The organism is Rhizobium sp. WSM4643 (genome assembly GCF_025152745.1).
GTDB classification, from domain to species: domain Bacteria; phylum Pseudomonadota; class Alphaproteobacteria; order Rhizobiales; family Rhizobiaceae; genus Rhizobium; species Rhizobium leguminosarum_I.
In genome coordinates, this window is record NZ_CP104040.1 from 3,761,387 (window position 1) to 3,992,072 (window position 230,686).

Consider the following 230,686-nt stretch of genomic DNA (forward strand, 5'->3'; position numbering starts at 1 on the left):
CGGCGCTCTCACCACCCTTGGAAATCGCCAGCACGACGTCGTCGCGCGCGATCATGCCGAGATCCCCGTGATTGGCCTCCGCCGCATGCACGAAAAAGGCAGGCGTTCCGGTCGAAGCGAATGTCGCCGCGAGCTTGGCGCCGATATGCCCGCTCTTGCCGACGCCGGTGACGATCACCCGTCCGGAGATGTCGCCGATGACTTCGACGGCCCGTGTGAAAGGACCGGCCAATCCCTTGTCAAAGGCCTGTTCGAGCGCTTCAAGACCGCGTCTTTCGGACTCTATCGTGCGTTTTGCCGATTCGAGCACGCTGTTTTCAACGAGGTTTATCGCTCTACTGTTCATGAAGTTGCGTTAGACCTTTTCACTTTCCAAGTCCACCCCGCACTCTTTCCGACCCGCACTCTTTCCGAACTGTGAACAGTGCCCGCCGACAGCAACGAATGATTAACCACGAGGCTTTACCTTTGGGTAAGAACCGAAAGCATGTCAGGCGCGAATTGCATGGGCCAGCCAAACCAGACGAGCAGTGTGACGCCGCTCCGCGCCATGAGCCGTGCCGTCTCTTTTGTTGCGTTCGGCTGCTTGCTTCTCAGTCAGACGGCAGCCTTCGCGCAATCCGCCTCGGCGCAACCGGCAAGCAGCCGCTCCGCCGCCTCCCAGGACAATCGCACCACGTACAGCACCGCATCCGTCGCCGGTTTCGATGACGAGACCGACGATACCGCCGCTCCCGCGGCAAACGGCACGACCGCAAACGCGGACGATACCCAGCAGCGGCCCGCCATACCCGATGCACAAGCGGGCGACGACATTACCGGTTCCATCCTCGACGAGGACATACGCCGGCTGAACACCCGTGAAGCGCCGCTCGACGAGACACTGCCACGCCGCAGGGCTGCCGAAAGCGCCTCGAAAGAGGAAACGCCGGGAATCCCGATCGGCACGTTCGTGCTCCGCCCGAGCGTCACCCAGAGCATCAACACTGAAACCACCAAGGACGGCAATACCACGCAACGGCGCGCCTTTCTTGAAACGGACGCAGCAGCGACCCTGACCTCGGACTGGGGCCGGCATCAGTTGACCGTGACCTCGGAAGGCGCCTGGCAGAAGAATGTCAGCGGCGAGGGTGAGGAACAGCCCTCCTTCAAGATCAACAGCGATCTTAGGCTCGATCTTCCCGACGACACCACGGCGCACCTGATTGCCGGCTATAATTTCTACCGCGAGGACACCGATGATCCCGACGCGATCACCAACGCCGCGCAGCAGTCGGATGTCCAGGAATTTTCGGCCGGCGCCTCCGTCCAGCGCGATTTCGGGATCCTGCGCGGCACGACTGCACTTGCGCTGACACGCTCGATCTATTCGGACGCTGAACTTTCGAACGGCACGACCGTCTCCCTCAGCGACCGCAATCAGACGACGGGCACGTTGCGTGGCCGTGTCGGCTACGAACTGTCGCCCGCGCTCATCCCCTTCATCGAGGCCAACATCGGCCGCACGGTCTATGACGAAACGCAAGATTCCGCCGGCTACGAGCGTTCCGGCCATAGCTATGGCGCCAAGGCAGGCGTCGAGGTCGATCTCGGTGAAAAGCTGAAAGGTGAAGTCGGCGTCGGCTACGAGATGGCGGATTTCGAAGACAGCCGCCTGTCCTCGATCGATACCGCCACGCTCGATGCGAGCCTGCTCTGGTCGCCGATCCGCGGCACCGATGTCAATCTCGATCTGCAGACCAGCATCCAGCCCTCGACCACGGCAGGCGAAAGCGGCTACGTTTCGCACGCGCTGACGACGACGGTCACTCACCAGCTGCGCGACAATCTGGTCGGGACGATGATCGGCGGGGTGATATGGCGCGATTATCCCACGGACAGCACCATCAACGACGAGCTCGTCTACACCGCCGCAACCGGCCTGACCTGGAACATCAACCGCTATCTCGATCTGACCAGCACGCTCGGCTACGAGCTGACGACGCGCAAGGAAGGCACCGATTCGCAGCAATGGCGAGCCGGCGTCGGTCTCAAGCTGAAACGCTAGGGCATGTCGCGCAAAAGTGTGCCGCGATTTTGCGACAACGACATGCGGAAAAACAAAGAGCTAAATCGCGAGGAGCGAATCTGAAAGATCGCGACGCGTTTTAGAGCAACTCCAGCAAAAGTGCGGGAACGGCTTGCATCGGGAAAATGGAAGCGCCGCGCGTCCGATAGGAAGCGCGGCGCTCTATCACTTTGAATCTGCGCTGAGCAGCAACCTTACTTCAGGCCGGCCAGCAGTTCCCTGAAGCCGCCTTCGACGGAGGGGCGGATATCGGCGCGTTCGAGAGCGAAGGCGACGTTTGCCAGGATGAAGCCGTCCTTGGCGCCGCAGTCATAGGTCGCGCCGCGGAAGTGGTAGCCTGCGAAATCCTGTTCCTTCAGCAGCTTCAGCATGCCGTCGGTGAGCTGGATCTCGTTGCCGGCGCCGCGCTCCTGGGTTTCGAGGATCTTGAAGATCTCCGGCTGCAGGATGTAGCGGCCGTTGATGAAGAAGGTGGAAGGCGCCGTCCCCTCGGCGGGCTTTTCCACCATGCCGGTGATGCGGAAACCGTCGCCGATCGCCTCGCCGACGCCGACGATGCCGTATTTATGCGCCTGGTCCGGGGCGCATTCCTCGACGGCGATGATATTGCCGCCGCTCTGGGCATAGAGGTCGATCATGCCCTTCATGCAGCCCTTGTCGCCCTTCATGATCATATCGGGCAGCAGCAGTGCGAAGGGCTCGTCGCCGACGATCTCGCGGGCGCACCACACGGCGTGGCCGAGGCCGAGAGGCTCTTGCTGGCGAGTGAAGCTCACCGTCCCGGCCTTCGGCAACTGCTGGGCGAGAAGGGTAATTTCCGCCTTCTTGGCGCGTTCGCGCAGTGTCTGTTCCAGCTCGAAATGAATGTCGAAATAATCTTCGATGACGTGCTTGTTGCGTCCGGTGACGAAGACCAGATGTTCGATCCCGGCCTCGATCGCCTCATCGACGACATATTGAATGATTGGCTTGTCGACGACGGTCAACATTTCCTTCGGAACAGCCTTTGTCGCCGGAAGGAATCGCGTTCCCAACCCGGCAACCGGAAATACTGCTTTACGAACTTTGTTGTGTTGAGCCACACCCGGCCTCCTGCTTCGATCATATCGCTTTGGAAATGGAGTTTTTTAGCTTTAACTAGTATAGAATTGCTACTGTTTTGCAAATGGTGACCGCAGCGGGTCGCCATGGTAAAGAATTTGTTGACTCCGTTCCTGTAGTCTCGGGTCTGGGCGGACATGATGCCCCGCTGCACCGGAAACTGAAGATGACGGATACGACTGTCGATGACCCAGAATCACAAAAACTCCTTTCGTGGTCTTGCTCTCGCCCTCGTTGTCGCTGCCCAGGTGGCACTGGTCCCCGACAACGCGAAAGCTGATTCCCGCTTCCAGAAATGGATCGCGGATTTTTACCAGACTGCCGCTCAGAGTGGCATCAGTAAGGCAACCTATCAAAAGGCCTTTTCCGGGGTGAGCGAGCCCGATCCAACCGTGCTCGAAAAAGCGGCCTACCAGCCGGAATTCACCTCGAAGATCTGGGACTATATCGATTCCCGCGTCAATCCCTATACGGTCAAGATCGGCCGCGAGATGGCCGTCAAGCACGCAAGAACGCTCGCTGCGATCGAGCAGCGGTTCGGTGTCGACAAGACCATATTGCTGGCCATCTGGTCGATGGAATCGAATTACGGCGCGGTCCTCGACAAGGACGACCGGCTGCATTACGTGCCGCGCGCCCTGGCAACACTTGCCTATGCCGATCCGAGCCGGGCCAAATTCGCCAAGAAGCAGCTGGTCGCCGCGCTGAAGATCCTGCAGAACGGCGATGTGCCGGCACGCGAGATGACCGGCTCCTGGGCCGGCGCCATGGGCCACACCCAGTTCATTCCGACAAGCTACCTGCTTTATGCCGTCGATGCCGACGGCAACGGCCATCGCGACATCTGGAACTCGATCCCCGACGCGCTGGCGACCTCGGCCAACCTCCTGATGAAAAACGGCTGGGACGCCGGCAAGACCTGGGGCTACGAGGTCGTCGTTCCCGCCGCAGTCGCCCAGCAGGCCGGCAAGACCCATACGCTGGCCCAATGGGCAGCACTCGGCCTGACCCGCCCGAACGGCAAGGCCTTCCGCGAGAGCGCCGCTAAGGCCGTGCTGAAGATGCCGGCCGGGCCCAGTGGCCCGGGCTTCCTGATGACCGCCAACTTCTTCACCATCAAGAATTACAATGCCTCGGACAGCTACGCGCTTGCCGTCGGTCTGCTGGCCGACCAGATCGCCGGCTACGGCGGCATGCAGCAGCGCTGGCCGCGCCCGGACGGTGCCCTCGATATCACCGAGAAATTCGAGCTGCAGACCCGCCTGAAGACGCTCGGCTATTACAATGGCGAGGTCGACGGCAATTTCGGCTCGGGTTCGAAGGCGGCGATATCAGCCGTGCAGTCGCGCATCGGCATGCAGCCGGACGGCGAGCCCTCCTTGCCGCTTCTGAACGCATTGCGCCGCTAGATCGGGATGATCCCGGCCGGATCGGCCGGAAATCTCAATCCGCATTTGAATCAAGGAAGTAGGGCATGATACCGCCCGAAGACCCCACACACTTTTCGGCATGATGCTCTACAACAGGCAGAACAGTGACCTAGATAAGAGCGGGAGTGGACGCTGGCCTACCCGGCGTGCAAGATGCCGGCAGATGCGGAACTGCCCATGACTGAGAAAACTGATCGGACCCGTAAAATCCGTTGGCTCGTGCTCGCTTTGACGGCGGCTTCGCTATGCCTTGGCGCCCTTGCGCCGGTGCATGTCGCCGAAGCCCAGGAGCAGCGCTATCAACGTCGATCGATCCTCGATTTCTTTCTCGGCCGGCGCTATCTCGATGACGGGCCGCAAGCCCCTGACGTCCAGCAGCCGAGACGCCAGCAGCGCAAACGGCCGCCGGCGCCGAAGGCCATCGTCAATACACGTACCGCGCCGCCGGTCCGCGCTCCCGTACAGGAGGAGCCGGCGGTGCAAAAGCTCGGCGACGCCCGAACGATCCTGATCGTCGGCGATTTCCTGGCCAGCGGCCTCGGCGACGGCCTCACCGCCGCCTTCGAGACCTCACCGGGTGTGGTCGTCCAAGCCCGCGGCAACGTCTCCTCGGGTCTTGTCCGCGACGATTATTACGACTGGCCGGAACAGCTGCCGAAGATGATCGACGAGCTGAAGCCGGCAATGGTCGTCGTCATGATCGGCGCCAACGACCGCCAGCAGATGGTGACCGACACCGCCAAGGAAAAATTCCGTACCGACGGCTGGTTCACCGAATACCGCCGTCGTGTCCTTTCCTTCGGCAAGGAAGTCACCGGCCGCAAGATCCCGCTGCTCTGGGTCGGCCTTCCCGCCTTCGAGTCCGATTCGATGACGGCCGATGCCGTCCAGATGAATCAGCTTTACCGCAACCAGGTCGAAAGCATCGGCGGCGAATTCGTCGATATCTGGGATGGTTTCGTCGATGAAAACGGCAATTTCATCGTCACCGGTTCGGATGTGAACGGTCAGCAGGTGCGCCTGCGCACCTCCGATGGCATCAACCTGACCCAGGCCGGCCGGCGCAAACTTGCCTTTTATGTGGAAAAACCGGCGCGGCGTCTTCTCGGCACGCAGGCAAGCCCTGACCTGGTCCGCCTCGACTCCAGCAATCTGCCCGGTCTCGGCCTTCCAGCCAATCCGGTCGAACATACCGTGCCGATCAGTCTCTCCGATCCCAATCTCGACGGCGGCGCCGAGCTTCTCGGCGCCAGGCCGCCGCCGCCGACTTTGACGCGATCGCCGCGCGATCTCCTGGTCGAGCAGGGCGAAATGACGCCAGCACCTCCCGGCCGCGTCGACGATTACCGCCTGCCTGTGGCAAAAGCGCCGGCCGAAGTCTCGGTCAAGTGAAAAGCGCCGTCTGAGGTCCAAACGTGCTCGCAGCGGGACTTTGCGGGCGGCATCCTTGCAAAGAACGTCTGGGTAAGACATTTTATGCCTCGATCGTCTCAGGACATCCACTTTCGTGACGTCGCCGAAATTCAATCAAGCATTGGCAGGCATTGGGTTGATGGGCTCATTTGTGATCAGACGCGCGTGCCAATCGGATGCGGGAGCCTTGTCCAAATTCGCCGCAAGGCTATTCCGTGCAACCTACAGCAGCAACACGGCAGCCGCCGATCTTGACGCCTATATCTATAGGAATTTCAACAGGGAACGTCAGCAAGCGGAGATTGTCGATCTCTCAGCCGCTGTTTTCCTGGCGACGACCGATGATCTCATCATCGGATTTGCACAAGTCGTTGTGGGGTCAACCGAAAGTCGCTCGGCTCTTCTCAACCGGATTTACATAGATGCCGAATGGAGAGGAAGCGGATTGGCGAACGACCTTCTCGATACGGTTGTGAACGAGTCGGCACAGCGCGGCGTTACGCGACTTGAACTAACCGTGTTCGAGCGAAACGCGCGAGCAATAGCGTTCTATAAGCGGGCCGGATTTGCGGCAACCGGGAGCACCACGTTTGCGGTCGGCGACGACTTGCAGACCGACGTCGTGATGGAGATGGACTTGGAGGCGCGGTTTAAGCGCAGACCAACCTAGCCCATTTCGCATGTTCTGGCTTTCGCGCCAAAATCAAAAAACTCCGCCGGAAAGGCGGAGTTCGTGTCTTCGGGAAGTGTGCGCAGCCGATGGTCAGTTCGGCAGCACGGTCGAGCCCATCAATTCCTCGTCGATGGCGCGCGCCGCCTGGCGGCCTTCACGGATCGCCCAAACCACCAGCGATTGGCCGCGGCGCACATCGCCCGCCGTCCAGAACTTGTCGACCGAAGTCTTGTAGTCGCGGTCGTTGGCGACGACGTTGGTCGAGCCGCGCTTGTCGGTGTTGAGCGTCAGCTTGCCGTCGAGCTCCTTCAGCACGCTTGTTGTGAACGGGCCGCGGAAACCGATGGCGATGAAGGCGAGATCGGCGCGGATGACGAATTCCGTGCCTGGAACCGGCCGCCGGCGCTCATCGACCTCGCAGCATTTGACACCGGTCAGCACTCCGTCTTCGCCGACGAATTCAAGAGTGGCCACCTGGAATTCACGCACCGCACCCTCGGCCTGCGAGGAGGAGGTGCGCATCTTCGTCGCCCAGAAAGGCCAGACGGCAAGCTTGTCTTCCTTCTCCGGCGGCTGCGGCCGGATGTCGAGCTGGGTAACCTTGACGGCTCCCTGGCGGAAGGCCGTGCCGACGCAGTCCGAAGCCGTATCGCCGCCGCCGACAACGACGATATGTTTGGCGCCGGCAAGGATCGGGTCCGACGGCCAGCCGACGCTGTCGATGTTCTCGCGCCCGACGCGGCGGTTCTGCTGCACGAGATAGGGCATCGCATCATGCACGCCCACAAGGTCGGTGCCTGGGATACCCGCCTCGCGCGGCGTCTCGGAGCCACCGCAGTAGAGCACGGCGTCGTGATCGGCGAGCAACTGCTCGACCTTGACGTCGACGCCGACATTGACGCCGCAATGGAAAGTGACGCCCTCGCCCTTCATCTGCTCGACGCGGCGGTCGATGAAGTTCTTCTCCATCTTGAAATCCGGAATGCCGTAACGCAGCAGTCCGCCCGGCTTCGTCTCGCGCTCGTAGAGATGCACCTCGTGGCCGGCGCGGCCGAGCTGCTGGGCGGCCGCCATGCCGGCGGGACCGGAGCCGATGACGGCGACCTTCTTGCCGGTGTGGACCGTGGCCGGCTGAGGCCGGATGAAGCCGAGCTCATAGGCCTTGTCGGCGATCGCCTGTTCGACCGTCTTGATGGCGACCGGCGCATCCTCGAGGTTCAACGTGCAGGCTTCCTCGCAGGGCGCCGGGCAGACGCGACCGGTGAACTCTGGAAAGTTGTTGGTCGAATGCAGGTTCTGGATCGCCGCTTCCCAGTTGTTGTTGTAGACGAGGTCGTTCCAATCGGGAATCTGGTTGTGAACAGGGCAGCCGGTCGGGCCGTGGCAATAGGGGATGCCACAGTCCATGCAGCGCGCGGCCTGTTTCTGCACTTCCGGGTCCGACATCGGGATCGTGAACTCGCGGAAATGACGGATACGATCCGACGCCGGCTGGTACTTTGCCACCTGCCGGTCGATTTCCAGAAACCCTGTTACCTTACCCATGTTTTCGTCCCTTACCCTCATGACCGCCTCACCGCAGCCAATCTGTCTATCGTCAGTCCCGGTACCCGGGGCAAGTTGCTTGTCTTGACCGTCATTGGATCATATCCCCTGCAAGACATCCGTGCGATCTGAACACCTTCGTCGTCGGCGTGATCGTCACGGGTCGTTGAGATATTGTCGTCATCCGTCACCTGCAGTCAGCAGGTGACGGATGTCCCGGTGCAATTCATTCCGCGGCGATGCCCATCCGGCTGCGCTCCATTTCCTCGAGCGCACGACGGTATTCGACCGGCATGACCTTGCGGAACTTCGGACGGTTTTCGGCCCAGTTGTCGAGTATCTCAGTGGCGCGGGCCGAGCCGGTATAGTGCAGATGGTTGGAGATCAGCTGGTAGAGGCGCTCCTCGTCATGGCGCGTCATGTCGCCAGAGACGTCGACGCGTCCCTTGTGCATGAGGTCGCCGCCGTGATGGTGCAGCTTCTCCAGCATGTCGTCCTCCTCGGGCACCGGCTCGAGCTCGACCATCGCCATGTTGCAGCGGCTGGCGAAATCGCCGGTTTCATCGAGCACGTAGGCGACACCGCCGGACATCCCGGCCGCGAAATTACGGCCCGTGGCACCGAGCACGACGACGACGCCACCGGTCATGTATTCGCAGCCATGGTCGCCGACACCTTCGACGATGGCAATCGCGCCTGAATTGCGCACGGCGAAACGTTCGCCCGCTACACCGCGGAAATAGCATTCGCCCTCGGTCGCACCATAGAGCACGGTGTTGCCGACGATGATCGAGTCCTCGGCTACGATCCTCGAATTCTCCGGCGGCCGGATGATGATCTTGCCGCCCGAAAGGCCCTTGCCGACATAGTCGTTGCCGTCGCCGATCAGGTTGAAAGTGACGCCGCGCGACAGGAAGGCGCCGAAGCTCTGCCCCGCCGTGCCGCGAAGCGTCACGTTGATCGTGTCTTCCTTCAGACCGCGATGGCGATAACGCTTGGCGACCTCGCCGGAAAGCATCGCGCCCACCGACCGGTCGACGTTCTTGATGCCGACTTCGAAGGCGACGGGCGTCTTGGCCGTCAGTGCCGGCTGCGCCTGCTCGATCAGCACGCGGTCGAGAATATCGTCGATCGGGTGCTTCTGCCGGCTCGTCCAGAAGGTCTCTTCCTTGGGAGCGTCGACCTTGTGGAAGATACGGTTGAAATCGAGGCCCTTTGCCTTCCAGTGGTTCAACATCTCGTCCTTCTCCAGAAGCTCCGAGGCGCCGATGATCTCGTCGAGCCGGGTGAAGCCCAGCGAGGCGAGGATTTCACGCACTTCGTTGGCGACGAAGAAGAAATAGTTGATGACGTGCTCCGGCGCGCCCTTGAAGCGCTTGCGCAGCACCGGATCCTGGGTCGCCACACCCACCGGACAGGTGTTGAGATGGCACTTGCGCATCATGATGCAGCCGGCGGCAATCAGCGGCGCGGTGGCAAAGCCGAATTCGTCGGCTCCGAGCAGCGCCCCGATGATAACGTCGCGGCCAGTCTTCAGCCCACCGTCCACCTGCAGGGCGACGCGCGAGCGCAGCCCGTTCAGCACCAGCGTCTGCTGCGTCTCGGCAAGGCCGATTTCCCAGGGGCTGCCGGCATGTTTCAGCGACGTCAGCGGCGACGCACCCGTGCCGCCGTCGAAGCCGGCGACCGTAATGTGGTCGGCGCGTGCCTTGGCGACACCAGCGGCAACCGTGCCGACGCCAACTTCGGAGACGAGCTTGACCGAGACATCGGCGGTCGGGTTGACGTTCTTCAGATCGTAGATCAGCTGCGCCAGATCTTCGATGGAATAGATGTCGTGGTGCGGCGGCGGCGAAATCAGGCCGACACCCGGGGTCGAATGTCGGGTCTTGGCAACAGTCGCATCGACCTTGTGACCGGGCAGCTGGCCGCCTTCGCCGGGCTTGGCGCCCTGCGCCACCTTGATCTGCAGCATGTCGGCATTGACGAGATATTCGGTGGTGACGCCGAAGCGACCCGAGGCGATCTGCTTGATCGCCGAGCGTTCCGGGTTCATCGAACCATCGGCCAGCGGCATGTAACGGTCGGATTCCTCACCACCTTCGCCGGTGTTCGACTTGCCGCCGATCCGGTTCATGGCAATCGCCAGCGTCGTATGCGCCTCTCTGGAGATTGAGCCGAAGGACATTGCGCCCGTCGAGAACCGCTTGACGATATCGGCCGCCGGTTCGACCTCGTCGACCGATACCGGCTTGCGGCCGAGCGCTTCGGCGCTCTTGATCTTGAACAGCCCGCGGATCGTGTTCATCCGCAGCGCCGAGTTGTTCACCATCTCGGCGAATTCCTGATAACGGTCCTCGGCATTGCCGCGCACGGCATGTTGAAGGGCCGCGACGGCATCCGGCGTCCAGGCATGGCTTTCGCCGCGCATGCGGTAGGCATATTCGCCGCCGATGTCGAGCGTCGTGGCAAGAAGCGGATCGGTGCCGAAGGCCGCGTTATGGCGGGCGACGGTTTCTGAGGCGATTGCCTCGAGGCCAACGCCTTCGATCATCGTCGCGGTTCCGAAGAAATACTTGTCGATCAGTTCCGACTGCAGGCCGATCGCATCGAAGATCTGCGCGCCGCAATAGGACTGGTAGGTCGAGATGCCCATCTTCGACATGACCTTGAGGATGCCCTTGCCGACTGCCTTGATGTAGCGGTAGACGACTTCGGAAGCATCCACTTCCTTCGGGAATTCGCCCTTGGCATGCATGTCGAGCAACGTGTCGAAGGCAAGATAAGGGTTGATCGCCTCGGCGCCGTAGCCGGCGAGCAGGCAGAAATGGTGGACCTCGCGCGGCTCTCCGGTCTCGACGACGAGACCGACCGAGGTGCGCAGCCCCTTGCGGATCAGATGGTGATGCACGGCAGCTGTGGCGAGCAACGCGGGAATGGCGATCCGATCCGGCCCGATCTGGCGGTCGGAGAGCACGATGATGTTGTAACCGCCCTTGACGGCCGCCTCCGCGCGCTCGCAGAGCCGGTCGAGCATCTCGGGCATGCCTTCGGCACCACGCTCGATATCATAGGTGAAATCGAGCGTCTTGGTGTCGAAACGGTCTTCCGTATGGCCGATCGAGCGGATCTTTTCGAGATCGCCATTGGTCAGGATCGGCTGACGAACCTCGAGCCGCTTGGCGTTCGCCGCCCCCTCGTGGTCGAGAATGTTCGGCCGCGGCCCAATGAAGGAAACCAGGCTCATCACCAGTTCCTCGCGGATCGGGTCGATCGGCGGGTTGGTCACCTGCGCGAAGTTCTGCTTGAAATAGGTGTAGAGCAACTTCGGCTTTTCCGACATCGCCGAGATCGGCGTATCCGTGCCCATCGAGCCGATCGCCTCCTGGCCCGTCGTCGCCATCGGCGACATCAGGATGCGTGTATCCTCGAGCGTATAGCCGAAGGCCTGCTGGCGGTCGAGCAGCGACACGTCGCGGCGCAGCGCCCGCGGCTCCACCGGCTTCAGGTCTTCGAGGATCAGCTGGGTGCGGTTGAGCCAGCTGCGATAGGGATGCGCCGTCGCCAGCTGCGACTTCACCTCATCGTCGGAGATGATGCGGCCTTCTTCCATATCGATCAGCAGCATCTTGCCCGGCTGCAGGCGCCACTTCTGGATGATCTTCTCCTCCGGAACCGGCAGCACGCCGGCTTCGGACGCCATGATGACGCGGTCGTCATCGGTGACCAGGTAGCGCGCCGGCCGCAGGCCGTTGCGGTCGAGCGTCGCGCCGATCTGCTTGCCGTCGGTGAAGGCGACGGCAGCCGGCCCGTCCCAGGGCTCCATCAGCGCCGCATGATATTCGTAGAACGCCTTGCGTTCGGCCGCCATCGACTGGTTGCCGGCCCAGGCTTCCGGGATCAGCATCATCACGGCATGCGCCAGCGAATAACCGCCGCGCACCAGGAATTCGAGCGCATTGTCGAAGCAGGCCGTGTCCGACTGCCCCTCGTAAGAGATCGGCCAGAGCTTGGAAATGTCCTCGCCGAACAGCGGCGAGGAGACCGACGCCTGGCGCGCCGCCATCCAGTTGACGTTGCCGCGCAGCGTGTTGATCTCGCCGTTATGGGCGACCATACGGTAGGGATGCGCGAGCTTCCACGACGGGAAGGTGTTGGTCGAGAAGCGTTGATGCACCAGGGCGACCGCGCTTTCGAAGCGCGGATCCGACAGGTCCTTGTAGTAGACGCCGACCTGATAGGCCAGGAACATGCCCTTGTAGACCACAGTCGCCGACGACAGCGATACCGGATAGAAATTGCTCTCCTCGCCGTCGAACTCGTCATAAATGCGGTTCGAGATCACCTTGCGCAGCGTGAACAGCCGGCGCTCGAACTCGTCGTTGTTTTCGGCGTCCTCGCCGGCGCCGATGAAGACCTGCACATGATGCGGCTCAGTCGCGGCAATGGCCGGCGCCTTGGAGAGCGAGGAATTGTCGACCGGCACGTCACGGAAGCCGATGAAGACCTGACCTTCCTCGGTGATGACGTCCTTGATCACCTTCTTGAAATGCTCGATCTGCTTTTCATCGCGCGGCATGAAGATATGGCCGACACCATATTCGCCGACCGGCGGCAGGGTGATGCCCTGCTCGGCCATCTCCTCGCGGAAGAAACGGTCGGGGATCTGCACCAGGATGCCGGCGCCGTCACCCATCAGCGGATCGGCGCCGACGGCGCCGCGATGCGTCAGGTTCTCGAGGATGAAAAGGCCATCCTTGACGATCTGGTGCGACTTCTCACCCTTCATATGGGCGACGAAGCCGACGCCGCAGGCATCATGTTCGTTGCGCGGATCGTAGAGGCCCTGCTTCTTCGGCAGGCCGGAGGCGGATTTGGACATATTGGCCGTCGCGCGCAGCTCAGCAGCAGCAAACCGGTCAACTTCCATGGATGGCGTCTTCGTCATCATCTTTCCTCCTGTCGAAGCCCGCGCGGTCGCGGGCGGCTTTTCGTCCCGCGCCGCAACCCGAAGATAGGTTCGGCGCATGACAGCGCTGTTGCATTGTGAAGATCGGCCGCAGACATCTGCTTTAAAGGAAAGCAAACCGTCGCGTTCCGCGCCTGCCATTCGCCTCCGCGCGCCACCCCTTAAGGCTTGACGCTCGGAAGAACTATAGCGTGAAAGCCGGTCTGTTCCAGGGCTTTCGGCGCCTCTTCGGTCATAAAGGCCAGAATAGGACAGCAACACTGTCCTAATTCATCAGTTCTATGCCAGAAAGCATTCGGCTCTGCAAGAGCGCTCCGTCAAAAAACGTCAATTTGCGACGGAAGATTGCCTATGTAGCGGCGATGACGAAAGAAAATTACGTTGTAACGAATTATTTTGTTTATTGATTGCGTAGTTCAATTTCCGTGATGTGTCGCCGGCGACAACCTTGATCCTGCGAAGCTTTGGCGTAATGTCCGCTGCGGACTTGCCAACCCCTTCCTTTCCAACGGTTTCCCCACATGTTCTTTGCTTCCGATAACTGGGCCGGCGCCCACAAATCCATTGCCGAACGTCTGCTGACGGAATCGACCGGCTTTGCCGCCGCCTATGGCGCCGGCGATCTCGACAGAAAGGTCGAAGCTCGTTTTTCCGAGATCTTCGAGCGTGAGGTTTCGATCTTCTTCGTCGCCACCGGCACAGCCGCCAACTCGCTGTCGCTGGCAAGCGTCCAGCGCCCCGGCGGCATCACCTTCTGCCATTCGGAAGCCCATGTGATCGAGGATGAATGCGGCGCGCCGGAATTTTTCTCCGGTTCCGCCCGCCTCGTTGCCGTTGACGGCGAAGCCGGAAAGATCGATCCGGCGAAGCTTTCTGAAAAGATCGCAAGCTTTCCCGAGGACGCCGTCCACCACGGCCGCGCCAGCGCCGTGACCATCACCCAGGCGACCGAGATCGGCACCGTCTATTCCTTGCCGGAGATCGGCGAGATCGCCGCCATCGCCAGAAAGCGCAGTCTGCCGCTCCACATGGATGGTGCCCGCTTCGCCAACGCGCTGGTCGCACTTGGCGCCACCCCGGCCGAGATGACCTGGAAGCGTGGCGTCGATATGCTCTCCTTCGGCGGCACCAAGAACGGCTGCTGGTGCGCCGAAGCGATCGTCTTCTTCAATCCGGATCAGGCGCGGGAAATGCCCTTCATCCGCAAGCGCGCCGCCCAGCTCTTCTCCAAGTCGCGTTTCATCGCCGCCCAGTTCGACGCCTATTTCGAAAACGGCCTCTGGCTCGATCTTGCCCGTCATTCGAACGGCATGGCCGACCGGCTGCGCGCCGGCATCGGCACGAGCAATTCCGCCCGCCTCGCCTGGCCGACCGCATCCAACGAAGTCTTTGCCGTCGTCAGCAAAAGTGCCGTAAAAACCGCGGAGGAAAAGGGCGCGAAATTTTACGAATGGCCGGTCCCGGCGGCAACGCCCGAACTCGTTTCCGAAAGCGAAACCCTGATCCGCCTCGTCACCAGCTTCGCGACGACCGAAGCGGATGTCGATGGTTTCCTGAAATGCCTGGCCGCTTGATCGCCGGCGCGAAAGGCTTGCCGGCCCGGCGGGCCTTTCGCTGCCGGCAAGGACTCACGCCGACCTCAGCCCCCTCACCTTCTGCAGAATATCCTCCGACAGGGCCGAGACCAGCGCCTGGTCCGCGCCCTTGCGCGGAACCAGCACGAATTCCACATCCTCCAGCACCGGAAGTCTTCCCGCAGTGATTTCCTTCAGCCCTGAGGGCGCCATGCTGCGCGGCTGCACCAGCACCCCCATCCCGGCCCGGGCCGCTGCCGTCAGCCCGCTCAAGCTGCCGCAGGTACAGACGATCCTCCACGGCACCCCGTTTCGACCGAGCGCTTCGAGCGCGATCACTCGCGTGACGCTCGGCGGCGGAAAGGCGATCAGTGGCAGAGGACCGGAGGCGAGCACGCGCTCTGGATCACGCGCCAGCCAGACGAGCGGCTCGCGATAGACGAGCTTTCCGCGCGCATCGCCGAGCCGGCGCTTGGCGAGCACCAGATCGATCTCGCCATTGTCCTGCATCTCGTAGAGAACGCCGGAAAGCGCCACAGTCAGCTCGAGGTCGACGGAGGGGTGCGAACGAACGAAATCCTCGAGCACCGCCGGCAGCTGACTGGTGACGAAATCTTCCGACACGCCGAGCCGCAGGCTGCCGCGCAGGCTGTTGCTCTTAAACAGCGACTGTATCTGCCCCTCGATCGAAAGCATGGCGCGCGCATGCAACAGCAGCGCCTCGCCATCGCCGGTCAGCATCACCTTATGCGTGTCGCGCGCCAGCAGCTTGCGCCCGAGTGCCGTCTCCAGCCGCTGGATGTGCTGGCTGACGGTCGACTGACCGAGGCCGAGCCTCTCTGCCGCGAGCGTGAAACTGCCCATCTGTTCGACAGCAACGAAACTGCGCAATTGCGAGAGGTCTAGCATGATCCAGTTTCTCGATAACTGTTATTCCTTGCATCCTGGATCATAATGGACGACAGAACAATGATTGTTTTATCACGCCGCGAGATCGCCATGCGCCGCTTTCTGCCCGATACATTCACCATCCTGCTTGTCTGCACCGTCATCCTCGCCTCGCTGCTGCCGGCGCGCGGCACATTCGCGCATTATTTCGGTATCGCCACCGACCTTGCCATCGCGCTGCTGTTTTTCCTGCACGGCGCCCGCCTGTCGCGCGACGTCGTCATATCAGGCCTGCTGCACTGGCGCCTGCATCTCGTCATTCTGCTGACGACCTTCGGCATCTTCCCGCTGCTTGGCATGGCGCTCGGACTGATCCCCGACACGATCCTGCCGCAGCCGCTTTATCTCGGCATCCTCTTCCTCTGCGTGCTGCCCTCGACGGTGCAGTCGTCGATCGCCTTCACCTCGATGGCGGGCGGCAACGTGTCGGCCGCCATCTGCTCGGCCTCGGCATCCAACATCTTCGGCATGTTCCTGACACCGCTGCTCGTCGGCCTGTTGTTTTCCGTCGGCGGCCACGGCGGCTTCTCCTTCGACGCATTAGAGCAGATCCTGCTGCAGTTGCTCGCCCCGTTCATCGTCGGCCAGATTCTGCAGCCCTGGATCGGCGACTGGATTCGCGCCAAGAAGAAGATCCTGATGCCTGTCGACCGCGGCTCGATCCTGATGGTCGTCTATCTCGCCTTCAGCACGGCTGTGGTCGAAGGTCTGTGGCACACCTTCTCGATCGCCGATATCGCCGTCGTCATCGTCGCCGACATGGTTCTGCTGGCAATTGTCCTGGTGCTGACGATGTTCGGCAGCCGTTGGCTGGGCTTCAACAAGGCCGACGAGATCACCATCACCTTCTGCGGCTCGAAGAAGAGCCTTGCAAGCGGCGTGCCGATCGCGAACGTCATCTTCGCCGGCCAGTCGATCGGCGCGATCGTGCTTCCGCTGATGCTGTTCCACCAGATCCAGTTGATGGTCTGCGCCGTCATCGCCCAGAAATACGCCGCCGCCGCGGCCCGCCGCGCAACGGACGAGGAAATCGACGAAGCCGCCAGCCCGGCATGAAGCATGTCGCGCCAAGCGGCAATAGAAAACGGCGCCCCCGATGGAGCGCCGTCCGTTTCATCCGACAAGGATCTGATTAGCCGTTGATGATCTGCGCTTCAATGGCCTTCGGAGCCTCGACCGGTTCTGCAGCAATCGTAATCTTGCGGGGCTTCATGGCCTCGGGAATATTGCGCAGAAGGTCGATGTGCAGCAGGCCGTTCTTCAGCGAAGCAGCGGTCACCTCAACATGGTCGGCAAGCTGGAAGCGGCGCTCGAAGGCACGCTTGGCAATGCCGCGGTAGAGGAATTCGCCGCTTTCGGCAGGTTCCTCGTGCTTTTCACCCTTCACCGACAGGACATGGGCATGGGCTTCGATCGAAAGTTCAGTCTCGTCGAAACCGGCAACGGCCATGGTGATGCGATAGGTGTTTTCACCGGTGCGCTCGATATTATAGGGCGGATAGGTCTGCGCCTGCTCCGGCTGGGCAAGACTGTCGAGCATGGTGAAGAGCCGGTCGAAACCGACGGTCGAACGATAAAGGGGAGAGAAGTCTACGTGACGCATGATGTCCTCCTGTGGAAGCGACGTGTTGCGATGAAATGCCCCTGAAACCCCATCTTTGGCGGCCTCGGGACGGTTGCGCAGGCCCTTTCCGGCACCCGCAGAAAGGAGATGGTGATGGGATTTGACGAGTTCAAGACCTTTCCGGAATCGCCTTGATCGGCCCGTGAACCCCGCATGAACGACCGGTTCGGAGCGCGTTCAGGCGCATTCGCCTAGAAATTTCGGCGTCGGGTGAATCTGGTCCCGATGGCTGAAGTGCATCGTCCCTTCTTCTTCAGTCTCAACTTCGGCCGGCCGAGAGCACCCTCATGCTCCTGCCGGCCCTTTTCCCCCACCGCTTTCCAAGCCGGATGCCATGCGCTATCCCTGAAGGTGGAAGCAGTCAGCAGCGGCGCATTGGCAAAGTCATGGATCAGGTTCTCTATTCGACGCCCGACAATCCCGCTCCGGAAAACCGCACGGAGGGGTTCTTCGAAACCCATGACGGCCACCAACTGCGTTACGCCGTCTTCCGCTCTAGCGGACAGGTTGCCAAGGGCACCGTCGTCATCCTGCACGGCCGAAACGAATATATCGAGAAATATTTTGAGACGATCCGCGACCTGACGGCCAGGGGCCTCTGGGTCGCGACCTTCGATATGCGCGGCCAGGGCGGCTCGCAGCGGCTCCTGAAACGCCGAAACCACGGCCACATCCGCCGCTTCGTCGATTACGAGCGCGATCTCGACACCTTCCTCGAAAAGGTGGTGCTGCCGGATACCCGCCTGCCCTTCTACTTGCTCGCGCATTCCACAGGCGGCCTGATCGCGCTCTCGGCCGCCCCCTATCTCACCACTCGTATCGATCGCATGGTGCTGTCGGCGCCCTTCATCGGCCTTACCGGCCAGGCGGCTTCGCCCCGCGTCATTCGCACCCTTGCCGGCACGCTGAACGCCGTCGGCCTCGGCTTCCTGCCGCTGACCTCGAAACTGAAGGAGCCGGATTTCCGCGACAATCCGCTGACCTCGGACGAGCACCGCTTCGAGCGCAATGTCGCGATGATGAAGGCCCATCCGGAGCTGACACTCGGGCCACCGACAGCCCGCTGGCTGACCGAGGCCTTTCGCACGATGGACCGGGTCACCTCGCCCTACCATCTCTTCTCGATCACCATCCCGACCATCGTCATCGCCCCAACGCGTGACGGTGTCGTGCCCTATACGGCGCAGGAGCGCCTTTCGCGTTATTTCCGCGCCGGCCAGCTGGTGCCGATCAACGGCGCCCGGCACGAGATATTCCAGGAACGGGATATCTACCGCGCCGCCGCCCTTGCGGCCTTCCACGCCTTCATTCCCGGCAGCGATGCCGAAGAAAACCAGGACATTGCTGCCCTCGGTACGTGAGCCGGATCGGCTTTGCCGACCGGGGGATCAGCGCTGCAGGATGGCGATTGCCTGTTCGTAGACCGCCTGGCTGCCGGCGGCGATGATCGAGCCGCCGTTTTCCGGCCGTCCGCCGTCCCAGGTGGTGATGATGCCGCCCGCCCCCTCGATGACGGGAATGATGCCGCCGACATCATAGGGCTTCAGGCTGTTTTCGACGACGAGATCGATATGGCCGGCGGCAAGCAGCGCATAGGCATAGCAGTCGCAGCCGTAGCGGAAGAGCCGTACCTGGCTCTCGATCTCGCGGTATTTCTCCATCTCCTCGCCGGCAAAGAGATGCGGCGAGGTGGTGAACAGGATGGCGTTCGACAGCGCGTCGCACTGGCGCGTCGCCAGCCGCCGTTCGCCCTCCGGCCCGGTATAGATCGAGCCGTTCTGGTCGGCGAAATAACGCTCGCCGGTAAAGGGCTGCTCGATCATGCCCATGATCGCCCTGCCATCCTTCTGCAGGCCGATCAGCGTTCCCCACACCGGCACACCGGATATAAAGGCGCGCGTGCCGTCGATCGGATCGATCACCCAGACATATTCGCGGTCGAGCCCGACATCGCCATGTTCCTCGCCGAGAATGCCGTGGCCGGGGAAATTCTCCTCGATCAGCGCCCGGATGGCGAGTTCGGCCGCCCGGTCGCCCTCCGTTACCGGATCGAAACCGGAGGAAAGCTTGTTCGTGACATCGAGGCCGGAGCGGAAGCGCGGCAGCGTCTCGGCCCGGGCGGCTTCCGCCAGGCGGTTGAAGAACGAACGGTCAGGAAACATGATGGATCCGTTTGGCTGGCGGGAATGGCGCTTTTCATAGCGAAAAGCAACGGGAATGCAATCGCATCGGGCAATTTGGGTTTAATTGCCCAAAGATGTCGCAGCGCAATAAATTGCTTGACATTTGTGCAATGCAATAGTAGCGTCTTCATACAGTCTTCTGACTGTAAATACCCTCCTTGGGTGTTTCCTCCCTAGACTTAGCCGCGCTCACAAGCGCGGTTTTTTTTAGCCGGCGAAGGCCACACGTCAGTAAAATCGAAAAAAGATCTATTCGGCGGCCAGCGCCCGATCGCCGGCGAATTTCTCGACGTAGTCCGCCATCTGCTGCATGAAGTCCGTGACGGCATTGGCCACCGCGGCGAAATCCTCGTGTTTCTCCAGCGTCAGCTCGTCGACATAGATCGCCCGATTCACCTCGATCTGCAGCGCGTGCAGGCCGCGCGAAGGCCTGCCGTAATGTTCGGTGATGAAGCCGCCGGCATAAGGCTTGTTGCGGATCGCCGCAAAACCCATTTCCTCGAGGATGGCGATGGCCGCGCGCGAAAGCTCGGCCGAAGCGCTGGTGCCGTAGCGATCACCAATGATGAAATCAGGTCGCGAAGTGCTGCCGGCGACCCGCACATTGCCGGGCATCGAATGGCAGTCGATCAGCACGCCGAAGCCGAACTGCACATGCGTTCGCGCAATCAGCCGGCGCAGCGCCGCATGATAGGGCTTGTAGACGGCTTCGACGCGGTCGAGCCCCTCCTGCACCGGCAGGCGCCGCGCATAGATCTCCATGTTCTCGGCGACGATGCGCGGAATGGTGCCGAGCCCGCCGGCGACCCTGAGCGAATTGACGTTGGCATAGGGCGGCAGCAGCCCGTCGAACATCCGCGGATCGAGCTCGTAGGGCTCGCGATTGACGTCGAGATAGGCGCGCGGGAAGTTGGCCGCCAGGAGTGGCGCGCCGAGTGCGACGGCCGAGCCGAAGAGCTCGTCGACATAGTGATCCTCGGAACGGCGGATGGCGATCCCCTCCAGCCTGGACTGGGCAATAAATTCCGGTGGATAAATACGGCCGCTATGGGGGGAGTTGTAGACGAAGGGAATGGTCTGCGACACGGGCTCATGGACCTCAAAAAGCTCGTATTCGCGTATTTCCGGCACTTTCGGCCCTCTTTACCATGTCATGAACTGACTGCTTTGCCCATGTTGCCAGTTGCCCGGCCGCAAGTCCATACTATGTAGAAGGGATGGCGGTCAGGCACAGGCAATTCACCGGTTGTTTACCGGGTAAAGACTAGTGTAAACGGCTGGTAGCCCACCAAAAACTTATGGATCGCGGTCTGGATTGATGACTCAGAAGATACTTCTCGCCGAAGACGATAACGACATGCGCCGCTTCCTGGTGAAAGCGCTCGAAAAGGCCGGCTACAAGGTCCTTTCCTACGACAATGGCGCCAGCGCCTATGACCGGCTGCGCGAGGAGCCGTTTTCCCTGCTGCTGACCGATATCGTCATGCCCGAGATGGATGGCATCGAGCTGGCGCGCCGCGCCACCGAACTCGACCCCGACCTGAAGGTAATGTTCATCACCGGTTTTGCCGCCGTGGCGCTGAACCCTGATTCGAAGGCGCCGAAGGATGCCAAGGTCCTTTCCAAGCCTTTCCACCTGCGCGACCTCGTCGATGAGGTCAACAAAATGCTTGCCGCATAAGGCGTGACGAGCGGCGCGTCACAAAACTGAAAAAAGCCTATTGACGGCTCCAAAGGTTTTGTGATCTATGCGCCGCCATCGGATGGGCGTGTAGCTCAGCGGGAGAGCACTACGTTGACATCGTAGGGGTCACAGGTTCAATCCCTGTCACGCCCACCATCCGATCTCCCTGACATTGTTGATAAATCCCCCCTTGGGGATTTTTTGATTCCTGAGCCTGGCACGTGCTCCAGATCCAGCACATTGCGGAGCGAGGGCTTGAGTGTGATTGGTCCGCGCCATGATCCGGGCCGGGGTTTCAATGGCTGTGGGATGGCCCCACACGTGGGAAATAGGGGGACGTATGACGCAAAGGACGCGGACACGTAAAGCAATATCCATAATCCTCGGCCTCACCCTGGTTGGGGCTGGCTTCTTCGGTTTCGGTTATATGCTGTTTCATGTCGTCGAACCCATTAGCATCAAGCTTTGGCTGATACCGATCACCATTTTCGCGGCCGGGGCAGCAATCCTCTGGGACGATTTCAAAAATCCCGAGTGAGACAATTGCTCTCCCCATTCGACGCCTGAGCGGCCGCCGGCAAGCTGGTGAAAAAGGCGAATAGAGCAATTCCAGCAAAAGTGCGTGCCAGATCTTCTTCGCTTCTCGCCGAGGCGACATTCGTCGATCACGGCCAGTGAGAACCCGTGGCCCGAAATCCACATGTCCTGGCAAACCATGGCGGTTGTCGGCTCTTTGCCGTTTCGTGCAATTGCAGTGACGGCGCGTTCGCACATGAGGACATGCTCACGCGATCATCAATTGTATACCGCGACCGAAGTTCAGCCCCTCGTTGCTCACGCATCCTGAGGCGCGGTTTTGTGACGGATAGATGACGAGTTTATGACAAAATACGTGTGATTTCAGCAACATAGCTGTGTCAGCCTGCTGTCACAATCGACAATGTCGTTGCAGTGCAACATCCCCTATGTAACTTCCGCGGCGAGGCAGGCACCGAGCCAAAAAGGTGCCGCTTCGGTCACACGGGGTGAAGACACGTAGGGACTGCCGATGGCAACGGTCTTCATCCTTTCTGCATCTGAACTGGAGGTTATTCCATGAACATCAAGAGCCTTCTTCTCGGCTCCGCTGCTGCGCTTGCAGCAGTATCCGGCGCTCAGGCTGCTGACGCTATCGTTGCTGCCGAGCCGGAACCGGTTGAATATGTTCGCGTCTGCGACGCTTACGGCACCGGCTACTTCTATATCCCGGGCACCGAAACCTGCCTCAAGATCAACGGTTACATCCGTTTCCAGGTTGACGTTGCTCCGCACGCCAGCTCGATCGGCGCTGCCGGCGGTGGTTCTGTCCCCAACGACTCGGACTGGGATGCCCGCACGCGTGGCCAGGTCCAGTTCACGGCCAAGAGCGACACCGAATATGGTCCGCTGACCGGCGTTATCGTCATGCAGTTCAATGCTGACAACGCTACGGCCCAGAAGGCCCAGCTGGACTCCGCATACCTCGACATCGCCGGTTTCCGCGCCGGTCTGTTCTACAGCTGGTGGGACGATGGCCTCTCCGGCGAAACGGACGATATCGGTTCGCCGGTAACGCTGCATAACTCGATCCGTTATCAGTACGAAACCAGCGACTTCTATGCTGGCATCAGCGTCGACGAACTGGAAGACAGCCCGTTCTATCATGGCGAAACCGCTAACAACTTCGGCGTTGCAGTCGGTCTCGGCGGCAAGGCTGGTGCCTTCAGCTACCAGATCACTGCCGGTTACGACACCGACAACGAAGAAGGTGCCGTCCGCGCAATGGGTACGGTTGCTGTCGGTCCGGGCACGCTCGGCCTCGCAGTTGTCTACGCGACCAACCCGAACGCCTACTACAACAAGGCTGAATGGGCGGTCGCTGCTGAATACGCCATCAAGGCGACTGACAAGCTGAAGATTACCCCGGCTGTTCAGTACTACGGCGACTACGGCGTCACTGCCGGCGAGTTCAACGACGGCGATGCCTGGAAGGCCGGCGTGACGATCGACTACCAGATCGTCGAGAACCTCTCCACGAAGATTTCGGTTCAGTACCTCGATCCGGAAGATGCTGACGACGTCACCTCGGGCTTCTTCCGCCTGCAGCGCGCATTCTGATAAAGGGCTGCCGGCTGGAACAGGATGATTTTAGGCCGGGTCGGCCTAAAATCTGAATCCTGTTCTAATTATCCGGCAGCTACAAATTCCTGATCTGACTGACCTCCGATCGGGAACGAATGGGCCTGGACTTCCCTGCCTGGGCCCATTCCCCTTGACCAGACATGCATCCAAAACGGCACGCTCGATCAGTGCCTTGTCCCTGTCGTGTCACATCGGTTCGTTGGCGATGTCCGGCAGCCTATGCCATTGCTGGATCTTGCAACCGGCAAGCTCAACCAACTTTTCACTCATCTGCCGCCGATCGCCGAGTCAGCCTGGCGGCCGGTGAAATTTTTGTGCTTCAGGAATAGCGGAGCCAAATTCGGACACAGAACCATGCCATGGCGGACCGAGGGTGAGGTCGTGATTCGCCTCGCCACGACATGGGGTTTGAGATCGAAATGAAGTTATCCGTGCTTGCCGCTGCCGCAATTTTTTCCGCTGCCCTCGCCTTGCCGGCCTCTGCCGCGCCGGCCGCACCTGCCGAGACCTTTCCCGGTGCGCCCGGCGTCATTACGCTTTCCGGCAAATGCGCCAAGCTGGTCGTCGCCAAATTCGACGCCACCAAGGGCTGCAAGAACGAGCTTGCCAGCGTCACGCTGGCCAATGGCTTGGTGACCTTCATCTTCACTTCAGACGGCAAGGCGCTCGGCTTCCAGGGCGACGGCAGCGGCATCAAGCCCGCCTCCAACGGCAATGCCCGCCTGCCGCTCAGCCTCGTCACCACCGGTGTCGGCAACAAGATGACCGGAGAGGTCAAGGTCGCCGGCTTCTGCACCTTCGGCAATCCCTATGCCGGCCAGCCGATCGCGATCGAATGCACCGCCGAAAGCAAGGATTCTTCCTTCACTGGCAGCTTCCGCACCGGCGGCAAGCTGGTGAAGAAGGGTAAGTAGCCGCTCTCAGGCGCACCAGGCGCTGCCGACAGCCCCTGGCTTGCGTGCCAGTCCCTCATTGATCAGCTGCGCGCCGAAAGAGCGCCCGTCGCGCGAGACGACGCGCGGCGCGCCAGAGGGCTCGCTCTTGCCCGCGGCATTCATGGTGAAGGGCCCGGCGTTCAGAAGCGCCAGCAGCCGCGACTTGGCGGCGAAGGCCACCCGGCGCTCGCCGTCACAGCGCGCCTGATCGACTACGGGGCTTGCCATGTCGGCAATCACGATCTTCTCGCCCTTGTACCAGAAGACACCACCGTCGCCGACGCAATTGATATGCGCGCCCTGCCCGCAATAGCCGAAGGCGACCGCCCCGGTTTCCGAAACGGCAGGCAAGGCCGGGGACGGCACTGCCTTTATCGGTTGGATCATCGGCGTCGGGATCGCGGCTGGCGGCAGCGGCTGCGACTGAGGCACCGACGCTGCGGTTTTGGGCGTGGGGGCGGCAAGCGCCACCTGCTTCGGCGGCACGTCCTTCCTAACGACGGGCCTCGGCTCCGCCGTTTCCGGCGTGATCGACGGCGATTGCCTTGCAAGCATCGGCTGGATGCTCTTCCAATGGTCGTGGGCGACGATGCCGCCGAACGCGGCAATGCCGATCACCGCCCAGGGCAGCAATCCGCCACCGCTGCTGCGCGCTTTGCTCTTTCCTCTGGCTGGCGCCTTGCGGCGGCCGCGTGTCGCTGTCTTGGCCATCTGTCCGATTCCCGTGAGGCCGGGATTATCGCTGCCCAATCCTTTCCGAAAGGTTGGCGCGGCGACAGGATGATGCATGGTTGGCCGATCTTTCCCTCCAATAACATGGAAGCGCCGAGGTGCATCGCTGGGGCCAGTGCGGCTGCTGAAACGCATGAGGGGAAAAAGCTGAACAAATTCCACGCCCAGATTTTGGCCAGCGAAAAATTCCTCTATTCTGAGGAAAAATCCATGGATCTCATCATCGCCGACTTGATACCGGCGTCGCTCATCCACTATCCCGTCATCTTCGCTCGCCTCTTCGGCGCCCTCGTCTTCGGCGGGCTGATCGGCTTCGAGCGTGAGGCACGCGACTGCCCGGCATCATGCCGGGCGCTAATGTCGCTAACGCCAGCGCGACTGGTTGGTTATTCGGAGCGTGTGGCCGAAGGATCGTTTTTCCCAACCGATGCCGTGCCGGCAATGCACGAGAGCGGCTTCTGGCGTTTGCCGATATTGATGCGCTCGTCCGCCGCCTCGCGGACAGCCTGCCATTCATTTTCGTGCCGGATGAAGATCTCGCGGGGCACAAATTTGATCGTCATATGTTTCTCATCCTGTTTCAAATCTAGCGTCAGCGCGCCAAAGAGGCGTCCGGAACAGCCGTTATTTCTTGGTCTCTGCATTGGCTTGCACGCCGGGGGCCTTAATGTCGGGACCACCCTTGGAAAGATCGGCACCGGTAACATGGGCGGGCACGTGAATGTCGTGATAGACGCCGGGCGTCAGCGTCAGATCGACTTGATGCGGCGGCAGCACCTGCGCCTTCTGCATGCGGTTTGGCTTCGCCCGCTTCATGCGGTCGGACGCCTCCGTGCGTTTATCGGGAACATGGGTCGAAGTGTGCATCATCGGCCTCCTCTTTTAAGCTCAACCAGAGCCTAACGGGCAGGCATCAGGATGGTTCCAAAAAAAATCACCCAATCCCGGTGTGCTGAGCGGCCTTGACTGGCCCGCGAAGTTCATTACCTAGAGCCTGTCCCGCAGCCTTCCAGACATCGGCTGACGGGGGAACTTTGGTGCCGGGCCCCTCTGGCGAGAGTTTTTACGGCGCTCTCGTGATGTCGGTACCGCCTGCAGCTTAGCCGGCGGATTTTTCATCAATGAACAGACTCACCATGCCTGACCCGCATGCCCGTTGTGGCATCTCGCGTTTTTCCAATATTTCAGCCCGCTTCAATGCGATTTGCGGTCGCGAGGTGCGGCCATGAACCAGCCCGTGACCCATAAATCTTCGCTCAGCTATTTCCGCTGGGCTTTCATCGTTACTGCCCTCGGCCTCGTTCTCGGCACCATGCTGGGCTGGCAGACGACCGGCACGATCGGCGGCATGGCGACCGTCTTCTTCATCTGCACAGTGCTTGCCGTGCTGGAGATATCGCTTTCCTTCGACAATGCCATCGTCAACGCCAACAAGCTGAAGGAGATGACGCCGGTCTGGCAGAAGCGCTTCCTCACCTGGGGCATCATCATCGCCGTCTTCGGCATGCGCATCGTCTTCCCGCTGGCAATCGTCGCGATCGCGGCCCAGATCGGTCCCTGGGATGCTCTGGTGCTTGCCGCACGGGAGCCGGCCGAATATGCCCGCATCATGAACGACGCGCATCTGCCGATCGCAGCCTTCGGGGGCACCTTCCTGATGATGGTCGGCCTCAACTACTTCTTCAATCACGAGAAGCAGGTGCACTGGATCGGCGGACTTGAAAAGATGATGGCGCGTTCGGCCACCATCAAGGGCATCGAGATCGCCTTCGTGCTGGCGCTGATGCTGGTTTTTTCCTGGCAGATCGGTGGCGAGGAAGCCACCGTCTTCGTCCATTGCGCCATCTATGGCCTGCTCACCTTCCTCGCGGTCGAGGTGGTCGGCGGGCTGCTCGATGCCTCGCAGCAGACGATGAGCGCTGCCGCCAAGGGCGGCCTCGGCGCCTTCATCTATCTGGAGGTGCTGGATGCCAGTTTCTCCTTCGACGGCGTCATCGGCGCCTTTGCGCTGACGCAGAACCTCTTCGTCATCGCAATCGGCCTCGGCATCGGCGCCATGTATGTACGCTCGATGACGATCATGCTGGTGGAGAAGGGAACGCTTGCCGAATATCGCTATCTCGAACATGGCGCCTTCTACGCCATCCTGATCCTCTCGGTGATCATGTATGCGCAGACCCTGGTCCACATCCCCGAGGTTATCACCGGGCTCGGCGGCGCGGCCTTGATCGGCCTGTCCCTTTGGTCGTCCATCCGCCACAACAGGCGCGAAAAGGTGGAGGATCACGACGCCCAGCGGAAAGAGCTTCAAGCCTGACGTCGGGTGTCACAGGGCGTCGCGCTGTTGCACCCGTTGGGATAAAAATAAAGCCCGCGACCATCCGGTTGCGGGCTAATTCATTCATGCATGACTTGAAGGTCTTAGCGGGTGACGTGCTCGAAGGAGGCCGGGTCGATGCCGAGCCTCGTGAGATCGTTAGCGCGCGGGCGGCGACCTGCTTCGACAGCAGCGCTGACGGCGTTTGCAGCCCCAAGGACGGCAAATGCGCGGCCAAAGAAACCCGTGCGGATTGAATTGCGGAGTGCGGACATTGTCCTTTCCTCTTGCTCAATGATTGACTACTCGCAGATGGCATCGCGCATACACATCAACAATGCTCAGAAAATCACCGCAGCCATGCAAAAACAGGAGGCCGGCGCATGTCTCCATGGCCGGCCTCAAGGCGGGGGTGGGTGGTCTTTTTCTTGCTCTAACACTTTGAAATCTGCGCCTCGCGCTTTCCGAAAATCGATTCCGATTTTCGGGCCGATGCGCTAGTCTTCGTTTGCCGCCAGTTGCGAGAGCACCTGTCCCCTGCCGCGCAGCCGCAGGATCAACGGGATGAGGAAGGCGGCGGCTGCAACGATGAGCAGGCCCGCCGCGATCGGCGACATCACCAGCGTCGTGACGTCGCCCTGACTGATCGCCAGCGCCCGGCGCAGCTGCTGTTCGGCAAGCGGGCCGAGGATCAGGCCGACGACGGCTGGCGCGATCGGATAGCCGAACAGCCGCATCACATAACCGAGCACACCGAAGGCGAGCAGCATGCCAAGTTCGAACACCGACGGATTGGCGCCGATTGTCCCGAGCGTCGCAAACAGCAGGATGCCCGCATAGAGCCATGGCTTCGGAATGGTCAGCAGCTTTACCCAGAGCCCGATCATCGGCAGGTTCAACACCAAGAGCATCGCATTGGCGATGAGCAGGCTGGCGATCAGCCCCCAGACGAGCTGCGGATTGGTGGCAAACAGCAGCGGTCCCGGCTGCAGCCCGTATTGCTGGAAGCCGGCAAGCATGATCGCCGCCGTCGCCGTCGTCGGCAGGCCGAGCGTCAGAAGCGGCACTAATGTGCCGGCGGCCGAGGCGTTGTTCGCCGCCTCGGGGCCGGCCACGCCTTCGATCGCGCCATGGCCGAACTCTTCCGGGTTCTTCGCCAGCCGCTTTTCGGTTGCATAGGAGAGGAAGGTGCCGATTTCAGCGCCGCCCGCCGGCATCGCGCCGATCGGAAAACCGATCAGCGTGCCCCGCAGCCACGGCTTCCACGAGCGCGCCCAGTCCTCAGCGGTCATCCAGAGCGAACCCTTGACCGCCTCGATCTTCTCCGCGACCCGGTTGCCCTGCGCGGCGATATAAAGCGTTTCGCCGATCGCAAACATCGCCACAGCCAGCGTCGTCACCTCGACACCATCGAGCAGGTCGGGGATGCCGAAGGAAAGCCTGGCCTGCCCTGTCTGCTGGTCGATGCCGACCATCGCGAGCGCGAAACCGATGAACAGCGAGGTCAGGCCCCGCAAGGCGGAGTCGCCAAACGCCGAAGAGACGGTGACGAAGGCAAGCACCATCAGCGCGAAATATTCGCGCGGCCCGAAGACCAGCGCCAGCTTGACGATGTAAGGCGCGATGAAGGCAAGCCCGAGCGTGGCGATCAGCCCGGCGACGAAGGAGCCGATCGCCGCTGTCGCCAGCGCCGGTCCGCCGCGCCCGGCGCGCGCCATCTTGTTGCCCTCGAGCGCGGTGACGATCGAGGCGCTTTCGCCCGGCGTATTGAGCAGGATCGAGGTCGTCGAACCGCCATACATGCCGCCGTAATAGATGCCGGCGAACATGATCAGCGAGCCGCCGGGATCAAGCTTGTAGGTGACGGGCAGCAGCAGCGCCACGGTGAGTGCCGGGCCGATGCCGGGAAGCACGCCGACGGCGGTGCCGAGCGTCACGCCGACCAGCGCATAAACCAGGTTCATCGGCTGCATCGCAACCAGGATACCCTGCCATAGGAATTCGAATGTGTTCATCTTGGTGTCCCAAGCAGCGTTCCCGACCATCCGATTTCGGGGTCAAGCGCCGCGCAAAATCAAAAGAGCTGACAGCGCGTCGGCGCGGTCAGAAGAACAGATGTTCGAGCGGGCCGGCCGGCAGCGTCAGTTGCAGCAGCTGCGAGAAGATCGCCCAGACGACGAAGCTGATGACGATGCCAAGCGGCAGCGAGATCCAGAGCTTACGCTTGCCGAAGCCGCGTGCCGTCAGCGCGAAGAGTATGCCGGTCGCGATCGAGAAGCCGGCGACGCGCAAAAGCAGCATCTGGCCGGCAAGACCGGCGACGATCCAGATGACGGGTGCGACTTCCTGCCGGTCACGTTCGGGAAAATCGCCGCGCCAGGCTTCGAAGGCGGTCCAGATCCCGAGACAGAAGAGCCCGAACGCCACCACTTGAGGCACTGTCGCAGGACCGATGCGGTCGTACTGCGCGATCGTTTTCAGATGCAAGGCATCCCAGGCCATCACGCCGGCGACGACGAAGAGGAAAACGGCAATGATGAACGCCGCCCAATCAGGGCGGCGTATCGTTGCCGAGGAGGTGTTATCCTCGCTCATTGAACAAGTCCGATGTCTTTGAGAATGCCTTCAGTGGCCGAGACATCCTTTTCGAGCTGCGCCTTGAAGGCATCGCCGGACAGATAGGTGTCGGCCCAGCCCTTGGTCTTCAGGGTTTCCTGCCAGGTGGCGGAGGTATGCAGCTTCTCGAAATCGGCGGTGACGCTTGCCACCTGCTCTGCCGACAGGCCGGGGGCCGCGGCGACCATGCGCCAGTTCTGAATGGTGACGTCGGTGCCGGCTTCCTTCAGTGTTGGGGCATCGACGCCGTCGATGCGCTTATCGCTGGAGACGGCGAGAAGACGGAGCGTGCCTGACTTCACCTGCGATTCGAACTCGCTATAGCTCGAGACGCCGGCCGTGACCTGGCCGCCGAGAATGGCGGCGAGCGCTTCACCGCCGCCGGAGAAGGCGACATAGTTGATCTTGGTCGGATCGACGCCGGAAGCCTTGGCGATCAAGCCGACGGTGATATGGTCGGTGCCGCCGGCCGAACCGCCACCCCAGGAAACCGAACCCGGATCCTTCTTCAGCGCCGCGACCAGATCAGCCATGGTTTTGATCTCGGATGCAGCGGGAACGACGACGGCCTCATATTCGCCGGTCAGGCGGGCAATCGGCGTGACATCCTTGAGCGTCACCGGCGACTTGTTGGTGAGGATCGCGCCGACCATGACATAGCCGCCGACGATCAGCGAATTCGGGTTGCCGGCAGCCTGGCTGCTGAACTGCGCAAGGCCTATGGTGCCGCCGGCGCCGGGAACGTTCTGGACCTGCACGTTGCCGGAGATCTTCTCCTGCTGCAGCGCGGTCTGCAGCGAACGGGCCGTCTGGTCCCAGCCGCCGCCGGGAGCGGCCGGCGCGATGATGGTGTAGTCGGCCGCATAGGCCGGCAGCGCGATGGTCGCTGCAAAAAGGGTTGCAATGAACGTATGCTTCACGATGTGTCCTCCGTCGGCGGCTGAGCAGACCGCCTGTTATTCTCAAGGGAATCGGAAGGAATGGCCGGCCAGCGGACGCAAGGATCCTGAATGACGAGCGGAATACCTCCCAAGGCTTCAGCTCTCCGCCTCCACGGAGAAGAAGTAGCCAAGGCGACCACAACAACCTGTCATTTAGCTGACATCGGTGAGATATCCAGGAGGACAGGACACTTTTTTGCCGTAATTGGCAGTGCCGGTCCAAATCCCGCCTTCACTGCGTCCGCAGAACCTCGTTCCAGTGCGCGATCAGCCGCGCCCGCTTCACCTGGTCGAGATAGACCATCAGCCCGGGGCTGACAGGCACCGGCCGCAGTTGGGCACCGAGCAGTTCTTGCAGCGTATTGGCGGTATTTTCCCCTGCCACCTCGGGGCTGACGGCTGGGATCTGCAGCTCGCGCGCCATGATCGTCTGCCCTTCCCGCGACATGAAGAAGGTGAGGTAACGCCGACCGAGCTCCGGCTCGGCCGCCGCCTGCGGCACCAGCCCGATCCGCGACATCACCACGGTATAATCCTTCGGCAGCACGATGCCGACATCGGGATGGCGCGAGGCCCAGTCGGCCGCATAGGAGCCAAGAATATTGTAGCCGAGCACGAAGCGCCCGTCGGCAACGCGTTCGAGGATCGCCGAACTCGTCGAATAAAGCTTGACGCCGGCAGCGCCCATCGCCCCGATCACCGACCAGATGTCGCCGAACTGCTCCTGGTCGCGCGCCATGAAAAGAAAGCCGACGCCGGAGCGCTCGATATCGTAGGTACCGATCCGCCCATGAACATCGTTGCCCTTGCGCTTCAGATAATCGACGAATTCAGCCCGAGAGCTCGGCACCGGCTCATGCGCGAAGCTCGGCTTGTGATAGACGAACACCGCCGGCTCGAAGGTGAGCGCATAGGCGGTGTTACGCCAGTTCGCCCATTTCGGCCATGGCGCACTCATCGGCAGGTTGCTGACCTGCGCATAGCCGTCGTTGGAAAGCTTCACCTGCAGGTCCATCGCCGAGGAAAAGGCGAAGTCCGCCGTCTTCTTGCCGGCATCCGTCTCCCGGACGATCCGGTCGTAGATGTCGCCGGTCAGCATGTCCTCGTATTTGACCGCGACGTCGGGATTGGCCGCCTGAAAACCCCGGATCATCGGCCGCGCCAACGGTTCGTCGAGCGAGGAATAAACCGTCAGCACCGGCGCATCGGCATTGCCCGATTTTGCCGGATAGAAGGCCTGATCCGCCAGGGCAAAACCCGGCCAGAACGCCAGCAGCAAGATGAAAACTCTCCTCATGCAGCAACAATGCCTGAGCGCGCCGGGAGGAGCAAGGCGCGGCCGAGGCGGCACGCGGTGCGTGACGGGATCACAGTTCCCGCTCGAAGAAGAGCAGGATCTGCTGGAGCTCCGGCGGAACCGGATAATAAGCATCCCGCTCCCGGAAGCCGAGGCGGCGATAGAGCCCCTGCGCTGCCGTCTGAAAAATGCCGGTATCAAGCCGCATCGAGTGATAGCCGTCAGCTCTCGCCTGGGCGATCGATGCCTCGCAGAGCGCGACGGCAACACCACGACCGCGAGCGGCGGCCGAGACGAAAAGCCTTTTCATCTCGGCAATGTCAGGCGCCTGCGCGTGATGCATGACGCAGCCGACAGGCTCTCCATCGATCCGCGCCAGGAAGATCGCGCCCTTCGGCCTTGCGTGAATCTGCGGCAGGTCGACGAGCAGCGCCTCGAATTTTTGCGGATTGTAATAGAGATCGATCACTGGCCGATGCTGGGGGTAATTGTCATAGAGCCATTGCCGGAATGATCGGCAGAGGCCCCGTACGGCGATCATCTCCGTCTCGCTGTCAGCGAGTTCGACCGTTAGTCCCACCATCTGTCAAACCTCCCGATCCCTCGCCGATTTTATCATGAACATTCTGCGCAGTGGAGATCGAAGGCCAGAACTAGGCGAGGATCCACTCCATCAACGCATTCTGCGCGTGCAGCAGAAAGGCCTTGGCGGCGCGACTTTGGCAAAGCGGATGCTCCATCGCCCCAGCCGTCACCTCCTGGCCGCGCGTAACCGGCGGGCACGGCAGGAAGATCGCATCCTCCCGCAAACGATCGAGCACGTCGGTCCCAATCCGGTAGCCGGCGAGCGCCTCCCCCGCGACGTCACTCGGCCATGAATCGGTGATGACGACCTCGGCATCCGGTAGCTCGCCCATGTCGGTGCTCGCGCGGAAGCGCCCATTGAGCAACGCGCTGTCTCGGACGTGCCAGCGTTCGGGATAGACTTGGACCACCTCGATCGGCAGCGCAATCGACGCTTCGACCCAGGAGCGGAAGATATTCGCGTCCGCCGCCACGCCGGCTACCTTCAACCCGTCGATCGAGCCGCGCCGGCTCTTGATATAGGCAAGGTCGCCAAGCGTCTCGCAGGGGTGGTTGGAGCGTGCGCGCGCATTGATGACAGGCACCGGCGAGGCTGCGGCCACCGCCTTCAACGTCGCAAATTCCTTCGTGCGGATCACCACCATGTCGAACCAGTTGCCAAGATAACCCGAGAGATCGCCGGTGTCCTCCCTGGCATTGAAGCCGATCGGCACGTGCACGCAGATACCGCCCATCGCCTGGATGCCGAGATCGAAGGCGGTCGTATTGCGCCAGCCGCCATCATCGACAATCAGCGCGACGCGTTTGCCCGCAAGGCTCTGCGGCATCGTGCGCTCATCCCAGGCTTTGGCAAGCTCACCGGCGCGCGCGATGATCGACCGAAGCCCAGCCTCCGGAATATCACGAAACTCCAGAAAATTCCGGATCGAACCTGTCATTCAAAATCCCCGACGCGCATGAAATGTCGCCACAATAACCGGCACCGGTCTCACGGCAACGGTTGAGGCAAGCGCAAATCACCATTTCATCCGGTATTGATTCCCTCGCGATTCGTCTTAGAGGCTATGCCTCTAGCTCCGGCTCAAGCCTTAAATCCATCGCCGATCGGTTTTATGATGCCGATACAGAAAATGTCGGCCAAAGCAGAACATCCAGTTTTTCTCCGATGTGAATTGTCTTTTCATCACAAAGGATTAGGGATCGGCTCGATCCTTCACCCATTTAGAGTATTGATGAAGATCGACGGGGTTTATACGGTCCGCTGCCGCGCAAAGACGTCGAAACCGCCCGAATTTCTTATTCGGGGGACGACTCCAAGCGACAAAAACTCTATAAAAAGCTGGATTAAACTGAGAAGATCCATGGGAGGGGTCATGGAACGACGACTGAGCGCTATTCTTGCTGCTGATGTCGTCGGCTACAGCCGACTGATGGGCATTGATGAATCCGGCACGTTGCAGGCGCTGAACCGCCATCGCTGCGAGTTGGTCGACATCCGCATTTCCGATTACAAGGGCCGGATCGTCAAACTCACCGGCGACGGCATCCTTGCCGAATTCCAGAGTGTGGTGAATGCGGTCGCCTGTGCCGCCGAAATCCAGCGCAGCATGGCGGCCCGCAACGAGAACGTGCCCAAAGACGAGCGCGTCGAATTCCGCATCGGCATCAATCTCGGCGACGTCGTGGTCGAGAACGGCGACATATTCGGAGATGGGGTCAATCTCGCCGCCAGGCTCGAGCGCATCGCAACGCCGGGCGGCATCGCCGTGTCGGCCTCGGTGCGCGACCAGGTCGGCTCGCGCCTCAATCTCGGCTTCGAATTCATCGGCGAACATATGCTGAAGAACATCCGGCAGCCCGTTCAGGTCTATACCGTCAGCTTGGCACCGCCTTCCTCCGCCAGATTGGTCGCACAGAACCGCAACACCTGCTTTATCGCGGTGCTGCCTTTCACCAATATGAGCGGCGATGTCGACCAGGATTATTTCTCCGACGGCATCACCGAAGACATCATCACCGATCTCTCCAAAATCTCTAGCCTGCACGTCGTGCCGCGCAATACCATCTTCACCTACAAGGGCATATCGGTGAAGGTGAAGCGGCTGGCTCAGGAGCTTGGCGTGCGCTACGTGCTCGAGGGAAGTGTGCGCATCGTCGGCAATCGCGTGCGCATTTCCGGTCAGTTGATCGACACCGCTAATGGCGACCATCTCTGGGCCGAGCGTTACGACCGCGACATGACCGACATCTTCGCCATCCAGGACGAGATCACCCATGCGATCGTCGGCCAGCTGAAGGTGCGCCTGCTGCCGGAAGAGAAGAAGGCGATCGCGACTGAGCCGACCGCCAATGTCGAGGCCTATACCTACTATCTCAGGGGCCGCCAGCTCTCCCACACCTGGACCAAATCTTATCTGCAGCTCGCAAGGCGCATGTTCTGCAAGGCGGTCGAGCTCGATCCGGATTATGCCCGCGCCTATGCCGGCATCGCCGATTGCGACGCGGCGATCCGCGATTGGGCGCCTGATGACGTGCCGCTGAGGCGCATCCTCGACATGAGCGCCCGTGCCCTGGCGTTAGATCCTGACCTTCCCGAAGCCCACGCCTCCCATGGTCTCGCCCTGCATCAGAGCGGCTACGACGATAGGGCGGCGGCAGCCTTCGAACGTGCCCTGGCGCTCGACCCGAACCTCTTCGAAGCAAATTTCCACTATGCCCGGTTCTTCTTCATGCACGGCAACTTCGCCGAATCCGTGCAATATTTTACCCGCGCCGCCGCAATCCGTCCGGATGATTACGTCTCGCCGATCCATCTGATGTCCGCCTACCGCTCGCTCGGCCGGGTGCTGGATACGGAAAACTGGGCGCGCCTCGGCCTGCTGCGCGCCGAACGCGCCCTGAACCTCAATCCGGAGAATTCTGGCCCCGCCCATCGCGGCGCGCTGGCGCTTGCCCATCTCGGTGACGCGGCAAGGGCACGCGACTGGGCCGATCGCGCGATCGCCATCGATCCTGATGACATCGTCGCGCAGTATAATCTCGCCTGCGTCTACTCCGTCCTGGGCGACGTCGACCAAGCGATTGATCTGCTGCAGAAGCTGCTGCCGAACAGCTCCGTTTACCATATCAAATGGTTCGACAATGATTCCGACCTCGACAACATCCGCGACGATCCCCGCTTCCAGAAACTCCTCACCGCCGCGATGACACAGCGCGAGCGGATCGAAAGAACCGGGAGCTGAGGTCGAGCTTTGCCGGCCGTTCACCGGCGCATCGGCCCGAAAATCGGAAACGATTTTCGGAAAGCACGATGCGTCGATTCAAAGTGTTACAGCGTCCTTTGCGCGTCTGAAGGACGCGCGGCGCTGTAGGCTTCAAAATCGCTGTGACATCGCTCCGCCACCTCTGTAATCTCCTTTGAAAAACAGGGGGAAATATCCGTGCGCATCCTGCTCACCGAAGACAATATCGCGCTGGCCGATGGCCTGTCGGCGATCTTGCGCGGCACGGGCCATGCTGTCGATGTCGTCCATGACGGGGCGTCTGCCAATGCGGTCATCGCAGCGGAAAATTTCGATCTGGTGATCCTCGACCTCAACTTGCCGGAGATGGACGGGCTCGATGTGCTACGCGCCATGCGCGCCCGGCAGAACCAGGCAGCCGTCCTCATCCTGACCGCGCGCGGCACGCCGGAAGAGCGGGTGAAGGGGCTCGATCTCGGCGCCGACGACTATCTGATCAAGCCCTTCGACATCGCCGAATTCGAGGCCCGTGTGCGCGTGCTGCTGCGCCGCCAGGCCGGATTGCGCTCGGCGACTGTCAGCTTCGGCGGCATCTCCTTCGATCTCAATTCCCGCACCTTTTCATCGGGCGCCACGCCCCTCGACATTCCCGCCCGCGAGCTCGGCCTGCTCGAAATCCTCTTCATGCGGGCCGGCAAGGTCGTCGCCAAGGAGGCGATCATTCAATCGCTGACGGCCTTCGATGACGACATTTCCGCAAACGCCATCGAGCAATATGTCAGCCGCCTGCGAAAGCGCCTCTCGCCGCGCGGACTGACCGTGAAGACTGCGCGCGGCATCGGCTATTATCTCGACAAGCTGCCCGAGGCCTCATGAAAGCCGCCTATTCCCTCAGACGCCGGCTGCTCTTCTGGCTGCTGGTCTCGACAGCCGTCATCGGCACGCTGGCACTCGCCGATACCTATCGCGAGGCGGTCCAGACCTCGAATATCGTCTCCGACCGCGTGCTCGCCGGTTCCGCGCTGGCGATCGCCGAGCGCGTCGTCGTCGCCGAGGACGGCTCGCTGCAGGTCGATATCCCCTATGTCGCACTCGAGATGCTCACCTCGGCCGCGCAGGATCGCGTCTTCTACCGCGTCGACGGCCCGCCGGGCCAATTTATCACCGGCTACCAGTCCTTGCCGGTGCTGAAGAAGATGCCGGGCGATGCCGCCACCTTCGCCGACGACACCTTCCGCGGCGAACCGATCCGCGTCGCCACACTCGAGCGCTCGGCCTCGACGGGCATCCGCTCCGTGCCCTTCGTGGTGACGGTGGCCGAAACCACCATCGCCCGCCGGCAGTTGGCGCAGGCGATCCTCGTCCGCTCCGCACTCCGTCTCGCCTTCATGATCGCGGGCGCGGCCGTCATCGTCTGGATCTCGGTCACGGTGGCTCTGCGCCCGCTCTACAAGCTCGGCGACGCCATTGGCGAACGCAGCCCCGATGATCTGCATCCGATTAAGCAGACCGTGCCGAGCGAGGTCGAGCCGCTGGTCGATACGGTGAATTCCTTTATGGTCCGCCTGCAATCGGCGCTCGATGCGCTCCGCCATTTCACCGGCAATGCCAGCCACCAGTTGCGCACGCCGCTGGCGATCATCCGCACTCAGCTTGCCCTTTCCGCCCGCGCCGGCTCGCTCGATGAGGCCCAGGCGGCAGCACTGAAGGGAGACCAGGCGGTCGCACATGCCGAACGCATCCTCGCCCAGCTTCTCCTGATGGCCAAGATCGACGCCGCCACCGCCAAGGAGGCGCTGACCGCTTCCGCCATCGATCTTGCCGCCGTCGCTCAAGAAATCACCGGCGAGCAGATCCCGACGGCCGCCGTCGCCGGCATCGATCTCGGTTTCGAAGGCGAGAGCCCGGCGATGGTCCGCGCCGAACCGCTGCTGATCGGCGAAATGCTGCGCAACCTTGCCGGCAATGCCATCGCCTATGCCGGCAAGGGAGCTGAGGTCACCGTGCGGATCATCGCCGCGTCAGAGACAATCCGCCTCGAAGTCGAGGACAATGGCCCCGGCATTCCGCGCGAGAAGCTGGAAGCAGTGCGCCGGCGTTTTTCGCGCGGCAATGATTCCGGTGCGCCCGGTGCCGGCCTCGGCCTGCCGATCGTCGAAGAAATCGCCAATCTTTTCAATGCCGCGCTGACGCTGGAGCCGGGCACCGGCGGCAAGGGCCTGAAGGCGACGGTTACCTTTGCCAAGGCGGCGTAAAAGCTGCCTGCCTTTCCGCCTTGCTTTCTTTCGCTGCATTGCACACACTGATTTTCGGGAACAGCAAGCCGCACGACGATGCGAGCCGGATAAAAAGAGAAATATGTCGATCAAAGCCAGCATCTATCATCTGACGCATTACACCTATGACAAGCCGGTCCGCCTCGGCCCACAGATCATCCGGCTGAAACCTGCCTCGCATTCGAAGACACGGGTGCTCAGCCACTCGCTGAAGGTCACGCCCGCCAACCATTTCGTCAACCTGCAGCAGGATCCTTACGGCAACTACCTTGCCCGCTACGTCTTCCCGGACCCGGTGACGGAGTTCAAGATCGAGGTCGATCTCGTCGCCGACATGACGGTCTACAATCCCTTCGACTTCTTCGTTGAGGAAGAGGCAACCAAGTGGCCCTTCGGATACCCTGAAACAATCCAGGAGGATCTGTCGATCTACATGACGCCGGAGCCGGCCGGTCCGCGCCTGAAGGCGCTGCTGCCGACGCTCGACTGGTCGCCCGATCAGCCGACGGTCGATATGATCGTCGGCCTGAATGCCCGTCTGCAGCGGCAGATCGGCTATGTCATCCGCATGGAAACCGGCGTGCAGACGCCGGAAGAAACGCTGGAAACCGCCAAAGGCTCCTGCCGCGACACCAGCTGGCTGCTCGTCCAGATCCTTCGCCATCTCGGCCTCGCCGCCCGCTTCGTCTCCGGTTACCTCATCCAGCTGACGCCGGACCTGAAGGCGCTCGACGGCCCCTCCGGTACCGAAGTCGATTTCACCGACCTGCATGCCTGGGCGGAGGTCTATCTGCCCGGCGCCGGCTGGGTCGGCCTCGATCCGACGTCCGGCCTGCTGACCGGCGAAAGCCACATCCCGCTTGCCGCCACGCCGCATTACCGCAACGCCGCGCCGATTTCCGGCGGTTATTTCGGCGAGGCCGAAACCGAGTTCGCCTTCGACATGAAGGTCTCGCGCGTCGCCGAGCACCCGCGCATCACCAAGCCCTTTTCCGATGAAAGCTGGGAGGAGCTCAACGAACTCGGCGAGAAGGTCGACCGCGTCCTCGAGGCCGAGGACGTGCATCTGACGATGGGCGGCGAACCGACCTTCGTTTCGATCGACGATTTCCAGTCCGAGGAGTGGAACACCGCCGCCGTCGGCCCGACCAAGCGCGAAAAGGCCGACATCCTGATCCGCAAACTGCACGAACGCTTCGCCCCCGGCGGTTTCCTGCACTATGGCCAGGGCAAATGGTATCCGGGCGAAAGCCTGCCGCGCTGGACCTTCTCGCTTTACTGGCGCCGCGACGGCAAGCCGGTTTGGCAGAACCTCGATCTGGTCGCCGCCGAAGGCAAGGATACCGGCGTCAAAGCCGAGGATGCTGAAAAGCTCCTGACGGCAATCGCAAAGGAGCTGGCGATCAAGCCCGATATGGTGCAGCCGGCCTATGAGGATCCCGCTGACTGGATCATCAAGGAAGGCAGCCTTCCCGAAAATGTCGATCCGTCGAATTCGAAGCTGAAGGATCCCGAGGAGCGCAGCCGTATCGCCCGCGTCTTCGCCCGCGGCCTCACGACCCCGACCGGTTACGTCCTTCCGGTTCAGGCATGGAACGCCAAGGCAGCCGAAACACGGGTCTGGGTCAGCGAGAAATGGCGCACCCGCCGCGGCAAGATCTTCCTCGTCCCGGGCGACAGTCCGATCGGATACCGCCTGCCGCTCGGCACGCTGCCCTATGTCCCCCCGGCGCGTTACCCCTATATCCACCCCGCCGATCCGACGATCCCGCGGGGACCGCTGCCTGACGTCTTCGTACCGGCCGGTCGGGCCATGCCGGAAGCCTCCTTCCATGCCGACGAGAGCAATCGCGGCCGGATCGAACAGACACTCGGCGAGCTTCGCGGCGCCGTACGCACCGCCATGTCGGTTGAGCCGCGCGACGGCAGGCTCTGTATCTTCATGCCGCCGGTGGAGCGCATCGAGGATTATCTCGAGCTGATCGCCGCCGCCGAAAACGCCGCCGCCGAGCTCAAGCTTCCCGTCCATATCGAAGGCTATCCGCCGCCGCAGGACGAGCGCATCAACGTCATCCGCGTCGCCCCGGATCCCGGCGTCATCGAGGTCAACATCCATCCGGCCTCCAACTGGAAGGACTGCGTCGACATCACCACGGCGATCTACGAGGAGGCGCGCGCCACCCGGCTCGGCGCCGACAAGTTCATGATCGATGGTCGCCATACCGGCACCGGCGGCGGCAACCATGTCGTCGTCGGCAGCGCCAATCCGAACAACAGCCCCTTCCTGCGCCGTCCCGATCTCTTAAAGAGCGTCGTCCTCCACTGGCAGCGTCACCCCGCGCTCTCCTATCTCTTCTCCGGCATGTTCATCGGCCCGACCAGCCAGGCGCCGCGTATCGACGAGGCTCGTCACGACAGCCTCTACGAGCTGGAGATCGCCATGGCGCAGATCGGAGCCCCCGGCCGTGGCCAGCAACCGCTGCCCTGGCTCGTCGACCGCCTGTTCCGCAATCTTCTGACCGACGTCACCGGCAACACCCACCGCGCCGAGATCTGCATCGACAAGCTGTTCTCGCCCGACGGCCCGACAGGACGGCTCGGCCTCATCGAGTTCCGCGGTTTCGAGATGCCGCCGAACGCGCGCATGTCGCTTGCCCAGCAATTGCTGGTGCGCGCGCTGATCGCCCGTTTCTGGGTCAATCCGGTCGACGGCAAGTTCGTCCGCTGGGGCACGACCCTGCACGACCGTTTCATGCTGCCGCATTTCGTCTGGGCCGACTTCCTCGACGTGCTCGCCGATCTTCGCGAAAACGGCTTCGACGTCAGCCCGGAATGGTTCAAGGCCCAGCTCGAATTTCGCTTCCCCTTCTGCGGCGAGGTCGAATACGAGGGCTCGAAGCTGGAACTGCGTCAGGCGCTGGAGCCCTGGCATGTCATGGGCGAGGAAGGCGCGCCGGGCGGCACCGCCCGCTACGTCGACAGCTCCGTCGAACGCCTGCAGGTGCGGCTCGAAACCAACAACACCTCGCGTTATACCGTCACCTGCAATGGCCGCACCCTGCCACTGGCGCCGACCGGCACATCGGGCGTGTCGGTCGCCGGCGTCCGCTACAAGGCGTGGCAGCCGGCGTCGGGCCTGCATCCCGTCCTGCCGATCAACACACCTTTGACTTTTGACATTTATGATACATGGTCGAAACGTTCGATCGGCGGCTGCATCTATCATGTTGCCCATCCGGGTGGCCGGACCTATGACACCTTCCCGGTCAACGGTAACGAGGCGGAAGCAAGACGGCTCACCCGGTTCGAGCCGTGGGGGCATACGGCGGGCGGATACATTCCGCGCGTCGAGACGGGTTCGCCGGAATTTCCGCTGACGCTGGATCTGAGGCGGCCCGCCGGGGTTTGAGGCCGAGGGTTTGAGGCTTAGGTTTTGATGGGCAAGAAGCCGGCAGTGGAGCGCAGGGAAGAGGCAGAGGACCGCATCGCCAAGAATGCGGCCTTCGACTATGCGCCGCATCCCGATACCGCCGATGAGATGGTCGACAATGACGGCGCCGTCCGCCCCGTCTGGCAAAATTTCCTCTCGCATCTGAGCGCAATGCCGGAAAAGGATCTCGCCGAGCGTTTCGCCCGCGCCGATCGCTACCTCCGTGATGCCGGCGTCTTCTATCGCGCCTATGGCAGCAAGGGCACCGGCGAGCGAGCCTGGCCGATCTCGCATATCCCCGTGCTGATCGACGAACGCGAATGGCAGACGCTGTCGGCGGGCCTCGTCCAGCGCGCCGATCTGCTGGAAGCGATCATCGCCGATATCTACGGCGACAACCGGCTGGTGGAGGAGGGTTTCCTGCCGCCGGCACTGATCGCCGCCAATCCCGAATTCCAGCGCCCGCTCGCCGGCATCAAGCCGGCATCCGGCCATTATCTGCATTTCTGCGCCTTCGAAATCGGCCGCGGGCCTGACGGCAACTGGTGGGTGCTGGCCGACAGGACGCAGGCTCCCTCAGGCGCTGGTTTCGCGCTGGAAAGCCGCGTCGCGACGACCCGTGCCTTCTCGGATATCTATGCCGAAACCCCGGTCCATCGCCTCGCCTCCTTCTTCGGCGCCTTCCGCGACGCGCTACAGGGTATGAAACATTCGGGCGACGACCGCATCGCCGTACTGACACCCGGCCCCGCCAATGAGACCTACTACGAACACGCCTACATCGCCCGCTATCTCGGCTTCATGCTGCTCGAGGGCGAGGATCTGACCGTCGTCAAGGGCCGTGTCATGGTGCGCACCGTCGCCGGCTTGAAGCCGATCGGCGTGCTCTGGCGCCGTCTCGATTCGGCGTTTGCCGACCCGCTGGAGTTGAACCAAAATTCGCATATCGGCACGCCCGGCCTCGTGGAAGCGCTGCGCGCCGAAAGCCTCACCATCGTCAATGCGCTCGGCACCGGTATTCTTGAAACCCGGGCGCTTCTCGCCTTCATGCCGACCATCTGTCACCATCTGCTTGGCGAGGATCTGCATTTGCCCTCGATCGCTACCTGGTGGTGCGGTCAGGAGGAAGAGCGCGAGCACGTGGCAAAAAACATCGAAAAGATGGTCATCGGCCCTGCCTATTCCCGTGCCCCCTTCTTCGACGATAACGGCGAATCCGTGCTCGGCTCATCGCTGCGCGCGGCTGCCAAGGATTCGATCACCGACTGGCTGAGTTCGGACGGCCCGAAGCTCGTCGGCCAGGAGGTCGTCACGCTGTCGACCACACCCGCCTGGGTGGACGGCAAGCTCGTGCCGCGGCCGATGTCGCTGCGCGTCTTCGCCGCGCGCACCGCAAACGGCTGGCAGATCATGCCCGGCGGTTTTGCCCGCATCGGCTCCGGCGCCGATGTCGCGGCGATCGCCATGCAGTCCGGCGGTGCGGCCGCCGATGTCTGGATCGTCAGTGACAAACCGGTCGAGCGCCACACGCTGCTGCCCGCCGAAGGCAGCTTCACCCGCAACATGCCGGGCAGCCTGCCGAGTCGGGCGGCCGACAACCTGTTCTGGCTCGGCCGCTACATCGAGCGCGCCGAAGGGGCGCTGCGCATCCTGCGCGCCTGGCATGCACGTTACGCCGAAGCTGCCGATCCGAGCCAGCCGCTGCTCGCCGATGTCTCCGACTATCTCACGGCCGTCGATATCGATACTGCCGACGCCGTGCCGGAAACGCTGCTGCGCAACATCGACAGCGCCGTTTATTCGGCCAGCAACATCCGCGACCGTTTCTCGCCGGACGGCTGGCTGGCGCTCAACGATCTCGCCAAGACCGCCCGCCGCTTCCACGTCACCGTCGCCGCCGGTGACGATGCCAGCCACGCGATGACGATCCTCTTGCGGAAGCTTGCAGGCTTCGCCGGTCTCATGCATGAAAACATGTACCGCTTCACCGGCTGGCGGTTCCTTTCGCTCGGCCGTTATATCGAACGCGGCCTGCACATGACGCGCCTGCTCGGCCACATGTCGGGCCCGGAAGCGCCTGACGGCGCGCTCGATATGCTGCTGGAGATCGGCGACAGCGTCATGACCCATCGCCGCCGCTATAACGTCAACACCGCGCGGCTGACCGTCACCGACCTCTTGGCGCTCGACCCGCTCAACCCGCGTTCGGTTCTCTTCCAGGTGAACGAGATCCATCACGAGGTCGAACAACTGCCGAATGCCATGATCAACGGCCAGATGTCGCCCTTCTACCGCGAGGCGATGCGGCTCCATTCCGGCCTGGCGGTGATGACGCCGGAGGGGATGGGCGTCGAAGTCTATCAGCGACTGGAACGCGAATTGGAGCAACTCTCCGATCTGCTCGCCCAAACCTATCTCGGGTGACGGCCGTGCTCTACGATCTCTCCCTCCACATGGGTTACAGCTACGACGCGCCGGCCTCCGGCGCCCGCCACATCATGCGCCTGATGCCGCTGTCGCTCACCAATCGGCAGCGGCTGATCGCCGGCTCGATCACCATTTCGCCCTCGCCGGACGAGCAGTCGCATTTCGTCGATTTCTTCCATCACCCCACCACCTCCTTCCTGCTGCGCGCGCCGCACGAGACGCTCGACATTCGCATGCAGGCCCGGGTGCAGGTGGAAAGCCAGCCGATCGCCGCCGATTTCTCGCCGCTGCTTGCCGACCTGCCGGAGGAGATATCAGGCATGTGGTCGCTGGCGGCGGATTCGCCGCACCATTTCCTCGGTGACAGCCCGCGCCTCACCGAAGCGCGCGAGATCGCCGACTATGCGCGAAGCTGCGCCACGCCTGATCTGACGGCCATGCAGATCGCTCATGCGCTCTGCGCCCGCATCAACAAGGATTTCACCTACGACCCGGAGGCGACGACGGTGGACACCACGCCGCTCGAGGCGTTCAAGCTGAAGCGCGGCGTCTGCCAGGATTTCACCCATGTGATGATCCAGGCTCTCAGAAGCCTCGGCATTCCGGCCGGCTACGTCTCCGGCTTCCTGCGCACGATCCCGCCACCCGGCAAGGAACGGCTGGAAGGGGCGGACGCCATGCATGCCTGGGTGCGCATCTGGTGCGGCGAGACGATCGGCTGGATCGAACTGGACCCGACCAACAACATTCCCGCCGGCATGGACCACATCGTCGTCGCCTACGGCCGGGACTACTCCGATGTCGTCCCCGTCATCGGCGTCTTGAAGAGCTATGGCGGCCACCGCGCCGTCCAGGCGGTCGACGTCATTCCGCTGAAATAATCCCAAAATTGGAAAAATCCGACGATTCGTTAAAATTGTATTGACGCCGTAAGGACGGCGGAAAGGAGAGCGTGCCCAATATCACCTCGACAGGGCCTCCATACACGGGTGAACATGATGAGCACCTCCTTTTTGCATCCCTGCCTGCGTCGCATGCTTGGCGACCGTGGCGGTAATTTCGGTATAATGACGGCAATTGTACTGCCCGTCCTTTTTGGGGCTGCCGGCATGGCGATCCAGGTGGGCGATATATTGCTCTCGAAACAGCAGTTGCAGGAAGCCGCCGATTCGGCCGCGCTGGCAACCGCGACCGCCCTGGCAAACGGCACGATCCAAACCTCGCAGGCCGAAGCCTTTGCGCGGGATTTCGTGGCGGGGCAGATGGCGAATTACCTGCAAAGCGGAACCGATATCAAGAGCACGACGGCCGTCAATGTCCAGGCAACGACATCGGGCAAATCGACATCGTACCAGGTTACGGTTTCGCCGAGTTACGACTTCACGGTCAATCCGCTCATGCAGGCGGTTGGCTTCAAGACGCAGCATCTCTCGACCTCCGGCACGACGATCGGCGGTCACTCACAGACCCAGGGCTCCATCTCGATGTATCTCGCTCTCGATAAGTCGGGATCGATGGGAGAGAACACAGCGACTGTCAACGTGGCTTCGCCAACGGAACCCTACACCTACGACTGCAACCCCCACTTGAACGGAAATGGCACTAAGGTGGTCTACGACAAATGCACCGGCAGTCGCACGAATTATTACACCAAAATAGAGGCGCTGAAGCTCGCCGCCGGCAACCTCTTTGGTCAGCTCAATAGCGCCGATCCCAATGCCGAATATGTACGCACAGGCGCGGTATCTTACGATATCGTTCAATATCCAGCCAGCAGTCTCGCCTGGGGGACTGCCGGTGTCTCAAGCTATGTCAATGCGCTTCAGGCAAGTGGCGGCACGAACTCCAGCGGCGCAATGGCCACAGCCTACTCGTCTTTAACTGCCAAGAACGCGGCCGGGAACGACGCCGAAGACGCCGCCCACAAGCAGAAGAGCGGGCAGGTGCCCAAAAAATACATCGTCTTCATGACCGACGGCGATAATAATAACGACGCGTCTAACGGCCGCTCATACGACACGCTGACCAAGGCGACATGCGACACGGCGAAGTCCAAGGGCATCGAAATCTATACGATTGCCTTCATGGCACCCTCGGGCGGGCAGGCGCTGCTGCATTATTGCGCCTCCGATGACGCGCATTATTTCCAGGCGGAAAAGATGGAAGACCTGCTTGCCGCCTTCAAGGCGATCGGAGCGAAGGCTTCCGCGCAGCTGACGCGTCTGACGAACTGACGATCGGTCCCCTCGAAAAGCCGAACAAAAAGCCGCTCCGGAACAAACAGGAGCGGCTTTTCGTTATCGCTATCCCACCCATCTGATCGGGAAAAGCGATTGAAATCAACCCCTCGACCCCCGTGAATGTGAAGGTTTCGCAAATTTTTCGTTTGTCCAAATCCTTTGTTGCAAGTGCTTAGTAACGATGCATAAACTGTCGGCTGCGCAAGCGACAAATTGATTGAATCAGGCATAACATCCTGAAACAAAATTAAAATTGGCGAGACCTGACGATGAACACTGTTTCCAAGCCGATCATCCCCTCCCCCGCCCCTCGCAGTTCAAGGCCGGAAATTCTCGCTGAAGAAATCATTGAACGTCTGACCTACCGCATCGGCAAGGATGCCAAGGTGGCAAAGCCGCATGACTGGCTGACGGCGACGATCCTGGTGGTGCGCGACCGCATCATCGACAGGTGGATGGCGTCCACCCGCGAGGTTTATGCGACCGGCGCCAAGCGCGTCTATTATCTTTCACTCGAATTCCTGATCGGCCGCCTGATGCGCGACGCCGTCTCCAACCTTGGCCTGATGGAGGAGGTGCGCGATGCGCTCGCTTCGCTCGGCGTCGATGTCAACGTCATCGCCGGCCTGGAGCCGGATGCCGCACTCGGCAACGGCGGCCTCGGCCGCCTGGCTGCCTGTTTCATGGAGAGCATGGCGACGGTCGACGTTCCAGCCTATGGCTACGGCATCCGCTATGTCCACGGGCTCTTTCGCCAGCAGCTGGCCGACGGCTGGCAGGTCGAACTGCCGGAAAATTGGCTCGCCCATGGCAATCCCTGGGAATTCGAGCGCCGCGAAAGCTCCTATGAAATCGGCTTCGGCGGCGCCGTCGAATTCATCACCACCCATGACGACCAGCCACGCTACGTCTGGAAACCAGCCGAGCGCGTCATTGCCGCCGCCTTCGATACGCCGGCCGTCGGCTGGCGCGGCAAGCGCGTCAACACGCTGCGCCTCTGGTCGGCGCAACCGATCGATCCGATCCTGCTCGATGCCTTCAACGCCGGCGACCACATCGGCGCGCTCCGCGAAAGCAACAAGGCCGAAAGCCTGACGCGGGTTCTCTATCCTGCCGACGCCACCCCGGCCGGCCAAGAGTTGCGCCTACGCCAGGAATTCTTCTTCTCGTCGGCCTCGCTGCAGGACATACTGCGCCGCCATCTGCAGCAATATGACGACTTCACCTCGCTGCCGGACAAGGTGGCGATCCAGCTGAACGACACTCACCCCGCCGTCTCGGTCGCCGAACTCGTGCGCCTGCTCTGTGACGTACACGGGATGGATTTCGACCAGGCCTGGGAAATCACCCGCCATACCTTTTCCTACACCAACCACACGCTTCTGCCCGAAGCGCTGGAAAGCTGGGCGGTGCCGCTGTTCGAGCGCCTGCTGCCGCGTCACATGCAGATTATCTATGCGATCAATGCCAAAATCCTGATCGACGCTCGCAAGGGCAAGAATTTCTCCGATGCGGAAATCCGCTCGATCTCGCTGATCGATGAAAGTGGCGATCGCCGCGTGCGCATGGGCAACCTCGCTTTTGTCGGCTCGCATTCGATCAACGGCGTCTCGGCCCTGCACACCGACCTGATGAAGGTCACGGTCTTCGCCGACCTGCACAAGCTCTATCCCAACCGCATCAACAACAAGACCAACGGCATCACGCCGCGCCGCTGGCTGCAGCAGTGCAATCCCGGTCTCACCGGCCTGATCCGCGAAGCGATCGGCGACGAATTCCTCGATGATGCCGAGAAGCTGCGTGCGCTCGACGCGCATTCCTCCGATCCGGCTTTCCAGCAGAAATTCGCGGCGGTAAAGCGCGCCAACAAGGTGGCGCTCTCCAACCTCGTCGCCAGCCGCATGGGCGTGAAGCTCGATCCGTCGGCAATGTTCGACATCCAGATCAAGCGCATCCACGAGTACAAGCGCCAACTGCTGAACATCATCGAGGCCGTGGCGCTCTACGACCAAATCCGCTCGCATCCCGAGCTCGACTGGGTGCCGCGCGTGAAACTCTTCGCGGGCAAGGCGGCGCCGAGTTACTACAATGCCAAGCTCATCATCAAGCTGATCAACGACGTCTCCCGCACGATCAACAACGACCCGTCGGTGCGCGGCCTGCTGAAGATCGTCTTCGTCCCGAACTACAATGTCTCGCTCGCCGAAGTCATGGTTCCGGCCGCCGACCTTTCCGAGCAGATCTCGACCGCCGGCATGGAAGCATCCGGCACCGGCAACATGAAGTTCGGCCTGAACGGTGCGCTGACGATCGGCACGCTCGATGGCGCCAATGTCGAGATGCGCGACAATGTCGGCGAGGACAACATCGTCATCTTCGGCCTGAAGGCCGACGAAGTGTCGAAGGTCCGCAGCGATGGCCACAATCCCCGCGCCATCATCGAAGGATCGCGCGAACTCGCTCAGGCGCTCGCCGCCATCAGCTCCGGCGTCTTCTCGCCCGATGACCGCAACCGTTACACGGCGCTGATCGACGGCATCTATTCGCACGATTGGTTCATGGTCGCCGCCGATTTCGACGCCTATGCCCAGGCCCAGCGCGAGGTCGACCAGATCTGGACCAACCAGTCCGCCTGGTACACCAAGACGATCAACAATACGGCGCGGATGGGCTGGTTCTCTTCCGACCGTACGATCAGGCAATATGCAGACGAAATCTGGAGAGCCGGATGAAAACGCCGAAAACCATCCCTGAAGTAAAGCTTTCCTGGGAAATTTCGGCAGATGAAATCACGGCGATCCTTGCCGGCTCGCATTCCAATCCCTTTGCCGTCCTAGGTGTGCACCAGGCCGGCGACGTTTTCGTCGCCCGGTGCTTCATCCCGGGCGCGGAGGAGGTGACCGCCATGACGCTCGACGGCGGCGTCATCGGCGAACTGAAACAGCTCCATGCCGACGGCGTCTTCGCCGGCCCGGTTTCCCTTACCAAACTCCAGCCGGTGCGTTACCGCGCCCGGCGCGGCGATGCCGAATGGGCTGTCACCGATCCCTACAGTTTCGGTCCGGTGCTCGGACCGATGGATGATTATTTCGCCCGCGAAGGCTCCCATCTGCGGCTGTTCGACAAGATGGGCGCCCACCTTATCAAGCATGACGGCGCCCAAGGCATCCATTTCGCCGTCTGGGCGCCGAATGCGCAGCGCGTCTCCGTCGTCGGTGATTTCAATAATTGGGACGGCCGTCGCCACGTGATGCGCTTCCGCGCCGACAGCGGCATCTGGGAAATCTTTGCCCCTGATGTACCGATCGGCGTTGCCTACAAGTTCGAGATCCGCGGCAAGGACGGCGTATTGCTGCCGCTAAAGGCCGATCCCTTCGCGCGCCGCAGCGAGCTCCGGCCGAAGACCGCCTCTATCACCGCCGCCGAGCTGGAGCAGGAGTGGGAAGACGAAGCCCATCTGAAACACTGGCGCGAGACCGACAAGCGCCGGCAGCCGATCTCGATCTACGAGGTGCATGCCGCCTCCTGGCAGCGCCGGCAGGACGGCACGATGCTGTCCTGGGACGAGCTCGCCTCCAGCCTCATCCCCTATTGCGCCGACATGGGCTTCACCCATATCGAATTCCTGCCGATCACCGAGCATCCCTACGATCCCTCCTGGGGTTACCAGACGACCGGCCTTTACGCGCCGACCGCACGTTTCGGCGAGCCCGAGGGTTTTGCCCGTTTCGTCAACGGCTGCCACAAGGTCGGCATCGGCGTCATCCTCGACTGGGTGCCGGCGCATTTCCCGACCGACGAGCACGGCCTCGGCTGGTTCGACGGCACGGCTCTCTACGAGCACGAAGACCCGCGTAAGGGCTTCCATCCCGACTGGAGCACGGCGATCTACAATTTCGGCCGCACCGAGGTCGTTTCCTATCTCGTCAACAACGCGCTCTACTGGGCCGAAAAATTCCATCTCGACGGTCTGCGTGTCGATGCCGTCGCCTCGATGCTCTACCTTGATTATTCCCGCAAGCACGGCGAGTGGATCCCGAACGAATACGGTGGCAACGAGAACCTCGAAGCGGTCCGTTTTCTGCAGGATCTCAACATCCGCATCTATGGCAAAAATTCCAACGTGATGACCATCGCCGAGGAATCGACCTCCTGGCCGAAAGTCTCGCAGCCCGTTCATGAAGGCGGCCTCGGCTTTGGCTTCAAGTGGAACATGGGCTTCATGCACGACACGCTGAGCTACATGAGCCGCGATCCTATCTATCGCGGGCACCATCACAACGAGCTCACCTTCGGCCTGCTCTACGCCTATTCGGAAAATTTCGTCCTGCCGCTCTCGCATGACGAGGTTGTCCATGGAAAAGGCTCGCTGATCGCCAAGATGCCGGGCGACGACTGGCAGAAATTCGCCAATCTGCGCGCCTACTACGCTTATATGTGGGGCTATCCGGGCAAGAAGCTGCTGTTCATGGGCCAGGAATTCGCCCAATGGAGCGAGTGGAGCGAAGAGAAGGCACTCGACTGGAACCTGCTTCAGTATCGCATGCACGAGGGCATGCGGCGCCTGGTCCGCGATCTTAATTTCACCTATCGCAGCAAGCCGGCGCTGCATGCGCGTGACTGCGAGGGCGAAGGTTTCGAATGGCTGGTCGCCGACGACCACCAGAATTCCGTCTTTGCCTGGCTGCGCAAGGCGCCAGGCCAGAAGCCGGTCGCCGTCATCACCAATTTCACCCCCGTCTACCGCGAGAATTACTCGATCCGCCTGCCGTCCGCAGGGCGCTGGCGGGAAATCCTGAACACCGATGCCGACATCTACGGCGGCAGCGGCAAGGGCAATGGCGGGCGCGTGCAGGCCGTCGATGCCGGCGGCAACATCACCTGCTCGATTACCTTGCCGCCCTTGGCGACAATCATGCTTGAACCTGAAAATTAGTGACTGGTGGGAGGAGAAAATGGTAGAAAAGCGCGTTCAGCCACTTGCCCGCGATGCAATGGCTTATGTTCTGGCGGGCGGCAGGGGAAGCCGTCTCAAGGAACTCACCGACCGGCGTGCCAAGCCGGCCGTTTATTTCGGCGGCAAGGCCCGCATCATCGATTTCGCTTTGTCGAATGCCCTGAATTCCGGCATCCGCCGCATTGGCGTTGCCACGCAATACAAGGCGCATTCGCTGATCCGCCACATGCAGCGCGGCTGGAACTTCTTCCGCCCCGAGCGCAACGAAAGCTTCGATATTCTGCCGGCCAGCCAACGCGTCTCCGAGACGCAATGGTATGAAGGCACGGCCGACGCCGTCTATCAGAACATCGACATCATCCAGGATTACGGCGTCGAATACATGGTCATTCTTGCCGGCGACCACGTCTACAAGATGGACTATGAATGGATGCTGCAGCAGCACGTCGATTCCGGCGCCGACGTCACGATCGGGTGCCTGGAAGTACCGCGCATGGAAGCGGTCGGCTTCGGCGTCATGCATGTCAACGACAAGGACGAGATCATCGCCTTCGTCGAGAAACCGGCCGATCCGCCGCCCATTCCCGACAAGCCGGATTTCGCCCTCGCCTCGATGGGCATCTACGTCTTCCACACCAAGTTCCTGCTCGATGCGCTGCGCCGCGACGCCGCCGACCCGACGTCGAGCCGCGACTTCGGCAAGGACATCATCCCCTATATAGTCAACAACGGTAAGGCGGTCGCCCACCGCTTCGCCAAGTCCTGCGTCCGTTCCGATTTCGAGCACGAGCCCTACTGGCGCGACGTCGGCACGATCGACGCCTATTGGCAGGCCAATATCGACCTGACGGCGATCGTTCCAGAGCTCGACATCTACGACAAGTCTTGGCCGATCTGGACCTATGCCGAGATCACCCCACCGGCCAAATTCGTCCATGACGACGAAGATCGCCGCGGCTCGGCCACCTCCTCCGTTGTGTCTGGCGATTGCATCATCTCGGGCGCCATGCTCAACAACAGCCTGCTCTTCACCGGTGTCAGGGCGAACTCCTTCTCCAAGATGGAAGGAGCGGTCATTCTGCCGAACGTGAAGATCGGACGGCGCGCGCAGCTCAAGAATGTCGTGATCGACCATGGTGTTATTATTCCGGAAGGCCTGGTTGTCGGCGAGGATGCCGAGCTCGATGCCAAGCGCTTCCGGCGGACGGAAAGCGGCATCTGCCTGATCACGCAACCGATGATCGACAAGCTGGATATCTGACTTATGAAAGTTCTTTCGGTTTCGTCCGAAGTCTTCCCTTTAATCAAGACAGGGGGTCTGGCCGATGTGTCCGGCGCCCTGCCGATTACTCTGAAAGCTTTCGGGGTCGAGACCAAGACCCTTTTGCCCGGCTATCCCGCCGTCATGAAGGTCATTCGCGACGCCGTCGTCAGGCTCGAATTCCCCGACCTGCTCGGTGAGCGGGCGACCGTGCTCGAGGTTGAGCACGAGGGCCTCGATCTGCTCATCCTCGATGCGCCGGCCTATTACGACAGGCCGGGCGGGCCCTATCTCGATCCGCTCGGCAAGGACTATCCCGACAACTGGCGCCGTTTCGCCGCCCTGTCGCTTGCCGCCTCCGAGATCGCGGCCGGTCTGCTGCCCGGCTGGCGGCCGGATCTCGTCCACACCCACGACTGGCAGGCGGCGCTGACCTCGGTCTATATGCGTTACTACCCGACGCCGGAATTGCCGAGCGTTCTGACCATCCACAACATCGCCTTCCAGGGCCAGTTCGGTTCCGAGATCTTCCCCGGCCTGCGCCTGCCCGCCCATGCCTTCGCCACCGAAAGCATCGAATATTACGGCACTGTCGGCTTCCTCAAGGGCGGGCTGAAGACCGCCCATGCGATCACGACAGTCAGCCCCACCTATGCCGACGAGATCCTGACGTCGGAATTCGGCATGGGGCTCGAAGGCGTCATCGCCAGCCGCATCGACGATCTGCACGGCATCGTCAACGGCATCGACACCGATATCTGGAACCCGGCGACCGACCCTGTCGTCCACACCCATTACGGCCCGACGACGCTGAGGAACCGCGAGGAGAACCGTCGGTCGATCGCCGAATTCTTCGGTCTCGACAATGACGACGCCCCGATCTTCTGCGTCATCAGCCGTCTCACCTGGCAGAAGGGCATGGATGTCGTCGCCAACGTCGCCGACGAGATCGTCGCCATGGGCGGCAAGCTCGTTGTGCTCGGCTCCGGCGAAGCCGCGCTGGAAGGCGCGCTGCTCGCTTCCGCCAACCGTCACCCCGGTCGCATCGGCGTCTCGATTGGCTATAACGAGCCGATGTCGCACCTGATGCAGGCCGGCTGCGATGCGATCATCATCCCCTCGCGTTTTGAGCCCTGCGGCCTGACCCAGCTTTACGGCCTGCGCTACGGCTGCGTGCCGATCGTCGCCCGCACCGGCGGGTTGAACGACACCGTGATCGACGCCAATCATGCCGCACTTGCGGCGAAAGTGGCAACCGGCATACAATTTGCCCCCGTGACAGAAACGGGCATGCTACAGGCAATCCGCCGTGCGATGCATTTTTACCAGGACCGAAAACTCTGGACCCAATTGCAAAAGCAGGGCATGAAATCGGATGTCTCCTGGGAGAAGAGCGCCGAACGCTACGCTGCCCTCTATTCAAGCCTCGTCTCGAAAGGCATGTGACCTAAAATGATCAAGTCCGTCCCCACCACGCCCTATCTGGACCAGAAGCCCGGCACGTCGGGCCTGCGCAAGAAGGTTCCGGTTTTCCAGCAGCCGAACTATGCGGAGAACTTCATCCAGTCGATCTTCGATTCGCTGGAAGGCTATCAGGGCAAGTGCCTGGTCATCGGCGGCGACGGACGCTACTACAATCGCGAGGTCATCCAAAAGGCGGTCAAGATGGCCGCCGCCAATGGCTTCGGCAAGGTCATGGTCGGCAAGGGCGGTATCCTGTCGACGCCGGCCGCTTCCCACATCATTCGCAAATACAAGGCTTTCGGCGGCATCATCCTCTCCGCCAGCCACAATCCCGGCGGCCCGACCGAAGACTTCGGCATCAAATACAACATCAACAATGGCGGCCCGGCGCCGGAAAAGATCACCGACGCGATCTATGCGCGCTCCAAGACGATCGACAGCTACAAGATCGCCGATTTCGCCGATGTCAATCTCGACCGCATCGGCAAGGACGAGCTTCCCGGCGGCACGATCCTCTCGGTGATCGATCCGGTCGAGGACTATGCCGCGCTGATGGAAGAACTGTTCGATTTCGGCGCCATCCGCAACCTGATCAGCCTCGGCTTCCGCATTGCTTTCGATGGGATGAGCGCCGTTACCGGCCCCTATGCCAAGGAAATCTTCGAGAATCGTCTTGGCGCTCCCTCGGGCTCGGTGCGTAACTTCATGCCGCTTCCGGATTTCGGCGGCCATCATCCGGACCCGAACCCGGTTCACTGCAAGGAACTCTTCGATGAGATGATGGGCGATGACGCGCCCGATTTCGGCGCCGCCTCCGACGGCGACGGCGACCGCAACCTGATCATCGGCCGGGGCATCTTCGTCACACCTTCCGATAGCCTGGCGATCCTTGCCGCAAACGCCAATCTCGCTCCCGGCTATTCCGGCGGCCTCGCCGGCATCGCCCGCTCGATGCCGACATCCGGTGCGGCCGACCGCGTCGCCGAAAAGCGCGGCATCGGCATGTATGAAACGCCGACCGGCTGGAAGTTCTTCGGCAACCTGCTCGACGCCGGCATGGCGACGATCTGCGGCGAGGAAAGCTCCGGCACGGGTTCCAATCACGTCCGCGAAAAGGATGGCCTCTGGGCCGTGCTTCTATGGCTGAACATTCTTGCCGTGCGCGGCGAGAGCGTCGCCGATATCGTCACCCAGCACTGGCAGACCTATGGCCGCAATTATTATTCGCGACATGATTACGAAGGCCTCGACACCGATGCGGCGAACGGCCTGGTGGACAATCTTCGCAGCCAACTGTCCACCCTGCCCGGCAAGAGCTTCGGCAACCTGAAGGTCGAGAAGGCCGACGACTTCGCCTATCACGATCCGATCGACAAGTCGGTGAGCGAACATCAAGGTATCCGTGTGCTCTTCGAGGGCGGCTCCCGCGTCGTCTTCCGCTTGTCCGGCACCGGCACGTCTGGCGCAACCTTGCGTGTCTATATCGAGCGTTACGAGCCGGATTCGACTCGCCATAACATCGAAACGCAGGAAGCGCTCGCCGATTTGATCGCGGCCGCCGAAAGCATTGCCAGCATTCGGGAACGCACGGGACGCGATGCGCCAACCGTGATCACCTGATCCGGGGGAAACATGCGGGGAAGCAGTTCGGCGCGAGCCGGCGCGATCGTCTTCGAGACCGGCGTCGAATTTGCCGTGTGGTCGCATCATGCCGCACAGATCGAACTCTGCCTCTTCGAGGGTGACGGCAACAGGGAATTCGCGCGCCTGCCAATGGCGCGCGACAGTAACTACTTCCATCATCTGTTTGTCGACGGACTGAAGCAGGGCGCGCGCTACGGCTATCGCGCCGATGGTATCTATGCACCTGATAACGGCCTTTGGTACGATCCTTCCAAACTGCTGATCGATCCCTACGCCAAGGAGATCGATAGGCCGTTCCGCTACGATCCACGCCTCGGCATCTATGGCGAGGACAGCCAGGATCTGATGCCGAAGGCGATCGTCACCACCGATACCCCAGCCGCGATCAGCAAGCCGCTCTTCAAGCCGGGCGGTTTTATCTATGAGGTGGCGGTGCGGCCCTTCACCATTCTTCATCCCGACGTGCCGGAGGCTCAGCGCGGCACGGTCGCAGCGCTTGCCCATCCCTCCGTCGTCGCGCACCTGAAGCGGATCGGCGTCGATGCCGTCGAACTGATGCCGATCACTGCCTGGATCGACGAACGCCACCTGCCGCCACTCGGCCTCACCAACGGCTGGGGCTACAATCCCGTCGCCTTCATGGCGCTCGATCCGCGGCTCGTCCCCGGCGGCATGACGGAATTGCGCGAGACGGTCGCGACCCTCCATGCCGAAGGTATCGCCGTCATCCTCGACCTCGTCTTCAACCATACCGGCGAGAGCGACCGGTACGGCGCGACGCTGTCGCTGCGCGGCCTCGACAACCTGCATTATTATCGCCACGCCCAGAATTGGCCGAGCGAACTCGTCAACGACACAGGCACCGGCAACACGATCGCCTGCGATCATCCCGAGGTCCGCCGTCTCGTCATCGACAGCCTGCGCCATTTTGTGCTCAATGCCGGGGTCGACGGTTTTCGCTTCGATCTGGCCCCAGTGCTCGGCCGCACCGCGACAGGCTTCGAGCGCGACGGGGGAACATTGGCCGCGATCCTCTCCGACGATGTGCTTGCCGACCGCATCATGATCGCCGAGCCCTGGGATATCGGCCCGGGCGGTTACCAGCTCGGCAATTTCCCAACGCCCTTCGTCGAATGGAACGACCGGGTTCGCGACGACCTGCGCTGCTACTGGCGCGGCGACGATTGGAAGACCGGCGCCCTGGCAACCGCACTCGCCGGCTCCTCCGACATCTTCTCCCGCAACGACGGCAAGGAAACGCGCAGTGTCAATTTCCTCGCCGCCCATGACGGCTTCACGCTGATCGATCTCGTCTCCTACGCCGGAAAGCATAACGACGCCAACGGCGAACACAATCGCGACGGCCATAACGAGAACCACTCCTGGAACAACGGCGTCGAGGGGGAAACCGTCTATCCGACGATCCGCAAGCGTCGCCGCGACGATGTGATGGCGCTGATATCAACCCTCTTTGCCACCCGCGGCAGCCTCATGCTGACAGCGGGCGACGAGGGCGGCCGCAGCCAGCGCGGCAACAACAACGCCTATTGCCAGGACAACGAGATCACCTGGCTGGACTGGGAGGCGTTGGACGGGGATCTCATCGCCCACACCGCCTTCGTTGCAGAGCTGCGCCGCCGCTTCACCGTCTTCTCCGAAACGGGTTTCCTGTCAGGAAACGGCGATATCGAATGGATTTCGCTCTCCGGCGAACCGATGACCGTCGCCGAATGGGAGACGCCGTCGCTGTCCATCCTCGGCATGCTGCTGACGACCGGGGACCGCTCCGCACGCGGCAGGCAGACCCGGCTTGGCGTGCTTTTCAACCGCTCGCAGAGCCGCCAATTTTTCACGCTGCCTTCCCGGGGCGAACCGGGCTGGCGCCAGTTGACGCGGGATGGAACGAAGAAAGCCGGCAATGGTGCAGCCGTCGAGCCACGCTCCGTCGCCTTTTTCGTAGAAAATTGACCGCCTGCCCTCGCTTGCGCAAATCCTTGTCGCAATCGTCACAAATGCACGATAAGGCTTTGCCGCGGCGGCTTGTTTCACGAGGAATTCATGGTCACGGAAATTTCACTCTCCGACGTGCGGGGATTGATCGGCATGGAAACGGGCCTATCGGATTGGATCACCGTCGACCAGTCGATGATCGACGCTTTCGCGGCGGCGACTGACGACCATCAATTCATCCACGTTGATCCCGCGCGCGCGGCCGCCGAGAGCCCCTTCGGCGGCACCATCGCCCACGGCTTCCTGACACTGTCTCTGCTGTCGACGATGAACTACAACTGCCTGCCGAAAGTGCGCGAGCAGACCATGGGCATCAACTACGGCTTCGAGCGCGTCCGCTTCATGACGCCGGTGAAGAGTGGCGCCCGCGTCCGCGGCCGCTTCCTGCTCTCCGACGCCCGCTTCCGCGGCGCCGGCATGCTGATGACCACTTATGATGTCACAATCGAGATCGAAAACGAGAAGAAGCCGGCGTTGACGGCAAAATGGATCACTATCATCCAATTCGACCCGAAGGACCGTCCTGAGGACGTTTGAGCAAAACTGCTTTTGCTACTCGGCCGAATTGAACACGGCTTCGAGAGCATGTCCGTCGGGATCGATGACGAACGCCGCGTAATAGTGCTCGCCGTAATGGGATCGCAGGCCGGGAGGGCCATTATCACTGCCGCCATGCGCGATTGCTGCCGCATAAAACCGATCGACCGCCTGGCGGCTCGGAGCGGCAAACGCCAGATGAAAGCCCGGACCGGGCGGCCGCTGGCCATCCGGCCGATGCTTGATCGCCAATTTGTCCCCGCCGCCGGGATTGCCGTAGCCGATTGCCTGCCCTGTTTCCCCCGGCCTGATATCGTCCCAGACCCTGATATAACCGAGCGCCGCAAGGGCGGCATCGTAAAACGCCGCCGACCGTTCGATGTCGGAAACGCCGAGGGAGGCATGGTGCAGCATTTGCTTACCCCGTGAACGAGCGCACGCACACGATTTAATGAGACTCAGTGCCCCGCGTCTTCAGCCGCCTCGTTCAACAGCCCGAAGACATAATCCGAAAACGACCGCCAGCACTCCACCCGGAACGTGTCTTCTTCCGTACGCAAAAGCACGATCTCCGCCTTGCCGAGGATCGTACGCGATGCGGCTCCGACCGGGAAGGAAGCAAGCGACAGATCCTGCGGGCAACCAGCCGAAAGCGTCGCCTCCGCACCCGGTCCCGAGACGATGATCCCGATATTGCGGTGGGACACGTCGGTCGCCGAATGCAGCGCACCGGCACTGGAAAATGCCGCCATCAGGTCGGTGCCATTCTCGTCGATCACCAGCCATTCGTCCGGCCCGAGCCAGAGCGCCGATCGGGCGCCGGCCCGGCCGGATGTTTTCGGGGCGGCCGGCAGAGACAGGCCGAGAGCAGCGGAAAGTGCTGCGAGCGATTCTGCCGGCGCACGTAGCGCCACCCGGCTGGCAGTGGGTGCGGTCGTCAGCCGCACCGTTGCGGAGCCACCGAAACGGCCGGCAAGCGCCGGCTTGCGAATTGCGACATCAGCCATGGATGCGGCCACCTTCCTTGTCAAAGAATACCAGATCCGTCACTTCGACGGCGATCGTCCGGTCCGGCATCGGCACAAAGAGTGTCTCGCCTATCCGCGCCCTGCCGCCGGCGACCAGCGCGAAGGCGATCGACCTGTCGCAATTGTCCGACCAATAGGCTGATGTGACGTGGCCGAGCATGGTCATCGGCTTCGGCTCGTTCGGGCTCGCGACGATCTGCGCGCCTTCTTCCAGCACCAGCTTCGGGTCCTTGGTGACGAGGCCGACGAGCTGCTTGCGCCCGTCCTTGACAAGATCCGGCCGTTTCAACCCGCGAATGCCGACGAAATCCGTCTTTTTCTTCGAAACCGCCCAGGAAAGTCCGGCGTCATCGGGTGTCACGGTCCCATCCGTATCCTGTCCGACGATGATGTAGCCCTTCTCGGCGCGAAGAACGTGCATCGTCTCCGTGCCGTAGACGCAGGCGCCGAGCGGTTCGGCGTTGGCCCAGACCGCTTCGAGCACCGACTGGCCGTAATCGGCCGGCACGTTGATTTCGAAGCCGGTTTCGCCGGTGAAAGAGACACGGAAGAGGCGCGCCGGTACCCCGCAGACCGTGCACTCGGCAACGCTCATATGCGAGAAAGCCTCGTTCGAAAGATCGAGCCCTTCGACCAGCGGCGCGACGATCTCACGCGCCTTCGGCCCCTGCACGGCGATGACAGCCCATTGTTCGGTTACCGAGGTCAACCAGACCTTCAGATGCGGGAATTCCGTCTGCAGGTAATCTTCCATGTGGTGGAGAACGCGCGGCGCGCCGCCGGTCGTCGTCGTCACATGGAAACGGTCGTCCGCCAGGCGTCCGACAACGCCGTCGTCATAAACGAAACCATCTTCGCGGGTCATGATGCCGTAGCGGGCCTTGCCGGGCTTCAGCGTGTCCCAGGCATTGGTGTAGATGAGATTGAGGAATTCCGCTGCATCCGGCCCCACCACCTCGATCTTGCCGAGCGTCGATGCATCGAAGATACCGGCCGCCTCGCGTGCCGTCCGGCATTCGCGAGAGACCGCCTGGTGCATGGTCTCGCCGGCCTGCGGATAGAACCAGGCACGCTTCCAGTTGCCGACATCCTCGAAGACCGCCCCATGGGCTTCCTCCCAGTCGTGCAGCGGCGTCTTGCGTGTTGGATCGAACAGCTCTCCGCGCGAATGGCCGACCAGCGTACCATAGGTGACCGGCGTATAGGGCGCACGGAAAGTGGTGAGCCCGACCTGCGGGATTTCCTTGCCGAGCATCTCGGCGGCAATCGCCAGGCCATGCATGTTGGAGAGCTTGCCCTGGTCCGAGGCCATGCCGTTGGTCGTGAAACGTTTGATATGCTCGATCGAATGCATGCCCTCGCGCACGGCAAGGCGGATATCCTTGGCACAGACATCGTGCTGGAAATCGATGAAGGCCTTGGCGTTGGTTTTCGGTCCCGCGCCTTCGGCGGCGCCGATCATGCCGCCCGTCCAGTCATAGGCTTGCTCGGCCGAAATTGCGATCTTCTCGCCGCTGCTTTTGCCGGTGGCCTGCGCCATCAGTTCGCCGGCGGCAAGCGATTCCTCGATCGTCCGCTGCAGGTCGTCGGTGCCGTTGCAGGCACCGACCGAGAGGCAGTCCTGGGCATAGCAGCCGGGGAGGAAACGCTGGCTTTCGGCATCGAAGGCCACTTTGCCGCGCGACTGCGAGAACAAATGCACGGACGGCGTCCAGCCGGCCGAAACCAAGAGCGCATCGACCGCGATCTTGCGCGGCGAACCGCCACCGTTGCGTGCTACCGTCATCGATGAGATCCGTAGCCGCCCCGACGTATTGACGACCGATTGGCCGGCCAGAACATCGATGCCGAGTGCACGCGCCTCTTCCAGCACCGCTGCTCCCGGCGCCTGCCTGCTGTCAACGATGGCGGCGATCGAAACACCTGATCGTTTCAGATCGAAGGCCGCCTCGTAGGCCGAGTCATGCGCCGTGTAGATGCCGACCTTGGTCCCGACGGCGACGCCGTAATGATTGAGATACATCCGTCCTGCCGAGGCCAGCATGATGCCCGGCCGGTCGTTGTTCGGAAATACCATGTGCCGTTCGATCGCGCCGGTGGCGAGGATCACCCGCTTGGCCCGAACCTGCCACAACCGCTCGCGCGGCAGATCGCGGGAAGGTTTGGCGATATGATCGGTGACGCGCTCTGCAAGACCGACGAAATTGTGATTGTAGTAACCGAAGGCGGTCGTGCGGACCAGCACTTCGACATTGTCCATCGCCTTCAGCCGCGCCACTGCCGTCTGGGCCCAGCTATGCCCGTCCTGTCCGTCGATCGTCACGCCGATATCGTAGCGCAACGCCCCGCCGGCTTCCGCCTGCTCGTCGCAAAGGATCACCCGGGCACCGGTCTCGGCCGCGGCCAGCGCTGCCGAAAGCCCGGCAACGCCGGAGCCGACCACCAGCACATCGCAATGGGCATAGCGGCTGGCATAATGGTCTGGATCCTCCTCCGTCGGTGCGACGCCGAGGCCGGCGGCGCGGCGGATGAGCGGTTCGTAGACGTGTTTCCAGGCGGCGCGTGGCCACATGAAGGTCTTGTAGTAGAAACCGGCGGCAAAGAACGGCGACATCAGATTGTTGACAGCGCCGACATCGAAGGCAAGCGAGGGCCAGCGGTTCTGCGAGCTGACGATCATGCCGTCGAAGACTTCCTGCACGGTGGCGCGTACGTTCGGCTGCTTGCGCGCCGTATCGCGGGAAACGTCGATCAGCGCATTCGGCTCCTCGGCTCCCGCCGACAGAATACCGCGAGCCCGGTGATATTTGAACGAGCGGCCGATCAGATGCACGCCATTGGCAATCAGCGCCGAGGCGACGGTATCCCCTTCGAGCGCCGTATAGCTCTTGCCGTCGAAGCTGAAGCGCGCAGTTTTGGCCGGCGTCAGGCGCCCCTTGCCGGCGATACGGTTCACGCCGCTCATTGCGCCTCTCCTTCCAGGGCTTCATAAGTCTCGACAGGCGCGTGCTTCTCGGCAGCAGCGCCGACCACAGGCTTCGGCTCACCGGCCTTATAGGTCATGAGGAACTTGTCGCTTACCGTATCGCGGACTGCATTGAAGAAACGTCCGCAGCCATGGATGTGCCGCCAGCGTTCGAATATCAGCCCCTTTGGATTGTCGCGCAGAAAGAAATAGGCTTCGAATTCCGCGTCCGAGATCGAGGCAATATCTGCGGGCCGCGCAATATGCGCGTCACCCGCGCCGCGGAATTCGAGCTCGGAGCGCTCTTCCTGGCAGTAAGGGCAATGGATCAGCAGCATGTAGGATTTCCTTCTCCTCCACTTCTCCCCAGCGGGGAGAAGGTGCCTGAAAGACAGATGAGGGGGTGAGCGACGAATGGAGCGAGCGTTAGCACGAAAACACCCATCGTCAGTGCGCCACCGCCGCCGCAGCAGCCTCGTCGATCAGCCGGCCGCTACGGAAACGTTCCAGCGTCAGGCCGGCGTTGAACTTATGCGGTTCGTCGCGGGCGATCAGATGGGCGAAGAGATTGGCCGAACCCGGCGTCGCCTTGAAGCCGCCGGTGCCCCAGCCGCAATTGACGTAGAGCCCGGGAACCGGCGTCTTCGACTGGATCGCCGAACGGTCCGGCGTATTGTCGACGATGCCGCCCCATTGCCGCATCATCTTGACGCGCCGGAACATCGGGAAGAGTTCGCAGATGGCGTCGAGCGTGTGCGTGATGATCTGCAGCCCGCCGGTCTGGGAATAGGAATTGTACTGGTCGGTTCCGGCGCCGATGACGAGCTCTCCCTTGTCGGACTGGGAGATATAGGCATGCACCGTGTTCGACATGACGACGCAGGGAAAGATCGGCTTCAGCGGTTCGGAAACCAGCGCCTGCAGCGGGCTCGATTGCAGCGGCACGCGCACGCCAGCCATCTGCATGACGGTGGTCGTATGGCCGGCTGCCGACACCGCCACCTTCCTGGCGCCGATGAAGCCACGCGAGGTCTCGACCCCGGTCACCCGTCCATCTGCGCCGCGCCGGATGCCGGTCACTTCGCAATTCTGAATGATGTGCGCACCGCGGTCTGAGGCGGCCCGCGCATAACCCCACGCAACCGCGTCGTGCCGCGCCGTACCGCCGCGCCGCTGCAGTGCCGCCCCGTTGATCGGGTAGCGCGCGCTGGCCGAGATATCGAGCGGCGGACAATAGGCCTTCGCCTGTTCCGGCGTCAGCCATTCATTGTCGATGCCATAGAGCCGGTTTGCATGGATATGCCGCTTGAAGGACTGCTGATCGTGAATATTGTGCGAGAGCATCATCACGCCACGCGGCGAATACATCACATTGTAGTTGAGCTCCTGGGAAAGCCCCTCCCAGAGCTTCATCGAATGCTCGTAGATGTGCATGCTCTCTTCGTAGAGATAGTTCGAGCGGATGATGGTCGTGTTGCGCCCGGTATTGCCGCCGCCGAGCCAGCCCTTCTCGATCACCGCCACATTGGTGATGCCGTGCTCCTTGGCGAGATAGTAGGCAGCACCCAGCCCGTGGCCGCCGGCGCCGATGATGACGACGTCGTATTCGGCGCGCGGCTCCGGTGACGTCCACTGCTTCTCCCAGCCCCTGTGGCCGCGAAGGGCCTCCCGTGCCACGGCAAAAACCGAATATTTCCGCATCCGCCTTCTTCTCCTTCGGGAAAGGGCTTGTTTTCCGCGCTCATACAAATCGCAAATCCAAATGCGGCACAACGGTTCTTTTGCGACGCGCGAGAGCTTTGGTTTCGACACGCTGAAGAGAATGCCGCTTCAGACGGATGGCGTCGGAGTTTGAATTTCCGCTTTGCAGCCCGCCGGTCCGCTCACCCAAGAGGGTTAGAAGACAAGCAATTGCTAAAATGTTAACAATCACATGTTGTGGGGTATGTGTATCATGTGGGGTTGGCGCTCAGTATCAGTCGCGACGCTTTGCATCGCGTTAAGCAGCGCGTGGCCGGCACCCGCCGCCGAGCCGGTCGGCCAGGCTGTCGTCATCAAGACAGAGGTGACGGGACAGAGCGGTCCTATCGAGGTCGACACCAGCGTTCATCGCAACGAGCGCATCAAGACATCGCAATCGGGGCTTGGCCAGTTCCTGTTTCGTGACGGCACAAAGCTCGCCGTCGGCTGGGGTTCGTCGGTCGTCATCGACAAATATGTCTTCGATGATTCCCAATCGGTCAAGAAACTGACCATCAGGGCGGCAAAGGGCACATTTCGCTGGGTCAGCGGCAGTTCCAACTCCTCGGCCTACCAGATCCTGACGCCGGCCGGCACGATTGGCGTACGCGGCACCGCTTTCGATTTCTACGTCGGCCCTGACGGCACGACCGCCGTCGTGCTGCTGAATGGTGCTGCCCGTTTCTGCGGTCCGGGCGGCTGCCGGCAGTTGCAGCAGCGCTGCGATTGCGTGGTGGCCAAGCCGAACGGCAATATGTCGGCGGCGCGCCGGGTCGATCCGAGCATCTTCGCGACGCTCGGAAATGAGCGCGCCCTGCCCTTCCTCTCCGGCAATCAGCGGCTTGCGGGCGGCATCGGCATGCTCGGCGGCTGCAATATGGCCTCCGTCGCGCCGGAAAGAAAGGACAGAAACCGGCCTCCGTCTCCGGCTTCGCCCGTGCCGCAGAGGCAGGATCCGCCGCAGAAACAGGCCGAGCCGCAGAAGGAGCGGCCGACAAAGCCTGACACGCCGCATCACGACGAACCGGATAAACCCGACAAGCATGATGGCCGCGGCCGGCATGAACATCACGATCAGCATGATGATCACGACTATCACGATCAAGGGCATCATCGCGATCACGATCACGATAGAGATCGCGATCGTGATGGGGACAGGAACCACGACAGGGGCCGGAATTTCAATCGCAACCGCTGATGCCGTTAATCGGCGACGCTCTTCTCGAATCCATCAGGCACCTCGCGGAAGTGATCGCTTCTGCCGGATATCCGCCGGTAGAATTCCGCCAGACCGCCGATCACTTTCGCCGCCCTGAGCTTTGCCGTGCCGATAAGCTTGCGCGTGTTTTTCGAATGCGAATGCAGCGCCTGCGTCAGCTGCTCGTGAACGACCGCAAGCGCGGCGAACTCCGCAGAGGCTGCAACGCGTTCGTCGCCGACGACGGCGAGAATCTGCGTTCGGCTGCTCTTCCCCTTGAGCGGAATGGCGCCGGCCTCGATCAGCGCCATTCCCTGCACCGATCTCGCCGTGCTGTCTGATATCAGAATATCGAAACCGACCTCTTTGCAGCATGATTCCAGCCGCGCCGCAATGTTGACGGCATCGCCGACGGCCGAATAGTTGAAGCGCGTCTTGGCGCCCATATTGCCGACGCAGGCAAGGCCGGTATGGATGCCAATGCCGATCCCGACCTCTTGTCCGGATCCGAAGCCGAAAGCGTCGCCGGCGTTCAGTTCGGCCAGCGTTTCGCGCATGGCGAGCGCTGCGCGAACGGCCTTGGTTTCATGATCCGCCACATCGACGGGTGCATTCCAGAACGCCATGATCGAATCGCCGATAAACTTGTCGAGCGTGCCTTCATTGGCTACTACATGGCGGCTCAGCGCATCGAGCAACGTATTCAGGAATGCGACCACGGCAGTCGGCGCCAGCCGCTCGCTGATCTCGGTGAAGCTCCTGACATCGACGAACATGACCGTCAGCTCGCGATCGTCTCCGCCGAGGCGCAACGCGTCGCGGGAATGCTCGATGCGATGGAGCAGCGACGGGGAAAGATAATGCCCGAAGGCACGCCGCACCTCGCGCCGCTCTCTATCGATTACCAGGATCCGGAACGAGGTCGAGGCGAAATGGGTGATCGACCCGCTGATGATCGGAGCCAGCGGATCGAGGAGAAGCCCCGCATAAAGAAACGAAAGCCAAGACGCCACCAGCGCCATGGCCGTGATCAGCAGGCCGCAGGCCAGCGCGACGGCGGGACTGACGAAGGTCGTCACCCCGACGAGCAGGCATCCAAGCACGGCGATCATCAGGATTTCCAGACCGTCCGCCCAGTCGGGCCGCGAGAGAAAGCGGCCGGAGAGGATCTGCTCGACGGCCTGTGCATGCAGCGAAACGCCTGGAACGTTCTCGCCGAGCGCGGTGACGCGGATGTCCTGCAGGCCGGCCGCCGATGTCCCGACGAAGACGATGCTGCCATCGATGGCGGCGGCGACATCTGGAGAGACCCCTTCGGCCGCAAGCACCTGCCTGGCGGATATATAACGCTCCGCCCGGTCGGGGGTGACATAGAGCCAGAGCTCGCCCGCCGCGGTTAGCGGCACGACGAAATCCCCGATCTTTACCGATGTCATGATGCCGGCGCGATCGGGCGCGCCTGATAGCACATAAGTCGATGCCCCTTGTGCGACACGCAGCGCCTCGATCGCGAGATTCGGATAGAGCTGCTCACCGTCGGTCAGGAACAGAGGGACCGCCCGTACCACCGGCGAGGGATTGCCGGGATTGAGGCTGATGTGGCCGAGTCCCGCCGCGTTGGTCTCCAATTGCGGCCGCAGCGGCGTCGAGGCACCGAGATAGGGCGGAGCCGAAACCGGGCTTTCGCCTGTAAAGGCAAAGCCCGCCTTCACCGGCGGCCGGTAATTGCCTTCATTGGAAAGGCCGAAGCCGAGTATGACGGGTTTTTCGGCAATCGATCGAGCGAATATCTCGTCGTTGTCGGGCAGTTTCTCGGCAAGCGCAGGGTCTATCCCCGCGACCTCGCGGACAACGTTGCGCGGTGACAGCCGGTCCGGCTCGGCGAAAAGAATATCGAAGGCGATGGCCGAGGCGCCCATCTCCGAAAGCCGGTTCACCAGCAAGGCCATCCGGTCGCGCGGCCAGGGCCATTGGCCGAATTCGTGCAGCGAGGCCTCGTCGATGTCGATCACGCGGACCGGCATTGGCTCGAAGGTTCTGGGAACCAGCCGCTGATACTCGTCGAAGGTCACGCCGCGGATCAACTTGAAGATCCCGGGATCACTTGCTCGAAGGATCGTCAGCGCAGTCACGATCGCCAGGCCGAGAACGACACCGATTTGCTGCGCGCGCGTCATGATCTCACCGGGTGTCCCCTCCCACGGCCGGCAGGGCGATCCGCACCTGCCGGCAGACAAGCTACGCCGCTTTCCTCCCAAACGCCATTCGCAGATGCATCCCGGGCGGTCTCTTTTCAGCCTCCCGCATTTCGTTTTCCGGGGACCGGCAGGGAACCGTCTTCAATACGGCCACGCCTCCGGATTTCGCCGGGCTTTTGCCTGGATGAAAAGGCTTCAACCTTGCCCGGCGCGCGGTGAAATGCTCTTGTAACGATCGATAATCGAATGCTCTTTCGAGAAGGGTGAAGGTCGCCGTGATTTCCGAATCCGCCCCACGCCGAAGCGGCTACTGGCTGATTATCGTCGTGCTGGCAATGCTCGCCGGGCTGCCGCTTGCCGTCTGGCTTGATATCAGCGATCTCTCGGGCAACACCCTACGGCGCCAGGCCGGTGACATGAGCTCGCTGATATCGAGCATCCGCTCCTATTATTCCACGAATGTCGTGGGGCGCGTTCTCGCCGCCCATGCCAGCGGCGCGACCGAGGGCACGGTGGTCTCCCACAACTATGCGAATATATCAGGCGCCATCCCGCTGCCGGCCACGCTTTCCCTGGAGCTCGGCGACGTCATCAAGGAGCAGCAGGCCAATATCACCTATCGTTTCGTCTCCGACCTGCCGTTCAGAAGCCGCGCGTCCCACGAGCTCGACGACTTCGAGAAAAAAGCGCTCGCCGCGTTGCGCGCCAATCCGCAGCAGACCCTGAACGAGCTCACCCGCGTCGGATTGACCGATACCTTGCGGTTCATCACCCCCGTCGTTATGGGCCAGGCCTGTGTTGCCTGCCATAATACCCACCCCGAAAGCCCGAAGACCGATTGGAAGGTGGGCGACGTGCGCGGCATTCAGGAAGTCATCATCAGGCAGCCCTACGCTAGCAACGTCTTCGCCTTCAAATACCTGCTCTGCTATTTTCTTTTCGTCGCCGTCATCGGCATCAGCTTCATTGTGCTCCAGCGGCAGCAGACGCGCGCGATCCACAGCGCCAACCAAGATCTGGAAGCGGCGAACGAATTCCTCGCCAGCGTTTCGATGAAGATTTCGCGCTATCTCTCGCCGCAGATCTACAAGAGCATCTTCTCCGGCCAGAAGGACGTGGTGGTCCATACAGAGCGCAAGCGCCTGACGATTTTCTTCTCCGACATCAAGGACTTCACGGCGACGACCGAGCGCCTGCAACCGGAAGCCCTGACGGAGATGCTCAACGAATATCTGACCGAGATGTCGAACATTGCCCTGGAGCATGGCGGCACGGTGGACAAGTTCATCGGCGACGCGATGCTGGTCTTCTTCGGCGATCCCGACACCAGAGGCCCCGAAGAGGATGCGAAAGCATGTCTGCGCATGGCCGTCGACATGCAGCGCCGTCTCGGCGAACTCAAGGACAGATGGCGCAGAAACGGCACCGAAGAGCCTTTCGTCGTCCGCATGGGTGTAAACAGCGGCTATTGCAACGTCGGCAATTTCGGCAGCAACGACCGCATGGACTACACGATCATCGGGGCGGAGGCCAATCTCGCAGCCCGGCTGCAATCGATCGCCCAGGGAGGAGAGATCGTCATCAGCTACGAAACCTACGCGCTGGTGAACGAAATCGTCGACGCCCATCCCCTGCCGCCGATCACCATGAAGGGCATACAGCGCGAGATCGTGCCCTATGCGGTGGATGGGTTGACGCTCGGTGCGGACCACAAAAGCCGAGTTCTCAGCGAGCACCTCTCGGGCCTTGACCTGCATTTGGATATGAGCCGGCTGGAGCCTGCCGATCGCCTCCGAGTGAGGACGGCTCTCAAGGAGGCGATCGCCGCGCTGGACGAAACCCTGCCCGAAACCGCCGGATCGTGACCGGATATCGGGCAAGCATGATTTTTCCGTGCGCCTCCCATCTCCATCTGGACTTCCCGTGCCCAATCTGCTATCCCGCATCACCAATCGCAAGGCTGCGGCCGCGCGAACGTTATTGTTTTGCCTCTGGCCGCTGCGCCGCCTCCGGCATCAACCAACCAAAGGAACGTGATTCTCGTGCAGGTACTTGTCCGCGATAACAATGTTGATCAGGCTCTCCGCGCTCTCAAGAAGAAGATGCAGCGCGAAGGCATTTTCCGCGAAATGAAGATGCGCGACTACTACGAGAAGCCGTCGCAGAAGCGTGCTCGCGAAAAGGCCGAGGCTGTTCGCCGTGTTCGCAAGCTGGCCCGTAAGCGCGCTCAGCGCGAGGGTCTGGTTGCAGCGCGCTGAGCATTTCCGTCGTTTTTTCGACGTTTTCAGATGCATTGTGGCGGGGGCGATGGGTTCGCCGCCGCCTTTTTTAGTTTGCCGCTGAGGATTGCATATCCGCGCACCGGATATGCCGCATGGGGAAAGCGAGCCGAATGGCTGTCAACATCTTCAAACCGTCCCGCGCTTTGCGCTTGCAGAAAATGGCATTCCTGCCCGCTTTGGCGCTGGCAGCAATGTTCGGGCTCGCCGGCTGCGAGACGACCAATACCTCGGATGCCGTGATTAGCATCGATAAGGCGCAGGGTTCGGAAGAGAACATCGCCTCGCTGACGGCGGTCATCAACGCCAATCCGAGGGATCCCGAAGGTTACAACGTCCGTGGTTCCGCCTATGGTCGCGCTGGCCAGTTCCGCCCGGCGCTGAACGATTTCAACACGGCGCTGCAGATCAATCCGCGGTTTTTCCAGGCTTACGCCAACCGCGCCCTCGTCTATCGCAATATGGGCCAACAGGCCCAGGCGATTGCCGACTACAATGCCGCCCTGCAGATCAATCCGAGCTACGACGTTGCCTATATCGGCCGTGGCAATGTCTACCGCATGGCCGGCCAAGACGACCAGGCCTTCAACGATTTCGACAAGGCGATCCAGCTCGGCACCACCGATGGCCGCGCCTATCACAATCGTGGCCTGATCTATCAGAAGCGCAATCAGCAGGATAAGGCGATCGACGATTTCTCGAAAGCGATCTCGCTCGCGCCGAATTCGCCAGAGCCCTATAATGGCCGCGGCATTTCCTATATCGCGCTGAACGACGATGACAACGCCTTTGCCGATTTCAACCATGCGATCGAGCTCAACGGCAACATCGCCGAATCCTGGGCCAACCAGGCGCTCGTCTACGAACGCCGCGGCGACAAGGCGAAGGCGGCCCGCTCCTATCGCCACGCGGTCGGCCTCGATGCCAAATACCAGCCGGCTCGCGACGGGCTTGCCCGCGTCGGCGTGGCCCCAGCCGGCTAAAGACATAATTGAGCGGCCCGAAGCATCGCGCGGACCGCAACCGCCATTTACCGGTCGCACCACCTATCGGACACCGGCAAAGGCCCTGATGATTCAAGCGAATCTTCCGGCTTTGGATATCATCGAGGTGATATTGTGCCACGCCAGGCGGTGGAAGCGACGTGGCGCAAAGTCAGTCGCACCGCCTTGCCAAGAGAAGCCGAAAAAGCGTCTGTCGTCGTCGATGGCCGGTCATAGTATGTTGCAACCTGCTCTTGCTCCCCCTAACATGGACCTGCTTCGATAGCCCGCTATCGGACGTTTGAACACGTGTTGGGGGCGGTTTGCGAGAGATGTGGATCTTTGCTGTCCTGGCCGCAAGCGAAAAACGTTGCGGGCCACGCGCATTACAGCGCTGCGCGTCTTTTCAGACGCGCAAAGGACATTGCGACATTTTGAATTGCGGCAGATGAAGATCGTCGCGCTGTTCTTTCCGAAAGCCTCGATCGGAACCTACCTCGTCGCCATGGCGGTGGCGATCGCAGTGCCGATCTTCGCCTTCGTGGCGCTGCTTCTGCTGCAGCTGGAGGATAACCAGCGTTCGACGCTGAAGCGCGAGACGGCCCAGGATGCGCTTGCCCTTTCGCGCATCATCGACCGCCAGCTTCAGGACATGGCAACGACCCTGCGGCTGCTTTCGAGTTCGCCGGAGCTTGAAAACGGCAATCTCGCCTCCTTCCACGAGCGCACCGAAACAGCCCTTAGAGACAACACGCTTTTCGTCATCGCCGTGGACCGCACCGGCCAGCAGCTACTGAACACGCGCCAGGCGTTCGGCACGCCGCTCGGCAAGACGGCGAATATGACAGCCCTCGAAGCGGCCATGGCTTCCGGTCGCATCGAGGCATCGGACGTCTTTCGCGGCCGGACCAGCGGCGAATGGGTCTACAACGTCACCCTGCCACGTAAGAATGATCCGGTTGCGGCCCTCATCATCACGCAGGACGCCAAAGATCTGGGCAAGCTCGTGACCACCGAAGGCCTTGCGCCCGGCTGGTCGGCGGCCGTCATCGATGAGAGCGGCCACGTCGTTGCAGCCACCGGCCCTGCCAATCTCGAATCCGGCACGCCCTTCGATCCACGCATTCTGCCGGCGCTCACCGCGCCCCGCGGCGTCTTCCAAGACGAGAAGATCCTGCCGCACATGCTGCTCGGTTATGCCCAAATTCCCGGTTGGTCGTGGAAGACGGTGATCTGGGGACCGATCGCCCAGGCGTCGATCCTCAGCACCTGGCGTTTCCTCATCATCGGTGGCGTGGCACTGGTGCTTGTCGCCGTCCTGGCTGCCTATGCCGTCGCACGGCAGGTGCGCACTACCATCCGCGATATCGCCGACATGGCGAACCGCATGGGTGAAGGCCATATCGTCTCACCGGTCGAGACCAGCGTCATCGAGGCGAACCAGGTGGCGATTGCCCTTTCGAATGCCTCTTTCGACCGTAGCCAGACCGAAGACCGGCTGCGTTTCGTCATGCACGAGCTCGTCCACCGCACCAAGAATCTTCTGACACTTGCCCAGGCAATGATGCGCCAGCTCGCCAAGCAGTCAGATAGCGTCGAGACCTTCCGCGCGGCCGTCGCCGACCGCCTCGAGGGGTTGGTTCGGTCGATCGAGCTCCTGACTAGCGAACAATGGGGAGGCGTCTCACTGCGGCGGGTCGTCGACATCCATTTGCACGCCTTCCCGCAATCGCGCGAGCAGATCGACATCAGCGGCGAAGACTTCGTGCTGAAACCGGATGCCGTGCAGAATCTCGGTCTCGCCTTGCATGAACTCGCCACCAATTCGGTGAAGTACGGTGCGCTCTCCGTACCGCAAGGCCGTGTCCGCTTCGAATGGCGCGACGTCAAGGAGGAAGACAAGCCGGAGGCCCTGCTCCGCTTCACCTGGGAAGAGCGCGGCGGCCCACCGGTCACCGAGCAGCCATCGCGCTCGGGCTTCGGCACGACCGTTATCAAAGCCCATGCCGCCTCCGCCTTTCGCGGCACGGTTGAGATCGACTTCCGGCCCGAGGGCCTATTATGGGTGCTGACGGCGCAGCGCGCCACGCTGGAGCGGGAATAAAAGTCCCGGAACAATCGCTACCTCCACCCGTTTCGGACAGGTCGTTCCAAAGGAGAAAGACCATGTTCAAGCAAACGATGATCGCCGCCGCGGCATTGACGGCCGCTGCCTGGGCGAGCCCGGCGGGCGCGGAAAACTATGTCACGCTTGGCCGTCTTGTCTGCGGATCCGATGGCGGCCAGGGTCTGATCGTCACCTCGCAGAAGAACCTCATCTGCACCTATACGCCGGCGGCCGGCGGCGCCAAGGCGGTCTATGCCGGCAAAATCGAGAAATTCGGCCTCGATATCGGCCAGACCGGCAAGAGCGTCATGATCTGGCAGGTGCTGGCAAAGACCGGCACGGATATTCCGCAATTCGCCCTTGCCGGCGAATATTACGGGATCGGCGCCGACGCAAGCATCGGTGCAGGCGCCGGCGCCAAGGTCATCGCCGGCGGCACCGACAGGGCCTTCATGCTGCAGCCGTTGAACGTCCAGGCTCAGGAAGGTCTGAACCTGGCGATCGGCGTCGAGAAGATGACACTCGTGCCCGGCGAGACCTGATGAAAGCGGCCGGCCAGCCAAGCATGAATCAAACAGCCACCCAAAGGGCGGCTGTTTCTGCGTCGATCAATGCGCGAGCGCCTTGTTGATATCCTCGGTCATCTTCTTCGCATCACCGAGCAGCATCATCGTACCATCCTTGTAGAACAGCGTATTGTCGATGCCGGCATAACCGGAACCGAGCGAGCGCTTGACGAAGAGGCAGGTCTTTGCCCGGTCGACGTCGAGGATCGGCATGCCGTAGATCGGCGAGGTCTTGTCGTCGCGCGCCGCCGGATTGGTGACGTCATTGGCGCCGATGACATAGGCAACGTCGGCCTGGGCGAATTCCGAGTTGATATCCTCGAGCTCGAAAACCTCGTCATAGGGAACATTCGCTTCGGCGAGCAACACGTTCATGTGGCCGGGCATCCGGCCTGCGACCGGATGGATCGCATATTTCACCTCGACGCCGTTCTTCTTCAGATTGTCGGCAAGTTCGCGCAGCGCATGCTGGGCCTGGGCGACCGCCATGCCGTATCCCGGCACGATGATGACCTTCGATGCGTTGGCCATCAGATAAGCCGCATCCTCGGCCGAGCCGAGCTTGACCGTCCTGTCCGATGTGTCGGGTCCGCCGGACACCGTCTCGCCGCCGAAACCGCCGAGGATGACGGAGACGAAGGAACGGTTCATGCCCTTGCACATGATGTAGGAAAGGATCGCGCCGGAGGAGCCGACGAGCGCGCCGGTGATGATCAGCGCCAGATTGCCGAGCGTGAAGCCGATGCCGGCCGCGGCCCAGCCTGAATAGGAGTTCAGCATCGAGACGACGACGGGCATATCGGCCCCGCCGATCGGCACGATCAGCAGAACGCCGAGCGCCAGCGACAAGGCCACAACGGCCCAGAAGTCGAAATGGCTTTCGGTGGCGGCAAGCCCGATGATGAAGAGCACGATCAGCACCAGCAGGCTCGCATTGATCACATGCCGGTAAGGCAGCAGGATCGGCTTGCCGGACATGCGTCCGTCGAGCTTCAGGAAGGCGATGATCGAACCGGTGAAGGTCAGCGCTCCGATCGCCACGCCGAGCGCCATCTCGATGCGCGCCTCGGTGTGAATATGGCCGATCTCGCCGATGCCGAACGAGGCAGGCGTATAGAGCGCGGAAGCCGCGACCAACACGGCGGCAAGGCCGACCAGCGAATGGAAACCGGCGACGAGCTGCGGCATCGAGGTCATGGGGATGGTGCGGGCGACATAGGCGCCGACGCTGCCGCCGATGGCAAGGCCAAGGACGATCAGCACGAAGCCGCCGAAATTCGGGGTCGCCAGCACCAGCGTCGTCAGGATCGCGATCCCCATGCCGATCATGCCGTAGAGATTGCCCTTGCGGCTGGTGGCTGGATGCGACAGGCCGCGCAGCGCCAGGATGAAGAGCACGCCGGAGACGAGGTAGAGGAAGGCTGCGATATTGGTCATCAGTCCCTACCGGTCCTTCTTGCGGTACATCGAAAGCATCCGCTGCGTGACGAGGAAACCGCCGAAGATGTTCACCGAGACGAGCACGAGGGCGACGAAACCGAAGCCGGTCGCAAGCCCGCTGGTCGAAATGCCGACCGCCAGAAGCGCGCCGACGACGATGACGGAGGAGATCGCATTGGTGACGGCCATCAGCGGCGTATGCAGCGCCGGCGTCACCGACCACACGACGTAATAGCCGACGAAGATCGACAATACGAAGATGGCAAGCTGGAAGACGAAGGGATCGATCGCCCCGCCGGTGGCGGCACTTGCCGCTTCCGGTGCCTGGGCCGCCGCCGTGATCACGGCGGTCACCGCCTGGTCGAGCTGCTCCAGCGCTTTGTCCATTGCTTCACTGGCCATCAGATGTCTCCCTTCTTCGCGCCGCCGAAGGCGGGATGAACGACGTCGCCGGCATAGGTCAGCATCGTCGCCTTGACGAGCTCGTCGTCGAGATTGACGACGACGCTCCGGGTTTCCTTGTTGACCATAGTCTCGAGGAAGGTGACGAGGTTCTTGGCGTAGAGCGCCGAGGCGCTGGCCGCGACCCGCCCCGGCATGTTGGCGAAACCGATCACCCTGACGCCTTCGACGTCGGCGATCTCGCCGGGGACGACGCCCTCGATATTACCGCCGCGTTCGACCGCGAGATCGACGGCGACCGCCCCTGATTTCATCGAGGCGAGCATGGCCTGCGAAACGAGCCGCGGCGCCGCACGACCGGGGATCAGCGCGGTGGTGATGACGATATCCTGCTTGGCTATGTGTTCGGCAACCAGAGCCGCCTGTTTCGCCTGATAGTCGGCGGACATTTCCTTGGCATAACCGCCGGTCGTTTCCGCCGCCTTGAACTCCTCGTCCTCGATGGCGATGAACTTGGCGCCGAGCGAGGCGATCTGCTCCTTGGCCGCGGGGCGAACATCGGTGGCCGAGACCGCCGCGCCGAGACGCCGTGCGGTCGCAATCGCCTGAAGACCTGCGACGCCGGCGCCCATGACGAAGACCTTGGCGGCCGGCACGGTACCAGCCGCCGTCATCATCATCGGCATGGCGCGGTCATAGACCGCTGCAGCCTCGATGACGGCCTGGTAACCGGCGAGATTGGCCTGGGACGACAGCACGTCCATGGACTGGGCGCGGGTAATGCGCGGCATCAGTTCCATCGCGAAGGCCGAAAGCCCGGCACTTGCCAGTGCCGCGATCGCTTCGTCATTGCCGTAGGGATCCATGATGGCGATGATCACGGCGCCGCTTTTATAGCCGGAGATTTCCGATCCGTTGGGCCGGCGCACTTTCAACACCACATCGGCGGAGGCTGCATCCGCAAAACTGCCGATCCTGGCGCCCGCGGCCTCGAACTCCCCGTCTGGAATGCGCGAAGCCGCACCGGCACCGGCTTCGACGACGACGTCGAAGCCGAAGTTCTTCATCTTCTTCACGGTCTCGGCGGAGGCGGCGACACGCGTCTCCTCGCCCGTGATTTCCCTTGCAACGAAAACGATATTGCCCAACTGCCCCTCCTCCGGGTCAGCCAGACCGCCACAGGCTCACCTGCGCGGGCCAAGCACCTCATTCACAAAGCTTCGGAGAAGTCTCTCCTCCCCCTCAGAGCGCCGTGCGTCCTTTCGGACGCACAAAGAACGCTCTGACCCTCTGATTCTACGCGATCAGCGGAACAGGAAGATGCCGGCGGCGAGAAGAATGATGAAGACGAAGAGGCCACCGAGAAGGCCGGCGCCGCCGAAGAAACCGGCGGTCATCGCAAGCAGGAGGACGATGAGGAGCATCGAGCCGTATTTCGCGCTGGCGATGAACATGTCGTAGGTCTTTTCATGTTCTTTGTAATCCATTGGCGCGCCGGTCTCGACCGGTCCGGTATGATGTTCGGCCATAAATATCGTCTCCCTGATATGCCTCTGCGCTGCCTAATTTCCCTCTAGGCGAGGGAAATCCCTGCCTGCAGGGATTACACAATGACAGGCGAAAGCGCAATGCATGAGAATGCCGCAGGCGCACGTGGCAACCGTCACCTCAAAGCCCCGGAACGGGCCCCGAAGGACGGCTGATTTTGCCTGCTTCCGTCGCCACGTCGTCTCCCCCTCGGGGCAAGGCAGATCACAGCGGCAGATCGGTGCCGAGTTCGCCTGGCGGCACGAAACGCGCCGTCGGAATGATGGTGAGCGGCGGCAGCGTATCGTTGGGATTGCGTGAAAACATCATGCGCTGCTCGCTGGCGCTGGAGATGAAAAAGGGATAGCGCGTCAACAGCTTGCGCCCGACCTCGATCACATTCGTCGCCATCAGCGTCACGTCGACCCCGTAACTCTCCGCCAGTCGGCCGGGCACGATGGTATCGGCATAGAAGACCCGCTTGTAGAAGGCGGCATGCGGGGGCCGGACGGACTGAATAACGCGGTCCGCCCGGAAATGCGCTGCCGCAACGATGGCGGGTCTCAACGTCAGATAGGGAACCCATGGCATCTCGGCGGTGAACTCCGGATCGGCCGCGAACCGCGCCGGGTCGATCAAGGTCAGCCCGGCGTCCAAAAGCTCATCCATCGCCTCGGGAAAGGCTTCTCCGGACCGGCTGATACGATGCTCCGGCGTCACATAGTGAATTCGAATCGTACTGACCAGTTCGCCATAATAGTAGAGGCCGAAGATATAGGCATGGCTGTCGAAGTCGACATCGTCCAATAGGCCTTCCGGGGCAAGCGACAGCGCGTCACGGGCCTTGTAGGCCTTGTAGCGCAGCCGCTCCACTTCCTCCATGTCTTCACCGCTTTCGACACGGCGATATTCGACGTGATCCAGAATTTCCAGTATTTTCCTGCTGAAATCGCCACGCGTAAAAAGTGTGTCTGACATTCTCTCGATCCGCTCGTTAACGGATCATTAATCATATGCCAGCGACACATAGGCAAGAAAATCTACGAGTTTACGTTGAATTTAAACTATTAAGGTTAACAGGGCGCAAGATTTTCGGTTGGATAACCAGTCACTTGCAGGCGGCTCAAGCGACCTTGTTGCGGCGGCGCTGGACGGTGCGGCGGCCGATGCCCTCTTGCAGCAGCCTGATATTCTGGGAAGGGACCGGCTGCGAGAAAACGTAACCCTGCACCAGATCGGCACTACGGTGCTTGTTGAGCAGCGTCAGCTGCTCCTCGGTCTCCACACCCTCGATGACGATCTTCAGGCCCAGTTCGCGGGCGAGATTGACCGTGCCGCGCAAGAGCTTGAGGCGGCGCCCATCCTCGACGATGTTGCGCACGAAGGAGCGGTCGATCTTGACGATATCGAGCGGCAGCGTGTCGAGATAGCTGAGGCTGGAGAAGCCGGTGCCGAAATCGTCGATGGCGATGGTGATGCCCCGGGATCTGAGCTCCGCCAGGATGGCGCGCACGGCCGCCGGCTCGTCGATCAGGCAGCTCTCGGTGACTTCAAGATGCAGCCGCGCCGCGTCGAGGCCGGAATGGGCAAGCGCTTCGGCGACCACAAAGAGAATATCGGCATCGCGCAGGTCCCGCGCCGAGAGGTTGACCGAGACGGCGATATGCTCCGGCCAGTTCATGCATTCGCTGCACGCCTTGAACAGGACGAAACGGGTAATGTCGGAGATGATGCCCATATCCTCGGCGAGCCGGATGAAGACGTCGGGCGGGATCGAGCCCCTCTCCGGATGCACCCAGCGCGCCAAGGCCTCGGCGCACTCGATCCGCGAGCCGTCGGCCCGGAACATCGGCTGGAAGGCGAGATGCAGCGCCTGCGCCGAAACCGCCTCGCGCAGATCCGCCTTCAGCCTCTGCTGCTCGATATAGCGGCCATCCATCTCCCGCTCGAAGCCTGATATGCCGCCCTTGAAGCGCGACTTGCTTTCGAACAGCGCCAGATCCGCTTTGACGCTCCATTCATCCATCGCAAACGCGGTACTTTCGAGAATCGCGTAACCGGCGCTGAGCGAAACGAGGAAGGTCAGTTCGTCGACCGCGTAATTGCCCTGGATTGCAGCGTGCACGCGGCGGATTTCGACGTCGAGCGAAGCCTGCTCCTTCGCATGTGGGAAGAACAGGATGAACTGGTCTCCCATCAACCGGCCGAGGATGGCGTTGCCGGAGGCCTGCTTGATGCGGGCGGCGATGGCGCAGAGCAGGTGGTCGCCCGTAACGTGGCCGCGCATGTCGTTGACATGTTTGAATTCGTCGATATCGAGAACCATGAAGCCGAGCGGCCCGGACTTCCTTTGATGTTTGGCGAGATACTCCTGCACCAGCTGCCCGAAATATTGGCGGTTCGGCAGGCCGGTCAGCGCATCGAAGCGGACCATGTGCATGATCTTCTGCTCTGCCTTCACCCGGCTCGACACGTCCTCGAAGATCAGCACAGCGCCGCCGTCGGCCCTTCGGCTGGCGGAGAATTCGAGCGACAGGCCCTCGGGAAAATGAATGAGCGTGCGCGACAGATTACCCTCTGCCACTTGGGTGAGCTGGCGCAGAATGAGCTCCGGCTGCGAGGCGTCCATGAAGCTGTAGCGCGCGCCATAGCGCAGCACGGCGCCGAGGTCCCGATCCTTCAGCCGCTCTGGCGCGCCGATCTTCAGAAGTTCGCAGGCCTTGCGGTTGACCACCTGGATGCGGTTCTCGGCATCGACCATGACCAGGCCGTGCGGCATGTTGTTGAGCGCCGTATCGAAGCGGTCGGCGATGATGGTGATTTCCCGGCGTGCGATGACGTTCTCATAGAGGAACTCGCGCACGCCATTGGCCATGGCCCGCGTCGTCAGCCAGAAAGGAATGAGGAAGATCGACAGCACGCCGCGATAGAAGTCCATCGCCAGCAGGCTGCAGACGATCATCGGCAGGCAGCAGAAGAAGGTCTGGAGGTCGACTGCGAAGCGCGAGCCGTAGTTGCGGCCAACGACGGAAACCATGGTCGCCATGGTGACGGAAATGCAGGCAAGCTCCGCAAAGGAATCGTGGACGACGAAGATGGCGTAGCCACTGGCGATGCCGAGGAGCGCGGTGGTGCATGCTCCACTGGCAACGAGAATCCGCTCCCAACGCTCGATTCCGGCGTGCGACAGGCTCTGCTTGTCGACACGATCGAACTGCCGGAAGATGGCCATGCGAGCGCCGAAGACCAGAAGGAAGGCGACGGACAGCAGGATGTAGATGGAGTACTGCGTCTTGGCAGCCACTGCAAGGCACGTCGCGACATGGACGATCACGCCAACAAGCAGCGTCATGCGGTTCCCGGAAAGGGAACTCACAAACGACAGATACACATCAATAGGGACCCTGTTCGGGTTATCTGGCTTCATCCACACTTTCCCTGTGCGCGGGAATTCTAAGCCCAACCCTTTAAAAATTGATTTCAACGGAATCAAACATTTGGTCAAATTTTCTAAAACCATAGGGTGAACCGCACAGCCTACGCGCGTTAATACAGCCTGCTGGCGAGATTACTGAAATAATTTATCCACGCGTGGGTTGTTGAAATATTTGACGACCCTACGGACTGGCGAATGCGTCTAAGACTATACTCCAACACGAGGCATTTATCCTTCCAATTTCAAAGGCCGTGGTCTACATCGATTGCAAGAGGGAAAAACTGCCGAAAAACCGGCAGGACAAGAACAAGGGGAGGCGAATGTCGGTACTTCTGGCCGCCAGTCGGCTGATCGACTCGATCAGTCAGTTCATGGGCAAACTTGCCGAATATATGGTGCTGTTCTGCTGTCTGATCAGCGCCGGAAACGCCATCGTCCGCTATGCCTTCAACTACAGTTCGAACGGCTGGCTGGAGATCCAGTGGTATCTCTTCGCCTTCGTCGTCATGCTCGGCGCCTCGCATGCGCTGCGCAACAACGAGCATGTCCGCGTCGACCTGATCTATGGTTCGGTTTCCGATAAGGCGAAGATCTGGATCGACATCGTCGGCCTCATCCTCTTCCTGCTTCCCGCATGCGTCTATCTCACCTGGCTGTGCTGGCCCTTCTTCGCGCTCTCCTTCCACCAGGGGGAAATATCGGGCAATGCTGGTGGGCTGATCCGCTGGCCCGTCAAGCTCATCCTCGTCGCCGGCTTCGCGTTGCTCTCCCTTCAAGGCCTCTCGGAACTGGTCAAGCGGATCGCAGCGCTTGCCGGCCATATCAGCATCGACACGAAATACGAAAAGCCGCTGCAGTAAGGCGGGCTGGGAGACACGGATTTGTTTGATTTCGGCATCATCCCGCCGGCCATGTTCCTCGGCATGGTCATCTTCATGCTCTACGGCTTTCCGGTCGCCTTTTCGCTCGCCGCCGTCGGCCTGTTTTTCGCCATCATCGGCATCGCCACCGGCCATTTCGGCGAGGTCTTCCTGCAGGCTCTGCCGCTGCGCTTCTTCGGCATTCTTTCCAACGACCTCCTGCTCGCCATTCCCTTCTTCACCTTCATGGGTGCGGTGCTGGAGCGCTGCGGGCTGGCCGAAGACCTGCTCGAAGGCACCGGTAAGCTTTTCGGCGGCATACCCGGCGGCCTTGCCTATGCCGTCATCCTCGTCGGCGCCGTGCTCGGCGCGATCACCGGCACGGTGGCCGCCTCCGTCATCACCATGGGGGTGATCTCGCTGCCGATCATGCTGCGCTATGGCTACAATCCGCGCCTTGCCACCGGCGTCATCGCCGCCTCGGGCACGATCACCCAAGTCATCCCGCCCTCGCTCGTGCTCGTCGTTCTTGCCGATCAGCTCGGCAGGTCGGTCGGTGACATGTATCTCGGCGCGATCGGCCCCTCGATTCTGCAGGTGGCGATCTTCGTGCTCTTCATCCTGGTGATGTCGATCGTCCGGCCGAAATCGATGCCGCCGCTGCCGAAGGAGGTGCGCGGCGATTTCAATTGGGCGCTGCTCGTCAAGGTGCTGATGGGCATGGTGCCTTCGATCGTGCTGATCTTCCTCGTGCTCGGCACGATCTTCATGGGCCTTGCGACACCGACGGAGGCAGGAGCGCTCGGCGTCGTCGGCGCCATGCTGCTCGCCGCCATGAACCGTCGCCTCACCTGGCCGCTGATCCGTGAAGCCATGGCATCGACCACGCACATCACATCCATGGTGGTGATGATCCTGATCGGCTCCACCTGTTTCAGCCTGGTCTTCCAGGGCATGGACGGCTCGCGCTGGATCGAGCACATGCTGACGGGGATACCAGGTGGCCCGGTCGGCTTCCTGATCTTCGTCAACATCTTCATCTTCGTGCTCGCCTTCTTCCTCGATTTCTTCGAGATCGCCTTCATCGTCATCCCGATGCTCGCTCCCGTCGCCTCCAGTCTCGGCATCGACCTGATCTGGTTCGGCGTGCTGATCTGCGTCAACATGCAGACGAGCTTCATGCACCCGCCTTTCGGCTTCGCGCTCTTCTACCTGCGTTCGATCGCCAGCAAGGACGTCAAGACCTCGGATATCTACATGGGTGCGCTCCCCTGGGTCGGCATGCAGCTGATCCTGGTGGCGATCGTGATCTTCTGGCCGCAATCGGTAACCTATTGGCTGGATCACGGCCCGAAGGTCGACCCGAACTCGATCAAGATCGAAATCCCGGGCTTCGGCGGCCAGCTCGGCCTGCCGCCGATGGGCGGCGGCGGCAATGGCTCGCCGCAGATCCCCGGCCTGACCCTGCCGCCCCTGAACGGCCTGCCGGGAGCACCGCCGCCACCCGCCCAATAGTCCAGCAAAAAGCAAAACCCCGGACGGAAATCCGGGGTTTTGGTATTACACGCGTCTAAAGCGTCAACGGCGGAAAGCCTTAAAGCTTTCCGGCCCGCTGCTGGATCATCATGAACGTATCGAAGGTGTATTCCGAAAGCTGCATCCAGAGATAGGCGTCCCGTTTGAAGGCGGCCTGGTCGTCGTAGATCTTCTTGAAATACTGGTTCGTGCCCGAGATTTCGCTATAGATGCCCGTCGCCGCCTGGAAGCAGGCTTCCATGATCTCCTGGCTGAACGGGCGCAACGTCGCGCCTTCCGCGACGAGTTGCTTCAGCGCGGTCGGGTTCTTCGTGTCGTACTTCGCCAGCATGTTGGTGTTGGCGAAAGCGCAGGCGTCGGTCAGCGCTGCCTGATAATGCTTGGGCAGGCTGCTCCACTTTTCGAGATTGAAGAACCCATGCACCGTTGGGCCACCTTCCCACCAGCCCGGATAATAGTAGTACTTCGCCACCTTGTGGAAGCCGAGCTTCAGGTCGTCATAGGGACCGACGAATTCCGCCGCATCGATCGTGCCTTTTTCCAGCGCCGGATAGATGTCTCCGCCGGCGATCTGCTGCGGGATGACGCCGACCTTCTCCATGACGCGGCCGGCGAGGCCGGCAATGCGCATCTTGACGCCCTTGAGGTCATCGAGCGTGTTGATTTCCTTGCGGAACCAGCCGCCCATCTGCGCACCGGTGTTGCCGGCCGGCAGCGCATACATGCCCTGTGTGGCATAAAACTCGTTCATCAGCTTATTGCCGTTGCCTTCATAGTACCAGGCATTGGTCAGGCGGCTGTTCAGCCCGAACGGAATGGCCGTTCCGATGGCATAGGTCGGGTCCTTGCCGACGAAATAATACGAGGTGGTGTGGGCTGCTTCGACCGTACCGGCGGCGACGGCATCGACGGCCTGCAGGCCGGGGACGATTTCACCGGCAGCGAAGGGCTGGATCGTGAAATTGCCGTCTGTCGCGGCGGCAACATGCTTGGCAATATCCTCGGCGCCGCCATAGATCGTATCCAAGCTCTTCGGAAACGACGACGTCATGCGCCACGCGATCTTCGGATTCTCTTGCGCGATCGCAGGCGCTGCCAATGCCGTTGCGGCGACCGCACCGGCGCTGGCGGTTCCCGCCTTCTTGAAAAACGAACGACGATCCATCAAAAACCTCCCAAATAGATGACACTGCGCGGCCAATCTCACCCCTACCCGCAGCAAGGGCAAAGCTAAGCATGGCGCAAGCCGCGGTTCAAGCTTTAGTCTATTAGCCTTTGGCATCAAGACGGCAATAAGGCAACGCGCACGTATCCATCAGAATCAGCGGCTTAGCGGTAAACCGGAAAGGCGGGGTGCCTCTTCCGTCGCAATTTGGCCGCCTGATACAGCCAAGCGTTGACTTGGCGGCCGTTCAGGCGGAAGAAACGACGAGAAGAAAGATTTTGACCGGGGCTGATATGACGAAACCGATCGTTGCCATTCCTGCCGATATCCGCAGCTTCGACGGCGCGACCTGGCATGCCGTACAGCATCAATATCTGCGCGCCGCATTGAACGCATCCGGGGTCATGGCCTTCATGATCCCCGCTTTCGAGGAAGGCTACGATACTGACGCGATTCTCGACCGCGTCGACGGCCTGCTGGTTTCCGGTTCGGCCAGCAACGTGCATCCCTCGCATTACGGTGCCGAGGCGAATGACAAGGACGGCCCCTTCGATCCCGCCCGCGACGCCACCAGCCTGCCGCTCATCCGCCGCGCCATCGATCGCGCCATCCCGCTCCTCGCCATCTGCCGCGGCATCCAGGAGCTGAATGTCGCCCTCGGCGGCTCGCTGGCAAGCGAGATCCAGGAGCAGCCCGGCAACTGGGACCATCGCCGGCCGGAAGGTGTCGGCCGGGACGGCATGTACGCCATTCGCCAGACTGTCCATGTCAAGGAAGGCTCCTGCATCGCAGGCATTCTCGGCCCGGGCGAGATCCGCGTGAATTCACTGCATCGCCAGGCAATCGCCAGGACCGCCCCGGGCCTGCAGGTGGAAGCGATCGCCGAGGATGGCACGGTGGAGGCCGTTTCCGTCATCGACGCCAAGGCCTTTGCCGTCGGCGTGCAATGGCATCCGGAATATTGGGCTGAAACCGACAAGTCTTCGAACCAGTTGTTCGCCGCTTTCGGCGACGCCGTCCGCAGCTATGCCGCGGCCAAGCTACCGTTCATGTCAGCACAGGCGATCGCATGACGGCGCGGCGCCCGCGAAGCGCTATGCCTGTTACTCGGTAACTACCGTCCGCCGAGCCAACCCGCTTAAGCCTTCTGCGGTGTCTCTGGCACCGGTGTCAAAGCCGCACCCTTTTCGAACCAGGCGATGAGATTGTCGGCGACGAGATCGGCCATCGCATTGCGTGTCGGCACGGACGCGGAGGCGACGTGCGGCAGCAGTACGGCATTGGCCGGCTCAAACAGGTCGGCCGGCACCGTGGGCTCTTCATAGAAGACGTCCAGACCGGCAGCACCGAGCGCGCCGGAAGCAAGCGCGGCACTCAGCGCCTCCTCGTCCACCGTCCAGCCGCGGCCGACATTGACGAGGATGCCGTCAGGGCCGAGTGCTGCCAGAATATCGGCATCGATCGTCTTGTGCGTCTGCGCCGTCTTCGGAACGATGGCGATCAGCGTATCCACCGCTTCCGCCAGCCCCTTCAACGTCGAGTGATAATCGTAGGATACATCGGCATGGCGTGAACGCGTGTGATAACTGATCTTCACCTTGAACGGCTCCAGCCGCTTGGCGATTTCGAGCCCGATGCGGCCAAGGCCATAAAGCCCGACATGGCGGCCCTTGAGCGAGAAGCGCGACAGCGGATAGGCCGTGCCCGGCTTCCAGTTGCCCGCACGCAGCCAAGCTTCGGCCCGCGGCAATTCGCGAACCGTGTTCAGCAGCAGGCCGATCGCCGTATCGGCGACCTCGTCATTCAGCACATCAGGCGTATTGGTGACGACGATGCCTTTCTCTGCGGCGTGTTTCACATCGATGCCGTCATAACCGACCCCGAAATTGGCGATCACTTCAGCATGCGGCAGCTGCTCCATCCAGGCGCCCGCGAAGGAACCGGAAACGGCGACGCCGCGGATACGGCCGGCGGTCTCGCTGTCCAGCGCAAGCTTCTCCTCGCGTGCGACCGCAATAATCTCAAAACGATCCTTCAACCTTTCGAGAACACGCTCGTGTATCTTCCCAGGAACGAGAATGGCGATGCGGGACATGGCTTTCCTCTTGGATGGCGGTCTTGATTCAGGCGCGGGGCCGATGGGGACTGGTGGACTGGCGGATGCGCATTTCCGGCTTGATCAGATGCATGCCGTCAGGCTCATGGCTGCCGGCAAGGCGATCGAGCAGCGCCCGGGCTGCCAGGCGCCCGACCTCGGCCTGACCGTTCCAGACAGTCGTCAGCGCCGGCGTAGCGATCGAGGCCTCCTCGAGATCGTCGTAGCCGGTGACGGAAATATCGCCTCCCGGCACGAGGCCGGCGCGCGCAATGCCGTTCATCAGGCCGATCGCCACGAGATCGTTCCAGCACACGGCTGCCGTCGGCTTCTGCGGTAGCGAAAGGAAATGCACTGCAGCCTCGAAACCGCCCTGTTTCGAGCGCGGACCGGGAATACGCAGGTTCGGATCGACTTCGATGCCGGCCTTGCGCAGCGAATTGACATAGCCCTGGTAGCGATCGCGGCCGGTGGATGTCTGGTCCGTGCCGCCGATCATGGCGATCGAGCGATGACCGAGGCCGATCAGGTGGTTGGTGGCGAGCGAAATGCCGTAGCTGTCGTCGCCGCGATAGGTCGGCAGGTCCTGCCCTTCCATCGAGCGGGCGACCAGGATCGCCGGCATGCCGTTCTCTTCCGCCAGCTGCACGTCCTCAGGCGGCGTACCGATTGCCGGCGACATGATGACGCCGTCACCGCCGAGCTGCAGCAGCGTCTCGATAAATGTGCGCTGCTTTTCGACATTGTCGTAATGGTTGGAAAGGATGAAGGTGTGGCGGCTGCGGTCGAGTTCGCTTTCGATCGCCTTCAGGATCTCGCCATAGAAGGGGTTCATGATGTCGTGCACGACGACGCCGATGATGCCGGAGCGCGAGGTACGGAGGCTGGCGGCACGGCGATTGTAGATATAGCCGAGCGCGCGCGCCTGTTCCTTGATCTTCTCCCTGGTATTGCCGGCAACGAGCGGACTGTCGCGTAAGGCAAGCGATACGGTCGCCGTTGAAATGCCGAGCGTTTCGGCGATTGTCGAAAGCTTGATCTTCTGGACCACGTGTCCTCCTCCAGGCAGCACGCAAGCGACAAGACCCCGCCGTCAAACCGGCGCGGCCCTTAAAATGTTTAATTAAAAGATTTAATCGGTGGAAGCAATTCGTCTTTCGGGAAATTTCAGTCTTCGTCCGGTTCTTCGACAGGAATGGCTTCGGCTTGCAGATTGGCATCGATCGCCTTCAGCAGGCGGACCAGATTGCGGATTTCCTTCTCAGAGAACTCTTGCGTCGCCAGCCTGTCGCAGGCCGAAGCCGCCATCTCGATCCCCTGCACGCTGCCTCGGCCGAGGTCGGTGAGATAGACCTTGGTCAGGCGTGCATCCTCGGCATCGGGCTTGCGCTCGAGAAAGCCCTGCGCCTCCATGCGGCCGATCGTGCGCGTCATCGTCGGCGCCTTGACGCCGAGCTTCTGGGCAAGGCCGCCTGCCGTCATGCCGTCACTTTCGGCAAGCGAGAGGATGACACCATCCTGGCCGGCATAGAGGCCGCTTTCAAGCAGGTTGCGCGAGAGCACCGTCCGCATGGAACGCGCCGCCTGGGTCAGAGCCGGGGAGAGATCGACCAGCGTATACTCGGTCTGGTCCTTCTTCTTGGACTTGTTCTTTTTGCCGTCCTTGTGCTTCTTTCCCATAGCCATCCCTTTGATCTTTAAGCCCCGACGCCGCTGCGATATGACATTGCCCAGGATCTCGTCATAAACAAGAGGCAACGACCGGATGATGACACCTTCGCCGCGCTTCGAGGACAGCAGTCCGGCCTTTGCACCTGACGGGCGTCATCCGATCGCCGTGTTGCCGCTCGGTGCACATGAACAGCACGGCCCCCACCTGCCCTTCGAAACCGACACTCTGATTGCCGAAGGCATCGCCGGGCGATTGAAGATAGCCTTGCCCGCCGGCCTGCCGGTCACCTTCCTGCCCGCCGAATCCATCGGCTATTCCATAGAGCATATGGATGTTGAAGGAACGAAGACGCTTGCGTTCGACGAAGCTGTAATCCGCTGGCTCGGCATCGCCGAAGGTCTGGCGAAGCAGGGCATCCGCAAATTCGTGATGCTGAACGCCCATGGCGGCAATTCGCCCGTCATATCGGTCGTCGCGACCGAGGCGCGGGTCCGCTTTGCCATGCTGGCGGTGGCGACGAGCTGGACCCGTTTCGGCGTGCCGGATGGCGCGGTCACGCCGGAGGAAAAGGCGATCGGAATCCATGGCGGCGAAATCGAGACCTCGGTGATGCTGGCGTTTCATCCCGATAAGGTCGATATGGCGAAGGCGGCGGACTTCTCCTCGCGACAGACGGAATTCGCCGAGCGTTTCAAGCATCTGCGCGCCTACGGGCCGCACGCCTTCGGCTGGAAGATGTCGGACCTTAATGCCGAAGGTGTGGCGGGCAATGCCGCGGCCGCAACGGCAGAGAAAGGTGAGGCGCTGATTGCCCATGCGGTAAATGGGCTGGTGGAATTGCTGAGCGATGTCGATGCATTCGACGTCACGCAACTCCGGTGAATACGGTCATCTGCACTGGCCAGACAATGTGATCTTATAACATTATAAAACCCTTTGAACTGCCACGCTCAAGCCATTATATGAGACCAACCGTTCAAGCAGCCGATCCCAAGCCGCTCGGCCGCACGCCTAATCCTAGAGGTTCTCATGACCGACGCGATCTCCACCCTGAAGCCTATTCCCGTTACCGTGCTCACCGGTTATCTCGGCGCCGGCAAGACGACGTTGCTCAACCGCATTCTCTCCGAAAATCACGGCAAGAAATATGCGGTCATCGTCAACGAGTTCGGCGAAATCGGTATCGACAACGACCTGATCGTCGAGTCGGACGAAGAAATCTACGAGATGAACAATGGCTGTGTCTGTTGCACGGTGCGCGGCGACCTGATCCGCGTCGTCGAAGGCCTGATGCGCCGTCCCGGCCGCTTCGACGGCATCATCGTCGAAACGACAGGCCTTGCCGATCCGGTGCCGGTCGCCCAGACCTTCTTCATGGATGACGACGTGCGCGCCAAGACCGAGCTCGATGCCGTCGTCGCCCTCGTCGATGCCAAGCACCTGCCGCTGCGCTTGAAGGACAGCCGCGAGGCCGAAGACCAGATCGCCTTCGCCGACGTCGTCATCATCAACAAGAGCGACCTCGTGACCCCGGAAGAACTTGATGTAATCGAGGATATCGTCCGCGCCATCAACCCGGCCGCCCGCGTCTATAAGACCAGCCGCTCGGGCGTCGACCTCGCCCGCGTGCTCGATCAGGGCGCCTTCAACCTGGAACGCGCGCTCGAAAACGATCCGCATTTCCTTGAGCACGGCCACGATGACCATGTCTGCGGCCCCGATTGCGATCATGACCATCATGACCATGACCATGACCATGATCATCACGGTCATCACGACCATCATCACCATGGCGCCCATAACCATGGTGCAATGTCGGCGATCCACGATGTAACGGTGCAGTCGGTGTCGCTGCGCGGCGGCGAGATGAATCCGGAGCGCTTCTTCCCGTGGATCCAGAAGATCACCCAGACGCAGGGGCCGAATATTCTGCGCCTCAAGGGCATCATCGCCTTCAAGGACGATCCCGAGCGTTACGTCGTTCAGGGCGTGCACATGATCATCGAGGGTGATCACCAGCGGACCTGGAAGGAAGGCGAGAAGCACGAGAGCCGTCTCGTCTTTATCGGCCGCGAACTCGACCGCGAGAAGCTCGAAGCCTCCTTCAAGGCCTGCGGGGCAGCCGCCTGATGCCGACAGTTGCACCGCTTGATCTCGACGGCCACGTTCTGGCCGTCGAATTTTTAGGTGATGTTCCCTTCTTCGCAAGCGCAAACGGTACATTCCACCGGCTGGATGGCGGCGACAGGGTTTCCGAAGCCCACCAGGGCATGCTCACCGCCATCCGCGACCCCTACAGCGAGAGCCTGATCTCAGGCGGCGAGGATGGCAAGGTACTGCGCATTGCCGCCGACGGCAGCGTCAGCGAGATCGCGACCGCGCCGCGCAAGTGGATTTCGCAGGTCGCAGCCGGGCCTCAGGGTGCCGTTGCCTATTCCTACGGCAAGAGTGCGCTCGTGCGCCTGGCCGATGGCACGACCAAGGAATTCCCCGAGGAGCGCACGGTCGAAGGCCTTGCCTTTGCACCGAAGGGCCTGCGCATCGCAGCGGCGCGCTACAACGGCGTGTCGCTGCATTGGATCGGCATGAACGCCAAGCCGGTCGATCTGGAATGGAAGGGTGCGCATACCGGCGTCACCTTCTCGCCGGATGGCAATTTCCTCGTCACCTCGATGCAGGAAAACGCACTGCACGGCTGGAAGCTAGACATCAAGCCCGGGACCGAAGCCCGCCATATGCGCATGACCGGCTACCCCGCCAAGGTGAAATCACTCTCCTGGTCGGTCAAGGGCAAGTGGCTCGCCTCTTCAGGCGCGCCTGCGGCAATCGTCTGGCCCTTCCAGGGCAAGGACGGGCCGATGGGCAAGGCGCCGCTGGAGCTCGGCACTCGCGCCAATATCATGGCGACCGCGGTGAAATTCCATCCGCTCGAGGACATCCTCGCCATCGGCTTCATCGACGGCATGATTCTGGCCGTGCGCATCGCCGACAGCAAGGAAGCGCTGCTGCGCCGACCTGGTAAGGGCGCGATCACGGCGATGAGCTGGAGCAAAAACGGCAAGCTGCTCGCCTTCGGCTCCGAAGCCGGCGACTGCGGCGTCATCGATATTTCGGCCTGAGCCCCGCTGCCGGCAATGGACGACGCCCTGGCGAAACCTGAAATCGTGACGCTGACGGCCGACCACATGCAAGCCGCAGCCGATATCAGACGTGTCGCCCTTTGGCAGCGGCTGCCCAGGCTGCCGAATGTGCATACGCCCGAGGAAGAGGAGCAGTACTGGCGCATGCATCTGCTGCCGAATTGCTCGATCCTCGGCGCAGCCATGGGCAACCGGCTCGTCGGTGTCATCGCCTACGGCGACAACTGGATAGAGCAGCTTTACGTTCTCCCCGATTTCCAGGGCAAGGGCATCGGCTCCCTGCTTCTCGGCTGCGCCAAGGAGGAGATGGACGAGATCAGGCTCTGGACGTTCCAGCGTAATGCGGGCGCTCGCGCTTTCTACGAACGGCACGGTTTTGCCGCCGAGGAGGAGACCGATGGCGCCGACAACGAAGAACGGGAGCCTGATGTGCTCTATCACTGGCGCCGGCTTCCGGAGCTGACACCGGACCTGCAACCGTCGGACGGCTAGACGACAATCAGGGCTGCCAAATGCCTTGCCCAGGCGAAACATGAACCGCACGCAGGACGCGCCTTGCGCGCCGCCCTGGCTGACAGAGGAAACGGGAATGTCGAAATCGACCGGCCTCGGTTTGACCGAGCAACAGCCGCAGCCTTTGGGCGATGCATCGGTCTGGACCGTGATCCGCGCCGAGGCGGCCGAGCTCGCCGCACGCGAGCCGATATTGCAGCGGCTGCTTGCCGCTGAGGTAACGGACACTGCCGGCAATGATGAGATCATCGCCCACGTGCTGGCCGCGCGGCTCTCCGTTGCGCAGGTGGAGACGGGTGATCTGTTTGATCTCGTCCGGTCCACATTGACCGCAGACATCATGCGGAAGGTCGAGGCCGATCTCGTTGCCGTGCGCGAACGCGATCCGGCCTGCACCACATTTCTGCACGCGCTTCTCAACCTCAAGGGCTTTCATGCGCTGCAGACGCACCGCATCGCCCATGCGCTCTGGGTCGCCGGCCGTCCGGAGATCGCCAGCTGGCTCGCCAATCTCGTTTCGCTGGTCTTCGGCCCGGATATCCATCCGGCGGCGCGGATCGGCGCGTCCATCATGCTCGACCACGGTTCGGGCATCGTCATCGGCGAAACGGCTGTCATCGAGGATGAAGTTTCGATCCTGCAGAACGTTACGCTCGGCGGCACCGGCAAGGAGACCGGCGACCGCCACCCGAAGATACGCCACGGCGTTATGATCGGCGCCGGCGCCAAGATCCTCGGCAATATCGAAATCGGCGCCTTCAGCAAAGTCGCCGCCGGCAGCGTCGTGCTGAAATCGGTGCCCGAGCATTGCACGGTCGCCGGCGTGCCAGCCGCCGTCGTACGCATTCATCGCGCCGATGAAATCCCGGCCGAGACGATGGACCAGAACATCTAGGATCGCTCCGAGATAAAGAGTTCGGCCCTTTTCGCTAAGCGGCCTGCTGATTTTCGCAGAAGGCTTCGGCCCGGTTGCGGCCTTCGCGCTTCGAACGATAGAGCGCCTCGTCTGCCTTCGGCATCAGTCGTTCAAATCTCCGCCGCTTTCCGCACGCGCGGCAACGCCGATGCTCAGCGTTGGAAAGACGGCCAGATCCGGCAGTTGCATGACGGCAGCGGCGAAAGTGAAACGGATGCGCTCGGCAATCGCCACCGCATCTTCGCAGGAAACATTTCTCAGTACCGCCAGGAATTCATCGCCACCTTGGCGGGCAAGCAGGTCGTCGGAGCGCATGATGCCTCTCGAAACGCTGGCGAAAAGCCGCAGCATGTTGTCGCCCGCGGCATGGCTTCGCTACGAATTTAACGATAGCGGGGTTTTCCTGCTGCATAATGCAGCAATTCAAGCGTTGCAGCGTCCTTTGCGCGTCTGCAAAGCCACGCGGCCTGTCTTCAGGCGGCCCGCACGGTGCCGATAATGTCCGCCAACAGACCGTGCAGCAAGTCCCTGTAGCCATTCCGGGCAGACGGGCCGCTCTCTTCCGAGGTCATGACGACGGTGAGATCGAGCGACGGCACGATGTAGAGCATCTGCCCGCCATAACCCCAGGCGAAATGCACCTGCTCGCCGCCGATCAGTCGCGTGAACCAGCCATAGCCATATTCATCGCCCGAGAAGCGCGAGTTTGTGCGCGGCTGCCACGACTGGGAGATCCAGTCGGCGGGGACGATCTGGCGGCCGTCGACGGTCTTGCCGCCGTTGCGGTAGAGTTCGCCGAAGGCAAGCAGCGACCAGGCGCTCATCGCCATCTGATTGCCGCCGAGATAGATGCCCTGCGGGTCACGCTCCCAGGCGCCGATGTGGAAACCCTCGACCGGGCCGAGCCATTCGCGCGCCAGCGCCAAGGTCGACCGGCCGCTGACCTTGGTCAAAATGGCCGAAAGCAGATGCGTGGATGCGGTGGAATAAAGCATCTCGCCACCGGGCTGATCGACGAAAGGCTGCGAGAGCGCAAAACGCACCCAGTTGCGCGAGGAGACCCAGCGGCCGTAGTTCGGCCCCGACATGCGATCGAGCCCAGCCTGCATGGAGAGAAGATTACCGATGGTGATGTCGTTGATGCGCGGGTCGGGCGTTAAAGGGAGATCGGCCTTCAGGATCGGCGCGATCTTCTGATCCGGCGCCGTCAGCAGGCCTTTGTCGATGGCGATACCGACCAGCGCCGAAATGATCGACTTCGAAGCGGATTTGATATTGGTCGATTCCGAAGGCGAATGACCATGAAACCCACGTTCGCTAAGCACACGTCCGTCGCGAGCGACAATCACCGTCTTGAGCGGCCTCATTGCGGGGTCGCTCGCCGCGCGATCGAGACGCGGGCCAAGCCCGCCGACGCCGGAAGCCGTGCTCTGAGCAGTCGCCGGCCCCGTTGCGGCAAGCGGCAGGCAGAAGAGAAGCAGAAGGGAAAAAAGGCGGATCATCTGACGCAAGATAGGATATCGCCGCAATATGTTCGCATGCCGGCGACCCATTTCACGCAATTGTGTTTCCGTGTGTCGGAGAGCTAGCGACCGCGCCGCTTCATCCGCCAGAAAGACAATCCGCGCCGCAACCACATCAGACCGCCTGCCTGCGTTGTTAAACGGCGCGAATATTACCAGCCGGGGGAAAAATTCCCAACCGGGCCGGCCGGTCGGCGCAGCCTTACAGCGCCGCGCGTCTTTTCAAGCCCACCCGGCCCAATCCAGTTCTAGGCTGCGCGGCGAACCGGCGCACTGGCTAGCATACGTCCCGAGGGGACGATCATGCCGGCCGCGCCGTCGAGCCAGCCTTCGGTGAGCTCGAGCGCAAGAAAGCGCGAGCGTTCGAACGGACCCGGCATGACGAGATGGCGGGCCTTTTCAGCAAAGAAGCCGAAACGCTCGTAATAGGCCGCATCGCCGACGAGCAGGACGGCGCCATGCCCGCGATTCTTCGCTTCGAGGATTGCCGCGCGCATCAATGCCGCACCGACGCCCTTGCCGCCATGCTGCGAGGCAACAGCGAGCGGCCCGAGCAGCAGTGCATTGATCGGCGTGCCTTCATCATTGACGCCGGCTTCGATGTTCCAGAGCCGCACCGTACCGATGACACGGCCGTCGCGATCGCGCGCGACGAGCGCAAGACCCTCGGCCGGAACGCGGTTGCGGCGGATCTTCTCCGACGACTTCTTGCGGCGACCCGCGCCCATGACGCGGTCGAGCAGATTTTCACGAGCAACGACATCCGAGGGATTTTCGGCGTCGATGGTGAAAGTGGTGGGCGCAAAGAATGCGCGGACAGAATCAAGAACAGCGGCCATCTTGGCCTCCCGTACCCAATACCGTTATCAGCGGCGATGAAGGAAAATTGTGAATTTGCCGCCCCGGCTGGTTACGGGGCCGGCGGAAACGACCTCAGATGACGTAGGCCTTCAGCGGGTCGAAACCGTTGAAAGCGACAGCCGAATAGGTCGTCGTATAGGCGCCGGTGCCTTCGATCAGAACCTCGTCGCCGATCGAAAGCGTGATCGGCAGCGGATAGAGGTTCTTCTCGTAGAGCACGTCGGCCGAATCGCAGGTCGGACCGGCAATGACGCAGGGCTCCATCTCGTCGCCGTCGTGTTCTGTACGGATCGGATAGCGGATGGCTTCGTCCATCGTCTCGGCGAGACCGCCGAACTTGCCGATGTCGAGGAAAACCCAGCGGGCATCGTCATTGTCCGACTTCTTCGAAATCAGCACGACTTCCGCCTTGATGACACCGGCATTGCCGACCATGCCGCGGCCCGGCTCGATGATCGTCTGCGGGATCTGGTTGCCGAAATGCGTGCGCAGCGCCTGGTAGATCGACTTGCCGTAAGCTTCTGCGGACGGAACGTCACGCAGGTACTTGGTCGGGAAGCCGCCGCCCATGTTGACCATCTGTAGGTGGATGCCCTGCTTGGCAAGCGATACGAAGACGCGCTTGGCATCGGCAAGCGCCGAATCCCAGGCGTCGACCTTGGTCATCTGCGAACCGACATGGAACGAGACGCCATAGGACTGCAGGCCAAGCTGATGGGCATAGACGAGAACGTCGACAGCCATCTGCGGAACGCAGCCGAACTTGCGCGACAGCGGCCATTCGGCGCCTTCGCCATCCGTGAGCACGCGGCAGAAGACACGGGCGCCGGGAGCGGCGCGCGAAATCTTCTCGACTTCCTCGTGGCTGTCGACGGCAAAGAGGCTGACGCCGAGCGCATGCGCGCGGGCAACGTCACGCTCCTTCTTGATCGTGTTGCCATAGGAGATACGGGCGGCGGTCGCACCAGCGTCGAGCGCCATTTCGATTTCGGCAACGGATGCACAATCGAAATTGGAGCCGAGGCCTGCGAGCAGCTTCAGCACTTCCGGGGCCGGGTTGGCCTTGACGGCATAATAGATGGCGCTGTCCGGCATGGCGTGACGGAAGGCGTGGAAATTGTCGCGAACGACGTCGAGGTCAACCACAAGGCAGGGACCATCGGGACGTCGGGTTGCGAGAAAGTCGCGGATGCGCTGGGTGGTCATATCGATTCCCTCTTCCAATTCCAGAGCTCCGGCATGAACCGGAGGACAAAGGGCATACGATAGCTCGCATTGGAACCAGCCGGTGGAGACCCCGGAACCATAGCTAGCGCTCGATGCGCGAATAGTGAGCCAACGCCGCGGTGCGGTGTAAGTTCGGCTTTGTCTGCCATGGATTGGAGGGAGAATCCCAACCGCACTTCCGGCAATGATGGTGTGCCTCTTCAGTAACCCCCGCTGATGGAAAGCAGGGAGAGAACAAAAAGGCCCGCACCGTCGTTGCTTCAGGCGTCCTCGCATTTTCCGGTTGGCCGGAATAGCGACTGGAGGGGTTAATTCCAGGTACCTTACCGATTTCCTCACCAATTCGAGGGTTCGGCGGACACCCATGGGCACGTGCGACTTTGGGCTGAGTGGGAAATAAGAATATTCGCCTTCATAATCAAGCGATTTTTTGATCCTTGGGCTAAAAAAATAATTGAACAAAACAAGCCAATTTGTTCAACATTCCGAAACAGCCCGAGGGGTGCCATGGATACCTTGACCCGCATACGCGCCTTCATCGATGTCGTCGAGGCCGAAGGCTTCTCCGCCGCGGCACGGCGCACCGGCCGCTCCAAGGCGCTGCTCTCCAAATATGTGCGTGAACTGGAGGATGAACTCGGCGCGCTGCTGCTCAACCGTACAACCCGGCAGTTCTCCATGACCGAAGCCGGCCACACCTATTATCGCACCGCTTCCGATATCCTCAAGGAGATCGACAACCTCGCCGATCTCGTGCGTGAGAACAATGCACAGCTAAAGGGACGGCTGCGCATCTCGGTGCCGCGCACCTTCGTCGATGCCGAGGTCGGCCAGTCGCTGATCGATTTCGCCAAGGAGAACCCGGATCTTACGCTGGAGATTGCCGCCGACGACCGGTTCGTCGATCTGATCGAGGAAAGCTTCGACGTGGCGATCCGCATCACCAAACTCGAGGATTCCGGCATGATCGCCCGCAAGATCTCGGATTTCCGCATCCATATCTGCGCTACCCCCGATTTTCTCGAGCGTTATCCCGATCTCGATCACCCGACGGCCCTTTCCAACGTCCCTTTCATCGTCGATACCAATGCGCGCACCCAGGCGAGCATCCGCTTCCACAACCCCGACAACACCTCGTTCGCCGTCGCCGTTTCCGGACCGATAGAGGTGAACAGCCCGCATGCGACGTTACGCGCGGCACTTGCCGGCATCGGCGTAGCCTTCATCCCGGATTTCATCGCCCGCAAGCCGATCGAGAGCGGCGAACTGGTTACGCTGTTCAACGATTACATCCCCACCGACCGCGGCATCTATGCCGTTTATCCGCACCGGCGCTACCTGCCGGCCAAGGTGAGGATCTTCGTCGATTACCTGCACAACTGGTTCAAGAAGCACCCATGATGCGACAACAGGTTCCATGTTGATCCACATGGCTGAGACGATCGGACGGCGACGATCGGGGATCCACAGTGAAGCCCGTCCCAATTCCGTCCCAATTTCTGGCAAGAAGTCAGGGCCACCGAACAGAGCAGCGGAATAAATGAAACATTCGACGATACTGATCGCCGCGCTTCTTTCGCTGGCGCCGGCCGCCGCCTTTGCCCATCCGCACATCTTCGTGGAAGCGCGCCTCGAAGTCGTGGCCGGCAAGGACGGCAGTGTCGAGGAACTGCGTAATGTCTGGCGCTTCGACGAGGTCTTTTCCTCCTCCGTCGTCATGGATTTCGACAAGAACACCGACCTGAAGCTGGAGCCGAACGAACTCGCTGAGGTCGGAAAGACGGTGAAGCAATCGCTTGCCGACTACGATTACTACATGAACCTGACGATCAACGGGAAGAACATCACCGTCCAGAAGCCCGACATCATCCATGTCGACTACAAGGATGGCCAGCTGCTGATGTTCTTTGCGGTGAAGCCGGTGGAGAAGATGCCGCTCAAGGGCAGGCTCACCTTCGGCGTCTATGACCCGACGCTCTACACCTCGATCGATTTTCCCACCGACACCGAGCTGGCGATCGTCGGAGACGGCTTCAAGGCCTGCAAACATCAGGTGGTGCGGCCGGATGCCGACGAGGTGATCTCGCAAAACAAACAGTCGCTGACGGACGCTTTCTTCAACGATCCGACCGGCACCAACATGTCCAAACTCTTCGCCACCCGGCTGGAGGTTACATGCTGACGAAACGCCTGTCCCTCATCCTTTCCGCTGCAATCCTTGCGCTGGTAACGGCTGCAAGCCTCGCCCATGCGCAGTCGCCGCTCGGCATCGGCACGGCAGAGCCGAGCTTCCAACCGACCGGCGGGCCGCTCGCACCGCTTTTGCTCTATGTGAATTATGAACAGCAGACCTTCTATCGGGCACTGACCGGCGCCTTGAAGGCAATGCGCCAAGACCCATGGCAACTGGCATCGCTGATCGGCCTGTCTTTCGCCTACGGCGTCTTCCATGCCGCCGGCCCAGGCCACGGCAAGGCGGTCATCTCCTCCTACATGATCGCCAACGAGGTCGAGCTGAAGCGCGGCGTGGTGATTTCCTTCATTTCTGCCTTCAGCCAGGGCGTGGTGGCGGTGGCGCTGGTCGGCGGCGCCTGGCTGGTGTTGCGCGGCACCGGCATCACGCTGACGGAGGCGACCCACGCAATGGAGATCTCAAGCTTCGTCATGGTCATCCTGTTCGGCGGCTGGCTGCTGTTTCGAAAACTGCGCTCGATGGCGGGCAATATGCCGCGCCGCCGGCTGATGGCGACGCCTGCCGGCCCGGTCAGCATGATGCTCGACTGGAAGGACAATGCCGTCGAACGCCAGGCCTATGCCTTCAACGGCAAGGCGCAGGCTGTGGAAGCCGGCCACACTTTCGTTCCCGGCATGGTCTGCGAGACTTGCGGCAATGCCCATGTGCCCGACCCGGCCCTGCTTGGCGGCGACAGATTCAGCGCCCGCGAGGCCTGGTCGGCTATCGTTGCCGTTGGTCTGCGCCCCTGCTCCGGCGCACTTCTGGTCATGACCTTCTCGCTCTTGAACGGGCTCTATCTCGGCGGCGTGCTTTCGGTCGCCGCCATGTCGCTCGGCACGGCGATCACCGTTTCCCTGCTTGCCACACTTGCCGTCACCGCCAAGAGTGCAGCCGTCCGTCTCTCCGGACGCGGCTCGACCGCCTCGATCTGGATCGGCAACGCCATCGAAATCCTCGGGGCCGTGCTCGTCATTCTGATGGGCGCCCTGCTGCTCGGGGCCTCGCTGCAGGGCTAGAGCAATTCCAGCAAAAGTGCGCAGCGGTTTTGCGTCCGGAATTGCGCAATGCTGGAGACTTACTTTCCCCGGCCGCGCTGATAGCGTGCCCGTAGCCAGAAGACCGCAAAAAACGCCATGATCAGGCAGACGCCGACGACGATCGCCAGCGTCGGCGAGAAATTGCCGATCCACAGCACGATGGTCGGCAGGAAATAGATGACGAGGGCGGCGCTGAGCAGGATGATGCCGGCGGCGGTCGCCTGCGAGCGGCTTTCCGGGCTCATACGAGCCTTTCCTTTTCGAGATCGGCGCGGATATCCTGCAGGCGACGGATCTGGTTGCCCTCGGCGTCGAAATTCTCCGGCGAAAGCCATGCTTCGAAGGCATCGTTGATCATCGGCCATTCGGCATCGATCATCGAGAACCAGGCGGTGTCGCGGTTGCGATGCTTGGAGATCATATGCTGGCGGAAGACCCCTTCGAAGCTGAAGCCGTAACGCGCGGCCGTCGTCTTGCTCGCCTCGTTGTTATTGTCGCATTTCCATTCGTAGCGGCGGTAGCCGAGATCCTCGAAGACGTGCTTGGCCATCAGGTAATGCGCCTCGGTCGACAGCGGCGACCGCTTCATCTCGGCCCCGTGCGCCACCCCTCCGATCTCGACGACGCCGTTTGCCGGGTCGGCGCGCATGTAATTCGCCATGCCGACAATCTTGCCGGTGGCGTTGTCGCGGAAGATGTGGGTGAGCCAGCCGGACTTGGTATTGACGGTTTCCAGCCAGTTGGCGAAATCGTCGATACCGGAGAAATCATCCTGTGCGAAATAGAGAAGCAGCGGGTTGATGCCCATGCCGCCGAGCCCGTCCCACAGCGGCTCAAGATGTTCCGCGCGCCGATAGGGCTCGACGGTAACGAAGCGGCCCTTCAGCGTGACCGGCTTCGGCGCCGGGCAGCCCTTGAAATTTGCAAGATCGCGCATGTTCACTCCTCTTTTCCGAAGAGTGGATAGGCCAGCCGCCCAGCAAAGGCAACCGGCCTAGATGTCACTGTGACAAGGTCGTCTTGGCCGACGACACCGTCGCCTCGATATGGTCGACCAGCTGGTCGGCAAGGCCGAGGCGGCCGGCAAGCAAATCGAGATAACCGCGCTCGGCGCGCGAATCCGGCTCGATGGTGAGCCGCGAGGCGGTGTAGAGCTCGACGCGCTGTTCTTCCGTCGTCGCGGCGGCAACGAGCGCATCGATATCCGTCGGCGAAGCGAGTTCATTCTCGATGAAGGCCGCAGCCTCGCCGCTGACGTCGGCGGCCTTGACCTTCTCCATGATGAGGGCGCGTTCGGCATCGTCGATATGGCCGTCGGCCTTGGCGGCGGCGATCATCGCGCGGATCAGCACCAGGACGAATTCATTGCTGCCGGCAGGCGACGTCGGCCCGAAACCGGATTCGGCAGGCGGCGGAAGGAGAACCGGATTATTTGCCGAGGGTGCATCCGAGGGGGCTGCGGGCGCCTGCCCCGCCTGGTAATTCTTGTAGGCCTGGTAGCCGAGGCCGGCAATGGCGGCAAGACCGCCAACCGCCAGCGCATTGCCGGCAAGACCACGACCGGTCTTGGTGCCGAGGAGCACCGCAGCAATGGCGCCGGTCGCCAGCGGATTGTTCCTGGCCGTCTGCATAGCATCGCCCGCCCTGTCGCGGACCGAGCCGCCGAGACCCGGCACCTGCGAACCCAAGAACTGGTCGAGAAGCTTCTTTGCGTCGAACATTCCTCGTCATCTCCCTGTTTGAAGCTGGAGGAGAACATAGGTTTGCGACGGCTGAAATACAAATGCGACGTGCCGAGTTGCCACCCCCTCTGCCCTGCCGGGCATCTCCCCCACGAGGAGGGAGATTGGCTGGGCGTGAGGGTTTCCTCAAACAATTGGCTCAAGCGGCGGATCGGGAGAAAGAGCTGGTCTCTTGCCGATCTCCCCCCTCGTGGGGGAGATGTCCGGCAGGACAGAGGGGGTGTCGCCCCACCGAACAAAGGTTTAGGCCTTCAGCGCCGCCGCTTCTGCCGCGAGTTTGGTAATGCCAGCCCAGTCGCCGGCCGCGACCAGTTCTTTCGGCGCCACCCACGAGCCGCCGACGCAGATAACGTTCGGCAGCGAGAGATAATCATTGGCGTTCTTCAGCGAAATGCCGCCGGTCGGGCAGAACAGCGTGCCTGCAAGCGGTGAGGACAGCGCCTTGAGATAGGCGGCGCCACCGGCCTGCTCCGCTGGGAAGAACTTCAGCACCTGGTAGCCTTCCTCGCGCAGCGCCATGACTTCGCTGGCGGTCGCAGCCCCTGGAAGCAGCGGCACGTCGGAATCGGCGGCGGCATCGAGCAGTTCCTGCGTCGTACCCGGGCTAACGATGAACTTCGAACCGGCCGCGACGGCGGCTTCCCAATGAGCGACATTGAGGATCGTGCCGGCGCCGACTTCGGCGCCCTCGACCTCTGCGGCGACGGCGCGCACGGCCTCGAGTGCCGCCGGGGTGCGCATGGTGATCTCGATCGCCTTCAGACCGCCTGCGACGAGCGCGCGAGCCAGCGGCACCGCCGTCTTCGCATCGTCGACGATCAAGACCGGAACGACAGGCTGGAGTTTCAGGATGGAAAGGAGCTTCTCTGTTTTCTCGCCCATGGTCACGCGACCTCCTTGAAACGATTGAATTCGGACCCGAATAACGCCCCTGCGGAACCTTGTCGAGATAAAACCGGACCGCATGCCGAGAAGGGTATGAAATGCGTGGAAATTGGGCTACCGTGCCGCAATCGTCACAAAAGGTTCACCGATATGGCGAAAGAGATCGAGCGGAAGTTTCTTGTACGCAGCGATGGATGGCGTTCCGCCGTCGAGACGAAGTCTGTCCTCAGACAGGGTTACATCGCCTCGATGGACGATCGTTCCGTGCGGGTGCGCATCCTCGACGGCAGGAAAGCGAAACTGACGATCAAGATCGGCCGCAGCGCCATCACCCGTGACGAATTCGAATACGACATCCCGATCGCCGACGCCGAGGAGCTGTTGCAGGCAGCCATCGGCGTCGTCATCGAGAAGACGCGCCACCGCGTTCCACATGAGGGCTTCGTCTGGGAGGTTGACGTTTTTGCCGGCGAGCACCGCGGATTGGTGATCGCCGAGGTGGAGATGACGGCCGAGACCGACAGTCCGGCGCTGCCCACCTGGCTCGGCCGCGAGGTGACCGGCGATTTCCGATATTCCAATCAGGCCCTTGCCACAGAATACGGGCACGACAGGCATGGCCTATCGCATTCGGCCTGACGCCGATTTTACCGAGGCGTTTCGCAAGGTCGCCATCGAGCAGCTGGAACACGCCGTCACGGTTCTCGAGAAGCGGCCGGACGGCGCGCACGAGGCAATCCATTCCTTCCGCAAGAACCTGAAACGACTACGGTCGCTCTACCGCCTCGTGGCCCGCGAGGTTCCGGATTTCCAGACCCATGAAAATGCAAGGCTGCGCGATGCCGCACATTCGCTTTCGGCGATCCGCGACGCTGCCGCCCTGATCGGCACCGGGCAATATCTGCAGCACTCGGCACGCGGGAACGAGGAGAACGAGGCGCTCGGCCGCATCGTCAACATTCTCGAAGGACGCCGTGACTGGATGGCGGAAGCCGAAAGCGGCCTGGAACAGCGGCTGACGGAAACATCGGACGCTCTGAAGGAGGCGATCGCCGCACTGGATGAAGTCTCGTTCAATGGCGACCATCGCAAGAATGCCCGCATGCTGGCGAAGAGCTGGCGCCGCACCGCGCGGAAGGCCAAAGCCGCGCTTGCGGCTTGCCATGGCGAAGCATCGGCCGACGATTTCCACACTCTGCGCAAACGCACCTACGACTATCGGCTCTACCATGCCCTTTTGCGCGACGTCTGGCCGGCCGCGATGAAGGCCAAACGCGATGCGGCCAAAGAGCTCGCCGAGGATCTCGGCCACATCCACGATCTCACCGTGCTCTCCGAACTGGTCGAGTCCGAACCGCAGCTCTTCACCCGCAATGACGATCTTGCGCATCTGCTCGACATCATCATCTTCCGCCAGCAGGAAGACCGGCGGCAAGCGCTGATCAAAGCCGAAGCTGTCTTCGCCAATGATGCCGACGAGGAAGCCCAGCGCATCGAGCTTCTCTGGCTGATGACCGGGAGTTGAGAGACGGCGAAACCGGAAGTGCTTCTGCGCTGCTCTGCATTTCCGATTGCTTCAGCATCCGGAGATTTCGCAAGGAATCCTATTGACCTCAACCAATCTTGAGGTCCTAGCCTGCGGTGGTCGAACAAGCTAGAGACTTGATCCGCGAGGAAAACATGACCGCCGAAAATGCCGCGATGCCGAAGGTGCTTGGGCTCTACGAGATCCATCTGACCGTTGCCGATCTCAAGACCTCCACGGATTTCTACCGCGATGTCGTTGGCCTCGAACCTGCCACCTCATTCGAGGAGCGTAAAGTCGCTTTCCTCTGGGTGGACGACAGGAAGACCGGCATGCTCGGCCTTTGGGAAACAGGAACCGGGCCGCTGAAGATGCGGCTGCATATCGCCTTCCGCATGACCGCCAACGGCGTGCTGAAAGCGCCCGCCATTCTCAAGGCAAAAGGTGTGGAACCTCTCGGCTTTGCCGGTGAACCGGTGACGGAGCCGGTGGTTCTCGGCTGGATGCCGGCGCTGTCGATCTATTTCAAGGATCCGGACGGGCACTCGATCGAGTTCATCAACGTTCTCGACGACATCCCCGACCGGAGTTTCGGCGTGCGGCCGTTTTCCGCGTGGCAGGCGCGAGCGTAATCGGTCAGCGATCAAGGCCGCCGCTGGCGAAGGCAATTGCGCGGTCCGCCGATTTTCTGTATTTCCGGCCCATGACCGACAGCCTGACACACACCAGCCCGTTCCTCGTGGCCGCACTTTACCATTTCGTTTCCGTGCCGGGCTTTGCAAGCCTGCAGGCACCGCTGCAGACGCTTTGCGAGGAGAACGGCGTCAAAGGAACGCTGCTTCTGGCCCATGAAGGCATCAACGGCACGATCGCCGGCCCGGATGCCGGCATTCACGCCGCGCTCGCCTTCCTGCGCGCCCAGCCGGAATTTTCGGGCCTGGAGCACAAGGAAAGCCGCGCCTCGAAAATGCCCTTCCTGCGCATGAAGGTGAAGCTGAAAAAGGAAATCGTCACCATGGGTGTCGAAGATATCGACCCCAACAAGGTGGTCGGCACCTATGTGACGGCCAAGGACTGGAACGCACTGATCTCCGACCCTGATACCATTGTCATCGACACCCGCAACGATTACGAGACGGCAATCGGCACCTTTCGCGGCGCGGTCGACCCGAAGACCAAGACCTTCCGCGAATTTCCCGATTGGGTGCGCAACAATCCCGGCCTGCACAACAAGCCGAAGGTCGCCATGTACTGCACCGGCGGCATACGCTGCGAGAAGGCCACCGCTTTCATGAAGGCTGAGGGCTTCGATGAGGTCTATCACCTGAAGGGTGGCATCCTGAAATATCTCGAAGAAGTGCCGCAGGAGGAAAGTCTCTGGGACGGCGCCTGCTTCGTTTTCGACGAGCGCGTCTCCGTCGAGCACGGGCTGAAGCAAGGCGAACACCGGCTGTGCCACGCCTGCCGGAACCCGATCACCGCGGAAGAAATCACCTCCCCGCTTTACGAAGAGGGGGTTTCCTGCAGTCACTGCTATCATACGCGCACGGAAGAAGACCGGCTGCGTTACCGTCAGCGGCAGCACCAGATAGCCCTCGCGAAAAAGCGCGGCCAGCGACATATCGGCAGTTGAGCCGGGATTCTGTTGGGGTCAGCCTTGCTGTTTGAGGGTCGGGGCCGCCGGTCAGGCTGCGCCGATGCGTCGCCGAGCTTCCGGCTGCGCTGCACGTTGCTCATTCAGCATCTCGGTGATGAGATCTGATGTCATAGGCTTTCCGAACCAATAGCCCTGCAGGCAGTCGCAGCCGAAAAGGCGCATGGCTATCGCCTGCTCCTCGGTCTCGATGCCTTCGGCCGTCACCGGAATATCGAGCGAGCGGGCGAGCGCCACCGTCGCCCGCAGCATCTCGCGCTGGCGTTTGTCGTTGACACCCATGACCAGCGAGCGGTCGATCTTGATGCGGTCGAAGCCAAACTGCCTGAGATAACCGATCGAGGAGAAGCCGGAACCGAAATCGTCGAGCGCCACCTTGACCCCCAGCCCCTTCAACCGTTCGATCGACTGGCGGGTGCGCTGCGGGTTCTGGATCATATAGCCTTCGGTGATCTCCAGCGTGATGCGACCGGCCTCGATCTCCGTCTGCTTCAGCACGTAGCGCACATAGTCGGTAAACGCGGGATTGCGGAACTGGCCGGGCGAGACGTTGACCGAGACGTTGAGGTTCGGCCATTGTTTGGCCGTCTCGCAGGCTTTGCGCAACACGAACAAGCCAAGCGATTCGATGAGGCCGCTGGTCTCGGCGATCGGGATGAACAGCTCGGGCGAAACAGGACCATGGCCCGGACGGTTCCAGCGCACCAACGCCTCGACGCCGGTCATCGCATGCGTCGCCGCATCGATCAGCGGCTGGTAGGCGAGCGTCAGGTCGCCGCTTTCGATGGCGATCCGGAGATCGAGTTCCAGCGCATTGCGCTGCTCCCGATCCGCATCCATCGACGGATCGTAGAGCATCATGCGCGCGCGGCCGGCCTCCTTCGCCTTGTACATGGCAAGGTCGGAGCGGCGCACCAGTTCCTCACGCCCAATCGCGCCGGAAGGCGACATGGCGATGCCGATGCTTGCCCCGACGACGACGACACGGCGACCGATCTCCAGCGGCTCGACAAGAAAATCGAGGATCTGCTCGGCCAACTGCAGAGCGGCGGCATTCTCGCTGTCGGAGAGAAAGGCGATCGCAAATTCATCGCCGCCGATGCGGGCGAGAACCGCACCCGGCGGAATGAGCACAGCGAGCCCGGCCGCGACCGCCCGGATCAACTGGTCGCCGGTGCCGTGGCCATAGCTGTCGTTGACCTCCTTGAAGCCATCGAGGTCGAGGTAGAGGAGCAGCACGTTGCGCTTGGTCTGGCGTGCCTCGACGACAAAACGATCGACGGCGAGCCCGAGGCCGTCGCGATTGGAAAGACCGCTCAGCCTGTCGCGCAACGCCTCCTCGCGGGCGCTGCCTTCCTCTGCCTTCAGACGGCGGCCGGCAAGCCAGCCGATGACCAGCAATACCACGAAAAACAATCCGACGAGGCCGAGCGCCTGGATGACCATCGGCCGCACCTGTGCATAGCCGATATCGCCGGGTGAGCGCGAGATCCAGACGAGCTTGCCGAGCGTTACCCCGGTCGGATCGACGATCGGCACGCGATAGTCGGCCGCAAAACTCGGCGGCGCCAGCCTCAGCCCGCCGATGACATAGGTCTGGCCGAGGGCAGTCACCCTGTCGTCATCGAGATGGCGGGCGAAAACGAGGTAGCGGTGCTGGCCGGCGGGCGCGTCAAGCGCACCGGACTTTTTCCGAACCAACGCCACGCCGACGGCGGCAATCCCCCGTTTGGTGGTGACGAAGCCGATCGCCTGGGGATGGTCGGCCGGGCCGACCGCCTTCACCCTATCGAACAGGGTCCAGAGCGACGGCGCAAAGAAATCCGCGAGCGGCTCCTCCATCGGCTTGCCGTCGCGATAGGCCATGACCGCCTTCTTCGCGTCATCGATGACGATCGCCACATCGAAAAGCGAGCTGTTGACTGACATCTCGCCGTAATTGCTCACAGTCCAGGCCATACCGTCAGGCGCATAGACGTTGACGGCGGCGTCGTCCCAGGCCGCGTAATCGTCGAGCGTCGCGCCGAGCTGATCCTCGAAGGTTCTCAACGCGCCGGCCGTCGTTTCGCGCGAGCGCTCGTCATCGAGGAGATTGGCATTTTCGGCCACGCGTTCGAGCGCCGTCAGCACCATGATGGTGACGACGGCGACGATGACCGCGAAGGAGAAAAGCACGCCGGTAACGGTGATGTGACGGCCTATTCCCAAACCCTTGCTCTGCGACTTTCCGACTGTCTGCATTACGGCTCCCTGACCGTCGGACTTTGCCAGTCAAGGGTTCAAAAACGTTTAAGCAACCGCCTGTTGCAGCTTTCTGACGCGCTATTTTGTGCCTGCAGCCGCCGGACGGCGCCTGCCCTAACCCGGCGTGTGATTGCCCTTCGGAAATTGGGCCGCAAGCTCGCGGTACCATTTGCCGCTCTTCTTCACCGTGCGCAGTTGGGTCTCATAATCGACATGGACGAGGCCGAAGCGCATGCGGTAGCCTTCCGCCCATTCGAAATTGTCCATCAGGCTCCAGGCGAAGTAGCCGCGTAGGGGATAGCCGTCGTTGATGAGACCGGCAACGATGTCGAGGTGATCGCCGACATAGTCGAGGCGCATCGTGTCGTCGACCTCGCCGTCGACGACATCGGTGTTGTCGCAGGCGCCGTTCTCTGTGATGTAGCATTCCGGCAGTTCGTAGCGACGGTAGAGATCCTCGATCGAGAGCTTCAGGCCTGGCGCATAGATTTCCCAGCCGATATCGGTCTTGACGTCGCTTGCCGGCGCCGCTTCTACCGTCCAGGGGAAATCGCCCTTGCGTTCGGCGTCGTCGGTGACGCGCTCGGGCTTGTAGTAGTTCAGGCCCCACCAATCGAGTTTCTGGCTGATCAGCGTCAGGTCGCCATCCTCGATGGCGGGCATGCGGTCGCCGAGCGCCTCGACGAATTCCTTCGGATATTCGCCCTTGAAGACAGGATCGAAGAAGGCGCCGTTGTGGAACTGATGCGCACGCTCGCCGGCGGCAAGATCAGCCGGGCTGTCGGAGCCAGGAATGATCGAGGCGGCGTTGAGCACAAGCCCGACGGGCACGCCAGGGGCTTCCGAGCGGATCGCCTCGACGCCGAGACCGTGGGCAAGGTTCATGTAATGCATGGCGTGAAGGGCGGCCTGCATGTTGCGCTCGCCCGGAGCATGGATGCCGTAGAGGTGGCTGAGCCAGACGATGCACCAGGGTTCGTTGAAGGTCGCGACCCGGTCGAGGCGGTCGCCAAGGCGGTTCATCACCGTCTTGGCATAGCGCTGAAACGCATAGGCGGTCGAGCGTGTCGTCCAGCCGCCTTCGCCGGCGAGCAACAGAGGCAGATCCCAGTGGTAGAGCGTCGCGAAGGTCTTGATGCCGCGCGCCTTGCAGCCGTCGACCAGCCGATCGTAGAAATCGAGGCCGGCCTCGTTTACCGGACCCGTGCCGTCGGGGATAATGCGCGGCCAGGCAATCGAGAACCGGTAGGCTTCGACACCCATCTCCTTGATGAGATCGAGGTCCTGTTCCAGGCGATTGTAGTGATCGCAGGCGATATCGCCGTTATCGCGATTATGGACGCGGCCGGGCATATTGCAGAAAGCATCCCAGATGGATGGCTTGCGGCCATCGGCTTTGCTGGCGCCTTCGATCTGGAAGGCAGCGGTGGCAACGCCGAAAGTGAAGTCGCCGGGAAAGCGTTCCGCGAGTTTCTTCGGATCGATCATCTGCAAGTCCTATCTCTCAGGTTGAGCCGTTTGCGCCGGATTTAGCCAAGCCTGAAGGCAAAGTACAGGCTGACGGCGAGAAAAACTGCAACGTTGCAGGAGGAAGCCAGAACAGCTGCAACCGTCCTTCCCTTACCGCGCAGCCGACCTCAAACGGCAATGTCAGCAGTCGTGACTTGGCCGTTGAGACCGAGATCCTTACACCGGAAATGGCATCACAAATGTGAAAGCAATCCAATGCTCTCTTCGGTCCATTCGCTGCAGCCCCATCTGCTGAGCCTGTTGCGCATCGTCTCGTCACTCGTGCTTTTCAGCTACGGAACACAGAAGATCCTGCATTTTCCGGCTGCGGCAAGCGTGCCGCCGGCGGGATCGCTCTCCTGGATTGCCGGACTGCTCGAACTCACCTTCGGCTTCCTGGTGCTCGTCGGATTCCAGACCCGTATCGCAGCCTTCGTGCTCTCGGGCCTGATGGCCTTCGCCTATTTCATCGGCCATGCCTCGAAGGGCATCTACCCTGCGCAGAACGGCGGCGTCGCGGCGATCCTGTTCTGCTTCGTGTTTCTCTATCTGGTGGCGGCAGGAGCCGGACCGTTGAGCGTCGACAGCCTGCTCAAGCGCGGCCGCACTGCTACTGCCTGACCAAATAAGCAAATGCCGAGGCGGCTTGACCCCGCCTCGGCGCTTTCATGGAGCAATCTAGATCGGCAAATTCAGACCTTGACCCATGCGCCGTTCTTCTTGGAAGACGCGACGCAGGCTTCGACGAAAGCCACACCCTTCACGCCGTCATCGACGGTGGGATAGACCACTGCCTTGTCGACGGCCCTACCCTTCTTGCGGGCATTGATCGCATGCGCGGCTTCCGTATAGATCGTCGCAAAGGCTTCGAGATAACCTTCCGGATGACCTGATGGTACGCGCGTGACACGGCCGGCAGCCGCGCCTGAACCGGCACCGCCGCGGGTGATCAGCCGCTTCGACTCGCCGAAAGGCGTGTACCACAAGTAGTTCGGGTCCTTCTGGGTCCATTCCAGCCCGCCCTTGCTGCCGTAGACGCGCACCATCAGACCGTTTTCATGGCCGGGCGCCACCTGGCTGCACCACAGCATGCCTTTGGCCGGCTTCTCCGAGCCCTTCGCCTTGAAGCGCAGCATGACATGCGCATTATCGTCCAGCCGGCGGCCGGGAACGAAGCTGTCGAGATCGGCAGCGAGGCTGTCGAGCTCCAGGCCAGTGATGAAGGCGGCGAGATTATAGGCGTGCGTGCCGATATCGCCGGTCGAGCCGCCGACGCCGGACTGCGCCGGATCGGTGCGCCATGCGGCCTGTTTCTGGCCGGTTTGCTCGACCGCTTCCGTCAGCCAGTCCTGCGGATATTCGGCCTGGACGACTCTTATATCGCCGAGTTCGCCATTCGCGATCATCTCCCGCGCCTGGCGGACCATCGGATAACCGGTGTAATTATGCGTCAGCACGAAGAGCGCGCCGCTCTCGTCGGCGATCTTCTTCAGCTTCTTCGCATCGGCAAGGTTTGACGTCAGCGGCTTGTCGCAGATGACATGAATGCCGCGCTTCAGGAACTCCTTGGCTGCATCGTAGTGCACATGGTTCGGCGTGACGATCGCCACCGCCTCGATGCCGTTCTTCAGCTTCGCCTCGCGGATCGCCATCTCGCGATAGCTAGAATAGGTCCGCGACGGATCGAGGCCAAGGTCGCGGCCGGATGCGATCGCCTTATCAGGCGTCGACGACAGCGCGCCGGCGATGAGATCGTACTGATCGTCGATGCGTGCGGCGATACGGTGCACCGCGCCGATGAACGCGCCCGCGCCGCCGCCCACCATACCGAGCCGGATGCGCGGCTCGCGGGTCTGTTCGGATGATGCTTCGATTGCCATGATTCCTCCTGAAACTTAATTTGGTGCGGGCGCGGCCCCTCATCCGGCTGCCGCCACCTTCCCCCGCCAGCGGCGAGAAGGTGATATGCCGCGATGTCTATGCCCATCTCTGCCGTCTGGTGTGGCAAGTCCCCTCTCCCCGTCAAAACGGGGAGAGGGTTAGGGTGAGGGGTAGCATCACGGTACCCCTATGCGTTAGAGCCCCAGCATCCGCCGGTTCGCCGCTTGGTCCGTACCGCTGCCGGCGAAATCGTCGAAGGCTTTCTCGGTGACGCGGATGATATGAGCGGCAACGAATTCGGCGCCTTCACGGGCGCCATCCTCCGGATGCTTCAGCGCGCATTCCCATTCGACCACGGCCCAGCCGTCGAAATTATTCGCCGTCATCTTCGAAAACACCGCGCCGAAATCGACCTGACCGTCACCGAGCGAGCGGAAGCGGCCGGCGCGTTCCACCCAGCCCTGATAGCCGCCATAAACACCTTGGCGCCCGGTCGGATTGAACTCCGCATCCTTGACGTGGAACATCTTGATGCGGTCCTTGTAGATGTCGATATTGTCGAGATAATCGAGGCACTGCAGGACGTAGTGCGAGGGATCGTAGAGCATGTTGGCGCGCGGATGGTTCTTCACGCGCGCGAGGAACATCTCGAAGGTGATGCCGTCATGCAGGTCTTCGCCCGGATGGATCTCGTAGCAGACGTCAATACCGTTCTCGTCCGCATGGTTGAGGATCGGCGTCCAGCGGCGGGCGAGTTCGTCGAAGGCAGTCTCGACCAGACCGGCAGGACGCTGCGGCCAGGGATAGATGAAGGGCCAGGCAAGCGCGCCGGAAAAGGTCGCATGCGCCTTGAGACCGAGGTTTTTGGATGCCGTCAGCGCCATCTTGACCTGCTCGACCGCCCATTCCTGACGCGCCTTCGGATTGCCGCGCACCTCGGGTGCCGCAAACCCGTCGAAGGCTTCGTCATAGGCCGGGTGAACGGCGACGAGCTGACCTTGCAGATGGGTGGAAAGTTCGGTGATCTCGATGCCGTTTTCGCGGGCCTTGCCGGCGAACTCGTCGCAATAATCCTTGGACGTGGCGGCCTTCTTGAGATCGATCAGCTGGCTGGCCCAGGTCGGCACCTGGACGCCCTTGTAACCGATGTCGGCCGCCCATTTGGTGATTGCGTCCCACGAGTTGAATGGCGCGGTATCGCCCGCGAACTGGCCAAGGAAAAGGCCGGGGCCCTTGATCGTCTTCATGTCAGATTCCTCCCTGAATATCGACCGTAAACGTTTCTGAAGTGTTGTAGCACGCTATTTGGCGGGAGCAAGGCGCCTCCTCGCCCTTGCGTCGAATTTGGCGCGAGGCCAAATGCGATATGGCTGCGAGCTAATCATGATGGGCTTTGACGGGCAAGAGGTACGTGCAGCATTTTCGGCTAGCCGCTATAGTGGAAGCATATAAAATGCGCCCATCCTTTCGAATGGGCGCATATCTCCAGTCAATCGATCAGAACGGCGAATCCGGGAAATAGAAGTCCTTGGCATTCTCCTTGGTGACGAGCGTCGCATCGAGAATGTAGCTGCCATGAACCGGGACCTGATCGTAGAGTGCCGCCGCCGTCAGCTCCATCGCCGTGCCGACCATTGCCGGCGGATAGAGAACGTCGACCGGGATCAGCTTGTCGCCGTCCATGACCTTCTTGACCATGTCCTTGGAGCCGGCGCCGGCGACGACATACTTGATATCGGTGCGCTTGGCCTGCTCGATCGCCTGCAGAACGCCAACAGCCATGTCGTCGTCCTGGCACCATACGACGTCGATCTTCTGGTACTTGGTCAGGTAGTCCTGCATGACCTTGAAGGCGTCGTCGCGGTTCCAGTTGCCGTACTGGCGGTCGAGAACCTTAACGTTCGAGCCGGCAATGCCCTTGTCGAAGCCGTCCTGGCGCTGCTGGTCGATCGGGATCGGCAGACCGCGGATGACCACCACTTCGGCGTCCGGCGTGGTGTGCTTGATGTACTTGCCTGCGACTTCGCCGAGAGCCGGGTTGTTGCCGGCGACATAGAGGTCGCGCACGGAATTGTCGTTGTTGCTCGGCGCGCGGTCGACGAGGGCGACGAACTTGCCCTTGCCCTTGACTTCCTTGATGGCGTTGACGAGCGGATCCGGATCCGACGGCAGGATGACGAGGGCGTCGATGCCCTGCGTATCGAGATCCTGCACGGCGTTGGCCTGGCTTGCGGCGTCCGGCGAAGTCTTGACGATGACGTTGAGACCGGGATGTTCGGCCATCAGCAGCTTGGCGACGCGTTCGGCATGGAATACGACGCCCGACGTCCAGCCGTGGTCGGCGGCCGGAATGGAGACGCCGATCGTGAATTTCTTGTCCTGGGCGTGAGCGGCGCCGGCGAACGTCACCGCCGCAACCGCCAGGCCCAACATCAATTTACGCATGCTATTTCCTCCCAATAACTTCAGGGACTTTTCCATATCGGGACCGGACGCCCTGTAAGCCCGATCAATTGCAAGCACGGTTCAACTCATGATTTGCGCACCAGCGAGCGCTGAACGAACATGGCGATAATGATGATCGCACCCTGGATGGCACCGATCAGATACTCGCTGATGAAATTCGAAAGCAGCATGATGTTGCCGACCAGTTCGAGAATGAAGGCGCCGCAGATCGTGCCCCAGACCCTGCCCGCGCCGCCCTTGAGCGCCGTACCGCCGACGACGACGGCCGTGATCGCCTGCAGCTCCCACAGGATGCCCGTCGTCGCCGATGTCGACCCAAGCCTGGGAACATAGAGCAGCACGGCAATGGCAACGCACAGTCCCTGGATGACGAACGCGATCGTGCGCACGCGGTTGACCGCAATACCGGAATAGCGGGCGACGTCGCTGTTTGATCCCACAGCCACGACATGGCGCCCGTAGCGGGTGCGATAGAGGATGAAGGCCGCGACCGCGGTCACCGCCAGGATCACCACGATCGGCACTGGTATGCCGGCGACATTGCCGAAATAAGCAGGGCGATAGAGCGTCTGGATATCGGCGGAGCGAAGCGTGATCGCGCCGCCTTGCGACAGCCATGTCGTCAGGCCGCGATAGATGCCCATTGTGCCGAGCGTCGCGATGAACGGCTCGATCTTGCCGACGGTCGTGATCAGGCCGTTCGCCAGGCCGCACAGCGAACCGGCGACGATCGTGAAGACGACCGCGACCACGAGCATCAAAGCCGGGTTTGCGATGGCGCCCGAATTCATCAGCAGGATCATCAGGCTGGCGACGAAGGCCACCATCGAGCCGACCGACAGATCGAGATCCCCTGCTGATATCACGAAGGTCGCACCGACCGCGATGATGGCGATGAAGGCACTGCGCGTCGCGACATTGGCAAGGTTGGTGATGCCGATGAAATTGGGATTGACCAAGGCTCCGACGATCAGCAGCAGCGCCAGGGCGACGAAGGGCGCGACCGCACGCAGGTCGACATCCCGCCAGGATCGGCGCCGGATTTCCCTGGTCTCCTCGTTGACACTCATTTCCAAAACCAACCTCCCGTCCCATATTTTCTGGGAATCTTATCTATCGTTCTGATCAGGCAAAGCCCTGCTAGCCCTCAGGCGGCCGCCTTCCTCTTGAGCCCGGCGGCGTATCGCATGATCTCCTGTTCGGAAATCTCGTCTCCTTCGAGCACGCCGACGATACGCCCTTCGCGCATCACCGCCACTCTCGTGCAGAGGCCGATGACCTCCGGCATCTCCGACGACACGACGATGATCGACCGGCCGTCCCGGGCGAGCGCCGAGATGAAATGATATATCTGCTGCTTTGTGCCGACATCGATGCCGCGCGTCGGCTCGTCGATGATGATGATATCAGGATCGGTCTCCATGACCTTGGCGAGCAGCAGCTTCTGCTGGTTTCCCCCCGACATCCGGCCGGCGACGATATTGCCGTCGCGAACCCTGATATCGAAACGACGCTTGGCCTTTGCCATCGCGGCCGCTTCGCTGCCCGGGCTGAGATAGCCGTGACGCGCGTGCCTGCCGAGCGATTGCAGTGTCAGATTGGTGACCATGCCGGAGCGCAGCAAGAGGCCCTTCGACTTGCGGTCCTTGGTCATGTAAGCGAGCCCGCAGCGATTGGCGGCATGCACGTCGCCGGAGGGAACCGTTTCCCCCTTGATGACCACCTCGCCCTCGAGACGGGTTCGCAACCCGGCGATCGCTTCCATCAGCTCGGTGCGGCCGGAGCCGATCATGCCTGAGAAACCGATGATCTCACCCTTGCGCACCTCGAAGCTCGCATCCTTCACATAACCCGTCGACACCGAGGCGACGCTGAGGACGACCTCCTCGTCGACATCGGGCTCGACCTTAGCGGGATAGAGGCTGGAGAGTTCGCGGCCGACCATCAGCTGCGCGATCGATTCCCCGTCCAGAATGGACGTCGGCGAAGTCTTGATCCATTGGCCGTCGCGCAGCACCGTGACGCGGTCGGTCAATTCCATCACCTCGTCGAGTTTGTGGGACACGAAGACGAAGCTGGTACCCTGGTCGCGAAGCTTGCGAACCTGCTTGAACAGCATATTGGTCTCTTCCCGCGACAGCACCGCGGTCGGCTCGTCCATGAACACCACCCGCGCGTCTCGGCTGATCGCTTTGGCGATTTCGACCATTTGCTTGTCGGCGATGGAAAGCGTGCTGACCAGCGCGTTCTCATCGACATGCGAACCGAGCACGTCGAGAACCTTGCGTGTCTCCGACCGCATATATTTGCGGTCGAGCATGCCGAAGCGCGTGACTTCGCGCCCGAGAAAGAGGCTCTCCGTCACGGTCAGATGCTCGGCGAGGTTGAATTCCTGGTGAATAATGACAATGCCGAGCGCCTCGGCGGCGCCATTAGGCGGCAGCACGACGGGCTTGCCATCGAGCAGGATTTCACCGGAACTCGGCTGTTCGAAACCGGACAATACCTTGACGAGCGTGGATTTTCCGGCGCCATTTTCACCCATGAGGGCATGGATTTCGCCGGCGCGGAGATCGAAGTTCACGCTGAAGAGGACCTGCACTCCACTGAAGGATTTGCATATGCGCCTGGCGGACAGCACCACGGGTGCGGTGTCAGCAGCTTCCACAGTCATCTGATCCTCCCAAAGCGGCATCCCATCCGCTCTGGAGCCCTATGTAAACCTTTACATAGATCGTGTAAAGGTTTACATCGTTGATTTACACAGATCCGTTGAAGCCTGCCTTTGACCTCTTGACAAGTCTGTGTAGTGTCGCGGCGAAGACAGCCCAAGGCAGAACCCAGTGTCGAATTCCACGCCCGCAACCATCGAAGACGTCGCCCGGATCGCCGAGGTCTCCATCGCGACGGTGTCCCGGGCAATCCACATGCCGGAGAAGGTCGCCAACTCCACGCGCCTCAAGGTCAACCAGGCAATCGCCATCACCGGCTATACGACCAATGCCATGGCGCGCAGCCTGAGGCTCGGCCGCTCCAACATGATCCTCGTCGTGGCGCCCGATATCGGCGATCCCAATTTCTCCAACATTCTCGTCGGCCTGGAGAACGAAGCGCGCGCGCATGGCTACGGCATCTTGATCGGCCACACCCAGAACGATGCCCAGCGCGGCCTGGAATATCTGAAATTCTTCAATTCCAACCAGGCGGCCGGATTGATCCTCTTCACCGGCATCCTGCCCTTCGGGCATCAGACGATGACCGCGCGGCTGCCGCCGAGCGTCGGCGTTTTCGAGCCCGTCTTCAACGGCGGCATTCCCTATGTCGGCGTCGACGATACCGAGGGTGCTCGCAAAGCGGTGGACCTGCTGCTGGCCGAAGGGCATCGCAAGATCGCTTTCATCGGCGATTCGCGCACTCGGCTTGCCTACACCAGACGGCGCATGGGTTACGATGCCGGCCTCGACGCCGCCGGCATCCCACCCGACACCAGGATCGTGCTCGAAGGTGACGGCACGATCGAAAGCGGGCGGCATGCGGTCGAACAGCTTTTCATGCGCGACACGCTTCCGACCGCCTTCATGTGCGTCAACGACCAGACGGCAATCGGCGTCATGGTCGGCCTCGGCGCGCGAGGCTACGACATTCCACGGGATTTCTCGGTGACCGGTTTCGACGACGTGCCGCAGGCCGTCTTCATATCCCCGCCGCTGACCACCATCCGACAGCCGAGAACGGCGATCGGCAAGCAGGCAATGGCGCTGCTGCTGGAACTTCTGTCCGATGGCCGGCCGACCGAAACGGAAATCCTGCTGAGGCCGGATCTGGTGGTTCGGAACTCCGTCTCGGCGCCGTCGCGCAACTGGTCGAAACGTTGAACCAGTAGAGGCTGAGGGCTTCCTGCCCGCACCGGCCGGCGACGGTGCCGGCGGCCTGTGACCGCCGGCGCGCTTTATCAAACGTAACGGTTGACGACGTTCTCAAGCAATTCCTGCTTGCCCGACCTTGGCTGCGGGTTGACGTCGTGGCTCTCGACATAGTGGGTGATCTCATCCAGCGAATACTCGCCGCGGAAGAGCTTCTGCGCCTCGGCGGATTCCCAGCCGGCATAACGATCGGCGAGCGGCTGCGACAGAGCCTTGTCCTCGATCATCTTGGCAGCGGCCTTCAGGCCGCGGGCGCAGCAATCCATGCCGCCGATATGGCCGATCAGCAGGTCCGCCGGGTCGAGAGACTGACGGCGCAGCTTCGAGTCGAAGTTGGTGCCGCCGGTCTTGAAGCCGCCGCCTGCCAGAACATGGTAATAGGCGAGCGCCATTTCGGGAACATTGTTCGGGAACTGGTCTGTATCCCAGCCGGACTGGTAGTCGTTGCGGTTCATGTCGATCGAACCGAAGATGCCGAGCGCATTGGCAAGCGCCAGCTCGTGCTCGAAGGAGTGGCCGGCAAGGATCGCGTGTCCCTGCTCGATATTGAGCTTCACCTCGTTTTCAAGGCCGTGCTTCTTGAGGAAGCCATAGACGGTCGCGACATCATAGTCGTACTGGTGCTTGGTCGGCTCCTGCGGCTTCGGCTCGATCAGGATCGTGCCCTTGTAGCCGATCTTGTGCTTGTATTCGACGACGAGGTTGAGGAAGCGTCCGAGCTGGTCGAGCTCGCGGCCGATATCGGTGTTGAGCAGCGTCTCGTAACCTTCGCGGCCGCCCCAGAGCACGTAGTTTTCGCCGCCGAGCTTCTGCGTGGCATCGATGCAGGTCTTGACCGTCGCGGCTGCGAAAGCGAAGACGTCGGGATCCGGATTGGTCGCAGCGCCCGACATATAGCGGCGGTGGGAGAAGAGGTTCGCCGTGCCCCAGAGCAGCTTGGTGCCGGTTGCGGCCTGCTTGTCGGCGAAATAATCGACGATTTCGTTGAGGTTTTTGGTGTTCTCGGCGAAATTCTTGCCTTCGGGACGTACGTCGGCGTCATGGAAGCAGTAATAGGGCGAGCCGAGCAGCGAGAAGAATTCGAAGGCGACGTCGGCCTTGAGTTTGGCGGCCTTCATCGTGTCCTCGAACCAGGGACGCAGGAAGGTCTGGCCGCCGAATGGATCGCCGCCCGGCCACGTGAAGGTGTGCCAATAGGCCACCGCAAAGCGCAGATGGTCTTCCATGCGTTTGCCCATGACGATCTCGTCCGGCTGGTAATAGCGGAAGGCCAGCGGATTGGTGCTGTCCGGGCCTTCGTATTTTACTTTCTGGATATCGCCAAAAAATCCGGTGCTCATGTTGGTTCTCCTTGGGTTCGTATCTTTTCGAAGTTCAAAATTGTTGGTCTACGCCAGAGGCCCCCTCATCCGCCTGCCGGCACCTTCTCCCCGATGGGGAGAAGAGACTCGCAGCAGCGCCTCTTTTCCCTTCTCCCCTCGGGGAGAAGGTGGCCCGAAGGGTCGGATGAGGCGGCCGCTGGCTCCAGTTCTCAGTGCGCCAGCGACTTGATCGCCGGGTAGAGCGCACGGTAGCGCTTGTAAGCATCCTCATAAGCGCCGCTCAGTGCGGACACCGGCTCGATCGTTCCGGCTGTTATTGGCGGCGTGCAGACGGCAATGGGATCCGCCCCTGTTGCCGCAATCAGGCCGAGACGGGCGGCGCCGAAGGCCGCACCGAAATCGCCGTCGGCCGGGAGGTCGACCGGAACGCCGAGGGCGGTCGCGATCGACGCCAGCCAGTAACGCGAGCGCGAACCGCCGCCGATTGCCGTGACCCGGGATATGCCGGTGCCGGCCGAGCGTAACGCTTCGAGATTGTCGCGGATGGCGAAGGCGACGCCTTCGAGTACTGCCTGGGTGAGAACGACACGGCTGCTTTCATGTTCGAGGCCGATGAAGGCGCCGCGGATGACGGCATCATTGTGCGGCGTGCGCTCGCCGGAGAGATAGGGCAGGAAGGTAACGCCGGTGGGAGCCTTCAGCGTCTCGCCGACTTCGCCGGTGAGATCGGCGGCCGACTTGCCGGTGACACTGGAATGCCAGTTGAGCGCATCGGTGGCCGACAGGATGACACCCATCTGGTGCCAGGTGTTCGGCAACGCGTGGCAGAAGGCATGCACGGCACTTTCCGGCTTCGGAAGATAGAAAGCGTTGGCGGCAAAAAGCACGCCCGAGGTGCCGAGCGAGACGAAGGCTGCACCATCGCTGACCGTGCCCATGCCGCAGGCAGAGGCCGCATTGTCGCCTGCGCCACCGGCCACGACGACATCGCCTGATATGCCCCATTGCGCCGCCAGTTCGGACCGCAGCTTGCCGGCTTGCTCGGTGCCTTCGACAAGCGCCGGCATCTGCTCCTTAGAAAGCTTGGTGGCGGCGAGCAGTTCGGACGACCAGGCGCGTTTGCCGGTGTCGAGCCAGGAAGTGCCGGCCGAATCCGACATTTCCGAGATATATTCGCCGGTCAGCCAAAGACGCAGATAGTCCTTCGGCAAGAGCACCTTGGCGATCTTGGCGAAAACATCGGGCTCATGCTTTTCGACCCAGGCGAGCTTCGGCGCCGTGAAACCGGGAAAGACGATGTTGCCCGTGAGCGCGCGAAAGCGCGGATCGGCATCGAGTGCCGCGGCCTCGACGTAGCTGCGCGTGTCGTTCCAGAGGATGCAGGGGCGCAGGACCTTGTCGGTGGCATCGATGAGCGTCGCGCCGTGCATCTGTCCGGAAAGCCCGATGCCCTTGACCGCGGCAAGCTCCTTCGGATGTTTTGCCTTGAGGCCGGCGACCGCCTCTTCCGTGGCGCGCACCCAGTGGGCCGGCTCCTGCTCCGACCAACCGGAATGCGGACGCGACACGTCGAGCGAACCATTGGCCGAGCCGACGATCTTCTGATCGCCGTCGATCAGCATCGCCTTGACGCCGGAGGTTCCGAGATCGAGACCCAGATACATGTGGCATTTCTCCCTTTGCCGTTACGGCAGATTGTCTTTCAGGAATATGTCGAGGCGGATGCGCTCCTGCGCTTCGATGACGGCAAGCCCGTCCGCCTTGGCTTTCAGCACGCGGATGGCGCTCCGCACCTCATGGCCGGCATCCTGGTTGAGGATCGCATCGATCGTATTGTCGATCAGTGCCGCGCGCGTATGGGCAGTCAGTTCGTGGGCAATGACAGTCAGTACGCGGTCGACGGCCTTCTCCTTCAACGCCCGGATCAGGCCGCGATTGCCGGCGCCGAGGCTGTAGACGCCGATGATGCCGGCATTCCCGAGCGCGTCGGCAACGAGCCTATGGGCGACCTCCGGGTCGTCGCGGCCTTCGAGAACCGGCAGGATCGCAAGATCGGGAAATTCCTCGGCCATGACAGCGGTGAAGCCCTCCAGCCGCTCGCGATGGTCACGCACCAGCATGGAGCCGGCGAGCACGGCGATTTCGCCCTTTCGCGGCCCGAGGAATCGTCCGAGCAGGCGGGCGGCAGTGCGGCCGGCTGCGATATTGTCGACACCAGCATAGTGATGGCGTAGCGACCCCGTGAGATCGGAAACCAGGGTGACGACGGGAAAGCGCTCGCGAACCAACCTGTCGACGGCGGCGCGTACTTCGGGCGCATCGGTCGCAACCAGCGCAATGCCGCATGGTTTTTCCCGGGAAAGCCCTTCAAGCACGGAGACTAGGGCGGCGGGATCGAAGGCCGGCACCTCGATGGTGCGGATATCGGTGCGTTCGGCCGACGAGCGGACGATCGCCTGGCGGATCTCGGCATTGAGCCCGTGCATGAAGGAATTGTCGCTGGCCGGAAGGATGAAGACCAAGGGATAGGTGCGCCCCTTGGCAAGATTGGCGGCGGCGACGTCTCTGATATAACCGAGCTCGCGGATCGCGGTCTCGACCTTTTCCCGCGTGACGTGGCGCACACCGGGGCGCTGGTTGAGAACCCGGTCGACAGTCGCGAGACTGACACCGGCGGCAGCGGCGATATCGTGAACGGTTGGCCTCATCATTCCTCCTGACGAGACCATTAGCGCCAATTTTGATGTACGTAAATCAAAAAATCGAGCGAGCGGATTCCCGCTTCGTTTTCCGGGCATTGCCTACCCGAGTCGGACCGATCCAGCCGACGATCATCCGCCTGATGACACAGCGGCCGGAAAACAGCAACAAAAAGGCCCTCCGAAGAGGGCCTTTTCAAGGGGCGGCAGGCCGGAGGTCAGTGGCCGCCACCGCCTCCCCCGCCTTGCGGCGCGGGTTTCTTGATCATGGCGACACCGAGGATCATGGCAAGGAAGAGTGCGGTCAGGATCAGGAACACGTCGCTGAAGGAAAGGATGATCGCCTGCTTGGTGGCAAGCCCGACCATCTGCTTGATCGCCACAGAGGCGCCGTCCATGCCGTAAGTGTTGAAATTGGCGGCCATGTTGTTCATCTGGTCGATCGCCGCCGGATTGCCCCAGTCCATATTCTCCCGCAGCCGCTCGTAATGCACGTCCTGGCGGCTGGTGAGCACGGTGTTGATGACGGCAAGGCCGACAGCGCCGCCGAGGTTTCGGGTCAGATTGAACAAGCCGGACGCGCCGCGGATGCGCGAGGGCGGCATCGTGCCGAGCGCGATATTGTTGATCGGCACCATGCACATCATCAGTCCGAAACCGCGCAAGATCTGCGGAATGAACAGCTCGTAGAAATCCCAATCCGCCGTCAGATGCATCATGATGAAAGTGCCGGCGGCGAAACTGACGAAGCCGATCGCCATCATCAGGCGCAGGTCCATCTTGGTCGACAATCGTCCGGCGATCGGCGCGGTGAAGAACATCGCCAGCCCGGAGACGAACATCGTCTCGCCGATCATCAGTGAATCATAGCCACGGATGCGCCCGAGATAGACCGGATAGATATAGGTGAGGCCATAGAGGCCAATGCCCATGACGAAAGAAAACACCGAACCGAACGAGAAATTCCGATTCGCGAAAGCCTTCAGGTCGACGACGGGGAAATCCACCGTAAAGGCGCGGTAGAAGAAGACGATGGCCGCAACGCTGGAGGCAATCGCTGCGATGGTGATGGAACTGTCGTTGAACCAATCGTTCGAATTGCCCTCTTCGAGCACATATTCCAGCGCGCCGAGGAACACGCCCATCGAAATCAGCCCCCACCAGTCGAATTTCTTGAAGAGCGACAGTTCCGGTTTGTCGAAATCGATGAAGTTCCAGGTGACGATCGTGACGATGATGCCGGGAACGATGTTGACGAGGAACAGCCAGTGCCAGGAGAAGGCGTGGCTGAGATAACCGCCGACCGTCGGGCCGATGGTCGGTGCCAGCGTCGCGATCAGACCGATGATCGGCGAGACGATGCTGCGCTTCGAAGGCGGGAAGATGGTGAAGGCAGCCGCGAAAACCGACGGGATCATGCCGCCGCCGATGAAGCCCTGGATGACGCGGTAGACGATCATCTGGTCGATATTCGTCGCCGTCGCCGCAAGCGCGCTCGCCATGGTGAAGCCGGCGGCCGAGATCGCGAAGAGATAACGCGTCGAGATAATGCGCGCCAACGTGCCGGAAAGCGGGATCATGATTACTTCGGCGATCAGATAAGCCGTCTGCACCCAGCCGACCTCGTCGCTGCCTGCCGAAAGGCCGGCCTGGATTTCGGCAAGAGAGGCCGAGACGATCTGGATGTCGAGGATCGACATGAACATGCCGAGCACCATCGCGAAGAAGGCAATAAGCTTCTTCGGATCCATGCGCTCGTCGGCATGGGCAGGCGCTGCCGGAATCGTTCCCGCTGTGGCTGTCGCGCTCCCGGCCATCAGATCACCTCCGCCTTTTCCAGAGCAATTCCGTTTTTCTTCGAAGCATGGAATTGCTCTATCTCTTTGTTTTCACGCAATTCCGGACGCAAAACCGCTGCACACATTTGCTGGAATTGCTCTGAAGGCTTACTTGCTCGGCGCCGTACGGGTGTCGACGTCGACGACGACGCTCAGGCCCGCGCGCAGACGCCCGCTATCGAGCGCATCCTGCGGCAGCGCGATGCGCACTGGTACCCGCTGGATCACCTTGGTGAAATTGCCCGTGGCGTTTTCCGGCGGCAGCATCGAAAAGACCGAGCCGGAAGCCGGTGAGATCGATGCGACGGTGCCGACGATCGGATGATCGCTATAGGCATCGACATGGACGTTGACTTTCGAGCCCGGCACCAGATGCTGGATCTGCGTTTCCTTGAAATTGGCATCGATATAGAGTTGGCGCACCGGAACGAGCGCCATCAGGCGCTGGCCGGGGGAGACGAGGTCGCCTTCCTGGACGGAGCGGTTGCCGACAATGCCGTCATAAGGCGCCTTGAGCACGGTGAAGGAAAGGTCGCGGACGGCCTTGTCGCGCGAGATCTCAAGCGAACGGACCGAGCCTTCGGCTTCCTTGCGCTGAGCCTGGAGAATGGTGATGTTGGCCTGCGCAGCGGTGATGTTGGCGTCGCCGCCGGCAAGATTGGCTTTGGCCTGGTCGAGGGCGATATTGGCGTTGTCGAGATCGGCGGCGGTCCCGACCGACTTCGCATGAAGGTCGCTCTGGCGCTTCTGAGTAATCTCGGCACCGCGAACGGCCGCTTCGAGTGCCACCTTCTGCGCCTGCGCCTGCACGAGGCTCGCATTCGCGCCTTCGATCTGCGCGTCGATACGCTGTAGCGAAAGCTGTTCGGTGACGATCTGTGCCTGGGCCAAGTCGAGGGCGTTCTGATAGTCGCCATTATCAAGCGTGGCAAGCACGTCGCCCGCTTTGACTTCCTGGTTGGCGACGACGTTCACCTTCGCGACGTAGCCCGTGACCTTCGGCGAAATCGTTGCGATATCGCCTTCGATATAGGCGTCGTCGGTCGACACCATGAAGCGGCCGTTCGTCCACCATTCGTAACCATACCAGCCGCCGCCTGCGAGAAGGGCGAGCACGACGATCGGTAGCACCGGGCTACGGCGCTTCTTCGCAGTTGCGGGTGCGGCGACCGAAGCCGGCGCCAACTGCGCGGGGGCAGACGGCACTTCGCGAGCTTCCGCCACTGGAGCTTCTGCAACGGCAGCGACCTCGGCCTTTAGCTCTTCGGTCTCGGCGTTTTCGCTGACGATCCGCGCGACATTGCTCTTCTGGTTGCTCGACATGGCCACTTTACCGATCTTGGAGTAAATAATCGAACTGAACGGTTCGGTTCAGTTGACTTAAACCTGTTTTATCGTCATATCAAGATGTATAGAACCAATCGGTTCGATTTCTTTAAAGAAAATGCGAAACCGTCAACACGGTTAAGAGGACATGACGCTGAAACCCGACCACGCCGCCGTATTCAGTCCTCCCGCTGCCGGAGGCCGATTTGCCGCAGGCGAAGATCCGGCCAAGCGCCAGCAGATCCTCGCCGGCGCCAAGCGTGTCTTCATGAAGATGGGTTTCGACGCCGCCAGCATGAACGACGTGACGCGCGAGGCCGGAGTCTCAAAGGGAACGCTCTACGTCTATTTCACCAACAAGGAAGAACTGTTTTCGGCGATGATCGAGACCGAGCGCGCCGCCTTCGTGGCGGCCGTGCGCACGGCGCTTGCCGAACATGACGATCCCGAGGCCGGCCTGTACGAATTTGGGATAAGCTTCGTCACTCATATGACCGATGAAAAGGTCATCAGCGCGATGCGCACCGTTCTCGGCGTTCGCGACCGTATGCCGGTGCTCTGTCAACGCTTCTTCAGGGGCCCGGAAAACCTGCGCACCATCATGCGCGACTTCCTGGAACGGCACATCGCCGAAGGCACACTCGAGATCGACGACATCGATCTTGCCGCCGGCCAGTTCCTCGATCTCGCCAGCGGCAGTTTCTTCAAACTCCGCCTGTTCGGAAGCATGGAAGAGCCGCCGCCGCGCGACGAAATCGAGCGCGTCATCCGCGGCGCGATCCGGGTCTTCATGGCCGCCTACGGCGCGCCCCGGCACGAGGCCGCCCGACCGCACTCTTGACCGTCGCGCTTCATCGGCCAAAATCCCGCAACAGCGATCAAATCCGGCTGCCGGCCTTCCTCTAAGAAAGAAGCTGCAATCAGGAGAATGAGGATGACCGCCGTTGGACGGGCGATCTGGTTCATCGAGAGCCATTTCGAAAGCGATATATCGCTGGAAGAGATATCGGATGCAGCCGGATTGTCGCGCTACCATCTGTCGCGCGTCTTCGGGCTCGTCACCGGCCACTCGATCAGCAGCTATATAAGAGGGCGCCGCCTCAGCCGCGCCGTGCCCACACTGGTCGGCGGTTCATCCACCATTCTCGAGGTTGCGCTTTGTGCGGGCTACGGCTCGCACGAGGCTTTCACCCGTGCCTTCCGCGACCAGTTCGGCATGACGCCGGATGCGGTGCGCAGACAGGGGCACGCTCGTAACCTTGTCTTGCTGGAGCCGATCAGAATGGACCCCGCCCACCTCAGCGACCTCGAACCGCCCCGCTTCGAAACCCTCCAGCCGATGCTGTTTGCCGGCTTGCAGGAGACCTACCCCTATGGCGGCAATGCCGCCATCCCCTCTCTCTGGCAGAAATTCAATGCCCATTTCGGACATATCTCCGGCCAGAAAGGCAATGTCGCCTACGGCATCTGTACCCATATCGACGGCGAAGTGGAGAAATTCCGCTATATGGCTGCGGTCGAAATTTCCGATGCCGGCGATCTGCCGGCGGATTTTGCAACGCTCAAGCTACCGGGCCAGCGCTACGTCGTCTTTGCTCATCGCGGCCATGTCTCCGGCATTCCGGCGACGATGAACCGGATTTTTGGCGCATGGTGGCCGACCTCAGGCCTGGAGCACGGCGAGACACCCGACATGTTCGAACGCTACGACGAGCGCTTCGACCCCTACACCGGCATGGGCGTCACCGAAATCTGGTTGCCGATCACAGCATGATGCCGAAAAGTGCGAGCGGTTTTCGGACGTCATGCTCTAACTCTTTAATTTAGAACAGGATTCAAATTTAAGGCCGACCCGGCCTTAAATCATCCTGTTGTAGGGAATAAAAGTCACATCGGTTTCGTATACCCCTTGCGGCGCTTGCCTGGCAGGCCGGCAACATTACATTGCGAGCGTCATTCACGTATGTGACGCGAAGGGGATATACGCTGATGCAGGAAATCATGACGCTCATTCAGGATCCGGCCGCCTGGGTGGCGCTCATCACGCTGGTGGTGATGGAAGTCGTTCTCGGGATCGACAACCTGATCTTCATTTCCATTCTCACCAACAAACTGCCGCCCGAGCACCGGGAGAAGGCGCGCAAGACCGGCATCGGTCTTGCGCTCGTCATGCGCCTCGCCCTGCTCGGCACCGTCGCCTGGATCGTGCAGCTGACCGAACCGCTGTTTGAAGCCTTCGGCCACGGCTTCTCCTGGAAGGATCTGATCCTGATTGCCGGTGGTCTGTTCCTCGTCTGGAAGGCCACCAAGGAAATCCATCACACCGTCGATCCGATCGATCATCAGGAGGATTTCATCGCGAAATCCGTCACGACAGGCTTTGCATCGGCCATCGGCCAGATCCTGTTGCTCGACCTCGTCTTCTCCGTCGACAGCATCATCACCGCCGTCGGCATGACGCCGCATCTGCCGATCATGGTGGTCGCCGTCGTCGCCGCCGTCACCGTCATGCTTGTTGCCGCGACCCCGCTTGCCAACTTCATCGAGAGGAACCCGACGATTGTCATGCTGGCGCTCGCCTTCCTGCTGATGATCGGCACGACGCTGATCGCCGAAGGCATGGGCTTCCATGTGCCGAAGGGCTACGTTTACGCCGCCATGGCCTTCTCGGCGCTGGTCGAGGTGCTGAACATGTTCGCGCGCAACGCCCGCAAACGCAAACGCGACGCTGCGCATTGAGGCTGGGCAGGAGGGCGCGGCGGAACCGGCGCGCCCTCACACACCGCCATCAAGGCCTTTGCAGGCGTGGTTTTTCTTGACGCGACCGGTTGAATATGGCCTAAGGCCAGCCGAACGGACGATCGGCGGATGGTGCGGGCGCATGCCCTTTTCCGGCCGGTTTGCCGATGAAGATATCTGCATCCTTCCGGCCGCACGTCGCTTTCCCCATGAAAGCCGTCCGGTACTTATTGACGGGCACACACAATGACAGTTTCCGGGACAGCTACCGGCGTCCGCGTCCGCATCGCTCCCTCGCCGACAGGCGAGCCGCATGTCGGCACCGCTTACATCGCTCTTTTCAACTACCTTTTCGCCAAGAAGCACGGTGGCGAGTTCATCCTGCGCATCGAGGATACCGATGCGACGCGCTCGACCCCGGAATTCGAAACGAAGGTGTTGGACGCACTGAAATGGTGCGGGCTAGAATGGAAGGAAGGCCCTGATATCGGCGGCCCCTACGGCCCATATCGCCAATCCGACCGCAAGGAAATGTACCAGCCTTACGGGCAAGAATTGCTGGACAAGGGCCATGCCTTCCGCTGTTTCTGCACGCCCGCGCGGCTGGAGCAGATGCGCGAAACTCAGCGCGCCGCCGGCAAGCCGCCGAAGTATGATGGTCTCTGCCTCAACCTCACGGCCGAGGAAGTCACCTCGCGCATGGCCGCCGGCGAGACGACCGTCATCCGCATGAAGATCCCGGCCGAAGGCTCCTGCGACTTCACGGACGGCGTCTACGGCGACGTCAGCATCCCCTGGGATTCCGTCGACATGCAAGTGCTCGTCAAGGCTGATGGCATGCCGACTTATCACATGGCCAACGTCATCGACGACCATCTGATGAAGATCACCCATGTGGCGCGCGGCGAGGAATGGCTGGCTTCGGTGCCGAAGCACATCCTGCTCTATCGCTATTTCGGCTGGGACGAGCCGGTCTTCATGCATCTGTCGCTGATGCGCAATGCCGACAAGTCGAAGCTGTCGAAGCGCAAGAACCCGACCTCAATCTCCTATTACTCCGCGCTCGGCTATATCCCGGAAGCGCTGATGAACTTCCTCGGCCTGTTCTTCATCCAGATCGCCGAAGGCGAAGAGCTGCTTGACATCAACGAACTGTCCGAGAAGTTCGATCCGGAAAACCTCTCCAAGGCCGGTGCGATCTTCGACATTCAGAAGCTCGATTGGCTGAATGGCCGCTGGATCCGCGAGAAGCTCTCAGAAGAGGAATTCCAAGCCCGTGTACTGACCTGGGCGATGGAAAACGACCGCCTGAAGGAAGGTCTGCGCCTGTCGCAGACGCGCATTTCCAAGCTCGGCGAGTTGCCCGATCTTGCCGGGTTCCTGCTGAAGTCCGATCTTGGCCTGCAGCCTTCCGACTTCGCCAAGATCAAGTCACCGCCGGAAGAGATCCTGGAGATCCTCAACACCGTTCAGCCAGATCTCGAAAAAATCCTGGAATGGAACGTCGAGACGATCGAGGCGGAGCTGCGCGCAATCGCCGACCGCATGGGCAAGAAGCTGAAGGTCGTGGTCTCGCCGCTCTTCGTCGCCGTATCCGGCTCGTCGCGTTCCTTGCCGCTCTTCGATTCCATGGCGATGCTTGGCCGGTCCGTCGTGCGTCAGCGCCTGAAGCTCGCCTCGCAGGCGGTCGCCGCCCTCGTCGGCTCGAAGTAAGAACAGTCAGAGGATTTCGACAGTGGCTGACAACAAGACCGAAAACACCCTTTCCTCCGACGCCACGGAAGTGCGCGCCCAGAAGCTGAAGCTGCTGCGCGAGCAGATCGGCGAGGTCTATCCGGCGCATTTCCACCGCACGATGACCAATGCCGAGCTCATCGCGAAATACGAGAATCTGGAACCTGACGTCGAGACGCAGGATGTCGTCACCGTCGCCGGCCGCGTATACTCGTCGCGCAACTCCGGCATGTTCATGGACATCCACGATGCCGGCGGCAAGATCCAGATTTTCAGTCACAAGGACACGACCCCGGAAGAAGCCCGCGCCCTGCTGCCGATGATCGACATCGGCGACATCATCGGCGTCACCGGTATCGTGCGCCGCACCAAGCGGGGCGAGCTGACGATCAACGCGCAGACGATCACCATGCTAACGAAGTCGCTCTTACCGATGCCCGAGAAGTGGCACGGTCTCTCCGACATCGAACTGCGTTATCGCAAGCGCCATCTCGACATCATGACCAACGAGGATTCGAAACTCCGCTTCCAGCAGCGCTCGAAGATCCTGTCCGGCATCCGCCGCTTCATGGAAAATGACGGCTTCATGGAAGTCGAGACGCCGATGCTGCATTCGGTCTATGGCGGCGCCACCGCCGAGCCGTTCAAGACCCATCACAACACGCTGAAACTCGACATGTACCTGCGCATCGCGCCGGAACTGTTCCTCAAGCGCACGCTGGTCTCGGGGCTGACCGACAAGGTCTTCGAGATCAACCGGAACTTCCGCAACGAAGGCGTCTCCACCCGGCACAATCCCGAATTCACCATGATGGAGTGTTACTGGGCCTATGCCGATTATGAGGACATCATGGACCTCGTCGAGCGGCTGTTCGAGAATTTAGCGCTCTCCATTCACGGTGCGACGGAATTCCCCTTCGGCGACAAGACCATGTCCTTCAAGGGTCCGTTCAAGCGCGTTCCGATGCCGGATGCCGTCAAGGAAGCGACCGGCATCGACTTCCTCGCCATCAAGACCGATGAACAGGCGCGCGCCGCCGCCAAGGCTGCCGGCTTTGCGGTCGAGAAGGATTGGACCTGGGGCGAATGCCTCGCCTTCATCTTCGAGGAAAAGGTCGAATCCACGCTGATCCAGCCGTCGCATGTCACGCATTTCCCGAAGGACATTTCGCCCTTCGCCAAGGAAGTGCCGGGCGAGCCGCGCCTGGTCGAGCGCTTCGAGACCTATTGCAACGCCTGGGAACTCGGCAACGCCTTCTCGGAGCTGAACGATCCCGAGGAGCAGCGCCGCCGCATGGTCGAGCAGCTCGAACTGGCGCATGCCCGCGGCGAAAAGGAAAAGCAGCTGGACGAGGAATTCCTCGACGCCATCGACCAGGGCATGCCGCCGGCAGGTGGCCTCGGCATTGGCGTCGACCGTCTCATCATGCTTCTGACCAATGCGCCGTCGATCCGCGACGTCATTCTCTTCCCGGCCCGCCGCAACAAAGCCGACTGAGAACCACATTCTTTAACTGAAAAAACGGAGCGCCCGAAAGGACGCTCCGTTTTGTTTTAGGCAGGCTAGAGCAACTTCAGCAAAAGTGCGCAGCGGTCTTGCGTCCGGAATTGCGTGAACACAAAGAGATAGAGCACTTCCGTGATTCGAAGAAAAACGGAAGTGCTCTAGCGAAAACTCAGCCGACGGACGAAGACACAGTGGATTGGTCGATCACGGAATGACCTTATTTCATTGGCTTGTGAATGACCGCGTTCGTCTTCACACTTAGATCATGTAGCCGCCGGCGACTTCGATTGTCTGCGCATTGATCCATGCACCGTCGTCGGACGCGAGCATGGCGATGACGCGGCCGACATCCTCGGCTTCGCCGATACGGCCGAGAGCCGTCTGTGAGGCAAGCAATGCGGCGAACTCCGGGTTCTTGTCCAGCGCAGCGTCGGCAAGAATGGTGCGGATGGGACCGGGCGAGATAGCATTGGCGCGGATCCTGCGATCGCCGAACTCCTTCGCCTGATAGCGGGTCAACGTTTCAAGTCCGGACTTGAGGGCTGCATAGGGCGCGACACCTGCTGTTGCGACGCGAACCGAAGCGCTTGTTACATTGAGGATCACGCCGCCATCGACCATCAGCGGCAGCAAGGCCTGCGTCAGGAAGAACGGCCCTTTCAGGTGGACATTCATCAGAGCGTCGAACTGGCCTGTCGTCACCGTCTCCATGAGATTGAACATGCCGAAACCGGCATTGTTGACGAGGCAGTCAAACGTATTCCGGCCCCAATAAGTGGAAAGCAGCCGTTTCACCTCTGTCACGAAGGCCGGAAAGCTGTCGGCATCACCGACATCGAGGGCAAGCGCAACGGCTTGACCACCTTCTGCCTTGATCTCGGCGATGACGTCATCCGCACCTGGCTTGTGGCTGTTGTAGGTGAGGATGACACCCATGCCGCGCCTTGAGCATTCCTGCGCTGCCGATTGACCAATGCCACGGCTGCCGCCGGTAATGATTGCGATTTTCATCTCTGTCTCCTTTTGCTTCGATGGCCGGAAGCTATGGGAAACAGCCGGCCTGCACTCCGCCGGAAACTGCCTCGTTCTTGCCTATTCCTGCTTTTGCCTTGCGTCCCATCATTTGCTGGTCCAGGATTTCGCCATGCAAACGATGCTCGAAGAGATGCGCCGCTTGACGGCCCATGCTGAAAACCGCCCGACGGAAACCGGCATCCCCGGCATCCTGATGGTCAAGGGCGAGATCCCCGAACACAAGCTTGGCGCCGTCTATGAGCCGATGGTCAACCTGATCCTTGATGGCAGCAAGACGCTGACGATCGCCGGGCAAGACTATTATTACGATCCAGCGAGCTACTTCGTGATATCGATCGATGTGCCGGCGACGGGCATGGTGCAGCAGGCAGGTCCCGACCGGCCCTATATCGGCGTCAGCCTATCGCTCGATCCGGCAAGGGTCGCAGCGCTTCTCCTGGATCTTCCGCCGCAATCCTATCAGGAGGGACAAACCGGCGGCTATTCCGTCTGTCGCATGACGCCGGAACTTCTGGGTGCCTGGCTGAGGATGCTGCAGCTCATGGAGCGCCCACAGGATGTCCCTGCCCTTGCCCCGGCCTACGAACGCGAAATCCTCTATCGCGTGCTGCAGGGACCGCAGGGCTGGATGCTGCGCGATATCGCAGCACCTGATAGCGCCCTGTCGCGGATACGGCTCGCCATCCGCTGGGTTCGCGAACACTATTCGGAAGCGGTCGAGGTCGAAAAACTCGCCGCCCTCACCGCCATGAGCGTCTCGGCCTTTCATCGCCATTTCAAAGCTGTGACGGCGATGAGCCCGATCCAGTTCCAAAAGCGCATCCGCCTGTTGCAGGCCCGCCAGCTTCTGATTTCCCAATCCGGAAATGCATCCTCCGTCGCCTATTCCGTGGGCTACGAAAGCGCTTCCCAATTCACCAGGGAATATGCACGCTTCTTTGGCCAGCCGCCGGCGCGCGACGCCTCGCTGATAAGAGAAAATATCAGGCCTGCCGCCTGATGCTTTTTGGGTCTAGTGCCCGCTCTTGGCTGGCGGCGCCTCTTCGGCAGCGGCTTTTGCTGGAGTGGCTGCATCCTTGGGCGCTACGCCGTGCCCGCCGGCTGCCTTGCCCTCACCCTTTGTGGAAGCAACCGCGACCGGGTCGACGCAATCCTCGGGATCCTTGAAAGCGGCGCTGATCATGACGATCTCGTCAAACGGCATCTCTATCCGCTCGCCAAAGAACAGTCCGTTTTCGCTGGCCTTGCCGTCATAGTAGCGCGCTGTATAGGACTTGTCGTCGAGGCCGGGAACGGTCTTGTCGGGATGCGGGATATAGACGACATCGGCGCCGATCGCGCGGCCGCGAATGTCGGCACGCAACGTCGGGCCGTTCTCGTCGAGCACCACCACCTGGACCAGATCCGGCTTCTGCGCGGCATAAACGGCTTGGGCGACCCGAAGCGCGGTCTTGACGCGGGTCATCCCATCGGTCGGTTCGGTCTTGATGTATTTCCGCACCCAGACGTGGTCCTGCTTCCGGATCGTCACCAGGTTGACGTCGCTGCATTCGAGCCCGTAGCCACCATCAGTTGCACCGATCAGCCTGTCCTTGCCGACATAGACCGCCGCACCGCCGGACACGCCCATGAGAAGAGCGACTCCACCGATGATGATTGCCAATTTCCGGGAAGGCCGGAAGATGCGCAGTAAGGCCTTCACGCCAACTGCTCCGCCATCTGAAACTCCAACGCAGGACAAGTGCTAAGAACGCTAAGGAAATGACGTTTCCGAAAGTTTAAGTGGGCATGCGAAGCCTGACCCATTTTGGGAAAACACCAAAAAAGGTCCGCTTTTTCCGGCCGCTTGCCACAGCCTGTTCCGCCATGCTCTAAACGCCCATGGCCTTCACGCTTCGCCAGGTTCAATATTTCGTCGCCGTCGCCGAACAGGGTTCGGTGACGCGAGCCGCGCAGAATCTTTCGATCTCGCAATCCTCGGTGACGGAAGCACTGAAGGAGCTCGAAACCGACCTCGGCGTCGAGCTGTTCGAGCGCCATCCGCGCGGCCTGACGATCACCCATAACGGCCACCAATTCCTGCGTCACGCGACGAAGATCCTCGCCTCTGTCTCCGATGCTCGGACCAGCTTTTCCGGCCAGCAAAGCGCTCTTTCCGGCACGCTGAACATCGGCGTTACCTCGCTTGTCGCCGGCTACGTGCTCTCCGACCTGCTGGCGCGATACCGCCGCGCCTGTCCGGGCATCGAGGTCAGCGCTATCGAGGACAATGGCGGTTATCTCGAACATCTGCTGGTCGGCGGCGAATTGGATGTCGCCGTGATGGTGATATCAAACCTGCGCGACCGCATGGCGCTGCAGGCGGAAATCTTGGAGACCTCGCCCTATCGACTATGGCTGCCGATGGGCCATCCACTGGTGTCGGCCGACATCATCTCGGTCGCCGATATCGCCCGCGAACCGCTGATCATGCTGACGGTCGACGAAATCGAGGAGAATACCGGCAAGCTGCTCTCAGCCCTCGGCGCCCGCCCGCATGTCGCCTTCCGCACCCGCTCGGTGGAGGCGGTGCGCAGCCTGGTTGCGACAGGCGCCGGCGTGGCGCTGCTTCCCGATCTTGTCTACCGTCCATGGTCGCTGGAAGGCGACCGCATCGAGAGCCGCGACGTCTCCGGATCGCTGCCGGTCGTTCAGGTCGGCATGGTCTGGCGCAAAGGCTCCAGCCTGCCGCAGGCGGCGCGCGATTTCGTCGGTATCGCCGAGAGCTTAAGATCCGGTCGCATCCGCTGATATCGGAATTTCCGATATCGCCCTTCTGATAAATGAATTTGCGAAAGCGGCTTTTTCGCGTCACCTTTTCACCTGGGAACAAACCGCCACAGAAGTGGCAAACCGGGAGACGGATGATGACGAATCTGTTGAAATCCTGCACGGCAGCGCTCGCCTGCCTGAGCTTCGCGACACAGGGAATCGCCGCCGAACCGCTGAAGGCCTTGGGCAAGGGCGAAGGTGCAGTCAGCATCGTGGCCTGGGCCGGCTATATCGAGCGCGGCGAAACCGATAAGAATTACGACTGGGTCACCGATTTCGAAAAGGAGACCGGCTGCAAGGTCTCCGTCAAGACCGCCGCCACCTCCGATGAAATGGTATCGCTGATGAACGAGGGCGGCTTCGATCTCGTCACCGCATCGGGCGACGCCTCGCTCCGCCTCATCGCCGGCAAACGTGTCCAGCCGATCAACACCGATCTGATCCCGAGCTTCAAGACCGTCGACGAGCGCCTGCAGAACGGCCCGTGGTACACGGTCGGCGGCGTGCATTACGGCGTGCCCTATCTCTGGGGGCCGAACGTGCTGATGTACAATACCGACGCCTTCAAGGACAAGGCGCCGACCAGCTGGAATGTCGTCTTCGAAGAGCAGACGCTGCCCGACGGCAAGTCGAACAAGGGCCGCGTCCAGGCCTATGACGGCGCAATCTACATTGCCGACGCCGCGATGTATCTGATGGCCCATAAGCCGGATCTCGGCATCAAGGACCCCTACGAGCTGAACGAGGACCAGTACAAGGCCGCCCTCGACCTCTTGCGCGGCCAGCGCAAGCTCGTCTCGCGCTACTGGCACGACGCGATGATCCAGATCGACGATTTCAAGAACGAAGGCGTCGTCGCTTCCGGCTCCTGGCCCTTCCAGGTGAACCTGCTGCAGGCCGACAAGCAGAAGATCGCCTCCACCTTCCCGGATGAAGGCGTGACCGGCTGGGCCGATACCACCATGCTGCACGCCGACAGCGAGCATCCGAACTGCGCCTATATGTGGATGGAACATTCGCTGAAGGCCAAGGTCCAGGGCGACGCCGCCGCCTGGTTCGGCGCCGTTCCCTCCGTTCCCGCCGCCTGCAAGGGCAACGAACTGATGGGCGATGCCGGCTGCGCCACCAACGGCTTCGATCACTTCGACAAGATCAAGTTCTGGAAGACCCCGGTCGCCAAATGCGCCACCCAGAGCGAATGCGTGCCGTACCATCGTTGGGTGTCGGATTATATCGGCGTGATCGGCGGGCGGTAATTTACGTCCTCACCGAGATGACCGTTGTAGCGTGAGACCCCTTCCCAACCCCTCCCCACAAGGGAGGGGCTCCGAGTGGCACCGCCGAATTCCTGCCGAAACACCAAGGTATTTGCGAAAGGGGTACGGCAGATTAAGCCCCTTCCCCTCGTGGGGAGGGGTTTGGGGCGGGGTCATATGAACCAAGACCGCAGCCTTTCTAAAAGCAAAGAAGCCGGAGCCCCCAATGACGTCAGCCGTCCGTTTCCAGCAGGTATCGCGCCATTTCGGTCAGGTTCGCGCCGTCGACGGCGTCGATCTCGAGATTGCGCCGGGCGAGTTCTTCGCGATGCTTGGCCCCTCCGGCTCGGGCAAGACGACGTGCTTGCGATTGATAGCCGGCTTCGAACAGCCGACATCGGGCCATATCCAGATCTTCGGCGAGACGGCCGAGGGCGTCCCGCCCTATCGCCGCAACGTCAACACCGTATTCCAGGACTATGCGCTCTTCCCGCATCTGAACATCCTCGACAATGTCGCCTACGGGCTGATGGTCAAGGGCATCTGCAAGGCGGAACGGGTGAAGGCAGCAGGCGACGCCCTCGAGCTCGTCAAGCTGCCGGGTTACGGCGCCCGCCGCCCCGGCCAGCTGTCCGGTGGCCAGCGCCAGCGCGTGGCCCTGGCCCGCGCGCTCGTCAACAAGCCGAAGGTGCTGCTGCTCGACGAGCCGCTCGGCGCCCTGGACTTGAAACTGCGCGAACAGATGCAGGAGGAGTTGAAGAGCCTCCAGCGCGCGCTCGGCATCACCTTCATATTTGTCACCCACGATCAGGGCGAGGCCCTGTCCATGGCCGACCGCGTCGCCGTCTTCAACGATGGCAACATCGTGCAGGAGGGCACGCCGCAGGATATCTACCGCCGCCCGAAGAACCGCTTCGTCGCCGATTTCGTCGGCTCGTCGAACGTCATCGCGCCTGATCTGATGGCCTCGTTCGGCGGCGAAAGACGCTGGGCAAGCCTTCGTCCCGAAGCAATCCGGCTGGCAGGCGACGGCGTCGAGGCGCAGGTCGACAATGCGAGCTTCCTCGGCGCAGCCACGCGCCTCACCGTTGGCCTCCGGGGGGTGCGGCTGCATGTGATGCTGCCGGCGGGCGCAGATGTGCCTGTCATCGGCGCCGGCATACGCCTTGCTTGGCAGCCCGGCGATATCCACTACATGGATGACGCGGCATGACGGCGATCTTCATCACCTCCAATGAGGCGACATCGATTCTTCCGGGGCGCGGCGGCCTCTTCGGCCGGCTGTCCGATGTCTTCTGGCGGCATCCGAAACTGCTGCTCTTCCTGATGCTGACGCCGCCGCTGCTTTGGCTCGCCATCATCTATATCGGTTCGCTGCTCGCCCTGCTTCTGCAGAGTTTCTTTTCGATCGACGATTTCTCAGGCCTGGTGAATTACGAATTCACCCTTTCGACCTATGCGCAGCTTCTAAACCCGACGAATTTCGACATCATCATCCGCACTTTCGTCATGGCAGCGCTGGTGACCATCGCTTCCGCCTTGATCGCTTTCCCGATCGCCTACTACACAGCGCGTTATGCGCAAGGCAAATGGAAGGCGCTTTTCTATCTCGGCATCATGCTGCCGCTCTGGTCGAGCTATCTCGTCAAGATCTACGCCTGGAAGCTCATCCTCGCCAAGGAAGGCATCCTCACCTGGATCTTCGAGAAGGTGCATCTCTCCTGGCTGCTGGACGGTATCCTGAACCTGCCTGTTATCGGCGGCAATTCGCTCTCGGTGAGCTACCTCGGCACCTTCATCGTCTTCGTCTATATCTGGCTGCCTTATATGATCCTGCCGACACAGGCAGCCCTCGAGCGTGTGCCTGGCAACCTGATCGAGGCATCGTCCGATCTCGGTGCCACGCCGCGCCAGACCTTCCGCACCGTGCTGCTGCCGCTGGCATTGCCCGGCATCGTCGCCGGCTCGATCTTCACCTTCTCGCTGACATTGGGCGATTATATCATCCCGCAGATCATCGGCTCGTCCAGGCTCTTCATCGGCCAGGCGGTCTATACCCAGCAGGGAACGGCCGGCAACGTGCCGCTGGCGGCCGCTTTCTCCGTCGTGCCGATCGTCATCATGGCGCTCTATCTCTGGCTCGCCAAGAAACAGGGGGCCTTCGATGCGCTCTGACCTCAAGACATCGCCGCTTCCCCTGAAGATCGCAGCGGCCGGCGGGCTGCTCTTCCTACACCTGCCGATCCTCTTGATCTTCGTCTACGCCTTCACGACGGAGGAGAAGAGCTATCAGTGGCCGCCGCCTGGCCTGACGCTGCAATGGTTCACTGTCGCCTGGAACCGGCCGGATGTCTGGTCGGCGCTTGGGCTTTCCGTGCAGGTCGCCGTCATCGCGACGGCGATCGCGCTGGTGCTCGGCACGCTCTGTGCGGCAGCCGTCAGCCAGACGAAATTCTTCGGCCGCGAGGCGATCTCACTGCTCGTCATCCTGCCGATTGCGCTCCCCGGCATCATCACCGGCATTGCGCTGCGTTCCGCCTTCAGCCTGTTCGATATTCCGTTTTCGGTCTGGACCATCGTACTCGGTCACGCCACTTTCTGCGTCGTGGTCGTCTACAACAATGCGGTCGCCCGCTTCCGCCGCACCTCAGGCTCGCTGATCGAGGCCTCGATGGATCTCGGCGCCGACGGCTTTCAGACCTTCCGCCATATCATCCTGCCGAATATCGGCACCGCACTTCTTGCCGGCGGCATGCTCGCCTTCGCGCTGTCCTTCGACGAGGTCATCGTCACCACCTTCACCGGCGGCCAGCAATCGACCTTGCCGATCTGGATGCTCGAAGAGCTCATCCGCCCGCGCCAGCGCCCGGTCACCAACGTGGTCGCCATGGTCGTTGTGCTCGTTACCTTCCTGCCGATCCTGGCAGCCTATTACCTCACCCGCGACGGCGACCAGATCGCCGGCGGCGGCAAATAACAGGGAGAACATCATGGATATCCAAATGTTGATCGGTTCCCGCTTTGAAAAAGGCACGGAAACTGAAGAGCACGTCCTGAACCCAAAGACGGGCGAAACGGTGCTGGACCTTGCCGAAGCGTCGCTTTCCCAGGTCGACGCTGCCGTCGATGCCGCCGAAAAGGCCTTCAAGAGCTGGTCGCAGACAACGCCCGGTGAGCGCTCCGGCTACCTGCTGAAGATCGCCGATGCAATCGAAAAGGATGCCGTCGGCTTCGCCACGCTGGAAGCGCTGAACTGCGGGAAGCCGATCAATGCCGTGTTGAACGACGAAATCCCGGCGATCGTCGATTGTTATCGCTTTTTTGCAGGCGCCGTGCGCAACCTGCACGCACCGGCGGCCGGCGAATACCTGCCCGGCCACACCTCGATGATCCGTCGCGATCCAATCGGCATCGTCGGCTCGATCGCGCCGTGGAACTATCCGCTGATGATGATGGCTTGGAAGCTGGCGCCAGCGATCGCCGGCGGCAACACCGTCGTCTTCAAACCCTCGGAGCAGACGCCGTTGACGGCGCTGAAGATGGCCAAGCTACTCTCCGAAATCCTTCCCGAGGGCGTCGTCAACGTCATCCTCGGCCGCGGCGAAAGTGTCGGCAATGCGCTGATCAATCACGCCAAGATCGGCATGGTCTCGATCACCGGCGATGTCGCCACCGGCAAGAAGGTGCTGCAGGCTGCTGCCAAGACGGTCAAGCGCACGCATCTGGAACTCGGCGGCAAGGCTCCGGTCATCATCTTCGACGATGCCGATATCGATGCCGTCGTCGCAGGCATCCGCACCTTCGGCTATTACAATGCCGGCCAGGACTGCACGGCCGCCTGCCGCATCTATGCCGATGCCAAGGTCTACGACAATTTTGTCGCCGACCTCTCCTCCGCCGTCTCGAGCATCCGCTTCAACCAGGCCGACGATACCGAAAACGAGATCGGCCCACTGATCTCCAAGCGCCAGCGCGACCGCGTCGAAAGCTTCGTCGCCCGCGCTTCCGAGCACAAGCACATGGAAATCACCGCCGGTGGCAAGGTCTCCGGCGACAAGGGCTTCTTCTTCACCCCGACGGTCATCGCAGGCGCTACGCAGGACGACGAGATCGTCCGCCGCGAGGTCTTCGGCCCGGTCGTCTCGGTCACCCGCTTCTCCGATGCCGACGACGCAGTTGCCTGGGCAAACGACAGCGACTACGGCCTGGCCTCCTCCGTCTGGACCAAGGATATCGGTCGCGGCATGAAGACCGCCGCCCGCCTGCAATATGGCTGCACCTGGATCAACACGCATTTCATGCTGGTCAACGAGATGCCGCATGGCGGCCTCAAACAGTCGGGCTACGGCAAGGATATGTCGGTCTACGCGCTGGAAGATTACACGGCGGTGCGCCACGTGATGATCAATCACGGCTGACGGCGAAAGGATATCCCACGGATATGAAGCGCGCCTCCGGCCGAACGACTGCTCGACGCGACATCCGCCGCGGAATATCTCAAGCCGTGTGGCCGTAAAGCGCCAGCAATTGTTCGCCGCCGCTCCAGACCATGTCGAACGCGACATAGACGATGATCGCAAGGCCGATCCAGCCGATCCACCTGAAGCGGTTGAGCAGCTTGGCGACGAAATTCAACGCGACGCCCATCAGCAGCACCGAAAGGAGGAGGCCGAAGATTAACGCGTTTGTGTTCTCTTTCGCAGCACCGGCAACGGCGAGCACATTGTCCAGCGACATCGAGACGTCGGCGAAGATGATCTGGCCGATCGCCTGCCGGAAGAGCTTCGGCTTGATATGGGAGACCGCATCGCCGGCATGAGCTTCCTCCGCTTCCGCCGAGAGCAGCTCGCAGCCCATCGTCCAGCAGATCCACAGCAGCATCAGGCCGCCGGCAAGCGTGATGCCGGTGATGACAAGAAGCCTGGCAGCGATAATGGCGAAGATGATGCGGATGACGGCCGCCGCTGCAATGCCGACGGCGATCGCCTTGCCGCGCAGCTCGCTGACGAGGCCGGCAGCGGCCATGCCGATGACGATGACATTGTCTGCCGACAGCAGGAGGTTGATCATGATGACTTCGAAATAGGCGGAGATTGTATGTTGGTCCAGAAAAGCTGGCATGATGGCGGAGCTTTCATCGATGGGCAAATCGACAATCTCTTGAAACAGATCGTATAGGCTTTGAAAAGAGCCTCATTTACCCAGGGAGAACGCCAGCCCATTTCAAATGAACTGGAACAATTTGCCGGTTGCTGCGTCTTTCCCAGGCAACCGCAAAGGATGACGTCATGTTGAAATGGGCTCTGATATTTTTCGTGATTTCGATCATCGCCGGCTTCTTCGGTTTCTCCGGCGTCTCCGCCGCCACCGCGACGATAGCCCGCGTTCTCTTCGGCATCGCGCTGGTGATCTTCCTGATCTTCCTCGTCCTTGCACTGATGGCCGGCCAGGCGGTTCTGTAAGCGGACGGACGGCTCAGCGCAGCCTGAGGCATGTCGCGCAAAAAGTGTGCGGCGGCTTTGCAAGCACGACATGTGGAAATCAAAGGGAATCGGAAAGATCGCGACGCGCCTTAGGCTCGTTCCGACACACGATTCGAAGGAGAGGTTGAGATGGAGGGGCGGCGCGGCTCTTCGCCCCTCTACTCCGCCCTTCGGCAATGGGCGGTGGCCCTTTTGATCCCGCCGCATATTCCATGTGCCATCGTCATTCGTTCTCTTGCCAAGGTATGCTGACTTCGGCGCATGTTCACGACAACGCAGCCCTGAGCCACGGATGCATCCCGGCCCGCTTTCTCAGCAGCCTGTCGATCGATATGGCTCCCGCACCGGAAGCCGCCAGGACGAACATGCCGCCGGCAATCGCCAGGTCTTTCTCGAAATGCAGCAGCTCGTTCTGGCTCGCAAAGTTCGTGTGAAAGAGCAAGGCGGTCGCCAGGCAGAAGAGCGCCAGCGCCAGTGCGCCAAGCCGAGTGAGGAAGCCTGTCGCGACGGAAAGGCCGGCGCCGATCTGAAGGGCAATGGTGGCAAGCGCGATCGGCGCCGATAGTCCCAGTTTTGCGAAAATGTCGACGGTCGCCGTGATATCTGCCGCGAGCGACCAACCTTCGTGCAGGAAGATCAGCGACAGCAGGAGCCTGCCGAGGAAAAGAATGAGATCGGCCAGTCCGGGCCGGCTTGAGGCGCTTTCCATCATACCCTCCAGTTAGAAGAGCAGGCGGCTCTCCCGCCTGCTCTTGCGTTCATATGCTCGTCAATTGCCGTCCTTGGCCGCGATGACCTTTTGCAGATCTTCGAGTTCCTCGCAGCCGCTTGGACAAAGTTGCTTCAGCGATGACACCTGCTCCTCCGCCTTCGCCATATCGCCCGTCTCGACATAGAGTTCGCCGAGATATTCACGCGCTGCCCTGTGATCTGGCTGCAGCTCCAGCGCCTTGGTGTAGTAGGTCAGCGACGTTCTGTAGTCGCCGGTCTTGCGCAGCGTATATCCCATCAGATTATAGACATCCGCCTGCTGGTTGTCTTCGGCAAGACCGCGAAGCTCTGCCAACGCACCAGCATAGTCCTTGGCATCGATCTTGGCGCGCGCCGAGGTCAGGTCGGGAGCGTCTGCCGATTGCATGTTGTCGACGGCAAAGGCGGGAAACGCCGTCACCGCGGAGAAGCCTGCGGATATAGCGCAAAGCCAGATGTATCCGAGAATTGCATATTTCGTCATGGTGATCTCCTTTCGGCCTTTCAGGCCTGGATTGTCGGCGTGAAGCCATAGGCGCTTCCGTCCTTGACAAAGGTGCCGGAGCCAGGGAATGGAAAATGTGAGCCGCAAATCGCGATATTGTCGGCAATGATGCGGTCGATAAGACGGCGGCGCGTGTCGATGGCCGTCGGCCCATCCTGGTCGTAGCTGCCTTGCCATTCAGGATGGGGTGCGAGCAGCGCCGGCACATACATGATATCGGCCGAGACGAGCAGCTGCTTGCTGCCGGAGGCGACAAGATAGGTCGAATGGCCGGGCGTGTGGCCGGGCGCGGCGACAAGCTGCACGCCGGGTGCGACTTCGGTACCATCGGCGACGAGCTTCCAGTTCTTCCATTTCGGAAAGACCCCAGCGATGCGCTTGCCTGCCGGTTTGCGGCCTTCGGCGAGCTTTTCGACGCGGCCGGGCGCGGTCCACCAATTGTATTCGTCGGCATTGACGATGAGCTCGGCATTCGGGAAGATGGGATTGTTGGTGCCCTTTTCCATCAGTCCCCAGACATGGTCGGGATGGAAATGCGAGATCATGATCGTATCGATCTTCTTGTAGTCGATCCCCGCCGCCGCCATGTTCGCCGGCAGATGGGTGGCATTTTCCTGCCACTGGCCGACGCCCGAGCCGGCATCCATCATGATCAGGCGGTTACCGAGCTTCAGGACCACGACGGTCAGCGGGATCGGCATGAACTCGGTGGTAAGCCCGGCCTTCGATAGCGCCTCCTTGGTATCCTCGATCGAGGCATTCTTGATGAAGGCCGGGTCATGCGGCTTTCTCCAGATGCCGTCGTAGATTGCCGTAGCCTCGATATCGCCGACCTTGTATTTATAGAAGCCGACCGCCGGCTCCAGTGGTGTTGCAGCAAATGCCGGCATGACGAATTCAAGCTTCGACGACAGCCCGAATGCAGCAGCCGCAGCAGCCGACCCCAGGACGGCGCGACGTGACATGGTAAACATGATATGCCTCCTCTTGTTGATGGCATTTCTGGTGGCGAAGACGGCTATTGCTCAGATGTCCTCGCTGACAAACTAGATCGCCGGCGGGGAACGGTTATTCCCGATCTTGGGCGTTATTTCTTCAAGCGGTTGAAAAACAAGCGTGATTTCTATCGCGTGCGACCAGCATCCCGCTGCATGCGGAAAAATCGGCGCCGGCGTGGAATAAAACCGCGTGCCGATCGGTCTAGACGGCAAGGGACCGCATTGCATGCCTGCCGGTCTCACGCCTAAATTCTGCTGCTGTTGAGGCAGGGAGGATGATGACAAACGCTCAGATCACCTATCCCGTCGGATCGACCGATTGGACGCTGCTGTTGGCCCGGCACGCGTCAGGGACCCGCATTCGGCCATCACCGCTAGCGGTGTTTCTCGGCGGCGTGGGCCGACTATTGGACCTCATGGTCTCGGAAAAATCGAGCAGCGATCCGATCGCTTCGATGGCGGATGCGACCATGCAGCGCGAGTTCATGCAGCGCTTTCAGGACATGATCGTTCCGCATCTTGACGCGGCCTATAATTTTGCCCGCTTCCTCAGCCGCGACGCAGATGCCGCACAGGATATTGTTCAGGAAGCGTTCCTGCGCGCCTACCGCAATTTCGAAACCTATCGTGGCGGCGATCCGCGCGCCTGGCTCTTTGCCATTGTGAGGAACTGCTGCCACGTCTGGCGCCAGCAGGATCGCCGCAAAGCGCGGTTCGAGCAGCCTATGGGCAATGACGGTTACGCTGACCCTGATGAAGGTGGTGAGTACCAGATCGCCTCCGAGGAGGATTCGCCGGAGACAGAAACGATCCGGCGAAGCGAGCAGCAGCGCGTGCGCGCCGTTATCAGCCGGCTGCCGGAGGCGATGCGGGAAATTCTTGTCTTGCGCGAGCTTGAGGATCTCTCCTACCGGCAGATCGCCGAGATCATCGATGCGCCGATTGGCACTGTCATGTCGCGGCTTGCCAGGGCGCGGCGTGACTTTGGCGAAGCCTGGGATGCATGCAACAAGAGCGAGACCGCGGGATGAGTGAAGCCCAACGGAAAGGCTGCCCGGAATGGCGCGTCATGCTGCACGGCTTTGTCGATGGCGAACTGGATTCCGCCCATGCAGTGCAGTTCGAGGATCATCTTGCCAGCTGCGCGCATTGCAGGGCGGAGATGGAAAGGGTCCGTGCCGTGAGAGAGATCATCGATCAGGATGGCGTCAAGTGGCGTCCGCCGGAGGCACTGCGATCGCAGGTCCTGTCGATGCTGTCATTCGAACAGGCAGCGGCGGCGTCCAGCCTGCCCCCGCCGCGCCAGGCGCCTGTCTGGCACCGCGCGTTGGATTTCATTCGGAAATGGAGCTTCGTGCCTTCGCTTGCGGTCCTGGCGGCAGGCACCATCCTATTTGTCAACGCGCCGTCGCAGACTGTGCTTTTGCAGGACCAGATCATGGCAAGCCATGTCAGGTCGATGATGGCCGATCATCTGACCGATGTGCTGACCTCGGATCAGCATACAGTAAAACCTTGGTTCAACGGCAAGGTCGATTTTTCGCCGCCGGTCAGCGATCTCGCCAAGGATGGCTTTCCGCTGGTCGGCGGACGTGTCGACTATATCGGTGATCGCGCCGTTGCGGCCCTCGTCTACCGGCGCCATGGCCACGTCATCAACCTGTTCATCTGGCCGACAGCATCGGCCGCGCAGACGACGACGGTGCATGACGGCTACAACATGACGCAATGGTCGGATGGCGGGCTCGTGTTCTGGGCGATTTCGGATGTCGCCGCGGGCGACCTGGCCGAGTTCGAGTCCGTCTTCAGGGCGGCGGCGAGAGCATGATGCCTAAAAGTGTGAGCGGTTTTCGGATGACATCACGCTCCACTTTTTAATGATCTAAAGCAGGCTCGCCCCGACATTGATCGCAAGCGCCAGGATCGTCGTATTGAACAGGAACGACAGCACCGCATGCAGCAGCGCCAGCTTGCGCATGCTGGTCGAACTGACCGCGACATCGGCCGTCTGAGCGGCAACGCCGATGGTGAAGGAGAAATAGAGGAAATCCCAGTAGCCGGGCTCCTCGATTCCGTCAGGAAACTTGAGCCCGCCTTCTTCGTCCGAAACACCATAGAAATAGTGGGCATAATGAATGGTGAAAAGCGTGTGCAGGAAGACCCAGGAGATGAGGATCGTCAGCACCGCGACACCTGCCCGTGCCAGCGCGACATTTGGTGCCGCCTCCTTGATCGAATGAAGTTCGAGACCGATGCCGGCGATGCTGGCAAGTGCCGCACCGATCGAAAGAGCCAAGAGCACGGTGTCGGAGAAATCGAGATCCGCGGAGCGTTTCCGGATGCTTTCCACCGTCGCCCGCAACATCTTGCGCCAGCTGAGCGCGACAAAAACGCCGGCGCTGACATTCCAGCCGAACAGGATGTTGCCGGCGCTGACTTCGCGCGAGGTCACAGCCAAGAAGACCACCAGTCCGGCAAGGGCGGCGATGATGAAGCTCGCGTGCTTATAGGCAAATGCCATCAGCGAATATGCTCGTCCCTCATCCGCCATATCAGTCTCCGACAGCATATGCCCTTGATAACAGCACGAAAAAGGCGCGCCTGCCAGCCGGCAGCCGCGCCTTCGATTGCATGCCGTGCCTTATCAGGCGGCGGCCAGCTGCAGTTCCTTCTGCACCATGGTGCGCAACGTTCCCAGATCCTTGGCGAAGGCGCGGATGCCTTCGGCGAGTTTTTCCGTCGCCATCGCGTCTTCGTTCACCATCCAGCGGAAGGTCCTCTCGTCGACGGAGACCTTCGGATCCGGCATGCGGCTCTCCGGCGAGAGCTTGCGCTCGAGCTTGCCTTCATCCTTGGCGAGCTCGTCGAGCAGGTTCGGGCTGATGGTCAGGCGGTCGCAGCCGGCAAGGGCTTCGATTTCGCCGGCGCTGCGGAAGGAGGCGCCCATCACGATCGTCTTGATGTCGTTAGTCTTGTAATAGTTGTAGATTTCACGGACGGAGATGACGCCCGGATCTTCCTCGGGGGTGAACTCCTTGCCGGTCGACTTCTTGTACCAGTCGAGGATGCGGCCGACGAAGGGCGAAATCAGGAACACTTTGGCGTCGGCGCAGGCGATCGCCTGGGCCTTGCTGAAGAGAAGCGTCAGGTTGCAGTCGATGCCTTCCTTCTGCAGCACTTCCGCGGCGCGGATGCCTTCCCAGGTGGAAGCGAGCTTGATGAGGATGCGGTCCTGACCGATGCCGCGATCCTTGTAGGCGGCAATGATTGCGCGCGCCTTGGCAAGCGAAGCCTCGGTATCGAAGGACAGGTCGGCATCGACCTCGGTCGAGACGCGGCCCGGGACGAGCTTCACCAGGGCTGCACCGACGGAGATGGCAAGACGATCGGCGACGGCAGAAGAAACGGCTTTGGGATTGCCGCCCTGCTTCTTGCCCCAGGCGACGGCTTCCTTGACGGCGTCGGCAAACATCGGCGTGCCGAGAGCCTTGAGCACGATGCTGGGGTTTGTCGTGCAATCCACAGGCTTCAGGCGGGCGACGGCTTCGATGTCGCCGGTATCGGCGACCACGGTGGTAATCTCACGGAGTTGGTCAAGCTTGGATGTCATGGTCAATAATCCTTGTTGAACTTGGGCTGCGACCGGCGCGCGTTCCGCCGGGCAAGGTGATCTACCGACAGGTAGTTTGCATGCTGCAGGCGAAAAGGCGCGCATCCGTTACGGATGATTCATAAACGTGAAGGACAGTGGCCCTGTTCCGGCCGCGAACGAACGGCAGCTCAAACGCAAGCGATGCCGCTTGCGGCTGGAGGGCCAGTCGTGACTTTCGGTATGCCCGCACTATGTCCTCCTCGGACGGACAAGAACGACGTATGTCACCCGGACTATCGCCATTTGCCCTACGAAAAGTCAAGGACATTTGTGCATTTCAATTGACATAAGTGTCACACCCGTCATTATCCCCGGCAACAAGGGCGTCGCTAAGGCCTTTCATCCCATGAGGGATCTAGGGCACGAAATCGTGCGGAGGAGATGTGGTCAAGCTCAAACGCGGTACGCACACGGCCTATTCGGAGGCATCCTCGCTGCGGCTAAGGGCGGCATGGCTCTATTACAACGAGGGTCTGACCCAGAAGGATGTCGCCGAACAGCTCGGCATCAGCCGCACCACCGTCATCCGCCTGCTCGACGAGGCGATGAAACGCAGCGAAGTCCAGATCTGGATCAACGATTCGATTGGCGACTGCGTTGAACTTTCGGTGAAGCTGGAGCATGCCTTTGGCCTCGACGAGGCGATCGTCGTCCCTGCGCCGGTCAATGGCGACGTCAATTCACTGGCTAAAAATGTCGGCCTGGCGCTTGGCCAGTTCCTCTCAGAAGCGATCCCGAACGACTACACCATCGGCGTCGGCTGGGGCCGCACCATGACCGCCTCGCTGTCGAGCTTCCGGCCGCCGCGCCGCGCCAATTGCAAGGTCGTCTCGCTGCTCGGCGGTATCGTCGCCGTGCATCAGACGAACCCGATCGATTACACATGGCGGCTGGCAAACCAGCTCGGTGCCGAATGCTACATGTTCCTGGCGCCGCTTCTCGTCGATTCCATCGAGACCAAGCGCAATCTGATCGAAAAATGCGGGCTGGACACGATTTATCGTCTCGCCGAGAACCTCGATCTGGCGATCGTCAGTTGCGGCGATATCGGCCCGCATTCGACCTCGCTGTCGGAAGGCTGGATATCGAAGGCCGAGTTGCAGGAGTTGATCGATGCCGGCTGCGTCTGCGACACGATGTTCAACTTCCTCGACAAGGACGGCAATTCGGTCGACCATTCGATCAACCGCCGCGTCATGTCCGTCGACCTCGACACGCTGAAGGAGGCAAAGCACATCGTGCTTTCCTCCGGCGGCGCCCATCGGGCCGTGGCGATCCGTGCGACGATCAAGCGCATCGGCTGCAACACGCTGATCACCGACGAAAGTGCTGCACGAGCGTTGCTGGAATTGGCGGAGACATAACGGCTTGACTCTTCTCACCAGCGGGGATCCGAAGGACGGGTCGAGACCCGTGGCTCGACCTCGGTCGGTGCCGGCAGGCGACTGGGGGAGCGAGCGGTCGGAGCGATAGGCGGCGAATGACGCACCGCTTCGCTCCACAAACCCGCTCAGGCGTGCGCCGATTCCCAGCCGAGCATCGCCCGTTTGCGGGTGAGGCCCCAATGGTAGCCCGTCAGCGCGCCATTCTTACCGAGCGCCCGATGGCAAGGCACCACGAAGGAGATCGGGTTTGCCCCGACCGCCGCACCCACGGCGCGCTGCGCCGTCGGCCGGCCGATATCGTTGGCGATATCGGAATAGGTGACGGCCTTGCCGAACGGGATTTTCAGCAGGCTCTGCCAGACGCGCACCTGAAAATCCGTACCGATCAGCACGACACGCAGCGGCTGGTCGCAGGACCATTTGCCGGGCTCGAAGATGCGGGCGGCATAGGGAACCGTCGCCTGCAGGTCTTCGACATAACGGGCGTTTGGCCAGCGGCAGGTCATATCCTCGAGGCAGGCCCGCTCGTCGCCGGAATCGCTGAAGGCAAGGCCGGCAAGGCCGCGATCGGTCACCATGATCAGCGCCACGCCGAAGGGGCAGATGTGGAAGCCGTAGCGGATGGTGAGACCACCGCCCTTCGCCTTCCATTCGCCGGGCGACATCGCCTCATGCGTGACGAAAAGGTCGTGCAGGCGGCTCGGCCCGGAGAGGCCGACCTCGATCGAGGTCTCGAGCAGCGGCATGTCTTCCTTGCGCAGCAGTCGCTTGGCGTGGTCGAGCGTCACCGCCTGCAGGAAGCCCTTGGGCGATAGCCCAGCCCAGCGGGTGAAGGTCTTCTGCAGCTGGGTCGGCGACTGGTTGAGCCGCGCAGCGATCGTTTCCAGCGAAGGCTGGTCGCGGTAATCCTCGGTGATGAGTTCGATCACCCGACGGACAATGTCATAATCAGGGCCGTCAGGCGTGATGTCTGTCTGCGGGTTGGCAATCATATTCATCGTCTTTCTCCTTGTAACAAGGAGATAGTCAATAGGGGGTGAGCAAACCACCCGTTTCTTGCGCGGTCGCTGGATAGAGCAATGCCAGGAAAAGTGCGAAGCGGTTTTCCGTCCGGAATTGCCTAAAAACAAAAGTTAGAGCGGTTCTGCGCTTCCGTGAAAAGCTGAACCGCTCTAGCTCAGATCCGCTGCTTGACCGTCGCCAGTGCTCCCTTGAAGGCTTTGGCGAAGCTTTCGCGATCGTCGGGATTGAGGAAGGAGCCGATATCCGTACGCCGGCCCTCGCCGAAGATATGCATGGAAAGGATGCCGATCTCCTGGTGCCGGCGAACGAGGAAGCGCGCCCAGGACGGATTGAAATGATGCTCCACCATCCGTCCCGATGGCGCAAACTTACGCACCGACACATCCGTGCGCGACACCGTCACCTGTTCGCGCGCTTTCCCGGAGCGGTAATTCAGCCAGAAGGCGCCGTAGAGAAGCGTGAAATCCAGTCCGAAGAAGAAGCCGATCGGCCAGGCCCCCGTCGCGATGAAGAACATGCCGTAAAGCAAGCAGACGGCACCGGATAGGGCAAGCAACACCTTGAAGCCCCGGCGGCCGAGCGACCGGTGGGGAAAGAGCTCGGCGGCGAAAACAGGCTGCTCGTTGAAGCTGTCGGCGTTGCTTTCCATCATGGCTGCTGAGTATAGAGTTTCCATGGCAAATCCGAAACTCAAATCCGTTAACAAGATGCCTCAGGACACGAAAGTGATCGTCCGCCGCAAACCGCCAGCCGCGGTGCGCACGGCCTATTCCCAGGCCGAGCGCGAGGAGATCTTCCGCCGCTTCTCGGTGCAGCGGCCGGAGCCGAGGGGCGAACTCGAGCACACCAACCCCTTCACGCTCGTCGTCGCCGTGGCACTTTCGGCGCAAGCGACCGATGTTGGCGTCAACAAGGCGACGCGCGCGCTCTTCAGGGTTGCCGATACGCCGGAAAAGATGCTCGATCTCGGCGAGGAGCGGCTGCGCGATTACATCAGAACGATCGGCCTTTACCGCAACAAGGCGAAAAACGTTATCGCGCTCTCGCAGATGCTGGTCGACCAATTCGGCGGCAAGGTGCCGGAGACGCGCGACGAACTGGTGAAATTGCCGGGCGTCGGCCGCAAGACGGCCAATGTCGTGCTTTCCATGGCCTTCGGCCAGGCGACGATGGCCGTCGATACGCACATCTTCCGAATCGCCAATCGCATCAGGCTTGCCCCCGGCAAGACGCCCGACGAGGTCGAGGCGCGGCTGATGAAGGTGATCCCCAGCCATTACCTCTATCACGCCCATCACTGGCTGATCCTGCATGGCCGTTACACCTGCAAGGCGCGCCGGCCCGAATGCGAGCGTTGTATCATTGCCGATCTCTGCAAGTCGCCGGAGAAGAGTTGGGATGTGCCGGCTCCGCTGGTCGAGCTACCGCCGCAGGTGATCGGCGAGGCCGTCGAGTAGGACAGCGATCGCCTGCTCGTAATGCAGCCTTTCCGCGCCCGCCTCGATCGCGATCGCCGCGCGATCGAAGGCTGCCGATAGCAGCGACGTCAGCGGTTCGAGCATAGCGCCGGCCTCCGGAAGCATAGCTGCAAGCCCTGCCCGCAGCGTCGCTTGCGCATTCTCTGCATCGATCGTCGCGCTCGCCGGCGGGCCGAGCACGGCAGGTGCCTCGATCAGCAGTAGCCGCGTGCGCCCTTGCGCCATCATTGCATCGAAATAGGCCGAGGCGCCGGCAATCAGCCCGGCACGCGGCGCGTCGTAGCACGCCGAGCGCGCCTCGATCTCCTCGGCCACCGCTTTCGCCTCGCATTCGATGACTGCGCGAAAAAGCGCCCTCTTGTCTTCAAAATGATGATAGAGCGCGCCACGCGTTACCCCAGCCGCCGCAACGATCTCCGGCGTCGAGGTTTCGGGATAACCTTTCTCGACGAAGAGACGTCGACCGGCATCGATCAGCGCCTGTCTCGTCTGTTCCGTTCTCTCGCGATTGCTGCGGCTCATACATCCTCTTTACATACAAACAGAATGTATGTTAATACCAAAAAACATACAGATTGTATGCAAATAAAAGGAGGAAAGAGATGAAAGCGACGAGCTATTATCCGGTCATCATGACCGACGACGTCGCCGGCACCGCCAGCTTCTATTGCACGCATTTCGGCTTTAAAGCTCTGTTAGAGAGCGACTGGTATGTACACCTGCAATCGGCAGAGGAGGAGCATATCTCGCTTGCCGTCCTTGACGGCGGCCACGAAACCATTCCGGCCATAGCCCGCGGCAGGGTGTCCGGCCTGCTCCTCAATTTTGAGGTCGCCGATGTCGATGCGATCTATGCAGCCTGCCGGAGCGCCGGCCTGCCAATTCTGAGAGAAATCCGCGACGAGGATTTCGGCCAGCGGCATTTCATCACCGCCGATCCGAACGGCGTGCTGATCGACATCATCAAGCTGATCCCGCCAAGCGCCGAATTCGCGGCGATGTACGAGGCCTCCGCCCTGCCCGGTTGAGCCTCAGGCTCGCAACCCGGTGTCCCGTGCGGAAATCAGCTTGTGCAGATGCACCATCATGCCGGCGGCAAAAAGCGGTGTCAGAAGATTGACGATCGGAATCGCCAGAAAGAGGGCGATTACCAGCCCGCCGAGAAAGACGGTGGAGGCATGCTTGGTGCGGAAGAGCCGTGCCTCATCCGGCGAACGGAAGCGCATGGCGGCGAATTCGAAGAATTCCCGTCCGAGCAGATAGCCGTTCACCAGAAAGAACGCGACCAGATTGACGCCGGGGATAAACAGCAGCAACAATGCCACGATATTGCCGAGGATCACCACGCCGAGGAACTTAATCGAGCTCGCCATCGCCGGACCGAGCGGCATGGCGGTGCCCGGCGCATCCTTGGGATAGTCGCGCTTTTCGATGACATCGGCGACATCGTCGAGAAACAGGCCGGCGATCAGCGCCGTGACCGGCGACAGCAGCAGCGCCAGCATCAACGCAAGGCCGATACCGGCCAGGATCGCGAAGAGGAAAGCGAGCCATCCCGCCCAATCCGGCAGATCGGGAAAAAAACCCGTGAGCCAGGGAAAGAGGAAGATCATAAAGGCCCCGCGCAGCACGAACCAGAGGCCGACGAGCACGAGAATCGTCAGGCCGAGTACCTTCCAGAAGACAGAACGCGTTTCCGATGCGAACAAATTGGCGAGCGATAGTCGAGCGGCGTCAAGAATCATGTCCCAGGCGTCTCCGGTTGCGCCGAAGATGTAGGAAAGGTGGAGGCCATCGGCAAGAGAGAATAAAATTGCATTCTGTAATAGAAAACTTGTCGAAAACTGAATGCTAATATAATATTGTGAGGCATCTAAAAATACGCATGGGCCTGAGAAGCAGCTTCCGAGAATAGTTGCAAAGACAAGGGGGCGAGAAAGCGCACCCACGGAACGCCTCTGAGGGGAGACGGGGGAGGCTAACGTGGAAGACTTTGTGCACAAACTCAGGCAATACGCAAAAACCGGCACGCCGGCCGAACGCCGTATCGCGAAATATTTCACCGAACACCTGAACGACCTGCCGTTCGAGACGGCTGCGTCTGTCGCCGACAGGCTAGATCTTTCGCCGATGACCGTCGGGCGCTTCCTGCGCGCGCTTGGCTATCAGGGATTGGACAGTGTCAAGGTGGAGATTCGCGAGACCGTGACAGCATCGCCGGCGCAATTGCAAAGCGCCATGAGCGAGCTGCATGCGGACGCCGCGGCGGGCAAACCGCTCGCTGTGCTGGTTGCCGAACAGATCCAGGCCCTCCATCATATCTATCATCTGACGGCGCAGCCGCACTGGTCGGAAGCCGTCAGTTTGATCAGCACTGCCCGCGAAGTGTCGATCGCCACGCATGCGCGGCTCTCGAGCCTGGCCAATCATTTCTGCCAGCGGCTGACGCAAGCTCGCGACGGCGTGCGCACGCTCGACGCCGCCGACAACCGTTTCGCGGAACTTTTCGCCCGACTGGCAGTCGACGACGCGCTGCTTGTCATCATCGACTGTCGCCGCTTCGCCAAGGCGCGGCTGCTGGCCAGAACGGCGCGGCGCTACGGCTATAAGGTCGTGCTCATTTCACCGCAGCAAGCGGACTGGATGGCGGACCAGTCGAACGTCATGCTGGCCTTGCCGCCCGCTCGCGCCCCCGATCTCGACAATCTTCCGCCGCTGATCGCGCTGCTCGATTGCCTGTCGGAATCCGTTATCCTCCAAGTCGGAGAGGAGGCCGCACTTCGCCGCCGCCGCATGATGGAATTCGCGACCGTCCTCGGCGAGACGGTAAACCATTAATTTGAACGGTTATACGCAGATTCAATGTGATGGAGCGTCCTTAGAGCGTCGCTTTATTGCATCGTTTCCAATTCGGCGCGGTGCCGGTGCATGGCGAGAAGACGGCGGTAGTCGCGGTCGTAGAGCGCCTGCTTCGCTTTGTCGGGAAGTCGTTCGTCGCCGCCCGGATACATCGCTTCGCCGGCCGCCGCCAGATCCTTGTACAAGCCGCAGGAGACGGATGCTGCGATCGCCGTGCCAAGCAGCACCGCCTCGTTCATCTTCGGCATCACGACCTTGCAGCCGGTCGCATCGCTATAAAGCTCCATCAGCACCGGGTTCTTCACATGCCCGCCGGCAATATGCAGCGTATCGGGCATGTAGCCGTATTCCTTCATCATTTCCAGGATATGGCGGATGCCGAGCGCAATCCCCACTGCAGAGCGCCAATAGAGTGCGCAGAGCCCGTCGAAGGACGTGTCGAGCGTCAGCCCGCTGACAACGCCGACGGCATGCGGATCGGCGAGCGGCGAACGGTTGCCGTGGAAATCCGGCAGCACGAAGATCCGCGCACCGAAGTCATCGCCCTCCTCGGCCCGCAATTCGGCGATGCGCGCGACGATCTTCTGATGCAGCGCTGCCGTCGGCTCGCCACCGGCCGCATGCATGCGCACGATGTGGTCGAGCAACGCGCCGGTCGCCGATTGCCCGGCCTCCACCAGCCAGGACTGCGGGAAGACAGCCTCGTAATAGGGACCCCACATGCCATGGCTCGGCTTGCGTTCCCGCGAGAAGGTAACGATGCAACTCGACGTGCCGGCAATCAGCGCCAGTTGGTGCTCGCGTTTGACAGGATCGGCGGCGTAGCCGCCGAGCGCGCCAAGTGCGCCGGCATAGGCGTCGATCATCCCGGCAGCGACATGGCAGTCCGTCGTCAGACCCAGCGCTTCCGCCGCTTCCTGCGTCAGCCGGCCGACGCTGTCTCCGACGGGCGTGGTCTCATCCGGCAGATGACCGCGCGCCTGAAGATCCTCGAGGCCGATCCGTTCGAGGAAATCCTGCTGCCAGCCCTCTTCGAGATGGGCGAGATAGTTCCATTTCGCCGTCAGCGTGCAGCGTGAACGGGCGGGCGATCCGGTCGATTTCCACGTCATGAAATCAGCGAGATCGAAGAAATAACCAGCCTTTTCCCATGTGGCCGGCAGCTTCTTCTTCAGCCACATCAACTTCGGCATCTCCATTTCCGGCGACATCACGTGGCCGGAATGTTCGAGCACCCTGTGCTGCGTCGCCGTGCAAAAATCGGCTTCCTTCAGCGCCCGATGATCGAGCCAGACGATCGTGTCGAAACGCCTCTCCCCGCCTGTGGAAACGCTAAGCTGCCGGCCCTCGACATCACGGACGACGAGCGAACAGGTGGCGTCGAAACCGATCGCTCCGACCGAGGCGGCGGCGATGCCGGATTGCTCCATCGCCCTGCGCACTGCCGTGCAGGCGGCCGACCAGATATCTTCGGAATCATGCTCGGCATGGTTTTCGCGCGGCCGGTTCATCACGATCGGATGCTCGGCCTTGGCGAGCAGTCGGCCGCGTGCATCGAAGACGCCGGCGCGCGCACTGCCCGTGCCGATATCCACCGCAACCACATGATCACGCATCAAGTCTTGGTCCCGTCCAGCTTATGGTTGCGGACAAGGTGTATCAAATCCGGCATGGCGTCAAACACCACTTCCGGCGAAAGGCGGTCGAGTTCGGCACGGTATCCGGCGAAGTTGGCGTGTGATCCACCGGTGAAGGCGAAGACAGTCATGCCTGCCGCCTTGGCGGCGGCAACGCCGGCCGGGCTGTCTTCAACGACAAGGCAATGAGCCGGCTCGACCTGCATTTCACGCGCCGCATGCAGGAAGAGATCGGGTGCCGGTTTGCCGCGCTTGACCATCGTCGCGCTGAAGATATCGGGCAGCTTGTCGAGAAGCCCGGTCACCGACAGCGACAGCCGGATTCGCTCCATCTGGCTGGACGAGGCAACGCAACAGGGAACGCCAAGCCCGTCGATGGCCGCGGCGATACCCTCGATCGGCTTCAGTTCTGTGCGAAAACGGGCGTAAAGATCGGTGCGGATGCGCTCGAGGAATTCCTCGCCGGCATGAACGTTGAATTCGGTCTCCAGCGTGTCGATGAGAGTAGACAGGCTGCGGCCGAGAAAACGCTCATAAGCCTGGTCTTCGGTGATCGAGACGCCGAGATCGTTCATCGCCCCGACGAGCACACTGATCGAGATCGGCTCGCTGTCAACGAGTACGCCATCGCAATCGAAGATGACCAGCCGTGTTTCAGCATCAGCCATGGAAGACCCAACCTGAGTTCAAATCGCACGTGTTACCGTCCCGCGTCGCTCGCAAGGCCGGATGAATGGCGGCAGCAGTTACCGCCATCGGGATTCCTTACACTGCGAGCTTGCCGTCGAGATAGAGCTGCAGCGTCTCCCGCGTGCCCTTTTCCCACAGCGTTTTGAGAGCATGGGCAAAACGCTTGCGGAAAAGTTCGGATTTCGCCACTTCGCCGAAAATATCGTCGAAGACGAGGAAGGCCGACGGGTCGTCCTTGGCTTTCAGCGCTGCCGCATGCAGGCGCTCTGCACTGGCGTCGTTGAAGACGATATCCTTGCCGCTGTCGGTCTTGCCGGCGAAATAGCGGCACCAGAGTGCTGAAACCAGCGCCAGGCCGATGACGTCACTGCCCTGACGCAGATTGTCGAGCGTCGACGGCAGGATGAATTTCGGCTGGCGGTTGGAGCCATCCTGCGCCAGCCGCGGAATGGTATCGGCAATCTTCGGATTGAGCAGGCGATGTTCGATCAGCGCGAAATAATCCGTCAGCGACGTGTTCGGCACCGGCGGCACGATCGGGATGATCTCGTCTTTCTCGAGCTTGGCAAGGAAGGCGCGGATCAGCGGGTCTTCCATGGAATCATGAACGAAATGAATGTCCATCAGCGCCGCCGGATAGGCGATCGCGGCATGCCCGCCGTTGAGGATGCGGATCTTCATGTGCTCGTAGGGCGTGACATCGGCAACGAAAGTGACGCCGACCTTTTCCAGCGCCGGCCGGCCGGCCGTGAACTTATCCTCGAGCACCCATTGCTTGAATTCCTCGCAATAGACCGGCCAACTGTCCTCGATCTGGAAATTATCCCGGAGGAAATCGACCTCGCGCTGGCTGGTCGCCGGCGTGATGCGGTCGACCATGCCATTCGGGAAGGCGACGTTCGCCAGGATCCAATCGGCAAAGGCTGGGTCCGAAAGTGCGGCCGTGCCGACGACGGCATTGGCGGTGACGACGCCATTATGGGGAATGTTGTCACAGGACATGACGGTGAAGGGACCGATGCCCTTGTGTCTCCGCGCCTTTAAGCCGGCGACGATCAGGCCGAACACCGTCTTCGGCGCGTTGGGATTTTGTCCGTCGGCGGCAATCGCCGGATGGGTCGGATTGAAGGTGCCCGATGCATCGATGAAATAGCCGCCCTCGGTGATCGTCATCGAGACGATGCGGATCTCGGGATCGGCAAGCTTGGCGATGATGGCAGCGGCATCGCCGACCGCCAGGATGTCGATCATCGGTGCCGTGACGCGCGCCGCCGTCTTGTTGTTGTCCTGTTCGACCACCGTCGTCAGGAAATCCTGGGCCGCCAGTTTTTCGCGCATGGCGGCATCCGACGGCAGCACACCGGCTCCGACGATCGCCCAGTCGTGATCCATGCCGGCGTTGAAGAGATCGTCGAGATAGATCGCCTGGTGGGCACGGTGGAAATTGCCGACGCCGAAGTGCACGATGCCGGCTTTCAGCGATGCCCTGTCATATCCAGGAATGGCAGCAGTGCGCGCCACATCCGAAAGTGTTGCCAGCGATAATTTGCACGTCATGTTTCAGTCCTCTTGAAGGTCTTGCCGAGACGGCCGGGCGCCATCGTCCGGCTCGCATGCCTGCCCCCACCCGCGGTCCGCTTCAAATGGCAAGACCGCCCTCGTTGAATTTGTGAATACGCGAACGGTCCGGCGTCAGGAAAACCGTGTCTCCCGCTTTGGCCGGGAAGTCGCCGCTACCGCGCGCCGTCACCATGCCGATGCTGTCGGCATCGATATGCAGGAAGGTGTCGGAACCAAGATGTTCGGCGACCACGACCCTGCCCTTCCAATCGCCGCTCTCCATCGACAACAGCACATGTTCGGGCCGGACGCCGATGGTATGAGCGTTGAGCGCGGCGGCGTGCTGGCCGGTGATGAAGTTCATCTTGGGTGATCCGATGAAGCCGGCGACGAAGAGGTTGCGGGGGCGGCTGTAGAGTTCGAGCGGCGAGCCGACCTGCTCGATATTGCCCCCGTTCAGGACGACGATCTTGTCGGCCATGGTCATCGCCTCGACCTGGTCGTGGGTGACATAGACCATCGTCGTCTTCAACTGCTGATGCAACTCGCTGATTTCGAGGCGCATATTGACGCGCAGCGCCGCATCGAGGTTCGACAGCGGTTCATCGAAGAGGAAGGCCGAAGGCTGGCGCACAATGGCGCGGCCGATCGCCACGCGCTGGCGCTGGCCGCCGGAAAGCTGGCGCGGCTTGCGCTCGAGATAGTCGGTGAGGTTGAGCACCCGGGCCGCATCCGTCACCTTGCGGTCGATCTCCGCCTTGTTGATGCCGGCCATCTTCAGCGGGAAGGCGATGTTGTTGCGCACGCTCATATGCGGATAAAGCGCATAGGACTGGAACACCATGGCAAGGCCGCGCTCAGACGGCGCCTTTTCGGTGGCGTCCCGGCCGTCGATGACAATCTTGCCGCCCGAGACGTCTTCGAGCCCGGCGATCAGCCTGAGCAGCGTGGACTTGCCGCAGCCCGACGGGCCGACGAAGACGACGAACTCGCCGTCCTTGATGTCGAGATCGATCGACGGGATGACCTTGGCTTCGCCGAAGACCTTGGAAACCTTCTGAAGGGTAATGCTGCCCATGTTTCTCTCCCTTTTATCTTATTTCACAGCGCCGAAGGTCAGGCCGCGGACGAGTTGTTTCTGGCTGAACCAGCCAAGGATCAGGATCGGCGCGATCGCCATCGTCGATGCCGCCGACAGCTTGGCGTAGAACAGGCCCTCGGGGCTGGAATAGGAGGCGATGAAGGCCGTCAGCGGCGCCGCCTTCGAGGCGGTGAGGTTGAGCGTCCAGAACGCCTCGTTCCAGGCAAGAATGATGTTCAAAAGCAGCGTCGAGGCAATGCCGGGCACGGCCATCGGCGTCAGCACGTAGACGATTTCCTTCATCAGCGACGCTCCGTCCATGCGGGCCGCTTCGAGGATCTCGCCGGGGATTTCCTTGAAGTAGGTATAGAGCATCCAGACGATGATCGGCAGGTTGATCAGCGTCAGCACGACCACCAGGCCGGTGCGCGTATCGAGTAGACCCGAATTGCGGAACATCAGATAGATCGGGATCAGTGCGCCCACAGGTGGCATCATCTTGGTCGACAGCATCCACATCAGCACGTCCTTGGTCCGCTTGGTCGGCGAAAACGCCATCGCCCAGGCGGCCGGAATGGCAATGATCAGGCCGATCAGCGTCGAGCCGAAGGAGATGATCACCGAGTTCATGAAGTGGCTGAGATAGTTCGACCGGCTCTGCACCTCGGCATAGTTTTCCGTCGTCCAGTGGAAGAACAGGAACTGCGGCGGCGAGGTAATGGCGTCGGCTTCCGACTTGAAGCTGGTCAGGAACGTCCACAGGATCGGGAAGAAGATCAGGATACCGAGCGTCCAGGCGATCGCGGTGACGATGAGCTTGCGCTTCGTTGTGACTTTTCTGGCCATCTCAAGCCTCCAGATTCTTGCCGACGAGGCGCACGAGGAAGATCGCGACGATATTGGCGAGGATAACAGCCACGATACCGCCGGCCGATGCCCCGCCGATATCGAACTGCAGCAGCGCCTGGGCATAGACGAGGTAGGTGAGGTTGGTGCTGTCGGTGCCCGGTCCGCCGTTGGTGGTGACGAGGATTTCGGCAAAGACCGAAAGCAGGAAGATCGTCTGGATCAGGATCACCACGGTGATGGCACGCGCCATGTGCGGCAGGATGATGTAGATGAACTTCGAGATCGGACCGGCGCCATCCATTTCGGAGGCTTCCTTCTGCTCCTCGTCGAGCGACTGCAACGCGGTCAACATGATGAGGGTGGCAAAGGGCAGCCACTGCCAGGCGACGATCAGAATGACGGAAAACAGCGGCGCATTCGCCAGCCAATCGATCGGCTGCAAGCCGATCGCCTTGGCAAGATGGGCAAACAACCCGTTGACCGGGTTCATGAACATGTTCTTCCAGACGAGTGCTGCCACCGTCGGCATGACGAAGAACGGCGCGATCACCAGGATGCGCACGATGCCCTGGCCGTACATCGGCTGGTCGAGCAGCAGCGCAAAGGCGATACCACCGATGACGGTGATCAATAGAACGCCGGCCACGAGCAGCAGCGTATTGACCAGCGCGGCGATGAAGGCCGGATCGGATAGGAAATATTCGTAGTTCAGAAAGCCGACGAAGCTCTCCATGCCGGGGCTGAGCAGATTGTAGTTCAGCATCGAGAAATAGATCGTCATCGCAAGTGGGACGATCATCCATGCAAAAAGCAGCAGCACGGAGGGCGCAATCATCAGACGCGCGGAGGAGCGGGTGTGTAAGGTTGCCATGGCAATCACCGATCTGGACTGAAGCGGGGAGCGGCCGCAAGGCAGCTATGTCTGAAAAAAGAGGCCGCCGATGCAGTTCGGGCAATCGGCGGCCCAGAGAGGCGGAATGTCAAGTATCCGCCTCTTGCTCGGGAGGTTCTATTTTATGTAACCGGCCTTGGTCATTTCGCGGGTTGCCAGTTGCTGTGCGCTCTTCAGGGCCTGGTCGACCGAAAGCTGGCCGGCAAGGGCTGCCGAGAACTGCTGACCCACTGCCGTGCCGATGCCCTGGAATTCCGGGATCGCCACGAACTGGACGCCGACATAGGGGACCGGCTTGACGGTCGGCTTGGTCGGGTCGGCCGACTCGATCGAGTCGAGCGTCATCTTGGCGAAGGGAGCCGCCTTCTGGTAGTCCGCATTCGCGTAGAGAGATTTGCGAGTGCCCGGAGGTGCGTTCAGCCAACCTTCCTTCTCGGCGACGAGGTTGCTGTATTCCTTGCTCGTGGCCCAGGCGACGAACTTCTCGGCAGCTTCGGCCTTCTGCGAACCTGCCGGGATGGCAAGGCTCCAGGCCCAGAGCCAGTTGCCGCGCTTGCCGAGGCCCTTGTCCGGGGCGAGCGCGAAGCCGACCTTGTCGGCGACCTGCGACTGCTTCGGATCGGCGACGAAGGAAGCGGCAACCGTTGCGTCGATCCACATGCCGCACTTGCCGGTCTGGAACAGCGCCAGGTTCTCGTTGAAGCCGTTGGAGGAGGCGCCAGGAGGGCCTGCATCCTTCATCAGCTTGACGTAGAAGTCGAGCGTGTCCTTCCATTCCGGCTGATCGAACTGCGGCTTCCACTTCTCGTCAAACCAGCGTGCGCCGAAGGAATTGGACATGGCCGTCAGGAAGGCCATGTTCTCGCCCCAGCCGGCCTTGCCGCGCAGGCAGATGCCGTAGACTTCCTTGTCCTTGTTGGTGATCTTGCGGGCAGCGTCGGCAATGAAGTCCCAGGTCGGCGCGTCCGGCATCTTCAGGCCGGCGGCGTCGAACAGGTCCTTGCGGTACATGACCATCGAGCTTTCGCCGTAGAACGGCGCCGCATAGAGCTTGCCGTCCACGGTCAGGCCGCTGCGGATCGCCGGCAGCAGGTCGTCGACGTCGTAGTTGGCGCCGAGATTGTCGAGCGGCACCAGCCAGCCCTGTTTTGCCCAGATCGGCACTTCATAAGTGCCGATCGTCAAGACGTCGTACTGGCCGCCCTTGGTCGCGATGTCGGTCGTGACCTTCTGGCGCAGCACGTTTTCTTCGAGCGTTACCCATTCAAGGTCGATGCCGGGATTCTTCGCCTTGAAATCATCCGTCAACTTCTGCATCCGGATCATGTCGCCGTTGTTCACGGTCGCGATTGTCAGTGTCTCGGCCGAAGCCATGCCGGCAAACGCCAGTGCTGAGCAGGCGCCCAGCAGAAAAGTTCTCAATGTCATAATCTTCCTCCCAGAAGATGGGGTGTGAGCATTCGCTTCGCTCATGGGCAATTACTCAACAAACGATAAAGAATGTCAATCGGCAATCGTTGCTGCAACGCCGAAGGCAGTAGTGATACCCTTGATTTAAATCGGATATTTTTTGCTCAGCTCTTGAGCAAAAACTCGGCCGTCTCTTCGTCAGTGATCAGAGCATTGATTTGATGACCGACAACGGCGGCCCTGATCGCCTTGAACTTGCGCTTGCCCTTGGCCAGCCCAATGACCATCGATGCATCGCGGGACGGGATCGGGGCAGATGCGACGCGCTCGTTGATCGGGTTGTCGATCAACCTGCCGTCGACATCGAAGATCCAGCCGCAGATTTCGCCGACAGCACCCCCGCGCATCAGTTCCATCATCTCGTCCTTCTCGAGAAAACCATCGACGCAGAGTGGCCCATCGATGCCGAGCTCGCCGATGCCGACGAAGGTGACATCGGCTTGCGCGCTTATATTAAGCGTCGAGCGTACCAGCTGCTGGCCATGCAGCAGCTCCCGCTCCTCCGCCGAGGTGACGAGCACCGGCAACGGCATCGGATAGTGCCGCGCCTTCACGGCATCGGCCATGCTGAAGATGACGTTGTAATAGGCGGCCGATCCGTCCGGGGCAATATTGCCGGTCAGCGAAACGATGCGGTGATTGGGACATTCGATCGCCGGAAGCTGGTCGACGGCCGCCTTCAGCGTGCGGCCGGTCCCGATGGCGAGTACGATCGGCTCCGGCCGTTTCAGCCACCGCTCGATCTCGGCCGCGGCCGCCTCGGCAATACCGACCGTCGTCGACGACGACGCGGGATCGCTCGGCACCACCTCCACATGTTTCAGCCCGAATTTCCGACGCAGCTGATTGCCGAGTTCCAGGCAGGCGGCGATCGGATGATCGAGCCGCACCTTGATCAGGCGCTCGGCGACCGCCAGCGACACCAGCCGCTGCGCCGATTGTCGTGAAATGCCCATCGCCGCGGCGATTTCATCCTGCGTGCGCCCGGCGACGTAATAGAGCCAGCCGGCACGCGCCGCATCGTCCAGCCGTGCGGGGGTCTCGGATCTTTTTACCATCTAATGCCTATCGCGCAAAGTGAGCCGGCGGGCCGGCGCCGAACATGATTTGAGTCTGTATCGCGCCAGATCAAAACAAAATTCCGGCAAATGTCGAGCCTATTGCAAAGAGCCTCGCCAAATAACGGCCATCACTCAAGCAAACTCCGTTTAGGCAAACCATTGCACGACGAGATAGATCGCCGCCTTCACGAGACCGTAAATCACCCCGCCGGCGACGACGAGCGACACGGCCGTCATCACGAAGCCGATGAGCGCGAAGAGACCGTCACGGCCCAATATGCCGAAGGCGAAGACCGAGATCGTGATCGCCGGCAGCATGTTGCCGAGCGGGACCGGCAGCAGCAGCACGATCGCCAGCAGCAGGCATGCCGCCCCCGCAAGATATTCCGCCGGCGGTTCGGCGAAGATCGCAAGCCTTGGTTTCAGCATGCGTTCGGCCCAGGCGAGCCAGCGGTAGATGCGGCCGACAATGGCCTCGAAATCCTCCCGGCGCATCGAACGGTTGGCAATCACCTTCGGTAGCCAGGGTTTCAGCCCAAAGGTCAGTTGCGCTGCCAGGAAGACCAATGGCGCCCCGAGCACGGCCGAGGTGCCCGGCGGCGTAGGAAAGGCGTTCGGAAGCGCGAAGATCAGCATCAACGCGCTGATCGCCCTGTCGCCCATCGTGTCGAACAGATCGCCGATCGAGATCCGTTCGCGGCTTTGATCGGCGGCCATTTGCCGCAAAATGGATGAGAGGCGGCGGCCTTTGGGACGTGGTCTTCGGATGGTACTGTTTTCTCTCGTATCGATGGTCGTGGGTCCGGCAGTTGATGAAAGTGTAGGGCCGGATTCTGGCGATGCAATATGCCAATTGAATGACTTGCGGGGACGGAAACCCGTCCCGCCTATCTGATCTCCCCACTTGTAGGAGAGATGTCCGGCAGAACAGCGGAGGTGCCACACGGCACGACCCTAAACCCGGCGACACCGCCGCCGAATGAGCGCTTGAAATTCCCCGCCAACAATGCAAGCAGACGCGGGAGAGAAACGGCAGAGTGGCAATGATCATTTCATTCGACATCGGCGGCACCGCCATCAAGGGCGGCATCGCTCGTTCCGAGACAGACATCGTTCCCCTCGGCCGCCGCCCGACGCCCAGGGATGATTTTGCCGCTTTCGTCGAGACCCTGCACGACATCATCGCCGAAACCGGCCAACAACCGAACGGCATCGCCCTCTCCATCGCCGGCGTCGTCGATCCCGATACGCAGCGCCTGATCTGCGCCAACATTCCCTGCATCCACGAACGCACGCTTGGCGCCGATCTCGAAGCCGAACTCGGTCTGCCGGTGCTGATCGCCAACGATGCCGACTGTTTCGCGATGGCCGAAGCCGGTCTCGGCGCCGGCCGCGGCCACCGCATCGTCTTCGGCGCCATCCTCGGCACCGGCGTCGGCGGCGGCCTGGTTGCCGACGGGCGCCTCGTCAACGAGGCCGGCGGCTTTGCCGGCGAATGGGGTCACGGGCCGATCATCGCATCCGCGGCCGGCAACCCGCCGGTCGCCATTCCCGCTTATGCCTGCGGTTGCGGCCAGAGGGGCTGCGTCGACACCGTCGGCGGCGCCCGCGGCCTCGAGCGCCTGCACAAGACGCTGCACGATCTCGACCTTGCCAGCGAGGAGATCATCGCTCAGTGGCGCCATGGAGAGGAGAAGGCGACACGGACGATCGACGTCTATGTCGATCTCGTCGCCTCGCCCTTGGCGCTGACGATCAACATCACCGGCGCGACCATCGTGCCTGTCGGCGGTGGGCTTTCCAATGCCGAGCCGCTGCTTGCCGCGCTCGACCACGCGGTGCGCGCCCGCATCCTGCGCAAGCTCGATCGCCCGCTGGTGGTGCGCAGCGAATGCCGCATCGAACCCGGTCTGATCGGCGCGGCACTGCTGGGACTGAAGGCCCAGGCGGACTGAAGCAATTCCGCGAAAAGTGCGAAGCGATCTTCCGTCCGCAGCCATTCCTTAAAGCACCGGCCACATCCGCACGATTGCTGCGAACCGATCCCAGTCCTTGCGCGCCAAAGGCGTCCAGGCAGCCTCGGCGATTGCCGGGAGACGCGGAAAAACCAGCCGGTTGAAATAGGCGCGCGAGACGAAGTTCTCGGTCCAGATACAGGCCTGGATGCCGCGCATCTTCTCCTGCAGCGCCTCCGGCAGCTCGCCCTCGGCCTCGTAAGCATAGGTGTGTTCCGGCGGTGCGTGGCCCGCCCAGCTGGCGCCCGGCTCGGCCCAGGCCTCCGCCTGCGCCATGTCGAGATAATAGGCCTGCCCCGGTGTCATCACCACGTCGTAACCTTCTTGCGCGAGCTCGATGCCGACGGCGGGCTTTTCCCAAGCCATCAGCAGCGTGCCGTCGCGATCGACGCCGCCGCCATGCGAGACCTCGTTCCAACCGGCGAGCTTCCTGCCGCGCTCCGACAGCATGGCTTTGATACGTTTCAGGAAATAGGATTGCAGCTCGGCAGTGCCGGCAAGTTTCTCCCGCTCCATCAGCACCTTGCAGAGCGGCGAGGAAAGCCAGGAGCCATGCGCCACCTCGTCGCCGCCGATATGAAGATATTCGCCGGGAAACAGCGTCACCATCTCATCGAACACCTTGCCGAGAAATTCATAGGTGAATTCCACCGCCGGATTGAGGGCGTTGTTTGGATAACCCTGCACCGAGCGGTAACTATCAGGCGCCTCCTGCCCGTCGACGAGTTCGGGCAACGAGAACAGCGTCGCCATGCTGTGGCCCGGAATATCGATTTCCGGCACCACTTTGATATGCAGCGAGGCTGCATGCGCAACGATCCGCCCGGCGTCCTGCTGCGTGTAATGGCCGGAGCGCGTCTCAGCTCCGTCGCCGAGCTGCGGCACGAGCACTTCATCCGGCCCGTGCCGGGCACCGATCTCCGTCAGCGCCGGATAGGCCTTGATCTCCAGCCGCCACGCTTCGTCGTCGGTCAGATGCCAGTGGAAGATGTTGAGCTTGTTCCAGGCGAGAATATCGATCAGCCGCACGACGTCTGCCACCGGATAGAACTGCCTGGACACATCGAGATGGCAGCCGCGCCAGTCATAACGCGGCTGGTCGGCGATTGTGCCAAAATTGGGGAATTTGAAGCGCTCGCGATCGGCGCCGGCGCCGTGCAGCAGTTGCGCCAGGCTGATCAGCCCGTAATGCCGCCCGGCCGTATCCGCACTCGAAAGCACGATCTCATGCGCCGTAAAACGCAATTCGTAAGCAGAGGCGGCGATCGACGATTCGGTAACGAAACGAATGGCCCGCCCGCCTTCGACGGCACTGAGGGAAAACGGCATATTGTCGGCCGGATAGAGCCGCTGGTAAAGCTCCAGAACCAGCGAAAGCGCCTTGACCGCATCGGGCCGCGTCCGCTCTGTGGGATAAAGGACGACCGGCAGCTCTCCCGCCTTCAGCCCAAGCGCCAGCGGCCAAGGCAGCAGCGAATAAGGTTCCTCGGCGCGGCCCGGCGGCAGAAGCGGCGGCGCCACGTCAGCATCCCGGCCATCGAGCATGAGATCGCCGAAACCAACAGGAACGTGACGTCCGTCGCCAAGTGTCAGATAGGCCGATTTGACGCCTGATGTCATATGTTTCGGCGCCCTGGTCAGCCCCTCGACGGTGAACCGCCAGCGCCCGCCGGGCGGCACGCTCAGCCCTTCGGGCGGCAGGAATTCGTGGAAATGCGCGACCTGCCGCCTGAGGCTGCCGCCGTCGCAGACATGTTTGTCGGCAACCCGCGTCTCTGACGTATAGGCGAGCGAGAAGCCGGACAGCAGCTCTGCCGAAAGATTGAAAAGCGTGAAGGTGAGGCGCCCGAAACTGTCCTCGATCGGGCTCCAGCTTGCTTCCAGATGGTAATCGGCCATGGTCGTGCCCTGCCTCGTCGCTGAGTGGCCGGGATCGCGGTTGGTCTCCCGGCATGCTTTCGCAGCTTAGCTTTTTCGAGGCGGCAATGGAATCGTGGCCCGGGTCCGAGGCGGAGCGGACAGCGATGAGCCGTTCAAAGGCTGGCTGCCGAGCCGGGGCTAAGCAGCAGCGTGCTTTGACGGAGAGCTGACCCTGCAAGAAAACGGCGCGGCTTTCGCCGCGCCGTCCTCACTCTGCTGCCAACGCCGGCGGATATCTGTCATCCGCCTCTTCCTGGATGGCGTCGGCATGCTGGCCTGGCTCGTCCTTTGCCTTCGGCTCCCGGCCGAAGAAGAGGGCGTAACCGGCGGGCAGAACCAGAATGGTAAGCACTGTGGCAACCAGGATGCCGCCCATCATCGCGTAGGCGAGCGGGCCCCAGAAGACGCCGCGCGAAATCGGGATCAGCGCCAGCACCGCGGTCAGCGCCGTCAGCATGATCGGCCGGAAACGCCGCACGGCAGCACCGACGATCGCCTCCTGCCGGTGCATGCCGGCCTTGATATCCTGATCGATCTGATCGACCAGGATGATCGAGTTGCGCATGATGATGCCGAGCAGGGCGATGACGCCGAGGATCGCCACGAAGCCGAAAGGCGCGCCGCTGATCAGCAATGCGGCCGCCGCACCGATGATCCCGAGCGGGCCGGTGGCGAGCACCAGCATCGCCTTGCCGAAATGCTGCAGCTGTATCATCAGCAGCACGATGATGACGGCGAGCATGATCGGCGCCTTGGCGGCAATCGACATCTGGCTCTCCGCCGCATCCTCGGCGCCGCCCTGGATCTCGACATTGTAGCCGGCCGGCAGGCTGTCGCGCAGGTCCTTCATGTCGGCATACATCTTCATCACCACGTCGTTCGGCTGCACGCCGTCCGGCAGCGTGGCGCGCACGGTGATCGTCGGCAGCCGGTCGCGACGCCATTCGACGCCCTGCTCCATGACGGGCACGACCTTGGCGACCTGCGAAACGGGCACGAAACTGCCGAAGTCCGTCGGCACATAGACGGAATTGACGGCCGACAGCAGCGAACGGCTGGAATTCGGCTCGCGAGCGACGATCGAGACCGTCTCCTCGCCGTCACGGAAATCGTCGAGCGACGTCCCCGACATGGCGGTCTGCAGCACCTGGCGTACGCGCTGCGAAGTGACGCCGAGTGCCCGGGCGCGGTCCTGGTCGATCACCAGCTTCATCGCCGGCACCTCTTCCAGCCAGTCGTCATGGATGGCGCCGAGCTCCGGGTTGGCCTGGAAGCGCGCCTTTACCTGATCGGCGATCTCCCTGACTTCCTGGCGGTCGGGACCCATGACGCGCATCTGCACCGGCCAGCCGGTCGGCGGACCGAGGAAGAGGCGGTCGACCTTGCCGCGAATGTCGGGGAAGTCTTCCGCAAGGATCGTCCGCAGCTTGACGATCAGCCGCTCGCGTGCCGGTTCGTCATTGGCCATGACGAGCAGCTGGGCGAAGTTCGGATTGCGCAGCTGCTGGTCGAGCGGCAGAAAGAAGCGCGGCGCGCCTTCGCCGATATAGGTGGCGATGAACCGCTTGTCGGGATCATCCATCATCTTGGCTTCGAGCGCCTTTGCCTGCACCTCGACTTCCCGAATGCTGGTGCCCTCGGGTAGCCAGAGATCGACGAGAATTTCCGGCCGCGAGGATTGCGGGAAGAAATTCTGCGGAATGAACTGGAAGGCCCAGAGGCTGGTGACGAAGGTGCCGAGCGTCAGCAGCAGCACGATGACGCGGTGGCGCACCGCCCAGCCGACCGTGCCGCGCAGCCGACGGTAAAAGCCGGTGTCGAAGGCGTCGCGATGCTCGCCGGCATGATGGCGCTGCTTGAGGATCATATAGCCGAGCCACGGCGTGAAGTAGACCGCGACGAACCACGAGGTGACGAGCGCGATGCCGACGACGTAGAACAGCGAGCGCACATATTCGCCGGCCGTCGAGGCGGCGAAGCCGACGGGAATGAAGCCGGCCGTGGTGATCAGCGTGCCCGTCAGCATCGGGAAGGCGGTCGAGGAATAGGCGAAGCTTGCCGCTTCGATCTTGACGAGCCCCTCCTCCAGCTTTCGCTCCATCATCTCGACGACGATCATCGCATCGTCGACAAGCAGGCCGAGCGCGATGATCAGCGCGCCGAGCGAGATGCGCTGCAGATCGATGCCGAGTTCGTACATCAGCGCAAAGGTGGCGGCGAGCACCAACGGAATGGCGATGGCGATGACGAGGCCCGATCGCCAGCCGATCGACACGAACGAGACGACCAGCACGATGATGAGAGCTTCGCCGAGCGCATGCATGAATTCGCTGACAGCATCCGTCACCACGTCGGGCTGGTTGGCGATCTGATCGACGGCAACGCCGTAGGGCAGCGCCTCCTCGAAGCGCTGATAGGTCGCCTCCACGCCCTTGCCGACATCGGTCACATTGAAGCCCTTGGCCATCACGACGCCGACTTGAACGCTGTCGTGGCCGTTGAAACGGTACTTGCGCTGGTAGGGATCTTCGAGCCCGGAACTGACGGTGGCGATATCGCCGAGGCGCGTCACCTGACCGCCGGCGCGAAGGCGCAGTTCGCGGATGTCGGCTGCTTTCTTGACGTCGCCTTCGACCGATATGCGCACCGACCGCAGGCCGGTATCGACCGAGCCTGCCGGATCGACATTGTTCTGGCCCTTGATGGCATTCTGCAGATCGAGGATCGTCAGGCCGCGCTCGGCGAGCGCCTTGGATGAGACGTCGACATAGATCTTCTCAGGCTGGTCGCCGATGATGACCGCTTTCTCGACGCCCGGCGTCGTCAGCAGCATGTCGCGCGCCTGGATCGCGAATTTCTTCAGTTCCGGATAGGAATAGCCGTCGCCGCTGATCGAATGCAGCGTGATGAAGGTATCGCCGAACTCGTCGTTGAAATAAGGGCCGAGCAGCCCCTGCGGCAACTCGTTGGAGATGTCGCCGACCTTCTTGCGCACCTGGTAGAAGGCATCCGCCACCTCTTGCGAATTCGTGTCGCCCTTGACCTGCAGGGTGATGATCGCACTGCCCGCCCGCGTATAGGACTTGACCCAGTCGATATGCGGCGTTTCCTGCAGCTTGCGCTCGATCTTGTTGACGACCTGATCTTCCATTTCCTGAATGGAAGCACCTGGCCAGATCGCCTGAACAACCATGACGCGGAAGGTGAATTCGGGGTCCTCGCGCTGGCCCATGCGCATTAGGCCGAGCACGCCGGTGACGATGATCAGCCCGAAGAGGAAGCGGGCGATGCTCGGATGTCCGATTGCCCAGCGCGACAGATTGAAGGGCCGCTTTTCGGTGGTGGTGGCGTCCATGGTCTTGTTCCCTATCCTATGGCGCGATCAGCGCACGGCCTGGTCCGTGGCGGCCAGGGCCGACTGCTGGTCCGGCACTTTCACCTTCAGGTTCTCGCTCATGAACTGCGTGCCGGCCGAAACGACGAGATCGCCGCTATCGAGACCCTCGGTCACATGCACGCCGTCACCGGTGAAATCGGCGACCTTGATGTCGCGGCCATGTACGGTCGCCGTGTCGCGGTCGACGGTCCAGACCATCTGCTTGCCGTCCTTTTCAGCCAGGGCGCTGAGCGGGATCGAGACATAGCTGCTGCCATTGCTGACCTCGGCCTCGATCGTCGCCGTCATGCCGAGAAGCACGCGCGGATCGTTCGGCAGGCTCACCCGGACGGCGAACGTGCGCGACTGCTGGTCGGCGCTGCCGGAAACTTCCCGCACCTTGCCGTCGAGTACCAGCCTGTCGTCGGCCCAGAAGCTTGCCTTGACTGTCTTGCCCGGCTTGAATTCGGCAATGTCGTTTTCCGGAACGGCGATCTGCACTTCCTTCTCGCCGTCGACCGCAACCGTGACGACGGCGGTGCCGGAACCGACGACCTGGCCGGTATCGGCATTAATCGCAGTGACGATGCCGTTCTGACCGGCCTTGAGCTCGGTATAGCTCACCTGGTTCTTCGCCTGGTCGAGCGCGGAAAGTGCGGCATCGCGCTGTGAGATCGCCTGGTCATGGCTGAGCGAAGCCTGTTCGACCTGCGACTTCGGGGCGACGCTCTTGTCGAAAAGCTGCTCGGCGCGTTTGTTGACGAGATCGGTGGTTTCGACGCCCCTTTCCGCCGAGGCGAGATTGGCTTCCGCCGTCCGGACCGCCAGCTGGTAGTCCGTGGCATCGACGCGGGCGAGAACGTCGCCCGGCGTCACCCGGTCGCCGATATCGACGAGGCGTTCGGTGATCTTGCCGGCGACGCGAAACCCGAGGTTCATCTCCGTGCGCGCCTTGACCGAACCCGAATAATCGAGCTTGCGCGTGTCCCCGGCCTTGGCGATCTCGACGACCTTCACCGGCCGGATGACTTCCTTGACCTCAGCCTTCTCTTCCGAGCAGGCGGAAACGCCGATGCCGATGGCGCCCACGAGCACGAGACTGGCGACGGACGGCATGCGATGGCTGAGGGTCTTGAGCGAAAACATCTTCCGCACTCCTGGATCGTTTCGGGGGTTTCGACGGCGCCCGCCGTCCATTATTTCTTCAGCGCCCTGATCACGTAGTCGATCAGTTCGTCGACGCTCGCGCGGTTCGTTTTGGCAAGACATTGCGCCACCATCTGCGGATGGCAGAGCGTGTTCGTCGCCGCGCCGAAGCAGCGCGAGGCAACGACCGGGTCCTGCTCGGCGAACTCGCCGGATGCAATGCCTTCGGCAATGATTTCGGCGATGAGATCATGAACGCGGTCGATATGTTTTTCGATGACATGCCAGTCGCGCTCAATCGCGACGATGATCATCTCGTGCACCTTCGTCTCGTCGAGCATCACATCCAGCGTCCACTGATACTGGGTCTCGACATAGCGGCGCAGCCTTTCGCTGGCGCTGGCCGGCTGATGGCGGACGTCGTAGGCGATCTGATAGCACATGGCGAGCATGCGCCCGCAGAGCGCCTGGTGTATCTCAACCTTGGAGGCGAAGAAGCGATAAATATTGGCCGGCGACATGCCGAGGTCGCGGGCGATGTCGGCCACCGTCGTCTTGCTGTAGCCATAGTGACGGAACAGCCGCTCGGCCGAATCGAGAATCCGCGTGACATTCTCCTGCCGCGTGATGTCGAGTGTATTTTCCGCGAGGTCGTTCATAAGTTCCGAGGCCTGATTTTACGACTGACGATTTTCGAATTTCGTCAGTCGTAAAATATAAGACGTTATTTGTCAATATGCCGCGGCGCAGCACAAATTGTCGAGGGACGAGCACGATCCGGCGGAAGCGACAATCTAGCGGTGAGAAGGCCTGTACCGCCCGCGTCATGCCGACAGCCGACGACTTCGGGATAGGCGGACCCGATAATGCAGGCGACAAATGGAAAGTGCCGCGGCGAGAAGCGCGCGGCACCTGGTCAATGAAATGACGTGTCAGACGATCTTGACGTCGAGTGTGATCGGAACGGAGGCGAGCGCCTTGGAAACCGGGCAGCCGGCCTTTGCCTTGTTGGCGAGTTCGGTGAAGGTCGCCTCATCGGCACCGGGAATACGGCCGGAGAGCGAAAGATGGATGGCGGTAATGGCAAAGCCGCCCTCGACGCTTTCGAGCGTTACCTTGGCAGAGGTTTCCATATGCTCGGCGGTAAAGCCGGCTTCCCCGAGGATCAACGACAGCGCCATGGTGAAGCAGCCGGCATGGGCGGCACCGATCAGTTCTTCCGGGTTGGTGCCGGCAACGCCTTCGAAGCGGCTCGCGAAGCCGTAGGGATAATCCTTCAGGGCGCCGCTCTGTGTCGAGATCAGGCCTCTTCCGTCCTTGAGGCCACCGGTCCAGTGAGCCGAAGCCGTACGATTGATCTGCATGCCGTCCTCCTGTTTTTGATTGAGCTTTCAGCGCATGATGCCGAAAAGTGTACACGGTTTTCGGACGACATCATGCTCCAACTATTTCCAGGAAGCGGCAGGGCGCCGCTCCATGCCTGCGGGAGATCAGATAACCTTCCCGATGGGCAATATAATGCTCTATCGCGAGAAGACGACAGGCTTGTAAAATAGCGGGGTCGAAGCCCTTCAGGCGGAATGCTGCAGCATGCTGAGGCCGCCGTCGATCGTCAGGCAGGTGGCATTGATGAACGGGCACTCGTCTGAGATCATGAACACGGCCGCCATGGCAATCTCCTCCGGCGTCGCGATGCGCCCGCCGGGATGCAGTTTCATCGTCTCGGCCTTTGCCGCCTCCGGATCGGGAAAGCCGTTCCAGTAATCGATCACCTTCTGCGTCGAGACATAACCCGGCGCCAGCGCGTTGACGCGGATATTGCGGGCGGCATATTCGAGCCCTAAGGATTTCGTCATTCCAAGCAGGGCGTGTTTTGCCAGCGGATAGGGAAATGTGTGCGGGATGATGGTGAAAGCGTGAGTCGAGGCGATGTTGAGGATGACGCCGCCACCCTGTTCGATCAGGCCGGGCAGCACCGCCCTGCAGCAATTCCATGCGCCCTTGAGATTGATGTCGAAGCAGCGGTTCCATTCCTCGTCCGTCGTCTCGAGCGGTTCGGCGAAGACATTCACCCCGGCATTGTTGACGAGCGCGTTCAGCTGTCCGATCTCTTCATTCGCCTGAGCGACCAATGTGGTGATCGTCCCGGAATCGGTGATATCGGCCGGCAGATAACCAAGCCGGCCACCACTGCGCTGGAGGTCTTTCGCTGTCTTCACCAGCAGCGCGGCGTCGCGATCGACGAGAAAGACGGCGGCATCCTCCCGCATGAAAGCCTTTGCGATCGCAAGGCCGATACCCTGCGCAGAGCCGGTGACCAGGATGTTCTTGCCCTGCAGGCGGCCGCTCATCTATCCCTCCTCCGGTTGAACCGGCAGCGCCGACATCAGGATCGTCACCGTGCCGGCAAGCGCCTCTCCCGGCGCAAGCGGCGTGAGCCCGCCGAAATCAGGAAGGTGGTGGCCGTTCGGCAGGTGGCTCATCGGCTCGAGGCAGAAGAAGTCGCTCCGGTTGACCGGAATATACAGCATGAAGCGATCGAGCGCACCGTCGGCTTTCAGCGCCGCCTGAATTCCAAGTTCCGGCCAGGCGATTGCCGCCCGCCCGTTCCAGCCCTCGAAGGCATTGTTCATCCACCTCTGCGGCAAAAGCTTTTCGGATCTGAAATCGAAATGGTCCGGCACAGGGCCAGGCATCTCTGGCAGATGGTCCGGCCGCTCGCTCCAATAGCGATCGGCCGCAATCGCCAGTCGCGTCTTTGGCGTCCGCGCGAAGAAGGGATGTTGACCGAGCCCGAAAGGAAGAGCCGCTTCGCCGCGGTTTTCCACGGAAAGCCTCAGCACCAGAGCATCGCCAGTGAGACGGATCTCCTGCCGGGCAAGATAGGCATAAGGTGAAACCCCGTCGGCGCTCCGGGAAAAGGAGAACTGCGCATGCTCCGAGCTTGAGTCTTCAAGCTGCCAGAGGCTGAGCCAGCCGTCGCCGTGGAGATAGAGCGGATCGGAAGCATTCGGCTGGAAGGCATAGTCGCGGCCGGCAAAGGACATGGCATTGCCCTCCACGCGATTGCCGAACGGCACCATTGCGAAATTCGCCATCGCTCCATCCGGGCCGCCGGCCGCCACGACAAAGGGCATGCCTCGGTAGGTCGCGGCGGTGACGGCGGCACCCCGACGGCTGGCCCGTACGGCGAAATCGCCGTGCCTCATTTCGATGTCATCGCCGGCTTGTCCCTGGTTCATCCGCGCCGTCCCGCAGCCGAAGACCTCAAATTGTCGAGCAGCACTGCGATCAGCAGGATCAGCCCGCGGACCACATACTGATAAAACGCCTGGATATTCAAGAGGTTCATGACGTTTTCGGCAATACCCATGATCAGCACGCCGACGATGACGCCGCTCATCGCCGCCCGGCCGCCGGCCAGCGAAACGCCGCCGAGAACGCAGGCCGAAATCACCGAAAGCTCAAGCCCTGTCGCCGCATTCGGCTGGCCGGAGGTGATGCGCGAGGCAAGCAGAATGCCGGCAATGCCGCAGACAAGCCCCTGCAGCGCAAAGATCCAGACCCGCATATTGACGACATTGACGCCGGCAAGCCGCGAGGCCTCGGGATTGCCGCCGATCGCCAGGGTGTTCTTGCCGAAGACGGTGCGGTTGAGCACGAAACCGAAGAGGATGAAAAGGATCAGCATGATCCAGATCGGCGTCGGCACGGTCAGAAATCGCGACAGGGCAAGCTGGTAGAAATCGGCATCGTTGATGCCGACGGCCCGGCCGTCAGAGGCGATCAGCGCCAGCCCGCGCACGATCTGCATGGTCGCAAGCGTGGTGATCAGCGCATTGATGCGAAACCGCGCAATGACGATGCCGTTGACGAGGCCGACGACGGCGCCGCAAAGCAGGGCGGCGAGCAGCCCGACGGGAATGGAGCCCGTCGCATTCGAGACCATCACCGCGATCATGCCGGAGAAGGCGACGATCGATCCGACCGAAAGGTCGAAATCGCGCGACGCCAGGCAGAACATCATCGTGCAGGCAACGATGCCGATCGTGACGACCGACTGCAGCAGCCCCAGCATGTTTCGCTCGGTCAGGAAGTTCGGAACGAAAAGCGAGACGATCACGAAGGCAGCAGCGAAGATCACCACCAGCCCCTGTTCGCCGAGAAGGATTTTTTTCAACGAATTCATCGTCCGTATTTTCCCGGTCCTAAAGGGTGCCTGCGGCGTTCTTGTCGGGCAGCGCTGCCGTCAGGATGCTGCGCTCATCGAAATCCGGACGGGCGACATTGGCCGCCACTCTGCCCTGGCACATCACCATGATACGATCGGAAATGCCGATGACTTCCGGCAACTCGCTTGAAATGACCACGATCGCCATGCCGCCGGCCGCAAGTTCGTAGAGGATTTCGTAGATTTCCGATTTCGCCCCGACATCGATGCCGCGCGTCGGCTCGTCGATGACCAGGACCTTGATACCCTGTTCGGACAACCAGCGGCCGAGAATGACCTTCTGCTGGTTGCCGCCCGAGAGATTGATGATGTCCTGCCGGCGCGACGGCGTTCGCACCCGAAGCTTGGCGATGAACCGGTCCGCCAGCGCCGCCTCTTGTCTCGGACTCAGAATGCCGAAAGGCGAAAAATGCCGGCGCGAAGAGATGGCGATATTCTCCTCGATCGATCGTCCCTGGACGATGCCGTCGAACTTGCGGTCCTCGGGGCAGAGCACCATGCCGGCATTGATCGCCGCTTTCGGATTGTTCGGCGAAACGGCAACGCCGTCGATCGTCACCTGCCCTTGATGCCTGGTGTCGGCGCCGTAAAGCAGCCGCGCCATCTCGCTACGGCCGGCACCGATCAGCCCGAAGAAACCGAGGATTTCGCCCTGGCGGACGGAAAAGCTGATCGGATGGCGCAGCCTCGGCCCCGACAGGCCCTTGACCTCCAGCCGTACGCCGCCGAGCGGACGTTCGCGCCAGCCCCAGACATTGCTGATCTCGCGTCCGACCATTTCCGAGATGATCTGCTCGCGCGTCGTTTCGGCGATCTGAGGATGGTGGGCGGCAAGTCTGCCGTCGCGCAGCACCGTCAGGCTGTCGCAAAGCCTGAAAATCTCGTCGAGGCGATGCGAGACGTAGAGAATGACCGTTCCCTTGGCCTTCAGTGTATCGATGAGCGAAAACAGAATCTCGCTTTCACGCGAGGAGAGCGATGAGGTCGGCTCGTCGAGCGCTATCACCCGTGCATCGAGCATGACAGCCTTGGCGATTTCGACCATCTGGCGTGCCCCGATCGACAGCGAAGCGACCTTGGCCGACGGATCGATATCGATGCCGATCTCCTCAAGCTTCGAGCGCACCGTCTCGATCAGCGTCTTCGAATGGATGACGCCGCCCTTGGCCGGGAAACGCCCAAGCCAGAGATTTTCGGCGACCGTCAGCTCGGGAACGAGCTGCAGTTCCTGATGGATGACGATCACGCCGGCATGGAAGGCGTCGCGAACGGATGCGTATTTCTGCTCCTCGCCGTCGATAAGGATGTTGCCGGCATCGGCCGCCTGATCGCCTGACAGTACGCGGATCAGTGTCGATTTACCGGCACCGTTTTCGCCCATCAGGCCGTGGACGGCGCCCCTCTCGACCGTGAAGGACACGTTCGCCAGCGCCTGCACGCCGGGATAACCTTTGGAGATATTGCTGAATTCGAGGAAAGCCATCATCGCTCCGCCGAGAAAGACCCGGCGGCACGCTGAGCGGCCGCCGGACGATATCATCTTGGAAGGACGATCACTCGATGCCAAGATCCTTGCGGACCTTTTCGTAATCGCCGCGCAGCGCCAGGGAACCGGAGGTCAGCGTCAGCTTTGCCGGCTCCTTGTCGTTGGCGATCCAGTCGTACAGGTTGAGCGCCGTCTCATAGCCGTGACGCTTCGGCGAGATGATGACGGTACCGAAGAAGCCCGTCGCTGTCGGCTTCTTGAATTCATTGATCGCCGATTCCGCACCGCCGATGCCGACACCGATGACGTTGGCAGCCGGAATACCGACCGATTCGGAGGCGCGGACGGCGCCGAGGACGGCTTCGTCGTTGAGGCCGAAAGCGACCCAGTATTTCACGTCGGCATGTTTGTTGAGAACGGTGGTCGCCGCGTTGAGCGCCGCTTCCGTATCCGTCTTCGCCTGCGGCGCGTCGTAGATGTTTTCTGCCGGGAAGCCGGCGGACTTCAGCACCGAGATCGCACCTTCGACGCGGTCGACGGCGGTCGGCAACTGGTCGTAGGAGACCCGCACGGCGCCGACATTCTTCATGTCCCAACCACGCTTCTTGATTTCATCGACGATCGCCTGGCCGACGGTCTCGCCGATCTTGGTGGCTGAAATGCCCATATGCGGCACGTCTTCCAGCGGCTTGCCGTCGGCGCTGACGAGGCGATCGTCGACCGTCATCAGCTTCAGCTGGTTGGCTTCGGCCTTGGCGACGATGCCGGGGCCGAGTTTCACGTCGGGCGTGCAGATGATGAAGCCCTGCGCACCCTGGGCGCCGAGATTGTCGATCGCCGACTGGACCTTCTCGCCGTCTTCGGCGCCGATCTTGACGACGGTAAAGCCTTTTTCCTTGGCGGCCTGGTCGGCGAATTTCCATTCGTCCTGGAACCACGGCTCCTCGGGCTGCTTGACGATGAACCCTAACTTGACGTCCGCGGAAAATGCCGAGCCGGCTGCCAGAATGGCGAAAGTGCCAGCCAGAATGGCTGCTTTGAACAAGCGCATGTCTCTCTCCCTAAACTCTCAAAAACCGAGCAGCTGCCTCCCAGGCAACGCCCAATGAATTATGGCAAATCATCATACCAGTCAATTGCCAATGTATGATGATTGGAATAATAGGATTGTTGACGAGGTGGCGGGAGGAAGCGTCGCAAAGCGGATCGAATTCCGATAATCAGGTTCGGTTGCCTAGCACGCGAGACAGAGCGGAGAGGTGAATTGGAAACAATCGAACGACAGGGCGGGGCCGAAAGCCGCCGCATCGAACGCCGCCCGCGCGTACGCCGCAACGTCACGGCGGCGATCGCTCAGGATATCTGTGCGGACCGCTATCCCGCAGGCTCCCCGCTGCCCCGCGAGAACGATCTCTGCGAGCTATACGGCGTCAGTCGCACCGTCATTCGCGAATCGCTGAAAGTGCTGGAGTCGAAAGGCCTTGTCCGTGGCAAGCCGCGCATCGGAACCACCGTCTGCGACAAGGACGACTGGAATATCCTCGACGCCGACGTGCTGGAATGGATGGGTCCCTATATCAAGGATTTCGACCTGCTCGGCTGCATCCTCGAAGCCCGCCGCACCATCGAGCCGGCAGCCGCCGAATATGCCGCCGAACGCGCCAGCGCCCAGGAGATCGCCGATCTCGACAATGCCTGGCGGCAGATGCGCGACAGCGCCCGCGACCCGGAAAGCTTCACCGAGGCCGACGTCATGTTCCATACGGTGCTGCTCACCGCCAGCCACAATCAGGTCTTCCGCCGCCTGTCGAGCGCCATTCACGCGGCGCTGAAATATGCGTTGCATGCCTCCAATATCGGCGTCGAGAACCGCGAGGACGCGGTGCTCGTTCATGGCCAACTGGTCGAGGCCCTGCGCATGCGTGACAAGGCGGGCGCCCGCGAATGTGCCAACCGCATGCTCGATCTTGCGGTGCGCGATCTTGCCGCCGCCGAAAAAGCGATCGGCAGAACGAAATGACCGATCACGACAAATCTGCGGACGCGCCGCCGATCGCAAAACCCGGGAAGAGACTGAAAGAACAGCGATGAAGATCACCAAACTCACCACCTATATCGTTCCTCCGCGCTGGCTGTTTTTGAAGGTCGAGACCGACGAAGGCATCGTCGGCTGGGGCGAACCGGTCGTCGAAGGCCGCGCACTCACGGTTCAGGCCGCCGTCCATGAGCTGGAAGACTACCTGATCGGCAAGGATCCTTTCCTGATCGAGGACCACTGGACCGTGATGTATCGCGGCGGCTTCTATCGCGGCGGCGCCGTCCACATGAGTGCAATCTCGGGCATCGACCAGGCGCTGTGGGACATCAAGGGCAAAGCGCTCGGCCAGCCGATCCATTCCCTGCTCGGCGGCCAGCTCCGTGATCGCATCAAGGTCTATTCCTGGATCGGCGGCGACCGTCCCTCGGATGTCGCCAACAATGCCAAGGAAGTGGTTGCCCGCGGTTTCAAGGCGATCAAGCTCAACGGCTGCGAGGAAATGCAGATCGTCGACACCAACGAGAAGGTGGAGAAAGCAGTCGAGACCATTGCCGCCATCCGTGAGGCAATCGGCCCGCATATCGGCATCGGCGTCGATTTCCACGGCCGCGTCCACAAGCCGATGGCGAAGGTTCTCGCCAAGGAGCTCGATCCCTACAAGCTGATGTTCATCGAAGAGCCGGTGCTTTCCGAAAACAAGGAAGCGCTGCGTGATATCGTCAATCATACCTCGACGCCGATCGCACTCGGCGAGCGGCTCTTTTCGCGCTGGGACTTCAAGCAGGTTCTGTCCGACGGCTATGTCGACATTATCCAGCCGGATCTCTCCCATGCCGGCGGCATCACCGAATGCCGCAAGATCGCGGCGATGGCCGAGGCCTATGACGTGGCGCTGGCGCCGCATTGCCCGCTGGGCCCGATCGCGCTCGCCGCTTGCCTGCAGGTCGATGCCGTCAGCTACAATGCCTTCATCCAGGAACAGAGTCTCGGCATCCACTACAACAAGGGCAACGACATCCTCGACTACATCTCCAACAAGGAGGTGTTCCACTATGCCGATGGTTTCGTCTCGATCCCGCAGGGTCCGGGTCTCGGCATCGAGGTCGACGAAGCCTATGTCATCGAGCGCGCGAGGGAAGGCCATCGTTGGCGCAACCCGATCTGGCGACACGCCGACGGCAGCTTCGCCGAGTGGTGAGAGCGCATAACCCCGAAAATCGGAACCGATTTTCGGAAAGAATTGTGCAATTCAAAGTGATAGGGTCGCGCAAGCGGCCCTTTTTCATTGCTCGTGTCGGATATCGCGTGTCTCGTCCGTCATAGTGGAAGCTCAAAGAGGAGATTTCAAAATGGCCAGAGCAATCGCAATCATCGTCGCCCGCATCATCTTCAGCTTCGTCTTCTTCATGGCGGCCGGCTTCAAGTTCGCCGATATCGGCGCGACGGCGGGCTATATCGCCGCAGCCGGCATTCCGATGGCGACATTCCTTGCCTGGGTCGCCGCCTTCTTCGAGATCGCGCTGGCGCTCGCTTTCATATCAGGGGCCTTCTTCACCGAGGCCAGCCTGCTCGCAGGCATCTATGTGATCTTCCTCGCTTTCGCTTTCCACGGCCCATCCCATTGGCAGCAGAACCAGGCCGAATTCGGCTTCTTCATCGATCACTTTACCTTCCTCGCCGGCCTGCTCTTTGCCGCCGTCCATGGACCGGAAAAATGGGCCTTGAAGCAAACGCTTCTCAGGTAACCGGGACGACCTGCTCTCTTCTGGAACCAAGAGCCGTGCCGAACAGTTGGCATATCGGCAAAACGGCAAGGAGAGCCCCGCCCATGGAGCTGAAGGGAAAGATCGCATTGGTGACAGGCGCCGGTTCCGGCATCGGCAAAGCGGCGGCGTTGCGGCTTGCCGCCGAGGGTGCAAGGGTCGCAGCATTGAGCCGCACCGCTGACGAGGTCGAAAAGACCCGCGCCGAAATCGAGGCCGGCGGCGGCGAGTCGATCGCTTTGACGGCAGATACCAGCGACGAAGCTCAAATGCGGGGCGCCGTCGCGCAACTGACCGACACCTTCGGCGGCCTCGACATCGTTGTCGCCAATGCTGGGATCAACGGCGTCTGGGCGCCGATCGACGATCTGAAGCCGGAAGAATGGGACAAGACCATCGCCGTCAATCTGCGCGGCACCTACCTGACCCTGCATCTGACGGTTCCGCATCTGAAGCGGCACGGCGGTTCGATCATCGTCGTCTCCTCGATCAACGGCACCCGAACCTTCACCACGCCGGGCGCCACCGCCTACACCGCAACCAAGGCAGGCCAGGTCGCCATGGCCCAGCAGCTCGCCCTCGAACTCGGCCGGCACGGCATTCGCGTCAATGCCGTCTGCCCGGGCGAGATCGACACCAATATCAGCGCCAATACCGACAGCCGTCATCGCGAGGAGACGGAGGTTCCGGTCATCTGGCCGCAGGGGGATATTCCGATCGCCGGCGGCAAGGCAGGCAAGAGCGAGGATGTTGCCGAAGCCATCCTCTTTCTCGCATCCGAACGCGCCCGACATATCACCGGTACGCCGATCTGGATCGACGGTGGCCAGGGCCTGTTGCGATAGCCCTTGCAGTCAGGAACTCAGCCGTTCAGCCGGGCGCTGTCGAGAGTATACAGTTCTTGCGCGCGCTGCACGCCGCGCAACACATAGCGCCCGATGCAGGCGAGTGATGTGCGTTCCTCCTCTGGTATCGCTGCGGCGAAATCGGAGGACATCAAGACGTTGAGATCGACCGAGCGGCAGATCGAGGCGATGCGGCTGACCTCGTTGACGGCAGGTCCGATGACGGTGAAATCCAACCGGTCCTGGCTGCCGATATTGCCGTAAAAGACGTCACCGATATGCAGGCCGATATAGACGTCGGTCGTCGCCCGGCCGTCGGTCGCACGCACGGCATTCAGCGTGGTGAGCTTTTCCCGCAGCAACGATTCGGCGCTCAGCGCCGCACGACATGTCTCCGCCGGCACCGCACCCTTGAAGATAGCGAGCACACCGTCGCCGATCAGCTTCAGCACGTTGCCCCCGGACTCGTGGATCGCCGTGATCACCGCCTCGCTATAGTCGTTAAGCAGCGGGATGATCTCCTCCGGCGGCACGCTGTCGGAGATCTTGGTGTAGTTCAGCAGGTCGGAAAACCAGAGTGCCGCGGAAATCCGCTCCGATTTGCCGCGGCTGATCTTGCCTTCCATCACCTGGCGCGCGGCGTCCTCGCCGAGATAGACCTCGGCGATGGTGCGGGCGATACGCCCGAGCGCGATACATTTGATCGCCAGCCCCAGCACCGGCACCAGCTTGCGCAGGATGGCGAGGTCGTGATCGGAAAAGCCCTGAGGATGTTTCGTCGCGAAATGCGAGAAGAAGCAATCCATCTCGCCGATCGTGCCGGCCTCGGAAAAACGATGCATCATCGCCACGAAATCCGTGTGACCGGCTTCAGCGATCGTATCGAGCATGGAGAAATCGATCGGATCGCCGAAGCCGAGACGCCGGCGTATCTCCCGCTCGTTGCGAGACCAAAGATGATAGAAGGCCGAACGCTGCCAGTTCGACGCCGCCTCCCCCGAGATCGTCGGACCATATTCGAATTCGGTCTGGACTTCCTCGACGCTGTCCCAGCGGAAGGCGCGGCCCTCATGCACCGGATGCAGCGTATCCATCAACGCCAGACCGCGATCGAGCGGCAGGCCGGCATCCCGGCAAGCCGCGCAGAAACCGGTCATGAGCTCGGCCTCTGAAGCGCCTTTCAGTCCCTGCTCCGTGATCCAGGCTGCAATCGTGCTGACGTCGCTGTAGTCCATGCTGCTCACCTCACTCGTGTCAAAGCTGTAGCCCGAATTCGGCATCGAAGGAAAGTCAATTGGCTCAATCGGCCGCGGGCATATTGTAGGGCGTGACGATTTCGACTGATGAAAGCGAAGGCGTAAGCGCGCGCGGCAAGGCAGTCGCCCGGCTCATGATCGCCCGGAAGGCCGAAACGCGCATCGGTTCTGAGATCATGATGCAGCACGAAGCCGATCCGACGCGCAGCAAGCAGGGCGCGATTATCCGCGTCGAGATCATGGGCGACGAAGACGCGGACGGGACGTTTGGCCATGTCGAAGGCCGCAAGCACCGCCCGGTTGCCGCCGCCGATCGAATAGACGGCGTTGATGGCAGGATCGGCCGCAAGCGCTGCCGCGCCAAGCGTTCCCGTCACAGCATCGGTGCCGTGCCCCTCGCTGATTTCGGTAATGCCGATGTCGGGATAACGGGCGCGGATGGCGCGGCGAAAGCCGATTTCGCGCTCCTCCTCGCCACGGAACCGCCCACTCGACAGCGTCACCAGCACCTTGCCACCATCACTCCCGAGAAATTCGCCGATTAGATAGGCGGCGGTCTCTCCCGCCGCCCGGTTGTCGGCGCAGGCATAGGCGATGCGTGCCGAATTCGGCAGGTCGGTCACCAGCGTCACGACGGGAATGCCGGCCGCATCCGCCCGCGCAACGGCGGCAGCCACCTCGGTAACATCAGGCGCCTTGAGCACGATGCCGTGCGTGCCGCGCAGCCGGATGCGATCGAGAAGCTGCACCAGTTCGGCCGGCTTCATCACCTCGGCAAAATGGAACCGGCAGCGGAAGATGCCCGGCGGGAAGGTCGCCATCTCCGCCTCGAAGGCGTCCCGTACCGCATCGCTGAAACGCTGCGGCGTCTCCATGACGATATCGATCGCCATCATGCGACCGCTGCCCATCGCCGCGGCTTGCTGCTTCTCCAACTCCGCGATCGCCGCCTTCACCCGCATCCCGGTCTGCCGGCGCACACCCGGCCTGCCGTTCAGCACCCGGTCGACGGTCGCCGTGCTGAGCCCTGCCTGGAAGGCGATATCCTTGACGAGAAAGAGGTGTGCCATGCGACCGGCCTGATGGTTTTTTGATGGATTTCTGATCTATATCACCTGGCATCGCGGCGTATAGTGCCTCCATTGGAACGAGGGAGGAGCCCGCCATGAAGACCGACAACCAGCAGAAACTGCGCGCCGACCGCGTCTGGCTGAGCGAAGACGCCTGCGATCTCGATGAGTTTCGCGCGCTTGCAGAAAAGACGACGGCACTTGCCGATTACCCCTCGGCGTCTGCAGTCGAAAAAAACGTGCTGATCTATGACAGCCGCAAGGTCATGATGGCGGCCGCAACGCCAGAAGGCCGACGCGCCGTGCTAGCCGAAATCTGCGACGCCTTGGGCGAGGGTCCTGGTGTCGTCGTGTTCAAACGCGCCTACGAAGACACCGGCATCATCGACCGCGCCAGCACGATCTTCGATGCGATCATCGAGGAACAACATCGCACCTCAACCGGCGGCGGCGATCACTTCGCCAAGCCCGGTGCCAACGACCGTATCTGGAACTCGCTGGAAAAACATTGCCTCGCCGATCCGGCAAATTTTGCTGAATATTACGGCAACGCCATTATCGCGCTGGCCAGCGAAGCCTGGCTCGGTCCGAGCTACCAGATGACGGCGCAGGTCAATCGCGTCAATCCGGGCGGCGCAGCGCAGGCGGCGCATCGCGACTACCATCTCGGCTTTCAGTCCTCAAAGGTGATCGAGCAGTTCCCGGCACATGTGCATCGGCTCTCGCCGGTGCTGACATTGCAGGGTGCGGTCGCCCATTGCGATATGCCGCTCGAAAGCGGTCCGACACTCTTCCTGCCGCACAGTCAGACCTATGTACCGGGCTATCTCGCGCTGAAGCGGCAGGAGTTCCGGGATTATTTCGAGACCAACCATGTCCAGCTGCCGCTCGAAAAAGGTGACGTCGTCTTCTTCAATCCCGCCCTCTTCCATGCCGCCGGCACCAACCACTCGGCCGATATCAAACGTGTCGCCAATCTCCTTCAGATCTCCTCCGCCTTCGGCCGGGCAATGGAAACCGTCAACCGCGAGAGGATGAGCGCCAGGCTGTTTCCCGCCTTGAAGGCCTTGCAGGGAAGGCTCTCACCTGACGAAATTGCCAACGCCGTCGCCGCCTGCTCCGAGGGCTACTCCTTCCCGACCAACCTCGACCGCGACCCGCCGCTCGGCGGGCTGGCGCCGAAGACACAGGCGCAGCTGATGCATGAGGCGCTAAAGGAAGGCTGGAGCGCTGAAGTATTTGCGGCAGCACTTGCCGAGCAGACCAGCAAGAAGTTGAGCTAACTTGGGAGGCTGGAGCCCCCTTGTATCCGCCCTACGGCACCTTCTCCCTGAGGGGAGAAGGGGAAATCGAGACGTTGCCGCGAATCTCTTCTCATCCGCACGGACATAACAGCCTCCCGAACCGGCGGGAGGCCACGCAAATCAATTACACATGGAGGAACCACATGAGCACAGACCACGGCCGCCTCGACGGCAAGATCGCCATCGTCACCGGCGGCACGCAAGGATTGGGCGCAACCATTGCCCGTCTCTTCGCCGAACGCGGCGCGGAAGGCATCGTTATCTGCGGCCGCAACGAAGCCAAGGGCAAAGCGAAGGCGGCGGAAATTTCGGCTGCGACCGGCGCCAGGATCGTCTACGTCAAAGCCGACCTCGGCAAGGTCGAGGATGCACAGAATGTCGTGCGCGCCTGTGACGAGACCTTCGGCCGCGTCGACGCGCTGGTCAACGCCGCCGCCATCACCGATCGCGGCACCATCCTCGATACCAGCCCGGAGCTCTTCGACGCCATGTTCGCCGTCAATGTTCGCGCGCCGTTTTTCCTGATGCAGGAGGCGGTGAAGGTCATGCGCCGCGAAAACATCAAGGGTACGGTCGTCAATATCGGCTCGATGTCGGCCAAAGCCGGCCAACCCTTCATCGCCGCCTATTGCGCCTCCAAGGGCGCGCTGGAAACGCTGACGAAGAACACCGCCTACGCGCTCCTGCGCAACCGCATCCGCGTCAACGGTCTGAACATCGGCTGGATGGCCTCCGAAGGCGAGGACCGGATCCAGCGTGAATATCACGATGCCCCCGCCGACTGGCTGGAGAAGGCGGCGGCAAGCCAGCCCTTCGGCCGCCTCGTCGATCCGAACGAGGTGGCGCGCGCCTGCGCTTACCTGTCGTCTTCCGAATCCGGCCTGATGACCGGCTCGGTCATCTGTTTCGACCAGTCGATTTGGGGCGCTTACGACGGCTCGCCGCATCCGGTCGCGGCGCTCTGACGAAACCGGAGCCCGGCATTTCCATCGCCGGGCTCTGGCACCTCCAGGTTTTTGCCGCTAGGAAAAGAACGGCAGCATTCAGGGAGGAAACTGGCATGGGCGACAATCCGATTTATGAGATCCGCGACGAACGCTTCGGTGCAATGGTCATCGGCAGCGCCGGCCTCGAGGAGCTTTATTCCGGCTGCCGCTGGACGGAAGGCCCGGTCTGGTTTGCCGACCTGAACTGCCTTCTCTGGAGCGATATCCCGAATGAACGGATGATGCGCTGGACACCGGATGGGACCGTCTCCGTCTTCCGTTCGCCCTCCAATTACGTCAACGGCAACACCCGCGACCGGCAGGGACGGCTGGTCTCCTGCGAACATGGCGGCCGCCGCGTCACCCGCACCGAGACGGACGGCACCATCACCGTTCTCGCCGACAGCTACCAAGGCAAACGGCTGAACTCGCCGAACGACGTCGTCGTGCACTCCGACGGCGGGGTCTGGTTCACCGATCCAACCTACGGCATCCTGTCGGATTACGAGGGCCACAAGGCCGAGCCCGAGCAGCCGACGCGCAACGTCTACCGGATCGACCCCTTAAGCGGCGCGATCGACGCTGTCGTCGAGGATTTCATCCAACCGAACGGCCTTGCCTTCTCGCCCGATGAGACGAAGCTCTACATCGCCGACTCCGGCTCAGCAAAACATGAAGTGCCGCGCCATATCCGCGTCTTCGACGTCGTAGACGGCAGGGCGCTTGCCAACAGCCGCTATTTCTGCAGCCTAGACGTCGGCAACCCTGATGGTTTCCGCTTCGATGTCAGCGGCAATCTCTGGACGAGCGCGTCCGACGGCGTACACTGCTTTTCGCCGGACGGCACCCTGCTCGGCAAGATCAGGGTGCCGCAGACGGTGTCCAACCTCACCTTCGGCGGCCCCAAGAAAAACCGGCTCTTCATCACCGCGACGCGCTCGGTCTATTCGATTTACATCAAAACGACCGGCGCACAATATCCGTGAGGATCAGGGCGCCGGCTTCAAGATCGCCGTTCCGGGATGACGAGTTCCGTAAAAAAAGCTAAAGCGCGTCACACGAATGAGATTCGATGTGCGCGCCTCAGAGCCTGATGCCGAAACTTGTGAGCGGTTTTCTGACCGCATCCGGTTCTGGTGGCGAGCATATCGATTGCATCAAGGAGGAATATTATGACCCAATTTTCATGCGCCGAAGGGCGCCGCACCGTCCTTGATGCCGCAACCTGGAGAGCCTGACATGCGTTCCGTCGTTTCCTTCAACGAAGGCTGGAGTTTCCATGAGGGCTTCGGCCAGCGTTTGCTCGAAGCTTTCGATGCCGCCAAGTCGGTCAGCCTGCCGCATACCGCCGTCGAACTGCCCTTCAGCTATTTCGATGAGACCAGCTATCAGCGCGCCTTCACCTATCAGAAGGTGCTGCGCTGGCTGCCGGAATTCGAGGGCCGCGAGATCTCGCTCGTCTTCGATGCCGCTATGGCCGACAGCGTCGTCTATCTGAACGGCGAAGAGATCATTGCCCATAAGGACGGCTACACGCCCTTCGAGGCCCGCCTCACCGGCAAGCTGGTCAAAGGCGAGAACCTCGTCACCGTCAAGATCGACGGCAGCGAAAACCCTGACATTCCCCCTTTCGGCGGCCGCATCGATTATCTGACCTATGCCGGCATCTACCGCGACGTCTGGCTGAAGGTCACCAACCCGGTCTCGATCCGCAATCTCAAGATCGAAACCACCGACGTTCTTCGCCCAGAGAAATCGGCGACCATACGCGTCGACATCGCCAACCCCGAGGGCCGCAGCTTCTCGGCGACCGTCACCGCCACGCTGAAACAGGCCGACGGCACGGTGGTCGCCACTGCCGCAACCGAAACGATCGGCAGCCGCACCACGCTCTCCTTTGGCGGGCTCACCGGCATCGCTCTCTGGGACATCACCGATCCCACGCTCTATGACGTCACCGTCGAGCTCAGGACTGAACACGGCTCCGACCGTCTTTCCACCCGGATCGGCTTCCGCACTGCCGAATTCACGCCGGAAGGTTTCCTGTTGAACGGCAAGCCGCTGAAGCTGCGCGGCCTCAATCGTCACCAGGCCTTCCCCTATGTCGGTTATGCCGCCGGCCGCTCCGCCCAAGAGCGTGACGCCGACATCATGAAGACGGTGCTGAAGTGCAATATCGTCCGCACCTCGCATTATCCGCAGTCGAAATGGTTCCTCGACCGATGCGACGGGATCGGCCTGCTGGTCTTCGAAGAGATCCCTGGCTGGCAGCATATCGGCGATGCCGAATGGCAGCAGGAATCGATCGAGAACGTTCGTCGCATGATCGAGCGCGACTGGAACCACCCCTCGATCATCATTTGGGGCGTGCGCATCAACGAGTCGCAGGATAATCACGATTTCTACGCCGAGACCAATCGCCTCGCCCGTGAACTCGACAGCACCCGCCAGACCGGCGGCGTGCGTTATCTCACCGAGAGCGAGCTGCTCGAAGACGTCTATACGATGAACGACTTCATCCTTGGCAATGAAGAGCTGCCGGGCGCCAACCGCCCGCGCACCGCCTTGCGCGCCCAGCAGGAAAATACCGGACTGTCCCATAAGGTGCCGTACCTCATCACCGAGTTCAACGGCCACATGCACCCGACGAAGATTTATGACCAGGAGCAGCGCCAGGCCGAGCATGTGCGCCGTCACCTGGAAGTGCTGAATGCCGCCTATGGCGACCCCGATATATCCGGCGCCATCGGCTGGTGCATGTTCGATTACAACACCCACAAGGATTTCGGCTCCGGCGACCGCATCTGCTATCACGGCGTGATGGACATGTTCCGCGAGCCGAAATTCGCGGCCTATGCCTATATCAGCCAGTGTGACCCTTCCGAGGAGATCGTCATGCAGCCGGTGACCTTCTGGGCGCGCGGCGAACGCAATATCGGCGGCGTGCTGCCGCTGATCATCCTGACCAACTGCGACGAGGTGGAGCTGCAATATGGCTCGCTCAGCAAGCGCATCGGTCCGGACCGCGAGAACTATCCGCATCTGCCGCATCCGCCCGTCGTGCTCGACCATCGGCACTTCACCGCCGATGAGCTCGGCACCTGGGGTCTCGAGTGGATCGACGGCACTTTCACCGGCTATATCGGCGGCGAGCCGGTGGCCAGCCTGACGCTGGCGGCCGATCCGCTGCCGACGACACTGGAAGTCGTTGCCGATAGCTCGACGCTGAAGGCCCGTGAACGCGACAGCACGCGCGTCATCATCCGCGCCCTCGACCAGCGCGGCCAGCGCCTGCCTTTCATGAACGACAGCATTTCGCTGAAGGTTCACGGCCCGGCCAGGATCGTCGGACCGACCAATGTGCCGCTGCAGGGCGGCACCGCCGGCTTCTGGCTGGAGGCGACGGGGTTTACCGGCGAGATCACCGTCGAAGCGGTCTCCACGCGTTTCGCGCCGGTGACACTCGGTGTCACGGCTGCCTGACGGTCGTCACGCGATCCGCGCCTGGCTCGCCGGATCGAAGAACACGGCCTTGTCGAGATTGAAGGCCAGGCGGGTTTGTTGTCCGGGAGCGATGCCGGTATCGGCGCGCAGGCGGGCGACGACGGATTTGCCGCCGAGCTTGGTGACGGCGAAGGTGTCGGAGCCGGCCGGTTCGACCACCTCGATCAGGCAATCGCCCTCGGTCAGCGCGCGCGCCTTGCGGTCGGCGCCATCGGGATCGGTCAAGGCCTCGGGGCGGATGCCGAAGATCACCTGTCTGCCGGTATAGGCGGTCAGGCCGTGATTGCCTGAGATGACCGGGAGCCTGAGCGGGGCGGCATTCGGCCGCTCCAGCGAGACTTCGAGACCGCCGGCGCCGTTTTCGACGGTGGCGGTCAAGAGGTTCATCGCCGGCGATCCCATGAAGTCGGCAACGAAGATGTTGGAGGGGCTGTTATAGATCTCGGCCGGCGTGCCGAACTGCTGCAGCACGCCGTCCTTCAACACGGCGATCTTGGTCGCCAGCGTCATCGCCTCGATCTGGTCATGGGTGACATAGACGAAGGTGGTGCCCATGCGCTGATGCAGCCGCTTGATCTCGGTGCGCATGTCGACGCGCAGCTTGGCGTCGAGATTGGAGAGCGGCTCGTCGAACAGGAAGACCTGCGGATTGCGCACCAGCGCCCTTCCCATGGCGACACGCTGGCGCTGGCCGCCGGAGAGCTGGCTCGGCTTGCGGTCGAGCAGATGGCCGATCTGCAGCATGTCGGAGACCTGGGCGATCGCCCTGGCCCGCTCCTCCTTCGGCACGCCGCGGATCTCCATGCCGAAGGCGATGTTGCCCGCCACCGTCATGTTCGGATAGAGCGCATAGGACTGGAACACCATGGCGATGTCGCGCTTGGAAGGATGCAGACCGCTGATGTCGCGCCCGTCGATCCTGATATCGCCGGAGGTGATCGTCTCCAGCCCGGCAATGGTGTTGAGCAGGGTGGACTTGCCGCAGCCGGACGGGCCGACCAGCACGAGAAAGCCGCCCTTTTCGAGTTCGAGGTCGATCCCCTTGAGAATGTCGACGGCGCCGAAGCGCTTTTTGAGACCGGAGATTTCGAGGAAGGCCATGGATTACCCTTTGACAGCGCCCGCCATCAGACCGCGCACGAAGTAGCGGCCGGCGAGGATATAGACGATGAGCGTCGGCACGGCGGCAATCATCGCCGCCGCCATGTTGACATTGTATTCGACGACGCCCGTCGAGGTGTTGACGACATTGTTCAGCGCCACCGTCATCGGCATGGATTCGCCGGTGCCGGCGTAAGCCGAGGCAAACAGGAAGTCGTTCCAGATATTGGTGAACTGGTAGATCACCGTGACGACGATGATCGGCAGCGAGTTCGGCAGCATGATGCGGCGGAAGATCTGGAAGAAGCTGGCGCCATCGACCTGGGCGGCCCGGACCAGCTCGGTCGGAAAGGCCTCGTAGAAATTGCGGAAGAACAGCGTCGTGAAGCCGAGGCCATAGACGACATGGACGAAGACCAGATTGACCGTCGGATTGCCGAAGCCGAAGCTCAAACCCGTGGCGTTCTGCAGTGTGGCGCCGAAGCGGCCGAGCGAGCCGAGGATCGTTGCCATCGGCAGCAGCACCGACTGGAACGGAATGAAGCAGGCAAACAGCATCAGCCCGAACACCAGCGTGTGGCCGGGAAAGCGCCATTTGGTCAGCACATAACCGTTCAGCGCCCCCATGATGGTGGAGATCGCGACCGCCGGCACCACCATCTTGATCGAGTTCCAGAAGTAGCCCTTGATGCCGGCGCAGGTCAGCCCGACGCAGGTCTCGCCCCAGGCCTTGATCCAGGGATCGAAGGTCGGCGCTTGCGGCAGCGCCAGCATGTTGCCGTTCTGGATCTCGTCCATGGTCTTGAACGAGGTCGTCAGCATGACGAAGAGCGGCATCAGATAGAGGACGGCGAAGATCAGCAGCAGGCCGTAGATGACGGTGCGGCCGATCCAGCGGGTGTTGTCATTCCTGTTGTCGCGGGCCTGTGGCAGCGTTGCAGTCGAGGTTGCTGCCAAGGTCTGGGTTGAAGAGGTCACGCTGCTCATCGCGCCTTCTCCTTCAGTTCGGAATAGAGATAGGGAACGATGATCGCCGAGATGGTCATCAGCATGATGATGGCGCTGGCCGAGCCGACGGCCATTTCGTTGCGCTTGAAGGTGTATTCATACATGAAGTTGGACGGCAGCCAGGCCGAGCCGCCGGGACCGCCGGAGGTCAGCGCCACCACCAGGTCGTAGGACTTGATCGCCATATGGGCGAGCACGATGAAGGCCGAGAGAAAGATCGGCCGCAGCAGCGGAATGACGATGCGCCGATAAAGCTGGAATGGCGAGGCGCCATCGATCTGGGCGGCCTTCATGATCTCGCCGTCGATACCGCGTAAGCCCGCCAGGAACATCGCCATGACGAAGCCCGACGCCTGCCAGACGCCGGCAATGACGACGGTATAGATGACGAAGTCCTTGTTCTTGATCCAGTCGAAGTGGAAACTGGTCCAGCCGAAATGGTGCAGCGTCTGTTCCAGCCCGAGGCCGGGATCGAGGAACCATTTCCAGGCAACGCCGGTGACGATGAACGAAAGCGCCATCGGATAGAGGAAGATCGGTCGGAGCAGACCCTCGCCGCGGATCTTCTGGTCGAGCAGGATGGCGAGAAACAGGCCGAGCGCCAGGCAGATGCCGATATAGAGGAAGCCGAAGATCGCCATGTTGGTGATCGAGGTGTACCAGGACGACGGCGGATCGCTCTCGAAGGTCCAGCGCCACAGCCGCTGATAGGCGCGTGCGCCGGTCAGCGCATAGGAGGGAAAGGTCTTGGAATTGGTGAACGACAGATAGGCCGTCCAGACGATGAAGCCGTAGACGAAGATGATGGTGATGACGAAGCTCGGCGCCAAGACGATCTTCGGCAGCGCATCCTGCAGCCGGCCCCGCAACGAGATCGCCGTCGATTGCCGCGGCGTCAGAACCGGATCGGTGGTCGCAACGGTGCTCATAAAATCTCCTCCCTTCCCGCATGATCGGCTTTGCCGACCGCCCCCGCCTGATCGGTCACGATGTGATCGCCGTCATAGGATCGTTGGGGTCTGAAGCTTCCCCGCGAGATGCGGGGAAGCATTGTCATCACACCTGGTCTCAGCGGGCGTCGTCGATCGCCTGGACGAGCTGCTTGACGGCTTCGTCGGAGGTCTTGATCTGACCGTGGACGAACTTCGAGACGACATCCTTGTAGGCATTGGCAATCGCCGCGGCGGGGCGCCGTAGCCTTGCGCCAGCGAGCCGAACAGCGTGCCGCCCTCGTTGGCTGCCTTCAGATCGGCGATGCCCTTCTTGCCGCAAGCGTCGAAGTCGGTATCGGGAACGTCGGTACGAGCCGGCACCGAACCCTTGACGACGTTGAAGGCCGACTGGAAGCTCTTCGACAGCGTTGCCTTCGCCAGCGCCACCTGCGCCGCCTTGCGGTCGTCGGGAACGTTGAACATGCCGAACATGTCGGAGTTGTAGACCACGCTGCCGTCGGTGCCGGGGAAGCGGTAGCACAGGAAGTCGGTGTTAGGCTTCTTCTTGGCGGCGACGAATTCGCCCTTGGCCCAGTCGCCCATCACCTGCACCAGCGCGTCACCCTTGATGACCATGGCGGTCGCCAGGTTCCAGTCGCGGCCCGAGAAGTTCGGGTCGACATATTTGATGATCGTGGCCAGGTTATCGAAGGACTTCTTCATCGTGTCGGACTTCAGCGATTCCTCGTCGAGGTCGTTGAAGGCCTTCTTGTAGAACTCAGGCCCGCCGGTCGACAGCACGATGGAATCGAACATCGTCGCCTCCTGCCAATTCTGGCCGCCAAGCGCCAGCGGGATGACGCCGGCGGCCTTAGCCTTGTCGAGCAGTGCGATCAGTTCGTCGAAGGTCTTCGGCTGGGTGCCGCCGATCTTGTCCATGACAGCCTTGTTGATCCACAGCCAGTTGACCGAATGGACGTTGACGGGGGCTGCGACCCACTTGCCGTCATAGACCGAGAACTTCTGCAGGGCCGCCGGAACCGACTTGTCCCAGCCTTCCTTCTTGGCCGTCTCCGTCAGATCGCCCATGACGCCGGCCTGGGCATAATCGAGCACGGTATAGCCGAGCATCTGCGAGGCCGTCGGATAGGTGCCGGCCGCCACCATCGCCTTCAGCGCCGTCATCGCCGCATCGCCGCCACCGCCGGCCACCGGCACGTCCTTCCAGGCATACCCTTCCTTCGAAAGATCCTGCTTCAGAACGTTCAGCGCCGCTGCCTCGCCGCCCGACGTCCACCAGTGCAGCATCTGTACTTCCTTGACATCGGCGGCGTGGGCCGCACTGAGGCCAGCCATCATCACGACAGCAACAGCTGCCGAGCTCAAAAACTTGCGCATGAATTTCCTCCCGTTTGCAAATCGGCGGCGGGACCTCCCTGCCGCCCGATGCCTCCCGCTCTTGCAGCGGTCAGCATACGGCCGCACTCCTCCGCGCGGTTGCTAATTTAAAACGTTATAAGTCATTGGCCGTCAAGCCTCTCTCGACAGTCGAGAAAAATATAGCTATTTCGCCATTATATTGAATTTGCTACGAATTATATTCGTGACTAACAAAACGCTGAAATTTAAAACGTTTTCATTCGTCGATTGCTTGCTGAAAACGTCGTGTTATTGTGTCGGCAAATCCAGCATGGAAAACCAAGGGTGACCGAACCGTCCCGACCGCAGCGCGGCGAAAATCTCGATATCACGCATAAGCGCGGCAAGCCGACCTTGCGAACGATCGCCACGATCGCCGGCCTTGCGGTGACGACGGTGTCACGGGCGCTTTCCGATGCGCCGCAGATTTCGCTCGAGACCCGTCAACGGGTGCACCGCATCGCCCGCGAGATCGGCTACCTCCCCGACCGCGCCGCGCAACGTCTGAAGACCGGCCGCACCAACGTCATCGCCATCTTGCTCGATTCGCACGAGGAAGTGGTCGGTTTCAGTACCTCGATCATGTACGGCATCGCCAAGGCGCTGAAGGAGACCTCCTACCATCTTGTCGTCGCCCCGAACTTCCTGTCGACGACCGATATCGAGGCCGCCGAATACATCATCCGCAACCATCTCGCCGACGGGCTGATCTTCACGCGCACCGAACCGCTCGATGCCCGCGTCCGCCTGCTGCTCGAAACCGGCTTTCCCTTTGTCTGCCACGGCCGCACCGAATTTTCGACGCCGCACCCCTATGTCGACTACGACAATTTCACCTTTGCCTATGAGGCGGCGCGCCGGCTGATCGCCAAGGGCCGCAAAAAGGTAATGGTGATCCTGCCGCCAAAACGGTTGACCTTCTGCCAGCATATCCTGCACGGCTTCATGACGGCGGTGCGGGAGGCAGGCATTGCCTATGAAATCCCCGAGGCAGTCGATCTCGATACACCGGCAGACGTGCTGCGCGACTTCATCCGCAGCCGCGCTGATGCCCCGGATGCTCCTGATGGTTTCATCTGTCCCGGCGAAGTTTCGGCGCTCGCCGTCATCAGCGGCATGAGCGATGCCGGCCGCATACTCGCCGTCGATTACGATATCGTCGCAAAGGAGACGTCCCGCCTTCTCACCCAGCTGCAGCCGAAGGTCGACACTATCCACGAGGACCTGACGGCGGCCGGCGAGGATCTGGGACGCATGCTGCTGCAGCGCATCAGCAATCCGGACGCCGAGGATCTGCAGCTCCTGCTGCCGCCGCAGATCAACTTTCCGATCGGTTAGGCTACTCGGCTATGGGAGGCGCTAGCACCCCGAAGCCACCGCCGTGAAATCAATGTCATCTCATCGTTTAATGACGCTCACGCTTCAAAACTGTTTCCATGACGCGTGATTTGTCCTAGAAGCACCGCGTAATCCGGTCGCAGCCCACCCGGTCAAAACAAGGGATCCAAAATATGAAAACCATCGTCGTCTGCTCCGGCGGACTGGACTCCGTTTCGCTTGCTCATAAGGTAGCGACGGAAAAACAACTTATCGGTCTCGTCTCCTTCGACTACGGCCAACGGCATCGCAAGGAACTCGACTTCGCCGCCAGATGTGCCTTACGCCTCTCCGTTCCCCATCATATCATCGACATCGCCGGCATCGGCGGCCATCTCAGCGGATCGGCCCTGACAGACAATGTCGAGGTTCCGGATGGCCACTACGCCGAGGAAACCATGAAAGCCACCGTCGTGCCCAACCGCAATGCCATCATGCTGGCAATCGCATTCGGTCTAGCTGCGGCGCAAAAAGCAGATGCCGTTGCCGTCGCCGTGCATGGCGGCGACCACTTCATCTATCCGGACTGCCGGCCTGGCTTCATCGATGCCTTCCAGCGCATGCAGAACGAAGCGCTGGACGGTTATGCCAGCGTGAAACTGCTGGCCCCCTACGTCGATGTTTCCAAAGCCGCGATCGTTGTTGACGGCGAAAAACACGGCACGCCGTTTTCGGAAACCTGGTCCTGCTACAAAGGCGGCGAACTTCACTGTGGGCGCTGCGGAACCTGCGTGGAACGCCGCGAAGCGTTCCATCTTGCCAATGTTCCCGATCCCACGGAGTACGAAGACCCGGACTTTTGGAGAGCGGCCGTGTCGCGATACTCGGCCACGGAGGTGCGTTGATGTACCGCATCACCAAGGAGTTTCATCTCTCCGCCTCCCATCAATTGGATCACCTGCCTGTCGACCATCAATGTGCTCGGCTCCACGGTCACAACTACGTCGTCGTCGTCGAACTGGCTGCGGAAAACCTGAATGATGATGGCTTCGTCCGTGACTATCACGACCTCTCGCCGCTCAAACGCTATATCGACGAAACTTTCGATCATCGTCACCTGAACGATGTCTTCGGCCATTCGAAAGTTACGTCGGAGTTCCTGGCAAGGCACTTTTACGACTGGTGCAAACAGCGCTTCCCGGAGACATCGTCCGTTCGCGTCAGCGAGACCCCTAAAACCTGGGCGGAGTACAGGCCGTGAGCGTGGGGAGCATTCGCGTCAGCGAAATCTTTGGCCCGACCATACAGGGTGAAGGTGCTTTGATCGGGCTGCCGACTGTGTTCGTGAGGACAGGCGGCTGTGACTATCGGTGTTCCTGGTGCGACAGTCTTCACGCGGTCGACAGCGCATTCCGGGATCAATGGATTCCCATGTCCACTGAGGCGATCTGGCATAAAGTCACCGAACTCTCCGGGGGAAAGCCACTGACGGTTTCCCTTTCCGGCGGCAATCCGGCGATTCAGCCCTTAAAGCCGCTTATCGAACTTGGCCATTCCCAAGGATATCGCTTCGCCTTGGAAACACAGGGAAGCGTAGCCCAGGCATGGTTTCGCGATCTCGACGTCCTGGTCGTCAGCCCCAAACCGCCATCAAGCGGAATGCTGACGGATTGGGACCAGGTGGATCACTGTCTTCAATTGGCCGCCGACGGACCGGAAGTCATGCTGAAGATTGTCATTTTCGACGATGCCGACTACGAATTCGCCCAAGGGGCGGGGCAGCGCTATCCCCAAATTCCCTTGTTCCTTCAGCCCGGCAATCATACGCCGCCGCCGCCCGATGACGATGACGCACGCATTGATATCGACGGCGTGATGGATCGGATGCACTGGCTTGTCGATAAGGTGACGGCCGACCAATGGTTTTCGGTACGCGTACTGCCCCAATTGCACGTGCTGCTCTGGGGAAACAAGCGAGGCGTATGAGCCTGCCTGCACTGAAAACTATGCGGCAACACGCTCCGGAAAGGCAAAAACATCGACGGGCTCTCCAAGCCCGCGCAGCGGGAAAGTGCCGAGGCTATCCATGTCCTTCGCGCAGTCCGCCATTTCGACGAAGGCCCGCGACAAGAGCACTGGACGCTTGACCTCCTTGGTCAAGGTTTCCAGCCGAGAGGCGACATTGACCGCAGGGCCGATGACGGTGAAATCCAGCCGCCGGCGCGAGCCGATATTGCCGTACATAACGTCGCCGACATGCACGCCGACGCCATAGCGCAGCGGTTCGCGTCCGTTGCCCGCATATTGCTGGTTCAATTGCGCCATCAACGCCTGCCCTTCGCGGATCGCCTGCAGCAGATCATGACAGGCCGTGTCCTTGCTCAATGGGAAGATCGCCAGCAATCCGTCTCCCATGAACTTCAGGATCTCCCCGCCATGCCGCTCTATCGGATCGGACATGGCGTCGAAATAGTCGTTGAGCAGGTGGATGACATCGTCGCGCGGCCAGAGATCGGAGATCGCCGTAAAGTCGCGCAGGTCGCAGATCATGATGGCCGCACCAACGGTCGCACCGCTGCCGCGCGTCGTGACGCCTGACAGGATCTGTTCGCTCGCATGCGGTCCGACATAAGTCTGCAGCAGCGTGCGGGCCATGATGTTCTTCAGCCGGATTTCGCTGACGAGAGTCAGGGCCGGCAGCAGGTCCCGCAGGAAATCGACGTGCTCGCTGGTAAAACCGCCGGGCCGGCGGGTGGAAAATGTCGCGACGTGCCGTTTGCCGAAAGTATGCTCGAGGGGCCAGGCGATATACTCCGTGAGGCCGTCGTCGCGCAATTCCTGATAGAATGAATCCTCGTCGCCGTTGGCTGTGCCTTCCAGCTGTCTGCGCACCTCCTCCGCACCCTGATGGATCGCGTTGACGGGACTGTTCAGGAACTCCGGCGTATTTTCGACACCATAGGCAAATGTGTCGATCTTCGCTTCCGCCAGGCCTTCTTTCCAGAGAATGCGGGCACCGACCCATTGCGGATGGTTCGTCCTGAAATGCAATGTCGCCCGCGCCACCGGGACTCCTGATGCCAAAAGCTTCTCGCACATCTCCACCAGGATATTGTCGATGAACCGCTCGCCGCGCGTCTCGTTCACCAGCCAGTCGAGAATCCGTCTTCTGCGGATCGGCCAGACGCCTTCGTCCGCTTCGACAGCAGGCCCGGCCTTGTTCAAAATAGACGACATCAAAAACTCCCGCTATGCCGCATCATCGGCGAGGACCGAATTTAGTTTCCGCTGAATGTGGGCGATCAGAGAGCAAATGATAAGAGGCAGACGGCGATCAAGCCTCAGAAATCCCAGTCCTCGTCCTCCGTCGCGACCGCCTTGCCGATGACATAGGAGGAACCGGAGCCGGAGAAGAAGTCGTGGTTCTCGTCCGCATTCGGCGAAAGCGCCGACAGGATCGCCGGATTGACCTTGCAGGCCTCGGCCGGGAACAGCGCCTCATAGCCAAGGTTCATCAGCGCCTTGTTGGCATTGTAGTGCAGGAATTTCTTGACGTCCTCGGTCAGCCCGACGCCGTCATAGAGCGCCTCGGTATATTTCGCCTCGTTGTCATAGAGCTCGAGCAGCAGCTCGAAGGCGAAATCCTTGATCTCCTGCTTCCGCTCGTCGCAGAGGCGTTCCAGCCCGCGCTGGAACTTGTAGCCGATATAATAGCCGTGCACCGCTTCGTCGCGGATGATCAGCCGGATCATGTCGGCCGTGTTGGTCAGCTTGGCACGGCTCGACCAGTACATCGGCAGGTAGAATCCGGAATAGAACAGGAAGCTTTCGAGGAAGACGCTCGCAACCTTCTTCTTCAACGTATTGCCGGAGCGATACTGCTCCATGATCAGCGCCGATTTCCGCTGCAGGAATTCGTTCTCCTCCGACCAGCGATAGGCATCGTCGACATCGGGCGTCGAGCACAGCGTCGAGAAGATCGAGGAATAGGAGCGCGCATGCACCGCCTCCATGAAGGAGACGTTGGAAAGCACCGCCTCCTCATGCGGCGTTACCGCATCTTCCATCAGCCGGATGGAACCGACGCCGTTCTGGATCGTGTCGAGCAACGTCAATCCGGTGAAGACGCGGATGGTCAACTGCTGCTCGGCCGCCGTCAACGTTGCCCAGGAGGGAATGTCGTTGGAAAGCGGCACCTTTTCCGGCAGCCAGAAATTGCCGGTGAGCCGGTTCCAGACCTCGATATCCTTGTCGTCCTCGATGCGGTTCCAATTGATGGCGCGCACGCGGGAGGCGGGTTTGATTTGCATGTTCATTAGGTCGTCCCTCTTGAGGAATATGTCTGGGCGCCCCCTCATCCGCCTGCCGGCACCTTCTCCCCGCTGGGGAGAAGAGACTTGTGGCAGCGTCATCCCCAACCAAGTCCCCTCTCCCCAGCGGGGAGAGGGTTAGGGTGAGGGGGCTTCTGGCTCGCGCCCGAAATCAAATCACAGCGTACAAGACACGCAGCCCTGCACCTCGGTGCCGGACAGCGCCATCTGGCGAAGGCGGATGTAGTAGATCGTCTTGATGCCCTTCTTCCAGGCGTGGATCTGCGCCTTGTTGATGTCGCGCGTCGTTGCCGTATCGCGGAAGAACAAGGTCAGCGACAGGCCCTGGTCGACATGCTGGGTCGCCGCCGCATAGGTGTCGATGATCTTCTCCGGCCCGATCTCATAGGCGTCCTGATAATAGTCGAGATTGTCGTTGGTCATGAACGGCGCCGGATAGTAGACGCGGCCGATCTTGCCCTCCTTGCGGATCTCGATCTTCGAGACGATCGGATGGATCGAGGAGGTCGAGTGGTTGATATAGGAGATCGAGCCCGTCGGCGGCACCGCCTGCAGGTTCTGGTTATAGAGGCCGGAGGCCATCACCGCCGTCTTCAATGCGGCCCAGTCTTCCTGCGTCGGAATGTGAATGCCTGAGGTCTCGAACAGCGCCCTCACCGTCTCCGTCGCCGGCTCCCAGAGCCGGTCGGTATATTTGTCGAAATATTCGCCGGAGGCATATTTCGAGTTTTCGAAGCCCTTGAAGCTCGTGCCGCGTTCGACCGCCAAAAGGTTCGAGGCGCGGACTGCGTGATAGGTCACCGTATAGAAATAGATATTGGTGAAATCGACGCCTTCCACGGAGCCGTAGAAGATGTGTTCGCGGGCGAGATAACCGTGCAGGTTCATCTGACCGAGGCCGATCGCATGGCTCTCGTCATTGCCCTTCTCGATCGAGGGGACCGAGGAGATGTGGCTCATGTCGGAAACAGCCGTCAGCGCCCGGATCGAGGTTTCGATCGTCTTGCCGAAATCGGCCGAATCCATTGCCGCGGCGATATTCAGCGAGCCGAGATTGCAGGAAATGTCCTTGCCGAGATGTTTGTAGGAGAGGTCGTCATGATATTCGCTGGCCTCGCTCACCTGCAGGATCTCCGAGCAGAGATTGCTCATCGAGATGCGCCCGGCGATCGGGTTCGCCCGGTTCACCGTGTCCTCGAACATGATGTAGGGATAGCCGCTCTCGAACTGGATTTCGGCAAGCACCTGGAAGAATTCGCGCGCCTTGATCTTCTTCTTGGAGATGCGGGCGTCGTCCGCCATCTCGCGGTACTTTTCCGTCACCGAAATCTCGGTGAAGGGCACACCATAGACGCGCTCTACGTCATAGGGCGAGAACAGGTACATGTCCTCATTGTTCCTCGCCAGTTCGAAGGTGATGTCCGGCACGACGACGCCGAGCGACAGCGTCTTGATGCGGATCTTCTCGTCGGCATTTTCGCGCTTGGTATCGAGGAAGCGCATGATATCGGGGTGGTGGGCATTGAGATAGACGGCCCCCGCGCCCTGGCGCGCGCCGAGCTGGTTGGCATAGGAGAAACTGTCTTCGAGCAGCTTCATCACCGGGATGATGCCTGACGATTGGTTCTCGATATGTTTGATCGGCGCGCCCGCCTCGCGGATGTTCGTCAATGACAGCGCCACGCCGCCACCACGCTTCGACAATTGCAGCGCCGAATTGATCGACCGGCCAATCGATTCCATATTGTCCTCAACGCGCAGCAGGAAGCAGGAAACCAGTTCGCCGCGCTGCTTCTTGCCGGCATTGAGGAAGGTCGGCGTCGCCGGCTGGAAGCGGCCGGAAATGATCTCCTCCACCATGCCGCGGGCAAGGGTCTCGTCGCCGCGCGCCAAGGCCAGCGCTACCATGCAAATGCGGTCCTCATAGCGCTCGAGATAGCGCTTTCCGTCGAAGGTCTTCAGCGTATAGCTGGTGTAGTATTTGAAGGCGCCGAGGAAGGTCGGGAAACGGAATTTCTTGGCATAGGCCTGGTCGAACAGGTCGCGCACGAAATTGAAGGAATACTGATCGAGAACCTCCTGCTCGTAATAGCCCTCGGTCACGAGGTAATCGAGCTTTTCCCGAAGGTTGTGAAAGAACACCGTATTCTGGTTCACATGCTGCAGGAAATACTGCTTGGCAGCCATTCGATCCTTGTCGAGCTGGATCCGTCCCTCATCGTCATAGAGGTTCAGCATCGCATTCAGCGCGTGATAGTCGAGCGTTTCCGCCGCTTTCAAAGGGCGTTCGCCGGCGGGATGAGCAAAAGTGTTATGCGGTTTTGCGCCCGCATCCCGCGTCAGAGTTGTTCCCGTGTCCAAAACCGTTCCAGTCCGTGTTTGACGTTGGCGACATCCGCTTCCGTGCCCAGCAGCTCGAACCTGTAGAGGTAAGGCACCTGGCATTTCTGCGAGATGACGTCGCCGGCGAGCCCGTATGTCTCGCCGAAATTGCTGTTGCCCGCGGCAATCACGCCGCGGATGTGTCCTCGGTTTTCCGCATCGTTGAGGAAACGGATCACCTGCTTGGGAACGGCACCCTTGCCGCCGTCGCCGCTATAGGTCGGCACAACAAGCACGAAGGGTTCGCGGATATGGAACGCGTCAGCGCCACTTGGCGGAATGCGCGTTGCGCGCAGTCCGAGCTTGGCGACGAACCGATGGGTGTTCTCGGATCGGCTGGAATAATAGACGATCAGGCCCATCGCTTTTCTCGATCAGGAGAGCGCGCTGATCATGTCAGGGCGGAAGCCCGCCCAATGCTGCTCGCCGGCGATGACGACAGGCGCCTGCATGTAGCCGAGGCTGCGGACACGATCGAGCGCTTCGGCATCCTCAGAGATATCGACGATGTCATAATCGACACCCAACCGGTCGAGGGCACGGTAGGTGGCGATGCACTGGACGCAGGCAGGCTTGCTGTAGACGGTAATGGTCATGATATTCCTCGTGATGCGATTGGGACGCAGGAGATCGATCGGAAATCTGCCGATATCCGTCGAAAAATCTCTGGTGATTTGAGCTATGCGGCTGTTCAGCTCCGCCGTCTACGTCTAGCGGGTGGCGGCCTGAACTGAGATACTGACATGACTTCACCCCGAAGTGGCTCAATGCGAAGGTTTCGGGGGCGGAGGCTCGGGCCTGCGAAACGCGATGCGGAGATTCCCCGCAGCAACGCAACGCGACCTTCCGGACACCCCGCCCGTGGACGTTTCGTTCGAGGCAGGTCTCCTGGCTCACGGGTCAAAGCGCCTGCCCAGCCTTCCCGGAGCGTCATGCTCCAGTGACCTGAAATCGGACAGTTGCTCGCCGCTTACAGTTGCGGGGGCAGCTCCGGCATTGCCGCGCCATGATGGCGAGGCGCACCGTATTCCCGTCTTAGCCACCGATCCTCACGAATCGATGGAACCTCGAACACTAGATATAGTACGCCAATCCAAATTCGCGTCAACGGATGGTTTGTGCATTGCGTTACGACAGGTTTGAAATCGCTACGTTCCTGGGAGCCCCCACGATGAGAGCCGACCTATGGCCGGTCCCGCGATTTTCGATTCGAGATCTGGCTCGAATCGTCGATGGCACATCCCGCCGGTGACGAGCGCCGGAGGAGGAAGTCAGAAAAGTTATATTTTTATCCGAAGCAGCCTCAGCGCGTTGATCGTCACCAGCACGGTGGCGCCGGTATCGGCGAGGATCGCCGGCCAGAGCCCGGTGATGCCGGCGATCGTCGTCACCAGAAACACCGCCTTCAATCCGAGGGCGATGGTGATGTTCTGCAGGATGTTGCGCATCGTGCGTTTGGAAAGTTCGATCATCCGCGCCACATCGCTAACGCGTCCGTGCAACACGGCGGCATCCGCCGTCTCCAGCGCCACATCGGTGCCGCCGCCCATAGCAATGCCGATATCGGCAGCCGCCAGCGCCGGAGCATCGTTGATGCCGTCGCCGACTTTGGCGACGATGAAACCCTGGCGCTTCAATTCGCCGACGATCTGCTGCTTGTCCTCCGGCATCATCTCGCCGCGCCAGTCGATGCCAAGGATGCCGGCAACGGCTGCTGCCGTCCGCTTGTTGTCGCCCGTCAACATCATCGCCTTGATGCCTGCTGATTTGAGGGCAGCGAGCCCGGCCTCGGCATCCTCACGCGGCTCGTCGCGCATGGCGATCAGGCCGGCCGCAACACCGTTGACGAGCAGCACCGACACGCTCTTGCCCTCGTCGTTCAGCGCCGCGATGCGTGCATCCTGTTCAGCACTGAGCGCCCCGCGCTCACGGGCGGCGGGCGGCGACAGCAGGTCCAGCGTCTCGCCGCCGACTTTGCCGCTGACGCCCTTGCCCGCCAGCGCTTCCAGCTCGAGGGCCGGCGGCACGGGAACGCCGACTGACTTGGCGCGGTTGAGGATCGCCAGCGCCAGCGGATGGCTGGAGCCTTGCTCCAGCACCGCCGCGCGCGACAGCACCTGCGCCTCGCTCAATCCGAAGGAGATGATATCGGTGACCTGAGGCCTGCCTTCCGTCAGCGTGCCTGTCTTGTCGAAGGCGACCATCGTCACCTTGCCGAGCGTTTCCAGCACCGCGCCGCCCTTCATCAGCAGCCCGCGCCGCGCACCTGTCGAAAGCGAGGCGGCAATTGCCGCCGGCGTCGAAATGACGAGCGCGCAGGGGCAGCCGATCAAAAGGATGGCAAGGCCCTTATAGACCCATTCGCCCCATGGCCCAGCGAACAGCAGCGGCGGAACGACCGCGACCAGCGCTGCGACCACGACCACGCCGGGCGTGTAATAGCGCGAAAACCGATCGATGAAGCGTTCGGTCGGCGCCTTCGATTCCTGCGCTTCCTCCACCAGCTTGACGACACGGGCGATGGTGTTGTCGGCGGCCGCCGCCGTGACGCGAACCCTGAGCACCGCATCGCCATTGACCGTGCCGGCAAAAACGACGGCATCGACGCCCTTGCGAACCGGCGTGCTTTCGCCCGTCACCGGCGCCTCGTCGATCGCGCTCTCGCCTGAGATGATGATGCCGTCCGCAGAGATACGGTCGCCAGGGCGAACCATGATAGTCGCGCCAACGGCAAGGCTTTCTGCCGGCACTTCCCGCGTCTGCCCATTGTCTTCGAGCAACGCATTCTTCGGCACCAGACCCGCCAACGACTGGATGCTTTCGCGCGCCTTGCCGGCAGCCACCCCTTCCAGCATCTCGCCGACGAGGAACAGGAACACGACGGTCGCCGCCTCTTCGCCGGCATTGATGATGACGGCGCCGACGGCGGCAATCGTCATCAGCATCTCGATCGAGAACGGTGTACCTGATAGGGCGGCAATGATAGCGCGCCGCGCGATCGGCACCAGCCCGATCAGCATGGCGACGATGAAGGCATAGGACGCAATCGCCGGCACGAGATGGCCGACGGCGTAGGCGACAACGAGCGCCACGCCCGCAAGAATGGTCAGACGGCCTTTCTTGCTCTGCCACCACGGACCGGCCATCGGCGCATGGTCGTGCCCATGCAGGCCTTCGATTTCCTTTTCGCCGTCATGGTCATGGCTCGCATGATCGTGGTTTGCATGATCGTGATCATGACCTGCGTGATCGTGGCCTTCGTAGCCGTGATCATGGCCGGCATGATCGCCGTGATCGTGGTCGTGACGATGCTGCGAGCCCTGGGTATGCGCAGGCGCAGCGCTTCCAGCAAGCGGCGCGACGGAATAGCCGAGCCCTGTCACCTTCCTCTCGATCACCTTGAGATCGCTGCTGCCATCGTGGCGGACGGTCATCGTGCCCGCCATCACCGAGACGGAAACATCGGCGACACCCGCCACGCGTCTGACCGCCGTATCGATCTTGGTTGCGCAGCCGGCGCAATCCATGCCGCCAACCCGGTATCGTGTCTCGCTCTCAGCCATCATCCGCTTCCTTGTCAAACAGAAGCATCCCTCCTACATCCTCTAGCGACTAGAGGTGCAAGAGGAAAATCATGAAAAAGATCACCATTGGTGAAGCTGCGCGCCAAAGCGGCGTCAAGGTGCCGACGGTTCGTTATTATGAGAGCATAGGCCTGCTCGCGGCGCCGAGCCGCAGCGAGGGTAACCAGCGTTCCTTCGAGCCTGCCGATATCAGCCGTCTCGCCTTCATCCGCCACGCCCGCGAACTCGGCTTCGAGATCGAGGCGATCCGCACGCTGCTCACCCTGCAGGATGATCCGTACCAGTCCTGTGCCTCGGCCGACGCCATCGCCAAGGCGCGTCTCGTCGAGGTCGAGCAGCGCATCCGCAGCCTGACGGCGCTGAAGGCCGAGCTGGAAACCATGGTGGAAGGCTGCGGCCACGGCCGCGTCGATCAATGCCGAGTCATCGAGGTGCTCGCCGACCACGGCCAGTGCACACATCCGCACCACTGATCGCTCGCGTCCTTGCAGGCGGTCCGCGCCCGCGCCAAAACTGAATGCAGACAGAATCGGGCGAAGACATCAATGAACCAGAAGCGGATCGCGATCATCGGCGGCGGCCCGGCGGGCCTCGCGGCTGCCGAACTGCTGTCCCGTTCCGGTCATGCAGTGACGGTCTACGACGCCATGCCGACCTTCGCCCGCAAGTTCCTCTTGGCCGGCAAGTCGGGTCTCAACATCACCCATTCCGAGGATTATGCCCGTTTCACCACACGCTTCGGCGCGGCCTCCGCCCGTCTGCGCCCCGCTCTTGATGCTTTTACCCCTGATGATATCAGGGATTGGGCAGCAGGGCTCGGGACCGAGACCTTCGTCGGCTCGTCCGGCCGGGTGTTCCCGAAGGTGATGAAGGCCTCGCCTTTGCTGCGCGCTTGGCTCAGGCGACTGGAGGCGCAGGGCGCCACGCTGCGCACCCGCCACCGCTGGAGCGGGTTTGCCGAAGATGGTTATGCTTTCGAAACGCCCGAAGGGCGCAGCATCGTCCATTGCGACGCAGCCCTGCTGGCGCTCGGCGGCGCAAGCTGGCCGCGCCTCGGCTCCGATGCAAGCTGGCTGGCTCGGCTATCGGAGAGAGGCGCCGAGATCGAACCCTTCAAGCCCGCCAATTGCGGCTTCGCCGTCGGCTGGAGCGGAAGCTTCAGCGAACGTTTCGCCGGCGAGCCGGTAAAGTCGGTCACCGCAACATCCGAGGCCGGCACGTTTCCCGGCGAATTCGTCATCACCGGGAGCGGCATCGAGGGCAGCCTGATCTATGCCCACACCGCCAGCCTCCGCGACCGGCTGCTGAACCACGGCGGCGCTGCCCTGACGCTCGACCTCGCACCCGGCCGCACCATCGAGAGGCTGAGCCGCGACCTTGCCCGGCAGGACGCCAAATCGAGCTTTTCAAACCGCCTGCGCAAGGGTGCCGGCCTCGACGGCGTCAAGGCGGCACTGTTGCGCGAACTCGCTCCCGAGCGCGATCGGACCGATCCCGAGCGTCTCGCCGGTATGATCAAGGCCCTATCGGTGCCGGTGATCGAAACCCGCCCGATCGCCGAAGCGATCTCCTCGGCCGGCGGCATCCGCTGGAGCAGCATCGACGACAGCTACATGTTGAACGCGCTGCCGGGCACCTTCGTTGCCGGTGAGATGCTCGACTGGGAAGCCCCGACCGGCGGCTATCTCCTCACCGCCTGCCTGGCGACCGGCCGGGCGGCAGCGCGCGGCATCGAAGCCTGGTTGCAGCGCAGAGCATGATGCCGAAAAGTGTGATCGGTCTTCGGACGACACCATGCTCCAACTCTTAATTTAGAACAGGCAGTCATCAGCACCGAGTAAGGTCATCCCTGGATCAGGCCGAGGCCGGACGGAATGTCATGGCAAGCCCATTCATGCAGTAGCGAAGCCCGGTTGGCTTCGGGCCGTCATCGAAGACATGGCCGAGATGCCCACCGCAGCGACTGCAGTGCACGGCGTTGCGCACCATGCCGAAAGTCGTGTCGCTCGTGGTGCCGACGGCTTTTTCGAGCGGCGCCCAGAAGCTCGGCCAGCCGGTGCCGCTGTCGAATTTGGTGGTCGAGGAAAAGAGGTCCTGGTCGCAGCCGGCGCAGGCGAAATTGCCCTTTCGCTCCTCATGCAGCAAGGCACTGGTGAAGGGCTGTTCCGTCCCCTCCCGGCGCAGGATGACATATTGATCCGGCGTCAGCAGCTTGCGCCATTCCTCGTCGGTGTGCGTCACCGCAAACGTCTCGGCGGCGATCGCCTTGCCGGCCAGGCCCAAGTGAACCGCAAACGCTCCAAGCGCGGCGCCCATCAGCAACAATCGTCTATTCAGCATGGTCGGATCTCCTCATCTGGCAAACCTTCTACGTACAGAACTACGAGAGAGAGGGGTCATTTGTTACGCCATGGCCTCCCAAACACCGAAATGTGATTTCCGCGATTTTCGTCAGGCAGAGCCGCATGCCGATGACCGCCAGTACCGGCCGATTGCAAACCAGCCGCTTTTCCATCAGAATGTGCTGAACTTCGGTGGGAGGAGCCGATGCACGAACACTCAGCGCACGCCGAGCACGTCTACACGTCTGCCCAGCGCGATTCTGCGGCGGCCAGTTCTCCCGTTGTCGCCTCATGGCGGCGGTGCATGACCATGCATCAGCTCGCCCCCGAGGACCAGCGGGCTCCACTGCGCCTCACCGACCAGGAATTCCGCCGTGCGCGCGAGCAGTCCGAACAGCTGATCGCCAGCGCGACGGAAGAGCTCGATCGTCTCTTTACCACCGTTGGCAGGGCGGGCTGCTGCCTGCTTCTGACCGACAAGAACGGCATCGCACTGGAGCGCCGGGGCGCTGCCGGCGACGACAAGGAATTCCGCGAACTCGGCCTGTGGACCGGCTCGGTCTGGACCGAGGCCAGCATAGGCACCAACGGCATCGGCACCGCACTTGCTGACGAGCGAGCCGTCGCCATCTTCCGCGATCAGCATTTTTTCTGCTCGAACACCAGCCTCAGCTGCACGACGGCACCAATCCGCGATCATCGTGGCCGAGTGGCAGCAGCCCTCGACATCTCCACATGCCGCGACGACGTCAACGAGATGACGCTGGCAATCCTGACGCAGACCGTGCGCGATGCGGCGATGCGCATCGAGCTTAACCTTTTCCGCTCGGCCTTTGCGGGCGCACGTTTCCTGATGGTCCCGGCCGGCGCCAATTCCGCCGCCGCCCTGCTTGCCGTCGACAGGCATGATCTGGTGCTCGGCGCGACGCGCGCCGCCCGCATCGCACTGCAGCTGGACGACAAGCGCATCGCCGCCGGCATTCCTGCCGCCGATGCCCTGCACGAGGCTGGAGTCTGCCAGCAGGACGAGATCGTCGAGGCGGAAAAGGCGGCACTGCTGCGGGCGCTGTCGCGCGCCGGCGGCAATGTCTCGCAGGCGGCGATCGCGCTTGGCATCAGCCGCGCAACGCTGCACAGGAAGATGAAGAAGCTCGATCTCCACTGATCAGGGTAAAGGTTCCGCTCCTGGAGCAATCGTGAACCGATGCTGTCGCAGGTCTGCGACACTGTGCGCTGCGGTATGGAAGACCCGCCCTATTCCCTTCGCCAAAATATGCACATTTTCCTCCCACCGGTTCGCTTGGGAACCTGGATCATCAAGGGAGGATGACATGCTTCATCAGAAAATCGTCGAATCGCCGTTCAAGCTGAAATACGGCAACTATATCGGCGGCGAATGGCGCGAGCCGGTCGAGGGGAAATACTTCGAAAACCTCACGCCCGTCACCGGCGGCAAGCTCTGCGACATTCCCCGCTCCAATGAAAAGGACATCAATCTCGCGCTCGACGCCGCCCATGCGGCTAAGGAAAAATGGGGCCGCACCTCCGCTGCCGAGCGCTCCAATATCCTCATGAAGATCGCCCAGCGCATGGAAGACAAGCTGGAATTGCTCGCCCAGGCCGAGACCTGGGACAACGGCAAGCCGATCCGCGAGACCATGGCGGCCGACATTCCGCTGGCGATCGACCACTTCCGCTACTTCGCCTCCTGCATTCGTGCCCAGGAAGGTTCGATCGGCGAGATCGACCACGATACCGTGGCCTATCACTTCCATGAGCCGCTCGGCGTCGTCGGCCAGATTATTCCGTGGAACTTCCCGATCCTGATGGCCACCTGGAAGCTGGCGCCTGCGCTTGCCGCCGGCAACTGCGTCGTGCTGAAGCCCGCCGAACAGACACCGGCCTCGATTCTGCTCTGGGCCGAACTCGTCGGCGATCTCCTGCCGCCCGGCGTGCTCAACATCGTCAACGGTTTCGGCCTCGAAGCCGGCAAGCCGCTGGCGACCAGCCAGCGCGTCGCCAAGATCGCCTTCACCGGCGAGACGACGACAGGCCGGTTGATCATGCAATATGCCAGCCAGAACCTCATTCCGGTGACGCTGGAACTCGGCGGCAAATCGCCGAACATCTTCTTCGCCGATGTGATGGCCGAAGACGACGACTTCCTCGATAAGGCGCTCGAAGGCTTTGCGATGTTTGCCCTCAACCAGGGCGAAGTTTGCACCTGCCCGAGCCGCGCCCTCGTCCAGGAATCCATCTACGACCGCTTCATGGAAAAGGCCGTCAAACGCGTCGAGGCGATCAAGCAGGGCAACCCGCTCGACACCGCGACGATGATCGGCGCCCAGGCCTCGACGGAGCAGCTGGAAAAGATCCTCGCCTATCTCGATATCGGCAAGCAGGAAGGCGCGGAAGTGCTGACCGGCGGCTCGCGCAACGATCTCGGCGGCGAGTTGGCAAACGGCTACTACGTCAAGCCGACGATCTTCAAGGGTCACAACAAGATGCGTGTGTTCCAGGAAGAAATCTTCGGACCGGTGGTTTCGGTCACAACCTTCAAGAACGAGAAGGAAGCGCTCGAAATCGCCAACGACACGCTCTACGGTCTCGGTGCCGGTGTCTGGAGCCGCGACGCCAATCGCTGCTACCGTTTCGGCCGCGAAATCCAGGCCGGCCGCGTCTGGACGAACTGCTACCACGCCTACCCGGCCCATGCCGCCTTCGGCGGCTACAAGCAGTCGGGCATCGGTCGTGAAACCCACAAGATGATGCTCGACCACTACCAGCAGACCAAGAACATGCTGGTGAGCTATAGCCCGAAGGCACTCGGCTTCTTCTGAGAAGCGTTCGCATGGTGGGAGGGTGCAAACCCCTCCCCAACCCCTCCCCACAAGGGGGAGGGGCTTAACCCGTTGAACTCTCTCGTTCTAAAAAGGTATCTCCTTGCCGAAACTTCAACGAGCTGAGTTGTCGGAGCAGCACTATAAGTCCCTCCCCTTGTGGGGAGTGGTTGGGGAGGGGAATCCTTCTCCCGATACTTCGGAGGAAGAGCCATGGAAAGCACCGTCAACGGCGAACCGCGTGTTCTCGCGACCGACGCCGCCCTCGATTTGATCTTGGAAATCAAGCGGGATCATCCCGATATTCTCTTCCACCAGTCCGGCGGCTGCTGCGATGGCTCCTCGCCGATGTGTTATCCGGCTAACGAATTCATGATCGGCGACAGCGACGTCAAGCTTGGCGAGATCGGCGGCGTGCCGGTCTATATCAGCGCCAGCCAGTTCGAGGCGTGGAAGCATACGCAGCTGATCATCGACGTCGTGCCGGGACGCGGCGGCATGTTCTCGCTCGACAATGGCCGCGAGAAGCGCTTCCTCACTCGTTCCCGTCTCTTCGGCGGCGGCGAGGCTTGCGCAGTGCCTGATGTGAAAGTCAGGGCGGTCTGATGCCGTCGCCCGTCGAGTGGGATTTTCGCTTGTAGTATTCCCATAGTGCCTGCTCGCAGCAGCTCTTTGCTAATCTCCGCCAGTTGGTTTCACAGGGAGGAAACGATGCCAGCCTCAAAGATCCTGATGATCACGGGTGACTTCACCGAAGATTACGAAACGATGGTGCCGTTCCAGACGCTGCTCGCCTGCGGCTATACCGTCGATGCCGTCTGCCCCGGCAAGAAGGCCGGCGACACCGTCGCCACAGCCATTCATGATTTCGAAGGCGACCAGACTTATTCCGAAAAACGCGGCCATAATTTCGCGCTGAACGCCACCTTCGACAGCGTGCGCGCCGAAGATTACGACGCCCTCGTCATCCCCGGCGGCCGTGCGCCCGAATATCTGCGCCTCAACGCCGATGTCATCAAATCCGTGCGGCACTTCTTCGACGCCGGAAAACCCGTCGCCGCCATCTGCCACGGCGCGCAGCTGCTTGCCGCTGCCGGGGTTTTGAAGGGCCGCACCTGTTCGGCCTATCCCGCCTGCCGGCCGGAAGTCGAACTTGCCGGCGGCATCTATGCCGACATATCAATCAGCGATGCAGTCTCGGACGGCAATCTGGTCACGGCGCCTGGCCGGCGCATCCGTCGTGGCTGCGCCAGTTCATGGCTGTGCTCGATGCCGCAGCACTGCTCGAAACCAACGCCGCCTGAGGAGGGCTGCACTGGGGAGGATGATATGTGTGAACTCTTCATCAAGGCGGATGCGCGGCTCTGGGAAAGCACCACCCGGTCGCTGCGCATCGACGGCATGGTCACCAGCGTCAGGCTGGAGAACTTCTTCTGGGCGAAGCTGGAGGAAATCGCCCGGCGCGACGGCATGAATGTCGTCCAGCTGATCACCCGGCTGCATCATGAATCGATCGATGCCGGCCACGATCTCGGCAACTTCACGTCCTTCCTGCGGGTCTGCTGCGCTCGCTATCTCGACCTGCAGCTCACCGGCGACATCCCGGCCGATGTCACCCGTCCGATCGCCGGCCTCGACGCACCCGTCATCCTCGGCCGCGAACGGGCGAAATATCACTGATCTCAGATCCCACACACGATCAGAGACGAACGGCCCGCGGATAGCTCCGCGGGCCGTTCCGCAAACATCTGACCTTGTCTTGGGCGGCGGGCTTGCGCTGGCGCACAGCCTGGATCAACAATGCGCGGCAGCGTCCAGCGCGGGCACCGTCAGGAGATCGATTGCCATGAACGAACAGAAAGCCGTGATCGTGACGGGAGCCGGCGGCAACCTCGGCAGCGCCGTTGTCCGCGAGCTTGCCAGCGCCGGCGCAAAACTCGTCTGCATGAACCGTTCGGGCCATGAGCTGGAAGCCTTGGCCGGCGATCTTCCAGCTTCCACCGAATTTCTGACGATCGCGGGAACGGATCTCACCGATTATGCCTCCTGCGCCGCCGCTGTCGCCCGGGCCGTCAAGCGCTTCGGCGGCGTCAGCGCGTTGGTCAACACCGTCGGCGGTTTCCAGATGGGACCGGTCGGACCGGAGGCCCCCGCGCAGTGGGAGACGATGATGACGGCAAACGCCCGCACTGCCCTGACGATCAGCGCCGCGGTTCTCCCCACCATGAAGGCCGCGGGCTACGGCCGCATCGTTCATATCGCCGCCGCACCCGGCCTGAAGGCCGGCGCCAAGCAGGCCGCTTACGCCGCCTCGAAAGCCGCCGTCATCCGGCTGACCGAGGCGATCGCTGCCGAATGCCGCGACGACCGCATCACCGCCAACTGCATCCTGCCCGGGACGATCGACACGCCTGAGAACCGCGCGGCCATGCCCGATGCGAAGACGGACGGCTGGGTATCGCCGCAATCGATCGCCCGCCTCATCGCCTTCCTGATTTCGCCGGCAGCAGCTGTCGTCACCGGGGCGGCAATCCCGGCGACCGGCCGCGGATAATGGAAGACGGCGCGAGCAGCAGCCGCAACGCACTACAACCGCCCGCGCCGCGCGTTGGCCGGGCCTCGGCTTGCCCTCTGTTTCGGCAGTCACTTTGTCGGGAACAATGGATGATGAGATAGAGAGACCTGCAAGTTTTAGTCAGTGACACACGATCTGGCTTGAGCTTCGGTTCACCTTGAGGCAGCCTCGTCTCCACCCGCTCATGTGACGGGCACAAGACAGCGGGCGGACACAATGGTCTTGACGATCGCATTGCGGTGGCATTTGCCAGAAGGCGGGTGGTTTCGATGACGGACGGTCCGGCATTGCGCGCTGTCGGCGCAAGCAGCCTGATACGCGAGGAATGGTTCCTGGGCGTCAGCGTCGCGACGAGCTTGGCGTTTCTTGTTTTCCAGGAGCAGTTCTTCGGGCACCTTTCCGATCCGCTTTGGTTCACTGTCGTTTTCGCGTGGCTGTTCGCTGCCGTCCTCGGCTCCGCTCTGTCGGTTGTCCGGCACGCGGATCATTTGGCAGAGCGGTTGAAGGAGCCCTACGGCACGCTTATTCTGACGCTTGCCATCACCTCAATCGAGGTGATGGCAATATCAGCCGTCATGCTTCACGGCGAGAACAATCCCACACTTGCGCGCGACACCCTTTTCGCAGTCGTCATGATCATCCTGAACGGCATGGTTGGCCTGTCCTTGCTGCTGGGCGCATGGCGGCGACCGGAACAGCAGCATAACCTGCAGGGCGCCAACGCCTATCTCGGGGTCATCGTACCGCTGGCGACCCTGAGCCTGGTGATGCCGACATTTCTTGCGGGGCCGGAGGGTCAGCATCCATCTGCACCGAGACAACTGATACTGGGTATAATATCGGTCGGCCTTTACGCCACATTTCTGTTTCTTCAGGCCGGCCGCCATCGGGACTATTTCACCGACGACAGCAACCGTCACGAGCGCATCAGCGAACGTGTCCCTCGTCATGGACCGGTCTGGCTTCATGCCATTTTGCTTTTCGCCCATATGGCTCCTGTCGTCTTTCTCGTCGAACAGCTTGCCCGGCCAATCGATTACATTATCGAAACCCTGCATGCTCCAACCGCATTTGGCGGTGTTGTCATGGCCATCCTCGTCGCGACGCCTGAAGCAGTCAGCGCCGTGCGTGCATCCATCGCCAATAATCTCCAGCGCTCCGTCAACATCTTCCTTGGTTCGGTGCTGTCGACGATCGGGCTGACGGTGCCGGCGATGCTCGTTGTCAGTCAGCTCTACGGACACCCCGTGACGCTCGGCCTGGAGCATGGGGATCTGGTGATGCTCCTGCTTACTCTTGCCGTCAGCATCATCACCTTTGCCAGCGGCCGCACACATCTCATGCAAGGCGCTGTCCATCTGGTGCTTTTCCTGGCTTACGTGCTGCTGATTTTCCAACAATGAAACCTGCCCGATTGCCGCCGTACAAGATCCGGAAAGTAAAGAGTTCCGCGCTTGGTCTGTCTTCCGCTATGATGACGGGTGCTATTGCACAGCTTGCAAGCAATCGCGGTGGCTGCAGGACCTACGTGGCCCCCGGGAAATCGTAGCCGCGTCACGGCGTCCGTCGAGGACGAGCTCACAGTTTAATTGCGCACCAGCAGCTATTGCAATTTTTAGCAATGCCGCGACATAATATCGCATGCCCGGAACTTTTCGGAGAAGGGTCGTCTCCGCCGAGGCACGCATGGAGATTACAGCGTCGCGCGTCTTTTTCACACGCGCAAAAGGATGCTGTAGATCTTTGAAATTGCTCGTAAACATCGGGGCGGCGGCAATGCGTGTGAGATTGTATCAGGGTCTGCACCTGTCCGTGGTGCTCGCCGGCATAGCAATTCTCGCTGGCTGTGAGGAAAGCGGCAACACTTACGTTGCCCCTCCTCCACCTTCGGTTCGCGTCGCCCTGCCGGTCCAGCAACCGGTAACGCTCTATTTCGAACTCACCGGCAATACGGCGCCGCTCAATTCCGTCGATATCGAGGCGCGTGTCCAAGGCTATGTCCAATCGATCGACTACCAGGACGGTATGATGGTGACGAAGGGCACCAAGCTCTTCGGAATCGAGCGTAACACCTACCAGGCGCAACTGGATCAGGCCAAGGCATCGCTCGCCTCGCAACAGGCATCTCAGGTTGGCGCGCAGCAGGAATACGACCGGCAGCTCAATCTATCGAAGCAACAGGTCACCACGCAGACCGCCGTCGACAGCGCCAAGGCGACGCTCGACGAGGCGAATGCGTCCATCCTCAACGCTCAGGCCAATCTCGATCTCGCGACGATCAGCCTCGGATATACCGAAGTGCTTGCACCGTTCGACGGCACCGTCACCGATCACCTCGTCGATATCGGCGCGCTTGTCGGCGTATCCGGTCCCACCAAACTCGCCAGCATCGTTCAGACGGATCCGCTTTATGCCTATTTCAACGTCAGCGAAACCCAGGTGCTGATGATCAAGGAAACGCTGGCAAGGCAGGGGCACACCTTTAAGCAGACGGACCTTCCAAGCATTCCGGCGGAGCTCGGCCTGCAGACCGAGGAAGGCTACCCCCACAAGGGACATCTCGATTACGTATCGCCGCAGCTCGATGCCTCCACAGGCACGCTTCAGGTACGCGCCCTGTTCGACAACAAGGACCGCGCCATGCTGCCCGGTCTCTTCGTGCGCGTCCGCGTGCCGGTCGGCCACAACGACAAGGCTCTGCTGGTGCGCGACGACGCCATCGGAACGAACCAACTGGGCAGCTACCTGCTCGTTCTCGGCAAGGACGACGTCGTCGAGCAGAAGCAGGTCAAGACCGGCCAGCGCGAAGGTGCACTCCGTGTCATCGACTCCGGCCTCGATCCGGAAGACTGGGTCGTAACCCAAGGTATCCAGCAGGCCATCCCCGGCAGCAAGGTCACGCCCGAGAAGATCGAAATGAACCCGCCGGCAGCTGCCGCTGGCGATACCAAGGCAAAGACCACCACCACGCAATGAATTCGCCACCATGCTTCACCTGACCGTCTAGAGCGGTTCAGCTTTTCATGGAAACGCAGAACCGCTCTAACCTTTTGTTTTGTCACAATTCCGAACGGAAAACCGCTTCGCACCTTTCCTGGAATTGCTCTAAGGACAACAGCATGATCTCGCGCTTCTTCATCGAGCGACCGGTACTCGCCAACGTTCTGGCGTTGGTCTTCGTGCTCATCGGCGCGGTGGCTCTGTTCCAACTGCCCGTGGCGCAATATCCGAATGTCGTCCCGCCGACGGTGCAGGTGACGACGCGCTTCCCAGGCGCCAGCGCCCAGACCCTCATCGACACCGTCGCTCTGCCGATCGAGCAGCAGGTCAACGGCGTGCAGGACATGCTCTACATGCAGTCGACGAGCGCCAGCGACGGCACCTATTCGCTGACGGTGACCTTCGCCATCGGAACGGATCCCGATCAAGCGCAGGTTCTGGTGCAAAACCGCGTCGCCATAGCGATGTCATCGCTTCCCGAAGCGGTGCAGGTTCAAGGCGTCACGACACAGAAAAAATCGACGGCGATCCTCGGCTTCGTCAGCCTGACCTCGCCGGACAGCCGCTATGACAGCCTGTTCCTGTCGAACTATGCCGTCATCAACCTGCAGAATGAACTCGCCCGCCTGCCGGGCGTCGGCAACGTCACCGTGTTCGGCGCCGGCCAGTATGCCATGCGTATCTGGATGGACCCGAACCTGCTGCAGGCGCGCGGTCTGACGCCGCAGGATATCGTCAACGTGGTGCAGCAGCAGAGCCAGGAGGTCGCCGCCGGCCAGATCGGCATTCCGCCGGTCCCGAACGGGCAGGTCTTCCAATACACGCTGAATGTCAACGGCCGGCTGAACGAGGCTGCCGATTACGAGAATATTGTCGTCAAGGTCGAAAGCGGGGAAGGCGGCCGCGTCACGCGCATCCGCGATATCGGTCGCGTCGAACTCGGCGCCCAGACTTACAGCCAGTCCTTCATGCAGAACGGCCGACCGGCGGCCGGCATCGGCATTTTTCAGCTTCCGGAGGCCAACGCCATTGCGGTGGCGCAGGAGGTGGGCGCAAAAATGCAGGAGCTTTCGAAGAGCTTCCCGCAGGGCCTCGAATATCATGTGCCGTTCGACACGACGAAATTCGTCAAGGCGTCCATCGACGAGGTTTACGTCACTTTGATCGAGGCGGGCGTCCTCGTTCTCATCGTCATTCTCGTTTTCCTGCAGGATTGGCGGGCAATGCTCGTTCCGGCGACCACCGTTCCGGTCACCATTATCGGCGCCTTCGCGGCCATGGCGGCATTGGGTTTCACGGTCAACCTGTCGACGCTGTTTGCCATCGTTCTCGCCATTGGCATCGTCGTCGATGATGCCATCGTCATCGTCGAGGGTGTCGCCCGCCACATCGAGGCGGGCATGTCCGGCCGACAGGCGGCCGAGAAGGCCATGGAGGAACTCCTCGGTCCGGTCATCGGCATTACGCTGGTGCTGATGGCCGTTTTCATTCCGGCCGCCTTCCTGCCCGGCCTGACCGGACAGCTTTATCGGCAATTCGCCCTCGTCATCGCCGCCACGGCGCTGATCAGTGCCATCAATGCCGCCACGCTGAAACCGACGCAATGCGCCCTTTGGCTGCGGCCGCCGGTCCCGCCCGAGAAACGCAACGCCCTCTATCGCGGCTTCAACAGGGTCTACGACAAAGGCGAACGCGGCTATGCCGGGCTGATCGGATCGATGACCCGCCACGCCGGTGTCATGGCCATAGCCGCAATTGTGCTGATCGGGGTCGCCGTCTGGGGTCTCACCCGCCTGCCGACCGCGTTCCTGCCGATCGAGGATCAAGGTTACGTGCTGATCAGTGCACAACTGCCTGACGGTGCCTCGAAGGAGCGCAGCGATGCCGTAATGAACGAGGTCGGCAAGATCGCCGAAGCCACACCTGGCGTCGATCAGGTGCTGACGATCAGCGGCATTTCCGTTCTCGACAACAATGCCAGCCTGCAGAATGCCGGCGTCGCCTATGTCGTGCTGAAGGATTGGGACGAGCGCAGCAAGCAGAAGGGGCAGGATCTGCTGTCGATTTACCAGCATCTGAACGGCGCGCTGCAAAGCGTGCTCGCCGCCAAGACGCTGGTGGTCGTGCCGCCTCCGATCCAGGGCGTCGGCAATGCCAGCGGCTTCACGATGCAGGTCGAGATCAAGAACGGCATTTCCGACTACCCGCTGCTGCAATCGCTTGCCGATACGATCGTCAAGAACGGCAGTGCCCAATCGTCGCTGCAAAGGCTGAGCACGCCTTTCCGCTCGAACGTGCCGCAACTCGCAGTCGCCGTCGACCGCATCAAGGCGGAGACATTGGGGGTTACCGTCGGTCAGGTTTTCTCGGCGCTCTCCGGCTACGTCGGCTCGAGCTATGTGACCCAGTTCAACAAATTCGGCCGCACCTTCCAGGTCTATGCGCAGGCCGCTTCCGATTTCCGGGTCAGCGCGGATGATATCCGCAAGCTGAGGGTCAAGGCCGGTGACGGGACAATGGTGCCGCTCGGCACGGTCGTCGATGTCACGACGACTCAAGGCCCCTCCCTGATCAGCCTCTACAATCTCTACCCCTCGGCAACGATCGTTGGCGGGCCGGCCGCCGGCTTCAGCTCCGGCCAGTCGCTCGACGTCATGGAGCAGATTGCCGATCGAACGCTGCCGCCGGGCGCCGGTTTCGAATGGACGGCTCTATCCTACCAGGAGAAGGCCGTGGGCGGGCAGATCTATTTCGTCTTCGCGCTCGCCATCTTCCTCGTCTATTTCGTGCTCGCCGGCCAATATGAAAGCTGGATCTTGCCGCTGGCGGTCATTCTGGCCGTGCCGCTCGCCCTCCTCGGCACGGTGGCGGCCCTGACGGCAGCGGGCGTTGCCAACAATCTCTATACGCAGATCGGGCTCGTCCTGCTGATTGCGCTGGCATCGAAGAATGCCATTCTCATCGTCGAATATGCGCGGGAAAAGCGGGCGGAAGGCATGGAAATTGTGGATGCCGCAGTCGAGGCCGCCCGCCTGCGTTTCCGGCCGATTCTGATGACGTCCTTCGCCTTCATTCTCGGTGTCCTGCCGCTGGTGCTGGCGACGGGCGCCGGCGCATCCGCCCGCAAGTCGATCGGCATTTCGGTCTTCAGCGGGATGATCGCCTCGACCTGCCTCGCCGTGCTCTTCGTACCGTCCTTCTACGTCCTGCTGCAGCGCCTCGAGGAATATTGGAAAGGGCGCATAAAGACAGCAGCCGTCGCGGAGGCGGAGATGCCGAAGGTTCAGTAAGGCTGTTGCAACAGCCTGTCGCGCAATCACCAGCGGTTTCACGCGGAGGCAAGTTGCTGTTGAGTCTCTTCACTGCGCAAGTTTCGAACAGACACTATAATCCCGAGGTCAGGACCCGGTGGCATGCAGGCGACACGCGTTGCAAATTGTCCCGCAGACAAGCGATAGCCCGTCCTCCGCCCAAAGGCACCGTGCGGCACAGAGCCTGAAAATCCGATCCGCAGGTTTCGCGCAGGATCATCAGTTCCTCGCGCGGCGAGAAGGCCGGCATCATGGTCCGAGGAACAGGCGTGGTCGCAACCGTCGCGGCAGCACCGCCGCTGGCTGGGGTTGATCCGGCTGATCCTCCCCCGGCTGATCCTCCCAAGGCCGCAACGGCCTGCTGACACGGCGCCGATAGAGCGGCACTGTGCTGTTGCAAGCAGCTGAGCGCCTCGGTACCGCCCGGTTTGACACCAGAGCATTGCGCCATAAAATCGCGTTGGCAAGCCGATTTGACGGCATTGCGCTGCGCCTGCGTCGGTGCGGCCGTCGCCGGCGCCGGTGTGGTCGCCCCGGTGGTTGCGGGCGCAGCCGGGGCCGGCTCCGCGGATGTCGACTTGGGTTTGCTCACCGCCGACACCGCCTTCCGGCAGCCCGCCGACAGTGTGGCATTATGCTGTTGCAGACAAGTGAGCGCCTCGATGCCGCCCGGCGTCACCCCTGAGCATTGCGCGATGAAATCGGAGCGACATTCCGCCTTGATCGCATTGCGCTGCTCTTCGGTCGGCGCCTGCGCGGACGCGGCGCCAGCTAAGGGCACCACTGCGCAGAACGTTGGCAATCCCGAGATAGCAAAGAGAAGAAGACGCCTTCCATGCGGGGCCGTCAGTAGAGAAGATGCCCATTTTCGCATTATTCCTCCTCCCATAAATCTCTAATCTACTTCATGAAATCGAACGTCCTGCTGAATAGGATAATAAACGCCCGTCAGTTGGAGGGACGTTGCTTGCCGCTGCGGAAATATTAAAACGGCGGCTCCACGTATATTAGAAGATTGCTATTTTAGCAACTATCGTGCGCCTGAAAACTGATCAAGGGAAACGTATCACTCATCAGCCTGATGATCGGAAATCATCCATCTCAAAGCAAGTTATCAGGTACTGCGAATACATGCTGCCGTCATGCCGCCGCAGTCTGGTACCCTCTTGAAGCCGCGCGCTCGTGGCCTTCAAGCCGAAAGCGCGCAATCATGTCGGTAAGTGCAAGCGCCTCGGACGATAGCTGTCTGGTGGCAGCATTCGTCTCTTCCACCATCGCCGCATTTTGCTGCGTCATACGATCAATATCGTTCACCGATGCGTTGATCGAATGGAGTGTCGTCGCTTGGTCGCGGCTTGACGAGGCAATGAGCTCGATATGACCGACAATATGGACGATCTCGCTGGAAATCTCCATCAGCGCATCGCCGGTGCGGCCGACGAATTCGGAGCCGGATGCAACCTCTCGGACGGAATTGTTGATGAGCTCACCGATTTCCTTGGCTGCGCGAGCCGATCGCTGCGCCAGCTCTCGCACTTCCTGCGCCACGACTGCAAAGCCCTTGCCGGCCTCACCCGCTCTTGCCGCTTCGACTCCCGCATTTAAGGCCAAGAGATTGGTCTGGAAAGCGATGGAGTCGATGGCGCTGACAATCTGAACGATCTTGCCCGACGCGTCCTCAATTCGTCCCATGGCAGAAACCGCGTTTTGGACCACTGAAGCCGAGGCGTCGGCGCCCTGTTTGGCGCGTTGGACAAGCGCAAGCGCTGCTGCTGCCCGTCCTGAAGAGGTGTTGACGGCGGAAGAAATCTCCTCCACTGCCGCTGCGGTTTCCTCAAGTGCGGCGGCCTGCTTTTCCGTTCGGCTGGCTAGGTCATCAACGGCTTCCGCCATCTGTCGGCCATTGTCGCTGATGAGGGAAGACGTCTCGCGGATATCGCAAAGCGTCTCCCTGAGACCCGCGACGGACATGTTGAAATCGGTACGGATCCGGTCGAGGTCGGCGGCAAACGGCGTATCGATCGAAAAATTCAACTCTCCGCGCGACAGCCGCGTGAGCCCTTCTGCAAGCGCCTCGATTGCGGCGTCAACCTGGACCTTGGCGCTACGTCGCTCGAGTTCGTTACGGGCGCGCTCGGATTCCGCATCGCTCCGCGCGATCTCGGCCTGATGTTCCATGTCGACATTCGACAGCGCATTTTGTTTGAAGACGGAAAGCGCCCGGGCCATTTCCCCGATTTCGTCGCCCCGTGCCTCGCCGGTGATTGCGGTATCGAGCCTTCCCTCTGCGATCTTGCGCATCGCTGCGGTAATCTGGGTGATCGGTCCCTTCAGGGTGACGACCAGCGCGGCACCCGCCGTCATAGCGATCAGGATGCCGAACACAATGGCGCCACCGGATACCCTATTGGCCTGTTGACGATCCTGCCCAGCATTTTGCCTTTGCGTCTCGGCGAATTGAGCAAGCAGGTTCCAGGTGTTGTCGATCTGCGCCGCAGCGCTGTCGAATTCAGCCAGCTTGCGCGCCGCACCTTCGGAGAGCGCCGCCGCGTTTGCTGCAAGCAGATCGAGGACGGGTTGAGCCTTCTTCGGAATTTCGGCAAAGACCGGATCGTCGTTCACCACGCCGGCAAGACGGCCGAGCTCTGTCTGATACATGTAGATCGACTGCTGGACTTTCTTCACTCGCGCATCGTCTGGATTGCCGGCGAGTTCGGCGAAGCCGACGCGGATCTCGTTATTGCTGTTAACGATGGCGCGCAGTTCGTTGCCGACATTCGTCGCCTGCGAAATATCCTTGTCCGACGCGGCAAGCGCGAGCACGGAGGTTCGCATCAGATCGTCGCCAACCGCCTTGAGACTGTCGCCAGTTGCAGCAAGATTGGCAACGGTGGCATCCGTTGCTGGGACATCCAAAGTGTCAGGCGACACCTTCGAAGCGTTGGCAATGACGTCCACAGCAGCGGCATACTGCGCGGCGAACGCTTGTTTGTCGGTCGCGACCGCAGGCGAAAGCTGCTCCTTTGCCTTTTGCAAATCGGGCGCGTATTTGGCTAACAGGCTAACTTTGTCAGCCGGCGTCATCGCATTCGTATAGTCATTACGAAGTTTTGTCGCGACACTGGCGGCGGCGCTGACGGAGACGGAATTGTTCAGTCCGCCCTTGTTGGCATTTTCCGTCTTCTTCGCGCTAGCCATCAGCATGAACGAGCGCTTGCCAACCTGCCCTTGCAGATCAAGAAGTGCCGCGGAAGCAGCGTCAACATCACTGAGAATTTTCTGCTGCCCCGTTTCGATTTGCCAGATCGCTTCGATCTTTTGCGGGATGATTTGCGATTGATCGAGTGCCCGGTCAAGAAGCCCCACATCGGTCGTCGGCCTTAGGCTCTCGATCGTCTGCTTCAGGTTGCCCAGTTGCTCTCGGGCATCCGCAAGCGCGGTATCACGGGCTTCCTGCGACGGCTTCATCAGAAAGCCGGTCATGCTGGAAGAAACATGTTTGAACCCGTTCAGGGACTGCAAAACATGGTTGGAGATCTCCATCCGACCTTCGAGAAGGCTGGCCGCGTAATAGCCCGTCAGCCCCACTGCGCATAGGCTAATGACGAATGGCGCCAAAAGTACCAGCACCTTCGTCTGAATGCGAACTTGCGACATCAAACCATTTACCACGAATGCACCCCCACCACCGATCGGAGCCAAACTGTCATTCTTTGCTTAAGAACCGATAAATGGGTTGATCCGAGGATTATGCACGCCTCATCTGTCGCGGCGAGGCATGAGGCATCAGAAATGCGGCGATATCTGTGATGACATCCATCAATTCACCCGGATTATGGGCAACGTCTTCAACAAACGCTCTCCATTGCCGTTGCTTTTGCTGATCCTCGGCAAATGCTCCGCTAGTCCTCAAGTCAATTGGCGACGATCTGGCGGCGCTAAGATTTGTCGACAGGCTCGCTGTTTGGGTTGGGCACGGGCGCCTCCCTTGTATCTCGGGGCGGATCTTTGCGATCGTCAGGGTCCGATGGCGCTTCCTTGTGGTCGGGGCGATTGACGCGCTGGTCTTTAGGAATGCCCTTCTCGGATGGGGCAGCATTTTTTGCGGGCATGATCAGTTCCTCCACTTCACGCGTACGAACCGATCGAAGACATTGAAGGTTCCGACCGCCGTCGCATGAAGTTATCGACGTATTGGCAGCCGCGGGCAGCGGAAGGTCCATATCTTTGATATCGGTGGCCGATCTCTTGCTCCCTCTTTTGGGGAAGAAGCGCGCGCGGGGCCTGCTACAGTGATACGACGCTGCGCTGCCAAGGACCTGAAGCTCTGGCAAAAGTTTGAGGGATTCTTCGTTCAACGATTCCTTCGCTACGACCAACGAACGCGAAGGCACGGAGATCGCCCGGCAGATCGTCGCCACCTTCCTCGACGATCGCGCGCGCATGTTCTTCGTCACCCGCATGTTCGAGTTCGCCAACGGAGGCAGGTCGGACGTGGCGTCCTGGCGCCGAACTCCGGGACGACGGAACCCGCAGTTTCAACGTTACCGAGGCGGCGCCTTTGCGCACGAGTTTTGGCGGGGATCTCGATATTAGGACATTCTCGCAGCGTCGGCCGGCCGGAGGCGCCGATCAATTGAACGGGTGACCTTGAACAATCCTGCACCGCCGGCGGCGTTGCGAGCCATGCGACGCGGGCGTAAAATGAAGTTCTGTGGACTGGGAGCGATGCAAGCATCGTGGAAGGAGGTCCGACATGAACTATGTGCTCTCAAGTGACGGCTCGTCGAGACCGCCGTCACAACCGGCTGGCGTCATCTTCGCCGACCATGTGCATGAGATCACCGTCCATGCCGATATTCTCGCATTGCTGCCCGATCCGGCAACAGCACGCTCTTGCCTTGATATCGCCGAGGATGCCGCAGGTGCCATCAATGGCACCATGGCCGCCGCCCATGTCGGCGCGGATCCGGAAAGGATGATCGCTGCGGCCGAGGAGATCGACCTGCAGCTACTGAGAGAGCACGATGAAGGCTCGCCGTCGCAGCGGTTCGAGCGTGTCGCACGCGCTTTCGAGGATTGGAAGCAAGGTAAGCCTGATCGAGACCGGCTCCTTCTCGACGACTGCCGCGGCGATCTCGATCGTTGCGTGACGACCGAATGCCATGAGACGGCGCTTGTCGTTGCCCCGTGCCATGGCAACATGGATGCCCGTGACACGTTCCACGACATCCTGTTCAACGAACACAAGTTGGTGCTGGTGCCGCCACCCGGCCAATATGCCGGCAACCTGCTCGGCCATGTCGTGATTGGCTGGAAGCCGCAGGATCATGCGCAGCGCGCCGTCGTCGCGGCGAGACACTGGCTGGCGACGGCCGATCGCATTACCGTTCTCTGCGTCAACGACAGACCCGACGGAAGTTATCAGTTCACGGCGCGGGAACTGCTCAAGCAACTCGGACTCGACGGCGACGTTATCGCGATCAACTCAGGCGCCCGCTCCGTCGGCGAAACGATCCTCGATTTCGCAAAAACCGAGAAGGCCACCTGCCTGCTGATCGGCGCCTACAAGCACGGATATTTCTTGGAGTTGCTGCTCGGCCGCGTCACTCGCTATCTGTTGTCACATAGAACGCTCCCGATAATGATGAAGCATTAGCTACACTTGGCGGGTATGTGACTGGCATGGGCCAACGAAAGCCGCTACAGAGTCGATATTTCCATCAGGCGCTATCGACCGCAATACCGATGAACGCAACGACAGCACCTCAGTCTCGAAGCTTACCCATTGCATTCGACGGAGGCGCAATTATCGGCACCCTCGGCAGGCTGGTTGGCCTTGGCGGCGCGCAGTTCCGCTTGCCTCTTCCGATCGGCCTTTTCAGTTTCGCGACCCTGGAAGTGGCCATCCTTAACAATGCCATGAGCCTCGTTGTGGTCGCAACCGCCCTGCCGTTCCGCGCCGGAATAGTGCCTTTCGCCGCTCTCGCTGAGAACTGGCTTATCGTTTCCAACCTGCTCGGTGGAAGCCTGTTCGGTGCATGGCTTGGGGCGGGATGGGCAACGCGCCTGAAATCGGCGGCGCTCTACAAGATCATAAGCGGAGATCTTCACCACAATCAGATGACAGGCGACGATGCGAGGCCGGAGAAACTGCAGTGGAGAGCGTCTCTACTCGCGTTGGAAATTAGCGAAACAAGACGTGGGCAGGTCAGGAGCCGCTTGACCGGCTGCCGGCCTTTGTCGACACAATGGTGCGATCGAAAACGGACGCGATGGACGGCCTCACACAATGACAAATCTCGTCGTTATTCTCTTCGGGCTCACCTATCTCGGGATGGCATTGGGACGCGTCCCGGGACTTAGGATCGACCGCGCCGGCATCGCAATGATCGTCGCAGTCGCGCTGGTCGCTCTCGCGGCAGTTCCCGTCGACGGGATGAGCGAAGCGATCCATTTTCCGACCTTGCTTTTGCTTGGCGGCTTGATGATCCTTTCCGCGCGTGTTGGTGCAAGCGGCTTCTACGACGCGGCGTCGGTTTGGATAGCGGGCCAGGCAGGCAGGCCGTTGCGCCTGCTCGCCTTGACGATCACGGTCGGCGGCATCCTCTCCGCTTTCCTTGTCAACGATATCGTTGTTTTCGCCATGACGCCGCTGCTGTGCACCGGCCTCAAAGTGCGGAAACTCGACCCACGGCCATTCCTGCTTGGTCTCGCAGCGGCCAGCAACGCGGGTTCGGCCGCCACCTTGATCGGCAATCCACAAAATATCCTCATCGGTCAGGCCGGCGCGCTGGGGTTCTGGCCCTATTTCACGCAGGCCGTCGTTCCGGCGATCGCAGGTCTTGTTCTCAGTTTCGGATGCATCGCGTTCATCTGGCGATCAAGTCTCGCAGCGGCAGACGACGGCGCACCCCTCGAGCCTGTAGCCTTCCACCGCGCTCAAGTTGGAATCTGTACCGTCGCCCTTCTTGCGCTGCTTGTCTTGTTTGCCACGCCGCTGCCACGCGAGATCTCGGCTCTTTTGGTCGCCGCCTGCCTGATCGTAAGCCGCACCCTTCCGACCCGGCAACTCTTCGGCGAAATCGATCTGCCATTGCTGATCCTGTTTGCGGCCTTGTTCGTCGTCAACGACGCCTTCGCGCGGACGGGAATTCCGGAGGAGGCCGTGCGGATGCTCGCCGCCCATGGCCTCCTTCCCGATCGAGTTTCGTTCCTTGTGCCGATCTCGCTCTTTCTGAGCAACACGATCGGCAATGTTCCCGCCGTGGTGATGATCCTGAAGGTCTGGCAAGAGATCCCGGAGGGGGTCCTGATCGGCCTCGCCATTCTTTCGACGCTGGCCGGAAACCTGTTTCTGGTCGGAAGCCTTGCAAATCTGATCGTGGCCGAGCGTGCCTCAGCCCAAGGGGTACGGCTGACTTTTCGGGATCACGCGAAAGCTGGCGTACCGATCACACTCCTATCCATGGTCTTCGCTGGCCTCTGGTTGTGGCTCGGTGGTTTCATGCCTCTTTAGGCATGCCTGGCAACTCAGGCTCGAACTGAGATAACCTTCAGCATCATTGTCGATGTGATCAGACTGACGCCAATCCAGATCGCGATGATGGCGACCATGGCTCCGCACCGCAACCCGCCGCTACCGAACCAACAACAGCAACCAAAAACCGCTGGAGCGAACTCAAAACTGGATAAAACTTGGGGGCAAGGTCTCGACCCACCGGTAAGCAGAAACGCAAAAGGCCCGCAGGAGGCGGGCTTTTGCGTATGTGTATTTGGGATTTGGTTGCGGGGGCAGGATTTGAACCTGCGGCCTTCAGGTTATGAGCCTGACGAGCTACCGGGCTGCTCCACCCCGCGCCATGATGAGCTGTCTGGGGCAAGCCCGGACTTTTTGTTTGCCGGTCCTCGAAGGCTTTGCCTTCTGCGGTTCCGGCGGGGGCTGCTCCACCCCGCGTTATTATATTACAGCAGAAAGGGCCGCTTGGGCGACCCTTTTTGTTCGGCATGGGCCGTTTGTTTTGTTTAGAGAAGATTGTTTTATCAAAGTTGCGTTTTGCAGACCTGGCAGCGACCTACTCTCCCGCGTCTTAAGACGAAGTACCATGGGCGCAGGGGCGTTTCACGGCCGTGTTCGGAAAGGGAACGGGTGCAGCCACCCCGCCATAACCACCAGGTCGGCAAAGCGCAACTTTGTTGTTTTGAGAAGCTGGATTTGGAGCGAATAGGGAGTAGCCAATAGCGAATAGCGCTATTTGGTTCTCTTTCGCTGGTTTTGAACACGTCTTTTGGAACCTCTTCCGGCTGCGGGTGCTTGTGGCACCGATACAGGCCAGAGGCCGTCGCCAATCGTTTGGCGGGCCGTCCGCAGCGCCATGGCGCGTCAGGACAAAGGTCTGGCACATCGAACTTTGTTCGATGAGCATAGTCAATGAGAACGATCAAGCCGATCGAGCTATTAGTACCGGTAAGCTTCATGCGTTGCCGCACTTCCACACCCGGCCTATCAACGTGGTCGTCTTCCACGGCTCTGATAGGGAATACTCGTTTTCAGGTGGGTTTCCCGCTTAGATGCCTTCAGCGGTTATCCCGTCCATATGTAGCTACCCTGCTATGCCCTTGGCAGGACAACAGGTCCACCAGAGATATGTCCATCCCGGTCCTCTCGTACTAGGGACAGATCCTGTCAATATTCCTACACCCACGGCAGATAGGGACCGAACTGTCTCACGACGTTCTGAACCCAGCTCACGTACCGCTTTAATTGGCGAACAGCCAAACCCTTGGGACCTGCTCCAGCCCCAGGATGCGATGAGCCGACATCGAGGTGCCAAACAACCCCGTCGATATGGACTCTTGGGGGTCATCAGCCTGTTATCCCCGGCGTACCTTTTATCCGTTGAGCGATGGCCCTTCCACGCGGGACCACCGGATCACTATGACCGACTTTCGTCTCTGCTCGACTTGTCAGTCTCGCAGTCAGGCGGGCTTATGCCATTGCACTCGACGACCGATTTCCGACCGGTCTGAGCCCACCATCGCGCGCCTCCGTTACTCTTTCGGAGGCGACCGCCCCAGTCAAACTACCCACCATACACTGTCCCGGACCCGGATGACGGGCCGCGGTTAGACATCCATGACGATAAGGGTGGTATTTCAAGGATGGCTCCACGGAAACTGGCGTCCCCGCTTCAAAGCCTACCACCTATCCTACACATGCCGACACGAATGCCAGTGTAAAGCTATAGTAAAGGTGCACGGGGTCTTTCCGTCTGACCGCAGGAACCCCGCATCTTCACGGGGAATTCAATTTCACTGAGTCTATGTTGGAGACAGCGGGGAAGTCGTTACGCCATTCGTGCAGGTCGGAACTTACCCGACAAGGAATTTCGCTACCTTAGGACCGTTATAGTTACGGCCGCCGTTTACTGGGGCTTCGATTCAAAGCTTGCACCTCTCCTCTTAACCTTCCAGCACCGGGCAGGCGTCAGACCCTATACGTCGTCTTGCGACTTCGCAGAGCCCTGTGTTTTTGATAAACAGTCGCTACCCCCTGGTCTGTGCCACCCCATAATAGTTGCCTACCATGGGGTCACGCTTCTTCCGAAGTTACGCGTGCAATTTGCCGAGTTCCTTCAACATAGTTCTCTCAAGCGCCTTGGTATACTCTACCTGACCACCTGTGTCGGTTTCGGGTACGGTCTATACGGTGGAGCTATTTCCTGGAACCGCTCCGCTGCCCTGATAATCCAATAAACCAGAACAACTTGTGCAATCCGTCACTACCACCAGGCCCACGAATATTAACGTGGTTCCCATCGACTACGCATTTCTGCCTCGCCTTAGGGGCCGGCTAACCCTGCTCAGATTAACTTTAAGCAGGAACCCTTGGTCTTTCGGCGAGAGGGTCTCTCACCCTCTTTATCGTTACTCATGTCAACATTCGCACTTCCGATACCTCCAGGAGCCCTCACGGGTCTCCCTTCATCAGCTTACGGAACGCTCCGCTACCACTTGCATTACTGCAAATCCTCAGCTTCGGTGCATGGCTTCAGCCCCGTTACATTTTCGGCGCAAAGACCCTTATTTAGACCAGTGAGCTGTTACGCTTTCTTTAAATGATGGCTGCTTCTAAGCCAACATCCTGGTTGTTTTGGGATCCTCACATCCTTTCCCACTTAGCCATGACTTGGGGACCTTAGCTGGAGGTTAGGGTTGTTGCCCTTTTCACGACGGACGTTAGCACCCGCCGTGTGTCTGCCGAGTAGTACTCCCCGGTATTCGGAGTTTGGTTAGGATCAGTAAGACGGTGAGTCCCCATAGCCCATCCAGTGCTCTACCCCCGGGGGTATTCGCTCGACGCTCTACCTAAATAGATTTCGCGGAGAACCAGCTATTTCCGAGTTTGATTGGCCTTTCACCCCTAGCCACAAGTCATCCCAATCTATTGCAACAGATGCGGGTTCGGTCCTCCAGTTGGTGTTACCCAACCTTCAACCTGCTCATGGCTAGATCACTCGGTTTCGGGTCTAATGCAACAAACTAAATCGCCCTATTCAGACTCGCTTTCGCTTCGCCTACACCTACCGGCTTAAGCTTGCTTGTTACACTAAGTCGTTGACCCATTATACAAAAGGTACGCCGTCACCCTTGCGGGCTCCGACTGTTTGTAGGCATCCGGTTTCAGGTTCTATTTCACTCCCCTTGTCGGGGTGCTTTTCACCTTTCCCTCACGGTACTTGTTCGCTATCGGTCATGCACGAGTACTTAGGCTTGGAGAGTGGTCTCCCCATGTTCAGACAGGATTTCTCGTGTCCCGCCCTACTCTAGGACAATCATGATATCTACGCGTACGGGGCTGTCACCCACTACGGCCGCACTTTCCAGAGCGTTCCACTTTAATCACAATTGCCACTGGCCTGGTCCGCGTTCGCTCGCCACTACTTGCGGAGTCTCGGTTGATGTCCTTTCCTGCAGGTACTTAGATGTTTCAGTTCCCTGCGTTCGCTTCTTACACCCTATGTATTCAGGTGCAGATACCTTATCACAATGCTTGGAACCTGGCGTCGCCTTGCGACGCAGCGAATAGTTGTTAGCGAATAGCGAATAGAATTTAAAAACTATTCGCTACTCACTATTCGCTATTCGCGGCGCCTGCGGCGCCAGATTCCCAAGCATTTAAGGTGGGTTGCCCCATTCGGA

At 61.3% G+C, this 230,686-nt stretch carries 190 protein-coding genes, 2 tRNA genes, 2 rRNA genes, 6 pseudogenes and 1 riboswitch (2 of these 201 cut by a window edge); of the genes and pseudogenes, 97 read left to right on the forward strand and 103 right to left on the reverse strand.

The window, feature by feature from the left end; genetic code table 11:
• A protein-coding gene (locus tag N1937_RS18735; protein WP_162116981.1) for a KpsF/GutQ family sugar-phosphate isomerase crosses the window boundary here: on the reverse strand, positions 1-346 show its 5' portion. The gene continues 650 nt to the left of window position 1, outside the view; only the first 346 of its 996 coding nucleotides appear in the window; the start codon lies at positions 344-346; the stop codon falls past the left edge of the window.
• A gap of 159 nt (positions 347-505) precedes the next feature.
• On the opposite strand from N1937_RS18735, the gene N1937_RS18740 reads away from it, so the two are divergent.
• The gene (locus N1937_RS18740) at positions 506-2,047 is read left to right on the forward strand and encodes an outer membrane beta-barrel protein (RefSeq protein ID WP_260056722.1); all 1,542 of its coding nucleotides are present in this window, start codon (positions 506-508) and stop codon (positions 2,045-2,047) included.
• A 215-nt stretch (positions 2,048-2,262) separates the two neighbouring features.
• Here N1937_RS18740 and galU read toward each other — a convergent pair whose 3' ends face one another.
• Positions 2,263-3,150, reverse strand: coding sequence for a UTP--glucose-1-phosphate uridylyltransferase GalU (gene galU, locus N1937_RS18745; RefSeq protein ID WP_260056723.1), 888 nt, complete (start codon positions 3,148-3,150; stop codon positions 2,263-2,265).
• A 204-nt stretch (positions 3,151-3,354) separates the two neighbouring features.
• Here galU and N1937_RS18750 point away from each other — a divergent pair, with 204 nt between their 5' ends.
• The 3 genes from N1937_RS18750 to N1937_RS18760 all read left to right on the forward strand — a co-directional run bounded on the left by N1937_RS18750 (position 3,355) and on the right by N1937_RS18760 (position 6,682).
• Positions 3,355-4,578, forward strand: coding sequence for a lytic murein transglycosylase (locus N1937_RS18750; protein ID WP_260056724.1), 1,224 nt, complete (start codon positions 3,355-3,357; stop codon positions 4,576-4,578).
• 174 nt (positions 4,579-4,752) lie between these two features.
• A complete protein-coding gene (locus tag N1937_RS18755; RefSeq protein ID WP_170277101.1) occupies positions 4,753-5,991 on the forward strand; it encodes an SGNH/GDSL hydrolase family protein in 1,239 nt (412 codons plus the stop codon).
• A gap of 115 nt (positions 5,992-6,106) precedes the next feature.
• Positions 6,107-6,682, forward strand: a complete 576-nt coding sequence (locus tag N1937_RS18760; protein ID WP_260056725.1) for a GNAT family N-acetyltransferase — start codon at positions 6,107-6,109, stop codon at positions 6,680-6,682.
• A gap of 93 nt (positions 6,683-6,775) precedes the next feature.
• Here the strand turns inward: N1937_RS18760 and N1937_RS18765 are convergent, their stop codons facing one another.
• Positions 6,776-8,230, reverse strand: coding sequence for a glutamate synthase subunit beta (locus N1937_RS18765; protein ID WP_162116978.1), 1,455 nt, complete (start codon positions 8,228-8,230; stop codon positions 6,776-6,778).
• A gap of 226 nt (positions 8,231-8,456) precedes the next feature.
• Positions 8,457-13,181: a glutamate synthase large subunit gene (gene gltB / locus N1937_RS18770; protein ID WP_260056726.1), complete on the reverse strand. Its 4,725-nt coding sequence runs from the start codon at positions 13,179-13,181 to the stop codon at positions 8,457-8,459.
• Positions 13,182-13,720: 539 nt separating this feature from the next.
• Here gltB and N1937_RS18775 point away from each other — a divergent pair.
• Positions 13,721-14,773 carry a threonine aldolase family protein gene (locus N1937_RS18775; RefSeq protein WP_170259816.1) on the forward strand — a complete coding sequence of 351 codons (1,053 nt, stop codon included), beginning with the start codon at positions 13,721-13,723 and terminating at the stop codon, positions 14,771-14,773.
• A gap of 54 nt (positions 14,774-14,827) precedes the next feature.
• On the opposite strand, the gene N1937_RS18780 is transcribed toward N1937_RS18775, so the two are convergent.
• Complete coding sequence (locus N1937_RS18780; protein WP_260056727.1) at positions 14,828-15,682, reverse strand: LysR substrate-binding domain-containing protein; 855 nt, start codon at positions 15,680-15,682, stop codon at positions 14,828-14,830.
• 45 nt (positions 15,683-15,727) lie between these two features.
• Here N1937_RS18780 and N1937_RS18785 point away from each other — a divergent pair, with 45 nt between their 5' ends.
• The gene (locus N1937_RS18785; RefSeq protein ID WP_441005651.1) at positions 15,728-16,777 is read left to right on the forward strand and encodes a bile acid:sodium symporter family protein; all 1,050 of its coding nucleotides are present in this window, start codon (positions 15,728-15,730) and stop codon (positions 16,775-16,777) included.
• Between the two features lie 76 nt (positions 16,778-16,853).
• On the opposite strand, the gene N1937_RS18790 is transcribed toward N1937_RS18785, so the two are convergent.
• A complete protein-coding gene (locus tag N1937_RS18790) occupies positions 16,854-17,324 on the reverse strand; it encodes an Hsp20 family protein (RefSeq protein WP_017967865.1) in 471 nt (156 codons plus the stop codon).
• Between the two features lie 407 nt (positions 17,325-17,731).
• Between N1937_RS18790 and N1937_RS18795 the strand changes: the two genes are divergently transcribed.
• Positions 17,732-18,706, forward strand: coding sequence for an alpha/beta fold hydrolase (locus tag N1937_RS18795; protein ID WP_170277097.1), 975 nt, complete (start codon positions 17,732-17,734; stop codon positions 18,704-18,706).
• Positions 18,707-18,733: 27 nt separating this feature from the next.
• Here N1937_RS18795 and hisN read toward each other — a convergent pair whose 3' ends face one another.
• Both hisN and N1937_RS18805 read right to left on the reverse strand, forming a co-directional pair.
• Positions 18,734-19,507: a histidinol-phosphatase gene (gene hisN / locus N1937_RS18800; protein ID WP_260056729.1), complete on the reverse strand. Its 774-nt coding sequence runs from the start codon at positions 19,505-19,507 to the stop codon at positions 18,734-18,736.
• 270 nt (positions 19,508-19,777) lie between these two features.
• Positions 19,778-20,659 (reverse strand): N-formylglutamate amidohydrolase, encoded by an 882-nt coding sequence (locus N1937_RS18805; protein ID WP_260056730.1) that lies wholly within the window; start codon positions 20,657-20,659, stop codon positions 19,778-19,780.
• Between the two features lie 187 nt (positions 20,660-20,846).
• On the opposite strand from N1937_RS18805, the gene cpdR1 reads away from it, so the two are divergent.
• From cpdR1 to N1937_RS18830, 5 genes are all read left to right on the forward strand, one after another.
• Entirely contained in the window at positions 20,847-21,209 is a 363-nt protein-coding gene (cpdR1, locus tag N1937_RS18810) for a response regulator CpdR1 (RefSeq protein ID WP_003542883.1), read from the forward strand.
• A gap of 84 nt (positions 21,210-21,293) precedes the next feature.
• A tRNA-Val gene (locus N1937_RS18815) sits at positions 21,294-21,368 on the forward strand.
• A 184-nt stretch (positions 21,369-21,552) separates the two neighbouring features.
• Positions 21,553-21,750 (forward strand): hypothetical protein, encoded by a 198-nt coding sequence (locus tag N1937_RS18820; protein ID WP_003552742.1) that lies wholly within the window; start codon positions 21,553-21,555, stop codon positions 21,748-21,750.
• 557 nt (positions 21,751-22,307) lie between these two features.
• A complete protein-coding gene (locus N1937_RS18825) occupies positions 22,308-23,348 on the forward strand; it encodes a porin (protein ID WP_170277090.1) in 1,041 nt (346 codons plus the stop codon).
• A 425-nt stretch (positions 23,349-23,773) separates the two neighbouring features.
• The gene (locus N1937_RS18830; protein ID WP_017967871.1) at positions 23,774-24,286 is read left to right on the forward strand and encodes a hypothetical protein; all 513 of its coding nucleotides are present in this window, start codon (positions 23,774-23,776) and stop codon (positions 24,284-24,286) included.
• Positions 24,287-24,292: 6 nt separating this feature from the next.
• Here N1937_RS18830 and N1937_RS18835 read toward each other — a convergent pair whose 3' ends face one another.
• Positions 24,293-25,018, reverse strand: coding sequence for a hypothetical protein (locus tag N1937_RS18835; protein WP_260056731.1), 726 nt, complete (start codon positions 25,016-25,018; stop codon positions 24,293-24,295).
• 69 nt (positions 25,019-25,087) lie between these two features.
• Between N1937_RS18835 and N1937_RS18840 the strand changes: the two are divergent.
• Positions 25,088-25,414 (forward strand): annotated as a pseudogene (locus N1937_RS18840) (MgtC/SapB family protein); the annotation flags it as partial.
• An 11-nt stretch (positions 25,415-25,425) separates the two neighbouring features.
• On the opposite strand, the gene N1937_RS18845 reads toward N1937_RS18840, so the two are convergent.
• Entirely contained in the window at positions 25,426-25,602 is a 177-nt protein-coding gene (locus tag N1937_RS18845; protein ID WP_260056732.1) for a hypothetical protein, read from the reverse strand.
• Positions 25,603-25,663: 61 nt separating this feature from the next.
• On the reverse strand, positions 25,664-25,909 hold the full coding sequence (locus tag N1937_RS18850; protein ID WP_260056733.1) for a hypothetical protein: 246 nt from the start codon (positions 25,907-25,909) through the stop codon (positions 25,664-25,666).
• A gap of 355 nt (positions 25,910-26,264) precedes the next feature.
• Between N1937_RS18850 and N1937_RS18855 the strand changes: the two genes are divergently transcribed.
• Complete coding sequence (locus N1937_RS18855; protein ID WP_260056734.1) at positions 26,265-27,356, forward strand: DUF475 domain-containing protein; 1,092 nt, start codon at positions 26,265-26,267, stop codon at positions 27,354-27,356.
• Between the two features lie 104 nt (positions 27,357-27,460).
• Here N1937_RS18855 and N1937_RS18860 read toward each other — a convergent pair whose 3' ends face one another.
• The 7 genes from N1937_RS18860 to N1937_RS18890 form a co-directional block, all read right to left on the reverse strand.
• Entirely contained in the window at positions 27,461-27,631 is a 171-nt protein-coding gene (locus tag N1937_RS18860; RefSeq protein ID WP_170277084.1) for a hypothetical protein, read from the reverse strand.
• 222 nt (positions 27,632-27,853) lie between these two features.
• Positions 27,854-29,371: a tripartite tricarboxylate transporter permease gene (locus N1937_RS18865; RefSeq protein ID WP_026154542.1), complete on the reverse strand. Its 1,518-nt coding sequence runs from the start codon at positions 29,369-29,371 to the stop codon at positions 27,854-27,856.
• Positions 29,372-29,459: 88 nt separating this feature from the next.
• Positions 29,460-29,951 carry a tripartite tricarboxylate transporter TctB family protein gene (locus tag N1937_RS18870; protein WP_017967878.1) on the reverse strand — a complete coding sequence of 164 codons (492 nt, stop codon included), beginning with the start codon at positions 29,949-29,951 and terminating at the stop codon, positions 29,460-29,462.
• The gene (locus N1937_RS18875) at positions 29,948-30,892 is read right to left on the reverse strand and encodes a Bug family tripartite tricarboxylate transporter substrate binding protein (RefSeq protein ID WP_017967879.1); all 945 of its coding nucleotides are present in this window, start codon (positions 30,890-30,892) and stop codon (positions 29,948-29,950) included. The genes N1937_RS18870 and N1937_RS18875 overlap by 4 nt, the downstream gene beginning before the upstream one ends.
• A 253-nt stretch (positions 30,893-31,145) precedes the next feature.
• Positions 31,146-32,192 (reverse strand): ABC transporter substrate-binding protein, encoded by a 1,047-nt coding sequence (locus tag N1937_RS18880; RefSeq protein WP_017967880.1) that lies wholly within the window; start codon positions 32,190-32,192, stop codon positions 31,146-31,148.
• Positions 32,193-32,280: 88 nt separating this feature from the next.
• Positions 32,281-32,793, reverse strand: a complete 513-nt coding sequence (locus tag N1937_RS18885; RefSeq protein ID WP_260056736.1) for a GNAT family N-acetyltransferase — start codon at positions 32,791-32,793, stop codon at positions 32,281-32,283.
• A 70-nt stretch (positions 32,794-32,863) separates the two neighbouring features.
• Positions 32,864-33,733: an ornithine carbamoyltransferase gene (locus tag N1937_RS18890; RefSeq protein WP_260056737.1), complete on the reverse strand. Its 870-nt coding sequence runs from the start codon at positions 33,731-33,733 to the stop codon at positions 32,864-32,866.
• Positions 33,734-34,168: 435 nt separating this feature from the next.
• Here N1937_RS18890 and N1937_RS18895 point away from each other — a divergent pair, with 435 nt between their 5' ends.
• The 14 genes from N1937_RS18895 to N1937_RS18960 all read left to right on the forward strand — a co-directional run bounded on the left by N1937_RS18895 (position 34,169) and on the right by N1937_RS18960 (position 58,283).
• The gene (locus tag N1937_RS18895) at positions 34,169-36,037 is read left to right on the forward strand and encodes an adenylate/guanylate cyclase domain-containing protein (RefSeq protein ID WP_260056738.1); all 1,869 of its coding nucleotides are present in this window, start codon (positions 34,169-34,171) and stop codon (positions 36,035-36,037) included.
• Between the two features lie 198 nt (positions 36,038-36,235).
• Positions 36,236-36,913 (forward strand): response regulator, encoded by a 678-nt coding sequence (locus N1937_RS18900; protein WP_260056739.1) that lies wholly within the window; start codon positions 36,236-36,238, stop codon positions 36,911-36,913.
• Entirely contained in the window at positions 36,910-38,292 is a 1,383-nt protein-coding gene (locus N1937_RS18905) for a sensor histidine kinase (RefSeq protein WP_260056740.1), read from the forward strand. Before N1937_RS18900 ends, N1937_RS18905 begins: the two co-directional genes overlap by 4 nt.
• A gap of 103 nt (positions 38,293-38,395) precedes the next feature.
• Positions 38,396-41,722: a transglutaminase family protein gene (locus N1937_RS18910; RefSeq protein WP_162116957.1), complete on the forward strand. Its 3,327-nt coding sequence runs from the start codon at positions 38,396-38,398 to the stop codon at positions 41,720-41,722.
• 27 nt (positions 41,723-41,749) lie between these two features.
• Positions 41,750-44,167, forward strand: coding sequence for a circularly permuted type 2 ATP-grasp protein (locus N1937_RS18915; protein ID WP_017967886.1), 2,418 nt, complete (start codon positions 41,750-41,752; stop codon positions 44,165-44,167).
• Positions 44,164-45,051 (forward strand): transglutaminase family protein, encoded by an 888-nt coding sequence (locus N1937_RS18920; RefSeq protein WP_260056741.1) that lies wholly within the window; start codon positions 44,164-44,166, stop codon positions 45,049-45,051. Before N1937_RS18915 ends, N1937_RS18920 begins: the two co-directional genes overlap by 4 nt.
• A gap of 117 nt (positions 45,052-45,168) precedes the next feature.
• Entirely contained in the window at positions 45,169-46,404 is a 1,236-nt protein-coding gene (locus N1937_RS18925; RefSeq protein ID WP_260056742.1) for a pilus assembly protein, read from the forward strand.
• A gap of 275 nt (positions 46,405-46,679) precedes the next feature.
• Positions 46,680-49,142: a glycogen/starch/alpha-glucan phosphorylase gene (locus N1937_RS18930; protein WP_017967889.1), complete on the forward strand. Its 2,463-nt coding sequence runs from the start codon at positions 46,680-46,682 to the stop codon at positions 49,140-49,142.
• The gene (gene glgB / locus N1937_RS18935; RefSeq protein WP_017967890.1) at positions 49,139-51,346 is read left to right on the forward strand and encodes a 1,4-alpha-glucan branching protein GlgB; all 2,208 of its coding nucleotides are present in this window, start codon (positions 49,139-49,141) and stop codon (positions 51,344-51,346) included. Before N1937_RS18930 ends, glgB begins: the two co-directional genes overlap by 4 nt.
• Positions 51,347-51,365: 19 nt before the next feature.
• Positions 51,366-52,628, forward strand: coding sequence for a glucose-1-phosphate adenylyltransferase (gene glgC, locus N1937_RS18940; RefSeq protein ID WP_017967891.1), 1,263 nt, complete (start codon positions 51,366-51,368; stop codon positions 52,626-52,628).
• A 3-nt stretch (positions 52,629-52,631) separates the two neighbouring features.
• Positions 52,632-54,074 carry a glycogen synthase GlgA gene (gene glgA, locus N1937_RS18945; protein WP_260056743.1) on the forward strand — a complete coding sequence of 481 codons (1,443 nt, stop codon included), beginning with the start codon at positions 52,632-52,634 and terminating at the stop codon, positions 54,072-54,074.
• Positions 54,075-54,080: 6 nt separating this feature from the next.
• A complete protein-coding gene (locus N1937_RS18950; RefSeq protein ID WP_017967893.1) occupies positions 54,081-55,712 on the forward strand; it encodes an alpha-D-glucose phosphate-specific phosphoglucomutase in 1,632 nt (543 codons plus the stop codon).
• 12 nt (positions 55,713-55,724) lie between these two features.
• Entirely contained in the window at positions 55,725-57,704 is a 1,980-nt protein-coding gene (gene glgX, locus N1937_RS18955; protein ID WP_260056744.1) for a glycogen debranching protein GlgX, read from the forward strand.
• Positions 57,705-57,794: 90 nt separating this feature from the next.
• Complete coding sequence (locus N1937_RS18960) at positions 57,795-58,283, forward strand: MaoC family dehydratase (protein WP_164564032.1); 489 nt, start codon at positions 57,795-57,797, stop codon at positions 58,281-58,283.
• Between the two features lie 15 nt (positions 58,284-58,298).
• Here N1937_RS18960 and N1937_RS18965 read toward each other — a convergent pair whose 3' ends face one another.
• The 5 genes from N1937_RS18965 to N1937_RS18985 form a co-directional block, all read right to left on the reverse strand.
• A complete protein-coding gene (locus tag N1937_RS18965; RefSeq protein WP_017967896.1) occupies positions 58,299-58,697 on the reverse strand; it encodes a VOC family protein in 399 nt (132 codons plus the stop codon).
• Between the two features lie 44 nt (positions 58,698-58,741).
• Positions 58,742-59,290, reverse strand: a complete 549-nt coding sequence (locus N1937_RS18970; RefSeq protein WP_170277067.1) for a sarcosine oxidase subunit gamma — start codon at positions 59,288-59,290, stop codon at positions 58,742-58,744.
• Positions 59,283-62,276, reverse strand: coding sequence for a sarcosine oxidase subunit alpha (locus tag N1937_RS18975; protein ID WP_260056745.1), 2,994 nt, complete (start codon positions 62,274-62,276; stop codon positions 59,283-59,285). Before N1937_RS18975 ends, N1937_RS18970 begins: the two co-directional genes overlap by 8 nt.
• Positions 62,273-62,614, reverse strand: a complete 342-nt coding sequence (locus N1937_RS18980; protein WP_017967899.1) for a sarcosine oxidase subunit delta — start codon at positions 62,612-62,614, stop codon at positions 62,273-62,275. The genes N1937_RS18975 and N1937_RS18980 overlap by 4 nt, the downstream gene beginning before the upstream one ends.
• Positions 62,615-62,723: 109 nt before the next feature.
• Complete coding sequence (locus N1937_RS18985) at positions 62,724-63,977, reverse strand: sarcosine oxidase subunit beta family protein (protein WP_260056746.1); 1,254 nt, start codon at positions 63,975-63,977, stop codon at positions 62,724-62,726.
• A gap of 253 nt (positions 63,978-64,230) precedes the next feature.
• Here N1937_RS18985 and N1937_RS18990 point away from each other — a divergent pair, with 253 nt between their 5' ends.
• Positions 64,231-65,214, forward strand: a complete 984-nt coding sequence (locus N1937_RS18990) for a FecR family protein (protein WP_260056747.1) — start codon at positions 64,231-64,233, stop codon at positions 65,212-65,214.
• Between the two features lie 5 nt (positions 65,215-65,219).
• Here N1937_RS18990 and N1937_RS18995 read toward each other — a convergent pair whose 3' ends face one another.
• Positions 65,220-67,391: a CHASE2 domain-containing protein gene (locus N1937_RS18995; RefSeq protein ID WP_260056748.1), complete on the reverse strand. Its 2,172-nt coding sequence runs from the start codon at positions 67,389-67,391 to the stop codon at positions 65,220-65,222.
• 284 nt (positions 67,392-67,675) lie between these two features.
• Between N1937_RS18995 and N1937_RS19000 the strand changes: the two genes are divergently transcribed.
• The 5 genes from N1937_RS19000 (at position 67,676) to N1937_RS19020 (ending at position 73,323) form a co-directional block, all read left to right on the forward strand.
• On the forward strand, positions 67,676-69,277 hold the full coding sequence (locus N1937_RS19000; RefSeq protein ID WP_260056749.1) for an adenylate/guanylate cyclase domain-containing protein: 1,602 nt from the start codon (positions 67,676-67,678) through the stop codon (positions 69,275-69,277).
• A 177-nt stretch (positions 69,278-69,454) separates the two neighbouring features.
• A complete protein-coding gene (rpsU, locus tag N1937_RS19005) occupies positions 69,455-69,670 on the forward strand; it encodes a 30S ribosomal protein S21 (protein ID WP_003542939.1) in 216 nt (71 codons plus the stop codon).
• 134 nt (positions 69,671-69,804) lie between these two features.
• Positions 69,805-70,674, forward strand: coding sequence for a tetratricopeptide repeat protein (locus N1937_RS19010; protein WP_260056750.1), 870 nt, complete (start codon positions 69,805-69,807; stop codon positions 70,672-70,674).
• A 448-nt stretch (positions 70,675-71,122) separates the two neighbouring features.
• Positions 71,123-72,778: a sensor histidine kinase gene (locus N1937_RS19015; protein WP_170259843.1), complete on the forward strand. Its 1,656-nt coding sequence runs from the start codon at positions 71,123-71,125 to the stop codon at positions 72,776-72,778.
• A gap of 62 nt (positions 72,779-72,840) precedes the next feature.
• On the forward strand, positions 72,841-73,323 hold the full coding sequence (locus N1937_RS19020; RefSeq protein WP_170257557.1) for a DUF992 domain-containing protein: 483 nt from the start codon (positions 72,841-72,843) through the stop codon (positions 73,321-73,323).
• Positions 73,324-73,389: 66 nt separating this feature from the next.
• On the opposite strand, the gene N1937_RS19025 is transcribed toward N1937_RS19020, so the two are convergent.
• The 6 genes from N1937_RS19025 to N1937_RS19050 form a co-directional block, all read right to left on the reverse strand.
• Positions 73,390-74,784, reverse strand: coding sequence for an NAD(P)(+) transhydrogenase (Re/Si-specific) subunit beta (locus N1937_RS19025; RefSeq protein ID WP_222294183.1), 1,395 nt, complete (start codon positions 74,782-74,784; stop codon positions 73,390-73,392).
• A 6-nt stretch (positions 74,785-74,790) separates the two neighbouring features.
• Positions 74,791-75,189 carry a proton-translocating transhydrogenase family protein gene (locus N1937_RS19030; RefSeq protein ID WP_017967908.1) on the reverse strand — a complete coding sequence of 133 codons (399 nt, stop codon included), beginning with the start codon at positions 75,187-75,189 and terminating at the stop codon, positions 74,791-74,793.
• Positions 75,189-76,337 (reverse strand): Re/Si-specific NAD(P)(+) transhydrogenase subunit alpha, encoded by a 1,149-nt coding sequence (locus N1937_RS19035; RefSeq protein WP_222294185.1) that lies wholly within the window; start codon positions 76,335-76,337, stop codon positions 75,189-75,191. The genes N1937_RS19030 and N1937_RS19035 overlap by 1 nt, the downstream gene beginning before the upstream one ends.
• Positions 76,338-76,493: 156 nt before the next feature.
• The gene (locus N1937_RS19040) at positions 76,494-76,718 is read right to left on the reverse strand and encodes an aa3-type cytochrome c oxidase subunit IV (protein WP_003552834.1); all 225 of its coding nucleotides are present in this window, start codon (positions 76,716-76,718) and stop codon (positions 76,494-76,496) included.
• A 223-nt stretch (positions 76,719-76,941) separates the two neighbouring features.
• Positions 76,942-77,694 (reverse strand): N-acyl amino acid synthase FeeM domain-containing protein, encoded by a 753-nt coding sequence (locus tag N1937_RS19045; RefSeq protein ID WP_017967911.1) that lies wholly within the window; start codon positions 77,692-77,694, stop codon positions 76,942-76,944.
• Positions 77,695-77,839: 145 nt separating this feature from the next.
• On the reverse strand, positions 77,840-80,143 hold the full coding sequence (locus N1937_RS19050; protein ID WP_162116942.1) for a putative bifunctional diguanylate cyclase/phosphodiesterase: 2,304 nt from the start codon (positions 80,141-80,143) through the stop codon (positions 77,840-77,842).
• Positions 80,144-80,472: 329 nt separating this feature from the next.
• Here N1937_RS19050 and N1937_RS19055 point away from each other — a divergent pair, with 329 nt between their 5' ends.
• Both N1937_RS19055 and N1937_RS19060 read left to right on the forward strand, forming a co-directional pair.
• The gene (locus N1937_RS19055) at positions 80,473-81,012 is read left to right on the forward strand and encodes a TRAP transporter small permease subunit (protein ID WP_026154543.1); all 540 of its coding nucleotides are present in this window, start codon (positions 80,473-80,475) and stop codon (positions 81,010-81,012) included.
• A 21-nt stretch (positions 81,013-81,033) separates the two neighbouring features.
• Positions 81,034-82,527 (forward strand): TRAP transporter large permease, encoded by a 1,494-nt coding sequence (locus N1937_RS19060; RefSeq protein ID WP_222294187.1) that lies wholly within the window; start codon positions 81,034-81,036, stop codon positions 82,525-82,527.
• A gap of 79 nt (positions 82,528-82,606) precedes the next feature.
• Here N1937_RS19060 and N1937_RS19065 read toward each other — a convergent pair whose 3' ends face one another.
• Complete coding sequence (locus tag N1937_RS19065; protein ID WP_017967915.1) at positions 82,607-83,713, reverse strand: TRAP transporter substrate-binding protein; 1,107 nt, start codon at positions 83,711-83,713, stop codon at positions 82,607-82,609.
• A 293-nt stretch (positions 83,714-84,006) separates the two neighbouring features.
• Between N1937_RS19065 and N1937_RS19070 the strand changes: the two genes are divergently transcribed.
• Positions 84,007-84,786, forward strand: coding sequence for a gamma-glutamyl-gamma-aminobutyrate hydrolase family protein (locus N1937_RS19070; protein ID WP_260056751.1), 780 nt, complete (start codon positions 84,007-84,009; stop codon positions 84,784-84,786).
• A 65-nt stretch (positions 84,787-84,851) separates the two neighbouring features.
• Here N1937_RS19070 and N1937_RS19075 read toward each other — a convergent pair whose 3' ends face one another.
• The 3 genes from N1937_RS19075 to N1937_RS19085 all read right to left on the reverse strand — a co-directional run bounded on the left by N1937_RS19075 (position 84,852) and on the right by N1937_RS19085 (position 87,488).
• Positions 84,852-85,808 carry a 2-hydroxyacid dehydrogenase gene (locus N1937_RS19075; protein WP_260056752.1) on the reverse strand — a complete coding sequence of 319 codons (957 nt, stop codon included), beginning with the start codon at positions 85,806-85,808 and terminating at the stop codon, positions 84,852-84,854.
• 28 nt (positions 85,809-85,836) lie between these two features.
• Positions 85,837-86,859 (reverse strand): LacI family DNA-binding transcriptional regulator, encoded by a 1,023-nt coding sequence (locus N1937_RS19080; RefSeq protein ID WP_017967918.1) that lies wholly within the window; start codon positions 86,857-86,859, stop codon positions 85,837-85,839.
• Positions 86,860-86,975: 116 nt separating this feature from the next.
• Positions 86,976-87,488 carry a MarR family winged helix-turn-helix transcriptional regulator gene (locus N1937_RS19085; RefSeq protein ID WP_017967919.1) on the reverse strand — a complete coding sequence of 171 codons (513 nt, stop codon included), beginning with the start codon at positions 87,486-87,488 and terminating at the stop codon, positions 86,976-86,978.
• A gap of 85 nt (positions 87,489-87,573) precedes the next feature.
• On the opposite strand from N1937_RS19085, the gene N1937_RS19090 reads away from it, so the two are divergent.
• The 5 genes from N1937_RS19090 to cysE all read left to right on the forward strand — a co-directional run bounded on the left by N1937_RS19090 (position 87,574) and on the right by cysE (position 92,028).
• The gene (locus N1937_RS19090) at positions 87,574-88,362 is read left to right on the forward strand and encodes a creatininase family protein (protein ID WP_162116935.1); all 789 of its coding nucleotides are present in this window, start codon (positions 87,574-87,576) and stop codon (positions 88,360-88,362) included.
• A gap of 147 nt (positions 88,363-88,509) precedes the next feature.
• Complete coding sequence (locus N1937_RS19095; RefSeq protein ID WP_260056753.1) at positions 88,510-89,610, forward strand: CobW family GTP-binding protein; 1,101 nt, start codon at positions 88,510-88,512, stop codon at positions 89,608-89,610.
• On the forward strand, positions 89,610-90,599 hold the full coding sequence (locus N1937_RS19100) for a WD40 repeat domain-containing protein (RefSeq protein ID WP_260056754.1): 990 nt from the start codon (positions 89,610-89,612) through the stop codon (positions 90,597-90,599). Before N1937_RS19095 ends, N1937_RS19100 begins: the two co-directional genes overlap by 1 nt.
• 15 nt (positions 90,600-90,614) lie before the next feature.
• Positions 90,615-91,112 carry a GNAT family N-acetyltransferase gene (locus N1937_RS19105; protein ID WP_260056755.1) on the forward strand — a complete coding sequence of 166 codons (498 nt, stop codon included), beginning with the start codon at positions 90,615-90,617 and terminating at the stop codon, positions 91,110-91,112.
• A 97-nt stretch (positions 91,113-91,209) separates the two neighbouring features.
• Positions 91,210-92,028: a serine O-acetyltransferase gene (gene cysE / locus N1937_RS19110; RefSeq protein WP_260056756.1), complete on the forward strand. Its 819-nt coding sequence runs from the start codon at positions 91,210-91,212 to the stop codon at positions 92,026-92,028.
• Between the two features lie 34 nt (positions 92,029-92,062).
• On the opposite strand, the pseudogene N1937_RS19115 reads toward cysE, so the two are convergent.
• From N1937_RS19115 to odc2, 4 genes and pseudogenes are all read right to left on the reverse strand, one after another.
• A pseudogene (locus N1937_RS19115) lies at positions 92,063-92,418 on the reverse strand (GGDEF domain-containing protein); the annotation flags it as partial.
• Between the two features lie 104 nt (positions 92,419-92,522).
• Complete coding sequence (locus N1937_RS19120) at positions 92,523-93,551, reverse strand: serine hydrolase domain-containing protein (protein WP_260058980.1); 1,029 nt, start codon at positions 93,549-93,551, stop codon at positions 92,523-92,525.
• 269 nt (positions 93,552-93,820) lie between these two features.
• Positions 93,821-94,411 carry a GNAT family N-acetyltransferase gene (locus N1937_RS19125; RefSeq protein ID WP_222294194.1) on the reverse strand — a complete coding sequence of 197 codons (591 nt, stop codon included), beginning with the start codon at positions 94,409-94,411 and terminating at the stop codon, positions 93,821-93,823.
• Between the two features lie 94 nt (positions 94,412-94,505).
• The gene (gene odc2, locus N1937_RS19130; RefSeq protein ID WP_222280370.1) at positions 94,506-95,639 is read right to left on the reverse strand and encodes a type III PLP-dependent enzyme; all 1,134 of its coding nucleotides are present in this window, start codon (positions 95,637-95,639) and stop codon (positions 94,506-94,508) included.
• A 528-nt stretch (positions 95,640-96,167) separates the two neighbouring features.
• Here odc2 and N1937_RS19135 point away from each other — a divergent pair.
• The 3 genes from N1937_RS19135 (at position 96,168) to N1937_RS19145 (ending at position 98,912) form a co-directional block, all read left to right on the forward strand.
• Positions 96,168-97,061, forward strand: a complete 894-nt coding sequence (locus tag N1937_RS19135; RefSeq protein WP_017967928.1) for a LysR family transcriptional regulator — start codon at positions 96,168-96,170, stop codon at positions 97,059-97,061.
• A 139-nt stretch (positions 97,062-97,200) separates the two neighbouring features.
• On the forward strand, positions 97,201-97,842 hold the full coding sequence (locus N1937_RS19140) for a DUF1007 family protein (RefSeq protein ID WP_162116930.1): 642 nt from the start codon (positions 97,201-97,203) through the stop codon (positions 97,840-97,842).
• Positions 97,836-98,912 (forward strand): nickel/cobalt transporter, encoded by a 1,077-nt coding sequence (locus tag N1937_RS19145; protein ID WP_260056757.1) that lies wholly within the window; start codon positions 97,836-97,838, stop codon positions 98,910-98,912. Before N1937_RS19140 ends, N1937_RS19145 begins: the two co-directional genes overlap by 7 nt.
• Before the next feature lie 59 nt (positions 98,913-98,971).
• Here N1937_RS19145 and N1937_RS19150 read toward each other — a convergent pair whose 3' ends face one another.
• From N1937_RS19150 to N1937_RS19165, 4 genes are all read right to left on the reverse strand, one after another.
• Complete coding sequence (locus N1937_RS19150; RefSeq protein WP_017967931.1) at positions 98,972-99,178, reverse strand: hypothetical protein; 207 nt, start codon at positions 99,176-99,178, stop codon at positions 98,972-98,974.
• A complete protein-coding gene (locus N1937_RS19155; RefSeq protein WP_162116929.1) occupies positions 99,175-99,870 on the reverse strand; it encodes a GNAT family N-acetyltransferase in 696 nt (231 codons plus the stop codon). Before N1937_RS19155 ends, N1937_RS19150 begins: the two co-directional genes overlap by 4 nt.
• 64 nt (positions 99,871-99,934) lie before the next feature.
• The gene (locus tag N1937_RS19160; RefSeq protein WP_170259856.1) at positions 99,935-100,654 is read right to left on the reverse strand and encodes a tellurite resistance TerB family protein; all 720 of its coding nucleotides are present in this window, start codon (positions 100,652-100,654) and stop codon (positions 99,935-99,937) included.
• Positions 100,655-100,918: 264 nt separating this feature from the next.
• Positions 100,919-101,557, reverse strand: coding sequence for a 2-dehydro-3-deoxy-phosphogluconate aldolase (locus tag N1937_RS19165; protein ID WP_018483505.1), 639 nt, complete (start codon positions 101,555-101,557; stop codon positions 100,919-100,921).
• A gap of 153 nt (positions 101,558-101,710) precedes the next feature.
• Between N1937_RS19165 and N1937_RS19170 the strand changes: the two genes are divergently transcribed.
• From N1937_RS19170 to trhO, 4 genes are all read left to right on the forward strand, one after another.
• Positions 101,711-102,199, forward strand: a complete 489-nt coding sequence (locus N1937_RS19170) for a CYTH domain-containing protein (RefSeq protein ID WP_170257572.1) — start codon at positions 101,711-101,713, stop codon at positions 102,197-102,199.
• Positions 102,177-103,085, forward strand: a complete 909-nt coding sequence (locus N1937_RS19175) for a CHAD domain-containing protein (RefSeq protein WP_260056758.1) — start codon at positions 102,177-102,179, stop codon at positions 103,083-103,085. The genes N1937_RS19170 and N1937_RS19175 overlap by 23 nt, the downstream gene beginning before the upstream one ends.
• Positions 103,086-103,240: 155 nt before the next feature.
• Positions 103,241-103,717, forward strand: coding sequence for a VOC family protein (locus N1937_RS19180; protein ID WP_260056759.1), 477 nt, complete (start codon positions 103,241-103,243; stop codon positions 103,715-103,717).
• A gap of 71 nt (positions 103,718-103,788) precedes the next feature.
• Complete coding sequence (gene trhO / locus N1937_RS19185) at positions 103,789-104,718, forward strand: oxygen-dependent tRNA uridine(34) hydroxylase TrhO (protein ID WP_026154547.1); 930 nt, start codon at positions 103,789-103,791, stop codon at positions 104,716-104,718.
• A 51-nt stretch (positions 104,719-104,769) separates the two neighbouring features.
• On the opposite strand, the gene N1937_RS19190 is transcribed toward trhO, so the two are convergent.
• Positions 104,770-106,980, reverse strand: coding sequence for a putative bifunctional diguanylate cyclase/phosphodiesterase (locus N1937_RS19190; protein WP_260056760.1), 2,211 nt, complete (start codon positions 106,978-106,980; stop codon positions 104,770-104,772).
• Positions 106,981-107,097: 117 nt separating this feature from the next.
• On the reverse strand, positions 107,098-108,471 hold the full coding sequence (locus N1937_RS19195; protein ID WP_026154548.1) for a GH1 family beta-glucosidase: 1,374 nt from the start codon (positions 108,469-108,471) through the stop codon (positions 107,098-107,100).
• Between the two features lie 237 nt (positions 108,472-108,708).
• On the opposite strand from N1937_RS19195, the gene N1937_RS19200 reads away from it, so the two are divergent.
• The gene (locus N1937_RS19200; RefSeq protein ID WP_260056761.1) at positions 108,709-109,113 is read left to right on the forward strand and encodes a DoxX family protein; all 405 of its coding nucleotides are present in this window, start codon (positions 108,709-108,711) and stop codon (positions 109,111-109,113) included.
• A 71-nt stretch (positions 109,114-109,184) separates the two neighbouring features.
• Here the strand turns inward: N1937_RS19200 and N1937_RS19205 are convergent, their stop codons facing one another.
• The 5 genes from N1937_RS19205 to N1937_RS19225 all read right to left on the reverse strand — a co-directional run bounded on the left by N1937_RS19205 (position 109,185) and on the right by N1937_RS19225 (position 115,513).
• On the reverse strand, positions 109,185-110,372 hold the full coding sequence (locus N1937_RS19205; protein WP_260056762.1) for a Gfo/Idh/MocA family protein: 1,188 nt from the start codon (positions 110,370-110,372) through the stop codon (positions 109,185-109,187).
• Positions 110,373-110,567: 195 nt separating this feature from the next.
• Positions 110,568-111,620, reverse strand: a complete 1,053-nt coding sequence (locus N1937_RS19210) for a sugar phosphate isomerase/epimerase family protein (protein ID WP_260056763.1) — start codon at positions 111,618-111,620, stop codon at positions 110,568-110,570.
• 250 nt (positions 111,621-111,870) lie between these two features.
• Positions 111,871-112,818 (reverse strand): substrate-binding domain-containing protein, encoded by a 948-nt coding sequence (locus tag N1937_RS19215; protein ID WP_260056764.1) that lies wholly within the window; start codon positions 112,816-112,818, stop codon positions 111,871-111,873.
• Between the two features lie 86 nt (positions 112,819-112,904).
• On the reverse strand, positions 112,905-113,909 hold the full coding sequence (locus tag N1937_RS19220) for an ABC transporter permease (RefSeq protein WP_162119369.1): 1,005 nt from the start codon (positions 113,907-113,909) through the stop codon (positions 112,905-112,907).
• A gap of 77 nt (positions 113,910-113,986) precedes the next feature.
• Positions 113,987-115,513: a sugar ABC transporter ATP-binding protein gene (locus tag N1937_RS19225; RefSeq protein WP_017967945.1), complete on the reverse strand. Its 1,527-nt coding sequence runs from the start codon at positions 115,511-115,513 to the stop codon at positions 113,987-113,989.
• A gap of 169 nt (positions 115,514-115,682) precedes the next feature.
• On the opposite strand from N1937_RS19225, the gene N1937_RS19230 reads away from it, so the two are divergent.
• Positions 115,683-116,714 carry a LacI family DNA-binding transcriptional regulator gene (locus N1937_RS19230; protein WP_003543025.1) on the forward strand — a complete coding sequence of 344 codons (1,032 nt, stop codon included), beginning with the start codon at positions 115,683-115,685 and terminating at the stop codon, positions 116,712-116,714.
• A 77-nt stretch (positions 116,715-116,791) separates the two neighbouring features.
• On the opposite strand, the gene xylA is transcribed toward N1937_RS19230, so the two are convergent.
• The 5 genes from xylA to N1937_RS19255 form a co-directional block, all read right to left on the reverse strand.
• Positions 116,792-118,102, reverse strand: a complete 1,311-nt coding sequence (gene xylA, locus N1937_RS19235; protein ID WP_260056765.1) for a xylose isomerase — start codon at positions 118,100-118,102, stop codon at positions 116,792-116,794.
• Between the two features lie 191 nt (positions 118,103-118,293).
• Positions 118,294-119,748, reverse strand: a complete 1,455-nt coding sequence (xylB, locus tag N1937_RS19240) for a xylulokinase (protein WP_260056766.1) — start codon at positions 119,746-119,748, stop codon at positions 118,294-118,296.
• Positions 119,749-119,769: 21 nt separating this feature from the next.
• A complete protein-coding gene (locus N1937_RS19245) occupies positions 119,770-120,792 on the reverse strand; it encodes a LacI family DNA-binding transcriptional regulator (RefSeq protein ID WP_032985740.1) in 1,023 nt (340 codons plus the stop codon).
• A 209-nt stretch (positions 120,793-121,001) separates the two neighbouring features.
• Positions 121,002-122,600 carry a DHA2 family efflux MFS transporter permease subunit gene (locus tag N1937_RS19250; RefSeq protein ID WP_260056767.1) on the reverse strand — a complete coding sequence of 533 codons (1,599 nt, stop codon included), beginning with the start codon at positions 122,598-122,600 and terminating at the stop codon, positions 121,002-121,004.
• Positions 122,601-122,729: 129 nt separating this feature from the next.
• On the reverse strand, positions 122,730-123,944 hold the full coding sequence (locus N1937_RS19255; RefSeq protein WP_017967951.1) for an HlyD family secretion protein: 1,215 nt from the start codon (positions 123,942-123,944) through the stop codon (positions 122,730-122,732).
• Between the two features lie 151 nt (positions 123,945-124,095).
• Between N1937_RS19255 and N1937_RS19260 the strand changes: the two genes are divergently transcribed.
• The 5 genes from N1937_RS19260 (at position 124,096) to lysS (ending at position 129,918) form a co-directional block, all read left to right on the forward strand.
• Positions 124,096-124,788, forward strand: a complete 693-nt coding sequence (locus N1937_RS19260) for a TetR/AcrR family transcriptional regulator (protein WP_260056768.1) — start codon at positions 124,096-124,098, stop codon at positions 124,786-124,788.
• Between the two features lie 93 nt (positions 124,789-124,881).
• Positions 124,882-125,721 (forward strand): AraC family transcriptional regulator, encoded by an 840-nt coding sequence (locus N1937_RS19265; protein ID WP_260056769.1) that lies wholly within the window; start codon positions 124,882-124,884, stop codon positions 125,719-125,721.
• 215 nt (positions 125,722-125,936) lie between these two features.
• On the forward strand, positions 125,937-126,686 hold the full coding sequence (locus N1937_RS19270; RefSeq protein ID WP_017967954.1) for a TerC family protein: 750 nt from the start codon (positions 125,937-125,939) through the stop codon (positions 126,684-126,686).
• A 246-nt stretch (positions 126,687-126,932) separates the two neighbouring features.
• Positions 126,933-128,399 carry a glutamate--tRNA ligase gene (gene gltX, locus N1937_RS19275; RefSeq protein WP_260056770.1) on the forward strand — a complete coding sequence of 489 codons (1,467 nt, stop codon included), beginning with the start codon at positions 126,933-126,935 and terminating at the stop codon, positions 128,397-128,399.
• A gap of 22 nt (positions 128,400-128,421) precedes the next feature.
• Positions 128,422-129,918, forward strand: a complete 1,497-nt coding sequence (lysS, locus tag N1937_RS19280; RefSeq protein ID WP_260056771.1) for a lysine--tRNA ligase — start codon at positions 128,422-128,424, stop codon at positions 129,916-129,918.
• Positions 129,919-130,185: 267 nt separating this feature from the next.
• On the opposite strand, the gene N1937_RS19285 is transcribed toward lysS, so the two are convergent.
• Positions 130,186-130,938 (reverse strand): SDR family NAD(P)-dependent oxidoreductase, encoded by a 753-nt coding sequence (locus N1937_RS19285; protein ID WP_260056772.1) that lies wholly within the window; start codon positions 130,936-130,938, stop codon positions 130,186-130,188.
• A 133-nt stretch (positions 130,939-131,071) separates the two neighbouring features.
• On the opposite strand from N1937_RS19285, the gene N1937_RS19290 reads away from it, so the two are divergent.
• Positions 131,072-131,962: an AraC family transcriptional regulator gene (locus N1937_RS19290; RefSeq protein WP_162119380.1), complete on the forward strand. Its 891-nt coding sequence runs from the start codon at positions 131,072-131,074 to the stop codon at positions 131,960-131,962.
• Positions 131,963-131,974: 12 nt separating this feature from the next.
• Here N1937_RS19290 and N1937_RS19295 read toward each other — a convergent pair whose 3' ends face one another.
• Complete coding sequence (locus N1937_RS19295; protein ID WP_260056773.1) at positions 131,975-132,664, reverse strand: hypothetical protein; 690 nt, start codon at positions 132,662-132,664, stop codon at positions 131,975-131,977.
• A gap of 179 nt (positions 132,665-132,843) precedes the next feature.
• Between N1937_RS19295 and N1937_RS19300 the strand changes: the two genes are divergently transcribed.
• The 6 genes from N1937_RS19300 (at position 132,844) to N1937_RS19325 (ending at position 139,447) form a co-directional block, all read left to right on the forward strand.
• Entirely contained in the window at positions 132,844-133,752 is a 909-nt protein-coding gene (locus N1937_RS19300) for a LysR family transcriptional regulator (RefSeq protein ID WP_003566676.1), read from the forward strand.
• Between the two features lie 116 nt (positions 133,753-133,868).
• Positions 133,869-135,029 (forward strand): ABC transporter substrate-binding protein, encoded by a 1,161-nt coding sequence (locus N1937_RS19305; protein WP_260056774.1) that lies wholly within the window; start codon positions 133,869-133,871, stop codon positions 135,027-135,029.
• A 226-nt stretch (positions 135,030-135,255) separates the two neighbouring features.
• On the forward strand, positions 135,256-136,242 hold the full coding sequence (locus tag N1937_RS19310) for an ABC transporter ATP-binding protein (RefSeq protein WP_260056775.1): 987 nt from the start codon (positions 135,256-135,258) through the stop codon (positions 136,240-136,242).
• Positions 136,239-137,204, forward strand: coding sequence for an ABC transporter permease (locus tag N1937_RS19315; protein ID WP_162119101.1), 966 nt, complete (start codon positions 136,239-136,241; stop codon positions 137,202-137,204). Before N1937_RS19310 ends, N1937_RS19315 begins: the two co-directional genes overlap by 4 nt.
• Positions 137,194-138,006 (forward strand): ABC transporter permease, encoded by an 813-nt coding sequence (locus tag N1937_RS19320; protein ID WP_222294234.1) that lies wholly within the window; start codon positions 137,194-137,196, stop codon positions 138,004-138,006. Before N1937_RS19315 ends, N1937_RS19320 begins: the two co-directional genes overlap by 11 nt.
• A 13-nt stretch (positions 138,007-138,019) precedes the next feature.
• Positions 138,020-139,447, forward strand: a complete 1,428-nt coding sequence (locus N1937_RS19325; RefSeq protein WP_162119103.1) for a gamma-aminobutyraldehyde dehydrogenase — start codon at positions 138,020-138,022, stop codon at positions 139,445-139,447.
• Positions 139,448-139,526: 79 nt separating this feature from the next.
• Here N1937_RS19325 and N1937_RS19330 read toward each other — a convergent pair whose 3' ends face one another.
• Positions 139,527-140,150, reverse strand: coding sequence for a YjbE family putative metal transport protein (locus tag N1937_RS19330; protein WP_260056776.1), 624 nt, complete (start codon positions 140,148-140,150; stop codon positions 139,527-139,529).
• A gap of 167 nt (positions 140,151-140,317) precedes the next feature.
• Here N1937_RS19330 and N1937_RS19335 point away from each other — a divergent pair, with 167 nt between their 5' ends.
• The gene (locus N1937_RS19335) at positions 140,318-140,491 is read left to right on the forward strand and encodes a DUF1328 domain-containing protein (protein WP_004678026.1); all 174 of its coding nucleotides are present in this window, start codon (positions 140,318-140,320) and stop codon (positions 140,489-140,491) included.
• Between the two features lie 286 nt (positions 140,492-140,777).
• On the opposite strand, the gene N1937_RS19340 is transcribed toward N1937_RS19335, so the two are convergent.
• The 3 genes from N1937_RS19340 to N1937_RS19350 are packed head-to-tail and all read right to left on the reverse strand — an operon-like array spanning position 140,778 to position 142,741.
• On the reverse strand, positions 140,778-141,224 hold the full coding sequence (locus N1937_RS19340) for a DoxX family protein (protein WP_017967970.1): 447 nt from the start codon (positions 141,222-141,224) through the stop codon (positions 140,778-140,780).
• Positions 141,225-141,281: 57 nt separating this feature from the next.
• Complete coding sequence (locus N1937_RS19345; protein WP_017967971.1) at positions 141,282-141,746, reverse strand: tetratricopeptide repeat protein; 465 nt, start codon at positions 141,744-141,746, stop codon at positions 141,282-141,284.
• A 20-nt stretch (positions 141,747-141,766) separates the two neighbouring features.
• Positions 141,767-142,741: an MBL fold metallo-hydrolase gene (locus tag N1937_RS19350; protein WP_260056777.1), complete on the reverse strand. Its 975-nt coding sequence runs from the start codon at positions 142,739-142,741 to the stop codon at positions 141,767-141,769.
• A gap of 299 nt (positions 142,742-143,040) precedes the next feature.
• On the opposite strand from N1937_RS19350, the gene N1937_RS19355 reads away from it, so the two are divergent.
• Together N1937_RS19355 and N1937_RS19360 are read left to right on the forward strand one after the other, a co-directional pair.
• Positions 143,041-143,796, forward strand: coding sequence for a sigma-70 family RNA polymerase sigma factor (locus N1937_RS19355; RefSeq protein ID WP_260056778.1), 756 nt, complete (start codon positions 143,041-143,043; stop codon positions 143,794-143,796).
• A complete protein-coding gene (locus tag N1937_RS19360; RefSeq protein WP_017967974.1) occupies positions 143,793-144,593 on the forward strand; it encodes an anti-sigma factor family protein in 801 nt (266 codons plus the stop codon). Before N1937_RS19355 ends, N1937_RS19360 begins: the two co-directional genes overlap by 4 nt.
• Positions 144,594-144,647: 54 nt before the next feature.
• On the opposite strand, the gene N1937_RS19365 is transcribed toward N1937_RS19360, so the two are convergent.
• Both N1937_RS19365 and tal read right to left on the reverse strand, forming a co-directional pair.
• Positions 144,648-145,316 (reverse strand): DUF1345 domain-containing protein, encoded by a 669-nt coding sequence (locus N1937_RS19365; RefSeq protein WP_260056779.1) that lies wholly within the window; start codon positions 145,314-145,316, stop codon positions 144,648-144,650.
• A 93-nt stretch (positions 145,317-145,409) separates the two neighbouring features.
• Entirely contained in the window at positions 145,410-146,375 is a 966-nt protein-coding gene (gene tal, locus N1937_RS19370) for a transaldolase (protein ID WP_026154552.1), read from the reverse strand.
• A 425-nt stretch (positions 146,376-146,800) separates the two neighbouring features.
• Here tal and N1937_RS19375 point away from each other — a divergent pair, with 425 nt between their 5' ends.
• Positions 146,801-147,781 carry a sugar-binding transcriptional regulator gene (locus tag N1937_RS19375; RefSeq protein WP_170259878.1) on the forward strand — a complete coding sequence of 327 codons (981 nt, stop codon included), beginning with the start codon at positions 146,801-146,803 and terminating at the stop codon, positions 147,779-147,781.
• Positions 147,782-147,927: 146 nt separating this feature from the next.
• Here the strand turns inward: N1937_RS19375 and N1937_RS19380 are convergent, their stop codons facing one another.
• Positions 147,928-148,800: a methylated-DNA--[protein]-cysteine S-methyltransferase gene (locus N1937_RS19380; protein ID WP_170277025.1), complete on the reverse strand. Its 873-nt coding sequence runs from the start codon at positions 148,798-148,800 to the stop codon at positions 147,928-147,930.
• Positions 148,801-148,979: 179 nt separating this feature from the next.
• Positions 148,980-149,477 carry a DUF2244 domain-containing protein gene (locus tag N1937_RS19385; RefSeq protein WP_260058981.1) on the reverse strand — a complete coding sequence of 166 codons (498 nt, stop codon included), beginning with the start codon at positions 149,475-149,477 and terminating at the stop codon, positions 148,980-148,982.
• On the opposite strand from N1937_RS19385, the gene nth reads away from it, so the two are divergent.
• Positions 149,476-150,282, forward strand: a complete 807-nt coding sequence (nth, locus tag N1937_RS19390) for an endonuclease III (RefSeq protein ID WP_222384504.1) — start codon at positions 149,476-149,478, stop codon at positions 150,280-150,282. The two genes, N1937_RS19385 and nth, sit on opposite strands and share 2 nt — an antisense overlap.
• Here the strand turns inward: nth and N1937_RS19395 are convergent.
• Complete coding sequence (locus N1937_RS19395; RefSeq protein ID WP_170282084.1) at positions 150,247-150,825, reverse strand: TetR/AcrR family transcriptional regulator; 579 nt, start codon at positions 150,823-150,825, stop codon at positions 150,247-150,249. The two genes, nth and N1937_RS19395, sit on opposite strands and share 36 nt — an antisense overlap.
• 80 nt (positions 150,826-150,905) lie before the next feature.
• On the opposite strand from N1937_RS19395, the gene N1937_RS19400 reads away from it, so the two are divergent.
• Positions 150,906-151,331, forward strand: coding sequence for a VOC family protein (locus N1937_RS19400; protein WP_260056780.1), 426 nt, complete (start codon positions 150,906-150,908; stop codon positions 151,329-151,331).
• A gap of 3 nt (positions 151,332-151,334) precedes the next feature.
• Here the strand turns inward: N1937_RS19400 and N1937_RS19405 are convergent, their stop codons facing one another.
• The gene (locus N1937_RS19405) at positions 151,335-152,048 is read right to left on the reverse strand and encodes a sulfate transporter family protein (protein WP_170257594.1); all 714 of its coding nucleotides are present in this window, start codon (positions 152,046-152,048) and stop codon (positions 151,335-151,337) included.
• Between the two features lie 238 nt (positions 152,049-152,286).
• Here N1937_RS19405 and N1937_RS19410 point away from each other — a divergent pair, with 238 nt between their 5' ends.
• Positions 152,287-153,141 (forward strand): MurR/RpiR family transcriptional regulator, encoded by an 855-nt coding sequence (locus tag N1937_RS19410; RefSeq protein ID WP_170257595.1) that lies wholly within the window; start codon positions 152,287-152,289, stop codon positions 153,139-153,141.
• A gap of 53 nt (positions 153,142-153,194) precedes the next feature.
• On the opposite strand, the gene N1937_RS19415 is transcribed toward N1937_RS19410, so the two are convergent.
• From N1937_RS19415 to N1937_RS19455, 9 genes are all read right to left on the reverse strand, one after another.
• A complete protein-coding gene (locus N1937_RS19415) occupies positions 153,195-154,778 on the reverse strand; it encodes an FGGY-family carbohydrate kinase (RefSeq protein ID WP_170257596.1) in 1,584 nt (527 codons plus the stop codon).
• Positions 154,778-155,467 carry an HAD family hydrolase gene (locus N1937_RS19420; RefSeq protein WP_017967984.1) on the reverse strand — a complete coding sequence of 230 codons (690 nt, stop codon included), beginning with the start codon at positions 155,465-155,467 and terminating at the stop codon, positions 154,778-154,780. The genes N1937_RS19415 and N1937_RS19420 overlap by 1 nt, the downstream gene beginning before the upstream one ends.
• Before the next feature lie 97 nt (positions 155,468-155,564).
• Positions 155,565-157,046: a mannitol dehydrogenase family protein gene (locus N1937_RS19425; RefSeq protein WP_260056781.1), complete on the reverse strand. Its 1,482-nt coding sequence runs from the start codon at positions 157,044-157,046 to the stop codon at positions 155,565-155,567.
• Between the two features lie 82 nt (positions 157,047-157,128).
• Positions 157,129-158,127: an ABC transporter ATP-binding protein gene (locus tag N1937_RS19430; protein ID WP_222384500.1), complete on the reverse strand. Its 999-nt coding sequence runs from the start codon at positions 158,125-158,127 to the stop codon at positions 157,129-157,131.
• A gap of 18 nt (positions 158,128-158,145) precedes the next feature.
• The gene (locus N1937_RS19435; protein WP_260056782.1) at positions 158,146-158,976 is read right to left on the reverse strand and encodes a carbohydrate ABC transporter permease; all 831 of its coding nucleotides are present in this window, start codon (positions 158,974-158,976) and stop codon (positions 158,146-158,148) included.
• Position 158,977: 1 nt separating this feature from the next.
• Complete coding sequence (locus N1937_RS19440; RefSeq protein ID WP_017967988.1) at positions 158,978-159,850, reverse strand: carbohydrate ABC transporter permease; 873 nt, start codon at positions 159,848-159,850, stop codon at positions 158,978-158,980.
• 138 nt (positions 159,851-159,988) lie between these two features.
• Positions 159,989-161,299: an ABC transporter substrate-binding protein gene (locus N1937_RS19445; protein WP_017967989.1), complete on the reverse strand. Its 1,311-nt coding sequence runs from the start codon at positions 161,297-161,299 to the stop codon at positions 159,989-159,991.
• A 146-nt stretch (positions 161,300-161,445) separates the two neighbouring features.
• A complete protein-coding gene (locus N1937_RS19450) occupies positions 161,446-162,399 on the reverse strand; it encodes a sugar-binding transcriptional regulator (protein WP_017967990.1) in 954 nt (317 codons plus the stop codon).
• A 150-nt stretch (positions 162,400-162,549) separates the two neighbouring features.
• A complete protein-coding gene (locus N1937_RS19455) occupies positions 162,550-163,119 on the reverse strand; it encodes an exopolysaccharide biosynthesis protein (protein ID WP_246730980.1) in 570 nt (189 codons plus the stop codon).
• 326 nt (positions 163,120-163,445) lie between these two features.
• Here N1937_RS19455 and N1937_RS19460 point away from each other — a divergent pair, with 326 nt between their 5' ends.
• Positions 163,446-164,357, forward strand: a complete 912-nt coding sequence (locus N1937_RS19460) for an ROK family protein (RefSeq protein ID WP_260056783.1) — start codon at positions 163,446-163,448, stop codon at positions 164,355-164,357.
• A gap of 48 nt (positions 164,358-164,405) precedes the next feature.
• On the opposite strand, the gene N1937_RS19465 is transcribed toward N1937_RS19460, so the two are convergent.
• The 10 genes from N1937_RS19465 to N1937_RS19510 form a co-directional block, all read right to left on the reverse strand.
• Entirely contained in the window at positions 164,406-166,316 is a 1,911-nt protein-coding gene (locus N1937_RS19465; RefSeq protein WP_260056784.1) for a beta-N-acetylhexosaminidase, read from the reverse strand.
• Between the two features lie 229 nt (positions 166,317-166,545).
• Positions 166,546-169,692, reverse strand: coding sequence for an efflux RND transporter permease subunit (locus N1937_RS19470; protein ID WP_170277015.1), 3,147 nt, complete (start codon positions 169,690-169,692; stop codon positions 166,546-166,548).
• Positions 169,693-169,719: 27 nt separating this feature from the next.
• Positions 169,720-170,859 (reverse strand): efflux RND transporter periplasmic adaptor subunit, encoded by a 1,140-nt coding sequence (locus N1937_RS19475; protein WP_222384496.1) that lies wholly within the window; start codon positions 170,857-170,859, stop codon positions 169,720-169,722.
• A 50-nt stretch (positions 170,860-170,909) separates the two neighbouring features.
• Positions 170,910-171,518: a TetR family transcriptional regulator gene (locus N1937_RS19480; protein ID WP_170282091.1), complete on the reverse strand. Its 609-nt coding sequence runs from the start codon at positions 171,516-171,518 to the stop codon at positions 170,910-170,912.
• 273 nt (positions 171,519-171,791) lie between these two features.
• Positions 171,792-172,223, reverse strand: coding sequence for an OsmC family protein (locus tag N1937_RS19485; RefSeq protein ID WP_170257601.1), 432 nt, complete (start codon positions 172,221-172,223; stop codon positions 171,792-171,794).
• A 207-nt stretch (positions 172,224-172,430) separates the two neighbouring features.
• Positions 172,431-173,210, reverse strand: a complete 780-nt coding sequence (locus N1937_RS19490; RefSeq protein ID WP_222384494.1) for an SDR family oxidoreductase — start codon at positions 173,208-173,210, stop codon at positions 172,431-172,433.
• On the reverse strand, positions 173,211-174,101 hold the full coding sequence (locus tag N1937_RS19495) for an aldose 1-epimerase (protein ID WP_222384493.1): 891 nt from the start codon (positions 174,099-174,101) through the stop codon (positions 173,211-173,213).
• Positions 174,098-175,048: an L-arabinose ABC transporter permease AraH gene (araH, locus tag N1937_RS19500; protein WP_222384492.1), complete on the reverse strand. Its 951-nt coding sequence runs from the start codon at positions 175,046-175,048 to the stop codon at positions 174,098-174,100. Before araH ends, N1937_RS19495 begins: the two co-directional genes overlap by 4 nt.
• Before the next feature lie 19 nt (positions 175,049-175,067).
• Positions 175,068-176,573, reverse strand: coding sequence for an L-arabinose ABC transporter ATP-binding protein AraG (gene araG, locus N1937_RS19505; RefSeq protein ID WP_260056785.1), 1,506 nt, complete (start codon positions 176,571-176,573; stop codon positions 175,068-175,070).
• Positions 176,574-176,643: 70 nt separating this feature from the next.
• Positions 176,644-177,627 (reverse strand): arabinose ABC transporter substrate-binding protein, encoded by a 984-nt coding sequence (locus tag N1937_RS19510; protein WP_260056786.1) that lies wholly within the window; start codon positions 177,625-177,627, stop codon positions 176,644-176,646.
• A gap of 213 nt (positions 177,628-177,840) precedes the next feature.
• Here N1937_RS19510 and N1937_RS19515 point away from each other — a divergent pair, with 213 nt between their 5' ends.
• The 4 genes from N1937_RS19515 (at position 177,841) to N1937_RS19530 (ending at position 181,222) form a co-directional block, all read left to right on the forward strand.
• Positions 177,841-178,596 carry a FadR/GntR family transcriptional regulator gene (locus tag N1937_RS19515; RefSeq protein ID WP_170259895.1) on the forward strand — a complete coding sequence of 252 codons (756 nt, stop codon included), beginning with the start codon at positions 177,841-177,843 and terminating at the stop codon, positions 178,594-178,596.
• Between the two features lie 67 nt (positions 178,597-178,663).
• Positions 178,664-179,812 (forward strand): galactonate dehydratase, encoded by a 1,149-nt coding sequence (gene dgoD / locus N1937_RS19520; protein WP_018497475.1) that lies wholly within the window; start codon positions 178,664-178,666, stop codon positions 179,810-179,812.
• A 151-nt stretch (positions 179,813-179,963) separates the two neighbouring features.
• Positions 179,964-180,359 (forward strand): DoxX family protein, encoded by a 396-nt coding sequence (locus N1937_RS19525; RefSeq protein WP_260056787.1) that lies wholly within the window; start codon positions 179,964-179,966, stop codon positions 180,357-180,359.
• A gap of 83 nt (positions 180,360-180,442) precedes the next feature.
• The gene (locus tag N1937_RS19530) at positions 180,443-181,222 is read left to right on the forward strand and encodes an SDR family oxidoreductase (RefSeq protein ID WP_170282098.1); all 780 of its coding nucleotides are present in this window, start codon (positions 180,443-180,445) and stop codon (positions 181,220-181,222) included.
• 17 nt (positions 181,223-181,239) lie between these two features.
• Here the strand turns inward: N1937_RS19530 and N1937_RS19535 are convergent, their stop codons facing one another.
• A complete protein-coding gene (locus N1937_RS19535) occupies positions 181,240-182,457 on the reverse strand; it encodes an adenylate/guanylate cyclase domain-containing protein (protein WP_260056788.1) in 1,218 nt (405 codons plus the stop codon).
• Between the two features lie 64 nt (positions 182,458-182,521).
• Positions 182,522-183,548 (reverse strand): annotated as a pseudogene (locus tag N1937_RS19540) (LacI family DNA-binding transcriptional regulator).
• 95 nt (positions 183,549-183,643) lie between these two features.
• Here N1937_RS19540 and N1937_RS19545 point away from each other — a divergent pair.
• From N1937_RS19545 to N1937_RS19560, 4 genes are all read left to right on the forward strand, one after another.
• Positions 183,644-184,831, forward strand: a complete 1,188-nt coding sequence (locus N1937_RS19545; protein WP_260056789.1) for a phytanoyl-CoA dioxygenase family protein — start codon at positions 183,644-183,646, stop codon at positions 184,829-184,831.
• Positions 184,832-184,995: 164 nt separating this feature from the next.
• Complete coding sequence (locus N1937_RS19550) at positions 184,996-185,817, forward strand: SDR family oxidoreductase (RefSeq protein ID WP_260056790.1); 822 nt, start codon at positions 184,996-184,998, stop codon at positions 185,815-185,817.
• A 95-nt stretch (positions 185,818-185,912) separates the two neighbouring features.
• Complete coding sequence (locus N1937_RS19555) at positions 185,913-186,824, forward strand: SMP-30/gluconolactonase/LRE family protein (protein WP_170259903.1); 912 nt, start codon at positions 185,913-185,915, stop codon at positions 186,822-186,824.
• Between the two features lie 253 nt (positions 186,825-187,077).
• The gene (locus N1937_RS19560) at positions 187,078-189,321 is read left to right on the forward strand and encodes a glycoside hydrolase family 2 protein (RefSeq protein WP_162119133.1); all 2,244 of its coding nucleotides are present in this window, start codon (positions 187,078-187,080) and stop codon (positions 189,319-189,321) included.
• Between the two features lie 6 nt (positions 189,322-189,327).
• Here the strand turns inward: N1937_RS19560 and N1937_RS19565 are convergent, their stop codons facing one another.
• The 4 genes and pseudogenes from N1937_RS19565 to N1937_RS19580 all read right to left on the reverse strand — a co-directional run bounded on the left by N1937_RS19565 (position 189,328) and on the right by N1937_RS19580 (position 193,781).
• The gene (locus tag N1937_RS19565; protein ID WP_260056791.1) at positions 189,328-190,443 is read right to left on the reverse strand and encodes an ABC transporter ATP-binding protein; all 1,116 of its coding nucleotides are present in this window, start codon (positions 190,441-190,443) and stop codon (positions 189,328-189,330) included.
• A gap of 3 nt (positions 190,444-190,446) precedes the next feature.
• Positions 190,447-191,430 (reverse strand): carbohydrate ABC transporter permease, encoded by a 984-nt coding sequence (locus tag N1937_RS19570; protein ID WP_260056792.1) that lies wholly within the window; start codon positions 191,428-191,430, stop codon positions 190,447-190,449.
• A complete protein-coding gene (locus N1937_RS19575; protein WP_130771960.1) occupies positions 191,427-192,380 on the reverse strand; it encodes a carbohydrate ABC transporter permease in 954 nt (317 codons plus the stop codon). Before N1937_RS19575 ends, N1937_RS19570 begins: the two co-directional genes overlap by 4 nt.
• 139 nt (positions 192,381-192,519) lie before the next feature.
• Positions 192,520-193,781: pseudogene (locus N1937_RS19580) on the reverse strand (ABC transporter substrate-binding protein).
• A 306-nt stretch (positions 193,782-194,087) separates the two neighbouring features.
• Between N1937_RS19580 and N1937_RS19585 the strand changes: the two are divergent.
• The 4 genes from N1937_RS19585 to queE all read left to right on the forward strand — a co-directional run bounded on the left by N1937_RS19585 (position 194,088) and on the right by queE (position 197,105).
• A complete protein-coding gene (locus tag N1937_RS19585) occupies positions 194,088-195,140 on the forward strand; it encodes a LacI family DNA-binding transcriptional regulator (RefSeq protein ID WP_260056793.1) in 1,053 nt (350 codons plus the stop codon).
• A 173-nt stretch (positions 195,141-195,313) separates the two neighbouring features.
• The gene (gene queC, locus N1937_RS19590) at positions 195,314-196,024 is read left to right on the forward strand and encodes a 7-cyano-7-deazaguanine synthase QueC (protein WP_260056794.1); all 711 of its coding nucleotides are present in this window, start codon (positions 195,314-195,316) and stop codon (positions 196,022-196,024) included.
• The gene (gene queD / locus N1937_RS19595) at positions 196,024-196,380 is read left to right on the forward strand and encodes a 6-carboxytetrahydropterin synthase QueD (RefSeq protein ID WP_260056795.1); all 357 of its coding nucleotides are present in this window, start codon (positions 196,024-196,026) and stop codon (positions 196,378-196,380) included. Before queC ends, queD begins: the two co-directional genes overlap by 1 nt.
• On the forward strand, positions 196,377-197,105 hold the full coding sequence (gene queE, locus N1937_RS19600; protein ID WP_260056796.1) for a 7-carboxy-7-deazaguanine synthase QueE: 729 nt from the start codon (positions 196,377-196,379) through the stop codon (positions 197,103-197,105). Before queD ends, queE begins: the two co-directional genes overlap by 4 nt.
• 18 nt (positions 197,106-197,123) lie before the next feature.
• Here the strand turns inward: queE and N1937_RS19605 are convergent, their stop codons facing one another.
• From N1937_RS19605 to N1937_RS19630, 6 genes are all read right to left on the reverse strand, one after another.
• Positions 197,124-198,356, reverse strand: coding sequence for an adenylate/guanylate cyclase domain-containing protein (locus N1937_RS19605; RefSeq protein ID WP_260056797.1), 1,233 nt, complete (start codon positions 198,354-198,356; stop codon positions 197,124-197,126).
• 104 nt (positions 198,357-198,460) lie between these two features.
• Positions 198,461-199,435 carry a class 1b ribonucleoside-diphosphate reductase subunit beta gene (nrdF, locus tag N1937_RS19610; RefSeq protein ID WP_260056798.1) on the reverse strand — a complete coding sequence of 325 codons (975 nt, stop codon included), beginning with the start codon at positions 199,433-199,435 and terminating at the stop codon, positions 198,461-198,463.
• A gap of 171 nt (positions 199,436-199,606) precedes the next feature.
• The gene (gene nrdE / locus N1937_RS19615; protein WP_260056799.1) at positions 199,607-201,811 is read right to left on the reverse strand and encodes a class 1b ribonucleoside-diphosphate reductase subunit alpha; all 2,205 of its coding nucleotides are present in this window, start codon (positions 201,809-201,811) and stop codon (positions 199,607-199,609) included.
• Entirely contained in the window at positions 201,790-202,194 is a 405-nt protein-coding gene (gene nrdI, locus N1937_RS19620) for a class Ib ribonucleoside-diphosphate reductase assembly flavoprotein NrdI (protein WP_260056800.1), read from the reverse strand. Before nrdI ends, nrdE begins: the two co-directional genes overlap by 22 nt.
• Before the next feature lie 12 nt (positions 202,195-202,206).
• A complete protein-coding gene (gene nrdH, locus N1937_RS19625) occupies positions 202,207-202,428 on the reverse strand; it encodes a glutaredoxin-like protein NrdH (RefSeq protein WP_260056801.1) in 222 nt (73 codons plus the stop codon).
• 265 nt (positions 202,429-202,693) lie between these two features.
• A riboswitch (cobalamin riboswitch) is annotated at positions 202,694-202,917 on the reverse strand.
• Positions 202,918-203,112: 195 nt separating this feature from the next.
• Positions 203,113-205,395 (reverse strand): heavy metal translocating P-type ATPase, encoded by a 2,283-nt coding sequence (locus N1937_RS19630; RefSeq protein WP_260056802.1) that lies wholly within the window; start codon positions 205,393-205,395, stop codon positions 203,113-203,115.
• A 71-nt stretch (positions 205,396-205,466) separates the two neighbouring features.
• Between N1937_RS19630 and N1937_RS19635 the strand changes: the two genes are divergently transcribed.
• Positions 205,467-205,889 carry a MerR family transcriptional regulator gene (locus N1937_RS19635; protein ID WP_017968027.1) on the forward strand — a complete coding sequence of 141 codons (423 nt, stop codon included), beginning with the start codon at positions 205,467-205,469 and terminating at the stop codon, positions 205,887-205,889.
• Positions 205,890-205,961: 72 nt separating this feature from the next.
• Positions 205,962-207,176: a TIGR03862 family flavoprotein gene (locus N1937_RS19640; protein ID WP_017968028.1), complete on the forward strand. Its 1,215-nt coding sequence runs from the start codon at positions 205,962-205,964 to the stop codon at positions 207,174-207,176.
• 94 nt (positions 207,177-207,270) lie between these two features.
• On the opposite strand, the gene msrB is transcribed toward N1937_RS19640, so the two are convergent.
• On the reverse strand, positions 207,271-207,756 hold the full coding sequence (msrB, locus tag N1937_RS19645; protein ID WP_017968029.1) for a peptide-methionine (R)-S-oxide reductase MsrB: 486 nt from the start codon (positions 207,754-207,756) through the stop codon (positions 207,271-207,273).
• Between the two features lie 207 nt (positions 207,757-207,963).
• Between msrB and N1937_RS19650 the strand changes: the two genes are divergently transcribed.
• From N1937_RS19650 to N1937_RS19690, 9 genes and pseudogenes are all read left to right on the forward strand, one after another.
• On the forward strand, positions 207,964-208,923 hold the full coding sequence (locus N1937_RS19650; protein ID WP_222282197.1) for a helix-turn-helix domain-containing protein: 960 nt from the start codon (positions 207,964-207,966) through the stop codon (positions 208,921-208,923).
• 166 nt (positions 208,924-209,089) lie between these two features.
• The gene (gene adh, locus N1937_RS19655; RefSeq protein ID WP_017968031.1) at positions 209,090-210,598 is read left to right on the forward strand and encodes an aldehyde dehydrogenase; all 1,509 of its coding nucleotides are present in this window, start codon (positions 209,090-209,092) and stop codon (positions 210,596-210,598) included.
• 213 nt (positions 210,599-210,811) lie between these two features.
• Complete coding sequence (locus N1937_RS19660; protein ID WP_222386939.1) at positions 210,812-211,204, forward strand: DUF779 domain-containing protein; 393 nt, start codon at positions 210,812-210,814, stop codon at positions 211,202-211,204.
• A gap of 105 nt (positions 211,205-211,309) precedes the next feature.
• Positions 211,310-211,902: pseudogene (locus tag N1937_RS19665) on the forward strand (DJ-1/PfpI family protein).
• Positions 211,903-211,927: 25 nt separating this feature from the next.
• Complete coding sequence (locus N1937_RS19670) at positions 211,928-212,278, forward strand: ribbon-helix-helix domain-containing protein (protein WP_017968034.1); 351 nt, start codon at positions 211,928-211,930, stop codon at positions 212,276-212,278.
• 166 nt (positions 212,279-212,444) lie between these two features.
• Positions 212,445-213,152 (forward strand): SDR family NAD(P)-dependent oxidoreductase, encoded by a 708-nt coding sequence (locus tag N1937_RS19675; protein WP_260056803.1) that lies wholly within the window; start codon positions 212,445-212,447, stop codon positions 213,150-213,152.
• Positions 213,153-213,442: 290 nt separating this feature from the next.
• Positions 213,443-214,576, forward strand: coding sequence for a calcium:proton antiporter (locus N1937_RS19680; RefSeq protein ID WP_260056804.1), 1,134 nt, complete (start codon positions 213,443-213,445; stop codon positions 214,574-214,576).
• A 373-nt stretch (positions 214,577-214,949) separates the two neighbouring features.
• On the forward strand, positions 214,950-216,149 hold the full coding sequence (locus N1937_RS19685) for an efflux RND transporter periplasmic adaptor subunit (protein ID WP_222386942.1): 1,200 nt from the start codon (positions 214,950-214,952) through the stop codon (positions 216,147-216,149).
• Positions 216,150-216,292: 143 nt separating this feature from the next.
• Positions 216,293-219,463: an efflux RND transporter permease subunit gene (locus tag N1937_RS19690; protein ID WP_260056805.1), complete on the forward strand. Its 3,171-nt coding sequence runs from the start codon at positions 216,293-216,295 to the stop codon at positions 219,461-219,463.
• Positions 219,464-219,557: 94 nt separating this feature from the next.
• Here the strand turns inward: N1937_RS19690 and N1937_RS19695 are convergent, their stop codons facing one another.
• Together N1937_RS19695 and N1937_RS19700 are read right to left on the reverse strand one after the other, a co-directional pair.
• Positions 219,558-220,358, reverse strand: coding sequence for a hypothetical protein (locus N1937_RS19695; RefSeq protein WP_260056806.1), 801 nt, complete (start codon positions 220,356-220,358; stop codon positions 219,558-219,560).
• Between the two features lie 266 nt (positions 220,359-220,624).
• Positions 220,625-223,156: a methyl-accepting chemotaxis protein gene (locus N1937_RS19700; RefSeq protein WP_260056807.1), complete on the reverse strand. Its 2,532-nt coding sequence runs from the start codon at positions 223,154-223,156 to the stop codon at positions 220,625-220,627.
• A 1,084-nt stretch (positions 223,157-224,240) separates the two neighbouring features.
• Here N1937_RS19700 and N1937_RS19705 point away from each other — a divergent pair.
• The 3 genes and pseudogenes from N1937_RS19705 (at position 224,241) to N1937_RS19715 (ending at position 227,003) form a co-directional block, all read left to right on the forward strand.
• Complete coding sequence (locus N1937_RS19705; protein WP_222296460.1) at positions 224,241-225,143, forward strand: universal stress protein; 903 nt, start codon at positions 224,241-224,243, stop codon at positions 225,141-225,143.
• 89 nt (positions 225,144-225,232) lie between these two features.
• Positions 225,233-225,586 (forward strand): annotated as a pseudogene (locus tag N1937_RS19710) (sulfite exporter TauE/SafE family protein); the annotation flags it as partial.
• A gap of 190 nt (positions 225,587-225,776) precedes the next feature.
• Positions 225,777-227,003: an SLC13 family permease gene (locus N1937_RS19715; RefSeq protein ID WP_260056808.1), complete on the forward strand. Its 1,227-nt coding sequence runs from the start codon at positions 225,777-225,779 to the stop codon at positions 227,001-227,003.
• A 264-nt stretch (positions 227,004-227,267) separates the two neighbouring features.
• Here the strand turns inward: N1937_RS19715 and N1937_RS19720 are convergent.
• The 3 genes from N1937_RS19720 to N1937_RS19730 form a co-directional block, all read right to left on the reverse strand.
• Positions 227,268-227,344: transfer RNA gene (locus tag N1937_RS19720), tRNA-Met, on the reverse strand.
• A 202-nt stretch (positions 227,345-227,546) separates the two neighbouring features.
• Positions 227,547-227,661, reverse strand: a 5S ribosomal RNA gene (rrf, locus tag N1937_RS19725).
• A gap of 260 nt (positions 227,662-227,921) precedes the next feature.
• Positions 227,922-230,686, reverse strand: a 23S ribosomal RNA gene (locus N1937_RS19730) (it continues 113 nt past the right edge of the window).

Coding starts and splice junctions, on each gene's coding strand:
- N1937_RS18740 (WP_260056722.1), top strand. CDS start 506: ATGGGCCAGCCAAACCAGACGAGCAGTGTGACGCCGCTCCGCGCCATG.
- N1937_RS18750 (WP_260056724.1), top strand. CDS start 3,355: ATGACCCAGAATCACAAAAACTCCTTTCGTGGTCTTGCTCTCGCCCTC.
- N1937_RS18755 (WP_170277101.1), top strand. CDS start 4,753: ATGCCGGCAGATGCGGAACTGCCCATGACTGAGAAAACTGATCGGACC.
- N1937_RS18765 (WP_162116978.1), bottom strand. CDS start 8,230: ATGGGTAAGGTAACAGGGTTTCTGGAAATCGACCGGCAGGTGGCAAAG.
- gltB (WP_260056726.1), bottom strand. CDS start 13,181: ATGATGACGAAGACGCCATCCATGGAAGTTGACCGGTTTGCTGCTGCT.
- N1937_RS18775 (WP_170259816.1), top strand. CDS start 13,721: ATGTTCTTTGCTTCCGATAACTGGGCCGGCGCCCACAAATCCATTGCC.
- N1937_RS18780 (WP_260056727.1), bottom strand. CDS start 15,682: ATGCTAGACCTCTCGCAATTGCGCAGTTTCGTTGCTGTCGAACAGATG.
- N1937_RS18785 (WP_441005651.1), top strand. CDS start 15,728: ATGGACGACAGAACAATGATTGTTTTATCACGCCGCGAGATCGCCATG.
- N1937_RS18790 (WP_017967865.1), bottom strand. CDS start 17,324: ATGCGTCACGTAGACTTCTCTCCCCTTTATCGTTCGACCGTCGGTTTC.
- N1937_RS18795 (WP_170277097.1), top strand. CDS start 17,732: ATGGATCAGGTTCTCTATTCGACGCCCGACAATCCCGCTCCGGAAAAC.
- hisN (WP_260056729.1), bottom strand. CDS start 19,507: ATGTTTCCTGACCGTTCGTTCTTCAACCGCCTGGCGGAAGCCGCCCGG.
- cpdR1 (WP_003542883.1), top strand. CDS start 20,847: ATGACTCAGAAGATACTTCTCGCCGAAGACGATAACGACATGCGCCGC.
- N1937_RS18820 (WP_003552742.1), top strand. CDS start 21,553: ATGACGCAAAGGACGCGGACACGTAAAGCAATATCCATAATCCTCGGC.
- N1937_RS18825 (WP_170277090.1), top strand. CDS start 22,308: ATGAACATCAAGAGCCTTCTTCTCGGCTCCGCTGCTGCGCTTGCAGCA.
- N1937_RS18830 (WP_017967871.1), top strand. CDS start 23,774: ATGGGGTTTGAGATCGAAATGAAGTTATCCGTGCTTGCCGCTGCCGCA.
- N1937_RS18835 (WP_260056731.1), bottom strand. CDS start 25,018: ATGGCCAAGACAGCGACACGCGGCCGCCGCAAGGCGCCAGCCAGAGGA.
- N1937_RS18845 (WP_260056732.1), bottom strand. CDS start 25,602: ATGACGATCAAATTTGTGCCCCGCGAGATCTTCATCCGGCACGAAAAT.
- N1937_RS18850 (WP_260056733.1), bottom strand. CDS start 25,909: ATGATGCACACTTCGACCCATGTTCCCGATAAACGCACGGAGGCGTCC.
- N1937_RS18855 (WP_260056734.1), top strand. CDS start 26,265: ATGAACCAGCCCGTGACCCATAAATCTTCGCTCAGCTATTTCCGCTGG.
- N1937_RS18860 (WP_170277084.1), bottom strand. CDS start 27,631: ATGTCCGCACTCCGCAATTCAATCCGCACGGGTTTCTTTGGCCGCGCA.
- N1937_RS18865 (WP_026154542.1), bottom strand. CDS start 29,371: ATGAACACATTCGAATTCCTATGGCAGGGTATCCTGGTTGCGATGCAG.
- N1937_RS18870 (WP_017967878.1), bottom strand. CDS start 29,951: ATGAGCGAGGATAACACCTCCTCGGCAACGATACGCCGCCCTGATTGG.
- N1937_RS18885 (WP_260056736.1), bottom strand. CDS start 32,793: ATGGTGGGACTAACGGTCGAACTCGCTGACAGCGAGACGGAGATGATC.
- N1937_RS18890 (WP_260056737.1), bottom strand. CDS start 33,733: ATGACAGGTTCGATCCGGAATTTTCTGGAGTTTCGTGATATTCCGGAG.
- N1937_RS18895 (WP_260056738.1), top strand. CDS start 34,169: ATGGAACGACGACTGAGCGCTATTCTTGCTGCTGATGTCGTCGGCTAC.
- N1937_RS18905 (WP_260056740.1), top strand. CDS start 36,910: ATGAAAGCCGCCTATTCCCTCAGACGCCGGCTGCTCTTCTGGCTGCTG.
- N1937_RS18910 (WP_162116957.1), top strand. CDS start 38,396: ATGTCGATCAAAGCCAGCATCTATCATCTGACGCATTACACCTATGAC.
- N1937_RS18915 (WP_017967886.1), top strand. CDS start 41,750: ATGGGCAAGAAGCCGGCAGTGGAGCGCAGGGAAGAGGCAGAGGACCGC.
- N1937_RS18925 (WP_260056742.1), top strand. CDS start 45,169: ATGAGCACCTCCTTTTTGCATCCCTGCCTGCGTCGCATGCTTGGCGAC.
- N1937_RS18930 (WP_017967889.1), top strand. CDS start 46,680: ATGAACACTGTTTCCAAGCCGATCATCCCCTCCCCCGCCCCTCGCAGT.
- glgB (WP_017967890.1), top strand. CDS start 49,139: ATGAAAACGCCGAAAACCATCCCTGAAGTAAAGCTTTCCTGGGAAATT.
- glgC (WP_017967891.1), top strand. CDS start 51,366: ATGGTAGAAAAGCGCGTTCAGCCACTTGCCCGCGATGCAATGGCTTAT.
- glgA (WP_260056743.1), top strand. CDS start 52,632: ATGAAAGTTCTTTCGGTTTCGTCCGAAGTCTTCCCTTTAATCAAGACA.
- N1937_RS18950 (WP_017967893.1), top strand. CDS start 54,081: ATGATCAAGTCCGTCCCCACCACGCCCTATCTGGACCAGAAGCCCGGC.
- glgX (WP_260056744.1), top strand. CDS start 55,725: ATGCGGGGAAGCAGTTCGGCGCGAGCCGGCGCGATCGTCTTCGAGACC.
- N1937_RS18960 (WP_164564032.1), top strand. CDS start 57,795: ATGGTCACGGAAATTTCACTCTCCGACGTGCGGGGATTGATCGGCATG.
- N1937_RS18965 (WP_017967896.1), bottom strand. CDS start 58,697: ATGCTGCACCATGCCTCCCTCGGCGTTTCCGACATCGAACGGTCGGCG.
- N1937_RS18970 (WP_170277067.1), bottom strand. CDS start 59,290: ATGGCTGATGTCGCAATTCGCAAGCCGGCGCTTGCCGGCCGTTTCGGT.
- N1937_RS18975 (WP_260056745.1), bottom strand. CDS start 62,276: ATGAGCGGCGTGAACCGTATCGCCGGCAAGGGGCGCCTGACGCCGGCC.
- N1937_RS18980 (WP_017967899.1), bottom strand. CDS start 62,614: ATGCTGCTGATCCATTGCCCTTACTGCCAGGAAGAGCGCTCCGAGCTC.
- N1937_RS18985 (WP_260056746.1), bottom strand. CDS start 63,977: ATGCGGAAATATTCGGTTTTTGCCGTGGCACGGGAGGCCCTTCGCGGC.
- N1937_RS18990 (WP_260056747.1), top strand. CDS start 64,231: ATGTGGGGTTGGCGCTCAGTATCAGTCGCGACGCTTTGCATCGCGTTA.
- N1937_RS18995 (WP_260056748.1), bottom strand. CDS start 67,391: ATGACGCGCGCGCAGCAAATCGGTGTCGTTCTCGGCCTGGCGATCGTG.
- N1937_RS19010 (WP_260056750.1), top strand. CDS start 69,805: ATGGCTGTCAACATCTTCAAACCGTCCCGCGCTTTGCGCTTGCAGAAA.
- N1937_RS19015 (WP_170259843.1), top strand. CDS start 71,123: ATGAAGATCGTCGCGCTGTTCTTTCCGAAAGCCTCGATCGGAACCTAC.
- N1937_RS19020 (WP_170257557.1), top strand. CDS start 72,841: ATGTTCAAGCAAACGATGATCGCCGCCGCGGCATTGACGGCCGCTGCC.
- N1937_RS19025 (WP_222294183.1), bottom strand. CDS start 74,784: ATGACCAATATCGCAGCCTTCCTCTACCTCGTCTCCGGCGTGCTCTTC.
- N1937_RS19030 (WP_017967908.1), bottom strand. CDS start 75,189: ATGGCCAGTGAAGCAATGGACAAAGCGCTGGAGCAGCTCGACCAGGCG.
- N1937_RS19040 (WP_003552834.1), bottom strand. CDS start 76,718: ATGGCCGAACATCATACCGGACCGGTCGAGACCGGCGCGCCAATGGAT.
- N1937_RS19045 (WP_017967911.1), bottom strand. CDS start 77,694: ATGTCAGACACACTTTTTACGCGTGGCGATTTCAGCAGGAAAATACTG.
- N1937_RS19050 (WP_162116942.1), bottom strand. CDS start 80,143: ATGAAGCCAGATAACCCGAACAGGGTCCCTATTGATGTGTATCTGTCG.
- N1937_RS19055 (WP_026154543.1), top strand. CDS start 80,473: ATGTCGGTACTTCTGGCCGCCAGTCGGCTGATCGACTCGATCAGTCAG.
- N1937_RS19065 (WP_017967915.1), bottom strand. CDS start 83,713: ATGGATCGTCGTTCGTTTTTCAAGAAGGCGGGAACCGCCAGCGCCGGT.
- N1937_RS19070 (WP_260056751.1), top strand. CDS start 84,007: ATGACGAAACCGATCGTTGCCATTCCTGCCGATATCCGCAGCTTCGAC.
- N1937_RS19075 (WP_260056752.1), bottom strand. CDS start 85,808: ATGTCCCGCATCGCCATTCTCGTTCCTGGGAAGATACACGAGCGTGTT.
- N1937_RS19085 (WP_017967919.1), bottom strand. CDS start 87,488: ATGGGAAAGAAGCACAAGGACGGCAAAAAGAACAAGTCCAAGAAGAAG.
- N1937_RS19090 (WP_162116935.1), top strand. CDS start 87,574: ATGATGACACCTTCGCCGCGCTTCGAGGACAGCAGTCCGGCCTTTGCA.
- N1937_RS19095 (WP_260056753.1), top strand. CDS start 88,510: ATGACCGACGCGATCTCCACCCTGAAGCCTATTCCCGTTACCGTGCTC.
- N1937_RS19100 (WP_260056754.1), top strand. CDS start 89,610: ATGCCGACAGTTGCACCGCTTGATCTCGACGGCCACGTTCTGGCCGTC.
- N1937_RS19105 (WP_260056755.1), top strand. CDS start 90,615: ATGGACGACGCCCTGGCGAAACCTGAAATCGTGACGCTGACGGCCGAC.
- cysE (WP_260056756.1), top strand. CDS start 91,210: ATGTCGAAATCGACCGGCCTCGGTTTGACCGAGCAACAGCCGCAGCCT.
- N1937_RS19120 (WP_260058980.1), bottom strand. CDS start 93,551: ATGATCCGCCTTTTTTCCCTTCTGCTTCTCTTCTGCCTGCCGCTTGCC.
- N1937_RS19125 (WP_222294194.1), bottom strand. CDS start 94,411: ATGGCCGCTGTTCTTGATTCTGTCCGCGCATTCTTTGCGCCCACCACT.
- odc2 (WP_222280370.1), bottom strand. CDS start 95,639: ATGACCACCCAGCGCATCCGCGACTTTCTCGCAACCCGACGTCCCGAT.
- N1937_RS19135 (WP_017967928.1), top strand. CDS start 96,168: ATGGATACCTTGACCCGCATACGCGCCTTCATCGATGTCGTCGAGGCC.
- N1937_RS19140 (WP_162116930.1), top strand. CDS start 97,201: ATGAAACATTCGACGATACTGATCGCCGCGCTTCTTTCGCTGGCGCCG.
- N1937_RS19145 (WP_260056757.1), top strand. CDS start 97,836: ATGCTGACGAAACGCCTGTCCCTCATCCTTTCCGCTGCAATCCTTGCG.
- N1937_RS19150 (WP_017967931.1), bottom strand. CDS start 99,178: ATGAGCCCGGAAAGCCGCTCGCAGGCGACCGCCGCCGGCATCATCCTG.
- N1937_RS19155 (WP_162116929.1), bottom strand. CDS start 99,870: ATGCGCGATCTTGCAAATTTCAAGGGCTGCCCGGCGCCGAAGCCGGTC.
- N1937_RS19160 (WP_170259856.1), bottom strand. CDS start 100,654: ATGTTCGACGCAAAGAAGCTTCTCGACCAGTTCTTGGGTTCGCAGGTG.
- N1937_RS19165 (WP_018483505.1), bottom strand. CDS start 101,557: ATGGGCGAGAAAACAGAGAAGCTCCTTTCCATCCTGAAACTCCAGCCT.
- N1937_RS19170 (WP_170257572.1), top strand. CDS start 101,711: ATGGCGAAAGAGATCGAGCGGAAGTTTCTTGTACGCAGCGATGGATGG.
- N1937_RS19175 (WP_260056758.1), top strand. CDS start 102,177: ATGGCCTATCGCATTCGGCCTGACGCCGATTTTACCGAGGCGTTTCGC.
- N1937_RS19180 (WP_260056759.1), top strand. CDS start 103,241: ATGACCGCCGAAAATGCCGCGATGCCGAAGGTGCTTGGGCTCTACGAG.
- trhO (WP_026154547.1), top strand. CDS start 103,789: ATGACCGACAGCCTGACACACACCAGCCCGTTCCTCGTGGCCGCACTT.
- N1937_RS19190 (WP_260056760.1), bottom strand. CDS start 106,980: ATGCAGACAGTCGGAAAGTCGCAGAGCAAGGGTTTGGGAATAGGCCGT.
- N1937_RS19195 (WP_026154548.1), bottom strand. CDS start 108,471: ATGATCGATCCGAAGAAACTCGCGGAACGCTTTCCCGGCGACTTCACT.
- N1937_RS19200 (WP_260056761.1), top strand. CDS start 108,709: ATGCTCTCTTCGGTCCATTCGCTGCAGCCCCATCTGCTGAGCCTGTTG.
- N1937_RS19205 (WP_260056762.1), bottom strand. CDS start 110,372: ATGGCAATCGAAGCATCATCCGAACAGACCCGCGAGCCGCGCATCCGG.
- N1937_RS19210 (WP_260056763.1), bottom strand. CDS start 111,620: ATGAAGACGATCAAGGGCCCCGGCCTTTTCCTTGGCCAGTTCGCGGGC.
- N1937_RS19215 (WP_260056764.1), bottom strand. CDS start 112,818: ATGCGTAAATTGATGTTGGGCCTGGCGGTTGCGGCGGTGACGTTCGCC.
- N1937_RS19220 (WP_162119369.1), bottom strand. CDS start 113,909: ATGAGTGTCAACGAGGAGACCAGGGAAATCCGGCGCCGATCCTGGCGG.
- N1937_RS19225 (WP_017967945.1), bottom strand. CDS start 115,513: ATGACTGTGGAAGCTGCTGACACCGCACCCGTGGTGCTGTCCGCCAGG.
- xylA (WP_260056765.1), bottom strand. CDS start 118,102: ATGAGCACCGGATTTTTTGGCGATATCCAGAAAGTAAAATACGAAGGC.
- xylB (WP_260056766.1), bottom strand. CDS start 119,748: ATGTATCTGGGTCTCGATCTCGGAACCTCCGGCGTCAAGGCGATGCTG.
- N1937_RS19245 (WP_032985740.1), bottom strand. CDS start 120,792: ATGAGGCCAACCGTTCACGATATCGCCGCTGCCGCCGGTGTCAGTCTC.
- N1937_RS19250 (WP_260056767.1), bottom strand. CDS start 122,600: ATGGCCGGGAGCGCGACAGCCACAGCGGGAACGATTCCGGCAGCGCCT.
- N1937_RS19255 (WP_017967951.1), bottom strand. CDS start 123,944: ATGTCGAGCAACCAGAAGAGCAATGTCGCGCGGATCGTCAGCGAAAAC.
- N1937_RS19260 (WP_260056768.1), top strand. CDS start 124,096: ATGACGCTGAAACCCGACCACGCCGCCGTATTCAGTCCTCCCGCTGCC.
- N1937_RS19265 (WP_260056769.1), top strand. CDS start 124,882: ATGACCGCCGTTGGACGGGCGATCTGGTTCATCGAGAGCCATTTCGAA.
- N1937_RS19270 (WP_017967954.1), top strand. CDS start 125,937: ATGCAGGAAATCATGACGCTCATTCAGGATCCGGCCGCCTGGGTGGCG.
- gltX (WP_260056770.1), top strand. CDS start 126,933: ATGACAGTTTCCGGGACAGCTACCGGCGTCCGCGTCCGCATCGCTCCC.
- N1937_RS19285 (WP_260056772.1), bottom strand. CDS start 130,938: ATGAAAATCGCAATCATTACCGGCGGCAGCCGTGGCATTGGTCAATCG.
- N1937_RS19290 (WP_162119380.1), top strand. CDS start 131,072: ATGCAAACGATGCTCGAAGAGATGCGCCGCTTGACGGCCCATGCTGAA.
- N1937_RS19300 (WP_003566676.1), top strand. CDS start 132,844: ATGGCCTTCACGCTTCGCCAGGTTCAATATTTCGTCGCCGTCGCCGAA.
- N1937_RS19305 (WP_260056774.1), top strand. CDS start 133,869: ATGACGAATCTGTTGAAATCCTGCACGGCAGCGCTCGCCTGCCTGAGC.
- N1937_RS19310 (WP_260056775.1), top strand. CDS start 135,256: ATGACGTCAGCCGTCCGTTTCCAGCAGGTATCGCGCCATTTCGGTCAG.
- N1937_RS19315 (WP_162119101.1), top strand. CDS start 136,239: ATGACGGCGATCTTCATCACCTCCAATGAGGCGACATCGATTCTTCCG.
- N1937_RS19320 (WP_222294234.1), top strand. CDS start 137,194: ATGCGCTCTGACCTCAAGACATCGCCGCTTCCCCTGAAGATCGCAGCG.
- N1937_RS19325 (WP_162119103.1), top strand. CDS start 138,020: ATGGATATCCAAATGTTGATCGGTTCCCGCTTTGAAAAAGGCACGGAA.
- N1937_RS19330 (WP_260056776.1), bottom strand. CDS start 140,150: ATGCCAGCTTTTCTGGACCAACATACAATCTCCGCCTATTTCGAAGTC.
- N1937_RS19335 (WP_004678026.1), top strand. CDS start 140,318: ATGTTGAAATGGGCTCTGATATTTTTCGTGATTTCGATCATCGCCGGC.
- N1937_RS19340 (WP_017967970.1), bottom strand. CDS start 141,224: ATGATGGAAAGCGCCTCAAGCCGGCCCGGACTGGCCGATCTCATTCTT.
- N1937_RS19345 (WP_017967971.1), bottom strand. CDS start 141,746: ATGACGAAATATGCAATTCTCGGATACATCTGGCTTTGCGCTATATCC.
- N1937_RS19350 (WP_260056777.1), bottom strand. CDS start 142,741: ATGTTTACCATGTCACGTCGCGCCGTCCTGGGGTCGGCTGCTGCGGCT.
- N1937_RS19355 (WP_260056778.1), top strand. CDS start 143,041: ATGATGACAAACGCTCAGATCACCTATCCCGTCGGATCGACCGATTGG.
- N1937_RS19360 (WP_017967974.1), top strand. CDS start 143,793: ATGAGTGAAGCCCAACGGAAAGGCTGCCCGGAATGGCGCGTCATGCTG.
- N1937_RS19365 (WP_260056779.1), bottom strand. CDS start 145,316: ATGGCGGATGAGGGACGAGCATATTCGCTGATGGCATTTGCCTATAAG.
- tal (WP_026154552.1), bottom strand. CDS start 146,375: ATGACATCCAAGCTTGACCAACTCCGTGAGATTACCACCGTGGTCGCC.
- N1937_RS19380 (WP_170277025.1), bottom strand. CDS start 148,800: ATGAATATGATTGCCAACCCGCAGACAGACATCACGCCTGACGGCCCT.
- nth (WP_222384504.1), top strand. CDS start 149,476: ATGGCTGCTGAGTATAGAGTTTCCATGGCAAATCCGAAACTCAAATCC.
- N1937_RS19385 (WP_260058981.1), bottom strand. CDS start 149,477: ATGATGGAAAGCAACGCCGACAGCTTCAACGAGCAGCCTGTTTTCGCC.
- N1937_RS19395 (WP_170282084.1), bottom strand. CDS start 150,825: ATGAGCCGCAGCAATCGCGAGAGAACGGAACAGACGAGACAGGCGCTG.
- N1937_RS19400 (WP_260056780.1), top strand. CDS start 150,906: ATGAAAGCGACGAGCTATTATCCGGTCATCATGACCGACGACGTCGCC.
- N1937_RS19405 (WP_170257594.1), bottom strand. CDS start 152,048: ATGATTCTTGACGCCGCTCGACTATCGCTCGCCAATTTGTTCGCATCG.
- N1937_RS19415 (WP_170257596.1), bottom strand. CDS start 154,778: ATGCGTGATCATGTGGTTGCGGTGGATATCGGCACGGGCAGTGCGCGC.
- N1937_RS19420 (WP_017967984.1), bottom strand. CDS start 155,467: ATGGCTGATGCTGAAACACGGCTGGTCATCTTCGATTGCGATGGCGTA.
- N1937_RS19425 (WP_260056781.1), bottom strand. CDS start 157,046: ATGACGTGCAAATTATCGCTGGCAACACTTTCGGATGTGGCGCGCACT.
- N1937_RS19430 (WP_222384500.1), bottom strand. CDS start 158,127: ATGGGCAGCATTACCCTTCAGAAGGTTTCCAAGGTCTTCGGCGAAGCC.
- N1937_RS19435 (WP_260056782.1), bottom strand. CDS start 158,976: ATGGCCAGAAAAGTCACAACGAAGCGCAAGCTCATCGTCACCGCGATC.
- N1937_RS19440 (WP_017967988.1), bottom strand. CDS start 159,850: ATGGCAACCTTACACACCCGCTCCTCCGCGCGTCTGATGATTGCGCCC.
- N1937_RS19445 (WP_017967989.1), bottom strand. CDS start 161,299: ATGACATTGAGAACTTTTCTGCTGGGCGCCTGCTCAGCACTGGCGTTT.
- N1937_RS19450 (WP_017967990.1), bottom strand. CDS start 162,399: ATGGTAAAAAGATCCGAGACCCCCGCACGGCTGGACGATGCGGCGCGT.
- N1937_RS19455 (WP_246730980.1), bottom strand. CDS start 163,119: ATGGCCGCCGATCAAAGCCGCGAACGGATCTCGATCGGCGATCTGTTC.
- N1937_RS19460 (WP_260056783.1), top strand. CDS start 163,446: ATGATCATTTCATTCGACATCGGCGGCACCGCCATCAAGGGCGGCATC.
- N1937_RS19465 (WP_260056784.1), bottom strand. CDS start 166,316: ATGGCCGATTACCATCTGGAAGCAAGCTGGAGCCCGATCGAGGACAGT.
- N1937_RS19470 (WP_170277015.1), bottom strand. CDS start 169,692: ATGGACGCCACCACCACCGAAAAGCGGCCCTTCAATCTGTCGCGCTGG.
- N1937_RS19475 (WP_222384496.1), bottom strand. CDS start 170,859: ATGTTTTCGCTCAAGACCCTCAGCCATCGCATGCCGTCCGTCGCCAGT.
- N1937_RS19480 (WP_170282091.1), bottom strand. CDS start 171,518: ATGAACGACCTCGCGGAAAATACACTCGACATCACGCGGCAGGAGAAT.
- N1937_RS19485 (WP_170257601.1), bottom strand. CDS start 172,223: ATGCAGATCAATCGTACGGCTTCGGCTCACTGGACCGGTGGCCTCAAG.
- N1937_RS19490 (WP_222384494.1), bottom strand. CDS start 173,210: ATGAGCGGCCGCCTGCAGGGCAAGAACATCCTGGTCACCGGCTCTGCG.
- N1937_RS19495 (WP_222384493.1), bottom strand. CDS start 174,101: ATGAACCAGGGACAAGCCGGCGATGACATCGAAATGAGGCACGGCGAT.
- araH (WP_222384492.1), bottom strand. CDS start 175,048: ATGAATTCGTTGAAAAAAATCCTTCTCGGCGAACAGGGGCTGGTGGTG.
- araG (WP_260056785.1), bottom strand. CDS start 176,573: ATGGCTTTCCTCGAATTCAGCAATATCTCCAAAGGTTATCCCGGCGTG.
- N1937_RS19510 (WP_260056786.1), bottom strand. CDS start 177,627: ATGCGCTTGTTCAAAGCAGCCATTCTGGCTGGCACTTTCGCCATTCTG.
- dgoD (WP_018497475.1), top strand. CDS start 178,664: ATGAAGATCACCAAACTCACCACCTATATCGTTCCTCCGCGCTGGCTG.
- N1937_RS19525 (WP_260056787.1), top strand. CDS start 179,964: ATGGCCAGAGCAATCGCAATCATCGTCGCCCGCATCATCTTCAGCTTC.
- N1937_RS19530 (WP_170282098.1), top strand. CDS start 180,443: ATGGAGCTGAAGGGAAAGATCGCATTGGTGACAGGCGCCGGTTCCGGC.
- N1937_RS19535 (WP_260056788.1), bottom strand. CDS start 182,457: ATGGACTACAGCGACGTCAGCACGATTGCAGCCTGGATCACGGAGCAG.
- N1937_RS19545 (WP_260056789.1), top strand. CDS start 183,644: ATGAAGACCGACAACCAGCAGAAACTGCGCGCCGACCGCGTCTGGCTG.
- N1937_RS19550 (WP_260056790.1), top strand. CDS start 184,996: ATGAGCACAGACCACGGCCGCCTCGACGGCAAGATCGCCATCGTCACC.
- N1937_RS19555 (WP_170259903.1), top strand. CDS start 185,913: ATGGGCGACAATCCGATTTATGAGATCCGCGACGAACGCTTCGGTGCA.
- N1937_RS19560 (WP_162119133.1), top strand. CDS start 187,078: ATGCGTTCCGTCGTTTCCTTCAACGAAGGCTGGAGTTTCCATGAGGGC.
- N1937_RS19565 (WP_260056791.1), bottom strand. CDS start 190,443: ATGGCCTTCCTCGAAATCTCCGGTCTCAAAAAGCGCTTCGGCGCCGTC.
- N1937_RS19570 (WP_260056792.1), bottom strand. CDS start 191,430: ATGAGCAGCGTGACCTCTTCAACCCAGACCTTGGCAGCAACCTCGACT.
- N1937_RS19575 (WP_130771960.1), bottom strand. CDS start 192,380: ATGAGCACCGTTGCGACCACCGATCCGGTTCTGACGCCGCGGCAATCG.
- queC (WP_260056794.1), top strand. CDS start 195,314: ATGAAAACCATCGTCGTCTGCTCCGGCGGACTGGACTCCGTTTCGCTT.
- queD (WP_260056795.1), top strand. CDS start 196,024: ATGTACCGCATCACCAAGGAGTTTCATCTCTCCGCCTCCCATCAATTG.
- N1937_RS19605 (WP_260056797.1), bottom strand. CDS start 198,356: ATGTCGTCTATTTTGAACAAGGCCGGGCCTGCTGTCGAAGCGGACGAA.
- nrdF (WP_260056798.1), bottom strand. CDS start 199,435: ATGAACATGCAAATCAAACCCGCCTCCCGCGTGCGCGCCATCAATTGG.
- nrdI (WP_260056800.1), bottom strand. CDS start 202,194: ATGGGCCTGATCGTCTATTATTCCAGCCGATCCGAGAACACCCATCGG.
- nrdH (WP_260056801.1), bottom strand. CDS start 202,428: ATGACCATTACCGTCTACAGCAAGCCTGCCTGCGTCCAGTGCATCGCC.
- N1937_RS19630 (WP_260056802.1), bottom strand. CDS start 205,395: ATGGCTGAGAGCGAGACACGATACCGGGTTGGCGGCATGGATTGCGCC.
- N1937_RS19635 (WP_017968027.1), top strand. CDS start 205,467: ATGAAAAAGATCACCATTGGTGAAGCTGCGCGCCAAAGCGGCGTCAAG.
- N1937_RS19640 (WP_017968028.1), top strand. CDS start 205,962: ATGAACCAGAAGCGGATCGCGATCATCGGCGGCGGCCCGGCGGGCCTC.
- msrB (WP_017968029.1), bottom strand. CDS start 207,756: ATGCTGAATAGACGATTGTTGCTGATGGGCGCCGCGCTTGGAGCGTTT.
- N1937_RS19650 (WP_222282197.1), top strand. CDS start 207,964: ATGCACGAACACTCAGCGCACGCCGAGCACGTCTACACGTCTGCCCAG.
- adh (WP_017968031.1), top strand. CDS start 209,090: ATGCTTCATCAGAAAATCGTCGAATCGCCGTTCAAGCTGAAATACGGC.
- N1937_RS19660 (WP_222386939.1), top strand. CDS start 210,812: ATGGAAAGCACCGTCAACGGCGAACCGCGTGTTCTCGCGACCGACGCC.
- N1937_RS19670 (WP_017968034.1), top strand. CDS start 211,928: ATGTGTGAACTCTTCATCAAGGCGGATGCGCGGCTCTGGGAAAGCACC.
- N1937_RS19675 (WP_260056803.1), top strand. CDS start 212,445: ATGAACGAACAGAAAGCCGTGATCGTGACGGGAGCCGGCGGCAACCTC.
- N1937_RS19680 (WP_260056804.1), top strand. CDS start 213,443: ATGACGGACGGTCCGGCATTGCGCGCTGTCGGCGCAAGCAGCCTGATA.
- N1937_RS19685 (WP_222386942.1), top strand. CDS start 214,950: ATGCGTGTGAGATTGTATCAGGGTCTGCACCTGTCCGTGGTGCTCGCC.
- N1937_RS19690 (WP_260056805.1), top strand. CDS start 216,293: ATGATCTCGCGCTTCTTCATCGAGCGACCGGTACTCGCCAACGTTCTG.
- N1937_RS19695 (WP_260056806.1), bottom strand. CDS start 220,358: ATGCGAAAATGGGCATCTTCTCTACTGACGGCCCCGCATGGAAGGCGT.
- N1937_RS19705 (WP_222296460.1), top strand. CDS start 224,241: ATGAACTATGTGCTCTCAAGTGACGGCTCGTCGAGACCGCCGTCACAA.
- N1937_RS19715 (WP_260056808.1), top strand. CDS start 225,777: ATGACAAATCTCGTCGTTATTCTCTTCGGGCTCACCTATCTCGGGATG.